The organism is Xanthomonas sp. DAR 34887, from assembly GCF_041245805.1.
Taxonomy (GTDB): domain Bacteria; phylum Pseudomonadota; class Gammaproteobacteria; order Xanthomonadales; family Xanthomonadaceae; genus Xanthomonas_A; species Xanthomonas_A tesorieronis.
Map to the genome: position 1 here is coordinate 3,001,776 of NZ_CP162490.1, position 226,228 is coordinate 3,228,003.

203 protein-coding genes, 4 tRNA genes and 2 pseudogenes (1 of these 209 running past the window's edge) are annotated in these 226,228 nt (G+C 69.2%); 96 read left to right on the top strand and 113 right to left on the bottom strand.

Annotated elements, in window-relative coordinates:
• From folP to rlmE, 3 genes are all read right to left on the bottom strand, one after another.
• Positions 1-825: the 5' portion of a dihydropteroate synthase gene (folP, locus tag AB3X08_RS12575; protein WP_369932944.1), read on the bottom strand. 75 nt of this gene lie to the left of the window's left edge; 825 of the gene's 900 nt are visible here — the first part of the coding sequence; it begins with the start codon at positions 823-825; its stop codon lies off the left edge, out of view.
• A gap of 345 nt (positions 826-1,170) precedes the next feature.
• Positions 1,171-3,114, bottom strand: coding sequence for an ATP-dependent zinc metalloprotease FtsH (ftsH, locus tag AB3X08_RS12580; protein ID WP_184414644.1), 1,944 nt, complete (start codon positions 3,112-3,114; stop codon positions 1,171-1,173).
• A gap of 59 nt (positions 3,115-3,173) precedes the next feature.
• On the bottom strand, positions 3,174-3,806 hold the full coding sequence (gene rlmE, locus AB3X08_RS12585) for a 23S rRNA (uridine(2552)-2'-O)-methyltransferase RlmE (protein ID WP_184414707.1): 633 nt from the start codon (positions 3,804-3,806) through the stop codon (positions 3,174-3,176).
• Between the two features lie 66 nt (positions 3,807-3,872).
• Here rlmE and yhbY point away from each other — a divergent pair, with 66 nt between their 5' ends.
• Positions 3,873-4,178 carry a ribosome assembly RNA-binding protein YhbY gene (gene yhbY, locus AB3X08_RS12590; RefSeq protein WP_003471333.1) on the top strand — a complete coding sequence of 102 codons (306 nt, stop codon included), beginning with the start codon at positions 3,873-3,875 and terminating at the stop codon, positions 4,176-4,178.
• A gap of 19 nt (positions 4,179-4,197) precedes the next feature.
• Positions 4,198-4,572 (top strand): Mth938-like domain-containing protein, encoded by a 375-nt coding sequence (locus AB3X08_RS12595; protein ID WP_369932945.1) that lies wholly within the window; start codon positions 4,198-4,200, stop codon positions 4,570-4,572.
• 157 nt (positions 4,573-4,729) lie between these two features.
• Here AB3X08_RS12595 and AB3X08_RS12600 read toward each other — a convergent pair whose 3' ends face one another.
• Genes AB3X08_RS12600 through surE form a run of 4 tightly spaced genes read right to left on the bottom strand, consistent with a single transcriptional unit; the run spans position 4,730 to position 7,629 of the window.
• Entirely contained in the window at positions 4,730-5,545 is an 816-nt protein-coding gene (locus AB3X08_RS12600; protein ID WP_369932946.1) for a peptidoglycan DD-metalloendopeptidase family protein, read from the bottom strand.
• The gene (locus AB3X08_RS12605; RefSeq protein ID WP_369932947.1) at positions 5,524-6,138 is read right to left on the bottom strand and encodes a YqaA family protein; all 615 of its coding nucleotides are present in this window, start codon (positions 6,136-6,138) and stop codon (positions 5,524-5,526) included. Before AB3X08_RS12605 ends, AB3X08_RS12600 begins: the two co-directional genes overlap by 22 nt.
• Before the next feature lie 34 nt (positions 6,139-6,172).
• Positions 6,173-6,850, bottom strand: coding sequence for a protein-L-isoaspartate(D-aspartate) O-methyltransferase (locus AB3X08_RS12610; RefSeq protein ID WP_184414648.1), 678 nt, complete (start codon positions 6,848-6,850; stop codon positions 6,173-6,175).
• Positions 6,847-7,629 carry a 5'/3'-nucleotidase SurE gene (gene surE, locus AB3X08_RS12615; protein WP_369932948.1) on the bottom strand — a complete coding sequence of 261 codons (783 nt, stop codon included), beginning with the start codon at positions 7,627-7,629 and terminating at the stop codon, positions 6,847-6,849. The genes AB3X08_RS12610 and surE overlap by 4 nt, the downstream gene beginning before the upstream one ends.
• 99 nt (positions 7,630-7,728) lie before the next feature.
• On the opposite strand from surE, the gene AB3X08_RS12620 reads away from it, so the two are divergent.
• Positions 7,729-8,262, top strand: coding sequence for a Smr/MutS family protein (locus tag AB3X08_RS12620; protein ID WP_369932949.1), 534 nt, complete (start codon positions 7,729-7,731; stop codon positions 8,260-8,262).
• Positions 8,263-8,278: 16 nt separating this feature from the next.
• Here the strand turns inward: AB3X08_RS12620 and truD are convergent, their stop codons facing one another.
• The 8 genes from truD to AB3X08_RS12660 form a co-directional block, all read right to left on the bottom strand.
• Positions 8,279-9,343: a tRNA pseudouridine(13) synthase TruD gene (gene truD, locus AB3X08_RS12625; protein WP_369932951.1), complete on the bottom strand. Its 1,065-nt coding sequence runs from the start codon at positions 9,341-9,343 to the stop codon at positions 8,279-8,281.
• A complete protein-coding gene (gene ispF, locus AB3X08_RS12630; RefSeq protein WP_369932952.1) occupies positions 9,340-9,837 on the bottom strand; it encodes a 2-C-methyl-D-erythritol 2,4-cyclodiphosphate synthase in 498 nt (165 codons plus the stop codon). The genes truD and ispF overlap by 4 nt, the downstream gene beginning before the upstream one ends.
• A 66-nt stretch (positions 9,838-9,903) precedes the next feature.
• The gene (gene ispD, locus AB3X08_RS12635) at positions 9,904-10,605 is read right to left on the bottom strand and encodes a 2-C-methyl-D-erythritol 4-phosphate cytidylyltransferase (RefSeq protein ID WP_369932954.1); all 702 of its coding nucleotides are present in this window, start codon (positions 10,603-10,605) and stop codon (positions 9,904-9,906) included.
• Positions 10,605-10,964: a cell division protein FtsB gene (ftsB, locus tag AB3X08_RS12640; protein ID WP_369932956.1), complete on the bottom strand. Its 360-nt coding sequence runs from the start codon at positions 10,962-10,964 to the stop codon at positions 10,605-10,607. The genes ispD and ftsB overlap by 1 nt, the downstream gene beginning before the upstream one ends.
• Before the next feature lie 3 nt (positions 10,965-10,967).
• A complete protein-coding gene (gene eno, locus AB3X08_RS12645; protein WP_369932957.1) occupies positions 10,968-12,260 on the bottom strand; it encodes a phosphopyruvate hydratase in 1,293 nt (430 codons plus the stop codon).
• 170 nt (positions 12,261-12,430) lie between these two features.
• A complete protein-coding gene (kdsA, locus tag AB3X08_RS12650; protein ID WP_369932959.1) occupies positions 12,431-13,267 on the bottom strand; it encodes a 3-deoxy-8-phosphooctulonate synthase in 837 nt (278 codons plus the stop codon).
• Positions 13,268-13,438: 171 nt separating this feature from the next.
• Positions 13,439-15,103 carry a CTP synthase gene (locus AB3X08_RS12655; protein ID WP_369932961.1) on the bottom strand — a complete coding sequence of 555 codons (1,665 nt, stop codon included), beginning with the start codon at positions 15,101-15,103 and terminating at the stop codon, positions 13,439-13,441.
• Positions 15,104-15,240: 137 nt separating this feature from the next.
• On the bottom strand, positions 15,241-15,495 hold the full coding sequence (locus AB3X08_RS12660; protein ID WP_369932963.1) for a hypothetical protein: 255 nt from the start codon (positions 15,493-15,495) through the stop codon (positions 15,241-15,243).
• Between the two features lie 167 nt (positions 15,496-15,662).
• Between AB3X08_RS12660 and parE the strand changes: the two genes are divergently transcribed.
• Positions 15,663-17,552, top strand: coding sequence for a DNA topoisomerase IV subunit B (gene parE, locus AB3X08_RS12665; protein WP_369932964.1), 1,890 nt, complete (start codon positions 15,663-15,665; stop codon positions 17,550-17,552).
• 259 nt (positions 17,553-17,811) lie between these two features.
• Here parE and AB3X08_RS12670 read toward each other — a convergent pair whose 3' ends face one another.
• Complete coding sequence (locus tag AB3X08_RS12670; protein WP_369938525.1) at positions 17,812-18,582, bottom strand: CDP-diacylglycerol diphosphatase; 771 nt, start codon at positions 18,580-18,582, stop codon at positions 17,812-17,814.
• Between the two features lie 124 nt (positions 18,583-18,706).
• Here AB3X08_RS12670 and AB3X08_RS12675 point away from each other — a divergent pair, with 124 nt between their 5' ends.
• On the top strand, positions 18,707-20,257 hold the full coding sequence (locus tag AB3X08_RS12675; protein WP_369932966.1) for a S10 family peptidase: 1,551 nt from the start codon (positions 18,707-18,709) through the stop codon (positions 20,255-20,257).
• Between the two features lie 117 nt (positions 20,258-20,374).
• On the opposite strand, the gene AB3X08_RS12680 is transcribed toward AB3X08_RS12675, so the two are convergent.
• Positions 20,375-21,496 (bottom strand): inorganic phosphate transporter, encoded by a 1,122-nt coding sequence (locus AB3X08_RS12680; protein ID WP_369932968.1) that lies wholly within the window; start codon positions 21,494-21,496, stop codon positions 20,375-20,377.
• Positions 21,497-21,581: 85 nt separating this feature from the next.
• Entirely contained in the window at positions 21,582-22,208 is a 627-nt protein-coding gene (locus tag AB3X08_RS12685; RefSeq protein WP_145700335.1) for a DUF47 domain-containing protein, read from the bottom strand.
• 249 nt (positions 22,209-22,457) lie between these two features.
• Here AB3X08_RS12685 and AB3X08_RS12690 point away from each other — a divergent pair, with 249 nt between their 5' ends.
• Both AB3X08_RS12690 and AB3X08_RS12695 read left to right on the top strand, forming a co-directional pair.
• A complete protein-coding gene (locus AB3X08_RS12690) occupies positions 22,458-23,801 on the top strand; it encodes a hemolysin family protein (protein ID WP_369932969.1) in 1,344 nt (447 codons plus the stop codon).
• Positions 23,785-24,435 carry an exopolysaccharide biosynthesis protein gene (locus tag AB3X08_RS12695; protein ID WP_369932970.1) on the top strand — a complete coding sequence of 217 codons (651 nt, stop codon included), beginning with the start codon at positions 23,785-23,787 and terminating at the stop codon, positions 24,433-24,435. The genes AB3X08_RS12690 and AB3X08_RS12695 overlap by 17 nt, the downstream gene beginning before the upstream one ends.
• A 60-nt stretch (positions 24,436-24,495) precedes the next feature.
• Here the strand turns inward: AB3X08_RS12695 and AB3X08_RS12700 are convergent, their stop codons facing one another.
• A complete protein-coding gene (locus AB3X08_RS12700; protein ID WP_369932971.1) occupies positions 24,496-24,660 on the bottom strand; it encodes a hypothetical protein in 165 nt (54 codons plus the stop codon).
• Between the two features lie 231 nt (positions 24,661-24,891).
• Positions 24,892-25,887: an LLM class flavin-dependent oxidoreductase gene (locus tag AB3X08_RS12705; protein ID WP_369932972.1), complete on the bottom strand. Its 996-nt coding sequence runs from the start codon at positions 25,885-25,887 to the stop codon at positions 24,892-24,894.
• 320 nt (positions 25,888-26,207) lie between these two features.
• Between AB3X08_RS12705 and AB3X08_RS12710 the strand changes: the two genes are divergently transcribed.
• Positions 26,208-27,014: an SDR family oxidoreductase gene (locus AB3X08_RS12710; RefSeq protein ID WP_369932975.1), complete on the top strand. Its 807-nt coding sequence runs from the start codon at positions 26,208-26,210 to the stop codon at positions 27,012-27,014.
• 263 nt (positions 27,015-27,277) lie between these two features.
• Here AB3X08_RS12710 and AB3X08_RS12715 read toward each other — a convergent pair whose 3' ends face one another.
• Positions 27,278-28,054, bottom strand: a complete 777-nt coding sequence (locus AB3X08_RS12715; protein ID WP_369932978.1) for a sulfurtransferase — start codon at positions 28,052-28,054, stop codon at positions 27,278-27,280.
• 176 nt (positions 28,055-28,230) lie between these two features.
• Positions 28,231-28,596, bottom strand: coding sequence for a DUF6164 family protein (locus AB3X08_RS12720; protein WP_184414668.1), 366 nt, complete (start codon positions 28,594-28,596; stop codon positions 28,231-28,233).
• Positions 28,597-28,661: 65 nt separating this feature from the next.
• Between AB3X08_RS12720 and AB3X08_RS12725 the strand changes: the two genes are divergently transcribed.
• The 3 genes from AB3X08_RS12725 (at position 28,662) to AB3X08_RS12735 (ending at position 31,950) form a co-directional block, all read left to right on the top strand.
• Complete coding sequence (locus AB3X08_RS12725) at positions 28,662-29,105, top strand: FKBP-type peptidyl-prolyl cis-trans isomerase (protein ID WP_369932979.1); 444 nt, start codon at positions 28,662-28,664, stop codon at positions 29,103-29,105.
• Between the two features lie 13 nt (positions 29,106-29,118).
• Positions 29,119-30,378 carry a TIGR03862 family flavoprotein gene (locus tag AB3X08_RS12730; RefSeq protein ID WP_369932980.1) on the top strand — a complete coding sequence of 420 codons (1,260 nt, stop codon included), beginning with the start codon at positions 29,119-29,121 and terminating at the stop codon, positions 30,376-30,378.
• A gap of 120 nt (positions 30,379-30,498) precedes the next feature.
• Positions 30,499-31,950: a serine hydrolase domain-containing protein gene (locus AB3X08_RS12735; protein WP_369932981.1), complete on the top strand. Its 1,452-nt coding sequence runs from the start codon at positions 30,499-30,501 to the stop codon at positions 31,948-31,950.
• A 60-nt stretch (positions 31,951-32,010) separates the two neighbouring features.
• Here AB3X08_RS12735 and AB3X08_RS12740 read toward each other — a convergent pair whose 3' ends face one another.
• From AB3X08_RS12740 to AB3X08_RS12750, 3 genes are all read right to left on the bottom strand, one after another.
• Entirely contained in the window at positions 32,011-32,505 is a 495-nt protein-coding gene (locus AB3X08_RS12740; RefSeq protein ID WP_369932982.1) for a GNAT family N-acetyltransferase, read from the bottom strand.
• The gene (locus tag AB3X08_RS12745) at positions 32,502-34,127 is read right to left on the bottom strand and encodes an FMN-binding glutamate synthase family protein (protein WP_369932983.1); all 1,626 of its coding nucleotides are present in this window, start codon (positions 34,125-34,127) and stop codon (positions 32,502-32,504) included. The genes AB3X08_RS12740 and AB3X08_RS12745 overlap by 4 nt, the downstream gene beginning before the upstream one ends.
• A 126-nt stretch (positions 34,128-34,253) precedes the next feature.
• A complete protein-coding gene (locus AB3X08_RS12750; protein ID WP_369932984.1) occupies positions 34,254-35,546 on the bottom strand; it encodes a nucleotide sugar dehydrogenase in 1,293 nt (430 codons plus the stop codon).
• 307 nt (positions 35,547-35,853) lie between these two features.
• Between AB3X08_RS12750 and AB3X08_RS12755 the strand changes: the two genes are divergently transcribed.
• Both AB3X08_RS12755 and AB3X08_RS12760 read left to right on the top strand, forming a co-directional pair.
• The gene (locus AB3X08_RS12755; protein WP_369932985.1) at positions 35,854-36,177 is read left to right on the top strand and encodes a transposase; all 324 of its coding nucleotides are present in this window, start codon (positions 35,854-35,856) and stop codon (positions 36,175-36,177) included.
• 15 nt (positions 36,178-36,192) lie between these two features.
• Complete coding sequence (locus tag AB3X08_RS12760; protein WP_184414676.1) at positions 36,193-36,369, top strand: hypothetical protein; 177 nt, start codon at positions 36,193-36,195, stop codon at positions 36,367-36,369.
• A 114-nt stretch (positions 36,370-36,483) separates the two neighbouring features.
• On the opposite strand, the gene AB3X08_RS12765 is transcribed toward AB3X08_RS12760, so the two are convergent.
• Positions 36,484-37,464: a LacI family DNA-binding transcriptional regulator gene (locus AB3X08_RS12765; RefSeq protein ID WP_369932986.1), complete on the bottom strand. Its 981-nt coding sequence runs from the start codon at positions 37,462-37,464 to the stop codon at positions 36,484-36,486.
• 159 nt (positions 37,465-37,623) lie between these two features.
• Here AB3X08_RS12765 and ptsP point away from each other — a divergent pair, with 159 nt between their 5' ends.
• The 4 genes from ptsP (at position 37,624) to AB3X08_RS12785 (ending at position 44,272) form a co-directional block, all read left to right on the top strand.
• Positions 37,624-40,143: a phosphoenolpyruvate--protein phosphotransferase gene (ptsP, locus tag AB3X08_RS12770; protein ID WP_369932987.1), complete on the top strand. Its 2,520-nt coding sequence runs from the start codon at positions 37,624-37,626 to the stop codon at positions 40,141-40,143.
• A complete protein-coding gene (pfkB, locus tag AB3X08_RS12775; RefSeq protein ID WP_369932989.1) occupies positions 40,140-41,093 on the top strand; it encodes a 1-phosphofructokinase in 954 nt (317 codons plus the stop codon). Before ptsP ends, pfkB begins: the two co-directional genes overlap by 4 nt.
• 94 nt (positions 41,094-41,187) lie before the next feature.
• Positions 41,188-42,915 (top strand): PTS fructose transporter subunit IIC, encoded by a 1,728-nt coding sequence (locus tag AB3X08_RS12780; protein WP_369932991.1) that lies wholly within the window; start codon positions 41,188-41,190, stop codon positions 42,913-42,915.
• Positions 42,916-43,006: 91 nt separating this feature from the next.
• A complete protein-coding gene (locus AB3X08_RS12785; RefSeq protein WP_369932993.1) occupies positions 43,007-44,272 on the top strand; it encodes a carbohydrate porin in 1,266 nt (421 codons plus the stop codon).
• Positions 44,273-44,866: 594 nt separating this feature from the next.
• Here AB3X08_RS12785 and AB3X08_RS12790 read toward each other — a convergent pair.
• Positions 44,867-45,553 (bottom strand): hypothetical protein, encoded by a 687-nt coding sequence (locus AB3X08_RS12790; protein WP_369932994.1) that lies wholly within the window; start codon positions 45,551-45,553, stop codon positions 44,867-44,869.
• A gap of 267 nt (positions 45,554-45,820) precedes the next feature.
• Here AB3X08_RS12790 and AB3X08_RS12795 point away from each other — a divergent pair, with 267 nt between their 5' ends.
• The 10 genes from AB3X08_RS12795 (at position 45,821) to AB3X08_RS12840 (ending at position 55,069) form a co-directional block, all read left to right on the top strand.
• On the top strand, positions 45,821-46,534 hold the full coding sequence (locus tag AB3X08_RS12795) for a response regulator (RefSeq protein ID WP_369932996.1): 714 nt from the start codon (positions 45,821-45,823) through the stop codon (positions 46,532-46,534).
• Positions 46,531-47,958 carry a sensor histidine kinase gene (locus tag AB3X08_RS12800; protein WP_369932997.1) on the top strand — a complete coding sequence of 476 codons (1,428 nt, stop codon included), beginning with the start codon at positions 46,531-46,533 and terminating at the stop codon, positions 47,956-47,958. Before AB3X08_RS12795 ends, AB3X08_RS12800 begins: the two co-directional genes overlap by 4 nt.
• Positions 47,955-49,388 (top strand): TolC family protein, encoded by a 1,434-nt coding sequence (locus AB3X08_RS12805; RefSeq protein ID WP_369932998.1) that lies wholly within the window; start codon positions 47,955-47,957, stop codon positions 49,386-49,388. Before AB3X08_RS12800 ends, AB3X08_RS12805 begins: the two co-directional genes overlap by 4 nt.
• On the top strand, positions 49,388-50,521 hold the full coding sequence (locus AB3X08_RS12810; protein WP_369932999.1) for an ABC transporter permease: 1,134 nt from the start codon (positions 49,388-49,390) through the stop codon (positions 50,519-50,521). Before AB3X08_RS12805 ends, AB3X08_RS12810 begins: the two co-directional genes overlap by 1 nt.
• A complete protein-coding gene (locus AB3X08_RS12815) occupies positions 50,518-51,285 on the top strand; it encodes an ABC transporter ATP-binding protein (RefSeq protein ID WP_369933001.1) in 768 nt (255 codons plus the stop codon). The genes AB3X08_RS12810 and AB3X08_RS12815 overlap by 4 nt, the downstream gene beginning before the upstream one ends.
• Entirely contained in the window at positions 51,282-52,187 is a 906-nt protein-coding gene (locus AB3X08_RS12820) for an HlyD family secretion protein (protein ID WP_369933002.1), read from the top strand. The genes AB3X08_RS12815 and AB3X08_RS12820 overlap by 4 nt, the downstream gene beginning before the upstream one ends.
• 66 nt (positions 52,188-52,253) lie before the next feature.
• The gene (locus tag AB3X08_RS12825; RefSeq protein ID WP_369933003.1) at positions 52,254-53,081 is read left to right on the top strand and encodes an alpha/beta hydrolase; all 828 of its coding nucleotides are present in this window, start codon (positions 52,254-52,256) and stop codon (positions 53,079-53,081) included.
• Positions 53,081-53,443: an EamA family transporter gene (locus AB3X08_RS12830; protein ID WP_369933004.1), complete on the top strand. Its 363-nt coding sequence runs from the start codon at positions 53,081-53,083 to the stop codon at positions 53,441-53,443. Before AB3X08_RS12825 ends, AB3X08_RS12830 begins: the two co-directional genes overlap by 1 nt.
• Positions 53,440-53,838: a DMT family transporter gene (locus AB3X08_RS12835; protein ID WP_369933005.1), complete on the top strand. Its 399-nt coding sequence runs from the start codon at positions 53,440-53,442 to the stop codon at positions 53,836-53,838. Before AB3X08_RS12830 ends, AB3X08_RS12835 begins: the two co-directional genes overlap by 4 nt.
• A complete protein-coding gene (locus AB3X08_RS12840) occupies positions 53,828-55,069 on the top strand; it encodes a DegT/DnrJ/EryC1/StrS family aminotransferase (protein ID WP_369933007.1) in 1,242 nt (413 codons plus the stop codon). Before AB3X08_RS12835 ends, AB3X08_RS12840 begins: the two co-directional genes overlap by 11 nt.
• Before the next feature lie 95 nt (positions 55,070-55,164).
• On the opposite strand, the gene AB3X08_RS12845 is transcribed toward AB3X08_RS12840, so the two are convergent.
• Positions 55,165-56,046 carry an arginase family protein gene (locus AB3X08_RS12845; protein ID WP_369933008.1) on the bottom strand — a complete coding sequence of 294 codons (882 nt, stop codon included), beginning with the start codon at positions 56,044-56,046 and terminating at the stop codon, positions 55,165-55,167.
• A 1-nt stretch (position 56,047) separates the two neighbouring features.
• Positions 56,048-57,118: a GNAT family N-acetyltransferase gene (locus tag AB3X08_RS12850; protein ID WP_369933010.1), complete on the bottom strand. Its 1,071-nt coding sequence runs from the start codon at positions 57,116-57,118 to the stop codon at positions 56,048-56,050.
• A gap of 113 nt (positions 57,119-57,231) precedes the next feature.
• On the opposite strand from AB3X08_RS12850, the gene AB3X08_RS12855 reads away from it, so the two are divergent.
• Both AB3X08_RS12855 and AB3X08_RS12860 read left to right on the top strand, forming a co-directional pair.
• The gene (locus AB3X08_RS12855) at positions 57,232-57,507 is read left to right on the top strand and encodes an acyl carrier protein (RefSeq protein ID WP_369933011.1); all 276 of its coding nucleotides are present in this window, start codon (positions 57,232-57,234) and stop codon (positions 57,505-57,507) included.
• 6 nt (positions 57,508-57,513) lie between these two features.
• Positions 57,514-58,749 carry a beta-ketoacyl-[acyl-carrier-protein] synthase family protein gene (locus tag AB3X08_RS12860; protein WP_369933012.1) on the top strand — a complete coding sequence of 412 codons (1,236 nt, stop codon included), beginning with the start codon at positions 57,514-57,516 and terminating at the stop codon, positions 58,747-58,749.
• A 61-nt stretch (positions 58,750-58,810) separates the two neighbouring features.
• On the opposite strand, the gene AB3X08_RS12865 is transcribed toward AB3X08_RS12860, so the two are convergent.
• From AB3X08_RS12865 to AB3X08_RS12875, 3 genes are all read right to left on the bottom strand, one after another.
• Positions 58,811-60,166: an aspartate aminotransferase family protein gene (locus tag AB3X08_RS12865; RefSeq protein ID WP_369938527.1), complete on the bottom strand. Its 1,356-nt coding sequence runs from the start codon at positions 60,164-60,166 to the stop codon at positions 58,811-58,813.
• A gap of 163 nt (positions 60,167-60,329) precedes the next feature.
• On the bottom strand, positions 60,330-61,022 hold the full coding sequence (locus AB3X08_RS12870) for an MtnX-like HAD-IB family phosphatase (protein WP_369933014.1): 693 nt from the start codon (positions 61,020-61,022) through the stop codon (positions 60,330-60,332).
• A gap of 256 nt (positions 61,023-61,278) precedes the next feature.
• Positions 61,279-62,286: an AraC family transcriptional regulator gene (locus AB3X08_RS12875; protein ID WP_369933015.1), complete on the bottom strand. Its 1,008-nt coding sequence runs from the start codon at positions 62,284-62,286 to the stop codon at positions 61,279-61,281.
• 383 nt (positions 62,287-62,669) lie between these two features.
• Between AB3X08_RS12875 and AB3X08_RS12880 the strand changes: the two genes are divergently transcribed.
• The 5 genes and pseudogenes from AB3X08_RS12880 (at position 62,670) to AB3X08_RS12900 (ending at position 66,618) form a co-directional block, all read left to right on the top strand.
• Positions 62,670-63,476, top strand: coding sequence for an SDR family NAD(P)-dependent oxidoreductase (locus tag AB3X08_RS12880; RefSeq protein WP_369933016.1), 807 nt, complete (start codon positions 62,670-62,672; stop codon positions 63,474-63,476).
• Between the two features lie 64 nt (positions 63,477-63,540).
• Positions 63,541-64,005, top strand: a complete 465-nt coding sequence (locus AB3X08_RS12885) for a nuclear transport factor 2 family protein (RefSeq protein ID WP_369933018.1) — start codon at positions 63,541-63,543, stop codon at positions 64,003-64,005.
• 40 nt (positions 64,006-64,045) lie between these two features.
• Positions 64,046-64,342 carry a YciI family protein gene (locus AB3X08_RS12890; RefSeq protein ID WP_369933019.1) on the top strand — a complete coding sequence of 99 codons (297 nt, stop codon included), beginning with the start codon at positions 64,046-64,048 and terminating at the stop codon, positions 64,340-64,342.
• An 18-nt stretch (positions 64,343-64,360) separates the two neighbouring features.
• Positions 64,361-65,066 (top strand): annotated as a pseudogene (locus tag AB3X08_RS12895) (SDR family oxidoreductase).
• Positions 65,067-65,244: 178 nt separating this feature from the next.
• On the top strand, positions 65,245-66,618 hold the full coding sequence (locus AB3X08_RS12900; RefSeq protein WP_369933020.1) for an NAD-dependent succinate-semialdehyde dehydrogenase: 1,374 nt from the start codon (positions 65,245-65,247) through the stop codon (positions 66,616-66,618).
• Between the two features lie 668 nt (positions 66,619-67,286).
• On the opposite strand, the gene hemN is transcribed toward AB3X08_RS12900, so the two are convergent.
• Positions 67,287-68,693, bottom strand: coding sequence for an oxygen-independent coproporphyrinogen III oxidase (hemN, locus tag AB3X08_RS12905; protein WP_369933023.1), 1,407 nt, complete (start codon positions 68,691-68,693; stop codon positions 67,287-67,289).
• A 70-nt stretch (positions 68,694-68,763) separates the two neighbouring features.
• On the bottom strand, positions 68,764-69,198 hold the full coding sequence (locus tag AB3X08_RS12910; RefSeq protein ID WP_369933024.1) for a group III truncated hemoglobin: 435 nt from the start codon (positions 69,196-69,198) through the stop codon (positions 68,764-68,766).
• A gap of 226 nt (positions 69,199-69,424) precedes the next feature.
• Between AB3X08_RS12910 and AB3X08_RS12915 the strand changes: the two genes are divergently transcribed.
• Together AB3X08_RS12915 and AB3X08_RS12920 are read left to right on the top strand one after the other, a co-directional pair.
• Positions 69,425-69,739: a hypothetical protein gene (locus tag AB3X08_RS12915; RefSeq protein ID WP_369933025.1), complete on the top strand. Its 315-nt coding sequence runs from the start codon at positions 69,425-69,427 to the stop codon at positions 69,737-69,739.
• A gap of 11 nt (positions 69,740-69,750) precedes the next feature.
• A complete protein-coding gene (locus tag AB3X08_RS12920; RefSeq protein WP_369933026.1) occupies positions 69,751-70,890 on the top strand; it encodes a 4Fe-4S dicluster domain-containing protein in 1,140 nt (379 codons plus the stop codon).
• Positions 70,891-71,047: 157 nt separating this feature from the next.
• On the opposite strand, the gene AB3X08_RS12925 is transcribed toward AB3X08_RS12920, so the two are convergent.
• The 4 genes and pseudogenes from AB3X08_RS12925 to AB3X08_RS12940 all read right to left on the bottom strand — a co-directional run bounded on the left by AB3X08_RS12925 (position 71,048) and on the right by AB3X08_RS12940 (position 73,770).
• The gene (locus tag AB3X08_RS12925; RefSeq protein WP_369933027.1) at positions 71,048-72,394 is read right to left on the bottom strand and encodes a glycosyl hydrolase family 28-related protein; all 1,347 of its coding nucleotides are present in this window, start codon (positions 72,392-72,394) and stop codon (positions 71,048-71,050) included.
• A 146-nt stretch (positions 72,395-72,540) separates the two neighbouring features.
• A pseudogene (locus tag AB3X08_RS12930) lies at positions 72,541-72,761 on the bottom strand (cytochrome c-type biogenesis CcmF C-terminal domain-containing protein); the annotation flags it as partial.
• Between the two features lie 35 nt (positions 72,762-72,796).
• Positions 72,797-73,147: a YciI family protein gene (locus AB3X08_RS12935; protein ID WP_369933028.1), complete on the bottom strand. Its 351-nt coding sequence runs from the start codon at positions 73,145-73,147 to the stop codon at positions 72,797-72,799.
• Positions 73,144-73,770, bottom strand: coding sequence for an FMN-dependent NADH-azoreductase (locus AB3X08_RS12940; RefSeq protein ID WP_369933029.1), 627 nt, complete (start codon positions 73,768-73,770; stop codon positions 73,144-73,146). The genes AB3X08_RS12935 and AB3X08_RS12940 overlap by 4 nt, the downstream gene beginning before the upstream one ends.
• Before the next feature lie 128 nt (positions 73,771-73,898).
• Between AB3X08_RS12940 and AB3X08_RS12945 the strand changes: the two genes are divergently transcribed.
• The 4 genes from AB3X08_RS12945 to AB3X08_RS12960 all read left to right on the top strand — a co-directional run bounded on the left by AB3X08_RS12945 (position 73,899) and on the right by AB3X08_RS12960 (position 76,781).
• Positions 73,899-74,864: a LysR family transcriptional regulator gene (locus tag AB3X08_RS12945; protein WP_369933030.1), complete on the top strand. Its 966-nt coding sequence runs from the start codon at positions 73,899-73,901 to the stop codon at positions 74,862-74,864.
• Between the two features lie 198 nt (positions 74,865-75,062).
• Positions 75,063-75,138, top strand: a tRNA-Gly gene (locus AB3X08_RS12950).
• 80 nt (positions 75,139-75,218) lie between these two features.
• A tRNA-Cys gene (locus AB3X08_RS12955) sits at positions 75,219-75,292 on the top strand.
• Between the two features lie 271 nt (positions 75,293-75,563).
• Complete coding sequence (locus AB3X08_RS12960) at positions 75,564-76,781, top strand: hypothetical protein (RefSeq protein WP_369933031.1); 1,218 nt, start codon at positions 75,564-75,566, stop codon at positions 76,779-76,781.
• A 407-nt stretch (positions 76,782-77,188) separates the two neighbouring features.
• On the opposite strand, the gene AB3X08_RS12965 is transcribed toward AB3X08_RS12960, so the two are convergent.
• From AB3X08_RS12965 to AB3X08_RS13000, 8 genes are read right to left on the bottom strand one after another with little or no spacing between them, the layout of a single operon-like run.
• Positions 77,189-78,022: a quinoprotein dehydrogenase-associated putative ABC transporter substrate-binding protein gene (locus AB3X08_RS12965; protein WP_369933032.1), complete on the bottom strand. Its 834-nt coding sequence runs from the start codon at positions 78,020-78,022 to the stop codon at positions 77,189-77,191.
• Positions 78,019-78,894, bottom strand: coding sequence for a cytochrome c oxidase assembly protein (locus AB3X08_RS12970; RefSeq protein WP_369933034.1), 876 nt, complete (start codon positions 78,892-78,894; stop codon positions 78,019-78,021). Before AB3X08_RS12970 ends, AB3X08_RS12965 begins: the two co-directional genes overlap by 4 nt.
• A 23-nt stretch (positions 78,895-78,917) precedes the next feature.
• Entirely contained in the window at positions 78,918-79,280 is a 363-nt protein-coding gene (locus tag AB3X08_RS12975; protein WP_369933035.1) for a hypothetical protein, read from the bottom strand.
• Positions 79,271-79,879, bottom strand: coding sequence for a hypothetical protein (locus tag AB3X08_RS12980; RefSeq protein ID WP_369933036.1), 609 nt, complete (start codon positions 79,877-79,879; stop codon positions 79,271-79,273). The genes AB3X08_RS12975 and AB3X08_RS12980 overlap by 10 nt, the downstream gene beginning before the upstream one ends.
• Entirely contained in the window at positions 79,876-81,768 is a 1,893-nt protein-coding gene (gene ctaD, locus AB3X08_RS12985) for a cytochrome c oxidase subunit I (RefSeq protein ID WP_369933037.1), read from the bottom strand. The genes AB3X08_RS12980 and ctaD overlap by 4 nt, the downstream gene beginning before the upstream one ends.
• A complete protein-coding gene (coxB, locus tag AB3X08_RS12990) occupies positions 81,765-82,763 on the bottom strand; it encodes a cytochrome c oxidase subunit II (RefSeq protein ID WP_369933039.1) in 999 nt (332 codons plus the stop codon). The genes ctaD and coxB overlap by 4 nt, the downstream gene beginning before the upstream one ends.
• Positions 82,760-83,323, bottom strand: a complete 564-nt coding sequence (locus tag AB3X08_RS12995) for a c-type cytochrome (RefSeq protein WP_369933040.1) — start codon at positions 83,321-83,323, stop codon at positions 82,760-82,762. The genes coxB and AB3X08_RS12995 overlap by 4 nt, the downstream gene beginning before the upstream one ends.
• A complete protein-coding gene (locus AB3X08_RS13000; RefSeq protein WP_369933041.1) occupies positions 83,301-85,031 on the bottom strand; it encodes a methanol/ethanol family PQQ-dependent dehydrogenase in 1,731 nt (576 codons plus the stop codon). Before AB3X08_RS13000 ends, AB3X08_RS12995 begins: the two co-directional genes overlap by 23 nt.
• A 236-nt stretch (positions 85,032-85,267) precedes the next feature.
• On the opposite strand from AB3X08_RS13000, the gene AB3X08_RS13005 reads away from it, so the two are divergent.
• Positions 85,268-86,794 (top strand): FAD-dependent oxidoreductase, encoded by a 1,527-nt coding sequence (locus tag AB3X08_RS13005; RefSeq protein ID WP_369933042.1) that lies wholly within the window; start codon positions 85,268-85,270, stop codon positions 86,792-86,794.
• An 11-nt stretch (positions 86,795-86,805) separates the two neighbouring features.
• Here AB3X08_RS13005 and AB3X08_RS13010 read toward each other — a convergent pair whose 3' ends face one another.
• Entirely contained in the window at positions 86,806-87,216 is a 411-nt protein-coding gene (locus AB3X08_RS13010) for a hypothetical protein (protein ID WP_369933044.1), read from the bottom strand.
• Positions 87,217-87,297: 81 nt separating this feature from the next.
• Between AB3X08_RS13010 and AB3X08_RS13015 the strand changes: the two genes are divergently transcribed.
• Both AB3X08_RS13015 and AB3X08_RS13020 read left to right on the top strand, forming a co-directional pair.
• Positions 87,298-88,587, top strand: coding sequence for an SDR family oxidoreductase (locus tag AB3X08_RS13015; protein ID WP_369933046.1), 1,290 nt, complete (start codon positions 87,298-87,300; stop codon positions 88,585-88,587).
• Positions 88,568-89,038, top strand: a complete 471-nt coding sequence (locus tag AB3X08_RS13020) for a DUF2269 family protein (protein ID WP_369933047.1) — start codon at positions 88,568-88,570, stop codon at positions 89,036-89,038. Before AB3X08_RS13015 ends, AB3X08_RS13020 begins: the two co-directional genes overlap by 20 nt.
• A 298-nt stretch (positions 89,039-89,336) precedes the next feature.
• Here AB3X08_RS13020 and AB3X08_RS13025 read toward each other — a convergent pair whose 3' ends face one another.
• The 8 genes from AB3X08_RS13025 to kdsB form a co-directional block, all read right to left on the bottom strand.
• Complete coding sequence (locus tag AB3X08_RS13025) at positions 89,337-90,161, bottom strand: glycosyl hydrolase family 18 protein (protein WP_369933048.1); 825 nt, start codon at positions 90,159-90,161, stop codon at positions 89,337-89,339.
• 552 nt (positions 90,162-90,713) lie between these two features.
• Positions 90,714-91,166, bottom strand: coding sequence for an STY0301 family protein (locus tag AB3X08_RS13030; protein ID WP_369933049.1), 453 nt, complete (start codon positions 91,164-91,166; stop codon positions 90,714-90,716).
• A gap of 167 nt (positions 91,167-91,333) precedes the next feature.
• A tRNA-Gly gene (locus AB3X08_RS13035) sits at positions 91,334-91,409 on the bottom strand.
• A 36-nt stretch (positions 91,410-91,445) separates the two neighbouring features.
• Positions 91,446-92,081 (bottom strand): CDP-diacylglycerol--glycerol-3-phosphate 3-phosphatidyltransferase, encoded by a 636-nt coding sequence (pgsA, locus tag AB3X08_RS13040; RefSeq protein WP_184411000.1) that lies wholly within the window; start codon positions 92,079-92,081, stop codon positions 91,446-91,448.
• A gap of 9 nt (positions 92,082-92,090) precedes the next feature.
• On the bottom strand, positions 92,091-93,950 hold the full coding sequence (gene uvrC, locus AB3X08_RS13045; protein WP_184411001.1) for an excinuclease ABC subunit UvrC: 1,860 nt from the start codon (positions 93,948-93,950) through the stop codon (positions 92,091-92,093).
• Complete coding sequence (locus tag AB3X08_RS13050) at positions 93,947-95,368, bottom strand: hypothetical protein (RefSeq protein ID WP_369933052.1); 1,422 nt, start codon at positions 95,366-95,368, stop codon at positions 93,947-93,949. Before AB3X08_RS13050 ends, uvrC begins: the two co-directional genes overlap by 4 nt.
• The gene (locus AB3X08_RS13055; RefSeq protein WP_369933053.1) at positions 95,365-95,853 is read right to left on the bottom strand and encodes a low molecular weight protein-tyrosine-phosphatase; all 489 of its coding nucleotides are present in this window, start codon (positions 95,851-95,853) and stop codon (positions 95,365-95,367) included. The genes AB3X08_RS13050 and AB3X08_RS13055 overlap by 4 nt, the downstream gene beginning before the upstream one ends.
• A complete protein-coding gene (gene kdsB, locus AB3X08_RS13060; RefSeq protein ID WP_369933055.1) occupies positions 95,850-96,635 on the bottom strand; it encodes a 3-deoxy-manno-octulosonate cytidylyltransferase in 786 nt (261 codons plus the stop codon). Before kdsB ends, AB3X08_RS13055 begins: the two co-directional genes overlap by 4 nt.
• Positions 96,636-96,840: 205 nt before the next feature.
• On the opposite strand from kdsB, the gene AB3X08_RS13065 reads away from it, so the two are divergent.
• Positions 96,841-99,045, top strand: coding sequence for a TonB-dependent siderophore receptor (locus tag AB3X08_RS13065; protein ID WP_369933057.1), 2,205 nt, complete (start codon positions 96,841-96,843; stop codon positions 99,043-99,045).
• 943 nt (positions 99,046-99,988) lie between these two features.
• On the opposite strand, the gene lpxK is transcribed toward AB3X08_RS13065, so the two are convergent.
• From lpxK to AB3X08_RS13090, 5 genes are read right to left on the bottom strand one after another with little or no spacing between them, the layout of a single operon-like run.
• Positions 99,989-101,023 (bottom strand): tetraacyldisaccharide 4'-kinase, encoded by a 1,035-nt coding sequence (gene lpxK / locus AB3X08_RS13070; RefSeq protein ID WP_369933058.1) that lies wholly within the window; start codon positions 101,021-101,023, stop codon positions 99,989-99,991.
• Complete coding sequence (gene msbA, locus AB3X08_RS13075; RefSeq protein ID WP_369938528.1) at positions 101,023-102,759, bottom strand: lipid A export permease/ATP-binding protein MsbA; 1,737 nt, start codon at positions 102,757-102,759, stop codon at positions 101,023-101,025. Before msbA ends, lpxK begins: the two co-directional genes overlap by 1 nt.
• A gap of 8 nt (positions 102,760-102,767) precedes the next feature.
• Positions 102,768-103,190 carry an ExbD/TolR family protein gene (locus AB3X08_RS13080; protein WP_369933059.1) on the bottom strand — a complete coding sequence of 141 codons (423 nt, stop codon included), beginning with the start codon at positions 103,188-103,190 and terminating at the stop codon, positions 102,768-102,770.
• A gap of 4 nt (positions 103,191-103,194) precedes the next feature.
• Entirely contained in the window at positions 103,195-103,872 is a 678-nt protein-coding gene (locus AB3X08_RS13085) for a MotA/TolQ/ExbB proton channel family protein (protein WP_369933060.1), read from the bottom strand.
• On the bottom strand, positions 103,766-106,276 hold the full coding sequence (locus AB3X08_RS13090; protein WP_369933061.1) for a DNA internalization-related competence protein ComEC/Rec2: 2,511 nt from the start codon (positions 106,274-106,276) through the stop codon (positions 103,766-103,768). Before AB3X08_RS13090 ends, AB3X08_RS13085 begins: the two co-directional genes overlap by 107 nt.
• Before the next feature lie 301 nt (positions 106,277-106,577).
• Between AB3X08_RS13090 and AB3X08_RS13095 the strand changes: the two genes are divergently transcribed.
• Positions 106,578-107,642, top strand: coding sequence for an SDR family oxidoreductase (locus tag AB3X08_RS13095; RefSeq protein ID WP_369933063.1), 1,065 nt, complete (start codon positions 106,578-106,580; stop codon positions 107,640-107,642).
• Positions 107,643-108,189: 547 nt separating this feature from the next.
• Positions 108,190-109,161, top strand: a complete 972-nt coding sequence (locus tag AB3X08_RS13100) for an IS110 family transposase (protein ID WP_369933065.1) — start codon at positions 108,190-108,192, stop codon at positions 109,159-109,161.
• Positions 109,162-109,326: 165 nt separating this feature from the next.
• Here AB3X08_RS13100 and lolD read toward each other — a convergent pair whose 3' ends face one another.
• The 9 genes from lolD to AB3X08_RS13145 all read right to left on the bottom strand — a co-directional run bounded on the left by lolD (position 109,327) and on the right by AB3X08_RS13145 (position 115,845).
• Complete coding sequence (gene lolD, locus AB3X08_RS13105; RefSeq protein WP_369933066.1) at positions 109,327-110,079, bottom strand: lipoprotein-releasing ABC transporter ATP-binding protein LolD; 753 nt, start codon at positions 110,077-110,079, stop codon at positions 109,327-109,329.
• Complete coding sequence (locus tag AB3X08_RS13110; protein ID WP_369933067.1) at positions 110,072-111,316, bottom strand: lipoprotein-releasing ABC transporter permease subunit; 1,245 nt, start codon at positions 111,314-111,316, stop codon at positions 110,072-110,074. The genes lolD and AB3X08_RS13110 overlap by 8 nt, the downstream gene beginning before the upstream one ends.
• A 24-nt stretch (positions 111,317-111,340) precedes the next feature.
• Positions 111,341-111,796 carry a hypothetical protein gene (locus tag AB3X08_RS13115; RefSeq protein WP_369933069.1) on the bottom strand — a complete coding sequence of 152 codons (456 nt, stop codon included), beginning with the start codon at positions 111,794-111,796 and terminating at the stop codon, positions 111,341-111,343.
• Positions 111,747-111,995: a succinate dehydrogenase assembly factor 2 gene (locus tag AB3X08_RS13120; RefSeq protein WP_369933070.1), complete on the bottom strand. Its 249-nt coding sequence runs from the start codon at positions 111,993-111,995 to the stop codon at positions 111,747-111,749. The genes AB3X08_RS13115 and AB3X08_RS13120 overlap by 50 nt, the downstream gene beginning before the upstream one ends.
• Before the next feature lie 131 nt (positions 111,996-112,126).
• The gene (locus AB3X08_RS13125) at positions 112,127-112,909 is read right to left on the bottom strand and encodes a succinate dehydrogenase iron-sulfur subunit (RefSeq protein WP_145700444.1); all 783 of its coding nucleotides are present in this window, start codon (positions 112,907-112,909) and stop codon (positions 112,127-112,129) included.
• A gap of 104 nt (positions 112,910-113,013) precedes the next feature.
• Positions 113,014-114,804 (bottom strand): succinate dehydrogenase flavoprotein subunit, encoded by a 1,791-nt coding sequence (sdhA, locus tag AB3X08_RS13130; protein WP_369933072.1) that lies wholly within the window; start codon positions 114,802-114,804, stop codon positions 113,014-113,016.
• 34 nt (positions 114,805-114,838) lie between these two features.
• A complete protein-coding gene (gene sdhD, locus AB3X08_RS13135) occupies positions 114,839-115,225 on the bottom strand; it encodes a succinate dehydrogenase, hydrophobic membrane anchor protein (protein ID WP_184411015.1) in 387 nt (128 codons plus the stop codon).
• Positions 115,222-115,614 (bottom strand): succinate dehydrogenase, cytochrome b556 subunit, encoded by a 393-nt coding sequence (gene sdhC / locus AB3X08_RS13140; RefSeq protein ID WP_184411016.1) that lies wholly within the window; start codon positions 115,612-115,614, stop codon positions 115,222-115,224. The genes sdhD and sdhC overlap by 4 nt, the downstream gene beginning before the upstream one ends.
• A 60-nt stretch (positions 115,615-115,674) precedes the next feature.
• Positions 115,675-115,845 carry a DUF1674 domain-containing protein gene (locus AB3X08_RS13145; RefSeq protein ID WP_145700452.1) on the bottom strand — a complete coding sequence of 57 codons (171 nt, stop codon included), beginning with the start codon at positions 115,843-115,845 and terminating at the stop codon, positions 115,675-115,677.
• Between the two features lie 38 nt (positions 115,846-115,883).
• Between AB3X08_RS13145 and AB3X08_RS13150 the strand changes: the two genes are divergently transcribed.
• A complete protein-coding gene (locus tag AB3X08_RS13150; RefSeq protein ID WP_369933074.1) occupies positions 115,884-116,756 on the top strand; it encodes a YgfZ/GcvT domain-containing protein in 873 nt (290 codons plus the stop codon).
• Between the two features lie 96 nt (positions 116,757-116,852).
• Here AB3X08_RS13150 and AB3X08_RS13155 read toward each other — a convergent pair whose 3' ends face one another.
• Positions 116,853-117,944: an ABC transporter ATP-binding protein gene (locus tag AB3X08_RS13155; RefSeq protein ID WP_369933075.1), complete on the bottom strand. Its 1,092-nt coding sequence runs from the start codon at positions 117,942-117,944 to the stop codon at positions 116,853-116,855.
• Positions 117,945-118,382: 438 nt separating this feature from the next.
• Between AB3X08_RS13155 and zwf the strand changes: the two genes are divergently transcribed.
• From zwf to AB3X08_RS13180, 5 genes are all read left to right on the top strand, one after another.
• Positions 118,383-119,819, top strand: a complete 1,437-nt coding sequence (zwf, locus tag AB3X08_RS13160) for a glucose-6-phosphate dehydrogenase (protein ID WP_369933077.1) — start codon at positions 118,383-118,385, stop codon at positions 119,817-119,819.
• Positions 119,816-120,823: a glucokinase gene (gene glk / locus AB3X08_RS13165; protein ID WP_369933078.1), complete on the top strand. Its 1,008-nt coding sequence runs from the start codon at positions 119,816-119,818 to the stop codon at positions 120,821-120,823. Before zwf ends, glk begins: the two co-directional genes overlap by 4 nt.
• Positions 120,820-121,539, top strand: coding sequence for a 6-phosphogluconolactonase (gene pgl, locus AB3X08_RS13170; RefSeq protein ID WP_369933079.1), 720 nt, complete (start codon positions 120,820-120,822; stop codon positions 121,537-121,539). The genes glk and pgl overlap by 4 nt, the downstream gene beginning before the upstream one ends.
• 109 nt (positions 121,540-121,648) lie before the next feature.
• Positions 121,649-123,565, top strand: coding sequence for a phosphogluconate dehydratase (gene edd / locus AB3X08_RS13175; RefSeq protein WP_369933080.1), 1,917 nt, complete (start codon positions 121,649-121,651; stop codon positions 123,563-123,565).
• A 96-nt stretch (positions 123,566-123,661) separates the two neighbouring features.
• Complete coding sequence (locus AB3X08_RS13180) at positions 123,662-124,318, top strand: bifunctional 4-hydroxy-2-oxoglutarate aldolase/2-dehydro-3-deoxy-phosphogluconate aldolase (protein WP_369933082.1); 657 nt, start codon at positions 123,662-123,664, stop codon at positions 124,316-124,318.
• A gap of 132 nt (positions 124,319-124,450) precedes the next feature.
• Here AB3X08_RS13180 and AB3X08_RS13185 read toward each other — a convergent pair whose 3' ends face one another.
• The 10 genes from AB3X08_RS13185 to AB3X08_RS13230 form a co-directional block, all read right to left on the bottom strand.
• Positions 124,451-127,594 (bottom strand): discoidin domain-containing protein, encoded by a 3,144-nt coding sequence (locus AB3X08_RS13185; protein WP_369933083.1) that lies wholly within the window; start codon positions 127,592-127,594, stop codon positions 124,451-124,453.
• Between the two features lie 261 nt (positions 127,595-127,855).
• Positions 127,856-128,692 (bottom strand): carbohydrate ABC transporter permease, encoded by an 837-nt coding sequence (locus tag AB3X08_RS13190; protein WP_369933084.1) that lies wholly within the window; start codon positions 128,690-128,692, stop codon positions 127,856-127,858.
• Positions 128,689-129,570, bottom strand: a complete 882-nt coding sequence (locus tag AB3X08_RS13195; protein WP_369933085.1) for a carbohydrate ABC transporter permease — start codon at positions 129,568-129,570, stop codon at positions 128,689-128,691. The genes AB3X08_RS13190 and AB3X08_RS13195 overlap by 4 nt, the downstream gene beginning before the upstream one ends.
• A complete protein-coding gene (locus AB3X08_RS13200) occupies positions 129,567-130,877 on the bottom strand; it encodes a sugar ABC transporter substrate-binding protein (protein WP_369933086.1) in 1,311 nt (436 codons plus the stop codon). Before AB3X08_RS13200 ends, AB3X08_RS13195 begins: the two co-directional genes overlap by 4 nt.
• Entirely contained in the window at positions 130,874-132,496 is a 1,623-nt protein-coding gene (locus tag AB3X08_RS13205) for a glucoamylase family protein (RefSeq protein WP_369933087.1), read from the bottom strand. The genes AB3X08_RS13200 and AB3X08_RS13205 overlap by 4 nt, the downstream gene beginning before the upstream one ends.
• A gap of 106 nt (positions 132,497-132,602) precedes the next feature.
• Complete coding sequence (locus AB3X08_RS13210; RefSeq protein WP_369933088.1) at positions 132,603-135,578, bottom strand: TonB-dependent receptor; 2,976 nt, start codon at positions 135,576-135,578, stop codon at positions 132,603-132,605.
• 324 nt (positions 135,579-135,902) lie between these two features.
• Positions 135,903-138,869, bottom strand: a complete 2,967-nt coding sequence (locus tag AB3X08_RS13215) for a TonB-dependent receptor (protein ID WP_369933089.1) — start codon at positions 138,867-138,869, stop codon at positions 135,903-135,905.
• A 118-nt stretch (positions 138,870-138,987) separates the two neighbouring features.
• On the bottom strand, positions 138,988-140,007 hold the full coding sequence (locus tag AB3X08_RS13220; RefSeq protein WP_369933090.1) for a LacI family DNA-binding transcriptional regulator: 1,020 nt from the start codon (positions 140,005-140,007) through the stop codon (positions 138,988-138,990).
• A 247-nt stretch (positions 140,008-140,254) separates the two neighbouring features.
• Positions 140,255-140,530 (bottom strand): BolA family protein, encoded by a 276-nt coding sequence (locus AB3X08_RS13225; RefSeq protein ID WP_369938529.1) that lies wholly within the window; start codon positions 140,528-140,530, stop codon positions 140,255-140,257.
• A 20-nt stretch (positions 140,531-140,550) separates the two neighbouring features.
• Complete coding sequence (locus tag AB3X08_RS13230) at positions 140,551-140,850, bottom strand: YciI family protein (protein WP_369933091.1); 300 nt, start codon at positions 140,848-140,850, stop codon at positions 140,551-140,553.
• Between the two features lie 369 nt (positions 140,851-141,219).
• Here AB3X08_RS13230 and AB3X08_RS13235 point away from each other — a divergent pair, with 369 nt between their 5' ends.
• The 3 genes from AB3X08_RS13235 to AB3X08_RS13245 are packed head-to-tail and all read left to right on the top strand — an operon-like array spanning position 141,220 to position 144,767.
• Positions 141,220-142,158 carry a segregation and condensation protein A gene (locus tag AB3X08_RS13235; protein ID WP_369933092.1) on the top strand — a complete coding sequence of 313 codons (939 nt, stop codon included), beginning with the start codon at positions 141,220-141,222 and terminating at the stop codon, positions 142,156-142,158.
• A gap of 22 nt (positions 142,159-142,180) precedes the next feature.
• A complete protein-coding gene (gene scpB, locus AB3X08_RS13240) occupies positions 142,181-143,218 on the top strand; it encodes an SMC-Scp complex subunit ScpB (protein WP_369933093.1) in 1,038 nt (345 codons plus the stop codon).
• On the top strand, positions 143,211-144,767 hold the full coding sequence (locus AB3X08_RS13245) for a pseudouridine synthase (RefSeq protein ID WP_369933094.1): 1,557 nt from the start codon (positions 143,211-143,213) through the stop codon (positions 144,765-144,767). Before scpB ends, AB3X08_RS13245 begins: the two co-directional genes overlap by 8 nt.
• A 168-nt stretch (positions 144,768-144,935) precedes the next feature.
• Here the strand turns inward: AB3X08_RS13245 and AB3X08_RS13250 are convergent, their stop codons facing one another.
• A complete protein-coding gene (locus tag AB3X08_RS13250; RefSeq protein WP_369933096.1) occupies positions 144,936-145,562 on the bottom strand; it encodes a hypothetical protein in 627 nt (208 codons plus the stop codon).
• Positions 145,563-145,819: 257 nt separating this feature from the next.
• Between AB3X08_RS13250 and AB3X08_RS13255 the strand changes: the two genes are divergently transcribed.
• Complete coding sequence (locus AB3X08_RS13255; protein ID WP_369933097.1) at positions 145,820-146,512, top strand: hypothetical protein; 693 nt, start codon at positions 145,820-145,822, stop codon at positions 146,510-146,512.
• A 122-nt stretch (positions 146,513-146,634) separates the two neighbouring features.
• Here AB3X08_RS13255 and AB3X08_RS13260 read toward each other — a convergent pair whose 3' ends face one another.
• The gene (locus AB3X08_RS13260) at positions 146,635-147,072 is read right to left on the bottom strand and encodes a hypothetical protein (protein ID WP_369933098.1); all 438 of its coding nucleotides are present in this window, start codon (positions 147,070-147,072) and stop codon (positions 146,635-146,637) included.
• A 161-nt stretch (positions 147,073-147,233) separates the two neighbouring features.
• Here AB3X08_RS13260 and AB3X08_RS13265 point away from each other — a divergent pair, with 161 nt between their 5' ends.
• A complete protein-coding gene (locus AB3X08_RS13265; protein WP_369933100.1) occupies positions 147,234-148,031 on the top strand; it encodes a glutaminyl-peptide cyclotransferase in 798 nt (265 codons plus the stop codon).
• A gap of 178 nt (positions 148,032-148,209) precedes the next feature.
• Here AB3X08_RS13265 and AB3X08_RS13270 read toward each other — a convergent pair whose 3' ends face one another.
• Together AB3X08_RS13270 and AB3X08_RS13275 are read right to left on the bottom strand one after the other, a co-directional pair.
• The gene (locus AB3X08_RS13270; RefSeq protein ID WP_369933101.1) at positions 148,210-149,025 is read right to left on the bottom strand and encodes an amidohydrolase; all 816 of its coding nucleotides are present in this window, start codon (positions 149,023-149,025) and stop codon (positions 148,210-148,212) included.
• Positions 149,026-149,176: 151 nt separating this feature from the next.
• Positions 149,177-150,325: a pyridoxal phosphate-dependent aminotransferase gene (locus AB3X08_RS13275; protein WP_369933102.1), complete on the bottom strand. Its 1,149-nt coding sequence runs from the start codon at positions 150,323-150,325 to the stop codon at positions 149,177-149,179.
• Between the two features lie 217 nt (positions 150,326-150,542).
• Here AB3X08_RS13275 and ccmA point away from each other — a divergent pair, with 217 nt between their 5' ends.
• From ccmA to metX, 10 genes are all read left to right on the top strand, one after another.
• On the top strand, positions 150,543-151,190 hold the full coding sequence (gene ccmA / locus AB3X08_RS13280) for a heme ABC exporter ATP-binding protein CcmA (protein ID WP_047324868.1): 648 nt from the start codon (positions 150,543-150,545) through the stop codon (positions 151,188-151,190).
• Positions 151,187-151,882, top strand: coding sequence for a heme exporter protein CcmB (ccmB, locus tag AB3X08_RS13285; RefSeq protein ID WP_369933103.1), 696 nt, complete (start codon positions 151,187-151,189; stop codon positions 151,880-151,882). Before ccmA ends, ccmB begins: the two co-directional genes overlap by 4 nt.
• 115 nt (positions 151,883-151,997) lie before the next feature.
• Positions 151,998-152,747 (top strand): heme ABC transporter permease CcmC, encoded by a 750-nt coding sequence (gene ccmC / locus AB3X08_RS13290; protein WP_184411041.1) that lies wholly within the window; start codon positions 151,998-152,000, stop codon positions 152,745-152,747.
• Positions 152,744-152,917 (top strand): heme exporter protein CcmD, encoded by a 174-nt coding sequence (locus AB3X08_RS13295; protein ID WP_184411042.1) that lies wholly within the window; start codon positions 152,744-152,746, stop codon positions 152,915-152,917. The genes ccmC and AB3X08_RS13295 overlap by 4 nt, the downstream gene beginning before the upstream one ends.
• Positions 152,914-153,366 (top strand): cytochrome c maturation protein CcmE, encoded by a 453-nt coding sequence (ccmE, locus tag AB3X08_RS13300; RefSeq protein ID WP_369933105.1) that lies wholly within the window; start codon positions 152,914-152,916, stop codon positions 153,364-153,366. Before AB3X08_RS13295 ends, ccmE begins: the two co-directional genes overlap by 4 nt.
• A gap of 120 nt (positions 153,367-153,486) precedes the next feature.
• Positions 153,487-155,421, top strand: coding sequence for a heme lyase CcmF/NrfE family subunit (locus tag AB3X08_RS13305; protein WP_369933107.1), 1,935 nt, complete (start codon positions 153,487-153,489; stop codon positions 155,419-155,421).
• Positions 155,421-156,023, top strand: a complete 603-nt coding sequence (locus AB3X08_RS13310) for a DsbE family thiol:disulfide interchange protein (protein WP_369933108.1) — start codon at positions 155,421-155,423, stop codon at positions 156,021-156,023. Before AB3X08_RS13305 ends, AB3X08_RS13310 begins: the two co-directional genes overlap by 1 nt.
• On the top strand, positions 156,020-156,466 hold the full coding sequence (locus AB3X08_RS13315; RefSeq protein WP_369933109.1) for a cytochrome c-type biogenesis protein: 447 nt from the start codon (positions 156,020-156,022) through the stop codon (positions 156,464-156,466). Before AB3X08_RS13310 ends, AB3X08_RS13315 begins: the two co-directional genes overlap by 4 nt.
• A 4-nt stretch (positions 156,467-156,470) precedes the next feature.
• Positions 156,471-157,547 carry a tetratricopeptide repeat protein gene (locus tag AB3X08_RS13320; RefSeq protein ID WP_369933110.1) on the top strand — a complete coding sequence of 359 codons (1,077 nt, stop codon included), beginning with the start codon at positions 156,471-156,473 and terminating at the stop codon, positions 157,545-157,547.
• Between the two features lie 190 nt (positions 157,548-157,737).
• Positions 157,738-158,850, top strand: a complete 1,113-nt coding sequence (gene metX / locus AB3X08_RS13325) for a homoserine O-acetyltransferase MetX (protein WP_369933112.1) — start codon at positions 157,738-157,740, stop codon at positions 158,848-158,850.
• 486 nt (positions 158,851-159,336) lie between these two features.
• On the opposite strand, the gene cydC is transcribed toward metX, so the two are convergent.
• Together cydC and AB3X08_RS13335 are read right to left on the bottom strand one after the other, a co-directional pair.
• On the bottom strand, positions 159,337-161,016 hold the full coding sequence (gene cydC / locus AB3X08_RS13330; protein WP_369933113.1) for a thiol reductant ABC exporter subunit CydC: 1,680 nt from the start codon (positions 161,014-161,016) through the stop codon (positions 159,337-159,339).
• Positions 161,013-163,034: an ABC transporter ATP-binding protein/permease gene (locus AB3X08_RS13335; protein WP_420018506.1), complete on the bottom strand. Its 2,022-nt coding sequence runs from the start codon at positions 163,032-163,034 to the stop codon at positions 161,013-161,015. Before AB3X08_RS13335 ends, cydC begins: the two co-directional genes overlap by 4 nt.
• Before the next feature lie 129 nt (positions 163,035-163,163).
• On the opposite strand from AB3X08_RS13335, the gene AB3X08_RS13340 reads away from it, so the two are divergent.
• The 5 genes from AB3X08_RS13340 (at position 163,164) to AB3X08_RS13360 (ending at position 166,805) form a co-directional block, all read left to right on the top strand.
• Positions 163,164-164,753, top strand: coding sequence for a cytochrome ubiquinol oxidase subunit I (locus AB3X08_RS13340; RefSeq protein WP_369933115.1), 1,590 nt, complete (start codon positions 163,164-163,166; stop codon positions 164,751-164,753).
• A 19-nt stretch (positions 164,754-164,772) separates the two neighbouring features.
• Positions 164,773-165,924, top strand: a complete 1,152-nt coding sequence (cydB, locus tag AB3X08_RS13345; RefSeq protein ID WP_369933116.1) for a cytochrome d ubiquinol oxidase subunit II — start codon at positions 164,773-164,775, stop codon at positions 165,922-165,924.
• A 34-nt stretch (positions 165,925-165,958) separates the two neighbouring features.
• Positions 165,959-166,066, top strand: coding sequence for a cytochrome bd-I oxidase subunit CydX (gene cydX / locus AB3X08_RS13350; protein ID WP_369933117.1), 108 nt, complete (start codon positions 165,959-165,961; stop codon positions 166,064-166,066).
• Between the two features lie 60 nt (positions 166,067-166,126).
• Positions 166,127-166,203 (top strand) — tRNA-Pro (locus AB3X08_RS13355).
• A gap of 284 nt (positions 166,204-166,487) precedes the next feature.
• Complete coding sequence (locus AB3X08_RS13360; protein WP_369933118.1) at positions 166,488-166,805, top strand: hypothetical protein; 318 nt, start codon at positions 166,488-166,490, stop codon at positions 166,803-166,805.
• 234 nt (positions 166,806-167,039) lie between these two features.
• Here AB3X08_RS13360 and AB3X08_RS13365 read toward each other — a convergent pair whose 3' ends face one another.
• The 4 genes from AB3X08_RS13365 to AB3X08_RS13380 form a co-directional block, all read right to left on the bottom strand.
• Positions 167,040-167,555, bottom strand: a complete 516-nt coding sequence (locus AB3X08_RS13365; RefSeq protein ID WP_369933120.1) for a cyclophilin-like fold protein — start codon at positions 167,553-167,555, stop codon at positions 167,040-167,042.
• A gap of 64 nt (positions 167,556-167,619) precedes the next feature.
• Positions 167,620-168,819 (bottom strand): MFS transporter, encoded by a 1,200-nt coding sequence (locus tag AB3X08_RS13370; RefSeq protein WP_369933121.1) that lies wholly within the window; start codon positions 168,817-168,819, stop codon positions 167,620-167,622.
• Positions 168,820-168,880: 61 nt separating this feature from the next.
• Entirely contained in the window at positions 168,881-169,915 is a 1,035-nt protein-coding gene (locus AB3X08_RS13375) for an alpha/beta hydrolase (protein ID WP_369933123.1), read from the bottom strand.
• Between the two features lie 15 nt (positions 169,916-169,930).
• Complete coding sequence (locus AB3X08_RS13380; RefSeq protein ID WP_369933124.1) at positions 169,931-170,161, bottom strand: hypothetical protein; 231 nt, start codon at positions 170,159-170,161, stop codon at positions 169,931-169,933.
• Between the two features lie 124 nt (positions 170,162-170,285).
• On the opposite strand from AB3X08_RS13380, the gene AB3X08_RS13385 reads away from it, so the two are divergent.
• Positions 170,286-171,173, top strand: coding sequence for a LysR family transcriptional regulator (locus AB3X08_RS13385; protein WP_369933125.1), 888 nt, complete (start codon positions 170,286-170,288; stop codon positions 171,171-171,173).
• A 76-nt stretch (positions 171,174-171,249) separates the two neighbouring features.
• Here the strand turns inward: AB3X08_RS13385 and AB3X08_RS13390 are convergent, their stop codons facing one another.
• Positions 171,250-173,166, bottom strand: a complete 1,917-nt coding sequence (locus AB3X08_RS13390) for a CocE/NonD family hydrolase (RefSeq protein WP_369933127.1) — start codon at positions 173,164-173,166, stop codon at positions 171,250-171,252.
• A 318-nt stretch (positions 173,167-173,484) separates the two neighbouring features.
• On the opposite strand from AB3X08_RS13390, the gene AB3X08_RS13395 reads away from it, so the two are divergent.
• Together AB3X08_RS13395 and AB3X08_RS13400 are read left to right on the top strand one after the other, a co-directional pair.
• Positions 173,485-175,893, top strand: a complete 2,409-nt coding sequence (locus tag AB3X08_RS13395) for a glycosyl hydrolase family 95 catalytic domain-containing protein (RefSeq protein ID WP_369933128.1) — start codon at positions 173,485-173,487, stop codon at positions 175,891-175,893.
• A gap of 192 nt (positions 175,894-176,085) precedes the next feature.
• Positions 176,086-177,246, top strand: a complete 1,161-nt coding sequence (locus AB3X08_RS13400) for a sensor domain-containing diguanylate cyclase (protein ID WP_369933129.1) — start codon at positions 176,086-176,088, stop codon at positions 177,244-177,246.
• Positions 177,247-177,302: 56 nt separating this feature from the next.
• Here AB3X08_RS13400 and AB3X08_RS13405 read toward each other — a convergent pair whose 3' ends face one another.
• The 12 genes from AB3X08_RS13405 to AB3X08_RS13460 all read right to left on the bottom strand — a co-directional run bounded on the left by AB3X08_RS13405 (position 177,303) and on the right by AB3X08_RS13460 (position 189,536).
• On the bottom strand, positions 177,303-178,547 hold the full coding sequence (locus tag AB3X08_RS13405) for a glutamate-5-semialdehyde dehydrogenase (RefSeq protein ID WP_369933130.1): 1,245 nt from the start codon (positions 178,545-178,547) through the stop codon (positions 177,303-177,305).
• Between the two features lie 111 nt (positions 178,548-178,658).
• On the bottom strand, positions 178,659-179,810 hold the full coding sequence (proB, locus tag AB3X08_RS13410) for a glutamate 5-kinase (RefSeq protein WP_369933131.1): 1,152 nt from the start codon (positions 179,808-179,810) through the stop codon (positions 178,659-178,661).
• A gap of 16 nt (positions 179,811-179,826) precedes the next feature.
• Positions 179,827-180,087: a YciI family protein gene (locus AB3X08_RS13415; RefSeq protein ID WP_369933133.1), complete on the bottom strand. Its 261-nt coding sequence runs from the start codon at positions 180,085-180,087 to the stop codon at positions 179,827-179,829.
• A gap of 136 nt (positions 180,088-180,223) precedes the next feature.
• Positions 180,224-181,522, bottom strand: coding sequence for an argininosuccinate lyase (gene argH / locus AB3X08_RS13420; protein WP_369933134.1), 1,299 nt, complete (start codon positions 181,520-181,522; stop codon positions 180,224-180,226).
• Positions 181,523-181,607: 85 nt separating this feature from the next.
• Positions 181,608-182,576 carry an N-acetyl-gamma-glutamyl-phosphate reductase gene (gene argC, locus AB3X08_RS13425; protein WP_369933136.1) on the bottom strand — a complete coding sequence of 323 codons (969 nt, stop codon included), beginning with the start codon at positions 182,574-182,576 and terminating at the stop codon, positions 181,608-181,610.
• On the bottom strand, positions 182,573-183,184 hold the full coding sequence (locus AB3X08_RS13430) for a GNAT family N-acetyltransferase (RefSeq protein ID WP_369933137.1): 612 nt from the start codon (positions 183,182-183,184) through the stop codon (positions 182,573-182,575). The genes argC and AB3X08_RS13430 overlap by 4 nt, the downstream gene beginning before the upstream one ends.
• Positions 183,185-183,188: 4 nt before the next feature.
• The gene (locus tag AB3X08_RS13435; RefSeq protein WP_369933139.1) at positions 183,189-184,505 is read right to left on the bottom strand and encodes an acetylglutamate kinase; all 1,317 of its coding nucleotides are present in this window, start codon (positions 184,503-184,505) and stop codon (positions 183,189-183,191) included.
• A gap of 59 nt (positions 184,506-184,564) precedes the next feature.
• Positions 184,565-185,662, bottom strand: a complete 1,098-nt coding sequence (locus tag AB3X08_RS13440; RefSeq protein WP_369933140.1) for an acetylornithine deacetylase — start codon at positions 185,660-185,662, stop codon at positions 184,565-184,567.
• Positions 185,663-185,668: 6 nt separating this feature from the next.
• Complete coding sequence (locus tag AB3X08_RS13445; RefSeq protein WP_369933142.1) at positions 185,669-186,121, bottom strand: GNAT family N-acetyltransferase; 453 nt, start codon at positions 186,119-186,121, stop codon at positions 185,669-185,671.
• A 235-nt stretch (positions 186,122-186,356) separates the two neighbouring features.
• Entirely contained in the window at positions 186,357-187,598 is a 1,242-nt protein-coding gene (locus AB3X08_RS13450) for an argininosuccinate synthase (RefSeq protein WP_369933143.1), read from the bottom strand.
• Positions 187,599-187,671: 73 nt separating this feature from the next.
• Entirely contained in the window at positions 187,672-188,697 is a 1,026-nt protein-coding gene (locus AB3X08_RS13455) for an N-acetylornithine carbamoyltransferase (RefSeq protein WP_369933144.1), read from the bottom strand.
• Positions 188,698-189,002: 305 nt separating this feature from the next.
• The gene (locus AB3X08_RS13460; RefSeq protein WP_369933145.1) at positions 189,003-189,536 is read right to left on the bottom strand and encodes a hypothetical protein; all 534 of its coding nucleotides are present in this window, start codon (positions 189,534-189,536) and stop codon (positions 189,003-189,005) included.
• A gap of 410 nt (positions 189,537-189,946) precedes the next feature.
• On the opposite strand from AB3X08_RS13460, the gene cysS reads away from it, so the two are divergent.
• The 3 genes from cysS (at position 189,947) to AB3X08_RS13475 (ending at position 193,433) form a co-directional block, all read left to right on the top strand.
• Positions 189,947-191,356 (top strand): cysteine--tRNA ligase, encoded by a 1,410-nt coding sequence (cysS, locus tag AB3X08_RS13465; RefSeq protein WP_369933146.1) that lies wholly within the window; start codon positions 189,947-189,949, stop codon positions 191,354-191,356.
• Positions 191,357-191,748: 392 nt separating this feature from the next.
• On the top strand, positions 191,749-192,186 hold the full coding sequence (locus AB3X08_RS13470) for a SufE family protein (protein WP_369933147.1): 438 nt from the start codon (positions 191,749-191,751) through the stop codon (positions 192,184-192,186).
• Positions 192,183-193,433 (top strand): MFS transporter, encoded by a 1,251-nt coding sequence (locus tag AB3X08_RS13475; protein ID WP_369933148.1) that lies wholly within the window; start codon positions 192,183-192,185, stop codon positions 193,431-193,433. Before AB3X08_RS13470 ends, AB3X08_RS13475 begins: the two co-directional genes overlap by 4 nt.
• A gap of 25 nt (positions 193,434-193,458) precedes the next feature.
• Here AB3X08_RS13475 and AB3X08_RS13480 read toward each other — a convergent pair whose 3' ends face one another.
• Entirely contained in the window at positions 193,459-194,580 is a 1,122-nt protein-coding gene (locus tag AB3X08_RS13480; RefSeq protein ID WP_369933149.1) for an alpha/beta hydrolase, read from the bottom strand.
• A 619-nt stretch (positions 194,581-195,199) separates the two neighbouring features.
• On the opposite strand from AB3X08_RS13480, the gene AB3X08_RS13485 reads away from it, so the two are divergent.
• The 9 genes from AB3X08_RS13485 (at position 195,200) to AB3X08_RS13525 (ending at position 205,230) form a co-directional block, all read left to right on the top strand.
• Entirely contained in the window at positions 195,200-196,474 is a 1,275-nt protein-coding gene (locus tag AB3X08_RS13485; protein WP_369933151.1) for an HlyD family efflux transporter periplasmic adaptor subunit, read from the top strand.
• Positions 196,471-198,666 (top strand): peptidase domain-containing ABC transporter, encoded by a 2,196-nt coding sequence (locus tag AB3X08_RS13490; protein ID WP_369933153.1) that lies wholly within the window; start codon positions 196,471-196,473, stop codon positions 198,664-198,666. Before AB3X08_RS13485 ends, AB3X08_RS13490 begins: the two co-directional genes overlap by 4 nt.
• Positions 198,667-198,745: 79 nt before the next feature.
• Positions 198,746-199,321 (top strand): hypothetical protein, encoded by a 576-nt coding sequence (locus tag AB3X08_RS13495; protein WP_369933154.1) that lies wholly within the window; start codon positions 198,746-198,748, stop codon positions 199,319-199,321.
• Between the two features lie 24 nt (positions 199,322-199,345).
• A complete protein-coding gene (locus AB3X08_RS13500) occupies positions 199,346-200,245 on the top strand; it encodes a dienelactone hydrolase family protein (protein ID WP_369933155.1) in 900 nt (299 codons plus the stop codon).
• Positions 200,242-201,942, top strand: a complete 1,701-nt coding sequence (locus tag AB3X08_RS13505) for a PQQ-binding-like beta-propeller repeat protein (protein ID WP_369933156.1) — start codon at positions 200,242-200,244, stop codon at positions 201,940-201,942. The genes AB3X08_RS13500 and AB3X08_RS13505 overlap by 4 nt, the downstream gene beginning before the upstream one ends.
• 109 nt (positions 201,943-202,051) lie before the next feature.
• Positions 202,052-202,825 (top strand): hypothetical protein, encoded by a 774-nt coding sequence (locus AB3X08_RS13510; RefSeq protein ID WP_369933157.1) that lies wholly within the window; start codon positions 202,052-202,054, stop codon positions 202,823-202,825.
• 73 nt (positions 202,826-202,898) lie between these two features.
• Complete coding sequence (locus AB3X08_RS13515; RefSeq protein ID WP_369933159.1) at positions 202,899-203,285, top strand: hypothetical protein; 387 nt, start codon at positions 202,899-202,901, stop codon at positions 203,283-203,285.
• Positions 203,286-203,635: 350 nt separating this feature from the next.
• Entirely contained in the window at positions 203,636-204,487 is an 852-nt protein-coding gene (locus tag AB3X08_RS13520) for a hypothetical protein (RefSeq protein WP_369933160.1), read from the top strand.
• Positions 204,488-204,555: 68 nt separating this feature from the next.
• Complete coding sequence (locus AB3X08_RS13525) at positions 204,556-205,230, top strand: secreted signal peptide protein (RefSeq protein ID WP_369933162.1); 675 nt, start codon at positions 204,556-204,558, stop codon at positions 205,228-205,230.
• Positions 205,231-205,509: 279 nt separating this feature from the next.
• Here the strand turns inward: AB3X08_RS13525 and dksA are convergent, their stop codons facing one another.
• Positions 205,510-206,592 (bottom strand): RNA polymerase-binding protein DksA, encoded by a 1,083-nt coding sequence (dksA, locus tag AB3X08_RS13530; RefSeq protein ID WP_369933163.1) that lies wholly within the window; start codon positions 206,590-206,592, stop codon positions 205,510-205,512.
• 131 nt (positions 206,593-206,723) lie between these two features.
• Here dksA and yidD point away from each other — a divergent pair, with 131 nt between their 5' ends.
• From yidD to AB3X08_RS13565, 7 genes are all read left to right on the top strand, one after another.
• Entirely contained in the window at positions 206,724-206,996 is a 273-nt protein-coding gene (yidD, locus tag AB3X08_RS13535) for a membrane protein insertion efficiency factor YidD (RefSeq protein WP_369938531.1), read from the top strand.
• Complete coding sequence (locus AB3X08_RS13540; protein WP_369933164.1) at positions 206,997-208,331, top strand: dihydroorotase; 1,335 nt, start codon at positions 206,997-206,999, stop codon at positions 208,329-208,331.
• Positions 208,331-209,185, top strand: a complete 855-nt coding sequence (locus AB3X08_RS13545) for a M23 family metallopeptidase (protein WP_369933166.1) — start codon at positions 208,331-208,333, stop codon at positions 209,183-209,185. Before AB3X08_RS13540 ends, AB3X08_RS13545 begins: the two co-directional genes overlap by 1 nt.
• Positions 209,186-209,961: 776 nt before the next feature.
• Positions 209,962-211,329 (top strand): ethanolamine permease, encoded by a 1,368-nt coding sequence (gene eat / locus AB3X08_RS13550; protein WP_369933168.1) that lies wholly within the window; start codon positions 209,962-209,964, stop codon positions 211,327-211,329.
• 49 nt (positions 211,330-211,378) lie between these two features.
• Complete coding sequence (locus AB3X08_RS13555; RefSeq protein WP_369933169.1) at positions 211,379-212,773, top strand: ethanolamine ammonia-lyase subunit EutB; 1,395 nt, start codon at positions 211,379-211,381, stop codon at positions 212,771-212,773.
• 11 nt (positions 212,774-212,784) lie between these two features.
• Positions 212,785-213,612, top strand: coding sequence for an ethanolamine ammonia-lyase subunit EutC (eutC, locus tag AB3X08_RS13560; RefSeq protein WP_369933170.1), 828 nt, complete (start codon positions 212,785-212,787; stop codon positions 213,610-213,612).
• A 538-nt stretch (positions 213,613-214,150) separates the two neighbouring features.
• Positions 214,151-215,332, top strand: coding sequence for a putative acyl-CoA thioester hydrolase (locus AB3X08_RS13565; protein WP_369933171.1), 1,182 nt, complete (start codon positions 214,151-214,153; stop codon positions 215,330-215,332).
• A 135-nt stretch (positions 215,333-215,467) separates the two neighbouring features.
• Here AB3X08_RS13565 and AB3X08_RS13570 read toward each other — a convergent pair whose 3' ends face one another.
• The 6 genes from AB3X08_RS13570 to efp form a co-directional block, all read right to left on the bottom strand.
• Complete coding sequence (locus AB3X08_RS13570) at positions 215,468-216,169, bottom strand: phytoene/squalene synthase family protein (protein ID WP_369933172.1); 702 nt, start codon at positions 216,167-216,169, stop codon at positions 215,468-215,470.
• A 22-nt stretch (positions 216,170-216,191) separates the two neighbouring features.
• The gene (locus AB3X08_RS13575; RefSeq protein WP_369933173.1) at positions 216,192-216,929 is read right to left on the bottom strand and encodes a phosphoglycolate phosphatase; all 738 of its coding nucleotides are present in this window, start codon (positions 216,927-216,929) and stop codon (positions 216,192-216,194) included.
• Positions 216,930-216,978: 49 nt separating this feature from the next.
• The gene (ubiG, locus tag AB3X08_RS13580; RefSeq protein ID WP_369933174.1) at positions 216,979-217,698 is read right to left on the bottom strand and encodes a bifunctional 2-polyprenyl-6-hydroxyphenol methylase/3-demethylubiquinol 3-O-methyltransferase UbiG; all 720 of its coding nucleotides are present in this window, start codon (positions 217,696-217,698) and stop codon (positions 216,979-216,981) included.
• Positions 217,699-217,750: 52 nt separating this feature from the next.
• Entirely contained in the window at positions 217,751-219,085 is a 1,335-nt protein-coding gene (locus AB3X08_RS13585; RefSeq protein WP_369933176.1) for a TRZ/ATZ family hydrolase, read from the bottom strand.
• 25 nt (positions 219,086-219,110) lie between these two features.
• On the bottom strand, positions 219,111-219,758 hold the full coding sequence (locus AB3X08_RS13590; protein ID WP_369933177.1) for a TMEM175 family protein: 648 nt from the start codon (positions 219,756-219,758) through the stop codon (positions 219,111-219,113).
• Positions 219,759-219,926: 168 nt separating this feature from the next.
• Positions 219,927-220,493 carry an elongation factor P gene (gene efp / locus AB3X08_RS13595; protein ID WP_179563921.1) on the bottom strand — a complete coding sequence of 189 codons (567 nt, stop codon included), beginning with the start codon at positions 220,491-220,493 and terminating at the stop codon, positions 219,927-219,929.
• A 101-nt stretch (positions 220,494-220,594) separates the two neighbouring features.
• Here efp and epmB point away from each other — a divergent pair, with 101 nt between their 5' ends.
• Positions 220,595-221,626, top strand: coding sequence for an EF-P beta-lysylation protein EpmB (epmB, locus tag AB3X08_RS13600; protein ID WP_369933178.1), 1,032 nt, complete (start codon positions 220,595-220,597; stop codon positions 221,624-221,626).
• Positions 221,627-221,846: 220 nt separating this feature from the next.
• Positions 221,847-222,875, top strand: coding sequence for a glycoside hydrolase family 43 protein (locus tag AB3X08_RS13605; RefSeq protein WP_369933179.1), 1,029 nt, complete (start codon positions 221,847-221,849; stop codon positions 222,873-222,875).
• Positions 222,876-222,996: 121 nt separating this feature from the next.
• Here the strand turns inward: AB3X08_RS13605 and AB3X08_RS13610 are convergent, their stop codons facing one another.
• Positions 222,997-225,135 carry a putative bifunctional diguanylate cyclase/phosphodiesterase gene (locus AB3X08_RS13610; protein WP_369933180.1) on the bottom strand — a complete coding sequence of 713 codons (2,139 nt, stop codon included), beginning with the start codon at positions 225,133-225,135 and terminating at the stop codon, positions 222,997-222,999.
• Positions 225,132-226,022 (bottom strand): phosphate/phosphite/phosphonate ABC transporter substrate-binding protein, encoded by an 891-nt coding sequence (locus AB3X08_RS13615; RefSeq protein ID WP_369938532.1) that lies wholly within the window; start codon positions 226,020-226,022, stop codon positions 225,132-225,134. Before AB3X08_RS13615 ends, AB3X08_RS13610 begins: the two co-directional genes overlap by 4 nt.
• Between the last annotated feature and the right edge of the window lie 206 nt (positions 226,023-226,228).

A 226,228-nucleotide genomic window follows, 5' to 3' on the forward strand; every position in this document is an offset into this window, starting at 1 on the left:
CCAGACCTTCAACGCATCGACCGTGGCGGCGACATCGTGCACGCGCAAAAGAAGCGCGCCGCGCTGCGCCGCCAGCAGGTGCGCCGCCACCGAGCCGGCCACGCGCTGTTCCGGCGAGGCACGCCCGGTCAGCTCGCCAATGCTGCGCTTGCGCGACAGCCCAGCCAGCACCGGTACACCGAGTTCGACCAGGCGCGACAGCTGCGCCAGCAGCTGCAAGTTGTCGGCGGTGCCCTTGCCGAATCCGAAGCCCGGGTCGACCAGCAGGCGGCGCTTGTCGATGCCGGCCATTTCCGCGGCGAAGATGCGCTCGGCCAGGAACCGGTGCACCTCGCCGACGACGTCGTCGTAGTGCGGTGCACTGCCGGCGGCATAGGCGTCGTCGGGCATGTGCATCAGCACCACCGGCACCCGCAGTTCCGCCGCGACGTCCAGCGCGCCGGGTCGGCGCAAGGCCTGGATGTCGTTGATCATGCCGGCGCCGGCGGCGACCGCGGCGCGCATCACGTCCGGCTTGAAGGTATCCACGCTCAGCGGTACCGCGGTCTGCGCCGCCAGCCGCTCGATCACCGGGACGACCCGGCGCAGTTCCTCCTCCAGCGGGACCGGCGTGGCGCCGGGGCGGGTCGATTCGCCGCCGATGTCGAGCAGGTCGGCGCCCTCCTCCACCAGGCGCAGGCCGTGCGCGACGGCCGCGTCCAGCGTCGCATGCGCACCGCCGTCGGAAAAAGAGTCGGGGGTGACGTTGACGATGCCCATCACCCGCGGACGATCCAGCAGCAGGCGGCGTCCGCCGCAATCCAGGCTCGGCGAGGTCTCGAACATCAGCGGTGCTCCTGAGCGTTGCCGCGGTGCATGGTGGTGCCTCGCGTGTCCCTGGTCGCCACCGGGGCGGCAGCGCGTAGGGTCGTGGCGACGACAGTGTCGGCCAGCGGCAGCAGCGATGGACAGGCGAGCGATGGCATGGGCGGCGGACGGTGATAACGGACCGCCATTGTCGCCCACTCGCAGTGCCCGCGACGACGCGGCGGCGGTGATGCGTCCCAAAGATCGGCCTCAGCGATGCGATCGCTGCGACCGCTCGGCCCGCACCGCCGAATATGCAAAAGCGCCGGCAACAAAAAAGCCAGTGATCGCTCCCTGGCTTTCTGATCGATCCGAGGGAGCCGCTTACAGCTGCTCGGCCGGCCCGGTGATCGGCGGCAGCGGCCGCGAACTGCCCTTGTCGTTGCCGCCGTCCTTGCCATCCTTGCCGGACTTGCCCCAGCCCATCGGCGGCGGCGGATCGCGGCCTTCCATGATCGCGTCGATCTGCGGCACGTCGATGGTTTCGTACTCCAGCAGCAGTTTCGCCATCACGTGCAGCTTGTCGAGGTTCTCGGTGAGGATATGCGTGGTCTTGGCGTAGGCCTTGTCGAGGATCGAACGCACCACTTCGTCGATGCGGCGCGCGGTATCGTCGGACACGCTCTTGTGCTGGGTGACCGAACGACCCAGGAACACCTCGTCGTCTTCCTCGCCGTAGGCGATCGGCCCCAGCTCGTCGGACAGGCCCCACTTGGTGACCATGTTGCGCGCCATCTTGGTCGCGCGCTCGATGTCGTTGGAGGCGCCGGTGGTGACCTTGTCGGTGCCGAAGATCAGCTCTTCGGCGACGCGGCCGCCGTACAGCGAGCACAGCTGCGACTGGATCGCGACTCGGTTGATCGAATACTTGTCGCCTTCCGGCAGGTACATGGTCACGCCCAGCGCACGCCCGCGCGGAATGATGGTGACCTTGTAGACCGGATCGTGCTCCGGCACCAGGCGGCCGACGATGGCGTGACCGGCTTCGTGGTAGGCGGTCAGCGTCTTCTCTTCCTCGCTCATCGCCATCGAACGGCGCTCGGAGCCCATCAGGATCTTGTCGCGGGCGCGGTCGAAGTGGTCCATGCGGACCTCCTTGACCGTTTCGCGCGCGGCGAACAGCGCCGCCTCGTTGCACAGGTTGGCCAGGTCGGCGCCGGAGAAGCCCGGCGTGCCGCGCGCGATCACCATCGGCTCGACGTCGTCGGCCAGCGGCAGCTTGCGCATGTGCACCTTCAGGATCTGCTCGCGGCCGCGCACGTCCGGCAGCCCGACCACCACCTGGCGGTCGAAACGGCCCGGACGCAGCAGCGCCGGGTCGAGCACGTCGGGGCGGTTGGTCGCGGCGATCACGATCACGCCTTCGCCGCCCTCGAACCCGTCCATTTCCACCAGCAACTGGTTCAGGGTCTGCTCGCGCTCGTCGTGACCGCCGCCCAGGCCGGCGCCGCGGTGGCGGCCGACCGCATCGATTTCGTCGATGAAGATGATGCACGGCGCGTGCTTCTTGGCCTGCTCGAACATGTCGCGCACGCGGCTGGCGCCGACGCCGACGAACATTTCGACGAAGTCGGAACCGGAAATGCTGAAGAACGGCACCTTGGCTTCGCCGGCGATGGCCTTGGCCAGCAGCGTCTTGCCGGTACCGGGCGGGCCGACCATCAGCACGCCGCGCGGGATCTTGCCGCCGAGCTTGGTGAACTTGGTCGGGTCGCGCAGGAAGTCGACCAGCTCGCCGACCTCTTCCTTGGCCTCGTCGCAGCCGGCGACGTCGGCGAAGGTGACCTTGATCTGGTCTTCGCCCTGCAGCTTAGCGCGCGATTTGCCGAACGACATCGCGCCCTTGGCGCCGCCACCGCCGCCCTGCATCTGGCGCATGATGAACAGCCAGAAGCCGATGATCAGGATGACCGGCAGGAAGTTCAGCACCAGCGACCAGAAACTCGGGCCGTTGGCCGGCTTCTGCCGGGTCATTTCCACGTTCTTGCTGTACAGCACGTCCACCAGCTTGTCGTCGCGCGGACCGTAGACCGTGCTTTCGCTGCCGTCGCTGCGCTTGAAGCGGATCGCGGTCACCGACAGCCCGGTGTCGTCGGTGAAGTCGACCGACTTCACCCGCCCGCCGTCCACTTCCTTCAGGAACTGGGTGTAGGTCACGGTGTCGTTGCCGGGACCGCCGGCCAACCGTGGCGAGAAGCTCTGGAACACCACCATCAGCACGACGGCGACGACTACCCACAGCAACAGATTCTTGGTCAAGTCGTTCATCCTCATTGGCTCCGGTGTCCCTTCAACTCGTTCTCGATGCGTGATGCGACGGGTTCAGCTTACTTGATCTGGGCACGCTTGCCCTGTCCGAGGGCGTAGACCTCCGGCGAACGCTTGCGCGAGGCCGCCGGTTTGCGGATGGACACCTTCTCGTAACGGCGCCGCATCTCGCGGATGTAGTCGTCGGACCCGACGCCCTGGAACAGCTTGATCAGGAACGCCCCGCCCGGCTTGAGGTGGGTATCGGCGAACTCCATCGCCAATTCGGCCAGATGCATCATCCGCGGCTGGTCCACCGCGTCCATGCCGCTTTTATTGGGGGCCATATCCGACAGCACAAGGTCGACCGGGCTGCCGCCGAGCATTTCCTCGAACTGCGATAGCACCGCCTGTTCCCTGAAGTCGCCGTGAAGGAACTCCACACCGGCTAGCGGCGGCATCTCTAGGATGTCCAGCGCCAGCACCCGGCCGCGCTCGCCCAGCGACTTGCGCACCTGCTGCGACCAGCCGCCCGGCGCGGCGCCGAGATCGACCACCAGCATGCCCGGCTTGAGCAGCTTGTCGCGCTGCAACAGCTCTTCCAGCTTGTAGGCGGCACGCGAACGCATGCCTTCGGCCTGGGCCTTCTTCACGAAGGGGTCGGCGAAATGTTCGCGGAGCCAGCGTTGGCTGCTTTTGCTACGGGTTGCCATGGGATCGCGGTCGTGGTGGGCGGCCATGATACCCTGATCGCCCTTGGCAACCCCGTTCCCGCCTGCATGTCGATCAGCCTCACTCCGTCCCAGAACCGCTTCCTGCGCGGCCTGGCGCACGACCTCAAACCCCTGTTGCAGATCGGCGGCAAGGGCGTCACGCCGGCCTTCCTGGCTGAACTGGACGAGGTGCTGGAGCGCCACGAACTGGTCAAGGTGAAGGTCGGCGGCGACGACCGCGAGGCCCGCGACGCGAGCATCGCCAGCCTGGTCGAGCAATCGCACAGCGTGCTGGTGCAGCGCATCGGCCACACTGCGATCCTGTATCGCCCGGCCAAGGAAGACCGCCAGATCGTGCTGCCGCGCGGCTGATCCGCGTCCCGGTGCCATCATGCAGCTGACCCAGGACCTGCCCGATTACGCCTATGCCCTGCGCATGGCCGATGGCCGCCAGGCCAAGGTGAACGACCGCCTGCTCACCCGCAGTTTCATTCTCGCCCCGGATACCCTGGTCGAGGCGTGGGACGCGCCGGTAGCCGCCGAACTGCAGCCGCAGCACCTGCAACCCTTGCTGGAGCTGAACCCGGCGCTGGTGATCCTGGGCACGGGCGAACGCCAGGTGTTCCCGTCTGCCGCCGCGCTGGCGCTGTTCCTGACTCGCGGCATCGGCATCGAAGTGATGAACAACGCCGCGGCCGCGCGGACCTACAACGTGCTGGCCGCCGAAGGCCGGCGCGTGGCGGTCGGGTTCCTGCTGGAAGGCTGAGCTGCAGTTCGCCCGGCGGCGTGTTCGACGTGCCCGACGCTTTTTTGTAGGAGCGGCTTCAGCCGCGACAGACTCTACGGAGAATGCCTGTCGCGGCTGAAGCCGCTCCTACAACAACACAACGCGGGGCACCGGTTGCGAGCTACAACCCGACCGGCTACTTCGCCGGCAGATACAGCAACGGATCCACCGGCTTGCCGTTGTAGCGGATCTCGAAGTGCAGCATGTCGCGCGCGGCGCCGCTGCGGCCCATCTCGGCGATCTGCTCCCCGGCCTTCACGTTCTGGCCTTCGTTGACCAGGCGCTTGCGGTTGTGGCCATAGGCCGACAGCCATTGCTCGTTGTGCTTGATGATGATCAGTTCGCCGTAGCCGACCAGGCCGGCGCCCGAATACACCACTACGCCATCGGCGGCGGCACGCACCGCCTGGCCGCTGCTGCCGGCGATGTCCACGCCCTGCTTGGTGGTCTCGCCGACCACGAAGCGGCTGACCACTGCGCCGTCGGCCGGCCAGCGCCAGCTGAAGCCGCTACTCACCGGGGTCGGCGCGGCGACCGGCGGCCGCGCGGCGGTTCCTGCGGAACTCGGCGGCGCTACCGGCGCGCTACCAGGCCGCGCGGCGACCGTGCCACCGCCACTGCCGCCACCCGGCGGATACAGCTTCAGGGACTGCCCGGGGTAGATCGTGTACGGCGGCGGCAGCCGGTTCCAGGCAGCCAGGTCCTGCGGATTGATGTTGTTGACGCGGGCGATCGCATACAGCGTGTCGCCGCGGCGCACGGTCGCAGTGACGCCGGGCTTGGGCACCGACGGACGCGGCGCCGACGCGGCGGGCTTGCCGGGCGCTGCGGACGTACGCACCACGGTGGCGCTGCTGCACGCGCCCATTCCTGCCGCCACCAGCAACCACACGCTGCAACGCAGGCCGTTGCGTACCACCCGATCGACGCTCATCCGTACTTCGCTCTCCATAGAACCCACACCACCAGCAGCGCCAGGATCGCCATCGCGACCCAACCGAGCGGTTCGATCCAGCGCCGCAACGCGGCTTCCGCACGCGGCCCGCCAAGGCGGATCGCGCCGGCCACCAGGTACACGCGCTTGCCGCGACCGACCAGCATGCTCGCCAGGAACGGTAGCAGCGGGATTCCCACGATGCCTGAGGCCCAGGTAAATATCTTCAACGGGATCGGGGTGAAACCGGCCAGCACCAGCAGCCAGAACGCGCGCCACGGCGATTCGGCGACCACCTCGCGCAGATGGCTCACCTGCGCATCGATCTTCTGCGTCCAGCCCAGCCATTCGATCAACGGCTGCACCGCGGCGAAGGCGAAGTGGCCGAGCATGTAGCCGACCAGCGCGCCGGCCAGCGAGCCCATCAGGCTCAACGTGGCGAACCACAGCGCGCGCCGCGGCTGCGCCAGCGACATCGGCGCCAGCATCACCTCCGGCGGCACCGGGAACACGATCGCCTCGGCGAAGCTGAGCCCGGTCAGGAACGTCGGCGCGCGGCGGTGGCGCGACCAGGCGATGGCGCGTTCGTACAACGGCCCGAATATCTTCATCCAACCCAACTCCGGTGATTCGACCCAGGGTGCTTCAATCCAGCATGCCCGACAGCAGCGGGACGAAGGTCACCGGCGCCAGGATGTCTTGTTCGATGCGGCCTTCGGCATCGCGGCGCAGGCGCACCAGCGATTGCGACGAAGGGCCGCCGACCGGCGCCACCAGGCAGCCGCCCGGCGCCAGCTGCTCGACCAGCGCATCGACCAGCGCCGGCGCCGCGGCGGTGACCACGATCGCATCGTAGGGGCCGTGCTCGGCCCAGCCGACGCGGCCGTCGTCGTGCTTGCTGCGCACGTTCATGCCGAGCTGGCGCAAGCGCTTGCGCGCCTGCCGCAACAGGTCGCCGATGCGCTCCACGGTATAGACCTCCAGCCCCAGCGCGGCCAGGATCGCGGCCTGGTAGCCGGACCCGGTGCCCACTTCCAGCACCTTCTTCGGCGCCGCCTCGAGCACGGTCTCGGTCATCCGCGCCACCACCCACGGCTGCGAGATGGTCTGGCCGTGGCCGATCGGCAGCGCGGTGTCCTCGTAGGCGCGCGAGGCCAGCGCCTCGTCGATGAACAGGTGCCGCGGCACCGTGCGCACCGCGTTGAGCACGGCCTCGTCGCGAATGCCGGACTCGCGCAGGCGCTCGACCAGGCGGTCGCGCACGCGCTGCGAGGTCATGCCGATGCCGATCGCTTCCGGTTGCAGGCGCAGCCGCGGGGTCATGCCGGGTTGTCCAGCGCGGCGGTGAGGCCGCCGACCCAACTGGCGACCGTCTCCAGCGCCTGGTAGCGGGTCAGGTCGACCTGGATCGGGGTGATCGAGATGAAGCCGGTGCGCACCGCGTGGAAATCGGTGCCGGGACCGGCGTCCTGCTCGCGGCCGGCCGGGCCGATCCAGTACACGGTGCCGCCGCGCGGGTCGGGCTGCGGCAGGCACGGTTCGGAACGGTGCCGGTTGCCGAGCCGGGTGACCTCGAAGCCCTTGATCTCGCCCCACGGCAGGTCGGGCACGTTGACGTTGAGGATGGTGTCCGCAGGCAACGGGTCGGCCTTCAGCCGCGCCACGATCTCCACCGCGGCACGCGCGGCGGTCTGGAAGTGCTTGGGTTCGTGGTTGTGGGTGACCAGCGACATCGCCAGCGCGGGCAGGCCCAGGAAGCGGCCTTCCATCGCCGCCGAGACGGTGCCCGAATAGATCACGTCGTCGCCGAGGTTGGCCGAGTTGTTGATCCCGGAGACCACCATGTCCGGTTCGTCGCCATCGAGCATGCCGGTGAGCGCCAGGTGCACGCAATCGGTGGGCGTGCCGGCGACGCTGCAGGTATGCGGGTCGATGCGCTTGATCCGGATCGGCAGATCCAGCGTCAGCGAGTTGCTGGCGCCGGAGCGATCGCGATCGGGTGCGACCACGGTCACTTCGTGGCCCGCGCTGCGCAGGTGCTCGGCCAGCATCTTGATGCCGGGGGCGTCGACGCCGTCGTCGTTAGAAACCAGTACGCGCATGGGACTCCTCGGATAACCCGACCATGATACCGGATGCGTCCCTCGCCTTCCCCTCATGCACGGGTTGCGCCGCGTGACCGGCGGGTTACGCTGTGCCCCATGTCGCATCCCGAAGACGAAGATCCCGCCGCCCTGTTCCGCGCGGCGATCGGCGCGGTCACGCCGATCAACGCGACGCCGCCGGCCAACGCCAAGCCGCGGCCGAAGCCGCGCGCGCGCATGGCCGAGCGCGACGATGCCGAGGCGCAGAGCGAATTCCAGCGCCTGTTGCGCGACAGCGCGCCGCTGGAGGCCGGCGACGTGGCCAGCTATCGCCGCGAGAACGTGCCGGCGCGGGTGTTCCAGCGCCTGCGCCGCGGCCAGTTCTCCGCCCAGGACGAACTGGACCTGCATGGCGCCAACGCGGCGCAGGCCGAGGCGCTGTTGCGCCAGTTCATCGCCGAGGCGCACGCGCACGAGTTCGGCTGCGTGCGCATCGTGCACGGCAAAGGGCTGCAGTCCGGCGGCGTCCCGTTGCTGAAGAACCTGGTCGATCGCCTGCTGCGACAGCGCAACGACGTGCTGGCGTTCCATTCGGCGCCGCCCACGCAAGGCGGCACCGGCGCGATGCTGGTGTTGCTGGCGCGGCGCTGACACCGCGCCGCGCGACTCACTCCTGCGCCGCCGGCTCGGCCTGCGCGCCCTGCCCGGCATCGACGACCTCGCCCAGCTCGTGCAGCAGCGCGGTGGCATAGCTGCCCGGCGGCAGCGCGAAACGCAGTTCCAGCGCATCCTCGCGCGCGTCCAGCCAGCGCCACTGCAGCTCGGCGGCGCGCAGGCGGGTGGCGCGCCGTTCCTGTTTCAGGCCTTCGCGCTCCAGGCCCTCGCGCAAGCGCACGCACGCCGCATCCTCGAGCGCGGCCAGTTCCAGCGCGCGCGCCGCGTCGGCGCTGCGCAACTCGCCGGCGCCCCACAACGGCGCCGACGGATGGATGTCGAAACACTGCAGCCGCTCGGCCAGCAGCTCCGACCAGGGCTCCGGGCCGAACACGCTGCGGCTGCCGTCGAGCAGCCACACTTCGCCGTCCAGCGCGCCGTCCCAATTGCCCGCCGCCACGCGCGCGGCCAGCACCCGGTTGAACAGTTCCGAACGGGCGGCAGACAGCAGCAGCGAGCGCTGCTCGCGGCGCACCCGGCGCCCGTCGAACATCGCCAGCGCGGCGCCGACATTGCCGCCGTCGCGGCCGAAGCGCTGTTCGCCGAACCAGTTGGGGATGCCGCGCGCGGCGATCTGCGCCAGCCGCGCCTCGATCGCGGCGCGCTCGCCGCGCACCTGCCGCAACACCAGCACGAAGCCGTTGCCGGCCAGCGCGCCACGCGGCAGCTTGCGGTTGTGCCACTGCGACTGCACCACCTGCAGATCCTCGCTGTACAGCGCGTCCAGCGCCGGCGCCACGCGCTTGGGCAGGTGCACCGAGAAGCGCTGAGTGGTGACCGCGTGGCGGTCCTTCATGCCCGCATAGCCGATCGCCATCTCCGCCACGCCGGCCCACTGCGCCAGGCGGCGTGCGGCGACGGCGGTGTTCATGCCGCGCTTGCGCACGGTCAGCAGCAGATGTTCGCCCTCGCCGCTCGGCTCGAACGCAGGCAGTTCGTCGACCTGGAAATCCTCGGCGGCGCTGCGCATGCGCGCCTGCAACGGCGCGGCGCCGAACGCGCGCGGCAGGTCGCTCACAGCGCCACCAGCAACACCGCCGCCTGCGCCGCGATGCCTTCGCCGCGGCCGGTGAATCCCAACTGCTCGCTGGTGGTGGCCTTGACGCTGACGCGTTCCACACCGACGTGCAGCAGCGCGGCAAGGCGTTCGCGCATCGCCAGCGCATGCGGGCCGACCTTGGGCCGCTCGCAGATCACGGTGACGTCGGCGTTGCCGAGCTGCCAGCCGCGCTCGCGCAACAACTGCTCGCAATGGCTCAGGAATTGCGCGCTGTCGGCGCCTTTCCAGCGCGCATCCGACGGCGGGAAATGCTGGCCGATGTCGCCCAGCGCCAGCGCGCCGAGCAGCGCGTCGCACAGCGCATGGATCACCACGTCGCCGTCGCTGTGCGCGAGCACGCCGCGCGTATGCGGCACGCGCACGCCGCCGAGCATCACGTGGCCGCCGTCGCCGAAGGCGTGCACGTCGTAGCCCTGGCCGATACGGAAGGGAGGAAATTCAGGCATGGGCATCGCAGGATCGCAAAAGGACAAAGGGAAGACATCGGCGGCGCGACGCCGCAGCCCGACGCAGCCGCTTCACGGCTGCCGCGCGCGCAGGAACAGTTCGAACTCGAAGCGCGCCAGGTCGGCCGGGGTGGTGACCTTGAAGTTGTCCTCGGCGCCCTCGACCAGCAGCGGCCGCAGGCCCAGCAACTCCATCGCCATCGCATCGTCGGTGACCTCGACGCCGGCGGCCGCGGCCTGTTCCAGCGCCCTGGTCAGCTGCAGGCGCCGGAACAACTGCGGGGTCAGCGCGCGCCACAGGCGCTCGCGCGGCTCGGTGGCGTCGATGCCGCCGTCGTCGCCGGCACGCTTGAGCGTGTCGCGCACCGGGGCGGCCAGGATCGCGCCGACCGGATCGCCGCGTCCGGTTTCCAGCAGCCGGTCCAGGTCGGCCAGCGCCAAGTTCGGGCGCGCCGCATCGTGCACCAGCACGAAATCGTCGGCCTTGACCGCATCCGGCAAGGCCTGCAACGCCGCCAGCACCGAGCCGGCACGGCTGGCGCCGCCGACGCAGGTCAACACCGGCTTGCCGTCCAGTTCGTTCCAGCCCGGCCAATCGGCATCGTCGGCACCGAGCGCGACCATCGCACCGGCCACCGCCGGGTGCGCCAGCAAGGCCTGCAGCGCATGCGCGATCAACGGCTGCCCGCCGGCCTGCAGATACTGTTTGGGCAGGGGACTGCCGAAACGGGTGCCACGACCGGCGGCCGGCACCACTGCCCAGACCGTGGCCATCAGGGTTGCTCGCTCGGCGGCGCCGGCGCCTGTTCCTGCGCCGGCGTGCCATCGGCGGCCGGCGCGACGGGCACCGGTGCGTCCTCGACGACGCGGTAGAACTTCTCGCCCGGCTTGATCATGCCCAACTCGCTGCGCGCGCGTTCCTCGATCGCCGCCTCGCCGTCCTTGAGGTCCTTGACCTCGGCGGCGAGCGCGGCATTGCGTTGCTGCAGGCCTTCGTTATCGCGTTTCTGGTGCTCGACCTGACTCTCGAGCACCAACACCTCGCCGGAGTTGCCCGGACCGAGCCAGAAACGGTACTGCAGCCATGCCAGCAGTCCCGCCAGCACCAGCAGCAGCCAGCGCCAGTTGCGCACGGCTTACCGCTTGAGCGAGACGAATGCGTCGCGCCCCGCGTAGCGCGCGCCGCTGCCCAGCGCTTCCTCGATCCGCAGCAGCTGGTTGTACTTGGCCACGCGATCGCTGCGGCACAGCGAGCCGGTCTTGATCTGGGTGGCGGTGGTGGCCACGGCGATGTCGGCGATGGTGGTGTCCTCGGTCTCGCCGGAGCGGTGCGAGACGATCGCCGCGTAGCCGGCGGTGTCGGCCATGGCGATCGCTTCCAGGGTCTCGGTCAGGGTGCCGATCTGGTTGACCTTGATCAGGATCGCGTTGGCGGTGCCGGACTCGATGCCCTGCTTGAAGATCTTCGGGTTGGTCACGAACAGGTCGTCGCCGACCAGCTGCACCTTGTTGCCGAGACGGTCGGTCAGCAGCTTCCAGCCGGCCCAGTCGTCCTCGGCCAGGCCGTCCTCGATGCTGACGATCGGGTACTGCGCGGCCCAGTCGGCGAGGAAGTCGACGAACTGCTCGCTGGTCAGGCGCTTGCCCTCGCCCACCAGGTGGTACTTGCCGTTGTCGTAGAACTCGCTGGAGGCCACGTCCAGGCCCAGCAGCACGTCTTCGCCGGCGGTGTAGCCGGCCTTGCCGATCGCCTCGAGGATGGTGTCCAGCGCTTCCACGTTGCTGCGGAAGTCCGGGGCGAAGCCGCCCTCGTCGCCGACGGCGGTGGACAGGCCATGGCCCTTCAACACCGCCTTGAGCGCGTGGAAGATCTCGGTGCCGGCGCGCAGTGCCTCGGAGAACGACGCGGCGCCGACCGGCAGCACCATGAATTCCTGGAAATCGACGTTGTTGTCGGCATGCGCGCCGCCGTTGATGATGTTCATCATCGGCACCGGCAGTGCCACGTTGGCGGTGTTGGCGCCGGCCAGGTACTGCCACAGCGCCTGCTTGCGCGAAGCGGCGACCGCATGCGCATTGGCCAGCGAAACGCCGAGCAGCGCATTGGCGCCGAGGCGGCCCTTGTTCTCGGTGCCGTCCAGGTCGATCAGGCGGCGGTCCAGACCCTGCTGGTCGGCACCGTCGAAGCCCTGCAGCGCGCTGGCGATCGTGGTGTTGACGTTCTCCACCGCCTTGCGCACGCCCTTGCCCAGATAACGGGTCTTGTCGCCATCGCGCAGCTCGACCGCTTCCTTGGTGCCGGTGGAAGCGCCCGACGGCACCGCGGCGCGGCCCAGCGAGCCGTCGGCCAGCGTGACTTCCGCTTCGAGCGTGGGATTGCCGCGGGAATCGAGAATCTCGCGGGCGTGGATCTTGGCGATAGTGGTCATAAGTCCAGTCGGTTACCAGGAAAGGAGGGGGACACCGGAAACCGTCGGATTATGGCCGCAGCGCCGCTGCTTGCCAAATGAACCGGGCGACGTGCACGGGTCCGAACAGCGCGGGCGCTGCGCGCGATACGGTGCGTCCGGAGGGCCGGCCCACCCGCAAAGGCGCCGCCTCAGCCCAGCCCGTGCTCCAGGAAGCCGCTGCGCTTGGTGATCGCATCCAGCGCCATCAGCGTCTCCAGCAGCGCCTCCATCTTGTCCAGCGGCCACGCGTTGGGGCCATCGGACAGCGCCTTGGACGGATCCGGATGAGTCTCGGCGAACACGCCGGACACGCCCACCGCCACCGCCGCGCGCGCCAGCACCGGCACGAACTCGCGCTGGCCGCCGGAGGTGCTGCCCTGCCCGCCCGGCAGCTGCACCGAATGGGTGGCATCGAACACCACCGGACAGCCGGTCTCGCGCATCACGCTCAGCGAGCGCATGTCGCTGACCAGGTTGTTGTAGCCGAAGCTGGCGCCGCGCTCGCAGACCATGATCTGCTCGTTGCCGGTGGACTTGGCCTTGTCCACCACCGGCTTCATGTCCCACGGCGACAGGAACTGGCCCTTCTTGATGTTGACCGGCTTGCCGGCGGCGCAGACGTTCTTGATGAAATCGGTCTGCCGCACCAGGAACGCCGGCGTCTGCAGCACGTCCACCACCGCCGCCACTTCGTGCATCGGCGTGTATTCGTGCACGTCGGTCAGCACCGGCACGCCGATCTGCCGCTTCACCGCCTCGAGCACCTTCAGCCCTTCTTCCAGGCCGGGGCCGCGGAAGCTGGTGCCGGAGGTACGGTTGGCCTTGTCGAAGCTGGACTTGAAGATGAAGTTGATCCCCAGCTTGCCGGTGATCTCCTTGAGCTTGCCGGCCACGTCCAGCTGCAGCTGCATCGACTCGATCACGCACGGGCCTGCGATCAGGAACAGCGGCTGGTCCAGGCCGACTTCGAAGCCACACAGTTTCATCGGATCACCTATCGATTTGAGCCCCTCTCCCGGCGGCGACCGAAGGAAGTCCCGTGGGAGAGAGGGGTTGGGGTGAGGGTACGGGCGAAGCTTCAGGGGATCTGGGTACACAAGGTTTCACCCGCACCCTCATCCGGCGCTTCGCGCCACCTTCTCCCGATGGGAGAAGGATCAGGCGCGCGCTTCCTTCAACAGCTTGCCGCCGGCCTTCTTCTCGCGCGCGGCGCGCACGAAGCCGACGAACAGCGGATGGCCGTCGCGCGGGGTGGACAGGAATTCCGGGTGCGCCTGGCAGGCCAAGAACCACGGATGCACTTCGCGCGGCAGTTCGACCATCTCCACCAGGGTGTCGTCCATCGACTTGGCGGAAATCACCAGGCCGGCGTCCTCGAGCTGGGTGCGGTAGCGGTTGTTGAACTCGTAGCGATGGCGATGGCGCTCGGCCACCACGTCCTTGCCGTACATCTCGCGCGACAGCGTGCCGGGCTTGAGCCGCTGCTCCTGCAGGCCCAGGCGCATGGTGCCGCCCAGATCGGACTTCTCGTCGCGCTTTTCCACGTCGCCGCTGGCGGTGCGCCACTCGGTGATCAGGCCGATCACCGGATACGGCGACTGGCGGTCGTTCTCGGTGCTGTTGGCGCCGTCCAGGCCGGCCACATTTCGCGCGTAATCCACCACCGCCGCCTGCATGCCGTAGCAGATGCCGAAGTACGGCACGTGGTGCTCGCGCGCATAGCGCGAGGTCAGCACCTTGCCTTCGAAGCCGCGGTCGCCGAAGCCGCCCGGCACCAGGATGCCGTCCACGTCGGCCAGCGCCGACAGGTCGCTGCCTTCCAGCTCCTGCGCTTCCAGCCACTTCAAGGTGACCTTGGTGCGCTGGCGCAGGCCGCCGTGCTTGAGCGCCTCGCCGACCGACTTGTACGCGTCCTGGTGGTCCACGTACTTGCCGACCACGGCGATGGTGACCTCGTCGAGCGGATGCTTGGTAGCGTCCACCACCGCTTCCCATTCGGACAGATCGGCCGGGCCGACCTTGTCGCGCAGCTTGAACTGGTCGATGACGATCTCGTCCAGGCCCTGCCGGTGCAGTTCCAGCGGCATGCCGTAGAGCACGTCGATGTCGGCGGCGCTGATCACCGCGCGCTCGGAAACGTTGGTGAACAGCGCGATCTTGCGCCGCTCCGAATCCGGGATCGCCTGCTCGGAGCGGCACAGCAGCACGTCCGGCTGGATGCCGATCGAGCGCAGTTCCTTGACCGAGTGCTGGGTCGGCTTGGTCTTCAGTTCGCCGGCGGCGGCGATGTACGGCACCAGGGTCAGATGCATGAACATCGCGCGTTCCGCGCCGCGTTCGGTGCGCACCTGGCGGATCGCCTCCAGGAACGGCAACGATTCGATATCGCCGACCGTACCGCCGATCTCCACCAGCGCCACGTCGAAGCCGGCGGTGGCTTCGTCCACGCAACGGCGGATTTCGTCGGTGATGTGCGGGATCACCTGCACGGTGGCGCCCAGATAGTCGCCGCGGCGCTCCTTGCGGATCACGTTCTCGTAGATGCGGCCGGTGGTGACCGAATTCTTGCGCGACAGGCGGGTGCGCACGAAGCGCTCGTAGTGACCCAGGTCCAGGTCGGTCTCGGCGCCGTCGTCGGTGACGTACACCTCGCCGTGCTGGAACGGGCTCATCGTGCCCGGGTCGACGTTGATGTAGGGGTCCAGCTTCATCATCGTGACCGACAGGCCACGTGCTTCGAGAATGGACGCGAGCGAAGCGGCCGCGATGCCCTTGCCAAGCGAGGACACTACGCCGCCGGTAACGAAGATCAGGGGGGTCATGGCTCGAAGGCCTCCCGGAAAGCCATAGTTTAACGGGTGAAGCCGATTTGCCCAAGCGCTTTCGGACCGATCGACTCCACAAAAAGCAGACGCCCCGGCACCAGCCGGGGCGTCGCAGGTTGAAACAGGGCGCGCGCTCAGGGCTTGCGCGCTTCCTCTTCTTCCTCTTTCTTCGGCGCCGCCGCATCCTTGCCGGCCTTGTGCTCGGCGGCCGCAGCGGCGCGGCGCTTGGCCTTGGCGTCGGCCTCGGCCTTCTCCTTCGCGACCTGCGCCTCGTAGGCGGCGGCGCCGGAGGTGGCCGGATCGGCGCTCTGCGCCTGGGCCATCGCGAACGGGACGGCCACCGCGGCGGCGACCAGCGCGGCCAGGGTCAACAGCTTGCGAACGTTCATGGCGTACTCCTGTGTAAGGCTGCAACGACTAATGGGGACGCCGCCGCGGATTTTCCAGTGCAAGGTTAGCGCACCGCCCCGGCACTGGCCCTGAACACCGGCGGCGTGCAAAAAGCCGCCGCACACCGCACACTTCCCGATCTGCTTCGCGCCACCTGTTGAGACGCATGAATACCCGCTACAACGCCGCCGACATCGAAGTTCTCTCTGGCCTGGACCCGGTCAAGCGCCGGCCGGGCATGTACACCGACACTGCCCGCCCCAACCATCTGGCGCAGGAAGTCATCGACAACGCCGTGGACGAGGCGCTGGCCGGCCACGCCCGGCACATCGAGGTGACCCTGTTCAAGGACGGCAGCTGCGAGGTGGCCGACGACGGCCGCGGCATGCCGGTGGACATCCATCCGGAGGAAAAGATCTCCGGCGTCGAACTGATCCTGACCCGGCTGCACGCCGGCGGCAAGTTCAGCGACCGCAACTACACCTTCAGCGGCGGCCTGCACGGCGTCGGCGTCAGCGTGGTCAATGCGCTGTCGAAGAAGGTGGAGCTGTTCATCAAGCGCGACGGCAACGAATACCGGATGGAATTCGGCGACGGCTTCCCCACTTCGAAGCTGGAGATCGTCGGCAGCGTCGGCAAGAAGAACACCGGCACCCGGCTGCGCTTCTGGGCCGATCCGAAGTATTTCGACACGCCCAAGTTCGCCGTGCGCGCGCTGCGCCACCTGCTGCGCGCCAAGGCGGTGCTGTGCCCCGGCCTGACCGTGAAGCTGCACGACGAGGCCACCGGCGAGCAGGACACCTGGTACTTCGAGGACGGCTTGCGCGACTACCTCAAGGGCGAGCTGGCCGACCGCGAGCTGCTGCCGGCCGACCTGTTCGTCGGCAACCTGAAGAAGGACCGCGAGATCGTCGATTGGGCAGTGGCCTGGGTCGCCGACGGCGAACTGGTGCAGGAAAGCTACGTCAACCTGATCCCGACCGCGCAGCACGGCACCCACGTCAACGGCCTGCGCAGCGGTTTCACCGACGCGTTGCGCGAATTCTGCGACTTCCGCAACCTGCTGCCGCGCGGCGTCAAGCTGGCGCCGGAAGACGTCTGGGACCGGGTCACCTTCGTGCTGTCGCTGAAGATGACCGATCCGCAGTTCAGCGGCCAGACCAAGGAACGCCTGTCCTCGCGCCAGGCCGCCGGCTTCATCGAAGGCGCCGCGCACGACGCCTTCAGCCTGTGGCTGAACCAGAATGTGGAAACCGGCACGCGCATCGCGCAGATCGCCATCGACCGCGCCAGCGCGCGGCTAAAGACCGAAAAGCAGATCACCCGCAAGAAGGTCACCTCCGGCCCGGCCCTGCCCGGCAAGCTGGCCGACTGCATCAGCCAGGACCTGTCGCGCACCGAACTGTTCCTGGTGGAAGGCGACTCGGCCGGCGGCAGCGCCAAGCAGGCGCGCGACAAGGACTTCCAGGCGATCCTGCCGCTGCGCGGCAAGATCCTCAACACCTGGGAAGTGGCCTCCGGCAGCGTGCTGGCCTCCGAGGAAGTGCACAACCTGGCGATCGCGATCGGCTGCGACCCGGGCAAGGAGGAGATCGACGGGCTGCGCTACGGCAAGGTGGTGATCCTGGCCGACGCCGATTCCGACGGCCTGCACATCGCCACCCTGCTCACCGCGCTGTTCCTGCGCCACTTTCCGGCGCTGGTGCGGGCCGGCCACGTGTTCGTGGCGATGCCGCCGCTGTTCCGCGTGGACGTGGGCAAGCAGGTGTTCTACGCGCTGGACGAGGAAGAGAAGCGCTCGCTGCTGGAGAAGATCGCGCGCGAGAAGCTCAAGGGCCAGATCAGCGTGACCCGCTTCAAGGGCCTGGGCGAAATGAACCCGCAGCAGCTGCGCGAATCCACCATCCATCCGGACACGCGGCGGCTGGTGCAGCTGACCATCGACGAAGGCGACGAGACCCGCTCGCTGATGGACATGCTGCTGGCCAAGAAGCGCGCCGGCGACCGCAAGCAGTGGCTGGAGACCAAGGGCGACCTGGCTTCGCTGGAGGTCTGAGGGGCCGGGATCGGGGAGTCGGGATTGGGGATTGGCCCAGCCGACGATTCCATGCATTGCGCGCGCCGCACTGGTGGCGGGCCTGCGGGTCGGCTGAAGCCGAGCCGTGCCGCCTGGGCGATCGGGTAGCGCGCCACGCGCCGACCGTGGCGGCAGATTCGGCAGTGGCGTCATGCAAGGCGGCCACTGCGATTGCGGTTGAGTTGCGGGCGCTGCGGCAGAGCGGCCCTCGTGCACGCGCTGCCGCGTGGGAAGGCGCTTAGCGCACGCCGGGCAGCACCTGTTCCGCGCCGGTCACCAGGCCGCAGGCATGGTCCTGCAGTTCCTCGCCGCTGGCGCGATTGCCGGTGGCGGGGTCGACGCGCGTCGCCAGCAACACGAACCCCGGCGCCGGATTGGCGTCCCCGACCACGACCAGCGAGTAGTCGCGCATCGTCTCGCCGGCCGGCAGTTGCTCGGCGAGCAGCCGCAGCGGATTGGCCGCCAGCGTCTCCCCGGGCACGCGCCGGGCCAGGTAGCGATGGCCAAGCAACGGCTGCGGCAACGGCCGCCACGCCGCGCCGATCTGCGCCTGCATCGCGTCCAGTTCGCGACGGATCTGCGGATGCAGGCAATCGACATGGATGTGCAACTGCTCCTGCGAACGGCCATGCGGGGAATTGAGCGCCAGCGACAGATACTGCCGCGGCAGCGGGCGGCCCAGCGCCCGTTCCACGAACCCACGCGCATCCCACGCGGCGGCGAAGTAATTGGGCGCATCCGGCTGCAGCGCGCGCGGGTCCTCGATGCCGGTGATGCGGTCCATCGGCAGCAGCAGGTACTGGAAATCGCCGTGATTGTCCTTGAACACCACCGAACGCAGCTGCGGCTGCGGCCACACCGCGACGCAGTCGGCCGCGCGCGGCTTGTCGGTCGCCAGGCAGTGCGTGGTGAGGATGCGCCATAGCGCATCGGGATCGGCCGCATGGCGCAGGCGCGGCACGCCCAGGAACACTGCAAGCAACAGCAGCAGCAACAGCACCAACGGCAGCAGGATTCTGAACCTCAAACGACGTCTCCGCAGCAGGCAGGGCGGGACATGATAGGGCCCGCCGCCGGCATCCGCGCCGACCATGCCTTTGTGCACATCCGCGCATGCCGCGCCGCGGCCTAGCATGCCGGCTTCCCTTCCGCCGAGCGCCCTCTCCGTGTCGAACCTGTCCAAGCCGCTGCTGGCGGCATTGTTGCTAGCCGTCCTGCCGATCTCCGCCGCGCTGGCTGCCGATGCCGAGGCCGCCGACAAGCCAGACAAAACCGACAAGGCCGACAGCGCCGAGCCGGCCAGGCCGGCCGCGTTGCCGGCCGATGCGAAGGTGCGCCAGGTCACGCACGTGGACGGCAAGTCGCTCAGCTACACCGCGACGGTCGGCACGCTGCCGGTGAAGGACGCGCAGGGCAAGACCGTCGCCGATGTGGTGTTCACCGCGTATACCGTGGACGGCAAGGACCGTCCGGTGACCTTCGCCTTGAACGGCGGCCCCGGCGCGGCGTCGGTGTACCTCAACCTGGGCGCGATCGGGCCGAAGGTGGTCACCTTCGGCAGCGAGGGCGACAGCGCCTCGGCGCCAGCGACGCTGCACGACAACCCCGGCACCTGGCTGGACTTCACCGACCTGGTGTTCATCGACCCGGTCGGCACCGGCTTCAGCCGTTCGCGGGTGCCCGACGAGCAGGCCAAGAAGCTGTTCTACAACCCGCAGGCCGACATCGAATACCTGTCGCGCACGATCTACGACTGGCTGCTGAAGAACCAGCGCCTGCCCTCGCGCAAGTACCTGGTCGGCGAGAGCTACGGCGGCTTCCGCGGGCCGCGCATCACCCATTACCTGCAGACCCAGCTGGGCGTGGCGATGAATGGCGTGGTGCTGGTCTCGCCGTACCTCAACCCGACCCTGGACGACAACGGCGACGTCTCGCCGCTGGCGTGGATGCTGACCCTGCCCTCGATCGCCGCCGCGCACCTGGAGCGCGAGCAGCGGCTGACCCCGGAGGCGATGCGGCAGGTGATCGACTACACCCGCGGCGACTACGTCACCGCGCTGCTGCGCGGGCGCTCGGACGCGGCCGGCAGCGAACGTATGATCCAGCAGGTGGCGGCGATGACCGGGCTGGACCCGGTGTACGTGCGCCGCGCCGGCGGCCGCCTGGAAACCCAGGCCTACCTGCGCGAAGTGTTCCGCGACAAGGGCCAGCTCGGTAGCCGCTACGATTCCAATGTCACCGCATTCGACCCGTTCCCGAACGCGCCCGAGCAGCGCGCCAACGATCCGCTGCTGGACAGCATCATCGCCCCGACCACCACCGCGATGGTCGATTTCGTGACCCGCGTGGTCGGCTGGAAGGTGGATGCGCGCTACCAGGCGCTGAACTACGACGTGAACAAGCTGTGGGACTGGAACGACGAACTGCGCAAGGGCTCGGTGACCGAGCTGCGCCAGGCGGTGGCGATCGACCCCAAGCTGCGGGTGCTGATCGTGCACGGCTGGAACGACCTGTCGTGCCCGTTCATGGGCTCGGTGCTGACCGTGGACCAGATGCCGGTGATGGGCAACGACCCGACGCGGGTACAGGTCAAGAACTATCCGGGCGGGCACATGTTCTACAACCGCCCCGACAGCCAGCGCGCGCTGCGCGGGGATGTGCTGGCGATGTATCGGGCCAACTAGCGGGGAGTGGGGAATCGGGAATGGGGAATCGCAAAAGCGGCTCCCCGCGCATCCGAAGGACAGTTGCCTTCGGCTTTTACGATTCCCGTTTCCCCATTCCCGTGTCCCGGCTTTACCTCACACCCAACCGAACAGCGCAAACAATCCGAAAATCAAATACGCCACGCCGGCTGCGGCCGGGATGGTCAGGATCCAGGCCCAGACGATGCGCTCGATCACGCCGAAGCGCAGCGAGCGCGGGTTCTTGGCGAAGCCCACGCCCATGATCGCGGTGGAGATGCTGTGGGTGGTGGACACCGGCATGCCAAAGTGCGCGGCCAGGGTCAGGATCGTCGCCGAGCTGGTTTCCGCGGCGAAGCCGTGGATCGGGTGCAGCTTGACCATCTTGTGGCCCAGCGTCTTGATGATCTTCCAGCCGCCCGAGGCGGTGCCGGCGGCCATCACCACCGCGCAGGTCAGCACGATCCAGGTGGCGATGCCCTGGCCCTGGCTGGCGTTCGGGTGCAGGAACGCCAGCCACGACGGCAGGTCGTCCAGCGCGCCGGTGCTCTGCGCGCCGATCAGGGTCATGGCGATGATGCCCATGGTCTTCTGCGCGTCGTTGTGGCCGTGCGCGTAGCCCATGTACGCGGCCGAGGCGATCTGCGCCTTGCCGAAGAAGGCGTTGACCCAGCGCGGCCGCGCCAGCCGCCCGATGCGGCCGCCGAGCTTCGCCATGCCGGCGATGATCGCCCACAGCAGCAGCATCACCGCGATGCCGAGCAGGAAGCCGGCGATCGGCGAGGTGATCATCGGCACGAACACCTTCCACAGCAGGCCCTTGTTCTTGGCCCAGTCGCCGACGTTCTGCGACCAGATCAGCGCGCCCCAGTTGTTGTGCGCCGCGGCCAGGCCGGCGCCGCACAGGCCGCCGATCAAGGCGTGCGAGGACGAGGACGGCAGGCCCTTCCACCAGGTGATCAGGTTCCAGACGATGCCGCCGAGCAGCGCGCACAGGATCACCTGCGGGGTGACCGTCACCACGTCGGTGTTGAGCAGGCCCGAGGCGATGGTCATCGCCACCGCGGTGCCGGTCAGCGCGCCGACCAGGTTCATGCCGGCGGCCAGGATCACCGCCCAGCCGGGGCTGAGCACCTTGGTCGCGACCACCGTGGCAATGGAATTGGCGGTGTCGTGGAAGCCGTTGATGAACTCGAACACCAGCGCGGCCAGGATCACGATCAGGACCAGCGTCAGCATCGTGCGCTCCTCGCCTCACCCATGGCGGCCGCGGCGGCGGGCATGGCGGCGCAGCCGCGCATGCAGCGGATCCGGAGCGTGCCCATTACGAATTCTTCAGCACGATCTGGTAGACCACCACGCCGGCCTCGCGGCAGCGGTCGATGGCCTTCTCCAGGATCTCGAAGAACTCCTTGAGCAGGAACATCTGCAGGTTGTCCAGGCGCCCGGAGTAGATGTCGCGGTACAGCTCCAGCATCAGCCGGTCGGCCTCGTTCTCCAGCGAGCGCAGCTTGTCGTTGAGCGCGCTCATCCGGTCCAGGTGCATGTTGTGCAGGTCGTGGACCATCTCCACCACCACCGCCGCGGCCTGTTCCAGCATCGCCGCGCGCGGCGCGAAGTCGATGTGCTCCAGGTGCTGCACCGCCAGCGAATAGCGGTCGGCGAACTTCTCCACCTGCTTGGGAATCTTGTACAGCGCCGAGCCCAGCGCCTCGATGTCCTCGCGCTCGATCGGGGTCATGAAGCTGTCGACCAGCGCCTGGCCGATCTTGTCGGCCGCCGCGCGTTCGCGCAGACGCGCCAGCTTGAAGGCGTCCAGCGCCGGCTGCCGGTCCGATTCGCGCATCATCGAATGCAGCGCCTTGGTGCTGTCGTAGGCGGCCTGCGCCGCCTCGTCGAGCAGGGTGTAGAACTGCTTGCCGGAACCGAAGATGGTCTGCAACGAGAACATGAAACGCAATCCCGCCGTCGCGGGAGGGACGGCACCGGGGCGGAATTATGACCGTTTGCTGACAAAACGGGGGAATCGGGCGACCGGCGGCACACGTCGGCGCCACGTGGACGCGTCCGCCACCCGGGTTTGCTACCATGCAGCCGCGCCGTTGCTAGGCGCACCCTATGGACGACCACCCTAGCCCCCCTCCCCCGCGCCGCGCCGGCGCCCATGTCCCCGCTTCCCTCGCCGCCAGGGAGCGCGCGCATGTTTGAACTGTTGATCGTGGTGGCCCTGGTGCTGCTGAACGGTTTCTTCGCGATGTCCGAGATGTCGCTGATGACCTCGCGCAAGAGCCGCCTGAAGCAGATGGCGCAATCCAGCACGCGCGCGGCCAAGGCGCTGGCGCTGGCCGAGAACCCGGAACACTTCCTGTCCACCGTGCAGATCGGCATCACCGCGATCAGCATCCTGACCGGCGTGTTCGGCGGCGAGGCCATCGGCGTGGCGATCGCGGCCAAGCTGCAGGCGCTGTTCCCGGCGCTGGCGGCCAACTTCACCCTGTTCGGCGATCCCCAGCCGTGGGCGGCGCTGATCGGCAAGACCCTGGCGATCGTGCTGATCACCTTCCTGACGCTGATCTTCGGCGAACTGGTGCCCAAGCGCCTGGCGCTGACCCGCTCAGAAGTCATCGCCGGCTTCGTCGCGGTGCCGATGGGCTGGCTGGCCTGGATCGCTGCGCCGTTCGTCTGGGTGCTGTCGCGCACGACCCGGCTGGTGCTGCGCCTGCTCGGCCTGGGCAACGAGCAATCGGCGTCGGTGACCGAAGAGGAGATCCGCATGCTGGTGGCCGAGAGCCACGAGGCCGGCGTGATCGACGCCCACGAGCGCGACATGATGAACCGGGTCATGCGCCTGGGCGACCGCACCGCCGACAGCCTGATGACGCCGCGCAACCGCATCGCCTGGCTCGACGCCAACGCCGAGGCCGAGCGCAATTTCCAGGTGATGCGCGAACACGAGTTCTCGCGCTATCCGGTCTACCGCGGCAGCGACCAGGACATCGCCGGCGTGCTGGAAGTGAAATCGCTGGTCACGCGCATGGACGGCAACGCCACCCAGCTGTTCCAGAGCCTGCGCGACACCCTGTTCGTCTCCGAATCCACCCACGCGATGAAGCTGCTGGAGATCTTCCGCGAGGAACAGCAGTCGATGGCGCTGGTGGTGGACGAGTACGGCGAGATCCAGGGCCTGGTCACCATCAGCGACCTGATGGGCGCGGTCGTCGGGCGCCTGCAGTCGGTGGACAACGCCGACGAGGACGCGCTGGTGGTGACCCGCGCCGACGGCTCGCTGCTGATCGACGGCTCGCTGGCGATCGAGGACCTGCGCGAGCTGCTCGGCGGCGCCGAACTGCCCAACGCCGAGGAAGGCGACTACAACACCCTGGCCGGCCTGTGCATCTACTACTTCGGCCGCATTCCGCACGCCGGCGAGTTCTTCGACTGGGCCGGCTGGCGCATTGAGATCGTCGACCTGGACGGCGCGCGCGTGGACAAGCTGCTGCTGAGCAAGCTGCAGGACGAGAACAGCGATGACATCACCGGGTGACGCACCCGACGCGGCGCCCGGCCACGGCTACAGCGCCGAAGGCATCCGCACCCTGCTCGACACCTTCCTGCTCGGCGATCCGGACGAGCCGTTGCGGCTGCGAACGATCCTGGCCGACCTGCAGCACAGCGCGTTCGGGATGTTCCTGTTCGTGGCGATCCTGCCGGCGTTCCTGCCGGTGCCGGGCCTGGCCGGCGGACTCAGCGGGCCGCTGGTGACGCTGATCGGCGCGCAGATGCTGATCGGCCTGCGCAAGCCCTGGCTGCCGCGCTTCATCGGCGAACGCGGACCGCGCCGGCGCACCATGCAGCGCTTCGTCGGACGCATCGCGCCGTGGCTGCGGCGGCTGGACAAGGTGCTCAAGCCGCGCCTGCCGGCGCTGGTCGAGACACTGCCGGCACGCGCGTTCAGCGGCCTGCTGCTGGTGGTGCTGGGGATCCTGCTGTCGCTGCCGATCCCGTTCACCAACTACGCGTTCGGCGCGATGCTGCTGTTGTTCTCGCTGGCCTTGCTGGAACGCGACGGCGGCCTGATGCTGGTGTCGTGGCTGGGCGGCATCGCGGTGGCGCTCGGCCTGGGCCTGGCCTCGGACCAGGTGGTGGACCTGAGCCGCGAGTGGATGCACAAGCTGTAGAACGAGGTTCGCGAAACCCTGCCGCGCGCGCCGCAGGCATGCTGCGCGCGCGGTGCAGCGCTAGTCCGCAGCCGGCGCCTCGGCGAACACCTGCCTGCGCAACGGCTGCGCCGCCATGGCGTCGCCCGGCGAGCGTTGCAGGCGTTGCAGTTGCAGCGCGAGTTGATGCAACACGGCTTCCAGGCCGCAGCCGCGCGCGGCTGGCGGCAGATATTCAGATTGCATGTAACGCCCCCTGTTTCGATCCGTGGATGCGTGGCGCCGAACGGCGCGATGCCGGTTCTGCCGCCACGTGCGCGCCAACCCTTGGCACGCCATCCGATCTGATTCCAGGCGCACGCAACGCCAAGTGAAAAAGCAGCGCCGTGGCGAACTTGTCTACGCCACGCGCCATTGCGGCACCGACTGCGTGCGCCGCGCACTTGGCGTGGCGACGCGCCAGGGTCCGGCCGGCGCCTACGCGGCCGCCGCCTGGGTCCAGGCCTCGGCGGCGATCGCGAACGAGCGCAGCCGCGCCGCGTGGTCGTGGATGTTGGCGGTCAGCAACAGCTCGTCGGGGCGATGGCGGGCGACGAACGCGGCCATGCCGCGCGCGACGTCGGCCGCATCGCCGAGCACGGTGCAGGCCAGCGCGCGCTCCACCCCGGCCTTCTCGTGCGGCTGCCAGAACGCCTCGATGTCGTCGATCGGCGGCGGGATCAGGCCGGGGCGGCCGCGGCGGAGATTGACGAAGCTCTGCTGCTGGGTGGTGAACAGCCGCCGCGCCGCGTCCGTGGACTCGGCGCCGACCACGTTCAACGCCAGCACCGCGTACGGATCGCGCAGCCGCGCCGAGGGGCGGAACTCGCACCGGTAGACCGCCAGCGCCTCGTCCATCGCATCCGGGGCGAAGTGCGAGGCGAACGCGAACGGCAGCCCCAGCGTGGCCGCCAGGCGCGCGCTGAACAGGCTGGAGCCGAGCAGCCACACCGGCACCTCGATGCCGGCGCCGGGCACCGCGCGCACCAGCTGGCCGGGTTCGGCCGGCTCGAAATAGCGCAGCAGTTCGGCGACGTCGTGCGGGAACTGGTCGGCGCTGTCGAAATAGCGGCGCAAGGCGCGCGCCGTGGCTTGGTCGGTGCCGGGCGCACGACCCAGGCCCAGGTCGATGCGCCCGGGATACAGCGAGGCCAGCGTGCCGAACTGCTCGGCCACCTGCAGCGGCGCATGGTTGGGCAGCATGATGCCGCCGGCGCCGACCCGGATCCGGCGCGTGCCGCCGGCCACATGCCCGATCAGTACCGCGGTGGCGGCGCTGGCGATGCCGGGCATGTTGTGGTGCTCGGCCAGCCAGTAGCGGTGATAGCCCCAGCGCTCGGCGTGCTGCGCCAGGTCCAGCATGTTGGCGAAGGCCTGGGTGGTGTCGCTGCCTTCGCAGACCGGGGCGAGATCGAGGATGGAGATGGGCATCATGGAGAGCGGGTTCCTGCAACGCGATGCAGTGGAGATGGGGACGGGCGGGCCGATTGCAGCGGTCGGGGCCGGAACGCTGATTTGCGGTGGCGGCGTGGCTGCGTCGGGTTCGCATGCGGACGTACCCTCACCCCAACCCCTCTCCCGGTGGGAGAGGGGCTTTACGCTTCCTTCTCCCCTCGGGAGAGGGTGCCCCGAAGGTGCGGATGAGGGAACGGGCGCCCGCTGTCTGTCGACACCCTTGCGCGGACGCAGGACAGCGACGCCGACTGCACGGCCGCCTGGCTACGCTGCACCCCCGCCCCACCCGGCCATCCGCCATGTCCCTGATCCCGCCGATCCCCGCCACGTCCGCCCTGCCGCTGCGCGACCGCGTGGTCCTGGTCACCGGCGGAGCGCAAGGGATCGGCCGCGGCGTGGTGCAGGCGGTGCTCGGTGCCGGCGGCCGGGTCGCGTTCGGCGATCTGGACGCCGAGGCCGGGCGCGCCTGCGTCGCCGAACTCGATGCCGGCGAGCGGCTGCTGTTCCGGCGCCTGGACGTGGCCGCCGAGGCCAGCGTGCGCCGTTTCGTCGACGCCGCGCTCGCGCAGTTCGGGAGCATCGACGGCCTGGTCAACAATGCCGGCGTCGCCGATCCGCACAGCGGCCCGCTGGAGCGCCTGGCGCTGCGTGAATGGAATCGGCGCCTGGGTGCGAGCCTAGGCGGCGCCTTCCTGTGCAGCAAGCACGCGCTGCCGTCATTGCGCGACAGCGCCGGCGGCGGCGCGATCGTCAATATCGCCTCGACCCGCGCCCGCCAGTCCGAACCCGACAGCGAAGCCTACGCGGCGGCCAAAGGCGGCCTGCTGGCCTTCACCCATGCGCTGGCGATCAGCGCCGGGCCGGCGGTGCGGGTCAACTGCATCAGCCCGGGCTGGATCGCCACCGATGCCTGGCGCAAGCCCAGCGCGCGGCGCAAGCCGGCGCTGTCGCGGCAGGACCATGCGCAGCATCCGGCCGGCCGGGTCGGTACGCCGCAGGATATCGGCGCGTTGGCGGTGTATCTGCTGTCGAACGAGGCCGGGTTCGTGACCGGCCAGGACTTCGTCGTCGATGGCGGGATGACGCGCAAGATGCAGTACGCCTGAGGGCGTTGGGATTGGGGAATCGGGATTGGGGATTCGTTGAAGCGGCTGTTGCCTCGCCTGAGGTGCCGAGTGCGCCATCGCGCCATTGGCTGGCTACTCTGGCGAACGCCGTGTGGCTCGGGCGCTTCCAAGCCAGATCTTTTTTCGGGATTCGTGTTTGGGGATTTGGGATTCGCTGGAGCGGGTTTTTTGAGGCTCCGAGGGGACACGGCGTGCAGCCCGCTTTTGCCAATCCCCAATCCCGACTCCCCAATCCCAGCGTTTCAGCCAATCCCCAATCCCGACTCCCCAATCCCCACCCCAGCGACATCCACCAGCGGCTGCAGCTGCGGGTCCAGCGCCACGCGTTCGTCGAACACGAAGCAGCGGCCGGCGTAGCCCTCGCCGCCTACTTCCTCGAAGTAGCCGAGGATGCCGCCGTCCAGCTGCAACACGTTGTCCATGCCGTCGGCGCGCATCCACAGTGCCGCCTTCTCGCAGCGGATGCCGCCGGTGCAGAAGCTGACCACGGTGGCGTCGGCCAGGTCGGCGCGATGCGGCGCCAGCGCATCGGGCAGTTCGGTGAACTTGACCATCGGCAGGGTCAGTGCGCCGGCGAAGGTGCCGTACTCCACTTCCTGGGCATTGCGCGTGTCCAGCAACACCACGCGCCGGCCGCTGTCGTCGTGGCCCTGGCGCAGCCAGCGCTGCAGCGTGGCCGGCGCCACCGCCGGGGCGCGTTCGGCGCCCAGCGGCGAGGCCGCGTCGCGGCGGAAGCTGATGATCTCCGGCTTGACCTTGGTCTTCAGCCGCGCGAACGGCTGCTGCGCGCTGAGGCTGGTCTTGACCCGCAGCGCGGCGAAGCGCGGGTCGGCGCGCAGCTGCGCATAGAAATCGTCGATCGCCTCCGGCGCCCCGGCCAGGAACAGATTGATGCCCTCGCCTGCGACCAGGATGGTGCCGCGCAGGGCGCCGGCCTGTGCCCGGTCCTGCAACTGCGCGGCAAGCGCGTCGGGATCGGCGATGGCGACAAAATGGTAGGCAGCGGTATTGGCAATCATCCGCGCATTTTAGCGTGCGGCGGCGGCCGGAGCCGCCACGCCGATGCGGCGGCGCGCGCGCGCAAGGCGCAGCGCGGACGGCCTATGTCGATCGAATCGCGCAGTACACGCGTTGCGGATCACCCATCGGCAGGCTACGCCGCCAGTCGCGCCGATTCCGAGCGCGCCTCCCAGTACTAGCCGCGCAACAGGAAGAACGGCAGCAGCACCAGCGAGGCGACCAGCAGCATGCCCAGCAGTGTCGCCAGCACGAACAGCGGGCGCCGCCGCAGCAGCGTGGCGAAGGTCTCGGCACTGCCGTCGCGCAGCGCCGCGGCCCGCTCGGCGCGGGCGCGTTCGCCGCGCTGCGCCTGATAGTCGGCCAGCAGCGCCTTGGCCCGCGCCTGCTCGGCGTCCTCGCGCAGCCACACGCCGCCGGCGGAAATGCCGAAGGTGCCGGGGCGGGTCTCGTAGTAGTCGATGCGCGCGGCATCGAGCAGCGCACGCACCTCGGCGAGTTCGTCCTCGGGCACGTGACGCAGGTTGAGCAGCAGTTTGGCCATGCGCCGATGATAGCCGCTGCGGCGATGCGCTACCCTTGCACGCCCTGTTCGCCATGGATGACCGTATGCGCCGTGTCCTGCTGCTGTTGAGCCTGTCGTTGCCGGTCTGGCTGTTGAGCGGTTGCACCCCGCCGGGTCCGCCGCCGGGCGGCAGCATCGCCGCGTTCCAGATGATCGACGAACAGGTCGGCAGCGGCGCCGAGGCGCGGCCCGGCAACCAGGTCACCGTGCACTACACCGGCTGGCTGTACGACGAGAAGGCCAAGGACCAGCGTGGCGAGAAGTTCGACGCCTCCGCCGACCACGGCCAGCCCTTCAGCTTCACCCTCGGCGGCGGCCAGGTGATCCGCGGCTGGGACGAAGGCGTGGCCGGCATGCGCGTGGGCGGCAAACGCAAACTGATGATCCCGGCCGACTACGGCTACGGCGCCAGCGGCGCCGGTGGGGTGATCCCGCCGAACGCCTCGCTGGTGTTCGAGGTGGAACTGCTCGACGTCAAGCCGCGTTGAGCCGCTGCCGCAGATGCCTGCCAGCAAGCTCGCCGCCGCGGTAGGCGGCCGCATCGCCATCGTCGGCGGCGGCCCGGCCGGGCTGATCGCCGCCGAGACCGCACGCGCCGCTGGCGCCGAGGTCGATGTCTACGAGGGCAAGGGCTCGGTCGGGCGCAAGTTTCTGATCGCCGGCAAGGGCGGACTCAACCTGACCCACTCCGATCCGTTTGCGCTGTTCGTGTCGCGCTACCGGGAGCGTGCCGCGCAGGTCGGCGAATGGCTGGCCGACTTCGACGCCGATGCGTTGCGCGCCTGGGCGCAGGCGCAGGGCGTGGAGACCTACGTCGGCAGTTCCGGTCGCGTGTTCCCGCTGGACCGCAAGGCCGCGCCGCTGCTGCGCGGCTGGGTGCGGCGGCTGAAGGAGGCCGGGGTGCGCTTCCACGTGCAGCATCGCTGGCAGGGCTGGGACAGCGACGGCGCGCTGCGCTTCGCCAGCGCCGACGGCGAACGCCTGGTCCAGGCCGATGCCTGCGTGCTGGCGCTGGGCGGCGGCAGCTGGCCGCAACTCGGCTCCGACGGCGCCTGGCAGGACACGCTGCGCGCGCGCGGCGTCGACCTCGCGCCGCTGCAGCCGGCCAACTGCGGCTTCGATATCGACTGGAGCGCGCATTTCCGCGAACGCCATGCCGGCGCGCCGCTGAAGCCGGTGATCGCGCATTGGCACGATGCGCAGGGCCGCGAGCACGCGCTGCAGGGCGAATGCGTGGTCGGCGAGCACGGCATCGAAGGCAGCCTGGTCTATGCGCTGTCGGCGGACCTGCGCGAGGCCATCGCCGCGCACGGGCCGAGCACGCTGTGGCTGGACCTGGCGCCGGGCCGCGACCTGGCGCGGCTGCGGGCCGAACTGGGCAAGCCGCGCGGCGGGCGCAGCTTCGGCGAACACCTGCGGCGCCAGGCCGGCATCGACGGGGTCAAGGCGGCGCTGCTGTTCGAGATGCTGGGCAAGCAGGCCGGCGACGATCCGGCGCGTGCGGCGGCGACGCTGAAACGGCTGCCGCTGACGCTGCTGCGCCCGCGCCCGCTGGCCGAGGCGATCAGCAGCGCCGGCGGCGTGCGCCTGGAAGCGCTGGACCCGGCGCTGATGCTGCGCGCCCTGCCCGGCACCTTCTGCGCCGGCGAAATGCTCGACTGGGAAGCGCCGACCGGCGGCTACCTGCTCAGCGCCTGCTTCGCCAGCGGCCTTCGCGCCGGGCGCGGCGCGGTGGCGTGGCTGCAGCGGACAACGGACTGAGCGGCTTCGGCAGCAGGGGACGCCGGAACGGCCAGTGACCTTCGGGCCTGTCGGCCGTGCCGCCGCGCGGCATATTCATGCAGCGAACGCCGCAATGGCGCCATCGACCTGGAGCGACACATGCGCCTGTGGACCCTTCTCGCCCTGGGCATGGTGAGCGGCAACATCGCCGGCGCCACGCCGCCGACGTCCTCCGTGCAGATGCGGCAGGTGGAAACCGGCCTGTTGCCGGCCGTCGTGGTGCAGGATCGCGACGCCACGACGCTGTCGCTGCGCGCGCAAATGGATGCCTTGCACGTGCCGGGCGTGGCGATCGCGGTGATCCGGCACGGCCGCGTGGACTGGGCCAAGGGGTACGGCGTCACCGCCGCCGACGGCACGCCGGTCGACGCCAGGACCCTGTTCCAGGCCGGTTCGGTGAGCAAGCCGGTCGCGGCGATGGCGGCCTTGGCGCTGGTCCAACGCAAGCGCCTGGCATTGGATACGCCGGTCAATACGCTGCTGAAGACCTGGAAGCTGCCCGACTCCGCCTATACCCGCGACCGCCCGGTCACGCTGCGGCAGTTGCTGTCGCACAGTGCCGGCACCAGCGTGCACGGCTTCGACGGCTATGCGCGAGGTGCGGCGCTCCCGACCCTGCGGCAGGTCCTCGACGGCCAGGCGCCGGCCAACTCGGCGCCGGTGGTGGTGGATGCGCCGGTCGGCGAACGCTACCGCTATTCGGGGGGCGGCTACACGGTCATGCAGCAGTTGCTGGTCGACGTCGGCGGCAAGCCGTTCCCCGAGCTGCTGCGCGACAGCGTGCTGGCGCCGCTGCGGATGGATGCCAGCAGTTACATGCAACCCTTGCCGGCGTCCTTGCTGGCCAAGGCGGCGCAACCGCACGACGCCGCCGGCCGGCCCATCGCAGGCGGCGCGCATGTCTATCCGGAACTGGCCGCCGCGGGGCTGTGGACCAATGCCGAGGACCTGGCGCGCTATGCCATGGAGCTGTGCGCGGCCAGCGCCGGGCGCGGCCGGGTGCTGTCGGCGGCCAGCGTGCGCGACATGCTGACCCCGGTGCACGGCGATTACGGGCTTGGACTGCAGATCGGCGGGCAAGATGCGCGCCGCTACGCCTATCACGATGGTTCCAACGCCGGCTACAAGGCCACCATGGTCGTCTATCCCGACCGCTGCGACGGCGCGGTAGTGCTGAGCAATGGCGACCAAGGCTACCAATTGGGACTGGAAATCGTCCGTGCCGTCGCCGCGGCCTACGACTGGCCGGACTTCCGCCCGATCCAGCGCCGCGCCGCCAGCGTGGACATCGCCGCGTTGCGCCGTTTCGCCGGCAGCTTCGCCATTCCCGAGCTGGGCACGTTCGAGATCCGCGAAGCGGCGCACGGGCTGCAGGTCGAGCTGCGCAAGGACCAGGTGTACCCGCTGATCCCAGCCTCGCAGCACACGTTCTTCCTCAACGCGCAGGACATCGTGATCCGCTTCGAGGCCGACCAGGCGGACCAGGGTACGATCGACGCCGGCAGCTTCCATGCGCCGTTCCGCCGCGTGCCGGCCGACACCGCGCGCTGACGCGCCTGGCGGAGAAAGCGGCGACCGCCGCGTTCAGGCGCGTCCGCGGCACGCGCGCGGCTATCCGGCGTGCTTTTCCATGTAGACGCAGGCCAGCGCGAGGCCGCTGGGATGCGCATAGCTGCCTTCCCGCAGCACCGCGTAACCCTGGGCCCGATAGAACGCGACCGCGTTGAGGGCGGCGGCCAGGTGGATCCGTGCGCCGGGAACCAGCTTGGCTTCCACCGCCTGCAGCAGCTGTCTGCCCAGTCCACTGCCGCGCACGTCCGGGGCGACGAACAGGCCATCGATCTCGCTGCCGGCCAGATCGACCATGCCGAAACCGAGCACAAGTCCGCCGGCGTCCTCGGCGAGCACCGCGCCGCCGCTTGCGATCAGCTGCGGAAACGTCGCCGGCACGGGCGATGCGGCCCACACCTCGATCACCGCCGGCGGATAGTGCGAGCGGCACACCTCGCGCACGCAGCGGGTGCGCAGCGCCCACATCGCGTCGATGTCCGCCAGCGTCGCTGGCCGCAGCGCGATCCGCGGTGCCGTGTCGGTGCCGGCGCTCATCGCGACTTGCTGTCGCGCAGGCTGCGGATCCGCGCCGGCGGCTGGAACGAATCGCTGCGCGCATCGGCCCAGTATTCCTGGAACACCGCGTGGTCGGGCACGCCGCCGCCCAGCAGTTCGCCCGGCTCCAGATAGCGGTACAGCGAGGCCAGCGAACGGATCTCGACCTGCGAGATGCGCCGCAGGATGTGCTCCGGCCCCAGTTGCGACGGATCGGCCAGGCCGGCGGCGCTGAGCAGTTCGCGTAGCGCGCGCAGGGTGTTGGCGTGATAGTGCTCCACCCGCACCGCCTTGTCGGTGGGATCCAGGTGCTTCCAACGGCGCTGGTCCTGGGTGGCGATGCCGGTCGGGCAGCGGTCGCTGTGGCAGCTCAGCGACTGGATGCAACCCAGCGCGAACATGAAGCCGCGCCCGGCGTTGCACCAGTCCGCGCCCAGCGCCAGGGTGCGCGCGATGTCGAACGCGCTGGTGATCTTGCCGGCCGCGCCGAGCTTGACCCGCTCGCGGACGTCCAGCCCGACCAACGTGTTGTGCACCAGCAGCAGCGCTTCGTGCATCGGCACGCCGACGTGGTCGATGAACTCGGCCGGCGCCGCGCCGGTGCCGCCCTCGGCGCCGTCGACGACGATGAAATCCGGATACAGGCCGCTTTCCTGCATCGCCTTGGCGATCGCGAACCACTCCCACGGATGTCCGATCGCCAGCTTGAACCCGCTCGGCTTGCCGCCGGACAGCTCGCGCAGCCGGGCCACGAACTGCAGCAGCTGCAGCGGCGTGGAGAACGCCGAATGCCGCGACGGCGACACGCAGTCCTGGCCCATCGCCACGCCGCGGGTGGCGGCGATCTCGGCGCTGACCTTGGCCGCCGGCAGCACCCCGCCGTGGCCGGGCTTGGCGCCCTGCGACAGCTTGACCTCGATCATCTTCACCTGCGCCAGGGTGGCATTGGCGACGAAGCGTTCCTCACTGAAACGCCCTTCCGCGTCGCGGCAGCCGAAGTAGCCCGAGCCGATCTCCCACACCAGGTCGCCGCCGCATTCGCGGTGATACGGCGAGATCGAACCTTCGCCGGTGTCGTGGTAGAAGCCGCCGCGGCGCGCGCCTGCGTTGAGCGCGCGGATGGCGTTGGCCGACAGCGCGCCGAAGCTCATCGCCGAGATGTTGAACACGCTGGCCGAGTACGGCTGCGCGCAATCGGCGCCGATGGTCACGCGGAAATCGTGGTGGGCGATCTCGCTGGTCGCCAGCGAGTGGTTGATCCACTCGTAGTCGGTAGCGTAGGCGCTGCGCAGGGTGCCGAACGGCACCACGTCCATGACGTTCTTGGCGCGCTGGTAGACCAGGGCGCGCTGCTGGCGCGAGAACGGCGCCTCTTCGATATCGCTCTGCAGGAAATACTGGCGCATCTCCGGGCCGACCGATTCCAGCCCATAACGGAAATGCGCCAGGATCGGATAGTTGCGGCGCAACGTGCTGCGCGTCTGCAGCAGGTCCCAGGTGCCCAGCAGGGCCAGGATCGCGAAGGCGGCCACGCCCCAGCCCCACAACGGCCAGATCGCGCACAGGGCGATGGACAGCGCCAGCAGCACGCAGCTGGCGACATAGGCTAGGTAGCGGTGCATCGCGTTCCTCGCGGGATTCGGAAGGCAGCGAGTGTAGGCGGTGCGGGCCGGCAATGGCGCCGACGCGGCCTATCGCCCGCTTGGGCGGGGTACAGCTTGGTCGTGCACAACGCGCGCCGTTTCCTGCTACAGGCGATCGTCCACCGCTTCGCGCGGCCATACCGACTTGACGTCGTAGACCACCAGGTTCGGCGTGCCCAGCGCGCGGATCCGCGCGGCGTCGAAGCCACGATATTCGTCGTGCGCCACCGCCAGCACCACCGCGTCGTAGCGGCCGGCGACCGGCGCCGGCAGCAGCTCCACCCCGCCATGTTCGCGCGCCAGTTGCGGTTCGGCCCACGGGTCGCAGGCATCGACCCGCGCGCCGCTGGCGGCCAGCGCCTGCACCAGCTCCAGCGCGCGGCTGTTGCGCAGGTCCGGGCAGTTCTCCTTGAAGGTGACGCCGAGCACCAGGATGGTGGCCGCGGCCATGGCCACGCCCTTGTCCGCCAGCAGCGCCTGCACCCGCGCGGCGACGTGCGCACCGACCCGGTTGTTGACCTGGCGCGCGGTGTGGATCAGGTCCGGGTGGTAGCCCATGCTCTCGGACTTGTGCAGCAGGTAGTACGGGTCCACGCCGATGCAGTGGCCGCCGACCAGCCCGGGGCGGAACGGCAGGAAGTTCCATTTGGTGCCGGCCGCTTCTAGCACGTCCTGGGTGTCGATGCCGAGGCGGTCGAAGATCAGCGCCAGTTCGTTGACCAGGGCGATGTTGACGTCGCGCTGGATGTTCTCCACCACCTTGGCCGCCTCGGCCACGCGGATCGACGGCGCGCGCCAGGTGCCGGCGCCGATGATGCTCGCGTACAGCGCATCGACCGTGTCGGCCGCTGCGGCGCTGGAGCCGGAGGTGATCTTGCGGATGTCGGCCAGGCGCCGCTGGCGGTCGCCCGGGTTGACCCGCTCCGGGCTGTAGCCGCAGTGGAAGTCCTCGTTGAAACGCAGGCCCGAGCCCTGTTCCAGCAGCGGCACGCAGACCTCTTCGGTGGTGCCCGGGTACACCGTGGATTCGTAGATCACCAGGTCGCCGCGCTTGAGCACGCCGGCGATCAGTTCGCTGGCTTGGCGCAGCGGTTGCAGGTCGGGTTGTTCGTAGGCGTCGATCGGGGTCGGCACGGTGACGACATAGACGTTGCGGTCGCGCAACGCGGCGGCATCGTCGCTGTAGCGCAGGCGCACGCCGGCGCACAGTTCGTCCGCTTCCATTTCCAGGGTCTGGTCGTGGCCGTCGCGCAACTGCGCCACGCGCTGCGCGTCGATGTCGTAGCCGAGCGTGTCGTAGCGCGCGCCGAAGGCCACCGCCAACGGCAAGCCGACATAGCCCAGGCCGATGACGCCGATGCGCAGCTGCGCGGGATCGAACACGATATCGACGGGCATGCCGTTCCTTTCAGTGCGCGGCGCTGGCGGCGAGCCGGCGCCGCGGGTGGTCGCGGGAGTGCGGATGTCCGCGGCGCGGACCCGCATTCATGGTAAGCGCCGCCGCGGCGCGCTCCAAGCGGCCGGACATTCTGCAAGGCGCCTTCACGCCGCGCGCGCCGCATTGCGCAGGTCGCGGCTCTTGCCACCGCGACGACACCAGTGTGACCTGATCTTTACGCGGCGCGGTCTAGTCTCTGGAACGGTTCCGTGCAACACCCGGAACGTTCCTTATCCCACACGCCCAACCTAACATGGAGATCTCGCCGTGAGCCATGCTCCGAGCCTGCTCGTGGATGTCGAAGCCGAACTGGCGCACTGGAAGATGCTGCATGGGGAAGGCAAGCTGGGGCCGCAGTCCTTCAGCGAGCATGCGCGTTTGATCAAGATGGCCTGCGATACGTTCCTGCAACTGCCGCGAGAGACCAATGCGGTGCGCATGCAACGCCTGCGCCAGCGTTACGACACCGAACACCCGTGGCCGCGCATCGCCTGGAGCGACGCCGAGGCATTGGTGCTGGCCTGCTGGGCCAGGCTGGACGGTTCCGAGCGGCGCGATTCCCATCTCGATGCGACCCCTGCCCCGGCCTGACCTGGAGACACGCGCATGTCGAACACGCCCAATCGCGAGAATGCGGACAGTTCCCAGCAACGCAGCCATACGCCCGACAAGCTGCACAACGACGATGCGCAGTGGAAGGATCGCGACCAGCCGGACAGCGACCCCGAACGCAACCACGCCGATCCGGAGCGCGACTATCCGCGGCCGGACGGCAGCGAGTAAGCAGGGACAGCACAGGCGCTGCAGGGTCGGTCATCGCCTGCCGCGCGTTCGGCGCCTATCGCGCGCCTAGCGCCAGCGCTCCTGCGCCGGCGCACCCGATCACGCCACGCGCGCTCAGCGCAGACTCGATCCACGCACGATGCAACGTCCGCTCAGCACCACCTTGCGCATCGGCAGGGTCGGTGCATTCAGCCGCTCCAGCAGCAACGACATCGCGGTGCGGCCCATGTCCTCCACCGGCTGTTCGATCACGGTGATCCCCGGCTCGACCAGATCGGTCCAGCTTTCGTTGTCGAAGCCGGCCAGCGCCAGGTCCTGCGGAATGCGCAGGCCGGCGCCACGCGCGGCCTTCAACGCGCCCATCAGCAGCAGGCTATTGCTGGCCACCAGCGCTTCGGGGCGATCGGGCTGCGCCAGCCAGGCCTGCACCTCGGCGGTCGCCGCCTCCGCGCTCGGCGCCACCTCGCGGTAGCTCGGCGCCAGGCCGTGCGCCTGCATCGCCGCCAGATAGCCGTCACGACGCTCGGCGGCGGTGCTGCTGGTCTTGCCGAACAGCCCGCCGATGCGGCGGAAGCCGCGCTCGGCCAGGTGCTCGATCAGGCTCGCCATCGCCGCGGCGTTGTCCAGCACCACGCTGTCGTGCACCCCGGCCTTGCCGGCACGGTCGATCAGCACCACCGGGTAGTCGAAGCTCAACTTCGGCAGCTGGCTCTGGGTGGTGCGGGTCGGCGCGAAGATCAGGCCGCTGACCCGCTCCTCCTGCATCAGTTGCAGGTACAGCGCCTCGCGCTGCGGATCTTCGTCGGTATTGCACAGGATCACCCGCATGCCGGCGCGGTAGGCCACCTCCTCGACCGCGCCGATCGCCGCGGTGAAGAACGGATTGCGGATATCGGCCACGATCAGCCCGACGATCCCCGAATGCTGCGAGCGCAGTCGCCGCGCCATCAGGTTGGGTCGGTAACCGGTCTCGCGCACCGCCGCCTCGACCCGCGCCCGCACGTCCTCGCTGACCGGGCCATGGCCCAGCGCCCGCGACACGGTCGAGGTCGAGACCCCGGCCACCCGCGCCACATCATGGATACTGACCGTCACTGGCAACGTTCCCGCAAAATTCCCACTAACAACCCCCTTCCAAGTGGCCGGATCCGATAGTAGCACCGGCATTTCCCGAATAAATTGTGCAGTGCACATTGACGCGACAGTGGGAACGTTCCCACACTGCGCCCACTCGCCGCCCCAGCCCTTCGAAGGATGCCCCGCGTGACCCAGACGAATTCCCCCGTATTGGTCGCCAGCGAACTGGTTCGCGTCAACGTCCAGGCCCGCGACAAGGCCGACGCCATCGCCCAGGCCGCGCAACTACTGGTCGCCGCCGGCTGCGTGCCGCCGGCCTACGAGGCCAGCATGCTGCGCCGCGAAGCCCTGGCCAACACCTTCCTCGGCCACGGCGTGGCGATCCCGCACTGCACCGGCGACGACCGCCACCTGGTGCAGCGCGACGGCATCGCGGTGCTGCAGCTGCGCGACGGCGTGGAATGGAATCCCGGCCAGATCACCCACCTGGTGGTCGCCATCGCCGCGCAGTCCGATACCCATATCACCCTGCTGCGGCGCCTGACCCGGCTGATCCAGGACCAGCCGCGGCTGGACGCGCTGTTCGCCAGCGACGACCCACAGGCGATCGTCGCGGCGCTGGGCGAGGATTCGGTGCCCGCCGCAAGCGATGCCCCGGTCGCCGATCTCGGCGAGCGTTTCGACTGGACCGTGGCCTACCCCACCGGCCTGCATGCGCGCCCGGCCACGCGCTGGGTGGAAACCGCGCGCGGCTTCGCGGCCAGGATCCAGGTGCGCGCCGGCGCGCAGATCGGCGACGCGAAGAACCTGGTGTCGCTGCTGCAGTTGGGCCTGCATGCCGGCGACACGGTGACCATCTCGGCCGAAGGCCAGGACGCGGCCGCGGCGCTGGCGCGGCTGCGCAGCGTCATCGACGGCCTAACCGCGCAGGAAAAAGCCGACGCGCAGGCCGCGGCGCAGCGCCGTGCCGCGCCGGCGAGCGGCTGGACCCCGCCGCAGGCGCAGCCGGCCATCGTCGGCATCGGCGCCAGCCCCGGCCTGGCGATCGGCGTGGTGCACAAGCTGGCCGGCAACGACGGCCCGGTGCCGGACGCGCCGGTGCCGCTCAGTGACGGCGGCGCGCTGCTGCACGACGCCTTGCTGCGTACCCGCCAGCAACTGCAGGCGATCGAGGACGACACCCGGCGCCGGCTCGGCGCCGGCGATGCGGCGATCTTCCGCGCCCAGGCCGAACTGCTCAACGACACCGACCTGATCACCCTGGCCTGCCAGCTGATGGTCGAAGGCCACGGCGTGGCCTGGTCCTGGCAGCAGGCGGTCGAGCGCATGGCCAACAAGCTGTCGGCGCTGGGCAACGCGGTGCTGGCCGGGCGCGCCAGCGACCTGCGCGACGTCGGCCGCCGGGTGCTGACCCAGATCGATCCGAGCCTGGCCAGCGGCAGCCTGGAGCACCTGCCCGACAGCCCGTGCATCCTGCTCGCCAGCGACCTGTCGCCGTCGGATACCGCGCACCTGGACACCAGCCGCGTGCTCGGCCTGGCCACCGCGCTGGGCGGGCCGACCTCGCATACCGCGATCCTGTCGCGCACCCTGGGCCTGCCGGCGCTGGTCGCCGGCGGCACCGACCTGCTGGATCTGGACGACGGCGCCACCGTCATCGTCGACGGCAGCAGCGGCCGCCTGTACCTGGCGCCGTCGGAGGCCGACCTGGCCTCGGCGCGCGCCTACATCGAGGAACAGCGCCAGCTGCGCGAACGCGAGGCCGAGCAGCGCAACCAGCCGGCGCAGACCCAGGACGGCCATCGCGTGGAGATCGGCGCCAACGTCAACCTGCCCGAGCAGGTGCCGCTGGCATTGGCGCAGGGCGCCGAAAGCGTCGGCCTGATGCGCACCGAATTCCTGTTCCTGGAACGCGGCAGCACGCCCAGCGAGGACGAGCAGTACGCCACCTACACGGCGATGGCCAAGGCGCTGGACGGGCGCTCGCTGATCGTGCGCGCACTGGACATCGGCGGCGACAAGCAGGTCGCGCACCTGAACCTGCCGCGCGAGGACAACCCGTTCCTCGGCGTGCGCGGCGCGCGCCTGCTGCTGCGCCGCGCCGACCTGCTGCAACCACAGCTGCGCGCGCTGTACCGCGCGGCCAGGGACGGCGCCAAGCTGGCGATCATGTTCCCGATGATCACCTCGGCGGCGGAGATCGTCGCGCTGCGTGCCGAGTGCGAACGCCTGCGCGCGGAACTGGGCGCGCCGGAAGTGCCGCTGGGGATCATGATCGAGGTTCCTGCGGCGGCGATCCAGGCCGACGCGCTGGCGCGACATGCCGACTTCTTCTCGATCGGCACCAACGACCTGACCCAGTACACGCTGGCGATCGACCGGCAGAACCCGGACCTGGCCGCCGAAGCCGACAGCCTGCATCCGGCAGTGCTGCGCCTGATCCGCACCACGGTCGAGGGTGCGGCGCGCCACGGCCGCTGGGTCGGCGTGTGCGGCGGCCTGGCCGGCGACGCGTTCGGCGCGGCGCTGCTGGCCGGGCTCGGCGTGCACGAACTGTCGATGACCCCCAACGACGTGCCGGCGGTGAAGGCGCGCCTGCGCGGCAGCCGCCTGGACGCGCTGCAGGCATTGGCGCTGCAGGCGCTGGACTGCGAGAGCGCGGCCGACGTGCGCGCGCTGGACGGAGCCGGCGCATGAGCGTGCAGGCCGTCAGCGTCAGCCTGAACCCGGCGATCGACCTGACCGTGGCGATCGACCGGCTGCAGCCCGGGCAAGTGCATCGTGCCAGCGAGGCGCACGCCATCGCCGGCGGCAAGGGCATCAACGTCGCCGCCTGCCTGGCCGACGCCGGCATCGCCACGGCCGCGCTGGGCGTGCTCGGCGCCGGCAACGCGCACCTGTTCGAGACCCTGTTCGCCGCGCGCGGCATCGACGACCGCTGCCTGCGCGTGCCCGGCGATACCCGCACCAACCTCAAGCTGGTCGCCGCCGACAGCGGCGCCACCACCGACATCAACCTGCCCGGCCTGCCGCTGAGCACGGCCGAGCTGCAGGCGGTCGGCGCAGGCCTGGCCGAACTGCTGCGCCCCGGCCAGCCGGTGGTGCTGACCGGCAGCCTGCCGGCCGGCCTGGCCGCCGACAGCTGGCGCAGGTTGCAGGCGCAGGCCGCCGCTGCCGGCGCGCGGGTGCTGCTGGACACCAGCGGCGCGCCGTTGCGCGAAGCGCTGTCCGCGCCGCGCGCGCAGCTGCCGTTCGCGATCAAGCCCAACCGCCACGAACTGGAAGACTGGTCCGGCACGCCGCTGCCCACCACCGCCGACGTGCTGGCGGCGGCGCGCGCGCTGCTGGCCAGCGGCATCGAACTGGTGGTGGTGTCGCTGGGCACCGACGGCGCGCTGTTCGTGCGCGGCGAACAGGCACTGCTGGCACAGCCGCCGCAGCTGGCCGGCGGCAGCAGCGTCGGCGCCGGCGATGCGATGGTCGCCGGCCTGGTCGCCGCCATGCTGGCCCAAGCCGACCTCCCAACCTGCGCGCGCCAGGCCACCGCCTTCGCCGTGGCCACGCTGGGCAGCGGCGCCGCGCGCCGGCTGCCGCGCGAGCGGGTCGACGGCATCGCCGCCGCGGTGCGCATCGAGTCGCTGCAATGAACGCGCCGACCGCCATGACCTCGCACGCCACGTCTTCGAACTCCGCGCCGCCGCCAGCGCGCGCGGCGTCCCCCTGCGTCCATCGGGAGCAAGCATGAATCCTATCTTCGTGGTGATCGTCGCCGGCGAGCGCAGCACCGAAGCCGTCCTCGCCGCCGAGGCCTTGCGCCATGCGGCCAGCGCGCGCGGCGCGGTGCTGCACGCCGAGGTGCGCACGCCGCAGGGCGTGATCGCGCCGCTGGATCTGGCCGCGGCCGGCAACGGCCATCCGCTGCTGCTGGTCGGCGACGGCGATGCCGATGCGGCTCGCTTCGCCGGCGCCGCGCCGTTGCGCGCCAGCCTGGATGCGGTGCTCGACGACGCCGACGGCGTGCTCGCGCCGCTGTTGGCCGCGGCCGATGCCGCGCCGGCAGCGACCGCCAATGCCGTCGCGCAGGCGGATGGCGCCAAGCGCATCGTCGCGGTGACCTCCTGCCCCACCGGCATCGCCCACACCTTCATGGCAGCCGAAGGCCTGCAGCAGGCCGCCAAGACCCTGGGCCACCGGATAAGGGTCGAAACGCAGGGCTCGGTCGGCGCGCAGGACACGCTCAGCGATTCGGAAATCGCCGACGCCGACCTGGTGTTGATCGCCGCCGACCGCGAAGTGGACCTGTCCCGCTTCGGCGGCAAGCGCCTGTTCAAGAGCGGCACCAAGCCGGCGATCAACGACGGCCCCGGGCTGATCCGCAAGGCGCTGGCCGAGGCCGGCGTGCACGCGGCCAGCGGCAACGGCGCGGCGCCGGCGAGCAGCGAGCACGGCAAGTCGGCCGGCCCGTACAAGCACCTGATGACCGGCGTGTCGTTCATGCTGCCGTTCGTCACCGCCGGCGGCCTGCTGATCGCGCTGGCGTTCGCGCTGGGCGGCATCTACGCCTTCGACGACGCGCACAAGGGCACCCTGGCCTGGTCGCTGTTCCAGATCGGCGCCAAGGCCGGCTTCACCCTGATGGTGCCCGCCCTGGCCGGCTACATCGCCTACTCCATCGCCGACCGCCCCGGCATCGCCCCCGGCATGATCGGCGGCATGGTCGCGGCCAACCTCGGCGCCGGCTTCATCGGCGGCATCTTCGCCGGTTTCATCGCCGGCTACGGCGTGGCCGCGCTAAACCGCGCGATCAAGCTGCCGCGCACGCTGGAAGGGCTGAAGCCGGTGCTGATCCTGCCGGTGCTGGGCACCTTGCTGGTCGGGCTGACCATGCTGTACGTGGTCGGCCAGCCGGTCGCCGAAGCGCTGGCCTGGCTTACCGACTGGCTGCGCGGCATGCAGGGCAGCAGCGCGGTGCTGCTGGGCCTGCTGCTGGGCGCGATGATGGCCTTCGACATGGGCGGGCCGGTCAACAAGGCCGCCTATGCGTTCTCCACCGGCCTGATCGCCAGCCAGGTGTACACGCCGATGGCCGCGGCGATGGTCGCCGGCATGACCCCGCCGCTGGGCATCGCGCTGGCGACCTGGGTATTCCGCAACCGCTTCACCCGCGAGGAGCGCGGCACCAGCGCCGCCACCGGCGTGCTCGGCCTGGCCTTCGTCACCGAAGGCGCGATCCCGTACGCGGCGCGCGACCCGCTGCGCACCATTCCCGCGCTGATGCTGGGCTCGGCGCTGGCCGGCGCGATCTCGATGGCCGCCGGCGCCGAACTGAAGGTGCCGCACGGCGGCGTGTTCGTGCTGCCGATCCCCAACGCGGCGACCCATCTGGGCATGTACCTGGTCGCGCTGCTCGCCGGCACCGTGCTGACCGCGCTCGCCCTGCGCGTGCTGAAGAAGCCGGTCGCCGAATAAGTCCTGCGCCGGCGCGCCGCCGGGGGCGATGTCCCCTCCCCCCGTCGCCCGCGGCGACGCGCCGGCCCCCTACCCCCCAGGAGTCCCTGCCATGTCCTTGCCCCTCACCCGGCGCCTGTCGCTCACCGCTCTGGCGCTCGCCCTCGCCCCGCTGGCCCACGCCCAGGACGCCAGCGACGCGTTCAAGCTCAAGCTCGCCTACACCGGCGAGGCCGCGGTCTCGCTGGACGGTGGCAAGGAACAGGGCAGCGCCTACGCCGGCCAGCTGATGCTCGGCACCGACGTCGACCTGCAGCGGCTGATGGGCTGGAACGGCGCCACGCTGAAGGTCTACGCGATCAATCGCCACGGCACCAACCTGGCCAACAGCGACATCGGCAACAGCACCTCGGTGCAGGAAATCTACGGCGGCCAGGGCACGCGCCTGGCCAACTTCACCATCGACCAGAAGCTGTTCAATGATCGCCTGGAACTGGAGGCCGGACGCAGCGTGGCCAACATCCACTTCCTCGGCTCGGACCTGTGCGGCTACTTCCAGGGCAATTCCGCCTGCGGCAACCCGACCTTCGTGTTCCGCACCAGCAACTTCACCTACTGGCCGGTGTCCAGCTGGGCCGCGCACGCCAAGGCCTGGGTGACCCCGAACGTGTACGTGCACGTCGGCGCCTACGAGGTCAATCCTACCCAGGCCGAAGACGGCGAGCACGGCCTGAACTGGAGCAGCCGCGACCGCACCGGAGTGATCGTGCCGTACGCGATCGGCTACAAGACCGAAGCGGCCAGCGTGCGCTTCCCGGCGATGTACGAACTGGGCGGCTGGCAGGACAACTCCGACTACAAGGACCCGCTGACCGACCGCAACGGCAATCCGGCGCGGCTCAGCGGGCTGGACTACGCCACCCGCAACGGCCGCTCCGGCGCGTTCTTCCGCTTCGAGCAGCAGGTCACCCGCCCCGATGCCGACAGCGCGCGCGGGCTGGTGCTGTTCGGCTCGGTGCTCAAGGGCACCTCCGGGCAACTGATCGAAGACCATTTCCTGGAACTGGGCCTGGTCCAGCGCGGCACCTTCGCCAGCCGCGACCAGGACAACATCGCCTTCGTCGTCACCCAGCAGCGCTACAGCGACGACGCGCTGGAAGACCTGCGCCTGGCGCGCGCGGCGGCCGGCGGCAGCGGTACCCCGCACAGCTCGCAGTACATGATGGAACTGAGCTACGGCATCCAGGTCACCCCGCAGCTGCGCATCGCGCCGAACCTGCACTACATCGTGCATCCGGACCAGTTCAACGACCCGTCGCGCACCCGCGACCTGCCCAATGCGTTGATCGCCGGCATGCGCGTGGATTGGGCGCTGTAGGGCCGGGATTTGGCATTCGGGATTGGGGATTCGTCGCATCTGCGGATACTGATGGGGACTCGCAGGTTGTGACGTTTCCACCGCTCGGGTAGCGCGTTGTCGCCAAGCCAGGCGGCAGGATCGACAACGGGACGGTCGCGATTCTGCCGCGCCGGCAGAGCGGCGTTCCAGCGGATCCCGCGACCGACAGAACGATCCGGAAGAGGATGCACCGACAGTCCGCAGCAGCCTCCATGCGGCACCCATTTCCACAGCGGCGCCGGTCGACCGGCACCGTAAGCCGGTGTTCCGCACAGGCAAGGCAAAGCAACATGCACCCGAACGCACGACGCCCCGGCATGCCGGGGCGTCGTGCGTTTCGTCCGTGTCACTCCGCTCGCATGCAGCTGCGCCAGTCCGTCGGCGCATGCGGGAACGAAATCAGGTGGCCGGCGAATCGAGATCCGTTCGATTCCGTGCAAGCGCGCATCCCTGGCGCGGGAGCGATGACGTTGCCGACGGAGACAGAATGCCCATCGCCGCGTGCCGGCGCGATCGGCCGATGCCGCGCTGTACTGTCAGAATTCCCCGACAGGCGCCGCCGGCGCAGCGGGATCAACGCGCTCGATCCGCCGCAAGCTGCCGCGCGCACAGTCCCTGCGGCTGCCAGGCCTGGGTCAGCGTCGTAGCCGGCCGGTCGGCGTCGTGGAGAATCAGCGCAAAGCCCTGTCGGGGCACGGTGCCGATCGCCATCAGCAGCATCGGCGGCCCGGCCTCGATGGTCAGGCTGTTGCCGGGCCCGCGGCCGACGCGAACGCCCGCAGGCGTTTCAAGGCAGGTGTCGCCGTTCACCGCGAAGAAGGCCTCCGGGCCGGAGTGGACATGCAACGGCGCCGTCGTGCCCGGGGTGAACACCGAGCGCAGGTATTCGGCCGCATAGGTCGATGCTGGCGCCACCGCGAGCGGACCGACCGTGGATACGTGCTCGCCACTCTCGGAGCGCCATGCAGCCGGCGCGACAGTGAACAGCCAGACCGATCCGAAAGCCTCCACCACCACGCTGGACGGGCTGGCGGCGGCGTCGGCCGATTGCCGCGACGCGAACCGATCCAGGTGCCAGAACACGGGTTCGGCAGGCAGCGACGGCAGTGTTTTGCGGGCCAGCAGGCACGCCGGGCCCGCCTCCTCGGCCGCAGCGCATGAACGCGCGGTCGCCTGCGCGAACGCCGCACCGGGCAATCCCCCCGCCGCTACCGCGAACAGCCAGAACAGTATTCCGCGCATCGCCAACCCCTTGGCCACAAGCAGGCCTGGAGCTTGCGCGCTCCCGTGGGCGGTTTCAATGTGCGGGATCTGCAGGGATCGCCGCCCGCGCAACCGCGGGCGCCGCAACGCCGAACACCGCGCGGCGGTTCCGCCGCACTTGGCATTCGCCCCCGGCCCGGCGCCGGCCGCGCCGCACTGCCGCGCAACCGTCACCGCCGCTACATAAACGGATCCCATCGTAGCGGCCTCGCCACCGCCGATTACGACGGTTTTCCAACATCCACGTTGCAAGCATTTCGCGCCATGCGCATCCTGGTTGCCGAAGACGATACGTCCATTGCCGTTGCGTTGCGCGACTCGCTGGCCGAGTGCGGGCACGTGGTGGACCATGTCAACGACGGCGCCGCCGCCGAGCGCGCGCTCAGCGCCGAGTCCTACCACCTGCTGGTGCTGGACCTGGGCCTGCCGCGGCGCGACGGCCTGCAGGTGCTGCAACGCGTGCGCGAACGCCGCGACGAGGTGGCGGTGCTGGTGGTGACCGCGCGCGACGGCGTGGAAGACCGCATCCGCGCCCTCGACCAGGGCGCCGACGATTACCTGATCAAGCCGTTCGAACTGTCCGAGTTCCTGGCCCGCACCCGCGCCCTGCTGCGCCGGCGCAGCAGCGGCGGCATCCCCGAGCTGGCGTTGGGCCAGTTGCGGATCAACCTGGCCGGGCGCCGGGTGTGGCTGCAGGACGAACCGCTGGAACTGACCGCGCGCGAGTTCGCGCTGCTGGAAACGCTGCTGATGCGCAGCGGCCGGGTGGTCAGCCGCGGCCAGCTCACCGACGCGCTGTGCGACTGGCAGCACGAGATCACCGACAACGGCCTGGACATCTCCATGCACCGCCTGCGCCGCAAGCTGCACGGCTCCGGCGTCGGCATCCGCACCATCCGCGGCCTGGGTTACCTGCTGGAAGAGTCCCGCAGCGCGGATGCCGACGCCGACGCCGTCCACGACCCGCAGGCGTCGTGAGCGTGGCCGTGGCAGCCGAGACGGCGGGCGCGCTTCCCGCCCATCCGAGCCTGCGCCGGCGCCTGCTGGCGTTCCTGCTGATCCCGACGCTGCTGCTGATGCTGGTGGTCTCGGCGCTGTTCTACCTGCTGATGCTCAAGTACTCCAACCACGTCCACGACATGGACCTGAAGGAGGACACGCTGGGCCTGGCCAAGGCGGTCAACGACGCCGGCGCCAGCCTGCCGCTGCCGCTGCAGGCGCGGCGGCTGCTCGAATATAGCAGCGATGGGCGGGTGTTCTTCGAAGTGCGCAGCCGCGACCACGGGGTGATCAGCAACAGCGCGCAGCCGATCCCGGCGCACGCTGCGCCGGCCACGCTCGGCCGGGTGGCGCTGCGCGACGAACGCATGGCCGACGGCACCCCGGTGCGCGTGGCCAGCCTGATCGTGCCCTCGGCCTGGGAGGCCAACGACCGGCTGACGATCTCGGTGGCCGAGACCCTGGACGACCGCCACCGGCGGGCGCGCGAAATCCTGATGCTGATGCTGCCGACCGAACTGCTGCTGACCTGCTCGCTGCTGGCGCTGGTCTGGCATGGCGTGCGCGTGGGCCTGCGCCTGCTGCAACCGGCGGTGCGCCGGCTCGACGACAGCCAGCGCGATCTGAGCCCGGTGTCCGGCCCCGACATCCCGATCGAAGTGCTGCCGCTGACGCAGGCCATCGACGGCCTGCTGGGCCGGCTCAAGCAGATGATGGCGCTGCAAGAGCGCTTCGTCGCCGACGCCGCGCACCAACTGCGCACGCCGCTGGCCGGATTGAGCATGCACGTGCAGCGCGCCCAGGCCAGCACCCGCCCGCAGGACACCGCGCAGGCGCTGCAGCACATCCGCCAGCTGACCGACCGCGCGATCCGCAGCTCCACCCAATTGCTGGCGCTGACCCGCGCCCAGGCGCCGCGCGAGAGCATCCGCCCGCTGCTGCCGCTGGACCTGGCCGCATGGTTGCCGCAGGCGCTGGCCGAGCGCATTCCCGACGCGCTGCAGGCCGGGGTCGACCTGGGCTACGACGGCGACACCACGGACGGGCCGGCCTGGGTCGCCGCCGATGCCTGGTCGTTGCGCGAACTGCTGGACAACCTGCTGGACAACGCCTTCAAGCACGCCCCCGGCGGCATGGTCACGGTGAGCCTGCGCCGGCAGCCGGGGCACGTGCAGCTGGCGGTCGACGATGCCGGCCCCGGCGTGGACGAAGCCTTGCTGCCGCGCCTGGGCGAACGCTTCTTCCGTGCCCCGGATGCGCCCGAAGGCGGCACCGGGCTGGGCCTGGCGATCGTCGCCAGCATCGCCGCGCGCCACCAGGCCACGCTGCGCTACCAGCGCTCGGCGCTGGGCGGCCTGCGCGTGGAGCTGGAGCTGCCGGCCAGCCCGGCGCCGTCCGCATGAGCCGGCGCCGCGCATTCTTGCCGACCGGCCTTGCGCTGTTGAGCGCCGCGGCGCTGGCCGGCTGCGTCAGCACCCCGCTGCCCGACCTGACCCAACCGCTGCCGCCGCAATGGACCGCGCTGCCGGCCGCGGCCACGCCACGGCCGGCCGGCAGCGCCTGGTGGCAGGACTTCCACGATCCGCAACTCGACGCCCTGGTCGCACAGGCGCTGCGCGACGACCTCGACGTAGCCCAGGCCCTGGCCAGGCTGCGCGCGGCGCGGCGCATGGACGGCGTCGCCACGGCCGCGTTGAAGCCGCAGTTGCACGCGCGCACCGAGGAACCGATCGATCCCGACGCCAGTGCCTCGTTCCTGGTCGCCGGCTTCGACGCGGAATGGGAACTGCCGCTGTTCGGGCGCGGCGAAGCCAGCCGCCGCATGAGCCGCGGCGACCTGCAGTCCGCACAGGCCAGCCTGGAACAGGTTCGCACCGCCACTGTCGCCGACGTGGCGCGCAACTGGATCGAACTGCGCCATGCGCAACTGGCCGAACCGCTGCTGCAACGCATCGCCGACGCGCGCCAGCGGCAGGCGACGCTGAGCGCCGCGCTGGTCGGCCTGCGCCTGGCGCCACCGGCCGCCGCCGCGCAGGCACAGGCTGCGCAGTTGCAGGCGCAGGCCGCGCTCGGCGAACCGCGCAGCGCCAGCGCCGCCGCCGCGCAACGGCTGGCGGTGCTGCTGGCGCGCAGCGCACCGGACCCGGCGTGGAGCGCGGTTGCGCCGGCCACCGCTCCAGGCGCGGCGGCGTCCGGCCTGCAGATCGGCGCGATCGACACGGTGCCCGCCGACCTGCTGCGGCGCCGCCCGGACATTGCCGCACGCGAAGCCGAGGTGCTGCGCGCGGCCGGCGAACTGGGCATCGCCCGCGCCGACCGCTATCCGAGCATCGGCTTGGGCGGCGCCATCCACTGGTCCACCAACCTGCTCTCGCACCGCCGCACCGCCACCCCGCACGAGATCGCCTCGCTGGGGCCGCTGATCGACATCCCGCTGTTCGACTGGGGCCTGCGCCAGGCGCAGGCGCAGGCTCGCGGCGACCTGCTGCAGGCGGCAACGCTGGCCTATCGCCAATGCGTGCTGGAGGCGGTGGCCGAGGTGCAGAACGCGCTGACCGCGCTGGAACAGCAGCGCCAGCGCGTGCTGGCGCAGCAGCAAGCCACGCAGGCGCTGCAGCAGGCCGCCGACGCGGCGCAGGCGCGGCGCAAGCTCGGCTTGGGCAGCGATCTGGACGTCGCCGCGCAACAGGCCGCGCACGACCAGGCCGCGCTGGACCTGCTCGAAGCGCAGCGTCAGCGCGATCTCGACTACGTCGCGCTGCAGACCGCGCTGGGCAGCGCCGACACGCAGACCGCCGCCACCGTGGCGAGCGCGGCAGGCGCGGCGCCCTGATGGTCGCGCTGGCCCGCCAGACCCTGCGCCACGAATGGCGCCGCTTCCTGCCGGTGGTGGTCTCGGTCGGCTTCGCCAGCCTGTTGCTGCTGCTGCAGACCGCGCTGGTGCTGGGCATCTTCGGCAGCGCCAGCGTGTACGTGTCCGGCTCCGACGCCGACCTGTGGCTGGGCTATCCGGGCACGCAGAGCGTGGATCAGGGCCGCCCGATCGATCCCGATGCCGCCACCGCGCTGTACCTGGACCCGCGGGTGCTGCAGGTCGAACCGTTCGTGTGGTTCGACGGCGACTGGCGCGGCCCCGACGACACCGGCGCGGTATCGATCTACGTCTCCGGCATCGACACCCGCAGCGACGGGCTGATGTTCGCGCGGCTGCTGAGCCCGGCCCTGCGCGCGGCGCTGCGCGAACCGGACACGGTGGTGGTGGACCGCGCCGAACTGGACAAGCTCGGGGTCGGCATCGGCCGCAGCGCGCGCATCAACGGCCACCGCGTGCGGGTGATCGGGGTCGGCCGCGGCCTGCGCGCGCTGGGCGGGGTCAACGTGCTGGCCTCGCTGGAAACCGCGCGCGCCTTGAACACCGATGCCGTGCATCCGGACTGGCCGACCTACATGGTCGCGCGGCTGCGGCCCGGCACCGACGCCGCGGCGCTGGCGCGCAGCCTCGCCGGCAGCGCCGCGCCGGCGCGGATCGAGGCCTGGAGCGCGGCGCAGTTCGCCCGCCGCAGCATCCTGTTCTGGATGTTCGACACCGGCGCCGGCTCCGGCGTGCTGTTCCTCGGCGGCATCGTGCTGCTGGTCGGCGTGGCGATCACCAGCCAGACCCTGCTGGCCACGGTGCTCGGCGCCGCGCGCGAGTACGCCACGCTCAACGCCTTGGGCGTGAGCATGCGCGCGCTGCGCTGGGTGGTGCTGGAGCAGGCGGCCTGGGTCGGCGCGCTCGGCCTGCTCGGCGCCAGCGCGCTCGGCGCCGCGCTGGTGGCGCTGGCCCGCGCGCACGACGTGCCGGTGGCCTTCGACGGCAACGGCTGGGCCGCGTGCGTGGCCGCGGTGATGCTGCTGACCCTGCTGTCGGCGCTGGCCGCGCTGCGCGGCTTGCGCCGCGCCGATCCGGCGCTGCTGCTGCGATGAACCGCGCCGCCGTGCCCGCCGCGCTGTTGCCCGATGCCGCCACGCTGCACGGCAGCGGCGTGTGCAAGAGCTTCGTTTCCGGCAAGCTGCGCACCGACGTGCTGCGCGAAGTGACGCTGCAGGTGTGGCCCGGCGAACTGACCCTGATCTCCGGGCCGTCGGGCTGCGGCAAGAGCACGCTGCTGTCGATCCTCAGCGGCCTGCAACGCGCCGATGCCGGCCGGGTGACGGCGCTGGGCGAAGACCTGGGCGCGCTCGACGCGAGCGCGCTGGAGCGCTTTCGCCTGCGCCATACCGGCTTCATCTTCCAGGGCTTCAACCTGTTCCCGGCGTTGAGCGCGCTGGACCAGGTGCGGCTGCCGCTGCAGTACATGGGCCTGGCCGCGGCCGACGTGCGCGCGCGCGCCGAAGCGGCGCTGGCCGAGGTCGGCATCGCCCACCGCCAGCAGCTGCGGCCGGCCGAGCTGTCCGGTGGCGAGAAGCAGCGCGTGGCGATCGCGCGCGCGTTGGCCAAGCACCCGGCCTTGCTGTTCGCCGACGAGCCGACCAGCGCGCTGGACGCCGGCAACGGCCAGATCGTGATCGACCTGCTGCACCGCATCGCCCGCAGCCACAACACCATGGTGCTGTGCGTCAGCCACGATCCGCGGCTGATCCGCCACGCCGACCGCGTGCTGTCGATGGAAGACGGCCGCATCCTCGACGACCGCCGCCTGGCGCCGCCGCCCTCGCCTCCCTCTTCGCCCCGGATGTCCGCACCATGAAAGCGTTCCTCGCCGCTCCTCTGCTGGGCCTGCTGCTGAGCGCCTGCGCGCGGCCGCCGCAGGCGGCGCCCGCGGCCGACGCGGCGCCGACCTACCTGGCGGTGGCGCGCGGGCGCATCGACGTGGAAGGCGGCCTGCTGCGGCTGAGCCTGCCGGTCGCCGCGACGCTGCAGCGGGTGGCGGTACACGAAGGCGACGCGGTGCGCCGCGGCGCACTGCTGATCGAAGCCGACGACCGCGCCGCGGCGCTGGACCTGGCCATCGCGCAGACCCGCGCGCAGGCCGCGAATGCGCACGTGAGCCAGCTGCAGCAGCGCTTGGCGCATGCGCAGCAGCGCCAGCGGCGGTTGGCCGAGGCGGCGCGGATCGGTGCCGGCGACGGCCAGAGCGCCGACGATGCCGGCGACGCCAGCCAGACCCTGGCCGACGCGTTGCAGGCCGCGCGCAGCGACGCCGCATTGGCCACCGAACAGGTGCACCAGGCGCGACTGCAGCGCGACCAATACCGGCTGTACGCACCCGCCGACGGCCACGTGCTGCAGCTGGCCGCCGCGGTCGGCGCGCGCAGCGATGGCGGCGCCACGCCGCTGCTGACCCTGCTGCCGGACGCGCCGCGCCTGGTCCGCGCCGAATTGAACGAAAGCTACGCCGCCGCGGTGAGCCCCGGCATGCAGGCCGAAGTGATCAGCGACGACGGCCGCCAGACCGCACTAGGCACCGCGGTGGTGCGCTGGCTGGCGCCGGCGTTCGGCCCGGCGCAGCTGCACGACGATGCCGACGGCGCCAGCGCTGGCAACGACCGCAGCGTGGCCTGCGTGCTGGCGTTCCGGCAACCCTCGGCGCTGCGCCTGGGCCAGCGCGTGCTGGTGCGTTTCCGCAACCCCGCCGTGGCGCAGCGCTGACGAAAGGCTGCTGAAACGCCGATCCGCCACGCTGCGCGGGTTCCCTCGCAGCCTACCCGTGCCGCCATGATCCAATCCGCCGAATTCCACTTCCAGGGCGGCCGCCACGGCGTGCTGCTGATCCACGGCCTGACCGGCACCCCCAGCGAGATGCGCCTGCTCGGCAAGTCCCTGCACCGCGAGGGTTTCAGCGTGCACGGCGTGCAACTGGCCGGGCACTGCGGCAACGAGGACGACCTGCTCGCCACCGGCTGGCGCGACTGGAGCGCCAGCGTCGAGCGGGCCGCGGCGCAGATGCGCCCGCAGGTGGACAAACTGTTCGTGGCCGGGCTGTCGATGGGCGCGCTGCTGGCGCTGCAGCTGGCCGAAGAGCGGCCGGAATGGGTCGACGGCGTCGGCGTGCTCGGCGCCACCTTCCGCTACGACGGCTGGAACATCCCGCGGCGCGCGCGGCTGGCGTTCCTGCTGCCGTGGTTCAAGCGCCTGGGCATCGGCCGCCGCCGCATGTTCCTGGAAGAACCGCCGTACGGCCTGCGCGACGAGCGCATCCGCGCCCAGGTGAGCGGCGCGATGCTCGGCGGCGACAGCAGCGCCGCCGGCCTGCCCGGCAATCCGTGGCACGCGCTGGCCGAGATGCACCTGCTGTCGCGGCGGGTGCGCCGCAACTTGGCCAAGGTGACCGCGCCGTGCCTGGTCGCGCATGCGGCCGAGGACGACATCGCGCATCTGCGCAACGCGCAACTGGTGGTGTCCGGCGTGTCCGGGCCGGTGGAACTGCTGCTGCTGCACGACAGCTACCACATGATCACCCTGGACCGCGAACGCCGCGTGCTCGGCGCGCGCCTGGCGCAGTTCTTCGCCGCGCAGGCCGCGGCGCCGCGCCAGGCCGCCTGATGGCGCTGCAGGCGCCCGTGGTCGGCGTGTGGCTGGCGACGGTGGCGCTGGACACGGTCGGCCAGCTGGCCTTCAAGCACGTCGCCAGCGATCCGCTGGCGCGCGGCGCGGCGCGCTGGCGGCGCATGGCGCGGCAGCCGTGGCTGTGGCTGGGCATGGCCTGCTACGCGTTCGAATTCCTGGCCTGGACCGCGTTCCTGTCGCTGGTGCCGCTGGGCCGCGGCGTGCTGCTCGGCTCGATCAACATCGTGGCGATCATGCTCGCCGGGCGCTGGCTGTTCGGCGAACGGCTGGGGCGCATGCAGGTCGCCGGAATCTGCCTGGTCAGCGCCGGCGTGGCCGTGGTCGGGCTCGGCACATGACCCGCCCGCCGCTGCACCGCTACGCGCTCGGCTTCGCCCTGCTGCTGGGCTTCGACACCCTGGCCCAGTTCGGCTTCAAGCTCGGCGGCGCGCACGCGTTCCCGCCGCAGGCCGAGTGGGCCTGGGTGCTGCGCCTGCTCGCCAGCCCCTGGCTGTACGCCGCGCTGCTGGGCTATGTCGGCGCGTTCTTCACCTGGATGAAACTGCTCGAGCACGCGCCGATCGGCCCGGCCTTCGCCGCCTCGCACCTGGAAGTGGTCAGCGTGCTGCTGCTGTCGGCCTGGTGGTTCGGCGAACCGATCGGCCTGTTGCAGGCGCTGGGCGCGGCGCTGATCGTGGCCGGCATCGTCTGCCTCGCGCTCGGCGAGCGTGCCGCGCCGGCCGATGCGCACTGAGGTTCCGCCCACCGCCGGCCTGCCGCTGCGCTGGCGCGACCTGTGGCCGGCGCGCACGCCGCAGCGGCTGGCCGCGCACCTCGGCTTTCCCGATGCGTTGCTGACCTGCTCGGGCACCGCCGCGCTGGTCATCGCGTTACGCACCCTGGCCGCCAGCAGCCGCCGCCGGCAGGTGCTGGTGGCCGCCTACACCTGCCCACTGGTCGCGCTGGCGGTGGCGCATTGCGGCCTGCAACTGGTGCTGTGCGATCTGCTGCCCGATTCGATCGAACCCGACCCCGCGCAGCTGGCGCAGCGTTGCGGCGGCGACACCCTGGCGATCATCGCCACCCAACTGGGCGGACGCCTGACCGACTTGGAACCGCTGCGGCAGGCCGCCGCGGCCTGCGGCGCGATGCTGATCGAGGATGCCGCGCAGGCGCTGGGCGGCGTGCACGCCGACGGCACCCCGGCCGGCCTGGGCGGCGACATCGGCTTCTGCAGCCTGGCGGTGGGCAAAGGCCTCACCCTGTACGAAGGCGGCCTGCTGATGTCGCCGCACGCGCCGTTGCGGCGCAGCCTGGCCGCGATGGCGACGCGCCTGGGCCAGCCCGACTGGCGCCGGGAACTGCAGCGCAGCCTGCAATTGCTCGGCTACGCCGCGCTGTACCGTCCGCACCCCTTGCGCTGGGCCTACGGCGCGCCGCTGCGCCGCGCATTGCGCCGCGGCGACCGCGTGGCCGCGGCCGGCGACCATTTCGATGCGGCGATCCCGCAGCACGCGGTCGGTGCCTGGCGCGAGGCGGTCGGCGTGCGCGCCAGCGCGCGCTGGCCGGCGTTCCTGGCTGCGGCGCGCGCGCAGGGCCAGCGCCGCAGCGCGCGCCTGGCCGCGCTCGATGGGCTGCACGTGGTCGCCGACAGCGCCGGCGCGCAGGGCAGCTGGCCGGCCCTGCTGGTGCTGCTGCCGGACGCGGCTGCGCGCGAGCGCGCACTGGCGCAGCTGTGGCCGCGCGGACTCGGCGTCGGCCTGCTGTTCGTGCACGCCCTGCCCGACTACGCCTACCTGCACGGCATCGTCGATGCCGCCCCGATGCCGCACGCACGCGACTTCGCCGCGCGCTGCGTCAGCATCAGCAACAGCCCGTGGCTGGACGACGAGGGGTTCGAGGCGATCGTCACGGTGCTGCGGCAGGTGTGTGCGGAGCCGATGAGCCGATCCAACAACGCTGCCGCCCCCTGCACTCTCCTGTAGGAGCGGCTTCAGCCGCGACAGGCACTCTCCGGCAAGGCGATGTCGCGGCTGAAGCCGCTCCTACAAGATTGTCCGTTTTGCGCAGGCCCGCCGCGCTACCGCGGCAGCCCGGCCTCCGCCAGCGCTTCCAGCAGCCGCAGGTTCACCTCGTGCTGCTGCGCCTGCCACGCGGCCAGCGATTGCAGCGACGGCGCTGGCTGCGCATCCAGCGCCGCCAGGCGCCGCTTCCACCACTGCGGATACCGCGCTTCCGATACCTCGCCGGTGATGTCGCTGCCAAGCAGTTGCCCGTGCAGGTAGGCGATGGCGGTGAGCAGGTGCGGCACCCGCAGTTCGCCCTGGTCCCAGTTGGTGCGCGCGTCCTGCGGGTCCAGCACGTCCTTGTCCAGCGACAGGTAGGTCGGCATCGGCGTGCTGCGCAGGTGTTGCAGGAAGGCGTCGATCATCTCCATGCTGGAGCCGAAGCCGCGCACCGCGCGGCCCAGGCCCAGGCGCCGCGCCCAGTCCACGTCGACGCCGCTGCACCAGTAGCGCAGCTTGCCGCGGTACAGCGGCCGCAGATGGTTTTCCCAGGCATGCGATGCGCCGACATCGCCGGATGTGATGCCGACCACCTCCACCCGCGCCACCTGCGGCAGCGCCGCGACCCGCCACACCCACGAGCCGCAATGCACCGCGAACGGGAAGCGCATGTTGTCCGGGTGATTGTCGAACACCACCACCCGCAGCGGCGCCTGTGCCCGCTGCGCCTGGCGCACGATCAGCGGCAGGCTCAGATGATGGAAATCGCCGCTGCCGAGCAGCACGGTGCCGTGCCGCGCCGGCAGCAAGCCGTCGAGCGCGGCGCCGAAACGCCGCAGCCGGCGCAGCGAACAGGCGAAGCGCAGCCCGTCGCACCACGCCTGCAGCGGCAGGCGCAACGCGCCCGGCACCGCGCCAAGGGAGTCGTCCAGGTCCAGCAGTACCGGTGCGCTCATCTCATTCCGCCAGGTCGGCATCGGTGTCGGCAACGCCGACATCGTCGGCTTCGAACAGCGGCCGCAGCCGCCGCAGCGCGATGCGCAGCAGCGGGTTGCGCAGATACACCGCATGCCAGGTGTAGGTGAAGCTGGCGCCGAGTTGCGCCTTCACTTCCGGATCGGTCCAGCCGGCGACATAGGCGCGCAGGCCATGGCGGCAGGCGTAGTCCAGGTTGTGCATCCAGCTCAGCGCGTACAGGTTGTGCTCGCGCGCATCCGGATAGTGCAGGCCGATGTACTTGTCCAGCAGCCGCCCCTCGTGCACGTAACACAGGTTCCAGCCGATCAGCCGGCCCTGGTGGCGATAGGTGAACACCAGGCCGCCGGCGTCGGCATCGGTCAGCAGCGCATCGAAGAACGCGGCGGTCAGCAGGTCGAAGTGCACCTCGCTCTGCGCATAGACCTCCAGATACAGCGCGTAGCAGTGCGCGCGCAGCGCCGGGTCGGCGAAGGCGGCGCCGGTCGGCAGGGCCTCGATCTCCAGGTCCGCACGCGAGCGCAGCTTGCGGCGGATGTTGCGGCGGCGGCCGCGCGACAGGCGTGCCAGGTACTCGTCGGTGGAGGCGAAATCGATCGGCACCCAGGCCAGCGCCTGCCCGCGCAGCAGCACGTAGCCGCTGCGCGCGCAGGCCTCCAGGAACACGTGCGCCCAGGCGTTGTCGGTGGCGTCGAGCAGCGGCGAGTGCTGCGGGATGTCCTTGACGATCAGCAGCGGGCGCTGGCGCCCCAGCTGCCTCCGCCACTGGCCGGGCAACTGCGCCGGGTCGGCCGCGCGCGGCAGCCAGGCGTATTCGCTGACGGTGCTGCCGACGAAGCTGGTGCGCGGCCGCAGCCAGTGCCGCCACAGCCGTTGCAGCGGCCAGCCGGCCACGCGCGCGCGCAGCGCCGGATCGGCGGTGGTCAGCAGGTCGAACTCGGCCTCGAACGCCGGCACGCCGTGCTCCAGGGTACGGGCCTGGAAGGCCTGCGGCGGGTGTGCGAGGAACTGCTGCTGCAGCGCCTGCGGTTCCAGTTGGCTTACGAAAGGCATCTGCAAGATTGACCGGCTAGCGTGGAGGATGGACGCCGCAGCCGTGGGCCGCGGCATGCCTTCCACCGGCGGCATCCGCCGCGCGGTGGCCATTCATTTCGCGGAGGACTGCCATGACCCCGTCTATCGAGACTCAGATCCACAGCATCGTCGCCAAGCATGGCGAGATCGACCCCGCCGGCCTGAGCCCGGACACCAAACTGCAGGACCTGGGCGTGGATTCGCTCGAGGCGATCGAAATCCTGTTCGACATCGAGGAACACTTCGACATCACCTTCCCGCAGCGCGATCCGAACCTGGACGACGGCTCGCTGGGTAAGCTGGCCGAAGCGGTGCAGCAGGCGCTGGACGCCAAGGCGGCCGCCGCGGCGCTGGCACCGGTGCACTGAGCCGGCATGCAGCGCTCGGCGCAGGGACACCGCGTCGTCGTCACCGGGATGGGCGCGGTCAGCGCGCTCGGCCTGGGTGCCGATACCTTGTGGCGCGGCATGTGCGAAGGCCGTAGCGGCATCGCCGCGCTGGCCACGCCCGATCCGCAGGCCACGCTGAAGATGCGCCTGGCCGCCAGCGTGCCCGATTTCGCACCGCAGGCGGCGCAGTTGGGCGGCATCGCGCCGGGCCAGCTGGATCGCATGACGCAGATGGCGCTGGTCGCGGCCTACGAGGCCGTGGCCCAGTCCGGCCTGGAGGTGGACGGCGCCGGCGCCGTACGCGGCGCGGTGGTGATCGGCACCGGCGTCGGCGCCGAACTGAGCCGCGACGAACAATCGCGTCGGCTGTACCGCGAGCAGGCCGAGCGCCTGCATCCGCTGACCATCGTGCGCAGCATGAACAACGCCCCGGTCAGCCAGATCAGCATCGCCTTCGGCCTGCGCGGCCCGGCCTTCGCCGTTGCCAGCGCCTGCGCCTCGGCCAACCACGCGCTGGCGCAGGCGGCGCTGCTGATCCGCCACGGCCTGGCCGACGTGGCCATCGCCGGCGGCAGCGAAGCCTGCTTCAGCCTGCCGCTGATCCGCGCCTGGGAAGCAATGCGCGTGGTCAGCGACGACACCTGCCGGCCGTTCTGCGCGCAGCGCAGCGGCCTGGTGCTGGGCGAAGGCGCCGGCATCTTCGTGCTGGAAAGCGCCGCGCATGCGGCCGCGCGCGGCGCGGCGGCGCTGGCCGAACTGGCCGGCTTCGGCATGAGTGCCGACGCCCACGACATCGTCGCGCCCAGCGCCGACGGCGCCGCCGCGGCGATGCGCCTGGCGCTGCAGGACGCGGGACTGCAGCCGCAGCAGATCGACTACATCAACGCCCACGGCACCGGCACCCTGGCCAACGACCGCTGCGAGACGCAGGCGATCCGCCAGGTGTTCGACAGCCACGCCGATGCGCTGGCGGTGACTTCGACCAAGGCGGTGCACGGACATGCGCTGGGCGCCGCCGGCGCGCTGGAGCTGGTCGCGGCGATCGGCGCGTTGCGCGAGCAGCGGGTCCCGCCGACCGCCAACTTCCTCGATCCGGATCCGGACTGCGACCTGGACTACGTGCCCAACCGGGCCCGCGCGCAACAGGTGCGCGCGGTGCTCAGCAATTCCTTCGCCTTCGGCGGACTCAACGCGGTGCTGGCGCTGCGCGCGGCCGGCTGAGACGCCGGCCGCGGCAGAAAACGGGAGGCAACGCGGCGCCAACGCGCTGTCTCCCGCCATCTCATGCCACCCGCTTGGCGCGGGTCAGCAACTGGTCCAGCAGCGACAGGCCCAGATCGATCTCGTCGTGGCTGATGTGCAGCGACGGCGCCAGGGTGATCACGTTCTTGTAGTAGCCGCCCACGTCCAGCACCAGGCCGATGCGCTTGCCGTTGTGGCGCAGCTCGCCTTCCAGGCCCATGTCCACCATCGTGTCGAGCAGCTTGCGGTTCGGGGTGAAGCCGTCCGCCTGGCAGATCTCCGCGCGCAGCGCCAGGCCCAGGCCGTCGACGTCGCCGATTTCCGGATGGCGCGTCTGCAGGTCGCGCAGGCCGTCGAGGAAGTGCGCGCCCTTGGCCATGACCATCGACTCGTAGTCGGTCTCGGCCAGCATACGCATCGTCTCCAGGCCCACCGCGGTGCCGAGCGGATTGGAGGCGAAGGTGGAATGGGTCGAACCCGGCGGGAACACGGTCGGGTTGATCAGCTCTTCGCGCGCCCAGATGCCGGCCAGCGGATTGAGGCCGTTGGTCAGCGCCTTGCCGAACACCAGCACGTCCGGGGTCACCCCGAAATGCTCGATCGCCCACAGCTTGCCGGTGCGGAAGAAGCCCATCTGGATCTCGTCCACCACCAGCAGGATGCCGTACTTGTCCAGCACCTTCTTCAAACCGGTGAAGAAGTTCGGCGGCGGGATCACGTAGCCGCCGGTGCCCTGGATCGGCTCGACGTAGAACGCGGCGTATTCGCACTGCCCGGCCTTGGGATCCCACACGCCGTTGTACTCGGTCTCGAACAGGCGCTCGAACTTGGCCACGCACTGCTCGCCGTATTCTTCCTTGGACATGCCCTTGGGGCCGCGGAAGTGGTACGGGAATTCGATGAACTGGGCGCGGTCGAAATGGCCGAAACGGCGCCGGTAGCGATACGAGGAGGTGATCGCCGAGGCGCCCAGTGTGCGGCCGTGGTAGCCACCCTCGAAGGCGAACATCAGGCTCTTGCCGCCGGTGGCGTTGCGCACCAGCTTCAGCGAATCCTCCACCGACTGCGCGCCGCCGACGTTGAAGTGCACGCGGCCCTTGCGGCCCCACTTGCGTTCGGCATCCAGCGCGATGGTCTTGGCCAGCTCGATCTTGGTCGGGTGCAGGTACTGGCTGGCCACCTGCGGCAGGCTGTCGATCTGCCGCTTCAGGGCAGCGTTCAGGCGCGGATTGGCGTAGCCGAAGTTGACCGCCGAGTACCACATCTGCAGGTCCAGGTACGGCACCTCTTCGGTGTCGTACAGGTAGCTGCCGTCGCAGTGCGCGAAGATCCGCGGCGGCTCGCTGTAGTGCACGGTATCACCGAACGAGCAGTACTCGGCTTCATCGGCCAGCATCTGCGCATCGCCGAGCGCGGCGTGGTAGGCCGGGCCGGTGCGCAGCAGCGCATCCGGATCGGGCGAGGCCGGCTGCAGACCGTCGTGCGCGGCCAGATCGAGCGTGTCGAGATCGCCGAGGAGCGGCGCAAGCGCGGTGGGGAGAACATTCCGATTCATAGGATCAGGCTCGTTGGGGAACGGGGAGTGGGAGGCGCGCACTGGCGACGGCAGGCGCGGCGAGTTCGTGCAGCAGGGCGATGGCGTCGTCGAACCCGTCGATCGCGCGATGTGCGATGCCGCTGGCGCGGCAATGGCGCAAAAGGCCGTCCTTGGCGAATACGAGATCGGCCTTGCCGGCCACGCAGAAATCGGAGCGGCCGTCGCCGATCAGCAAAGTGGCGTGCGCCGGTTCCTGCTGGGCCATGACCGCGCACTTGCAGGTGCCGCTGGCGCAGCCGGGCTGCGCGTGCGGCGAGGCCATGCGCCAGCGTCCGGCGTCGGTGCGCAGCAGGCGGTTGGCGATGATCGGCAACTGATGCAAGCCGTGCCGCGCCAGGATCCGCGCGATCGGGTAGTCCAGGCCGTCGCTGACGATGCTCAGCGGCATGCCCAAATCGCGCGCCAGATCGACGAAGCGCACGAACGCCGGATCGATGCGGACCTCGTCGAGCACGCGGTGGAGCGCATCCACGTCCCCGTCGAGCAACGCCACCTGCCCGCTCATGCACTCGCGCGCACCGATGCGCCCGGCCACCCAATCCTCTTCCAACGCGCGCCAGCCAGGCTGGCCGAGCCGCTCGAGCAAGGTATCGGTCACATCCTGCAGCGACACGGTACCGTCGAAATCGCAAAGAATTTTCCACTGGACGCGCAAGACGGCTCTCCGGCTAATTCGGGCAGAGCCTAGGCGGGCTGTCTTTCGTGCTCCTTTCCGGGCGCCGGCTCCAGCGGCGGTGCACGGGCGGAGGAGGCGGCCAGCGGGTCAGCCTGGGGCGGCGACAGGCAGCACCCGCGCAACGGTGGCCGCGTACGGGTCAGCGCTGGCCGACGCTGCCGCGATGTCCACGCTGACGGCGTGGGGCCGCTCTACCGGCCATGGGGCGGCGCGGTGCCGCAAGGACGCAGGGGGATCAACCCTCCGGCGGCTGGCTGGCTGGATCCGCAGGGGCGGTGCTCGCGCCGCCACGGCATTCCGCGCGTACCGCTTGCGGGGTCTTCCCGGTCCACGCCTGGAACGCCCGTGCAAGCGAGTTGGAATCCTCGAAGCCCAGCAGAAACGAGATTTCCGCGTTCGACATCTGCGTGTTGCGCAGATAGTGGTACGCGAGAGACTCGCGCAAGCCATCGAGTATCTGCTGGAACGAGACGCTCTCCTCCTGCAGCTTGCGCTGCAAGGTGCGCGTACTGACCGCGAGCTTGCGGCTGACCACCTGCATGGACGCCTCGCCGGCCGGCAGCGTCTCCAGCAGCGTGCTGCGCACTCTTTCCGCCATGCCCGCGCTCTTGTCCAGATCCGCCAGCCGTTGCCGGAAGGACGGCTCGAAGAACATCCACATCTTGTGGTTCTCGGTGAGGAACGGCCGCTGCATGTCCACGTTGGCGAACACCAGTGTCGCCAGCGGCGCCTCGCTCACAGGCACGCCGAAATAGGCCTGGTAGGCGCGCGCGTGATCGGCGCCGGCCTGCATCGCCGACGGCAGACTCACGCGCAGCGGCCGCACCGGGCTGCGCGTGGCCAAGCGCGCCAGCTGTACGAAGAAGACCAGTTTGAACGCAAGGAACACCGGCGGCGGCGGCACGGTGTTGTCCAGGAAATCGATGCAGACCGTGGTGTGATCGAGAGCGCGCTCGATGCGGATGATCATGGGAGCGATCAGCCGCACGTATTTGGCGATCCGATCCAGCGCCCCCCACATGTTCGAACTGCACAGCGCGGCGAACAGTTCCGGATCGAACCAGTCCGACGACATTACCTTCGCGATCTGCAGCGCGACCGGCACATCGGCGTCGATGGATGCGGCCTCGTCCTCGATCGCGACCCAGAGCCTGAAGAAACTCTCAGGATCCAGGCGCACGTTCTGGCGCGCGAAAAGATCGCCGGGAAGCCGCGCCCGGCGCAGCACCGGTGAAGCGGCCAAGCCGGCATCCTGCATCAACAGGCGCCAGCCCGGCCAGATCGCGTAGTCCAGGGTGCGGATGCCGGAGCTTTGCGGCGATGGCGAGCGTTTCGTGTTCACTGCTGAAGTCTATGAGGCGGATCGTGCCACGGCAACGGCGGAAGACGCCAAGCTGGCCCGGTTCAACTTGGCGCGTTTGGCTGTCAGGTTGGCGCGTTCCGCCAGTGTGGAGGGCCCGGCTTGCGGGCAAAGTTGCCGCCACGGCCGCACCCATACCGACCTTCATCGGCGCCGCGTCGCAGCGCAGGCGCACGACGCATTCCCCCGCATCGGTGGAGGTTCGCGTCCTGCCGCAGCACCAGCGCCCCGAAGTCCGAACCACATCAATCATTGCAAGGATCGTCATGAAGAAAACCATTCTGATCACCGGCGCCTCGTCGGGCTTTGGCCTGATGCTCGCCCGCAAGTTGCACCAAGACGGCTACACCGTGATCGGCACCAGCCGCCAGCCGGAGAAGCACGCGCACAAAGTGCCGTTCAAACTGCTGCGCCTGGACATCGACGACGACGCCTCCATCCAAGCGTTCACCCAGGAGCTGTTCGCCTCCGTCAAGCGCCTGGACGTGCTCGTCAACAACGCGGGCTATATGGTCACCGGGATCGCGGAAGAGACCCCCATCGAGGTAGGCCGCCAGCAGTTCGAAACCAACTTCTGGGGCACGGTCAAGGTCACCAATGCCCTGCTGCCCCATCTGCGCAAGCAGAAGAGCGGCCAGATCATCACCGTCAGTTCGATCGTCGGCCTGATCGGCCCGCCGAACCTGTCCTACTACTCGGCTTCCAAGCATGCGGTCGAAGGCTACTTCAAGGCCCTGCGCTTCGAGTTGAACCAATTCGACATCAAGGTCAGCGTCGTCGAGCCGGTGTGGTTCAAGACCAACCTCGGCGAGAACGCGTTCTCCTCCGCCGGCGGCGATATCGCGGACTACGACGCCTACCGCAAGCAGGTGCGCGCGGCCACACAGAAAGGCATCGACGAGGCGGAGGCGCCCGACGCCGTGGTCCACACCATCGCCAGGCTCATCGAGACCAAGGAACCGAAGTTCAACAACCCGGTGGGGAAGATGACCGGAATGATCCTGTTCCTGCAGAGCTATGCGCCCAGGATGTTCGAGGGATCCATTCTCAAGAGCGTCAGGACGGCGAGCTGAATCCGCGCACCGTTCCGCGACGCACGCTCGCAACGCCTTTCCATCGACCTACGGACACAAGCCAGTGACTACCGAACGTTCCGCCCCGCCTGCGCACCTCATCGCAAGCGTCCCTACCGGCCAACCGCACGCGGCGGCCCACGCCGGCCTGCTGGAGTGGCACCGCATCGTGGCCGACCTGGATTGGGAGCGCCTGCCCGACCTGCTGGCCGAGGACGTGGTGTTCCGCAATCCGGCAGTCTTCGAACCGTACCGAGGCAAGGCCACGATGGTGACGACCCTGCGCGCGGTATTCAGCGTGCTCGAGGACTTCATCTACCTGCGGCATTTCGGCAGCGAGACCGGCTACGTGCTGGAATTCAGCGCCCGGATCGGCGACGAGCGCCTGCTCGGCGTGGACCTGGTGGAGTTCGACGCGACCGGCAAGATCGTCGATTTCATGGTCATGATGCGCCCCGCCGAGACGGTCATGGCCCTGGCCGCCGAAGCCGGCAAGCGCTTGTCGGCTAGCCCCGATGCGGCCGCATGACGCGGTCGCGCCCAACCCTTCCCCACCGCAAGGCATCACCATGAAGTACTACCTGTGCAAGTTCATTCCGCCACGCTCCGATTTCCTGGTGACGATGTCGGCCGACGAGGCGTCGTGGATGAAACAGCATGGCGCGTTTCTCGATGACCTTCTCGCGAAGCACGTCATCATCGCCCACGGTCCGGTGATCGACGACACCGGCGGCTATGGCGTATCGCTGTACCGGATCGCCGACGACGAAGACATCGCCGCGTTCACCTCGCAAGACCCGATCGTGAAGAACGGTGTGGGCCACTACGAACACTACGTCATGCTGCATCTCGCCTCGCGCGCCTGACTTGCGAAGGATATCGCCATGCACATTCAAGGTTCCGTCGCGCTCGTCACCGGCGCCAATCGCGGGCTAGGCGCCTCATTCGTGCGCGCCTTGCAGGCCGCCGGCGCGGCCAGGATCTATGCGGCGGCGCGCGACCCCGCCAGCGTCGTCCAGGCCGGCGCGATCCCGGTACGCCTGGACGTGACCCGCCCCGAGCAGATCGATGCCCTCGCCCGCGAATTGGGCGACGTCAGCCTGCTGATCAACAACGCGGGCATCGGCGGTTCGGGGCCGATACTCGCCGCCAGCGCCATCGAGAAGCTGCATCGGCAGTTCGAGACCAATGCGGTGGGCCCGTTGCGCATGGCGCAGGCGTTCGCCCATTCTGGCCAAGCGCAATGGCAGCGCCATCATCAACGTCATCTCCGCCCTGAGCTGGGCCACGCTACCCGGCGTCAGCGGCAGCTACAGCGCTTCCAAGGCCGCGGCCTGGGCATTGAGCAATGCGATGCGGCAGGAATTGACGGCGCAGGCAACCGCAGTCCTGTCGCTGCACGTCGCATTCATGGACACCGACATGGCCAGCGGGGTACCCGGCGCCAAGGCGTCCCCCGACGCGATCGCGCGCATGGCGCTCGCCGCATTGGCGCAGGGGCAGTCGGAACTGTTGGCCGACGAGGTGACTCTCAGGGTGCACGCAGGCCTGACCTCGGTACCGCCGATGTACCTGGGAACGCCCGGCTGACGCCGCCCAGACAGCGACGCACTTGGCGCGCCGGCCGCTGACTGCCCCGCTGCCGCTCGCACCGCCACGCGCGCAACGCGCATGTGGGTCGTCGCCGCTAGGGCGATGCCCGCGGCAGCGCTTCCCTGACCAAACCACGAACGGCCGCACGCGGCAGTTCATCACCCGAGGAACCATCATGGCCTACAGAACGCTCAACCCCTTCACCGAACAAACGATCGAGGAATTCGCCGAGCACTCGGACAGCGCAGTCGAAATCGCACTGGCCCAGGCCGACGCGCTCTACCACTCGAGCTGGTCGAAAGGCGAGATGGCGCCCCGCCTCGCCGTGCTCGCACGGCTGGCGGCGCTGCTGATCGAAAACCGCGACATGCTGGCGAAGACCATGGCGCTGGAGATGGGCAAACCGGTCGCGCAGGGGCAGATGGAAGTGGATCTCTGCGCCTGGATCGCGAACCATTATGCGAGCAGCGCCGCGCAACTGCTCAAGCCCGAGCCGATCGCCAGCGATGTCGGCGAGGCCTGGGCGGAACTGCAGCCGATCGGCGTGCTGCTGGCGGTGGAGCCATGGAACTTCCCGATCTACCAGCTCACCCGGGTGGTGGCGCCGGCGATCGCGCTCGGCAATCCGGTGCTGTTCAAGCATGCCAGCATCGTGCCGCAATGCGCCGCCCTGTTCGAACGCCTGGTGTACCAGGCCGGCGCGCCGCAGGGCGTGGCCACGAACCTGTACGTGTCGTCGGCGAAGATTTCCGAACTGATCGCCGATCCGCGCATCCAGGGCGTGGCGCTGACCGGCTCGGAAGGCGCCGGCAGCAAGGTGGGCGCGCGCGCGTCGGAGATGCTCAAGAAATCGACGCTGGAACTGGGCGGCAGCGATGTGTTTGTCGTGCTCGACGACGCCGATCTGGCGAAGGCGGTGCAGGCCGGCGTGCTCTCGCGGCTGATCAATGCTGGCCAGATGTGCACCGCAGCCAAGCGTTTCATCGTCCAGCGCGGCGTCGCGGATGCGTTCACGGCGGCCTTCGTCGAGGGCATGAAGCGCGTGCCGATGGGCGACCCGATGGCGCAGGAGACCTTGCTGGGTCCGCTGTCCTCGGCCGAGGCGCTCGACGGGCTCGCACGCCAGGTCGAAGCAGCCGTTGCCAACGGCGCGGAGGTTCTCACCGGCGGCAAGCGTGCCGATCGCACCGGCTTCTTCTACGAACCCACCGTGCTGACCGGCATCACCAAGCGCAATCCGGCCTACTACCAGGAATTCTTCGGCCCGGTGGCGCAACTCTTCGTCGTCGACGACGACGATGCGGCGGTGGCGCTGGCCAACGATTCGCCGTTCGGCCTGGGCGGATCGGTCTTCTCGGCCGATGTCGCACGCGCACGCGCCCTGGCATCGCGCATCGAGACCGGCATGGTGTTCATCAATACCGCGACGACCTCGCGCCCGGAGTTGCCGTTCGGCGGCATCAAGCGCTCCGGTTACGGACGCGAGCTTGGCGACGCCGGACTCAAGGAGTTCGCGAACCGCAAACTGGTGGTCGTGAGCAAGAACTGAGCTTCGCGCCGGCCCGCCTTGCGCTGCGGTCCGCGCCGCGTCGGGCTGCATCACGCCTGGCCGGCCGCATCGGCCGCGCAGGGACGCTGCGGGCGGGGATGGTCGCCGATGAAACGCCGCACCTGCACAGGCAGGGCGGCAGTCGATGGTGCCCGAGGCCGGAATCGAACCGGCATGACCGTCAGGTCGAGGGATTTTCGTACCACTTCGGCTTTCGCCGCCGGCGCCATCGCGCCGTTCGTGGTCTGGAGCACGCCTTCACCCTAGCCTCGCGGCCGTAGGTGCCCGCCGTCTGCTCTCTACACCTTCCCGACCGAAGTGGTCGGGCTTGGCTCGGCGTTGACTCGGATGCCGCAGCATCCAGGGCGTTCGCCGACTTTGACGGGTGCCACTTCGGGCGTTTCCCCCCGAAGGCTCAAATTGTCCAAGTCCCTTGTGTCTACCAGTTTCACCACTCGGGCATGAGCGGTCCCGCACGTTCGTCGCCGGTTTGCCGCGTGTCTGCGACCGACTTGCCTAGCGTGCCTGATCGCGAGCGAATTGTGAACCGCAACGTGCGCCGCTGTTCTGGCGGGCTACGCGCGCCAGCCGAAAGAGCCCCGGTGCCGCCGCCACGACGGAACCGGGGATGCCATTCGGCAAGGTGAACCTGGTGACCCGGGCGCCGCTCAGATCGCCCGCGAATAGCGCGCCGGTTGCGCCGGCTGGCGCAGATAGCGGTCGAAGCACATCGCGATCAGGCGCAGCAGCGGGCGCCCGCGCACGGTGGCCTGGATGGTGCCGTCGCGGTAGTCGGCCAGGCCGTCGGCGCACAGCGGCGCCAGCACCTGCAACTCTTCATGGAAATAGCTGGCGAAGTCGATGCCGTGGCGCTGCGCCAGCGCGGCGACGTCGGCGCGGCCCTGGCACATCAGCTGCTGGATCAGCTCCGCGCGCAGCGCGTCGTCGGCGCTGAGTTGCAGGCCGCGCAGCACCGGGCTGTCGCCGGCGTCCACCGCCGCCTCCCAGGCCGGCAGCTCGCGCTGGTTCTGGCTGTAGCTGTCGCCGATGCGGCTGATCGCGCTGACGCCCAGGCCTAGCAGGTCGGTGTCGGCATGCGTGGTGTAACCCATGAAATTGCGGTGCAGCCCGCCCTGGCGCTGCGCGCGCGCCAGGTCTTCGTGCGGCAGCGCGAAATGGTCCATGCCGATGTACTGGTAGCCGGCCGCCGACAGTTTGCGCACCGCCAATCCGAGCAGCGCGAGCTTCTGCTCGGCGTCGGGCAGTTCCGCATCGGCGATGCGCCGTTGCGCCTTGAACAGATGCGGCATGTGCGCATAGCCGTAGACGGCCAGGCGGTCCGGCCGCGCCGCGATCACCGTGTCCAGGGTGCGCTCGAAGCCGGCCAGGGTCTGCCGCGGCAGCCCGTAGATCAGGTCCACATTGACCGAGCGCATGCCCTGCACGCGGCAGGCGCGCAGGATGTCCAGGGTCTCGGCCACGCCCTGGCGGCGATTGATCGCCTGCTGCACCAGCGGGTCGAAGTCCTGGATGCCCAGGCTGGCGCGATTGAAGCCCAGCGCCGCCAGCGCGGCGATGTCCTGCGGGGTCACCGTACGCGGGTCCAGCTCGATGGAAATGTCGCGGTCCGGCGCATCGCTGAAACGGAACAAGCTGCGCAGGCCCTGCAACAGCTCGCCGAGCAGCTCCGGCGCCAGGAAATTCGGCGTGCCGCCGCCCAGATGCAACTGCACCACCTCGCGCTCGGTTTCGAAGCAGGCGGCCATCATCGCCGCCTCGCGCAACACGCGCTGCACGTAGGCGCGGCCTTTGCCGGTGTCGCGGGTGATGACCCGGTTGCAGCCGCAGTAGAAACACGGGTTGCGGCAGAACGGCACATGCACGTACAGCGACAGCGGCCGCGCCGGATCGCTGGCCTGCACCGCCGCGAACAGCTGCGCCGGGCCGAACCCGGCCTGGAAATGCGGCGCGGTCGGATACGAGGTGTAGCGCGGGCCGGGACGGTCGTAGCGGCGCAGCAACTCGGCGTCGAAGGTCCAGGTGGCGGCGGGATCGGAGGCGGTCAGGATGTCCATGGCGAGCAGCATGCGCGGCCCGGCGCCAGGCCGCCTTGACCTGGATCAATCCGCTGCAGCGATCCGAGCATCACTCGACAGGCGGCAACGGCAGCGCCGGCTCGAACGGCCGCCAGCTCATCTGGTGGCGCCGCCAGAAGGTGTCGGCGATGCGCGTGGCGATGTCGTCGGCGAGCACGCGCATCGGCGCATTGTCCAGTTCGGCGGTGGTGGCGCGGAACAGGCCCAGCCAGCGCTGGAACAGGACATCGCTGAGTTCGCGCATGGCCATGTGCTTGGGCATCGGCGCGCCGCGGAAGCGCCGCGTGCCGCGCAGCATCGCCGACCAGAAATCGCTCAGCTGCAGCAGGTGCGCGTCCCAGTCCTCGATATGTGCGGCGAACACCGCGGCCAGGTCGGCGTCGGCGCGCACGCGGCGATAGAAGGCCTCCACCAGGGCGCGCACTTCCTCCTCGCTGCACAGGTCCGGCCCGGGCAACGGCAACGCGGCGAGATCGTCATGCATGTCGGTGCTCCTGCTCGATGGCGCCAGTATCCGCAGCCGCCGCGGGCCGGCCTTGATCAGGATCAATGTCGCCACGCGCGCCGCTGCCTAGTCTGCGTGGGCGGCATGCGCCTGCGCCGACGCCGACGGGGAGCGGCGGCGCGACCGCGTGCGGGCGGCGCCAGCCCATGCGCGGCACCACCCAGGCGCATGCCGCACCTCCCTTTCGCGATGGAACCCGCCCGTCATGACGCCCAGCGACGATCCCCTGCTCGACCCGCTCGACGCCACCGCCCCGCGCCCGCTGGTGCAGCGGCTGGGGGTGATCCTGTGGCCCAGCTTCCTGGTCGCCGGCGCGATGAGCGTGCTGTTCTTCGCCCTGGTCGATCCGCTGGCGCTGCGCGACATCACCTTTCCCGGCCGCCCGCTGAGCCGGGAACTCGGCTACACGCTGGGCTTCTTCATGTTCTGGTCGGCCACGTTGAGCGCCAGCGCGCTGACCGGGTTCCTGCTGCGGCCGGCGCCGCAGGCCGCAGCGGACGACGACGAGCCGCAGCCATGAGCAGAACACCGATGCCCCGCAGCATTCCGTTGCGCACGCTGGGCGCCCATGCCGAAAACCCCGCCGCTGCAGATGCCGCTGCCGCAGCCGCGCCGCGCGGCCGTTACGCGCGGCTGCGCCGTTGCAGCCTGTGGCTGCTGTTCGCCGCGTTCTACCTGCTGCCGTGGCTGCGCTGGGACGGCCGCCAGGCGCTGCGCTTCGACCTTCCGGCGCGGCGTCTGGACCTGTTCGGCTGGTCCTTGTGGCCGCACGATGTCGGCTGGCTGCTGCTGGCGCTGTTCGCCGCCGCCACCGCCTTGATGGTGACCACCACCCTGGCCGGACGCGTGTGGTGCGGTTTCGCCTGCCCGCAATCGGTCTGGAGCCACGCCTTCGCCTGGCTGGAACGGCGCTTCGCCGCCTGGCCGGCGGCCGCGCGGCATGTGGTCTGGGCGGCGCTGGCGCTGTGGACCGGGATCAGTTTCGTGGGCTATTTCGCGCCGATCGCCGACCTGGTCGCGCGGTTGCGGCCGTTCGCCTGGAGCGGCTGGGAAACCTTCTGGGTGCTGTTCTACGCGCTGGCCACCTGGGGCAACGCCGGTTTCCTGCGCAGCCAGGTGTGCCGCTACCTGTGCCCCTACGCGCGGCTGCAGCCGCTGCTGTGCGATCGCGACACGCCGTTGATCGGCTACGACGCGATGCGCGGCGAACCGCGCGGCGCGCGCGATTACGGCCAAGGCAGCGTCGCCCAGCGCGGGCGACGCCTGCTCGACGCCGGCACCGCGCGCGACTACGCGTTGCGCGCCAGCATCGCCCGGCGCGCCGGCCAGGGCGGCCAGCGCGGCGACGCGCTGGCCACCTATGCCGGCACCCTGCCCAAGTTCACCGCCGCGCAACTCGGCGATTGCGTGGACTGCAGCGCCTGCGTGGACGCCTGCCCCGCGCGCATCGACCTGCGCAATGGCCCGCACTACGCCTGCACCGCCTGCGGCGCCTGCGTGGAGGCCTGCGACCGCAGCATGGACCGCCACGGCTTCGCCCACGGCCTGCTGCGCTGGGCCGGCACCAACGCGATCGAGCGCCAGCCGCGGCGCAGGCTGCGGCCGCGGCTGCTGGCCGGCGCCGCGCTGCTGCTGGTGGCGCTGCTAGCGGCGTTGGTTGCCGCGGGTTGAGCGGCGCACCATAAGTCACCCGAAATTATTGTTATTCATCGTAGAACCACTGCAATTCACCAGACACCCCCCTTATAAGAAAAAAAGCGATCAATGCAAAACCAGAGGGCGAACAGCATAGACTCAAGCCCCCCAGGGCCTCACTACTGAATTTGAGTTACACGTTAAAGCTACTTCCAATGCTCATGCTTTGTTTCGGCACATAGCTGTTGCCGGCTCCAGAATTCTGAACATGGAACTGCGAAATGTTGGAGAACGTGCAACCGCTCACATTTACGTTCGCAGAAAGTGATTGCAAAATCATCCCAAAATCGAACTGATCAAATACACACCCGGAAATGCTCACATTTTGAACGTTACAGGTGATCCCACGTACCGCCACCTGTCCAGTCAAAGATCTGAAAATATTCCCAGAGATGACATGGCGTCGCGGAGCATTGACGCCAACATTACTCGTTGGACTATCTAGACTCACGCACCTCGCCCCTGACTCGACAACATTATTGACGGTATCCTGTATGTAAAATAGATTCCCCACTATCACACATTCCGAGACATTAGACGACTTCACACAATTGAAGGCAGCATTTATATGACATCCCTGTACCAATATGAGAGGACGCGCCTCAGCATTCATGCCGTTATCCTTGACAGCACCAAATTTCAGCCCTCCCATTTGCACACCTATCAACTGCAAACCTTCGGCACCTGGAACACCTGCCCCTGGAGCCAATGAGGTGACATTGGAGTACTGCAATACCCCGTAAGTCCCATAGTTGACATTGCAGTTCACCACACTGCAATTAATTGAATAGCCAGCACTAAAAATCCCACACCACATATCCTGGGTATTGAAGTGCCCATTGATAGAACTATTCGTAATAATAACATTATTGCAATTGTTTAGATATATTCCACAATTCCAAAAATGTGAAAATCCAGACTGACCCCTCAAATTAACTTGATCGATCGAAACGGACGGATACGGCGAGCCTTGACTTACATTACTTGGGTTTACATAGATGGCCGTCTTCGTCGGCGAAGAATACCCACCAGCAATTGTGGAATTCAAAGTAAGCAGCGTTAAATTCGAAACATTCACACCCACATAATCAGGCCCACCACCAGGGGCAGAAAAAGTAAAAGAAAACCCACTAAGAGCATCAGCACCCCAGAGAATTCGAGAGTTATGCCGATCTTCCCCGGCGATCGTGATCGACGAATTTGCAATTACCAGCATCTCAGACAAATAATAAGTTCTTGCTGGAATATACAACGTGCCACCAGTTGGCCTTGTGGCCAAATAGGCCACCGCCTTCTGGAAGGCAAAAATATCATCAGCAACCCCATCGCCGATCGCACCAAAATCTTCAGGAGTTACTCTTTCTCGTGCTTTATCGAGCAACGTTCGAGCGATAGCTCCGCTGCCAGCCTGCTGGAATGCCACTAGGCCCGCTCCTTTTGCGGGATCGGCAAGATCGGTCCTTAGGAGCTCGTCCGTCATAATTTTCCTCATTTGGGGTAACGAAAGGCACGGCCAAGATCACATGGTCTGATCGCAAGGATTGCGATTTATCTCCAAGAACAGGGCGCCGAACACGATAGCCGCGAGCGGCAGGCAGCGGGGAGCGGGAGCGGACATCGGGATTTCTCCGCGGAACGACGGAAACGCCGGTCGCCGGCGGTGACGAAGCCACCCAGCGCCATCAGCGCCGGGCCGAGCCAGATCCAGCGAGCGAACGGTTTGACATGCAGGTGCATCGCCCAGGCGTCGCCGCCCAGCGGTTCGTCCAATGCGATATAGACGTCGCCGAACAGGCCAGGAATGGCAGGAATGGGATGGCGGCCTCGCTCAGACTCTGCCCGCGGCTAATGCGTGGCGGCGGGTTCGGCCGGCTGGCGCGAATCAGGCGGCGATCGCCTTGGCATGCGCGGCCCATGTCGCGGAAAAGGCGTCCGCGCGCAGCGCCGGTTCGAAAGTCTCGACCGAGACGCCGACCAGGCCATGGCTCACGAACGGATACTGCGCAAGCATCGCGTCCACCTCCGCGCGGCTGGCGCCATGCGCCAGCACGACGCCGCCGCTATGGTCCTCGCGTGGGCCGGCGACCAGGATGCGGCCGCTACTGCAGTGATCGGCCAGCCACTGCCGGTGCGCCTGCAGATGCGCGTTCACCTCTTCGATCGGCCGGACGTACGTCAACGTGATGATGTAGAGCATGGGAACCTCTTGGAATGAAAGAATGGAGGCGATCACTTGCGCAGCGCCGCGCGCACCGCATCGCCGATCGCGGCCTGCGCCAGTTGCAGGGAGCGCGCGCTGGCCTCCGGCCCCTTGGACAGGCTTTCCGCGCGCACGAAGTGCACGTCGCCGATGCCCATGAAGCCGAACGTGGCCGTGAGGTAGCGCTCCTGGAAATCGAGCGCGGCCATCGGCCCCTCGGTATACACACCGCCACGCGTGGACACGACGATGACGCGCTTGTCGCCGGCCAGGCCGATCGGGCCGGTCGGCGTGTACTTGAACGTGCGGCCAGGCTGCACGACGCGATCGATCCAGGCCTTGAGCTGGCTGGACACCGAGAAGTTGTACATCGGCGCCCCGATCACCACGACGTCGCTGGCCAGCAATTCGCCGACCAGTGTCTCGGACAGGACGTGTTCGCGCACCGTGTCGGCATCGAAGCCTTCGTGCCCGAGCGGGCGGAATCCGGCGGCGATGGGGCCGGACAGATGCGCGATCGGCTCGGCGACCAGGTCGCGGTAGACGATCCGTGCGGCCGGAACCGCGGCGCGCAGTTGCTCCGCGACACACGCGCTCAACGCGCGGGACGCCGAGGCGGAGGCGAGGATGCTGGAATCGAGATGCAGGATGCGCATGGGTCACTTCATGGGTTGTCAGCGGTGGAAGAAGTCTTGCAAGTGCCGCTTTGTCGCACTAGGCAGGCGCTTCGTGACTCTTTGTCACGCCTGATGGGACAATGCAGACCCGATGAGAGGAATGCCGGATGGACGACCTGAATGACTTCGCCCTGTTCGCCGCGGTGGTCGTGCATGGCAACTTTTCCGCCGCCGGACGCGCCCTGGGCTTCCCCAAGTCCAAGGTCAGCAGGCGCATCGGCGAACTGGAACGGCGGCTCGGCGTACGCCTGCTGCAGCGCTCCACGCGCGCGGTGGCCTTGACCGAAGTGGGCGCGGAGTTCTTCAAGCATTGCGACAGCATCACCCGCTCGGTGAAGTCCGCACTGGAGGTCGCCGAACGCGCGACCCAGCGCCCGTCCGGACGCATCCGGGTCAGTTGCCCTGTGGGCGTTGCGTACCTCTTCCTGTCCTCGCTGCTGCCCCGCTTCCTTGCCGCCGAACCGGACGTGCAGATCGAGCTGGAACTGACCAGCCGCCGTGTCGACGTGATCGCGGAAGGATTCGACATCGCGCTGCGCGTGCGCTCCACCCTGGAAGATTCCGATCTGGTGGTGCGCAACTTCGGCGACAGCCAGCAACTGCTGGTGGCCAGCGCCGCATTTCTCGCCAACCACGGCCCCTTTCCCAGCCTGGAATCGCTGCAAGGCGTGGCCGGTGCCGGCCCGAAAGGCACGCACGGGCAGCCGCCCCGATGGAAACTCAGCGCCGCCGACGGCACGGTCGCGTCCATCGACTATCGCGCCGTCCTGGTCACCGACGACATCCACCTTCTCTACGACGCGGCGCTGGCCGGCCTGGGCGTGGCACAGCTCCCCATCGATCTGTGCCAGGACGCGATCGACGCAGGGCGCCTGGTCGCCCTGCTGCCGGAACACCGGCTCGCAGCGCACCGCTTGCATGCCGTCTATCCCTCGCGCCGGGGCATGGTCCCGGCGGTACGCGCGTTCATCGACTATCTAACGCTCGAACTGCCCAGCGCCATGGTGTCCGCCGGCCAGTACCGGGCGCAGATCGAGCCGAACGCAACGCCGGGAGCGGCGGCCAAGGCATAAGGCTCGGCCACGCGCATGGCGGCAGAGCAAAAACGCGATTTGCGGCGAGGCGCGCAAGAGGCCGCCGACGGATGTGCGAAGCCGCTGCCGCATCCATGCACAGGCACGCCGCCACGCCGACTCGCCGCCGCCGCACGATTTTTTTTGTCGGCGGGCTGGCGCAACCGGTCGGAGGACTGTAGAATGCCGGGCTCCCAAGCGGGAATAGCTCAGTTGGTAGAGCGCAACCTTGCCAAGGTTGAGGTCGCGAGTTCGAGTCTCGTTTCCCGCTCCAGATTCAGACAGAGCCCCGTCAGCGGGGCTTTGTTTTGTCGGACACCGCTGCTGGCGGTTTCGGCTAGAATTCAGTCCACCGGCCTGGTGGCAGAGTGGTTATGCAGCGGACTGCAAATCCGCGTACGCCGGTTCAATTCCGACCCAGGCCTCCATCTGCACTGCGACGCCCGGTAGATCCACGATCTGCCGGGCGTTTGCGTTTGTGCGGCAGCTCCACTGAAGAAGCCGCCGCAACGCGATCGGGTCCGCGGTGCCGGCAACATTCGCGGACTGGAATCTCCACCACAGCGCCCCGCCCATCGGGGTAGACAAGTGCCTGGACGCGCGCGCGTCGCGGTGTACCTGTCCATTCCCTGCCCTAGCATCGCAGCGACACCACACCGGGAGATCGCCATGCATCGATGGACACGCTGGAGCGGCGCAGTGATTTGTTTGGCCGCGGCCGGCGCCGCGCAGGCGCAATCCTGCCGGCTGCAGACGCAGACGCTGGACTTGCCGCTGGTCTCCAAGAACATGCCGAAATACGCCTACCAGGTGCGGGTCCAGGTCGGCACGCCGCCGGCGTCGGCGAATGTCGCCGCCGCCAGTCAGGTCCTGGAAGTGGATACCGGCTCCACCGGCGTGGTCGTGCCGCTGAGCCCGGCAATCCAGCCCGCCTGGGACGCCTCGACCAAGCTCGGCTACATCTTCTACTCCAGCAACAGCCAGTACCACCCCGGCAAGTACGTGCAGGTGCCGATGCGACTCGGCGTGTCGGCCGACGGCAAGCGCGCCGCGGCGCGCATCGATTCGATCGAGGTCCTGGCCGCGCAATGCAGCTGCGGCGTCGCCGCGATTGCGAAGGGAACGCCACCGTCCTCGGTGAAGACGCTGAGCCAGGCGCCGGACAGCTGCGCCGCCTACGACAACACCCTGGCACTGGGCAGCGGCGGCAAACAGACGCTGCAGCACTGCACGACCATCGCGCCCGACTTCGGCATGATGGGCGTGGGCTACGACCGCGGCGTGGCGGCGGCGCGCAATCCGTTCCTCAACCTCACCCAGATGCAGGCCGGCAGCATGAGCCCGGGCTACATCGTCAGCGCATCCGGCATCACGCTGGGCGTCAGCAAGCAGGCGCTGCAAGGCTTCTCGATGATCCCGCTGCAGCGCGCCGCGGCCAGCACAGGCACCGGCGCCGACTGGCAGGCGCCGAACGCGTGCGCCAGCTTCCCGGCCAGCGGCAGCGATTACCAGGTCTGCGGCAAACTGCTGCCGGATACCGGCATCAGCTACATGATGCTGACCCCGACCAGGCAACCGCCCGTCCCCGACCAGTTGCAGCAGAAGATCAGTACGCCGGCGACCCCTTCAAGCACGGCGTCCGGCCACGCCACCAGCACCACGTCGCTGGTGGTGCCGGATGCGACGCAGATGACGCTCGCCATCGGCCCGGCCGGGCATCCGGTCTTCAGCTACGACTTCAAGGTCGGCGGCGCCACGCCGGCGACGCCGGATAGCGTGCAATGGCGCGGCCCGCTCGACGTACCGCCGGCGCACATCAACAGCGGCCGCCACATACTCGCCGCGGCGGACTACGCCTACGACGCCGCCTGCGGACATGCGGGCTTTCGCCCGGTGCCGGCGCCGACCGTTCCCTGACCCTCGGACGAGCGGCATGGGCGCAAATGCCACGCTGCCGGCGCCGTCGCCGCTACGCCTACGTCATCGCGCACGGACGTGCCGGCGTCCAGCGACGTGCGCGGGCGAGTGAACGCATGCAGCGTCCGGTGCAAGGCGCCAGCCGGAGGCGGAAACACGCGGCAACCGTGGCATGGGAGCACGCAGCCCTGCTCGCCACGCCGCCTGGCGGCGGCATGACGACGCCGTCCGGCCAGCTCTGCGTCCATCCTGGCGCGCCGGCGGCGATCGCGCCACGCATGGTCGTTCGCGCCGCGTGCGCAGCATCGGCGCCGCAGCATCAAGGTCGGCATAATCGGCTCCGGCTCTACGCGAGGTATCGACCGGTATCGCCACGCCGCGCAGCGCGGCTCCCGTCGCGACGCCGCTCATCGCGTCGGTGTCGCCGCCCCGGCGGCGTCTGCCGGCTCTACCGGTACCTGATAATCGCGCAGCAACCGGGCAATGTCCTCGGTGTGGCGTTGCAGTGCGGCGTCGAGCTCGCGCCGCAACGCCTCATCGCCGCGACGCACGCCGATCGCGATGGCGAAGCGCATCGGTGCCTGCGCGCCGTCCTGGGCGAACGCCACCGGCGTCACCTGCAGCGCCTGGCCATGGCGCGCGGAGAAGTAGCCGGCCGTCGGCCCCCACACCACCGCCACGTCGATGCGCCCGGTGGCGACCGCGTCGACGATCTGCGCCTGCGGTGCGTGCTGCGCATAGTCGCCGTAGACCATGAAACCGCGCAGCTGCGGGGCCAGGCCGCGTTGCGCCAACGCATGCGCCGGCGGCGGATTGGCCCCGTCGTCGCCGACCAGTTGCACGCCGATGCTGGCATTACGCAGGCGCGGATCGTCGAACCAGGCGACGCCGGCCCAGCGGCTGCCGCGGCGTGCGACGAAGGCGTAGCGCGTGGTGTAGTACGGCCGAGTGGTGGCCACGGCATCGGACCCGCTTGCGATACCGGGAACGATGTCGCACCGCCCGGCACCGAGCGTATTGCGCAGCGCGCCGCGCCGCTGCGGCCACCAGGTGTAGCGAAGCTCGGCGCCAAGGTCGCGCGCCAGCAGTTGCATCAGGCGATTCTCCAGGCCGCTCAGGTCCCGGTCGGAAAACGGCAGGTTGTTGGGATCGGCGCAGACGCGCAACTCGCGCGCCGACAGCGTCGGCAGCGCCAGCAGGCAGGCCAAGCCGAGCGACAGCGCGTGCCGGCGCGCCGTCACGTCGGCGCCTGCGCCGCATCGCCGCCGGCCAGCCCGCGCGCCAGCAGCGCGATGCCGGCAGCCGCGTGGACCAGGCCGCCCGGCACCCACATCAGCAGGCCGGCCAGCTGCTGGTCCTCTGCCGGGCTGAGCCCGAACGCATCCAGCCCCAGCGCGCTGTAGCCGGCATACCAGAGCCCGCGCGAGAACGCCATCAACGCGCCCAGCGCGCCGCTGACCAGCGAGGTGAAGAACAGGCAGCCGACCGCGACACCGATGCGCCGCGCCCTGCCCTGCAACATCGCCCACCAGAACAGCAGCGCCGACAGCAGGAAGCACACGTGCTGCACCACATGCCAGCCTCGCTGCGCCAGTGCCAGGTCGAATGCCGGCGGCGCGTGCCACAGCCACAGCACCGCCGCCTGCACCACGGTGGCCAGCAGCGGCGCGGTGGCCGCGCGCCACAACACCAAGAGCGTGCGCCGCTGCCCGCAGCGCGCCAGCCAGCGCCGCGCGGGCCGCGGGAACGCCCACAGCCACACGCCCAGCGGGCGCGACAGCACCAGCAGCGGCGCCGCCGCCAGCATCAGCACCTCGTGTTCGAGCATGTGCGCGGCGAACGAGCGCTCGCCGGCCGCATGCAGCGGCGTCACCAGCGCGGCCGCCAACAGCAGCCAACCGCTGGCGAACGCCCAGGCACGGCGCCGCGCTGCCGCGCTGCGCAGGCTGCGCCGCGATAGCCGCCAATGGCCGATCGCGTACAGCGACAGGCTCAGCGACAACGGCAGCACGATCCACGGATCGAACGTCCATGGCAGCGTGTCGGCCCCTGGCGGCGCATGCGCCTGCGCCGCGAACGCGAATGCCGTGCCGGCCGCAGCGGCGATGCGCATGATGCGCGTCGGGCACGCAGCGCTCACGGACACGACGGTACCAGCCAGGTCGCCAGCGTCTGCCACAGCACCGCCACCGCCAGCAGTGCCGCAACCATCCAGCCCAGGTGCACGATGAAACGCCGGTTCGACGCGATCGGCGAGGCGGCGGCATCGTCTCCGGCCGCGTAGTGCGGCAGCGAGCGCCACGAGACCCAGCAACCGGCGGCCATCAACGCCAGCACCGCGAGCGCCAGCGCCGCGCCTAGCGGGCCGGAGCCCCACTCGCAGCGGAAGCGCAGCAGGTCCGACAGCACCTGGTGATGCAGCGCTTCGCCGGCCATGGCCGCCAGCAACGCGGCCCATGGCGCGATTCGGCTGCGCGGGCGTGGCGCGTTCACAGCCATCGCGGCGTCCAGTAGATGACCAGGTACAGGCCCGCTCCGCTCCACACGATGAAATGCCAGTACAGCGCGTTGTCGGCAACGTCGGCATAGCGGCGGCCGTCCATGTGCTTGCACCAGCTCAGGGCCGCCAGCACCATGCTGTCGAACACGTCGGTGATGGCGTGGAAGGTGTGCAGGACCAGCAACGCCCAGACGATGGAGCCGTAGGCGTTGCGGTCCCAGCGCACGTTCAGCGCATGCAGTTCGAAACCGCGCAGCGCCAGCATCAGCAGGCCGAGCAGCACCATCAGCACCAAGCCCCAACGCACCGCGTGCAGCCGCTGCGCTTTAGCCATGCGCCCGACCAGGTAATTGGGCACTTCGCTGCACAGGCCGGTCAGCACGAAGGCGGTGGCCCAGCCCAGCGGTGGCGGCGACGCGTCAGGCGGCCAGCGCACCTCGTTGTGCAGCAGGTAGTAGTAAGCGCCGATCGCGAGCACGAAGCCCATGCCTTCGATCAGGACGAAGCCGATGACGCCCCACCAACCGACGCTGGTCGGCCCGAACGCGTAGTCCGGCAGCCCCGCGACATCGCCGATCGGGCGCAGCGCGCGGCTCACGCATCGCCTCCCAGGCTGGGCTCGGAGCGCTTGGGCCAGAACCAGGCGGTCATCGCCACCGCCACCGGAATCGCGCCCCACACCACGCCCCATTGGTCGAAGATCGACCACACGAACACCAGGGTCAGCGCCAGCGCGGACCACAGCGGCCATGGGGTCGGATCGGGCATCGCCCAGCGGTTCGCCGGCACGGCGTCCACCGGCGTGGTCAGCAGCACTTCGCGGCGATCGCTGCGCACGCCGCTGAGCACCGGCAGGTCCGCGCTCGGCGTGCCTGCGGCATCGGCCCACAGCGGATGCCGGCTGGACACGGCCGGCACCGCGGCGAAGTTGTACGCCGGCGGCGGGCTGGCGGTGGCCCAGCTCAGGTCCGGCGCCTGCCATGGATCGTCCGGCGCCGCTTCGCCGCGGCGCAGCGCACGCGCGATGTTGACCAGCATCAGCACGAAGCTCAGCGCGATCACGTATGCGCCGATGCTGGACATCAGGTTGTACGCGTCCCAGCCCAGTCCGCGCGGATAGGTGTAGACCCGCCGCGGCATGCCGAGCAGGCCGAGGTAGTGCATCGGAAAGAACGTCAGGTTGAAGCCGGCGAACAGCAGCCAGAACTGCCAGCGGCCCAGGCGCTCGCTCAGCAGCCGCCCGGCGATCTTCGGGAACCAGAAGTACACCGCGCCCAGCAGCGGGAACAGGGCGCCGCCGATCAGCACGTAGTGGAAGTGCGCGACCACGAAATAGGTATCGTGCACCTGCAGGTCCAGCGGCACCGAGGCCAGCATCACCCCGCTCAGCCCGCCGAGCACGAACAGCGCGAAGAAGCCCAGCACGAACAGCAACGGCACCGCCAGCCGCGGCCGGCCGGTGGCCAGGGTCGCGATCCAGCAGAAGATCTGGATGCCGCTGGGCACCGCGATCAGCATGCTGGCGGCGGTGTAGAAGCTGTTTCCCAGCGGCGGCAGGCCGGCGGCGAACATGTGGTGCACCCACAGCCCGAAGGCCAGGAAGCCGGTCGCCACCAGCGCCAGCACCATCGGCGTGTAACCGAAGATCGGCCGCCGCGCGAACGTCTCGACGATGCTGGAGATCATCCCCAGCGCCGGCATGAAGATGATGTAGACCTCCGGGTGGCCGAAGAACCAGAACAGGTGCTGCCACAGCAGCGGGTCGCCGCCCTCGGCGGCGTTGTAGAACTGGGTGCCGACCAGACGGTCGGTGATCAGGAAGGTGCTGGCCAGCATCACCGAGGGCATCGCGAAGATCACCATCAGGCTGGTCACCAGCATCGACCAGACGAACAGCGGCATCCGCGCCAGGGTCATGCCCGGCGCGCGCTGGGTCATGATCGTGGCCACCAGTTCCACCGCCACGCACAGCCCGGCGACTTCGGTGAAGGTGATCATCTGCGCCCAGAAGTCGGTGCGCTTGCCCGGCGAGAAATCCGACGACGCCAGCGGCACGTAGCCGGTCCAGCCCGCTTCCGGGCCGACGTCGAACACGAACGCGGCGAAGATCATGATTCCGCCGAACAGGTAGACCCAGTAGCTGAAGGCGTTGAGCCGCGGGAAGGCGATGTTGCGCGTGCCCAGCATCAGCGGCACCACGTACACCGCCACCGCTTCCATGATCGGCACCGCGAACAGGAACATCATCGCCGAGCCGTGCAGCGAGAACATCTGGTTGTAGCGGTCCGGACCGATCAGGCGCAGCTCGGGATACGCCAGTTGCGCACGCATCAACAGCGCCAGCACGCCGGCCAGCAGGAAGAACACGAAGGCGGTGGCGATGTAGCGGCGCGCCACGCGCTTGTGGTCGACCGTGCTCAGCCAGCCGACCAGCCCCGGGCGGTCGGCCCAGCTGCGCTGCAACTGCTCGTGCTGGGCGGCGTTCATTGCAACCCCATCAGGTAGTCGAGCAGCAGCTCGCGGTCGCGCGGGTCCAGCGGCACTTGCGGCATCTGGTTGCCGGGCTTGGCGTGCTGCGGATCGGCCAGCCAGTCGCGCAGCGCCTCGCGCCGCATCGGCAGCGCGCCGGCGCCGAGCGTGCGGCGGCTGGCCAGATGAGTCAGGTCCGGGCCGAGCCGGCTCGCGGCGGTGGTGCCGCGCACGGCATGGCAGGACGCGCACGCGCTGCCCAGGAACAGCTGGGCGCCGCGCTGCGCGGATCCCGCGTGCGGCGCAGGCGCCGGCGCCAGCTGCCGCGCGCGCCAGGCGGCGAAGCCGGCCGCGTCCAGCACTTCCACGTCCAGCGCCATCTGCGCGTGCTGCAGGCCGCAGAATTCGGCGCATTGGCCACGGTAGCGCCCGGCCCGGCGCGGAGTGATCCATACCGCGTTGCTGTAGCCCGGAATCAGGTCTTCCTTGCCGCTCAGCGCGGGCACCCAGAAGCTGTGGATCACGTCGCCCGAACGCAGTTCGATGTGCGCGGTGCGATCGCGCGGCAGGCGCAGTTCGTTGGCGGTGCTGAACTGCTGATCCGGCTGCGGCGACAGATACTCGACCTGCCACCACCACTGCTTGGCGGTGACGCGGATCTCTAGGTCGGCGTGGCCACCGTGCAGGCGCCGGTCGGCAAGGAAGCTGGCCGCGACGAACCAGCTGAGCAGGCCCACCACCAGCACCACCCAGGCCGCCAGCGCCCGCGCCAGCAGCGGATCGTGCGTACGCCCCTCCCGTTGCGCGGCGCGGCGCCGGCGCCAGATCGCCCATGCCAACGCTGCGATCACCGCTACGTAGATGGCACTGCAGACCCACAGCATCAGCGTCCACACCTGGTCGATCGCGCGCGACTGGTCGGCCGCCGCCTGCAGCGAGGACTGCACGCCGTTGCCGGCGCAGCCGGCCAGCAACGCCACGAGCGGCAGCAGGCGGACGGCGCGGGCGGTCATTGCGGCGGCGGTTGCTGCGCGGAGGCGTCGCCCGGCTGCGTGGGCTGCGCCGGCAGTTGGGTCAGCGGCGGCGTCGCGCTCAGCGCATCGCGCCGGCTCGGCGCTGCGGCCTTGGAGACGTTGCCGGCCAGCGCGCTGACATAGGCGGCCAGTTGCCAGGCCTGCTCGTCGGTCAGCTTACCGCGCCACGCCGGCATGCCGTTCGGGCGGCCATCGACGATGCTGGCGTGGATCTGCTCGATACTGCCGCCGTAGCGCCACTGCGCATCCATCAACGCCGGACCGATCGCGCCGCCGCCGGCGCCATGGCAGCCGTTGCAGTTGTAGCTGCGGAACAGCCGGCCGCCCTGGCCGATATGGAAGGCGTTGTCCTGGTAATGGCGGCCGAGCGCGGTCGGCGCCGGCGCAAGCGGCGCACCGCCGGGCTGGAAACTGGTCAGCGCCGGCTGCGGGTTGCTGCCGGCCGGAGTGCTGTGATACTCGCGCCGCTCGCGCTCGCAACCGCTCGCGCCGGCGAGCAGTGCCGCCAGCACCACGCTAGCGAGGCAACGCGAACACATACAGCGTGCCCCCGGCATTGCTGCGCTGCTTCAGGTCGCCCACCGCGCTGGCCCAGCCGCCGCCGGCAGTGGCATCGCGCGGGTCGAGGTTGTTGACCACGATGGCCCCGGCCCAGCCGCCGACACCCGACAGCACCGCCACGTACTGGCGCCCGTCCGGGCCGCGGTAGCTGACCGGCTGGCCGATGATTCCCGAGTCGGTCTTGAACTGCCACAGGGTCTTGCCGCTGCGCGCGTCCACCGCCTTGAACCAGCCGTCCATGGTGCCGTAGAACACCAGGTCGCCGGCCGTGGCCAGTGCGCCGCTCCACACCGGCAGGTCCTCCTTGACCTGCCAGGCGATTCGCCGCGCCTGCGGATCCCACGCGGTGAACGCGCCGCGGTTGCCGCCAGGTCCGGCGTACATGCGCGACTCGGCGCCCAGGTACGGCGTGCCGGCGATGTAGTTGACCTCGCTGGCCAGCCAGTCCATGCACAGGTTGTTGTGCGGGATGTAGACCAGGCCGGTACGCGGCGAAAATGCCGAGGGGTTCCAGTCCTTCATCCCGGTCGAAGCCGGGCACACCTGCCGCACCGCCTTGCCGTTGCGCGGCTGCCGGTCGGCCACGTAGTGCGGGCGGCCACTGCGCAGGTCGATGCGGTCGATCGCGGTGACCGGGCCGAACGCGTCGGCCGACAACACCTCGCCGCTGGCGCGGTCCAGCACGTAGACGAAGCCGTTGCGTTCCGGCCGCACCAGCACCTTGCGCGGCTTGCCGGCGATGGACAGCTCCAGCAGCAGGCTCTCGTTGATCGCGTCGTAGTCGAACAGGTCGTGCGGGCTGAATTGGTAGAACCAGCGCGCCTGGCCGTCGTCGGGATCGCGCGCGAACACGCCGGCGGTCCACTTGTTGTCGCCTGGCCGCTGTTCGGCATTCCATGGACCAGGGTTGCCGGTGCCATAGAAGATCAGGTCCAGTTCCGGATCGTAGGAAATCCAGCCCCACACGGTGCCGCCGCCGAGCCGCCAGGCGTCGCTGGGCCAGCTGCGCACGCCCAGGTCCTTGCCGCGATCGCTGGCATAGTGCGGGCGGAACCCGGGGCCGATCAGCACGTCGCTGTCGGGTCCGGTGCTGTACGCCCTCCACAGCAGCTTGCCGGTCTGCGCGTCCAGCGCCGCCAGCCAACCGCGCACGCCGAATTCGCCGCCGGAATTGCCGACCAGCACCTTGTCCTTGACCACCAGCGGGGCCATGGTCAGGGTCTCGCCGAGGTTGATGTCGGCGAGCTTGCGCTCCCACAGCAGCGCGCCGGACGCCGCGTCCAGCGCCAGCGTGCGTCCGTCGAGCGTGTTGAAGATCAGCTTGCCGCGCCAGTACACGCCGCCGCGATTGACCACGTCGCAGCAGGCCACGCCCTGCGCCGCCGGCAACTGCGGCGGCTGGTACTTCCATTTCAGCGGCGCGCCGGGCTTGCTCAGGTCCAGTGCGAACACCACGTTCGGGTACGGCGTGACCACGTACATGGTGTCGCCGACCACGATGGGCGCCGCTTCCTGACCGCGGTTGATCCCGGTGGAGAAGGTGAACTCGACCCGCAATTGCGCCACGTTGCCGGTGCTGATCGATTGCAAGGGGCTGAAGCGGGTATTGGCGTAGTCCAGCGACGGCATCGGCCAGTCGCCGTCACCCTGCGCGTGGAGCGTCGCACTGAAGAGTGCCGCCACCACCAACGCCATCCAGCGACAATGCAACCAAGCGCGCATTTCGAGTCCCGGGAAACCGATCGCGGCCGACATTAGTCCCGCCGATGTGAAGGACATTTCAAGCAAATGCCGCGCTCGTGTCGCCTGCGTCCAGCGGTCGGGAACGCCGTGTGTGCATTGCCACGCGCATGACCCGGCGCTGACGCGGAACTCACTTCCGCTGCGTATCGTGGATCGGCAATTGGCCTAGGAATTTCCGCATGTCCAGCGCACGCACCCTGCCCGTCTGGTCGCTCGGCAGCGACCCCACCGCACGCTTCGCACGGCCGCCGACCGCGGCCCAGGACGTGATCGTCATCGGCGCCGGCGTGGCCGGCTTGACCACCGCATTGCTGTGCGCGCAGCGCGGGCGCCAGGTGCTGGTGATCGACCGTGGCGGCATCGGCCAAGGCGAATCGCTGCGCACCACCGCGCATCTCGCGTCGGCGCTGGACGATCGCTATTACGCGCTGGCCGAATTGCACGGCGAACACGGCGCGCGCATGGCCGCCGCCAGCCACGCCGAGGCGATCGACTGGATCGAGGATTTCGTCGCCGCCACGCCCGAACGCTGCGGCTTCCGCCGCGTGCCCGGCTACCTGTTCGCGCACGACGGCAACCCCGACCGCCTGCGCAAGGAAGCCGACGCCGCAGCCGCCGCAGGCCTGGGCGTGGCGTTTCTGGACGGCGGCATCCCTGGACTGCCGCAACTCGGCGCCGCATTGCGTTTCGACGACCAGGCGCGCATCGACATGGGCCGCTTCCTGGACGCGCTGGCCGACGCCGCGCTAGCGCAGGGCGTGCGCTTCTGCCTGGGCGAGGCGACCGCCGTGGACGGTGGCGCGCAAGCGCGCGTTACCCTGGCCACCGGACAGGTGCTGCACGCCAACGCCGCGGTGATCGCCAGCAACGTGCCGTTCCACGAGCGCGTGGCCATCCACACCAAGCAGGCGCCGTACCGCAGCTACGTCGTCGCCGGACCGATCGCCGACGGTGCCCTGCCCGATGCGCTGATCTGGGACGACGGCGATCCCTACCACTACGTGCGCCTGACCGAGGACCGCGAACACGGCGGCATGCTCGCCATCATCGGCGGCGAGGACCACAAGACCGGCCAGAGCGACGATCCGCAGGCCTACGTGCGTCTGCAGCATTGGGCCGACACGCTGCTGCCCGGCGTCACCCGCTATACCCATGGCTGGTCCGGGCAGGTGCTGGAACCGAGCGATGGGCTGGCCTACATCGGTGCCGATCCGGGCGGCGAGGACAACGTGTTCGTCGTCACCGGCGATTCCGGCAACGGCGTCACCCACGGCGTGATCGCCGGGCTACTGCTCTCCGATCTGCTGGAAGGCCGCGACAACTCATGGCACGCGCTCTACGACCCGCGCCGCAAGCCGCTGCGCGGCGGCAGCGAGTGGCTGCGCGAGAACGCCAACGTCGCCGTGCAATACCGCGACTGGATCGCGCCCGGCCAGGCGTCGGGCGTGGACGAACTGGCACGCGGCGAAGGCGCGGTGCTGCGCCGCGGCGTGCACCGGGTGGCGGTCTATCGCAACGGCGAAGGCGCGTTGCATGCGTTCAATGCACGCTGCCCGCACATGGGCTGCGCGGTGCGCTGGAGCCCGCAGGAGAAGTCGTGGGATTGCCCCTGCCATGGCTCGCGTTTCGCCGCCGACAGCGGCGCGGTGCTCAATGGACCAGCCAGCGAAGCGCTGGCGCCGTTCCCGTGGCCACAGAACGCATGAGCCCCGCGCGCTCAGCGCCGCGGCGCGCTGCGGCCTTTGCCATGCAACAGCCAGTGCGCCGCCGCCAGTCCGACCGCGAAGGCGGCATAGGTCGCGACCATGCCCGATGCCGACAGGTGCCGGTCGAACCCGGGCGTGAGCCGGCGCGGCACCACGTGGTAGTCCACCGCATAGGCCGCGCTGGCGACGGCGGCGGCGGTGGCGGCGATGCGCGCCGGCGCGTGAGTGGCGCGGGTGGCGCGATCGAACACGCCGGCCCACAGCAACGAACTGGCATGGTGGATCGCGTAGCCGACCGCGGTGTAGCGCGCGCTCGGCGTGTGACGGCGCTTGGCGCGTTCGCCCCACAGCCAATGGCTGGTCGCATTGGCCCCGCTGCTGAGCGCGCCGGTACGGCGCCGCGCCAGCGCCGCGACGACCACGGTGGAAACGATGCTCGCCGTTGAGCCGGCCAGCAGGATCCGCTTGCAGCGCGGCCACCAGCACCGCGGCGCGGAGGGGCCGTGCGCATCCTGCTGACCGGGGCCAGCGGCCTGATCGGCGGTGCGTTGGTCGACAGGCTGGCGCATCAGGGGCATGAGCTTGTCCTCGCGGTTCGCGACGCGCGGGCCGCGCAGCAACGCTGGCCCGCTGCCCGGATCGTACGGGCGGATTTCGGTGCGGCCGCGCCGCCACCGTGGTCCGACTACCTGCGCGGCGTGGACGTGGTGATCAACGCGGTCGGCATCTTTCGCCAGCAAGCAGGCCAGACTTACGATGCAGTTCACGTGAAGGGCCCGCTGCAGCTGTTCCGGGCCGCTTGCGACGCCGGCGTGCGCCATGTGGTGCAGATCTCCGCGCTGGGCGCGCATCCCTCCAGCACCGCGCCGTACTTGGCCTCGAAAGGCCGCGCCGACGCGGCGCTGGCGGCGTTGCCGATCCGCTCCAGCATCGTGCAGCCATCGCTGGTGTTTGCGCCCGACGGCGCCAGCAGCCAGTGGTTCGCGGCGCTCGCGGTGCTGCCGCTGACGCCGTTGCCTGGCGCCGGCACGCAATCCATCCAACCGCTGCACCTGGACGACTTGTGCGAGGCGATCGCCAACCTGCTGGCGCAGCCCGCGCCGCCGCCGCGGCTGCGCGCGGTCGGCCCGGGCGCGCTGACCCTGCGCCGCTACCTGGGCCTGCTCAAGCAGGGCATCGGCGCGCCGGGCGGCTGGCTGCCGATTCCGTTGGCGCCACTGCGCCTGGCCGGGCGCGTACTGGGTTCGCGCAGCGGCTGGCTGGCGCCGGACGCGCTGGACATGCTGCAGGCCGGCTCCACCGCGTCGCCGCAGGACATGCAGACCGCGCTGGGGCGCCTGCCGCGCGCGCCGGAGCACTTCGTCCACGCCGGCAACCGTACCCGCCTGCGCCAGGCGGCGCTGCTGCAATGGTTGCTGCCGGCGCTGCGCTGGTCGATCGCGCTGATGTGGATCGTCACCGGCTACGTGTCGGCGTTCGCCTACCCCGTCGCCGACAGCCTCGCCCTGCTGGCGCGCACCGGCCTGCATGGCGGCCTTGCCATGTTCGCGCTGTATGCCGCGGCGGCGCTGGATGCGGCGCTGGGCCTGGCGCTGCTGTACCTGCCGCGCTGGCGGCGCCACACGTATGCCGCGCAATTGCTGTTGATCGGCGCCTACACCGTGCTGATCAGCGTGTTCCTGCCCGAATACTGGCTGCATCCCTACGGGCCGATCCTGAAGAATCTGCCACTGCTGGCCGCGATCGCGCTGGCCCGCGCACTGGAGCCGCAGCATGGACCTGATCGTCGTTAAATACCTGCACGTGCTGTCGTCCACCTTCCTGTTCGGCACCGGCGTCGGCACCGCCTTCTACCTGTTTTTCGTCAGTCGCACCCGCGATGCGCGCGTGGTGGCGGTGGTGGCGCGCCATGTGGTGATCGCCGACTGGCTGTTCACCGCCACCACCATCGTGTTCCAGCCGCTCAGCGGCCTGTACCTGGCGCACAGGATGGGCTATTCGCTGCACAGCGCCTGGCTGTACTGGTCGATCGTGCTGTTCGTGATCGCCGCGCTGTGCTGGCTGCCGGTGGTGTGGCTGCAGATGCGCCTGCGCGACATCGCCGCGTCCGCCGCGGCGGACGGGCGCGAACTGCCGCTGGACTACGCGCGCCACCTCGGCTACTGGACCGCGCTGGGCGTGCCGGCATTGATCAGCTTTCTGGCGATCTTCTACCTGATGGTGGCCCGGCCGCCGGCGCTGTGATGCGTGTGCGTTTCGCGCCGCGAAGCTCGGCTTGCCGCGCCGGTACATGTCGCCGCGGTCGACCATCGTCGCAACAGGCCACGCCCTGCGCGGCCGGCAATCGCGGCGGCGCGTACTTCCGCTCGGCGGCGCCCCCGGCTTGCCCAAGTCCAGCGCGAACACCGGGTACGGATACGGCAGCCGGCATCGCCGCGTTGCTTCGTCGAGTCCCTGCCCGTGCGCAACGTCAGCAATGGCGGAACAGGAACCATGCGAGACGGCAGAGCGCCAGCGCCTTGTGCAGCCGCGCCGAATCGCGCTAACGCACCGGGCCCGTGGCACCGCGCTGCGCGTAGACGGTGTCGTAGATCGTCTTGGCGCCGGTGAAGGTCGGATCGACGTCCTCTTCCTGGCCGTCCTGCCCGTGGTCGTTGTCGAGCCGCCAGCTGAACATGCCGCGCAAGCCGTTCTGCAGCGCGTAGCTGGTCCAGGCGGCGGTGTCGTCGAGCGAGGTTTGCACGTTGCCGTTCTCGGTCGCCACCCCGCCCATCAGGATGTCGGCGCGCACCCCGGCCTGGATCCACACCTGCGCATCCTGCGGCGTGCCGGAGGACGAATAGTCCTGCAACTCGGCGGCATCCACGTATTGGTTGAACGCGTCCACCGCGCCCTCGCCGTAGAGCGCGACAGGGCCGCCTGCGGGCCACGGCACCGACACCGCGATGCCGAGTCCGGCCGCCCTGAAACTCGGGCTGAGCTGCGACAGCAACTCCACCACCGAGGACATGCCGTCGCTTTCGGAATCGATGCTGATGCCGTTGAGCCCTTGCTGCTGCAGGTAGGCCACGATGTTGGCGGTGGAGCGATTGGCGTTGTCGCGGTTGTCCGCCACCGTCGCCGCCAGGCCGGTGTCGCCAAGCCCGGCATAGATCAGCGCGGTCGGCGCCTGCGCCTTGATCTGGGCGAGGTTCTGCGCCGCGTACTGCGCGTTGAGGTCGAGCGTATAGCCGTTGCCGGTCTGGACGAATTCGCCGAAGGCCAGGTTGTAGCGGCTGGCATAGCCCAGCGGCACCTTGCCTTGCGCGAGGTTGTCGGCGCCGGTGCCGTTCCACGTGTCGTACCAGGTCGCGATCTCGAAGTTCATGGCTGCTCCTGCGGGTAGCGGGTGGGAGTGCGTAAGTGCAGCTGGGGCGCACGGCGTCCGCGCATGCGGGCGGCGCCGCGACCGCCTCGGTGTCGCACCTGCCTGTTGCCATGCTTGGCCGCTGCGGCGGCCGAATCCCTGTTCCGCTGCCGCCCCGCGCGCGATGCGTCGCCCCGCACCGAAGCTAGCGCAGATCGCCGCGCGCGCCGTCGACAGTGCGCGGCTTCGGAACAGGCATCCCAGTCGTCCGGCGACGACCGTGCAGGCCGCTGCCGCCGGCGTCAGTCGCCGCCAGTCGCCCGCTCCGACCGCCTGCAGCGTTCGCCGCCCGGCAATTGCAGCGGCACCGCCAGGCCACGTTCGCCGGCGCCGCGCCGGCCGCAGGGCCGGACGACGCCGCGCAACCGAGCGACGCGGCCGGCCCCGTCATTCGCATTCGAAGCCAGCCGCCACCACGACGCGCTTGGCACCCTCGTTGCGCACGGTGGCCGTGCAGGAGCGCGCCGCGTCGCTGATGCGCTTGTAGACCTGCACCTTGCCGGCAGCGCCGTACTAGCAGACCGCGTAGCTGCCGTACGGATCCGGGCGCTCGAATCTCCAGACGGACTGCGCGATGTGGGATGCCGGCTCCTCGCTGTTGCTGTCCGGCACCAGCGAGGCCAGCTCACGCGGATGGCCCGAGAACAGTCCGAGCGCGAAAAACGGCAACGGCAGCGCGCTGTCGAAGGCGATCTCGGCCCCTTCCGGCAGATCGGGACTTTGCAGCACGGCGCCGGAGACGCGCAGGGTCTGCGGACACTGCAGCGTCTCCTTGGCCGATGCCTGCATGGCGAACGCCATGCATGCGAGAAAACACCCCACCGGCAGCGCGGCGGAAAGACGCGTCGAGAACATCCGGATCCCCTTGAAGAATGGCGCATGCGCCAGAAAGAAACGCGGCGCACGGATACCTGCGCCGGAAGCAGGATAGCTGCATGCGCAAGGGCGGTCTTGCGAACCTGCCACGCAGCGCCGCAGATCGTGCGGCCAGTCGGCATACGGGACCTACCGCAACCCGCGGGAAGCGACTAAAACATGTGCGTGCGGATGAGGTGGTGGAATCTCGCCAGAGACGCCGCAGGTGGAAAGCACTGCGGGATCCAGGATGCGATGCGTGTGCATCGATCAAGCGTTGGAGCGGGAAACGAGACTCGAACTCGCGACCTCAACCTTGGCAAGGTTGCGCTCTACCAACTGAGCTATTCCCGCTTGAGGCCGCGAATTCTACCGGGAACCGGCAGGCTGTCAACCGTTGCCTTCGATTTTTTTCGCGTTCTTGTCGGCGACCGCGGCGCGCTCGTCGGCGCGCAGGCTCGGCCAGGCCGCGTGCAGGTACTGGATGCCGGACAGCAGGGTCAGGATCGCCGCGATCGCCAGCGTCCAGTCGCCGATGTGGAAGATGAACAATCCCATCCACACGCTCTCCGGCGGCGAGCCGTCGGGCATCACCGAATACAGCAAACACAGCAGCGCCACCATTTGCGCGGTGGTCTTGATCTTGCCGATCATCGCCACCCGCACCTTGGCGCGCTGGCCGATCTCGGCCATCCACTCGCGCAGCGCCGACACCGCGATCTCGCGGCCGACGATCACCGCCGCCCAGAACGCCATCCACGGCGTCGGATGGCCCTGCACGATCAGGAACAGCGCCACCGCCACCATCAGCTTGTCGGCCACCGGATCGAGGAACGCGCCGAACGCCGAATACTGGTGATAGCGCCGCGCCACCCAGCCGTCCAGCCAGTCGGTGAACGCGGCCAGGCCGAAGATCGCCGCCGAGGCGAAGTTCGTCCACGTATAGGGAAGATAGAAGACCAGCACCAGCACCGGAATCATCACGATCCGCAGCAGCGTCAGCCAGGTGGGGATGGTCAACTTCATTGCGCTGCTCTACTCGCCTGCCGGATCGGGCACCGGCAGCCCGTGCAGGTTAGCGTAGATTCGTGCAGCGAGCGCGTCGTTGATGCCTTCCACGCGCGCGATCTCCGCTTCGCCGGCGGCCTTGAGTCCGGCCAGCCCGCCGAAATGCTTCAACAGGCTGGCGCGACGGCGCGGACCGATGCCGGGAATGTCCTCCAGCTTGCTGGTCATGCGCGCTTTCTGGCGCCGCCCACGGTGGCCGGTGATCGCGAAACGGTGCGCCTCGTCACGCACCTGCTGAATGAACTGCAGCGCCGGCGAGGCCGCGCCGGGGCGCAGTTCGCGTCCGTCCGGCATCACCAGCGTCTCGTGGCCGGCGCGGCGCTCGGCGCCCTTGGCCACGCCGATCACCAGGATGCCGTCCACGCCCAGGTCGGCGAGCGCGGCGTTGGCCTGCGCCAGCTGGCCCGCGCCGCCGTCGATCAGCAGCACGTCGGGCAGCACCGCATCGCCCTTGCCCTCGCCTTCCGCGGCGCGGCGGAAGCGGCGCTCGATCGCCTGGCGCATCGCCGCGTAGTCGTCGCCCGGCTCGATGCCGCTGATGTTGTAGCGCCGGTACTGGCTGCGCACCGGGCCGCTGGCGTCGAACACCACGCACGAGGCCACGGTGGCCTCGCCCATGGTGTGGCTGATGTCGAAACACTCCGCGCGCCGGACCGGCTCGGCCAGCCCCAGCATCTCGCGCAAGGCCTCGCTGCGCGCATGCTGCGCGTTGCGGCTGGTCAGTTCGGTGGCCAGCGTGGCCTGCGCGTTGCGGCTGGCCAGTTCCAGGTAGCCGGCGCGCTCGCCGCGCACGTTCCAGCGCAACTGCACCTTGCGCTCGGCGGCCGAACTCAACGCCGCTTCGATCATCTCCGCGTCGTCGATCTCGCGGTCCAGCAGCACCTCGCGCGGCGGCGGCTGTTCGGCGTAGTACTGCGAGACGAATGCACCCAGCACCTCGGCGGCGCTGTCCTCGCCGTTGGTCTTGGGGAAGAACGCGCGCGTGCCGAGATTGCGCCCGTCGCGGAACGCCAGCAGCAGCACGCAGGCGTTGGCGCCCTGCATCGCGCAGGCGAGCACGTCCAGGTCGGCGGCGCGGCCGTCCACGTACTGCCGGCTCTGCATGCTGCGCAGCGAGCCGAGCAGATCGCGCAGGCGCGCGGCGCGTTCGAATTCCAGCTGCTCGCTGGCGGCCTGCATCGCCTGCACCAGTTCCTCGCCGAGCTGGTCGCTGCGCCCGTCCAGGAACATCGTCGCGCGGCGCACCGATTCGGCGTAGTCGTCGGCCGCCACCAACGCCACACACGGCGCGCTGCAGCGGCCGATCTGGTACTGCAGGCACGGCCGCGAGCGGTTGCGGAACACGCTGTCCTCGCAGCTGCGCAGCTTGAACAGCTTGTGCATCAGGTTCAGCGTCTCGCGCACCGCGGTGACGCCCGGATACGGACCGAAGTAGCGCCCGGGCAGCGCGCGCGGGCCGCGGTGCAGCGCGATGCGCGGCCATTCCTCGCGGGTCAGCAGCACGTAGGGATAGCTCTTGTCGTCGCGCAACGAGACGTTGTACCGCGGCGCCAGCGACTTGATCAGCTGGTTTTCCAGCAGCAGCGCCTCGCCTTCGCTGCGGGTCACGGTCACGTCCATGCGCGCGACCTGGGCCAGCATCGCCATGGTCCGCGCATTCTTCGGCGATGCGCTGAAATAGCTGGACACGCGCTTGCGCAGCGCGCCGGCCTTGCCGACGTAGAGCAAGGTGTCGTCGGCCGCATACATGCGGTAGACGCCGGGCGCGGTGCTGAGGTTGGCGGCGAAGGCCTTGCCGTCGAACGGGGGCAATGCAGATGCGGTCATTCGCTGATCGGCACGTCGCTCAGTTCGCCGCTGGCGAGGTCGTAGCGCAACACGGAATGCGCATCGGTCTCGGCGATCCACACCGCGCCGGCGCTCACCGCCAGCCCGGCCGGACCGTGCAGGCGCCGCGGCAGGGCCGCGGTCGACAGTTCGCCGCCGCCCAGGCGCAGGCTGCGCAGGCTGCCGTTGCCGCTGTCGGCGATCCACAGCAGCGGCGCGTCCGGACTCAACGCGATCGCCTGCGGGAACTGCAATCGCGCGCGGCTGCGCGGCCCGTCCTCGTTGCCGAAATCCCATGGGCCCTGGCCGCCGAGCAGGGTCTGCACCAGGTCGCCGCGCAACTGCAGCGAGCGCACCGCCGAGCCCAGCGCATCGCACACGTAAAGCGCCTGCTGCACCGCGGCCAGGCTGCACGGCTGCGCGAACGCAGCCAGGTGGCCGCTGCCGTCGCGCAATTCCAGCGCGCCGGCACCGGCGCGCCAACGCAAGGTGCGGTTGCCCAGTTCGTAACTCCAGATGCGGTTGTCGCCGGCCATCGCGATGTGCACCTGGTTGTCGGCCACCACCACGTCCTGCGGGTGGTTCAGCGGCGCCTGCTGCGCATGCTGCACCGGCCCTTCGATCGGCTCGCCGGCGCGGCCGTTGCCGCACAGGGTATCGACGTGGCCGCTGAGCAGGTTGATCCGGCGCAACGCATGGTTGCCGGTGTCGGCGACGTACAGCACGCCGCGCTCCAGCGCCAGTCCGCGCGGACGGTGGAACGCCGCCTCGCCGATGCCGCCGTCGATGAAATCGGCGGTGCCCAGCCCGAACTGGCGCAGCACGCGACCGCCGGTGGTGCATTCGAGGATGCGATGGTGGCCGCTGTCGGCGATGTACAGGCGCTCGTCGGCGACCGCCAGGCCGACCGGGAAGCGCAGCGGCAGGCGCGGCTCCGGCTGGGTCTCGCGCGCATCGCGCAGCTCCTCGTCCAGCGGCAGCGATTGGCCGGCGCACAGCGCGTTGAGCGCCTTTTCCAGATCGGCGCCGCCGATCCCGACCAGGCGCTCGCGCTCGTAACCGCCGGCGTCGATCAACACCAGGGTCGGCCACGCCTGCACGTCGAAACGCTGCCAGGCGGCCCAGTCGGCATCGAGCAGGATCGGCGCCGACACGCCCTGGCTGCGCAGCAGCTTCAGCGCCCGCTGCGGCTCGCGCTCGCTGTCGAAGCGCGGCACCTGCACCACGATCAGCTGCAGGCGCCCCGGATTGCGCGCCTGCCACTGGCTGAGTTCGGCCAGGCGCTGCGCGCACCACACCGACGCGGCGTTGACGAAGGCCAGCACCAGTGCGCGGCCCTGCTGCTCGCGCAGCGTGGTCGGCGCGGCGTTGAGCCAGGTGCCGGGCTGCGGCAGTTCCAGGGCGGCGATCGAGTTCATCGGCCGATTATGCCGGAGCCGCCGTCGGCGGACAGTCGCGCCACGCTGCCGGCAGCGGCTTCGTCTACCAGGCGCCAGACCTCCTCGAAGTGGTCGCTGCCGCCGGTGTACGGGTCGGGAATCTCGCGGCGCCCGTCCAGGCCCGCCCACGGCAACCACAGCGCCACCCGTGGCAGCGCGGCGGCCGGCGCGCGCTGGCGCACGTCGCGCAGGTTGGCCGCGTCGGCGCACAGGATCCAGTCGAACGCGGTGAAGTCGGCCGCGCGCAGTTGCCGCGCGCGTAGTCCGGCGATGTCCACGCCATGGCCGCGGGCGCAGGCGATGGCGCGCCGGTCCGGCGGCTCGCCGCTGTGCCAGTCGCCGGTCCCGGCCGAATCCACCTGCACCTGGCCGGCCAGCGGCGAGCGCTCCAGATGGTGGCGCAACGCGCCTTCGGCCATCGGCGAGCGGCAGATATTGCCAAGGCAGACCAGCAGCAACTTCATGCCAGGGCCTGCAGATGGGCCTCGGCGCGGGCCAGGTCCTCGGGCGTGTCCACCCCGGGCGGGAACGGCGCCGGCGACAGCGCCACCGCTATGCGGAAGCCCGCCTCCAGCACCCGCAGTTGTTCCAGTGCCTCCACTTGCTCCAGCCCGCCCGGCGGCATCGCCGCGAAACGGCGCAGGAAGCCGGCGCGGTAGGCGTAGATGCCGATATGACGCAGCCACGGCCCCGGCGGCAGCCGTTCGCGCGAGGCGGCGAACGCGTCGCGGTGCCACGGGATCGGCGCGCGGCTGAAGTACAGCGCATCGCCGCGCGCGCTGCGCACCAGCTTGACCACGTTCGGGTCGAACAGGCTCTCGGCCGACTCGACCGGCGTGCCCAGCGTGGCCATCTCCGCGCCGCTGTCGGCCAGCGCCTGCGCCACGGCCACGATGCCAGCGGCGGGCGCGAATGGTTCATCGCCCTGCAGATTGACCACCAGGGTGGCGTCGTCCCAGCCGGCGATGTCGGCGCATTCGGCCAGGCGATCGGTGCCGGAGGCATGCGCCGCCGAGGTCAGGGCGACGTGCACGCCGTCCAGGTCGGCCACCGCTGCGGCGATGCGCGGATCGTCCGCGGCCACCCAGACCTGCTGCGCGCCGGCGCCGAGCGCACGGCGCGCCACATGTCGCACCAGCGGCTCGCCGCCGAGCATGCGCAGCGGCTTGCCGGGCAGGCGCGAGGCGGCGTAGCGCGCCGGAATGGCGACCACGAACGACTGCGGAATGGCGTGCGCGGCGCTCATGCGTCGCCGGCTCCGGTGGCGGTAGCTGAACCGCGGAATTCACGAAATTCGAACATGAATTGATCTTTCCCTGCCATTTATTGAGAATAGTTCGTATTCGCCATGGGCCAGCACCGGCCATTGCCGATTGCTTTGCTGCACAGCGCTGTGCGGCTCGGCGCTGCGCCCGTGGCCTCTCGCCTCCCCCATTCTATAGACCCCACCGATGAACCTTCCTGTCCCGTCCCCGTGGTCCGCTGTCCGGCCAACCCGCATCCCTGTTCGCCGCCAGGCGCTGTGCCTGGCCCTGGCCGCCCTGCTCGCGCCGCTGGCGGCCAGCGCCGCCGTGGAAGCGGCAGCGGGCGCCGATGCGGCGACCGATGCCGCCAGCGCGCCGAAGCTGCTGGACAAGCTCGACGTCGTCGCGCAGCGCGCCGACGGCTACACCGCGCCGGCCAGCGCGGCCGGCACCGGCCTGGTGCTGAGTCCGCTGCAGACGCCGCAGTCGGTGAGCACCATCAGCCGCGAGCAGATGGACGATTTCGGCCTGGACAACGCCAACGCGGTGCTGGCGCTGGCCACCGGCGTCAACGTGGAGAAGATCGAGACCGACCGTACCTACTACACCGCGCGCGGCTTCGACATCACCAACTTCCAGGTCGACGGGCTGGGCCTGCCGTTCACCAACGGCGGCGCCGAAGGCGATCTGGACACGGCGATGTACGAGCGCGTGGAGGTGCTGCGCGGCGCCAACGGCCTGCTGTCCTCGACCGGCAACCCGTCGGCGACGGTCAACTTCGTGCGCAAGCGCCCGACACAGGATCTGCAGGGCAGCGTCGGCGTCACCGCCGGCAGCTGGGACACGCGGCGCGTGGACGCCGACCTGTCCGGCAAGCTCGACCGCAGCGGCAGCGTGCGCGGACGCATCGTCGCCGCCGGCCAGGACGGCGACAGCTACCTGGACCGCTACGCGCTGAAGAAGCGCAGCGTCTACGGCATCGTCGAGGCCGATCTGGGCGACAGCACCTTGCTCAGCGTCGGCGCCAGCTACCAGAAGAACGAACCGCACGGCGGCATGTGGGGCGCATTGCCGCTGTACTACAGCGACGGCAGCGCCACCGACTACGCGCGCTCGACCAGCACCTCGGCCGACTGGTCGTACTGGAACAGCACCGACAAGCGCGCGTTCGTGGAACTGCAGCAGGCGCTGGGTGGCGGCTGGCAGCTCAAAGCCGCGTTGAACTACCGCAAGCTGGATTCGGACGGCAACCTGTTCTACGCCTACGGCACGCCGGACCGCGCCACCGGGCTGGGGCTGTACTCCTATCCCTCGCGTTACGTCAGCCACGAAACGCAGAAGTACGCCGACCTCTATGCCAGCGGCCCGTTCGTCCTGGGCGGACGCGAGCACGAACTGGTGGCGGGCGTGAAGTGGGGCGGCATCGACGTCTCGCAGGTCTCCACCTACCCGGATTCCAGCGACACCAGCGCCTGGTTCGCGCTGCCCAGCCTGGAAAACTGGACCGGCGACATCGCCTTGCCGGCGTTCACCACCGCGCCGACCGGCGCCGAGTTCGACATGATCCGCCGCAGCGCCTACGCCACCGCGCGCTGGAACCTGAGCGACGCGCTGAAGCTGATCACCGGCGTCAACCACACCCGGATCGAGAGCCGCGGCCAGAACTACGGCGTGCAGCACGTCTACGACGACAGCAAGACCACCCCGTTCGTCGGCGCGGTCTACACCTTCGATCCGAACTACGCGCTGTACGCCAGCTATGCGGAGATCTTCAATCCGCAGACCGAGCTGGACCGCAACCTGCAGGTGCTGGACCCGATCACCGGCAGCAACGCCGAACTGGGCATCAAGGGCCAGTGGCTGCAGCAGCGGGTCAACGCCTCGTTCGCGCTGTTCCGCGCCAAGCAGGACAACACCGCCGAAGCCGACACCTACGTCGGCACGCTGCAGACCTACAAGCCGGTGGACGCGACCTCCACCGGCTACGAGTTCGACCTCGCCGGCCGGCTCGGCGACCACTGGCAGCTCAACGCCGGCTACACCCAGCTGAGCCTCAAGGACGACGCCGGCCGCAACGTGCGCACCTACGTGCCGCGCCGCACCTTCAAGCTCGCCACCACCTACACCGTCCCGCAGTGGGATGCGCTGAAACTGGGCGCGACGCTGACCTGGCAGGGCGATATCTACCGCGACCAGCAAGCGCTGGACACCAGCGGCAACGAGATCTTCACCCGTCAGGACAGCTATGCGCTGCTCGGGCTGATGGCGCACTACGACTTCACCCCGCAACTCAGCGCCACCCTCAACGTCTACAACGTCACCGACCGCAAGTACATCAACAGTCTGTACTGGGCGCAGGGCTACTACGGCGCGCCGCGCAACACCTCGCTGTCGCTGAACTACAAGTTCTGAGTGGGTCAGTAGCGAGCGGGCAAGGCAGGCAGCGCGATGCGTCGCTGTCCGCCGTGCCGAACGGCGATGGCGGGCGCGGCACGTCACGGCAAATAACAGAGAGCGGCGATGCGGCCAATACCCGGCTGCAGTGGGAAGATCTGATCGAAACTGCCGAAACATCGCGCGCGTAGGAGCTGCCGGTCGCGGCTGAAGCCGCTCCTACATGGACCGTGGCAGTCGGCCGGGTGCACTGCAGGAGAGGCTTCAGAGCACCTCTAATAATTCCATTCCTGGAGCTGCACGCTGCGCGCGTCGATAGCGTGTTCCTTTTTTCTGTCGCGGCTAAAGCCGCTCCTACAACGCGCGCCTTGCTCTTGTAGGAGCGGCTTCAGCCGCGACAGGAGGACGAAGCGGCCGTGATGCCAAGGCGTCCATGAAAAACGCGTGCACAACGCCACCAAGTCCACCGCCAATGCGCCTTTGCCACTCCATGGCATCCCGAACGTATCGATGCCGGAACCTGCGGGCTGGGCGTGTCGGTGTCTCGCAAGTGCATCGACATGCTTTGGGGGGTTATTAGTGGTGCCCTTCAGCCGCGACCACACACCATCCGAAACCCGACTACCCAAAACCACGAGCCGCCCCTCACCCCTGCGGCAGCATCACCTCGGCATAGTCGAGACCGGCGGCAGCGAGATCGATTACGGCCTGGGAACGACCGTTGGGCAGGACATGCACCCCAGACGGCGCATGATCGATCACGTCAGCGGGCTGCGCTGCGCGTGGTAACGCTCGCCACAAGAATCCACCAGCGGGCACACGCGCAAATAGGCGGTTGCTGTGCGCGATCGAGTGCAGCGATCAAGTGCAGCGCCACCCAGCACATCGCGATGTCGCTGGTGGGCCGCTCACCTACCCCGCGCGTCGCTGGCTGCGCATGCGCGCGGCGCAGCGTCCGCCGCTAGTCGCCGGCGTCGCCGCTGCGCCCGCGCAGCTTGTCCAGCCGGTCGAGCAGGCCGATCCAGAACGCGGCCGGCAGCTCCGCCACCAGCGGCACGCTGAAGCACCAGTCGTTGACCAGCTGCGCGCACTTGACCGCATCCTTCTCGGTCATCAGCACCGGCAGTTCGCTGCCGAACGACAGGTCGGCGGCACTGTAGCGGTGATGGTCGGGAAACGCGTGCGGCACCACGCCGATGCCGTGCGCGCGCAGCATGTCGAAGAAGCGCTGCGGATGGGCGATGCCGGCGACGGCGTGCACGCGCTGCCCGGCGAAGCTGCGCAAAGCGCGGGCGCGGCCGCCCTGCAGCGGTTGCGCGCTGTCGATGCGCAGGCGCATCGCCCACTCGCCGAAACCGGCCTGGACCTCGCCGACATCGCTGGCCTGGCCCAGATTGATGACCCGGAAATCGCATTCGCGGCCGCGCGCTACCGGCTCGCGCAGCGGCCCGGCCGGCAGCAGGCGGCCGTTGCCGTAGCGGCGCTGGCCGTCGACCACTTCGATCTCGATGTCGCGCTGCAGGCGGTAGTGCTGCAGGCCGTCGTCGCAGACCACGATGTCGCAACCGGCCTGCAGCAGCGCGCGCGCGGCGGCGACACGGTCGCGGTCCACGCGCACCGGCACGCCGGTCTTGTGCGCGATCAGCACCGGCTCGTCGCCGCCCAGGTCCGGCGTGGTGCCGGGTTCGATCCAGCGCGCGACCTGGTCCTGGCTGCGGCCATAGCCGCGGCTGGCCACGCCCGGCTTCCAACCGGCCTCCTGCAGCTTGCGCACCAGGGCGATGGTCAGCGGCGTCTTGCCGGTACCGCCGGCGGTGAGGTTGCCGACCACCACCACCGGCACCGCGATGCTGTAGCGCTTGCGCCAGCCGCGCCGGTACAGCGCGCGGCGCAGGCCGATCGCCGCCGCATACAGCGGGGTCAGCACCTGCGCGTACAGCGGCGGCGTGCCCTGGCCATACCAGTAGCCAGGCGTGTGTGGCCCGCGACCGCTCATCAGGACTGCCTTTCGCGGAATTGCATGCTGTGCAGGTGGGCGTACAGGCCGCCCTGGGCGAGCAGCGCCTGATGGGTGCCGCGCTCGACGATGCGGCCGTGGTCCATCACCAGCACCTGGTCGGCATGTTCGATGGTGGACAGGCGGTGCGCGATGACCAGGGTGGTGCGTTCGGGCATCAGCCGGTGCAGCGCGTCCTGCACCAGGCGCTCGGATTCGTTGTCCAGCGCGGCGGTGGCTTCGTCCAGGATCAGGATCGGCGCGTCGCGCAGGATCGCGCGCGCGATCGCCAGGCGCTGGCGCTGGCCACCGGACAGCAGCGCGCCGTTCTCGCCGACCGGGGTCAGCAGCTGCAGCGGCAGCCGCTCGATGAATTCCCAGGCGTTGGCCGCCTCGGCCGCGGCGCGGATCTGCGCGTCGCTGGCCTGCGTGCCGTAGGCGATGTTGGCGGCAATGGTGTCGTCGAACAGCATCACCCGCTGCCCGACCAGGGCGATCTGCCGGCGCAGATCGTGCAGACGGTAGTCGTGCAGCGGCACCCCGTCCAGGGTGATGCTGCCGCCGCTGGGCTCGTAGAAGCGCGGCACCAGCCGCACCAGGCTGGTCTTGCCGCTGCCGGAACGGCCGACGATGGCGGTGACCGTGCCCGGCCTGGCGGTGAAACTGATGTCGTCCAGCGCCAGTCCGCTGTCCTGGCGGTAACGCAGCATCACGCCGTCGAACGCCAGTTCGCCGCGCACGCGCCGCACCGCCACGCTGCCGCTGTCGCGCTCCTCCGGCGTGTCCAGGATCGAGAACAGACGTTCGGCCGCGGCCACGCCGCGCGAGATCGAAGTCTGCACGCTGGTCAGCCGGCGCAGCGACGGGATGATCGCCATCATCGAGGTCATCAGCGCGATGAACTGGCCGGGGTTCAGGCGCCCGGCCAGGGCTTCGCGGGTGGAGACCCAGACGATCGCCGCCAGCGCCACCGCGGCCAGGAACTGGACCATGCTCGAAGCCAGCGCGCGGGTGGTCTCGACCTTCATGTTCAGGCCGAGCATGCGGTTGGCGAGCACCGCGTAACGCGAGATCTCCAGCGCCTGGGTGCCGTGCACCTTCACTTCCTGCTGCGCGCTCAGCGATTGCTCGGCGCTCTGCGCCATCGAGCCCATTCCGTCCTGGATGCCGCGGCTGATCTTGCGGTAGCGCTTGCCGACGTAGGACACGATGAGTCCGATCAACGGCGCCACCACCAGCAGCGCCAGGGTGACCTTGACGCTCATCTGCAGCATCACCACCAGCATGTAGAAGATGGTCAGGGTGTCGGCGACGATGGTCTTCAACGCATCGGCCGCGGCCTGGGTGACCTGCTCGGTATCGAAGTTCAGCCGGCTGACCATCACCGGCGTGGCCTCGACGTCGAAGTGCGAGGACGGCAGGTGCAGGTACTTGGCCAGCACCTGCTCGCGCAGGTCGCGCACCACGCTGCGGCCGGTGCGCGCCATGCAGTAGTCGCCGACGAAGGTGGCGCAGCTGCGCATCACGAACAGGCCCAGGATCGCCAGCGGCAGCAGCACCGCCATGCGCGCCTCCGGATTGACGAAGCCGCGGTTGACCAACGGGTCCATCAGCCGGGTGAAGAAGTAGCCGGCGGTGGCTTCCACCACCATCGCCACCAGCGCGGCCGCCAGCATCACCCAATAGGCGCGGGTATATCCGAGCAGCCGACGATAGATCGGCCAGACCGGTGCCATTTTGCCGCTCACTGTTTGACTTCCGGCGCGGTGGCGATGGCGATGCGGCGGAAGCCGAGCTGGCCCAGCGCGTCCTGCGCGGTGACCACGGCCTGGTAGGGCGTGCGCGCATCGGCGCGCAGCAGCACCGGCTGCTCGCGGTCGTCGCCGGCGACTTGGGCGATGCTGCGCTTGACCGACTCCACGTCGGTGCGCAGCACTTCCTGGTCGTTGATGAAATAGCGCCCGTCGGCGTTGACCAGCACGCTCAGCGCGCGCGGCGGCGCCGGAGTGTGCTGATCGCTGGCGTTGGGCAGCTGCAGCTGCAGGGTGGAACGGGCGTCGAAGGTGGTGGTCACTACGAAGAAGATGATCAGGACAAGGATGACGTCGATCAGGGGCACCAGGTCGATATGCGGCTCGTCCTGGCCGCGGTCGTCGCGGATCCGCACCGGCTCAGCCCTTGGCCGGCGCAGCGGCGCCGCCACGTGCAACCGGGCGCGGCGCGGCCGGGGTCGGCGCGCCTGCAAGGCCGTGGCCGTCGAGGACGTCGCTCAGGGCGGTGGCTTCGCGCTCCATCTCGATGATGTAGCCGGCGATGCGGCTCTTGAAATAACGATGGAAGACCAGCGCCGGCACCGCGATGATCATACCGGTGGCGGTGCACACCAGCGCCTTGCCGATGCCGCCGGCGAGCTGGTTCACGTCGCCGACGCCGTGGTCGAGGATGCCCAGGAACATCTGGATCATGCCGACCACGGTGCCGAGCAGGCCGAGCAGCGGTCCGGCCGAGGCCACCGTCCCCAACGCGTTCAGGAACCGCTCCATGCGATGCACGACGTGGCGGCCGGTGTCTTCGATGCGTTCGCGCACGATCTCGCGCGGCCGGTTGCGTACGTCCAGCCCGGCGGCGAGCAACTCACCCAGCGGCGAATTGCGCCGCAGCGACTCGATGTGGGTAGGGTCGAGCTTGCCGCGCGTGGCCCAGTTTCGCACTTCCTGGCCCAGTCCCGGCGGCAGCACTTCGCTACGGCGCAGGCTCCAGAACCGCTCCAGCACGATCGCCAGCGCGACCACGCCCAACAGCAGCAACGGCACCATCGGCCAGCCACCGGCCTTGACCAGTTCCCACACGTCGCAACCCTCCGGCACGTTCGGCCGTTCGTTCACTGGCCGATAGGATAGCAGCCGCCCGCGCCCGCTCCGCGGCATCCCACAGCCGTGCCCGCCACGGCCGCCGTTCGCGCAGCTGCAGGCCGGCGCGGCCCAGCCACACGCGCAGCGCGCCGCCCTGCGGAGTGGTGACGACCTCGGCCCCGGACGCCTGCCAGCGCGCCACCACGGCCGCCCGCGGATGGCCGAAGCGGTTGCCCTCGCCGGCCGAGATCAGCACCAGCCGCGCGCCGGTGGCGGCGACGAAGGCCGGTTGCGAGGAATGCGCGCTGCCGTGATGCGGCGCCAGCACCACCTCGGCGCGCAGGTCCTGCGGCGCCTGGCGCAGCAGCCGGCTCTCGATCACATCGCCGATGTCGCCGCTCAGCAGCATCGCACCATGCGCGCTTTCCACCCGCAGCACGCAGCTCGACTCGTTGTCGAGATAGGGGAAGCCGGGTGCCGGGTGCAGGAAGCGGAAACGCACCCCGTCCCACTCCCAGGCTGTTCCGGCCAGGCACGGCTGATCCACCCGCACCGGCGCGCCGGCCGGCGCCTCGGCCAGGCCGACCGGCAGCGCCGCGCGCACCGCCTCGAAGCCGCCGGCATGGTCGTTGTCGCCATGGCTGATCACGGTGCGGTCCAGGCGCGCCACGCCGAGCGCGTGCAGGGCCGGCACCACCGCGCGCTCGCCGGCGTCGTAGCCGTCCTTGATCGCCGGGCCGGCGTCATACAGCAACTGATGCCGCGCGGTGCGTACCAGCACCGACAGGCCCTGGCCGACATCGATCATCACCAGCTCCACCTCGCCCGCTGCCGGCCGCTCCAGCGGCGGCCAGAACAGCGGCAGCCACAGCAGCGCCGCCAGCGGCTTGCCCGGCACAGCGCGCGGCAACAGCAACCAGAACGCGCCGAGCAACGCCAGCGGCAGCGCCCAGTCGCGCGCCTCCGGCAGCCACCACAGCGCGAAGCGGCTTTCGCCCAATGCGGCGAACAACGGCCAGCTCAGGTCGAAGCACGCCGCCGCCGCGCGCCAGGCCCACACCCCGGCGCCGGCGTGCAGCGCCTCCAGCGCGGTGCCGAGCAGCGCCAACGGCACCACCACCAGGCTCCACCACGGGATCGCCAGCAGGTTGGCCAGCGGCCCGGCCGCCGAGGCCTGGCCGAACAGCATCGTGCTCAACGGCAGCAGGCCCAGCGTGGCCACGCCCTGCGCCGACAGGAATTCGCGCAGCTTGCCGCGCCAGCCGCTGCCCGCGACCGGCATGCACCAGGCCAGCCAGGCCACGCCCAGGAAACTCAGCCAGAAGCCGGCGGACAGCACCGCCAGCGGGTCGAACGCGAGCATGACGATCGCCGCCAGCGCCAGCGCATCGACCACCCGTACCGGGCGCCGCCACAGCCGCGCGAGCACCACCACCGCGATCATCAACGCGGTGCGCACGGTCGGCAACGCCATGCCCGACAGCACGGTGTAGCCGCCGGCGCCGAGTACCGCCAGCAGCGCGGCCGCCTGGCGCCGCGGCCAATGCCGCCCCAGCCGTGGCCATAGCCGCCACAGGCCACCACCGAGCAACGCGAACGCACCGGCGACCAGGCCGACATGAAAACCGGAAATGGCGATCAGATGGGTCAGGCCGGCGGCGCGCAGGATGCGCCAGTCGCGGTCGTCCAGCGCGCGCGTGTCGCCGAGCGCGAGCGCCTGCACATAGCGCGCCGACGCACTCGGCACCGCTGCCGCGATCCGTGCCGCCAGGCGCTCGCGCCAGGCATCGATGCCCTGCCCCGGCGCCAGTTCGACCGCCTCGTGCGGCGCGGTCACGTAGCCGCTGGCGCTGATCCGCTGCGCCAGCGCATAGGCCTCTGCGTCGAAGCCGCCCGGATTGCTGAGCCCACGCGGCGCGCGCAGGCGCACGCTCAGGCGCCAGCGCGCGCCGGCATGCAGCGCAGTGCGCGGACCCGGCACCTGCGCACCGAAATCGTCGTACCAGGCCAGTTGCAACAGACGTCCGCGCAACGGCGCCGGCTGCGTGGGATCGGCGTCGACCCGGAACATGAAGCGCGTGCGCCGCACTTCGGCCTGCGGCAACTCCACCACCTGCCCCTGCAGCGTCGCCACGCGCTTCTCCCAGTCGGCGGGCAGTTGCCGCGCCAACACCATGCCGGCGACCAGTCCCAGCCAGCCGCCGCCCACGGCGAACGCGCCCAGCCACCGCCAGCGCGGCATGCCGATGCAGACTGCGCTGCCGCCGAGCAGCAGCGCCAACGACAACGGCCACGGCGCCAGGCGCGGCAGCCACAAGGCGGCCAGCACGCCGGCGGCGAGGCTGGCGGCGACAGCGATACCGAACGGGGCGACCGCATGGGCGTGCGACGCCACCGGCATCGCACACTCAGGATCGCTGGCAAGCTCACGGCAATGCTGCATACGATCGCCACTCCTTGGCGTGGACAGCGCGCAGATGGAAAGACAGCCGCGATCGCGACGGCTGCGGCGATCGCGATGAGGCGGTGTCGACAGCCTCGCGTACCGCTCGGAGATGCGCTGTCGGTCAAGCTCTGGACGCCGCGTAGGAATTTGCCGCTGGCGCCTGGCACCGCGGCGCACGCCATGCAAGGCCGCCTTTCGCCGCATGTTCATCGGCCTGCGGCTAGCGTGCACGGTTTACGTCGAAGGAAATCCGCGCATGCGCAAGGGCACCGCACTGGTGGTCGGAGTCACCGGCATCTCCGGCCACAACCTGGCCAGGGTTCTGGTCGCCGACGGCTGGACCGTCTACGGCCTGGCGCGGCGCCCGGTCGCGCAGGAAGGCGTGATTCCGGTCGCGGCCGACCTGCTAGACCGCGACGCGACCATCGCCGCGCTGCGCGGCTTGCCGATCACCCACGTGTTCTTCTGCACCTGGACCCGGCGCGATACCGAAAAGGAAAACGTCGCCGCCAACGGCGCGATGCTGCGCCACCTGTGCGAAGGCCTGGACAGCGCAGCGCTGCAGCACATGGCGCTGGTCACCGGCACCAAGCACTATCTGGGATCGTTCGAGCACTACGGCAGCGGCAAGGCGGAGACGCCGTTCCGCGAGAGCGAGCCGCGCCAGCCCGGCGCGAATTTCTACTACACGCTGGAAGACCTGCTGTTCGACGCCGCCGCGCGCCATGGCTTCGGCTGGAGCGTGCACCGTTCGCACACCATGATCGGCCAGGCCAACGGCAGCAATGCGATGAACATGGGCGTGACCCTGGCGGTGTACGCCACGCTGTGCAAGCACAGCGGGCAGCCGTTCGTGTTCCCCGGCTCGCGCGCGCAATGGGACAGCCTCACCGACCTCACCGACGCCGGCCTGCTCGGCCGCCAGCTGGCCTGGGCCGCGACCAGCCCGGCCGCACGCAACCAGGCGTTCAACACGGTCAACGGCGACGTGTTCCGCTGGCGATGGATGTGGGGCGAGATCGCCGCGTTCTTCGGCCTGGAGGCGGCACCGTACCCCGATACGCCGATGCCGCTGCAGCCGCGCCTGCAGCACGCCGCGCCGGCGCAGTGGCGCGCGATCGCCGAACGCCACGGGCTGGTGCAGGCGGACGTGGACCAGTTGGCGTCGTGGTGGCATACCGATGCCGACCTCGGCCGCGAGATCGAGTGCGTCAACGACATGACCAAGAGCCGCGACCTCGGCTTCCTCGGCTACTACGACAGTCGCGCCTCGTTCCTGGAGCTGTTCGCGCGGCTGCGCGCGCAGCGGGTGATTCCCTGAGGGGCGCAGCATGGGCCGGATAGCCGCAGCAGCAATGAGAGCGGCGGTGTGGAGTTGTCGAATTGCTGGACACTTGAGCGGCCTTCATGCAATCGGTCGCGCTCGTTGCGAGAGCGACTCCGCATGCCTCGGCCCAGCCCATCGGTTCCGCGACCGGACAAACTCCGACTTCGCTCGTCGCGGCTGAAGCCGCTCCTACCGTGGCTTGAGGCCGACCGGCTGGGTGCCCTGTGAGAGGGACTTCGGTCCCGACTGTCTCCGAAGCCGGATGGCTGGATGGCTCCGCGCGTCGCGACTGAAGTCGCTCCTTGTATCTGGACATGACGCCGTTAGGACGTTATGTCTTCCGACTGATCATCGGAGGAGGTGCGGGAAGTCCAGTCGCTCCTGAAGCTTCGAGCTTGTGCTGTAGATCGGCTCCCGCCCTCCACATGCTGGCCCACGGTGTCCGAACGGTATCCAGAGTCCGCCCTCGGCGTGAACTCGCATCCACAAGGCAGGACCGGGCGCAGCGATGATCGTGATCCCATCCGATGGAGGAATTCTCATGTCCCCAGTCGTCGGCATCGACGTCGCCAAACGCAGTTTCGACCTGGCCATCGACCTGGCCAACGGCAAGCACCGCACCAAAGCCAAGCTACCCAACGATCCGAAGGGCTTCCACGCCCTGCATGCGTGGTTGCGGACCCATGCGCAGCCGGACAGCTGGGTCGTCATGGAAGCCACCGGCACCTATCACGAGGCGCTGGCCGAGTTTGTCCATGGGGAGGGCTATCGCGTGTGCGTGCTCAACCCGGCGCAGATGGCGCTGTATGCGCGCAGCCAGCTGACCCGGGTCAAGACCGACCGCAGCGATGCCAAGCTGATCGCCAGCTATGGCCTGCGTCACCGGGAGTCGCTGCGGCGCTGGCAGCCCGATCCGCCGGCGCTCAAGCAGCTCAAGGCGCTGGTGCGGCGTCGGGACGACCTGCTGCAGATGCTGCAGATGGAGCGCAACCGCCTGGACGTGGCTACACTGGTGGTGCGCGACTCGATCCTGGAGAACATCGGCCAGTTGCAGGCGCGCATCGCGCAGATCGAACGGGCCATCGACGATCATATCGACCAGGATCCCACCTTGCGCGGGCAGCGCGAGTTGCTGGTGAGCATCGACGGAATCGCCGACACCAGCGCGGCCTTGATGCTGGCCGAACTTGGCAACGTGGACCGCTTCGCCCGTGCTTCGGCGGTGACCGCCTTTGCCGGGCTCAACCCACGCCTGCAAGAGTCCGGCAAGCGCCAGGGGCAGGTCTGCATCTCCCGCACTGGCTCCCCGCGCCTGCGTGCTGGCCTGTTCCTGCCGGCCTTGGTCGCCATGACCCACAATCCGGTCGTCCGTGCGCTGAAGCAGCGCATGCGACAACGCGGCAAGGCCAACAAGCAGATCATCTGCGCCGCCATGCGCAAGCTGCTGCACATCGCCTACGGCGTGCTCAAATCGCGCACGCCCTTCGACCCTCAAAAGGCCATTGCCTGTTAGGCCGGAAGACGGTATCTACAGTGCACCCAGCGCGTCCGCCGCGAGTCCTGTAGGAGCGGCTTCAGCCGCGACCGATCGCCGAAACCGCCATGGTTCCAGGGTGCGTTCGTCACGGCGTCCGGGGCCGCGGCCATGCCGGCGCGCGTTCCACGCCGGCACGCCCCGCTACACGTCGGCAGGCGCCAGTTCGCGCAGCTTGCCCTGGTGCAGCTCCAGCACGCGGTCGAGCTTGCGCGCCAGGCTGCGGTCGTGGGTGACCAGGGCCAGGCTGGTGCCGTGCGCGCGGTTGAGCTCGAGCATCAGCGCGAACACGTTGGCCGCGGTCTTGTCGTCGAGGTTGCCGGTCGGCTCGTCGCCGAGCACGCAGGCCGGACGGTTGACCAGCGCGCGCGCCACCGCCGCGCGCTGGCGCTCGCCGCCGGACAGCTCGCCGGGCTTGTGTTCCAGACGATGGCCCAGGCCCACCGATTCCAGCAGCGCGCGCGCGCGCGCATCGGCGTCCTTGACCACGGCGCCGCCGAGCAGCACCGGCATCATGACGTTCTCCAGCGCGGTGAATTCCGGCAGCAGGTGATGGAACTGGTAGACGAAGCCGAGCGAGCGGTTGCGCAGCTGGCCGCGCGCCGCATCCGACAGCGCCGACATGCGCTGCCCGGCCACGTACACCTCGCCGGCGGTGGGCACGTCGAGGCCGCCGAGCAGGTGCAGCAGCGTGCTCTTGCCGGCGCCGGACGCGCCGACGATGGCCACGGTTTCGCCCGGCGCCACGCTCAGGTCCAGCCCGTCGAACACCGGCGTGCGCATCTTGCCCTCGGCATAGGTCTTGCCCAGGCGCTCGGCGCGAATCGCCGCATCTGCTTGCTGTGACGTGTGCACTGCCGTTTCCCGATTCCCGATTCCCGATTGCCGGTCATTCATAACGCAGCGCCTCCGCCGGTTGCGTGCGCGCCGCGCGCCAGGCCGGATACAACGTGGCCAGGAAGCTCATCAGCAACGCGACGATGGTGATGACGACCACGTCGTGCGGCTGCATGTCGGTGGGCAGGCCGGTGATGTAGTACACGTCCTCCGGCAGCAGTTTGATGTTGAACAGCGCTTCGATGCCGGCCAGGATCCGCTCCAGGTTCAAGGTCAGCACGATGCCACCGATGACACCGGCAATCGTGCCGATCACGCCGATCAGCGTGCCCTGCACCATGAACACCTGCATCACCCCGCCCGGGCTCAGCCCCAACGTGCGCAGGATGGCGATGTCGGCCTGCTTGTCGGTGACCAGCATCACCTGCGAGGACACCAGGTTGAACGCGCCCATCGCGATGATCAGCGACAGCAGGATGCCCATCACCGTCTTTTCCATCTTCAGCGACTGGTACAGGTTGGCGTTCTCGCGGGTCCAGTCGCTGACCATGTACGGACCGTGCAGGTTCAGCGCCAGGTCGCGCGCCACGTCCCAGGCCAGGTCCATGTTGTGCAGCTTCAGGCGCACGCCGGTGACGCCGTCGCCCATGCGCAGCACGCGCTGCATGTCCGGCATGCTGGTCACCGCCAGGCCGCGGTCGATCTCGTTGTAGCCGGCCTCGAAGATGCCGCTGACGGTGAAGCGCTTGTAGCGCGGCACCATGCCCATCGGGCTGGCCTGCGGTTCGCCGAGCATCACCACCACCTTGTCGCCCACGCCCACGCCCAGCCACAGCGCCAGTTCCTGGCCGAGCAGGATGTTGTAGGAACCGGGCGTGAGGCTGTCGATCGAGCCCTGCTTCATCTTCTGCGCCAGCACCGAGACCTTGGCCTCTTCGCTGGGCAGGATGCCGCGCACGATCGCCGGCTGGTTGCGCTGCCCGGTGAGCAGCGCTTCTTCCTCGACATACGGCGCGGCGCCGGCCACGCGCGGATCGCGGGTGGCCACGTCCACGGCGTGCTGCCAGTTCTCCATCGGCGCGCCCTGCGCGCTGACCGTGGCGTGCGCGGCCATCTGCAGCAGGCGGTCGCGGATCTCCTTCTGGAAACCGCTCATCACCGCCAGCGTGGTGATCAGCACGGTCACGCCCAGGGCGATGCCGAGGATCGAGGCCATCGAGATGAAGGAGATGAAGTTGTTGCGGCGCTTGGCGCGCAGATAGCGCAGGCCGATGGCCACGGGTAAGGGTTTGAACATGCGCAGCCACCGTCCTAAGGAGCGCTATGGTGCCATCTGCGGCGGCGCAGACGAAGCGGCGCGGGCCTGAGCGGCCAGACGCAGTTCACGTCGTGCCGCCGCCGGCAGCGTGTCCGGCCACCAGGCCAGGCGCCCCACCCTGCCCTGCGCGTCGCGCCAGCGCACGAACGCCAGCGGCCCGCGCCAATCCACCTGCAGCGCCGCGACCGGTTGGCCATCGATGCTTGCCGCCACGCCACCGTGCGCCGGAATCAGCAGCGCGCGCGGCGCCCGCCGCGCCTCGCGACGCAGCAGCCATGCCGCGTACAGCGCAACCAGCGCCGCCGCCGGCCAGGCGCACGCGCGCGGCATGTCCGAGCCCAGGATCGACAGCGGCGCCAGCACGCTCAGCAGCGCCAGCGCCGCCAGCAGCCAGCGCGAGGGGCGCCACTCAAGCCGGCATGGCGCGGATGGTGGCGATGAGATCGGCAGCGCGTGCATCGGGACAAACCTCGTAGCCCATGAACCAGCGCCACAACTTATCGTCCTCGCAGTCGAGCAGGTATAGGAAAACCCCGCGCTCGGCCTCGGATGCCTGCGCCCAGCGCCGGTCCAGGTAGCGCCCGAACAACTGGTCAAGCTCGCGCATGCCGCGCCGGCAGCGCCAGCGCAGCTTTTTCAGTTCGGTGGCTTCGTCCATCGCATCGCACCCTTGTCTTGTTGGGCGGACGCCTGCTGCGGCGACCGCCGGAAACGCGCGCGGCACCGAACCCGAGAGCCGGTGCCGCGCAAGTCGGACGGGCCTGCCGTCCGTGGTGGAACGCTAGCCGATCAGGCGCGGCGCGCCATCATCAGCTTCTTGATCTCGGCGATCGCCAGCGCCGGGTTCAGCCCCTTCGGGCAGGTCCGCGCGCAGTTCATGATGGTGTGGCAGCGGTACAGCTTGAATGGATCTTCCAGATCGTCCAGACGCGCACCGGTGTCCTCGTCGCGCGAATCGATGATCCAGCGGTAGGCCTGCAGCAGGATCGCCGGGCCCAGGTAGCGTTCGCCGTTCCACCAGTAGCTCGGGCAGCTGGTCGAGCAGCACGCGCACAGAATGCACTCGTACAGGCCGTCGAGCTTCTTGCGGTCTTCCGGCGACTGCAGCCGCTCGCGGTCCGGCGGCGGCGGGGTCTGGGTGCGGATCCACGGCTTGATCGAGGCGTACTGCGCGTAGAAGTGGGTCAGGTCCGGCACCAGGTCCTTGATCACGCTCATGTGCGGCAGCGGATAGATCGGCACTTCGGCCTTGCCGCAGTCGGCGATCGCCTTGGTGCAGGCCAGCGTGTTGGTGCCGTCGATGTTCATCGCGCACGAACCGCAGATGCCTTCGCGGCAGGAACGGCGGAAGGTCAGGGTCGGATCGATCTCGTTCTTGATCTTGATCAGCGCGTCCAGGACCATCGGGCCGCACGCATCCAGATCCACCTCGTAGGTGTCGGTGCGCGGATTGCTGTCGTCGTCCGGATTCCAACGGTAGACCTTGAAGGTGCGTGCATTCTTCGCGCCGGTGGCGGGAAAGTGCTTGCCCTTGCCGATCTTGGAATTCTTGGGGAGGGTGAACTCTGCCATGGCTTTTAAAATCCGGGATTGGGGATTAGGGATTGGGGAGGCGTTGAGAGCAGGAAGCGAAGTGCTTCGAATCCCGAATCACCAATTCCCAATCCCGGCTTTGGTCAGTAAACGCGCGGTTTCGGCGGCACCACGTCAACGTCCTTGCTGAGCGTGTACATGTGCACCGGGCGGTAGTCGAAGCTGCACTGGCCCTTGTCGTCGACGGTGACCAGGGTGTGCTTCTGCCAGTTGACGTCGTCGCGGTCCGGGAAATCCTCGTGCGCATGCGCGCCGCGGCTTTCCTTGCGCTGCTCGGCCGAGTTGATCGTCGCCACCGCGTTGAGCAGCAGGTTGTTCAGCTCGTAGGTCTCGATCAGGTCCGAATTCCACACCAGCGAGCGGTCGGAGACCTTCACGTCCTCGAAGGTGGCGTAGATCTCGGCCATCTTGTCCACGCCTTCCTTCAGCGTCTTGCTGGTCCGGAACACCGCCGCGTCGGACTGCATGGTGCGCTGCATCTTGTCGCGGATCACCGAGGTCGGCGTGCCGCCGTTGGAATTGCGCAGCTTGTCGAGCAGGCCCAGCGCCTTGTCGCAGGCATCGCCCGGCAGGGTCTTGTGCGGCGCGCCGGTCTTGATCGTCTCGGCGCAGCGGTTGGCCACCGCGCGGCCGAACACCACCAGGTCCAGCAGCGAGTTGGAGCCCAGGCGGTTGGCGCCGTGCACCGACACGCAGGCCGCTTCGCCGATCGCATACAGGCCCGGCACCACCGCATCGGGGTTGTCGCCGTCCTTGCGCACCACTTCGCCGTGGTAGTTGGTCGGAATGCCGCCCATGTTGTAGTGCACGGTCGGGATCACCGGGATCGGCTGCTTGGCCACATCGACGCCGGCGAAGATGTGCGCGCTCTCGGCGATGCCGGGCAGCTTCTCGTTGATCACTTCCGGGCCGAGGTGGGTCAGGTCGAGCAGGATGTGGTCCTTGTGCTCGCCGACGCCGCGGCCTTCGCGGATCTCGATGGTCATCGAACGCGATACCACGTCGCGCGAGGCCAGATCCTTGTAGTGCGGTGCGTAGCGCTCCATGAAGCGCTCGCCGTTGCTGTTGCGCAGGATGCCGCCTTCGCCGCGCACGCCCTCGGTGATCAGGCAGCCGGCGCCGTAGATGCCGGTGGGATGGAACTGCACGAACTCCATGTCCTGCATCGGCAGGCCGGCGCGCATCACCAGGCCGCCGCCGTCGCCGGTGCAGGTATGCGCGGAGGTGGCGCTGAAATAGGCGCGGCCATAGCCGCCGGTGGCCAGCACCACGCCGTGGGCGCGGAACAGGTGCAGCGAGCCTTCGGCCATGTCCAGCGCGAGCACGCCGCGGCACACGCCCTCGCTGTCGAAGATCAGGTCCAGCGCGAAGTACTCGATCATGAAGCGCGCGTTGTGCGCCAGCGACTGCTGGTACAGCGTGTGCAGCATGGCGTGGCCGGTACGGTCGGCCGCGGCGCAGGTGCGCTGCGCGGACGGGCCTTCGCCGTACTTGGTGGTCATGCCGCCGAACGGACGCTGGTAGATCTTGCCGTCCTCGGTGCGGCTGAACGGCACGCCGTAGTGCTCCAGCTCGATGATCGCCGGGATCGCCTCGCGGCACATGTACTCGATCGCGTCCTGGTCGCCCAGCCAGTCCGAGCCCTTGATGGTGTCGTAGAAGTGGTAGCGCCAGTCGTCCTCGCCCATGTTGCCGAGCGCGGCGGAGATGCCGCCCTGCGCGGCCACGGTGTGCGAACGGGTCGGGAAGACCTTGGTCAGGCAGACCGTCTGCAGGCCCTTCTGGGCCAGGCCGAAGGTGGCGCGCAGGCCGGCGCCGCCGGCGCCGACCACGACCATGTCGTACTTGTGTTCGGTGATCTTGTAAGCGGACATCGAAATGGGGGTTCCTAGAGAGTGCGCCGACGGATCAGGCAATGCCCAGCGCGATGCGCGCCACGGCGAAGATGCTGACGATGGCGCCGAGCACGGCGACGAAACGCACGATGGTCTGCGCCGCGAGGGCCAGCAGCGAGGTGTGCACGTAGTCTTCCAGCACCACCTGCATGCCCAGCTGCGCATGCCAGAACGCGGCGATGAGGAAGCCGACCAGCAGGATCGCGTTCCACGGCTTGGCCACCGCCTCGGTGGCGGCGACGTAATCAGAGCCCATCAGGCCGAGCACGAAGATCAGGAACCAGATCGACAGCGGCACCAGCGCGGTGGCGGTCAAGCGCTGCACCACGAAATGCTCGGTGCCGGTCTTGGCCGCGCCCAGGCCGCGGACGTTCTTCAACGGGGTACGGTAGCGGTTCATGCGGTGGCTCCCAGCAGCACGTAGGCCCACACGGCGGCGGTCAGCACGAAGCTGAGGATCACCGACAGCCAGCCGATGGTGACGAAGGCGCGCACCGCGTAGCCCTGGCCGAAATCCTGCAGGATGTGGCGCAGGCCGCCGAACAGATGGAAGGCGAAGCACCAGGTCCAGCCGAACAGGAACACCTGTCCGTACCAGGCGCCGGCGATATCGCGGAAGAGGTTCCAGGAGGACGGGCCGAGCATCAGCGCCAACAGGCCGGCGGCGATGATCAGGGCTCCGATCGACAGCACGATGCCAGTGGCTCGATTCAGGATCGAGGTCACCATCTGGATCTGCCAGCGATAGACCTGCAGGTGGGGGGAAAGAGGACGTTCGCGGGTCGCCATTCGCTGGGCTCGTTGTCTCGGCTGGGCGGCGTGCTTAAGGCCGCGTTGGCTCAAAGCTGCTCAAAAATCGATGCAGCGTCCGTTTTTCTCCCAGTCGCCGTAGCGCGTTGGCTCGAGGCCGCCGCGACCGCCGATTTCCCGCGGCGCAGGCGCCGCTTCCGGAGTGTTCTCCTCGGCGGGTCGCTGCGTTTCGGGATCGGGCTCGGGTGTGGGGGTTGGTTGGCCTATCATGCGGGTCTCACAACAGCGTAATTTTAGTCCTCCCCCTCGTGCCTGACAACCTGAATCTCACTTTCGACGGTTTTTCCGCGCTCCCGGACCTGCAATACGTGGCGTTGAGCGGCGCGGATGCAGTCGGTTTCGCCCAGGCCCAGTTCGCCAACGACGTGCAGGCGCTGCGCAACGGCCACTGGCAGTGGAACGCCTGGCTGAGCGCGAAAGGCCGGGTGCTGGCGCTGTTCGCGCTGCTGCGCCGCGCCGACGACGCGGTGCTGTTGCTGCTGCCGGACGGCGGCGCGGCGGAGCTGGCCGCGGCGCTGAACCGCTTCGTGTTCCGGCGCAAGGTGCGCATCGCCGCGCACGACGAGCTGCACGCCTGCGCGCGCCTGGCCGCGCCCGCGCAGGCGCGAGGCGCGGCGCTGGCGGCGCCCGGCGATGCCGCGATCGAACTGGACATGGGCGGCGACGGCCTGCCGCGCACGCTGTTGCTGGTCCCCGCCGCGCAGGCGATGCACGCCCCGGCCGACCCGGCCTTCGTGGATGCCTGGCGCCAGGCCGACCTGCGCCTGGGCCTGGCGCGGCTCGAGGCCAGCCAGCGCGAACAATGGACGCCGCAACAGCTGGCGCTGGACCGGCTGCACGCGTTCAGCGTGAAGAAGGGCTGCTATCCGGGCCAGGAAATCGTCGCCCGCACCCACTTCCTGGGCAAAGCCAAGCGCGCCCTGCAACTGCTGGAGGTGGACGGCGTGGCCGAGGTCGGCGCGCAGGTGCTGCGCGACGGACAGCCGCTGGGCAGCGTGGTCAGCGTTGCCGGCACGCTGGCGCTGGCGGTGCTGCCGCTGGAGGAGACGCCGCCGAGCGGCCTGTCGATCGGCGCGCGCACGGCGCAGTGGCAGCCGCTGCGCGACGGTCTGGCGCGCTGAGCGAGCCTGGCAGCTCGCCCTCCCCACCCTCTCGGCAGCGCATCACGTCGGCGCGGCGGCTCGCTCGAACGCGCCGCCACCGATTGCCGCGATGACTCAGGCCGGCGTCAGGCGCTCGCCGCTCTCCGGATCGAAGAAGTGCAGCGCCTCGCCGCGCACCGCCACGCGCAGGCGCTCGCCCAGGCCCGGCAGCGCGCGCGGCGCCACCCGCATCACCAGCGGCTGGCTGCCGTGGCTGAGGTTGACGAAGATCTCGTTGCCGACCGGCTCGATCACCTCGATCGTGGCCTCGAACCCGCCCTGCCCGTCCTCGCTGGGCTGCAGGTGCTCGGGGCGCACGCCGATCGCGATCGGCCGGCCCAGCCATTGCGGCGCGACATGCGCGCCCTGCAGCGGCACGCGGCTGCCGTCGGCCAGCTGCAACTGCTGCAGGCCGCCCTCCTCGACCAACTGGCCCTGCAGCACGTTCATCGCCGGACTGCCCAGGAAGCCGGCCACGAACAGGTTGGCCGGGCGGTCGTACAGCGCCATCGGCGTGTCGATCTGCTGGATCACCCCGTCCTTGAGCACCACGATGCGCTGGCCCAGGGTCATCGCCTCGACCTGGTCGTGGGTCACGTAGATCATCGTGGTGCCGAGCTTGCGGTGCAGCTGCGCGATCTCGGTGCGCACCGAATGGCGCAGCTTGGCGTCCAGGTTGGACAGCGGCTCGTCGAGCAGGAACACCGCCGGCTCGCGCACCAGCGCGCGGCCCAGCGCCACGCGCTGGCGCTGGCCGCCGGACATCGCCCGCGGCAGTTTGTCCAGCATCGGGGTCAGGCCCAGCGTGTCGGCGGCGGCGGCGACGCGGCGGGCGATGACCTCCTTGCTCTCGCCGCGCAGCTTCAGCCCGAACGCCAGGTTCTCGGCCACGGTCATGTGCGGGTACAGCGCGTAGCTCTGGAACACCATCGCGATGTCGCGGTCCTTCGGCGCCACGTCGTTGACCACGCGCTCGCCGATGCGCAGCTCGCCGCCGCTGATCTCTTCCAGGCCCGCGATCATGCGCAGCAGGGTGGATTTGCCGCAGCCGGAGGGCCCGACCAGCACCATCAGTTCGCCGTCGGCCACTTCGAAGCTGGCCCCGTGCACGGCGACCTGGCCGTTGTCGTAGACCTTGCGGATGTTGTCCAGTTGTACTTTCGCCATGGTGCGGTATCCGATTTCCGGCAAGAAAAGACGGGCTGCCGCCGGTCCCTCCCGAAGGCAGTGCATACGAATGCGGTTCGCATCGTGCCAGCGACACAGGCAACAATGGGATCGCAATGCGGTATTCTGCCATGTAACCGTTTTCACGGGGCAACATCGACGCCTGGGAGGGCTTGCGATGCGAACCGCCAGCCGCCGCCGTCCCCGGCGCGCCGAGCGCCCGCTCTGATGCTTGAGGCATTAGACAGGTATGCTCAGAGGTCTGGCAGTCGTATTCATCTCCAGGATCGTGCGGTCCCGCCTGGCGGTCGTCATCGCTATGCCCCGTGCGAGCCGCAGGACGGATACAGGCCGCTTCCGCTGCTTGCTTACCAACGCCACGTCACTACTAGCCCCCAGGTGATCGACGAAATGTCACCCGAAACCGAAAACCGGTCGATGCACGATACGTTCCTGCTGTTTGGCGCCACCGGCGATCTGGCCCAGCGCTACCTGTTCCCGTCGCTGCTGCGCATGCTCGACGACGGCTTCCTGCCGGAAGACTTCCGCATCCGCGCGCTGGCGCTGTCACCGCACGACACCGCCAAGTTCCACGAGATCCTCAAGCCGCGGCTGCAGGCGGCGATGCCGCAGGTCAGCGAGGCGGTGATCCAGTCGCTGCTCGATCGCACCGACTACCGTTCGGTGGACCTGCGCAACGCCGAGTCGGTGGCCGAGGCGGTGCGCGAGCTGACCACGCGCCGCTGCGTGAGCTACCTGGCGATCCCGCCGGGGCTGTACATCAGCACCTGCCAGGGCCTGGCCCTGGGCGGGGCGCTGGCCGCACCGCATCGGCTGATGCTGGAAAAGCCGATCGGCCACGATTCGGACAGCGCGCGCGAGATCGTGCAGGCGATCGGCGCGCTGATCGACGAGGACCGCGTGTTCCGCCTGGACCACTACCTGGGCAAGGCCGCGGTGCAGAACCTGATCGCGCTGCGCTTCGGCAACACGCTGCTGGAGGCGGTGTGGAACCGCAACTACATCGAGTCGGTGGAAATCCTGGTCGCCGAGAGCGAGGGCGTGGACGGCCGCGATGCGTACTACGCGCGTTCCGGCGCGCTGCGCGACATGGTCCAGAGCCACATCCTGCAGTTGCTGTGCCTGGTGGCGATGGAGCCGCCGGCCTCGCTGGAGGCCGACCGCATCCGCGACGAGAAGGTCAAGGTGCTGCGCGCGCTGCGTCCGCTGAGCGCAGAGCATGCCGCGCGCGACAGCGTGCGCGGACGCTACACCGCCGGCACCATCAACGGCCAGCCGGCGCAGGCCTACCAGCCGCCGGAAGGCAGCGACGTGGAAACCTTCGTCGGCGTCACCGCCTACATCGACAACTGGCGCTGGGCCGGGGTGCCGTTCCGGCTGTGCACCGGCAAGCGCCTGGCAGAACGCACCACGCGCATCGTGGTCACGCTCAAGCCGGTCACCCACTGGCTGTTCGAACGCCCCGACGCGCGGCACGTGGCGCCGAACCGGCTGACCTTCCAGTTGCAGCCGCAGGAGAACATCGAACTGGGGCTGATGAGCAGCCTGGCCGGCCCGGAATGGGGCGCGCTGGAACTGCAGCCGCTGGAACTGGAGCTGTCGGTGCCGACCGGCCTGCACCGCCGCATCGCCTACGAGCGGCTGATGCTCGACGCGCTCAACGGCAACCACGCGCTGTTCGTGCGCGACGACGAAGTGCGCGCGGCCTGGGCCTGGATCGACAGCGTCAGCGATGCCTGGGCGCAGGCGCAATTGCCGCTGCGGCCCTACCCGGCCGGTAGCTGGGGGCCGCAGGAAGCCGAACGCTATGTCTCCGCCGACGACGCCAGCGCCGTGCAGCGGGATACGCCGTGAGCGCGCCGCTGCGCCCGGTCCTGGTCGCCGACATCGGCGGCACCAACGCGCGTTTCGCGCTGGCCGACCTCGGCGCTTCCACGCCGCTGCTCGACGACAGCACCCAGACCTATGCGGTGGTTGAATTCCCGTCGCTGGGCGACGCGGCGCGCCACTACCTGCAGCAGACCGGAGTGGACGTCCGCAGCGGCGTGTTCGCCGTGGCCGGTCGGGTCGACGGCGACGAGGCGCGGATCACCAATCATCCGTGGGTGATCTCGCGTTCGCGCACCCGCGCCATGCTCGGCTTCGACGAACTGCACCTGATCAACGACTTCGCCGCGCAGGCGATGGCGATCAGCCTGCTGCAGCCGCAGGACGTGGTCCAGGTCGGCGGCGCGGCATGGCAGCCGGCGCCGATCGCGCAGCCGCGCAACTATGCGGTGATCGGCCCGGGCACCGGCCTGGGCGTGGGCGGCCTGATGATCCGCGGCAGCCGCTGCTATCCGCTGGAGACCGAGGGCGGCCACGTCAGCTTCCCGCCGGGGACTCCGGAGGAAATCCGCATTCTCGAGTTGCTGTCGCAGCAGTTCGGGCGCGTGTCCAACGAACGCCTGATCTGCGGTCCCGGCCTGGTCAACATCCACCGCGCGCTCAGCGAGATCGCCGGCGACGATCCCGGTCCGCTGCAGCCGGAGGACATCACCGCGCGCGCCGCGCAGGGCGACTATCGCGCGATGCGCACCATCGACGTGTTCTGTGCGGTGTTCGGCGCCATCGCCGGCGACCTGGTGCTGATCCAGGGCGCCTGGGACGGCGTGTTCCTGACCGGCGGGCTGGTGCCGAAGATGCTCGATGCGATCCAGCATTCCGGCTTCCGCCAGCGCTTCGAGCACAAGGGGCGCTTTTCGTCGATCATGGCGCGGGTGCCGTCGCTGGCGGTGGTCCACCCCCGTTCCGGCCTGCTTGGCGCCGCCGCCTATGCGGTGGACGCCGAACGCGAATCTCCAGGAGTCGTTGCATGAGTCCCACGTTGTCCGATCGCATCACCCTGATCCGCTACGACGATCCCGACGAATGGATCGACGCGGCGGCGGCCGAGATCGGCGACGCGCTGCGCAAGGACATCGATCTGCGCGGGGGCGCACGGCTGCTGCTGTCCGGCGGCACCACCCCGGCGCCGGTGTACCAGGCGCTGGCCGAGCTGCCGCTGGACTGGAGCAAGCTGGAAGTGGGTCTGGTCGACGAGCGCTGGCTGTCGCCGCAGGACAGCGACAGCAACGCGTATCTGGTCCGGCAGAGCTTCCTGGAGCGTGCCGAAGGCGCGCGCTTCGAACCGCTGGTGCGGGTCGGCAAGCCGCTGCAGGACTGCGTGCACGCCGCCAACCTGCATGCGCAGCATGCGCCGGCGGCCTGCATGGCGGTGCTGGGCATGGGCGGCGACGGCCACACCGCGTCGCTGTTCCCCGGCGCCACCGACCTGAACAAGGCGCTGACCAATCCCCTGCCCTACGCCGCGCTCGACGCCACCGGCTGCCCTGGCGCCAACACCTGGCCGCTGCGCATCACCCTGACGCCGGCCGGGCTGGCGCCGATCGGCCAGCGCATGCTGCTGCTGCGCGGCAAGCAGAAGCTGGACGTGCTGCAGCGCGCGCTGGCCGGCAGCGATCCGCATGAATTCCCGATCCGCGTCGCCTTCGACACGCCCGGTGCGCGCTTGCGCGTGCATTGGTGCGAGTGAGGCCGGGAGTGGGGATTCGGGATTCGCAACGGCCGCGCGCTGACGCATCCCTGCTCTTCCGATTCCCCATTCCCCATTCCCGATTCCCCCTTCATAGCCACTTCATCCAATGAGCCTGCATCCGAAAATCCATGCGATCACCGAACGCATCCGCGCGCGCAGTGCGCCGTCGCGGCGCGCCTATCTGGCCGGCATCGATGCCGCATTGCGCGACGGCCCGTTCCGCAGCCGCCTGAGCTGCGGCAACCTGGCGCACGGCTTCGCCGCCTGCGGCCCCACCGACAAGAGCCGGCTGGAAGGCGGAATCACCCCGAACCTGGGCATCGTCACCGCCTACAACGACATGCTGTCGGCGCACCAGCCGTTCGAGCACTACCCCGAGATCATCCGCAGCACCGCGCGCGCGCTCGGCGCCACCGCGCAGGTCGCCGGCGGCGTGCCGGCGATGTGCGACGGCGTGACCCAGGGCCGCCCGGGCATGGAGCTGTCGCTGTTCTCGCGCGACGTGATCGCCCAGGCCACCGCGATCGGCCTCAGCCACGACATGTTCGACAGCACCCTCTATCTGGGCGTGTGCGACAAGATCGTGCCCGGCCTGCTGATCGGGGCGCTGGCGTTCGGCCACCTGCCGGCGGTGTTCGTGCCGGCCGGACCGATGACCCCGGGCATTCCCAACAAGCAGAAGGCCGAGGTACGCGAGCGTTACGCCGCCGGCCAGGCCACCCGCGAGGAACTGCTGGCCGCCGAATCGGCGTCCTACCACGCGCCCGGCACCTGCACCTTCTATGGCACCGCCAATTCCAACCAGGTGTTGCTGGAAGCGATGGGCGTGCAGTTGCCCGGCGCCTCGTTCGTCAATCCGGGCACGCCGCTGCGCGAGGCGTTGACCCAGCAGGCCACCGAGCGCGCGCTGCGCATCACCGCGCTGGGCAGCGATTTCCGCCCGCTCGGCCGGCTGATCGACGAACGCGCGATCGTCAACGCCGTGGTCGCGCTGATGGCCACCGGCGGCTCCACCAACCACACCATCCACTGGCTGGCGGTGGCGCGCGCGGCCGGCATCGTGCTGACCTGGGACGACCTGGACGAGCTGTCGCAGATCGTGCCGCTGCTGACCCGCGTGTATCCCAACGGCGAAGCCGACGTGAACCATTTCGCCGCCGCCGGCGGCGTGGGTTTCGTGTTCCGCGAACTGATGGACGCGGGGCTGATGCACGACGACCTGGCCACCATCGTGCCCGGCGGCATGCGCGCCTACGGCGACGAGCCGTGCGTGCAGAACGGCGCGCTGGCCTATGTGCCGAGCCCGGCCAAGAGCGCCGACGAATCGGTGGTGCGCCCGGCGTCGAACCCGTTCGAAGCGCAAGGCGGGCTGCGCCTGCTGCGCGGCAATCTCGGCCGTTCGCTGATCAAGCTGTCGGCGGTGAAGCCGGAGTTTCGCACCATCGAGGCGCCGGCGGTGGTCATCGACGCGCCGCAGGCCCTGAACAAGCTGCACGCCGCCGGCGTGCTGCCGCACGACTTCGTTGTGGTGCTGCGCTACCAGGGACCGCGCGCGAATGGCATGCCGGAACTGCATTCGCTGGCGCCGCTGCTGGGCCTGCTGCAGAACCAGGGCCGGCGCGTGGCGCTGGTCACCGACGGGCGCCTGTCCGGCGCCTCGGGCAAGTTCCCGGCGGCGATCCACGTGACCCCGGAAGCGGCGCGCGGCGGCCCGATCGCGCGCGTGCGCGAAGGCGACATCGTGCGCCTGGACGGCGAAGCCGGCACCCTGGAAGTGCTGGTGGATGCCGCCGAGTGGGCGGCGCGACCGCTGGCGCCGAACACCGCGCCGGCCGCGCACGACCTGGGCCGCAACCTGTTCGGGCTCAACCGCCGCATGGTCGGCCCCGCCGACCAGGGTGCGCTGTCGATCTCCTGCGGCCCGCCCGCGGCCGACGGCGACGACTGGAACTACGACGCCGAGTACGACCTGGGCCGCAGCAGCGAGGCCGCCGCCGCGCCGCACGAAGAGAAGGACGCGTAAGCCAGCGGCCCGACCGGCGCCACCCGCGCCATGCCATCCCGCGTCGGCCGTCTGCGGCCGACGCACTCCCGCCTTCATTGCGAATACGAGATTGCCATGACGATTGCCGAACACCAGAACACCGCCGAACAGCTGCTGCGCGACGCCGGCATCCTGCCGGTGGTGACCGTGCACAGCCTGGACGAGGCGCGCCGCGTCTCCGCCGCGCTGCTCGAAGGCGGCCTGCCCGCGATCGAGCTGACCCTGCGCACGCCGGTGGCGATGGAGGCGCTGGCGATGCTCAAGCGCGAACTGCCGGACATCAAGATCGGCGCCGGCACCGTGCTCACCGAGACCCAGCTGCAGCAGTCGATCGACGCCGGCGCCGACTTCATCGTCACCCCGGGCACGCCGCCGGCGCTGGCCGACGCACTGGCGCGGGCGCCGCTGCCGGTGGTCCCGGGCGCGGCCACCCCGACCGAACTGCTGGCGCTGATGGCGCGCGGCTTCCGCGTGTGCAAGCTGTTCCCGGCCACCGCGGTCGGCGGCCTGGCGATGCTCAAGGGCCTGGCCGGTCCGCTGGCGGACCTGAAGCTGTGCCCCACCGGCGGCATCGGCGAAAGCACCGCGGCCGAATATCTGGCGCAGCCGAACGTGGTCTGCATCGGCGGCTCGTGGATGGTGCCGAAGGACTGGCTGGCCAACGGCGAGTGGGACAAGGTGCGGGAGAGCGCGGCGAAGGCGGCAGCCATTGTCCGCGGGATTCGGGATTAGGGATTCGGGATTCGCTAAAGCCCGGTTCCCCGCGACCGGGAAACGAACAAAAAAAGCGCCGGCACGCCGGCGCTTTTTTGCTTTTGCTTTTGCTGTTACGAATCCCGAATCCCCGACTCCCGAATCCCGGCCTCACCGCACCTCGACCTGCACATCCGCCGGCAACGAGCGAATCCGCAGCTCGCCGTTTTCCCACTGCGCCGCTTCGCCGTTGACCAGGGTGCGCCCGGGCTCGCCCGGATACGGCCACGGCAGCACCAGGCCACCGCTGGGCACGCGCAGGCCGCCACTGATGCCCAGGATCAGACGGTTCTTCTGCCGGCGCAGTTGGTAGCTCAGTTCGCCCTGCGGGGTGCGCAGGTCCTGGATCGCGATGCCCTTGCCGTCGAACCAGGCCGCCGGCACGCCCGCCGCCAGCACCAGGCTGCCGTCGATGTCGCGCGCGTAGGCGAACATGTCCAGCACCGAACGCACGAAGTCCGAGCCGACCCAGGCATGCGGCAGGTCGCCGACGAAGAACGGCTTGCGCGGCGTGCGCGAGACCACTTCGGCCCACTGGTTCCACGGCTGCGGCGCGCGGTCCTTGAAGAAGAACTGGGTCGCGTCCCAGGCGCGCTCGCGCCAGCCCAGGCGCACGAACGCGGCGACGTTGCGCCATTCGTACGGGGTGTAGTCCTTCCACTCGCGCTTGCCGTCGCGGCGGCTGGCGAACTCGCCCCAATAGCGCTCGAAGGTATTGCCCAGCAGTTGCGGCGGCAGCCGTCCCTGCTCCCCGCCCGGCGCCAGCGCGATGGTGGTGGAGGTGGGATCGAAATCGCCCAGCTCGGCCGACCCGGGCAGGAAATCGATGTGATGCTGCTGCGTGGCGGTCTGCAGCGAGGCGTACAGGTCCTGACGGAATTCGTCGCGCGCGGCGGCGAAGCGCGCCGCGTCGTCGATGCGGCCGAGCTCGGCGGCGATCTCCACCGCGTCCTTGTAGCCGCGCAGCGCCCAGAAGTTGTCCCAGTACGAATGCATCGGCTTGGCCGAATAGCCTTCGTGGCTGATCGACACCGGCATCATCCCGTAGAACGCCGGATTGCGCGCCCGGTTGTCCTCGGTGCGCTCGCTCTGCCGCAGCTGTTCCATGTACTCGTACGCGGCCAGCACGTGCGGCCACATCTTCTCCAGGAACGCGCGGTCGCCGCTGTAGCGGTAGTAGTCGGCGACGGCGAAGATCAGTTCGCCATGGCTGTCGTTCTCCGGCACCGGATCGCTGCCGCGGTCGTCCACGCAGCACGGCACCATGCCGTTGGCGAACTGGTACGGCGCGTACCACTCCAGGTATTCGCGCGCCACATCGGCACGGCCCAGGCGCAGCAGGCCTTCGGAAATCATCGCGCCGTCGCGGATCCAGCTGCGCGAATACGAGCGGGTGCCCGGCTGCAGGCGCGGCCCGATCCGCGAGATCAGCATGTGCGCCAGCGCGGTGCGCAAGGTGTCGGCCAGCGGCTTGCCCTCGGCCGGCACGCTGACCTGCACCCGGTCCAGCTTCTCGCGCCACTGCTCGGCCACCAGCTGCTGCGCACGCGCCGCATCGAACCCGGACGGCAACGCCTGCGCGCCGGTCTGCGGGATCACCAGGGCCACTTCGCGCACTTCGCCCGGGGCCAGGCGTCCGCGGTACAGCAGCGCGCCCGAGGCCAGGCCGTCGGCATCGGCCGCCTGCTGCGGCAGCGTGGTGCTGTCGGCGGCCAGGCGCTCGATGTCGATGCCCGCGTCGAACGCGGTGGCATAGGTCGCGTCGGGCTTTTGCACCGCGAACACGCGCGGCTCGCCGTTGACCTGCACCTGGCCGCCGTCGAACGCCAGCAGATGGATCGGGCTGACCCCGCCGACGGTGTTGAGGAACTGGCTGGGCGGGTTCACCTGGAACGGCCGCACCGCCAGCGCCAGGGTGTAGTCGTGCGGTTTCTTGCTCGGGTTGCTGAGCCGGTAGCGCGCCACCAGCTGCGCCTGCTCCGGCGTGCCCTGCACGAAGGCGGTGATGCGCAGGCCCGCGTTGTCGTGGCTCCAGTCCACGCTGGGAATCGGCAGGTAGTCGTCCTGCAGGCTCTGCGCGGTCTTCACGTCGGCCCAGCTCAAACGCTTGCCGTCCAGTAACAGGAACGGCTCGATGCTGAAGCCGCCCTTGCCCACTTCGATCGCGCCGTCCTCGCCGACCAGGCCCTGCTCGCGGCCGCCGTCCAGGCCGACGATGGTCCAATACGGCTGCTCGCCGCTGAAGCCGCGCGGGAACCAGCCGCGGGTGGAATCGGCCGCCACCGACTTGACGAAATCGTTCGGGGTCGCGGCGAAGGCCAGCGGCTGCAGCGCGATATCGGCGATGCCGTAGCGGAAGCTGGGGCCGTCCTCCAGGTCGATGCGCACGTAGCGCGCCTCGGTGTCCGGCATCGGCAGCCAGTCGGTGCCGCCGTTGCCGGCGGTGACGCTGCGCAGTTCGCGCCAGCTGCGGCCGTCGGCCGAGCCCTGCAGCTTGTAGCGCGAGGCGTACACGCCCGGCGCCCACTGCACCTTGGCGCCGCCGAACTCGCGCACCTTGCCCAGGTCCAGCATGATGGTCTGGGTCTTGGCGTTGCCGCTGTACCACACCGTGTCCGGCTTGCCGTCGGCGATGCGCTGCTCCAGCGCCGGCGCGGTGTCGGCGCTGACCTTCACCGTCAGCGGCGAGGTGTCCTGCGGCGGCAGCGGGGTCAGGGTCAGCTGGTCGAAGCACACCGTGCCCTTGCCGCCGACCTGGTTGTAGATGGTGAACTCGACCTGCGCGCTGCGCTTGAGTTCCTTGTCCGGACTCGGCCCCCAGGCCTTGTCGATCTGCCGCTTCTTGAAGCTGACTGTGCTCCACTGCTTGGGGAAGTCGTAGCGCGGCCGGTTGACCCACCACACATTGTCGCCGCTGGCGTCGACCAGCTTGAACTGCAGGTCGTTGCTGGGCGAGTCGCCGCGCAACTGGAACGAGAGCTGGTAGTTGTCCGGGTAGTCGATCGGGATCGCGCGGCGGATCCCGGCGTAGCCGGAGACGCCGTTGAAGTCGTAGTCCAGGCAGATCGCCTTGGCGCGGCCGCCGCTGGCGGCCTGCACCAGCCGGGTCGAGGCGGTGACCTGGTTGGAGACGACGATCTGCCAGTTGTCGAGGTTGTTGAAGCTGTCCAGCGCGACCGGCGCGGTCGGCGCCGCGGCGAAGGCCTGCGCTGCCGCCAGGCCCAGGATGGCCATCGCCCACCGTCTGCTCGTCATCGCCGCTCGCGTCATGAACCTCGTTCCCGTTGTGTCGTTGGCTTTTTTGCAGGAGGGGCTTCAACCCCGACGCGTTACCGGTAAGGCGTCGGGGCTGAAGCCCCTGCTACAGGTGCGCGTGGAGCATGGCCTGCGATCTGCACGACCCCACACCCGTGCATCCGCCATGACGGCCCTGGCGAAGCATACCGGCTTCGAAATACCGGCTGGCCATCCATGGCCGGCGTTTGGGAGCGCGCGAGCAGTGGCTCGCGCGTTTCCTCACCCCTTCACACTACCCAGCAGCAAGCCCTGGATGTAGTAGCGCTGCAGCGCCAGGAACAGCGCCAGCACCGGGATCACCGTCACCACCGCGCCGGCCATCATCATCTCCACGTCCATGATGTGTTCGCGCGACAGCGCCGCCAGCGCCACCGGCAAGGTGTAGTGCTCCTGGTCGGTCAGCACGATCAGCGGCCACATGAAGTCGTTCCACGCGGCCATGAAGGTGAAGATGGTCAGCGTCACCAGTACCGGCTTGAGCATCGGCAGCACGATCTGGAAGAAGATGCGCAGCTCGCCGGCGCCGTCGATGCGGGCCGCCTCCAGCAGTTCGTCCGGGATCGAGCGCGCGTACTGGCGCACCAGAAAGATGCCGAACACCGTCGCCAGTGCCGGCACCACCACCCCGCCGAAGTTGTTGACCAGGTGCAGCTGCTTCATCAGCAGGAACAGCGGCAGCATCGCCACCTGCGCCGGGATCACCAGCGCCGCCAGCAGGATCTGGAAGATCCGCTCCTTGCCGACGAAGCGCAGCTTGGCGAAGGCATAGCCGGCCATGGTGTTGATCAGCAGCGAACCGAAGGTGATCGCGCACGACACCAGCAGGCTGTTGGCGAAGTTGCGTGCCATGCCGGTGCGCGAGAACAGCTCGCCGTAGTTGGCCAGGGTCGGGCCGGTGGGCAGCATCGGCGGCGGGAACCGGCTCGCCTGCCCGGCCGGCATGAACGACACCGACACCATCCACAGCAGCGGCGCCAGGCTGACCAGCGCCAGCACCAGCAGCCCGCCGTTGATCAGCAGCGTATTCCAGCGCGAGGCGCCGATTTCGCGGCTCATACCAGGTCCTTCTTGCGGCCGAAGCGCAGCATCACGGAGGTCACTCCCAGGATGATCAGGAACAGCAGGAACGCCACCGCCGACGCGCGGCCGAGGTTCCACCACTTGAAGCCTTCTTCGAACATGAAGTACAGCACGCTGACCGTGCTTTGCAGCGGGTCGCCGCGGGTCATCACGTAGGGTTCGGCGAACAGCTGGAAATAGCCGGACACGGTGATCACCCCGACCACCAGCAGCACCGGCCCCAGCATCGGCAGGGTGATGTGCAGGAACTGCTTCCACTTCGACGCGCCGTCGATGCGCGCGGCCTCGTACAGGTCCTGCGGAATGCCTTGCAGGCCGGCGAGGAAGATCACCATGTTGTAGCCGAAGTTCTTCCACACCGCGAACAGCATGATCGTCGGCATCGCCCAATGCGGGTCGCCGAGCCAGTCGATCGGGCCGATGCCCAGGTGGCTCAGGCCGTAGTTGACCAGGCCGTAACTGGTGTGGAACAGATAGCGCCAGATCACCGCCACCGCCACCAGCGTGGTCACCACCGGCGCGAACAGCGCGGTGCGGAACAGCGGCTTGAACCGCGCCACCGGCGCATTGAGCAGCAGGGCGGCGCCCAGCGAGGCGCCGATCGACAGCGGCACGCCGACGATGACGAAGTAGGTGGTGTTCCACAGCGACTTCCAGAACATCTGGGTCTGCAGCAACTCGAGGTAGTTGCCGAGGCCAACGAAGCGCAGGTGGTTGCTGTCGGCCAGCGCGTACAGGTCGAAATCGGTGACGCTCAGCGCCAGCGCCGACAGCACCGGCAGGCCGAAGAACACGCCGATCACGATCAGCGCCGGCCCGGCGAACAGCCAGCCGACCAGGGAACCGCGCTTCATGGCGCCGCTCCCGCAGCCGCTGCGGCCGCTGCCTGCGGGTGTTGCTGCTGATAGATCCAGCGCCGCTTCTCCAGGATTTCATCCACGCGCTTGTCCAGGTCCTGCACCGCCTTCTCCTGGCTCTCGCCGCCGCGCACCACGCGCTCGGTGACCAGCCGCATTTCCTGCACGATGCGCTCCCACTCCAGCACCTTCGGCGCCGGCTTGACCCGCTCCAGCTGGTCGCGGAACGCATGCGCCAGCGGATCGTTGGCCAGCGACGGATAGTCCCAGGTGCTGCGCCGCGGCGGCATATCGCCGATCAGCGCATGGAAACGCGCCTGGGTCTGCGGCCGCGACAGGAACTCGATCAGCTTCCACGCCGCGTCCTTCTGCTGCGACTTGCGGAAGATCACCAGGCTGGTGCCGCCGGCGATGCCGGCGCCCGGGCCGCTCGGGCCCGGCAGCGGCATCGTGCCCCACTGCCCTTTCAGCGCCGCCGGCTCGAGCTTGCGGAACTCGCGGATATTCCACGGCCCGGAGATGTAGAACGCGTAGAAGCCGTTGAAGAATTCGTCCCACACGTTGGAGATCTGGGTCTCGGACATCTTCGGCGCCCAGCCCTGCTCGAACATATTGGCGTAGAAGCCCAGCGCCTTGCGGAAACCGGGGCTGCGGAAATTGCCGTAGTTGTTGTGGTCGCGCAGCAGCGGATCGTCCAGCTGCAGGCCCAGCGACAGCTGCTGCTCGAATTCGTTGATCGGCATCAGGATCGCGTAGCGCTTGGGCCCCACGTGCTTCTTCACCGCGGCCATGGCCTGCTCCCACTCGGCCCAGGTCTGCGGCAGCGTTTCCACGCCGGCATCCCGGAGCATGTCCTTGCGGTAGAACAGCAGGCGCGTGTCCACGTACCACGGCACCCCGTACAGCTGGCCGTCGATGACGCTGGTGTCCCAGATGCCGGCGAAGTAGTCCTTCGGATCGACGACCTTGGAGTTGTCCACGTAGGGCTGCAGCGGCTGCAGCGTGTCCAGCGCGGCGAATTCGGGGATCCAGGTGTTGCCGAGCTGGCACACGTCCGGCAACCCGTCGGCGGCGAACGCGGTCAGCAGCTTTTCGTGCGCGGCGGTCCACGGGATGTTCTGGATATCCACGTGGATGCCGGGATTCTCCTTCTCGAACTCGGGCATCAGCTCGGCCACCACCTCGGCCTCGCGGCCCATCGCCCAGAACCGCACCACCTCGCCCTGCGGCGCGCGCGCGCACCCGCACACGGCCAGCACCAGCAGGCCCAGCGATATCCAACGGCTGATCGGCAATGCGCTCATTGCGGATTCTGCGGTTGGCGTTGCGCGGGATTGGGCTGCGCCTCGGCGGACGCGGCACGCGACTCGGCGATGCCCAGCGCCCGCGCCGTGGCGGCCTGCTCGTCCTTCTTCGGCAGCGGCTGGGTCTCGCCCTCCGGGGTCAGCCAGCCGCCGCTGAAGCCGGCGCGCTCCAGCCCGGTACGCAGGTACTTGTTCTTCTTCATCACGTTCCAGACGAACTCGTTGCGGTAGTTGGCGATCATGGTGACGATCGCGCCCTGGTCGATGCCGATGTAGTCGCCGGCGACCCAACCGCGGTTGGGGACCATGCGCCCGGTCTTGAGCGGGATATCGTAGTTGAAGCTGGGATTGAACGAATCCAGGAAGCCGTAGCTGGAATAGATGAAGTCGCCGAAGCGCTTGTGCATTTCCTGGGTCGCCGGGATCACCACTTCCGGCGCGAACACGATCGAGGACACCGCCGCGGTCGGCGCGATGGTGCCGTCGTCGAAGGCTTCGAACAATCCGGCGCCGCGGGTGCGGTAGTGGAAGAACTGGCGCTGTTCGCCGCGGTAGTCCTGGGTGGTGTTCTGCGGGCCGTCGCTGGCGGTCAGGCCCCACACGTTCTCGCCGTACTCCTTCCACTTCATCGGGTTGTCGATGGCGTATTCGCGCTGGGCGAGCGTGGCGCGGCGGCTGTTGAGGAAGTAGTCGATGCCGTGCTCGCGCATGTACTGGTCCTGGATGTCGCGGAAGTCGATCCAGACGTGGTTGTACTGATGCGCGAACAGCGGCCCGAACGCCAGGTATTCCTGGCCGTAGTACACGCCCCAGTCCTTGTTGTAGGTGCGCGTCCACTCCAGCCACGCATCCGGTTCCACCGGATGGGTCGGCGAGCCCAGCGCCAGCAGATAGACCATCATGCCTTCGTTGTAGCCCATCCAGTCGTGCTGGATGAAACCGCGCTCGGGATACCAGCCCATCGTGATCAGCGGCGTGCGCTGCTGCATCCACTTCCAGTCCACGCGGCGATACAGCGTGTCGGCGATCTGGCGGATCTCCTTCTCGTCGGCGCTGTCGCCTTCGTAGTAGGACTGGGCGAACAGCACGCCCATCATCAGCAGCGCGGTGTCCACGCTCGACAGCTCCACCCACTGGTCGTAGCGCAGGCCTTTCTGCATGTCCAGGAAGTGGTAGTAGAAGCCCTTGTAGCCGGCGCGGCCGGTGCGCTGCGGGCCGACCGGCACATCGCGCAGGAAGCGCAGCGTGGTCAGGGTGCGCTGCACCGCCTGCTCGCGGCTGATCCAGCCGTTCTCGTAGCCGATCGGATAGACGGTGAGCGCAAAGCCGATCGAGGCGATGCTGGCGAACGGGCGCGACGGGTAGCGGTCGACCGCCAGGCCGTTCTGCTCGTTGGTGGTGTCCCAGAAGAACTGGAAGGTGCGCCGTTCGATGTCGTCGAACAGCGGCGGCAATTCGGGCTTGACCAGCTTGGGGGGAAGTTCGGCTTCGATCAGGATCACTTTGATCGGCTTCTTGTCCGCTACGGTGGGCTCCTCGGTTTTCTTGCAGGATGCCAGCAGCGCGACCGCCGCCAGCAGCAGGACCAATGGTGAGCGTGCGACGCTGCCCGGTTTCATGCCTTCGACACCCCTGTGAAATCGTTTACATGCATGTACGAAATTATCCTACTTCCCGCCTCGCCGCGACCACCCTAAACGTTCCGGGGTGGCCGCGGCAAAGCCTTCACCAATCCAGGCCCAGCGACAGCTTGGCGGTACGGGTCGCGTACTGGTCGTAGCCGGTATAGGTCCCGCTGTCCCAATCCACGCTGTAGGAGTCGTAGTTCTTCCAGTTGAAGACGTTCAGCACATCCAGGCGCATCTTCAATTTGACGTTGGAACCGGTGTCCCACACCTTCTGCGCCGCCAGGTCCAGCTGCTTGATGCCCAGCGTGGTGTCCGGATGGAACTGGCGGATGCGGCACTGCCCGTCCGAGGGGCAATAGGTGGTGTAGTAGTACTCGGGGGTGGACAGCGTCAGCTTGCCGGAGAACGTGGTGTCCCACGGACCGTCGGCGACGCCGCTGATCACCAGCCGGTGCCGCGCGACGCCGCCGGAGGTGAACCAGCCGTAGCCCGACAGCGTCGGGTAGTCCAGCGCATAGTGCTCGCCGAACTGCCGGTTCTCCTTGGCGTTGCTATAGGTGTAGGCGACGTTCACGCTCCACGGCGACTCGGAGGTGTACGGCTTCTCCAGGCTCAGCAGCAGCGAGTTGTTGCGCGTCTCCAGGCCGTTCATGCCCAGGATCAGCGAACCGTAGCCGGGCACGCCGTAGTCCCACGGCGAACCGGAGATGGTGCCCGGCTCGAAGAAGCTGCCATCCGGACGGCGGTTGCCGAGCAGGAACACCAGGCCGTCCTTGGACACGATGCGCTGCAGGGTCACCGAGCTGTTCCAGTCGTAGCCCAGCATGTGGAAGGTGTCGCGGATGCCGAGGCTGAACTGGTCCGAATACGGCACCTTCAGGTTGTTGGCCAGCAGATCGACCTCGCGGCCGGCCGCCGAGTTGTTCGCCACCAGCCCGTCGAGCGTGGACTGCTGCAGCAGCGAGTCGTCCCATTCCAGGCAATTGTTGACGCCCACCGTGCAGGGATGCGCCGCCGTGTTGACCGAATAGCCGTAGCTGCCGTACGTGGCCTTGGTCTGCTCCAGCGCCAGGTAGTCGAACAGATTGCGGTCGTAGGAGCGGCCGGCGCCGCCGAACAGCACGTGCTTCTGGTCGCCGCTCAGGTCATAGGAGAAGCCCAGGCGCGGCTGCCAGGCATCCTTGAACGCATGCCGGTTGCTGCCGTCGCTGATGTAGTTGGAGATGTCGATGCCGCCCAACGCCAGCGTCTGCGCATAGGTCTGGCCGGCCGCCGCGTTCGGGTCCTGGCTGTAGATGGCCGCCACCACGTCCGGATCGGTCACGTAGTTCAGGTAACTCGGTGATTTCTCGTAGTCCCAACGCAGGCCCAGGTTCAGGGTCAGCCGGTCGTTGACCTCCCAGTCGTCCTGGAAATAGATGCCGAACTGCTTGTTCTTGGAGGTCAGCGCGCCCTGGCTGGTGCCGGTGATGCCGGAGGCGAAGCTGATGTAGTACGGCACCGTGGTGCTGTCGTTGATGTCGTAGTAGTACTGCGGGTTGTACGGCTGCTGCTCCAGCGTGGTCAGCTCGACCTGCTTGTACTTCACGCCCATCTTGAGGGTGTGGCCTTCCCAGCCGGAGAAGGTCAGGTCGTCCTGGAACGAGTGCCCCTTCTGGCCCTTGTGCTGGTAGCCACCCGAACCTGCGCCGGTGGCCAGGATCACGTTGCCGGTGTTACCCGAACCGTCGGTCAGCACGTAGCCGTCGCCGAAGTTCTTCGGCTCCAGCGACCAGAACGCCTTCTCGTAGGTCAGGTGCGCATCGTTGAGCCAGTCGCCCATGGTCAGCTGCCAGCGCAGGTCCACCCGGGTTTCGTCCACCTGGTTGTCGGTGGCGTAGGACTCGGTATTCTGCGCACCGATGTTGCCCAGGCCGGTTTCCTCGCGCCGCTTGGCGGTCAGTTCCAGCAGATTGTTGTCGTCGATCGACCAGTCGATCTTGCCGAAGTACAGGTCTTCGTGGAACGGCACGCTGCTGTTGCGCACCGCCGACTGCAGCGAGGCCGGCAACTCGGAGACGCTGTAGCCCTGGCCCGGATACACGTCCTGCGGCGCGGAATAGTCCTTGCCCTCGTAGGTCACGAAGAAATGCGCCACGTCCTTGACGATCGGACCGCCGAACGAGAAGCCGTACTGCTCGTCCTTGGAGCGATCCTTGCTGCCTTGCGCCTTCTCGCTCTCGCGCGCGGCGCGCCAGTCCGAATTGCTGTAATCCCAGAAGAAGCTGCCGTGGAAATCGTTGCCGCCGGACCTGGTCACCGCCGACACCGCCGCGCTGCTCAGCTGGTCGTACTCGGCCTTGTAGTTGGAAGTGATGACCTTGTATTCGCCGATCGCCAGCTGCGGGAACGGATTGCCGCGGCTGGAGTCCTGCCCGGTGATGCCGCCGGCCAACACGTAGTTCTTCTGGCCGACGCCGTCGATGAACACATTGATGTTGTTCGCGCTCTGCGCGCCGGACTGCAGCTTGGTCGAGCCGTCGCTGGGGCTGGTCTCGAACACCATGCCGGGCACGGTGTCGGCGAAGGCCAGGAAGTTGCGCGAACTCTGCGGCAAGGCCTCGATCTGGCGCGTGGTGACGTAGGTGGCCACTTCCGAGGTCTTGGTTTCCACCGCCAGCGGCGCGGTGACCTGCACCGTGTCCAGGGTCGTGGCATTGCCGCCAGCACTGGTGCCGGTGGCGCCGACGCCGAGATTCAGCGTCGCGGCCTGACCGACCTGCACGGTGATGGTCTGGCTGCTGGTGTTGCCGCCCGACTCCACGTCGACGCGGTAGGTGCCGGGCGGCAGGCCCGCCACCGAGTAACTGCCCGAGGCGCCGGTCTGCACGCTGCGGCTGAAGCCGGTCGCCACGTTGGTGGCGGTCACTTTCGCGCTGCCGGCAGGCGCCGCATCGGCCGTTACCTGGCCGCGGATGGTGGCCGCGGTGCTCTGCGCGAACACCGGTGCGGCGGCGAACAGCAAGCAGCCGGCCAGTGCGCAGGCAAGGGCGCTGCGTTGCGGCCGGTACGTCGATTGGATGGAATGTTTCATGACACCCTCCCAGGGTTCTTCATGTCTGGTTGTAGGAAAGCGAAGCGAATCGGCGAAATGGGAGAAAGAACATCCAAATGACACATTGCGGGCCGCGACATGGGCAGCGACGACGTTGCACGGCCCATGCTTCCTACTTGGTACTGCACTTACGCATTACGCACAGCGATGTCCCGATCGGGCCGACCAGCGCCCAGTGACGCTGCGGCGCCGGCGCGCGCGTCCGCGGACGCGCGCCTCAGCCTCCCCGCGGATCATCGCCGCCTCCACAGCGAAGATCGACCGTCGCGGCCCCGGGCGGATCCGGGGCCGCGACGGCAGGGCTTACCAGTTCAGGCCGAACGACAGCTTGAACGTGCGCATCGGCGACGCCAACACGCCGTTGGCGGTGCCGTACGACGTGTTGAGATCGTCGTAGGTCCCGGTGTCGGTGTTGTAGTCGGCGTAGTTGGTCCAGTTGAACAGGTTGATGATGTCGGCGCGCACGTTGAACTTGATGCCTGCGCCGGTATCCCATTCCTTGTTCGCCGCCAGGCTGAATTCCTTGTAGCCCAGCGTGGAATCCGGCTTGTACTGGATGATATAGCACTGGTCGTTGCCGGCCAGGCAGTTGGTGCCGTAGTGCGGCGTCTGGCTGGCCAGCGACAGCTTGCCCGACAGGGTGATGGCGTACGGCAAATCGTAGATGCCGGTGACCACCAGGCGGTTCTTCGGGATGCCGCCGGCCTCGCGCCAGCCGTAGCCGGCCATCGACGCCTGATCCAGCGCGTAGTGCTCGCCGAACTGGCGGTTTTCCTTGGCGTCGGAGAAGGTATAGGCCACGGTCAAGCCCCAGCCCGATTCCTTGTCGTACGGCTTGTCCAGCTTCAGCGCCAGCTGGTTGTTGCGCGTTTCCAGGCCATTGGTGCCCAGCACGATCGCGCTGTAGCCGTTCGGCGAATCGGTCGGCACGCCGGAGGTGGTGCCCGGCAGGAAGAACGAACCGTCGGCACGGCGGTTGCCGCGCAGGAACACGAAACCGTCCTTGCTCACGATCCGGCTGAGGGTCACGTCGGTGTACCAGTCGTTGCCCCACAGGTGCACCATGTTGCGCATGCCCAGGCTGAACTGGTCGGAGTACGGCACCTTGATGTTGTTGTCGATCAGGTAGATCTCGCGACCGCCGCCGCCGGTATTGGCCGAAGCAAGCCCGGCCAGGCCGGCCTGGGTCGCGTAGCTCTCGTTCCACGGCACGCAGGGATCGCCCAGGCAGGCGTTGTTGGCGCTGCTGAAGTAGTAGCTATACGACTTGAAGCTGTTGTTGAGCTGCTCCAGCGCCAGGTAGTCGAAGATGTTGCGGTCGTAAGCACGGCCGGCGCCGCCGTAGATCACGTGCGCCTGGTCGCCGAACAGGTCGTAGGAGAAGCCCAGCCGCGGCTGCCAGGCGTCCTTGAACGCCTTGCGGTTGTGGCCGTTGCTGATGTAGTTGGAGATGTCGTAGTTGGCGTTGTCCAGGTTGCTCCAGTTCTGCAGCGCGCTGGCGACATCGGCCGGGGTGACGAAGTCGAGGAACGAGGGGGTCTTCTCGTAGTCGTAGCGCACGCCGAGGTTGAGCGTCAGGTGCTCGTTGACCTCCCAGTCGTCCTGCAGATAGATGCCGTATTGCTTGTTCTTGGACACCACCGAACCGCCGCTGGTATCGCCCCAGCGCACCCGGTACGGCGTGTCGGTATCGGTCAGGATGTTGTAGTAGTACTGCGGATTGGCCGGATTGATCTGGGTCGAATCCAGTTCGATGTCCTTGTACTTGAAGCCCATCTTGACCGTGTGGCTGCCGTGCCAGTCCATGCTGTTCAACGTCAGGTCGTCCTGCAGGGTCCAGCCCTCCTGCCCCTTGTTCTGGTAGCTGCTGCCGGCACCGGCGGTGAGGATGGTGGTCTCGTTGCCGGCCTGCGGCACGTACGACAGCACGTAGCCGCTGCCGTTGGTCAGCGGATCCTGGGTCCAGTACGCGCTTTCGTAGCTCAGGTTCAGATCGTTGAGGAACGCCGCGCCGGTGTACTGCCAGCGCAGGTTGGCACGCTTCTCTTCCTGGCCGTTGGTGCTGCCGTGCTGGTAAGTGGTGGTCTCGCCGATGTCGGACAGCTCGTCTTCCTTGCGGTACTTGCCGCTCAGCTCGAACAGGCTGTTGTCGCCGATGGTCCAGTCGATCTTGCCGAAGTACAGGTCTTCCTTGAACGGGGTGCTGTAGGTGGTGACCAGCGGCTGCAGTTGGCTCGGCAGCTGATCGACGCGATCGGCATAGATGCCGCCCGGGATCACCGTATTGGGCGTGGTGTATTCCTTGGCCTCGTAGGCGACGAAGAAGTGCGCGCGATCCTTCAGGATCGGGCCGCTGAACGTCGCCCCGTACTGGGTCTCGGAAAAATCGTCGCGCTTGCCGGCTTCGCGTTCCAGCGGACTCTCGGCGCGCCAGTCGTCGTTGGTGGTATCCCAGAAGAAGCTGCCGTGGAAATCGTTGGTACCGGACTTGGTCGAGGCGACGATCGCCGCGCTGCTGACCTGATCGAACTCGGCCTTGTAGTTGGAGGTGATGACCTTGTATTCGCCGATCGCCGACTGCGGGAACGGATTGCCGCGGCTGGAGTCCTGGCCGCTGACGCCGCCGGTCAGCACGTAGTTCTTCTGGCTGATGCCGTCGATGTAGACGTTGGTGCCGTTGGCCGAGGTCGCGCCGGAGCGCACCGTGGTGTTGCCCTTGGCGTCGCGCTGGAACTGCACGCTCGGCACGCTGTCGGCCAGCTCGAGGAAGTTGCGCGTGGCCTGCGGCAGCTTCTCGATCTGCACGTTGGAGATGTAGGTGGCGTTCTCGGAGGTGCGGGTCTCCACCAGCACCGGCGGCGCGGTGACCTGCACCGCGTCGAGCGTGGTGGCGCCTTCGCCGCTGGCGCTGGCGGCCGCTGCCGCGCCGCCCAGGTTCAGCGTCGCGGTCTGGCCGACCTGCACGGTGACGTTCTGCGAGGTGGTCTGGCCGTTGGCGGTCAGATCGATGCGGTACGAGCCGGGCGGCAGGCCGCCGACCGCATAGCTGCCGTTGTTGACCTGCACGGTACGCGACAGACCGGTCGCCAGGTTGGTCGCCGTGACCTGTGCTTGCGCCGATGCCGCGGAATCCAGCGCGACCTGCCCACGGATCGTGGCGGCGGTGCTCTGCGCAAACGACGGCGCAGCGCTCAGCAACAGGCAGCTGGCCAGCGCACAGGTGAGGAGTTTGCGCGCAGGACGAGCCGTGGTCTGAGTACGATGATGCATGAAACCTCCAGGGTGGTTCTTGGTTGTGGTGTAGCGATTGCTTGAAGCAAACAAAAAAGTGCAGCAAGTGGAGCGTTACAACGACATGGCGACACAGGCGACGACGACGTGGCGTCCCCTATTCCTTCCTGACCTTGAGACTGGAATCGCGCACGACGAGCAGCGGCGTCAGCGTCTGCCGCAGCCCCTCGTCGTTGCCCGGGTGATCGATCAACTGCAGCAGGCGCCGCATCGCCTGCTCGCCGAGGCCGGCGATACTCACCTGCATGGTGGTGAGAGACGGGTGAACGAAGCGCGCTAGCGGGATGTCGTCGAAGCCGGCCAGCGCGATGTCGTCGGGCACGCGCACGCCGGCCTGGGCGAAGGCGTACAGGCAACCCAACGCCGTCATGTCGTTGGCGGCGAACACCGCGTCGGGCAGCGTGCCTGCCTGCAGCATCGCCTGCCCTGCGCGGTGGCCGGAGGCTTCGTCGAACTGACCGGGAAACTCCTGGCCCTGCGCCTGGCCGGGATGCGCGGCGATCGCGTCGCGGAACCCGCGCAGGCGCTCGCGCGCATCGAAGTTCAGCTCCGGACCGCCGACGAAGGCGATGCGGCGATGGCCCATCGCCAGCAGGTGCTCGGTCATCGCCATCGCACCGGCATGGTCGTCGATGCTCAGCACCGGATACTCGGCGCCCGGCAGATAGGTGTTGATCAGCACCGTCGGCAACGCCTGCGGCAGGTTGTCGGTGAGGAAGCCGGGGCGCTCGGCGTACGGCGACAGCACCAGCAGGCCGTCCACGCGCCCGCGCATCGCGCGCAGCGCGCGGCCCTGCTCTTCCGGATCGCCGTGGTAGCTGGACACCAGCAGATGCTGGCGGCGCGCGCGCGCCGCGCCGTCGATGCCGCGAATCAGCTCGGAGAAGAACTCGCCGTACAGGTCCGGCAGCACCACGCCCAGGGTCTGGGTGCGGCGGCTGCTGAGGCTGCGAGCGGCCGCATGCGGGCTGTAGCGCAGCCGCTCGGCCACCTCCAGCACCAGCGTGCGCACCGGCTCGGCGACGTTCTCGTGCCCGTTGAGCGCACGCGACACCGTGGCCACCGATACCCGGGCCTCGCGTGCGACATCTTTGATGGTGACCGCGCTCTTCGCCATCGTGCCGCCCTCCGCGGCCGAGACATTGAGAAACTGGCGCGGACTGTAATCGTTTTCAGGACGAGGCAGAAAGCCTTTTGTTATTTTTTCAATAAAATCTTTTGAATTCAATCACTTGATCGATCGCAAAATCGCCGGAATCATGACGCGCCGCAGCATAATTACGGACTGCATTCCGCTTTTCTCGGCTGCCGTGGCCTTGGCGCGGCGCATTCCGCGCTCCTCCACACGCCACCTGCGCGACCGCTCAGGCGCCGTCGCGCGGCGCCTCGGCGCGGATCGACAGCGCGTGGATGTCGGTCTGCATCATCGTGCCGAGCGCGGCGTAGACCGCGCGGTGCCGGGCCAGCGGCGCCATGCCGGCAAAGGCGGTGCTGACGATGCGGACATTGAAATGACCGCGCCCGTCGCGCGCGCCGGCGTGGCCGGCATGACGGTGGCTGTCGTCCTCGACCTCCAGCGACTGCGGCGCGAACGCGGCCTGCAACGCGCCACGGATGCGCTCGACCCGGCTCGCGGCCATCTCGCCTACGGCAGGACCGCTCACGGCAAGGTCTTCCGGAACGGTCGCACCTCGACCCGCGCATAGACGCCCGCCGCCACGTACGGGTCGGCGTCGGCCCAGGTCCGGGCCTGCGCCAGCGAGTCGAACGCGGCCACCACCAGGCTGCCGCTGAAGCCGGCCGGACCCGGGTCCTCGGCGTCGATCGCCGGGCATGGGCCGGCCAGCAGCAGGCGTCCGGCCTCCTGCAAGGCCTCCAGCCTGGCCAGGTGCGCCGGCCGCGCCGCCGCCCGCCGCGGCAGCGCATCGGCGCCGTCGTATCCCTCGATCACGTACCACATACCGCCACCGCCCTTCGTTTCGCAGATGAACCCCGCACAATTCTAGCGCCACGGCGCTGGACACCGACCCGGCTGGCGCATTACCCTTGGTTCCATTGCACGCGGCCGGATGCAGCGGCCCGTCGGTGATTGGCTCCCCCAGCCCCTTCCGACGACCGATTCGCTGCCTGACACCGCCCGCGCAGACGTCCTCCTCGAGCTGTTCCGTCGCCGCGACGCGTGCGGCGTACGCCTTGTGTCCTGTTGAAGTGTGGATCGCGTTGCGGGGATGACGCGACGTGAACTGCAGTACTGCTGGCAAGGCCCGCGCCGGATCGCCCCCGCCCGGCCCTTCGCTACCGCAACACCGATGTACCTGACGTCCAACTGATGACCTCCGAACTCGCGCTCGACGCGAACCCGCCAATCCAGCAGACCGCGCCACAGCAGCAGGAGATGCCGCTGGCGGTGGTGCATGGGCAGCCGGTCCTGCAGATCCCGCAGGACCTGTACATTCCGCCGGATGCGCTGGAAGTCATCCTGGATGCGTTCGAAGGCCCGCTGGATCTGTTGCTGTACCTGATCCGCCGGCAGAACCTGGACATCCTGGACATCCCCGTCGCCGAGATCACCCGGCAGTACGTGGACTACATCAACGTGATGCAGGAGCTGCGCTTCGAACTGGCGGCCGAATACCTGGTGATGGCCGCGATCCTGGCCGAGATCAAGTCGCGGATGCTGTTGCCGCGGCCGCCGGCGCAGGAAGGCGAGGAAGCCGATCCGCGCGCCGAGCTGGTCCGCCGCCTGCAGGAGTACGAACGCTTCAAGCAGGCCGCCGAGGACATCGACGCGCTGCCGCGGCAGGACCGCGACACCACGACGGTGCAGGCGCACGTGCCCGACCGCGCCGCGGTGAAGCTGCCGCCGCCGGTGGAGCTGAAGGAAATGCTGCTGGCGCTGTACGACGTGCTCAAGCGCGCCGAACTGTTCAGCGGCCACGCCATCAAGCGCGAGGCGCTGAGCGTGCGGCAGCGGATGGGCGACGTGCTGAGCCGCCTGGACGACGGCCGCTTCTACCGCTTCGAATCGCTGTTCAGCGCCGAGGAAGGCAAGCTGGGCGTGCTGGTCACCTTCCTGGCCTTGCTGGAACTGGCCAAGGAACAGCTGCTGGACATCGTCCAGGAGCCGATGGATCAGGTCGTTCGCAACGGCGAACGGCTGCCGCTGGCGCCGATCTACGTCAAGTCGCTGGCGCTGGGCAACACCAACGAACCGCTGCAGTTCAACAGCGAGTTCGACGATACCGACGCCGCCAACGACCCTACCTGAGTTTTCGAAGACCCCTTTCCGCATGGATCAAGCGCTGATCAACCGCATCGTCGAGGCCGCCCTGCTCGCCGCCAACCAACCGCTGCCGCTGGCCCAGCTGCACGGCCTGTTCCCCGAGGAGGAGCCGGCCCCGCCGGGCAGCATCGAGCGGGCGCTGGAGCAGTTGCGCGAGGCCTGCGCCGGGCGCGGCGTGGAACTGGTGGAAGTGGCGTCGGGCTTCCGCTATCAGGTCAACAGCGAGGTGCACCCGTGGGTGGCGCGGCTGTGGACCGAGCGCAAGACCCGCTACACCCGCGCCACGCTGGAAACCCTGGCGCTGATCGCCTACCGCCAGCCGATCACCCGCGGCGAGATCGAGCAGGTGCGCGGCGTGGCGGTCAGCAGCAACATCATCCAGGCCTTGGAAGAGCGCGAGTGGATCCGCGTGGTCGGCCACCGCGACGTGCCCGGCAAGCCGGCGCTGTTCGGCACCACCAAGGGCTTCCTCGACTATTTCGGGCTCAAGCGCCTGGACGAACTGCCGCCGCTGTCGGAACTGAAGGACATCGGCGAACTGGAACCGCAACTGCAGCTGGACCGCGACGCCCTGCCGGTCGGCGACATGGCGCAGGCCGGCGCGGCCGACGCGGACCCGGCCAGCTCGGCAGCGGCTGCCGACTCGGCCGACGCGCCGCCCGCCGATGCGGGCGACGAAGACCACGGCACCGCGTCCGATACGGAGATTGCACCCGATCAGGAGACTGCACCCGATCCGGACGCGTTGCCGGCCGAAGCCGACGACGCAGCCGATCTCCACGCTGCGGACGCCAGCGCCGCCGCGCACAGCGATACCGATACCGATACCGAACGCGCTACCGATGCAGACGCCGCCCCGGCGACCGCCTCGGCTGCAGACACCGCCCCGACGGGCGAACCCGAAGCCGCGCCGGGCGAGCGCGCGGCGGATGCGAACGAAGCCGAAGACAACGCCGTCGCGACGACGACCGTGGCTGTTGACGATGCCGATTCCGAACCAGAGGCCGACGCATCCCGCGCCGGCCGGAGCCAAGTAAATGAGTGACACCTCCCGCAAGCTGTCGTTGAACAAGCTCTCGCTCAAGCGCGATGCCGCCGGCGAGCAGCCGAAACTGGAAGAACGCCTGCACAAGGTCCTGGCGCAGGCCGGCCTGGGGTCGCGCCGCGCGCTGGAGCAGCGCATCGCCGACGGCCTGGTCAAGGTCAACGGCGAGGTCGCGCAGACCGGCATGTCGGTCAAGAGCGGCGACAGGATCGAGCTGGACGGCCGCAGCTTCGTCGCCAGCGCGCTGACCGAGCCGTCGCGCGTGCTGATCTACAACAAGCCCGAAGGCGAAGTGACCACGCGCGAAGATCCCGAAGGCCGCCCGACCATCTTCGAGGCGCTGCCGGCACTGAAGGGCGCGCGCTGGATCGCCATCGGCCGCCTGGACATCAACACCACCGGCCTGCTGCTGCTGACCACCGATGGCGAGCTGGCCAACGCGATGATGCATCCGTCCTACGAGATCGAGCGCGAATACGTGGTGCGCGTGCGCGCCCCGGAAGGCGAGGACAAGGTGCCCGACAGCATGGTCGAGCGCCTCTCGCGCGGCGTGCTGCTGGAAGACGGCGGCGCCAAGTTCGACGAGATCGAACGCATCGGCGGCACCGATTCGCACGACTGGTTCCGCGTGGTGGTCAAGGAAGGCCGCAACCGCGAAGTGCGCCGGCTGTGGGAATCGCAGGGTTGCCAGGTCAGCCGCCTCAAGCGCACCCGCTACGGCAAGGTGGGCCTGCCGCGCGAGCTGCTGCGCGGGCAGTCGCTGGAACTGGCGCAGGACAAGGTCGAGGCGCTGCGCGCCGAACTGAAGCTGGAAGAAGGCACCCCGTCGGCGCTGACCCTGCAGCCGGTGATCGGCCAGCGCAAGGCGGCCAAGGCCACCGTGCAGGTCGGCCGCGGCGGCAATGCCTACGTCAACGGCCACAACGTCGCCGACGAAGGCCGCGAGCTGCGCCGCTTCGACAATTTCCGCGAGGACCGCGGCCGTGGTCGCGGCGGCAAGAAGCCGCACGGCGGGCTGACCGTCAGCGGCGAGATGGCCGCGCAGCAGGCGCAGAAGCCGTTCAAGCAGCGCACCCCGAAGGGTCCCAAGCCGCTGCCGGACGGCAATCCCGCCGCGTTTCGCACCTGGTACGTGCCCGACGGCGTCAGCACCGGTCCGACCGGGCATCGCAATGCCGGTCCCGGTGGTCGCGGCGGTCAGGGACAAGGCCAAGGCCGTCCCTACGGCAAGCCGCGCCCCGCCGGCGCCGGTGCCGGCCAGACCGCAGGCCAGGGCCGCGGCGGCCAGGGACAGGGCCAGCGCAAGGCGCACCCGTACGGGCATCCGGGCAATGCGCCCAGCTTCCCGTCCGACCATGCCACCCCCGGCTTCAACCCGTACGGCGCGGCACCGCGTTCTGCCCGCCCGGCCGGCCCGCGCGCCGACGGGCAGAAGCGCGGCCCGGGCGGTCCCGGCGGGCGTCCGGGCGGCAACCGCCCCGGCGGCGGGCGTCCGGGCGGCGGCGGTCGCCCCGGCGGCGGCGGCAACCGCGGTCCGCGCGGCGGCTGAGCGCCACGCGGCCGGCACCCGTTGCCGACCGCAGCAGCATGAGCGAGGGCGCCTGCGTATGCGGCGCCCTTTTTGCTGGACGCAATTTGTCGGGAGCGGGCGCTGCACGCTGCCGCCAGCCGGCAGGCACGCGCAAGTGCGGCGATCTGCCGTGGATAGATGGCGGTCCTAGGGCGAGCCCGCCCGGCATTCCTGGCTGTAGGCCACGGCGTAGGATTTCTCCATGCACCGCGCCAGTCCTTCGACCACGTCGGCATTGGGCGGCCAGTGCATCTTGAGCAGTTGCCCGTTCTGCATCGGCATCTCGATGAAGCCATCGTGCAACGGCGGCAGGTCCGGCGATGGCGGTACCGCGTCCAGCGCTTTCTTCGCCGCGGCCAGACGCTTCGCGTCGTGGGCGAGGAAGGCCATCGTCGCATCGACGTACGGATTCCATCCAGCGGGATCCTGCGCCGCGGGCTTCTTGGACGCCTGCATCAGCGCCATCGCGGCGGGATAGTCGCCGGCGAACGCGCGCAGCTGGCCCTCATGCCAATAGAGAATGCCAGGGTCGTCGGGATGCGCCTTCCGGTAGTCGCGGATCAGATCGGCCGCGACGGTTTCGCAGCCGGGACGCGCCGCGACCGCGCGCCAACCGCCGCCGCCATCGCTCACGTCCTGATCGAAGTGTTGCTGGTCCAAGGCCAGCAGGCTGGCCCGGTCGATCTCGCAGGCGCGAACGTCCTGCCCGCCCGCAGACGCGTCGCGCGCCGACAGCAGCGCCACGCACACCATCGCCAGCCCGATCCTGCCCATCGATCGCCTCTCCTGCACGCAGCATGCGCACACGCCGGATTATCGATGCCGATCTTGCCATGGCGAGCGACGGCCTGCGCAACCAGCGTTCGGCAGCGCTTCGTCGGCGCGGGCGGGACATCGCGCGAAGGTCGGCTGCAGCACCCGCACATCGCCGCACTCCCGAGGCAGCGATGCGCAAAGGCGGCGAAGCCGATATCCTGCGCATCCTGAGCTGCCCACTTCCGCGGCGGCGCCTCTACCGATCGGGAGATCCCATGTCACGGAAGATACTGCTGCCCCTGTTGATCGCCGCCGTGCTGAGCCTGGGCGCGTGCAAGAAAGTGCAGGAAGAAGTCGCCGCCGCGCAGAACCCCTACCCCAAGAGTTCGCCGCTGCACGAGCCGTTCGACCGCATGCTGCGCAAGCTGGTCAACGATCCGCGCTATGTCGCGCTGCTCGGCAAGGGCGACAAGACGCAGGCGCAGCGCGCCGGCTTCGAACTGGCGCAGAAGGGCATCGCCCGGCTCGATCACGCGACGCTGGAACAGCGCCTGGAAATCCTGGCAGCGGCCAGCGACAAATTGGACGCGGCCAAGTGCGCGGTGCTGGCCCGCGGCGGCGACCCGAAAGACGCGCAGGCGATGAGCGCGGCCATGCTGCAGGGGCTGGAAGCGCTGCCGCCGGCGCAGATCGACCAATGGTTCGACATTTCGCTCAAGGCCACCGACGCGCAACTGAGCAACAAACCGCCGCAAACCGTGGCGCCGGCCGACGTGCAGGCGGCGATGAACACGCTGATCACCTCCTTGCCGTCCGACCAGCAGCAGCGCCTGATGAAGGTGCTGCCGCAGATGGCGCAGGCCAGCGACGACGACGCCTGCTGGGCCGCACGCACGCTCTACAAGCAGACCCTGGCCACCAAGGAACCGGTGCGCGGCCAGCTGGCCTGGGTGTTCGCTCAGCAGTAAGCCAAGAAAAACGCCGACGAAGCGGGCCTCTTCAGGAGACCAGCTTCGCCGGCGTCATTGTTGGCGCTGATGCGACGCGCCCGTTGCGCGCGCGCCGCGCCTTCAACGCCGGATGTTGCGATTTACTTGCGACGTTCGATCACGAAATTGCCGACGTTGACGCCCAGATCGACGCCCTCGCCGGTGCCGGCCAGGGCCAGCGAAATATCGCCCTTGGTGACGACCTGCGCGGTGCTGGATTTCACCACCCCGGCGTGCGCTTCGGCCGCGGCGTAGGTGCCGAACAGATCGTTGAGGCTGTAGGCGCCGCTGAACGTACCGCGGCCGCCGACGATCTTCGACTTGCCGACCGTCAGGCCACCGCCCTTGCTGCTGATCTTGACCGGAATCACCGCACCGTCGTTGCAGGTGATGGTGCCGGTGCCGCTGGCGGTCTTGTAGAACACCGACCAGCCCGACAGGTTGAACGACAGTTTGCAGTCGATGTTGCCTGCGGCCTGGGCCTGCGGCGCGAGCGTCGCCGCACTCAGCAACACGAGGAGAGAGAGCGACTTGATCATAGGGGCATTCCGGTTTGTGGACACGGCGCGAGCGTAGCAGCGCCGATGTGGCAGCCGCGACAAGGCGCCATTGCAGCTCTACGCCCGTTCAGCAAGCATTTCCGATGGCCGCAACGGCGTTAGGCACTGACGTCCGGAGCCCGGCATGGGATGATCTGGCCATGTCGCGCATCGCCTACCCCCTGCTGCTTGCCGCCCTGCTATGCCCCTCGCTGTGCGCCGCCACCGAGGCGATTCCGGTGCAGGGCTATACGGTCGTGAAAACCTATCCGCACGACACCGGCGCCTTCACCGAGGGCCTGTTCTATCTGCACGGCTACCTGTACGAAAGCACCGGCGAACTCGGCCACTCCGGGGTGCGCAAGGTCGAGCTGGACAGCGGGCGCGTGCTGCAGCAGGTCGATACGCCGCCCCCGTACTACGGGGAAGGCATCGTGGCCTGGCACGACCGGCTGATCCAGCTGACCTGGCGCAATCAACAGGGCTTCGTCTACGACCTCTCCACCCTCACCTTGAAAACCAGTTTCACCTACCCCGGCGAGGGCTGGGCGCTGACCAGCGACGGCAGCAGCCTGTACATGAGCGACGGCACCGCCAAGATCCGCCGCCTCGATCCGCAGACGCTGCGCCAGGTCGGCAGCATCCGGGTCACCGCGCGCGGCAAGCCGCTGGACGATCTCAACGAACTGGAATGGGTGAAAGGCGATCTGTTGGCGAACGTCTGGCTGACCTCGCGCATCGCACGCATCGATCCGGCCAGCGGCAAGGTGATCGCCTGGATCGACCTGCAAGCGCTGGTGCCGGCCGCCGAAACCTTGACCGACCCGAGCAACGACGTGCTCAACGGCATCGCTTACGACGCCGAACACGACCGCCTGTTCGTCACCGGCAAGCGCTGGCCCACGCTGTACGAAATCCGTCTGGCACCGCTGCCGCATGCGGGCGACAAGGGCGACTGAGACTCGCGCACCCAAATTCCGCGAGTCGCTTTCGCGCCGGACCCTCACCCCAACCCCTCTCCCGGTGGGAGAGGGGCTATGTACGAGCCGCTGTCGCTCTCTCGCCTCGGAACCATGCTCCCATTTCAGGGGGAAAGTGGCCGCAGGAGCGGATTAGAGTCCGTGCGCAGGACCCGCCCTAATCGCCGAGCGTGAAGGTGTCGGCGTCCAGCATCGCCGGGAAGCGCGCGCGGTGCGCGGCCAGCGCCGCCGCCGAGATCGTGGTGGTGGCCACCTGCTCACGCTCGCGGATCTCCAGCTGCGGCTGGCCGAGGAAATCGATCACGGCGCTGTCGCCGGCGTAGTGCAAGCCGTTGCCGTCCTCGCCCACCCGGTTGACCGCGGCCACGAAGCACAGGTTCTCGATCGCGCGCGCGCGCAGCAGGGTGCGCCACGGATAGGCGCGCGCCGACGGCCAGTTGGCGACGAAGATCTGCAGGTCGAAGTCGAGCTGGCCGGGGCGCTCGACGTCGTAGCGGTTGCGGCAGAACACCGGGAAGCGCAGGTCGTAGCAGACCTGCGGATTGATCCGCCAGCCCTTCCAGTCCACGCACAGCCGCTCGCGCCCGGCGGCATAGCGCTGGTGCTCGTTGGCGTAGCGGAACAGGTGGCGCTTGTCGTAGTGCTGCAGCGCGCCGTCGGGCGTGGCCCACAGCAGGCGGTTGAACACCTTGGCGACGCCGTCCTCGCCCGGCACGCGCAACTGCACGCTGCCGGTCACCGCCGCGCCCAGCCGCGCCGCCTGCTCGCGGATCCAGGCCACGGTCGGCCCGTCCATGCCCTCCGCCTGGTCCAGCGCGTCGTTGGAGAAACCGCTGGTGAAGGTCTCCGGCAGGATCACCAGATCGGTGGCCCCGGCCAGCGGCGCCAGCAGTTCGGCGTAGTGCGCGCGATTGCCGGCCGGATCGTGCCAGCGGGTGTCGCCTTGGATGAGGGAGATGCGGAGGTCGGTCATTGTGGGGCCGGGATTGGGGAGTGGGGATTCGGGATTGGCAAAAGCGGGATTTGAACGCGTGATTGGAATCGGGAAGCAGACGTTCCGCTAATAGGGATACCTAGCTTTTACGAATCCCCAATCCCCACTCCCCAATCCCGGCGATTGCGCGCTACAGCGCGCGCAATCGCTCGATCGCCGCATCCAGCGTCGCTTCGTTCTTGGCAAAGCACAGCCGGGCCAGGCGCTGGCCGGGCGGCGGGGTCTGGTAGAACGGCGACAGCGGGATCGCGGCCACGCCTTTTTCGATGGTCAGCCACTTCACGAACTCGGTGTCGGGCAGGTCGCTGATGGCCGAATAGTCGACCAGCTGGAAGTAGCCGCCCGGCACCGGCAATGGCTTGAGCCGGGTGGTCAGCAGCTGTTCGCGGAAGCGGTCGCGCTTGGCCTGGTAGAACGCGCCGAGCTGTTCGTCGTGTTCGGGCTCGTCGCGGATCATCGCGGCGAAGGCGTACTGGGCCGGGCCGAAGCTGGTGAAGGTGTTGTACTGGTGGACCTTGCGGAATTCGGCGCTCAGCGCCGGCGGCGCGATCGCGTAGCCGATCTTCCAGCCGGTGCAGTGGTAGGTCTTGCCGAAACTGGAGACGACGAAGGCGCGTTCGCGCAGTTCCGGCCAGCGCAGCACCGATTCGTGGCGGCGGCCGTCGAACACGATGTGCTCGTAGACCTCGTCGGAGATCAGGAAGATGTCAGTGCCGCGCAGCAGGTCGGCGACCGCCTGCAGGTCGTCGGCGCCGAGCATCGCGCCGGACGGGTTGTGCGGGCTGTTGAGGATCAGCAGCCGGGTGCGCGGGGTGATCGCCGCGCGGACCCGCTCCCAGTCCACCGCGAAGCTCTGCGGGTCCAGCGGCACGTGCACCGCGCGCGCGCCGGCCAGGTCGATCGCCGGCTCGTAGCTGTCGTAGGCCGGATCCAGCACGATCACGTCCTCGCCCGGCCGCACCACCGCATGGATGGCGTTGAACAGCGCCTCGGTGGCGCCGCTGGTCACCGTCACCTCCGTATCCGGATCGACCTGCGCGCCGTAGCAGCGCAGCGCCTTGCCGGCGATCGCCTGGCGCAGCACCGGCACCCCGGTCATTGGCGGGTACTGGTTGTGGCCGTCGCGCATCGCCTGGTCCAGCGTGTCGATCAGCCGCGCCGGCGCGGCGAAGTCGGGAAAGCCCTGGCCCAGGTTGACCGCGCCGTGCTCGGCGGCCAGTTGCGACATCACGGTGAAGATGGTGGTGCCCACCTTGGGCAGCTTGGTCTGCGGGTGCATGCGTCCGGGTACGGGAGCGGGAAAGCGTCGAGTGTACGCAAAGCCGCTTGCCGGCGATGCGTCGCCGCCGCGCAAAACAGCGTTCCTCGCGCGCGCCGCCGTGCCGGCGCCGCAACCGCCGCGACAACGCCCGCGCCGGATGGCCGCATGCCGATACAATGCGCGCCTCCCGCACCCACGCCTGCCGCCGCGCCCGTCCCGGTGCGGCCCTCCGCCGATGACCGATCCGCTGCATTCCCCGCCGCCGCTGCTGGCCGCGCACGGGCTCACCTTCGCCCGCGACGACGCCGCCGTGTTCGGTCCGCTGGACTTCCATCTGGATGCGGGCGAAGCGCTGCTGGTGCAGGGCGACAACGGCGCCGGCAAGACCACCCTGCTGCGGGTGCTGGTCGGGCTGCTGCGCGCCGAGGCCGGGCGCATCGAGATCGACGGCCGTCCGGTGCGCCGCGGCGACCGCGCGCGCTACATGGCCTATCTCGGCCACCTGGGCGCGCTGAAGGCGGACCTGAGCACCTTGGAAAACCTGCACTACCTGTGCGGCCTGCAGGGCCGCCGCGCCAAGCAGATGCCGGGCAGCGCGCTGGCCATCGTCGGCCTGGCCGGCTACGAGGACACCTTGGTGCGGCAGCTGTCGGCCGGGCAGAAGAAGCGCCTCGCGCTGGCCAGGGTGTGGCTGTCGCCGGCGCCGCTGTGGCTGCTCGACGAGCCCTACGCCAATCTCGACCTGGACGGCATCACCCTGGTCAACCGGATGATCGCCGCGCACCTGCGCAGCGGCGGCGCGGCGCTGGTCACCACCCATGGCGCCTATGCCGCGCCACCGGTGCGCACGCGCATGCTGAGCCTGAGCGGGGTGGCCGCATGAGCCTGGCCGCCCCCGTTCCGTCCCTGTGGCAGGCCACCCGTGCGTTGCTGCTGCGCGACCTGCGCCTGCTGTGGCGGCGCCGCGGCGACGCGCTGCAGCCGGCGCTGTTCGCGCTGCTGATCGTGGCCCTGTTCGCGCTGGCGCTGGGCAACCAGCCGCGCCTGCTCGGCGAGGTCGCCAGCGCCGCGCTGTGGCTGGCATCGCTGCTGGCCGGACTGCTGGCGCTGGACAGCCTGTTCCGCGGCGACGCCGAGGACGGCTCGCTGGAACAATGGCTGCTGGCGCCGGTACCGTTGGCCTGGCTGGTGTTGGTGCGGGTACTGCTGCACTGGCTGACCACCGCGCTGCCGCTGATCGTGGCCACCCCGCTGCTGGGCGAATTGCTGCACCTGCCGCATGACCGCATGCCGGTGCTGCTGGCATCGTTGGCGCTGGGCACGCCGCTGCTGAGCCTGATCGGTGCGGTGGTGGCGGCGCTGACGGTGAGCATGAAGCGCGCCGGGATCCTGGTCGCGCTGCTGGCGCTGCCGCTGTACGTGCCGGTGCTGGTGTTCGGCGCCGGCAGCGTGGCGGCCGCGGCGCAGGGCCTGGACCCCAGCGGCGGCCTGCTGCTGCTGGCGGCCGGACTGGTGCTGGGCCTGGTGCTGGCGCCGCTGGCGGCGGCGGCGGCGATCCGCATCTCGTTGAGCTGAGCGCATTTGGCGCAGCGCCAACGCGGCGCGGGCCGTACCATCGTGCTGTCCCGCTCCATCGTCGCCCCGCTGTCGCCGCACCATAGCAAGCCCCCCGCCCGCTAGAATCGACCGCATGTCCTCCGTCGTCCGCTGGTTCCACCAACTCGGTTCGCCCCCCGCCTTCGACCGCTTCGCCGCGCGCTGGACGCGCTGGTGCTATCTGGCCGCGCTGCTGCTGGGCGGGCTGGGGATCTGGCAGGCGCTGTTCGTGGTGCCGGCCGACCGCCTGCAGAGCGACGCCTTCCGCATCCTCTACATCCATGTGCCCAGCGCGTGGATGAGCCTGTTCGTGTTCGGGCTGATGGCGCTGTATGCGGCGATCGCGCAGGTGTGGCGGATCAAGCTGTGCGAAGTGCTGGCGATGGCCTGCGCGCCGATCGGCGCCGCCTTCACCGTGATCACCCTGCTGACCGGCAGCATCTGGGGCAAGCCGATGTGGGGCGCCTGGTGGGACTGGGACCCGCGCCTGACCACCGAACTGATCCTGCTGTTCCTGTACATCGGGGTGATGGGTCTGTACCTGGCGATCGAAGACCGCCGCAATGCCGCGCGCGCGGCCGGGCTGCTGGCCATCGTCGGCGTGGTGCTGCTGCCGGTGATCCGCTATTCGGTGGTGTGGTGGAACTCGCTGCACCAAGGCCAGACCATCCGCCTGTTCGGCCAGTCGAGCATGGACCCGAGCATGCTGCCGCCGCTGTGGTGGATGGTGGCGGCGACCAAGTTCTGGTTCGCCGGTTCGCTGCTGGCGCGCGCGCGCGCCGACAATCTGCGTCGCGAAGCCGGCAAGGACTGGGTGGCGAAACTGGCGGAGGCGCGCGGATGAACTACCTGCCCTATGTGATCGGCGCCTATGCGGTGTTCGTCGGCGTGCTGCTGGCCGACTTCGTGCTGGCGCGGCTGCAGCTGCGCGGCGCGCTGCGTGCGGCGAAGCTGCGCGCGCAGCGCAAGCAGCAACCCAAGCCCGACCCTGCGACGCTGGACCTGAGCCGATGACTCCGCAACGCAAGCGCCGCCTGCTGCTATTGATGGTGCTGGTGCTGGCCGCCGGCCTGACCACCACGCTGGTGGCGATGGCGCTGCAGCGCAATACCGCTTACCTGTACACCCCGGCCGAAGTGCTGGCCGGCAAGACCGCCGAACACGCGCGCTTCCGCCTCGGCGGCATGGTCGAGAAAGGCTCGTTCCAGCGCGCGCCCGGCTCGCTGCTGGCGCGGTTCAAGGTCACCGACGGCGATGCGCAGCTGACCGTCAGCTACGACCGGATCCTGCCCGACCTGTTCCGCGAAGGCCAGGCGGTGGTGGCCACCGGCCGCATGCACGACGGCGTGTTCGTGGCCGAGGACGTGCTGGCCAAGCACGACGAAACCTACATGCCCAAGGAACTGGAAGAGAAGATGGGCAGCGCGCATCGCAAGCACGATGTGGCGGAGGCGGCGCGGTGACTGGAGTTTTTTGCGGGACTCGGGAATCGGGAATCGGGAATCGCAACAGCACGACCGCGCTTCGCCTGGACATTAGCGTTTCCGGGTTCCGCATCCTCGGTCCCGAGCCCCGGCCCCATCATGCTGCCTGAACTCGGCCAAGTCCTGCTGATCCTGGCCCTGCTGGCCGCGCTGCTGCAGGCGGCGGTGCCGCTGGCCGGCGCGCAGCGCGGCGACGCGCGCTGGATGGCGGTGGCACGGCCGGCCGCGTTCGCGCAGCTGGCGCTGGTCGCCGGCGCGTTCGCGGTGCTGACCCATGCGTTCCTGGTGCAGGATTTCTCGGTGGCCTACGTGGCCGAGAATTCCAACTCGCTGCTGCCGCTGGTCTACCGCTATTCGGCGGTGTGGGGCGCGCACGAAGGCTCGTTGCTGCTGTGGACGCTGATCCTGGCGCTGTGGACCGGCGCGGTCGCGGTGTTCTCGCGCAGCCTGCCGGCGCCGGTGATGGCGCGGGTGATCGGCACGCTGGCGCTGGTCAGTCTGGGGTTCCTGGCGTTCCTGCTGTTCACATCCAATCCGTTCGCGCGGCTGCTGCCGGCGCCGCTGGAAGGCCGCGACCTCAACCCGCTGCTGCAGGACCCGGGCCTGGTCATCCACCCGCCGCTGCTGTACGCCGGCTACGTCGGCTTCGCGGTGCCGTTCGCATTCGCGATCGCCGCGCTGCTCGACGGCCAGGTCGATGCGCGCTGGCTGCGCTGGACGCGGCCATGGACCAACGTGGCCTGGGGCTTCCTGACCATCGGCATCGCGCTGGGCAGCTGGTGGGCCTATTACGAGCTCGGCTGGGGCGGCTGGTGGTTCTGGGACCCGGTGGAGAACGCCAGCTTCATGCCGTGGCTGGCCGGCGCGGCACTGCTGCATTCGCAGGCGGTGACCGAAAAACGCGGCAGCTTCACCGCCTGGACCCTGCTGCTGGCGATCGCCGCGTTCTCGCTGTCGCTGCTGGGCACGTTTCTGGTGCGTTCCGGAGTGCTGACCAGCGTGCACTCCTTTGCCGCCGATCCCGCCCGCGGCCTGTTCATCCTGGTGTTCCTGAGCCTGGTCTGCGGCGGTGCGCTGCTGCTGTACGCGCTGCGCGGCGGGCGCATCGCCGCTGGCGCCGGCGACGCACGCCAGCGCTTCGCCGCGTCCTCGCGCGAGACCCTGCTGCTGGCCAACAACCTGCTGCTGACCTGCGCCTGCGCGATGGTGCTGCTGGGCACGCTGTATCCGCTGCTGGCCGACGCCCTGGGGCTGGGCAAGCTGTCGGTCGGCCCGCCCTACTTCGGCACCCTGTTCGTGGTGCTGATGGCGCCGCTGGTGGCGCTGCTGCCGTTCGGCCCGCTGACCCGCTGGCAGCGCGAACAACCGTCGCGGCCGCTGGCGCTGCTGGCGCCGTGGGCCGGGCTGGCCCTGCTGGCCGGCGTGCTCGGTTTCTTCCTGGCGCCGCAGGGACCGTGGAAGACCGCCGCCGGCGTGGCCGGCGCGGCCTGGGTGCTGCTCGGCACCGCGCGTTTCGTGTGGAGCCGCTTCCAGCTCAAGGGCAGCCGCTTCACTGCAGAGATGCTGGGCATGACCCTGGCGCATGCCGGCATCGCCGTGTTCCTGACCGGCGCGCTGCTGGTGGAAGCGCTGGACCAGCAACGCGAAGTGGCGCTGGCGCCGGGGCAGAGCCTGCAGATGGGCCGCTACCGCTTCGAGTTCCAGAGCCTGGACCAGATCCGCGGCCCCAACTACGTGTCCGATCGCGCGCACGTGCAGGTGCTGCGCGACGACCGCCCGCTGGCGCTGCTGCATCCGGAAAAGCGCGTCTACGCCAGCGGCGGGCAGAGCCTGAGCGAGGCCGGCATCCATCCCGGCCTGCTCGGCGACGTCTATATCGCCCTGGGCGAACCGCTGGGCGGCAACGCCTGGGCGATGCGCCTGCATGTCAAACCGTTCGTTCGCTGGATCTGGCTCGGCGCGGCGCTGATGGCGCTGGGTGGCTTCGTCACCGCCGGCGACCGGCGTTTCCGTCGTTCCCCGGAGAAATCCTGATGTCCGCTCCCGCTCCACGCCGCCTGCCGCTCGCCGCCATCGTGCTCGGTGCCCTGTTCTTCCTCGGCCTGTTGGCGCTGATGTTCTATGCGGTGCAACGCTCCGGGGTGGCCGATCGCGATGCGTTGCCGTCGGCGCTGATCGGCAAGCCGGCGCCGGCGTTCGACCTGCCGGTGCTGCACGACGCCTCGATCCGCGTGCGCAGCGCCGAACTGCGCGGCGCGCCGTACGTGCTCAACGTGTGGGGCAGCTGGTGCGCCACCTGCCGCGAGGAACATCCGGTGCTGACCCGCTTCGCGCTGACCAAGCGCGTGCGGGTGATCGGCTACGACTGGAAGGACACCCGCGAAGACGCGCTGCACTGGCTGGAGCAGTTGGGCAATCCGTTCTTGGTGGTGCTGTTCGACCCGGACGGGCGCACCGCGATCGACTGGGGCGTGGCCGCGGCGCCGGAGACCTTCCTGGTCGACGCGCGCGGCGTGGTGCGCTGGAAGCATTCGGGCGCATTGACCGACCAGATCGTGCAGGACGAACTGCTGCCGGCGCTGCTGCAGGCCGAACGCGACGCGCCGACGACCAAGCAGGGCCGGGCCACCCCGTGACGCGCCGCTGGCTCGCGCTGCTGCTGGTAGTGCTGGCGTGCGCCGGGCACGCCACTGCGCAACCGGTGGCCGACCAGACCCCGCTGGCGTACCGCTCCGCGGCTGAGGAAGCGCGCTTCCACGCGCTGACCGCCGAACTGCGCTGCGTGCAGTGCCAGAACCAGTCGCTGGCCGACTCGCATGCGCAGATCGCGCTGGACCTGCGCCGCGAAGTGTTGCAGCTGATGCAGCAGGGGCGTTCGGACGCGGAGATCAAGCGCTTCCTGGTCGATCGCTACGGTGAGTTCGTGCTGTACCGGCCGCAGGTGGAAGCGCGCACCTGGCTGCTATGGTTCGGGCCGTTGCTGCTGCTCGGCGCCGGTGCGCTGCTGGTGGCCTGGGTGGTGCGCCGCCGCGCGCCGGCCGGCGCCGTGCCGCCCGTGCAGGAGGAACAGGAATGGTGAGGCGATGCTGAGCTGGGGCATGCATGCCGCCGCGGCGATACTGGCCGCGCTCGTGTTCGGCGCGGTGCTGTGGCCGTTGCGGCGTAGCCGCGGCGGCGCGCCGCTGCTCGCCGTCGCGGTGCTGGCATTGGGCGTGGCCGCCGCCGCGCTGTATGCGCTGATCGGCACGCCGCGCGCGCTGCAGGCACAGAACCGCGAAGCGCCGCGCAACCTGGAAGACGGCGTGGCGCAGTTGCAGGCGGCGCTGACCAAGGATCCGAGCCGCGCCGAGGGCTGGGCGCTGCTGGCGCGCTCGCAGATGTCGCTGGGCCGTCCCAATGAGGCTGCTGCCGCGTTCGCACGCGCGGTGCAGCTGGCGCCGGACGAAGCGCAATGGCTGGTGCAGGCGGCCGAAGCACGCGCGCTGGCCACGCCGCAGCGCCAGTTCGACGACCAGGGCATTGCCTGGCTGCGGCATGCCCTGCAGGTCGAACCGAACAACGAGCGCGCCGCCTGGTTCCTGGGCATCGCGCAGCGCCAGCGCGGCCAGAACGCCGAAGCCGCCGCGACCTGGGAGGCGCTGCTGCCGCGCGTGGATGCTGCCACCGCCGCCGCACTGCGCCCGCAGATCGACGCGGCGCGCGCAGACGCCGGGTTGCCGGCGCTGCCAGCTGCCGCGCCAGGCGCAACGGCGCTGGCCGCGGCCAGCGCGACGACCGCCGCGAACCCCGCCGCCTCGCCTGCACCCGTCGCTGCCGGCATGCTCACCGTTGCGGTGTCGCTGGATCCGCAATTCGCCGCGCGCGTGCGCCTGCGCGGCGACGCCAGCGTGTTCGTGATCGCGCGCGTGCCGGGTGGCCCGCCGATGCCGGTCGCGGTGCAGAAGCATGCGCTGCAATCGCTGCCGCTGCGCGTGACCCTGAGCGACAGCGACAGCCCGATGCCGACGCAGAAGCTGTCGCAGCTCAAGCAGGTGCAGGTGCTGGCGCGGCTCTCCAACAGCGGCAACGCGATGCGCCAGGAAGGCGACCTGGAATCGGCACCGGTGACGGTAACGCTGCCGGCGGCGACGCCGGTGGAGTTGGTGATCGGCAAGCCGTAGCACGGCTTTTTCTGTAGGAGCGGCTTCAGCCGCGACAGGCGCTCCGCAACCAGCATGCTCCCGGCAGCCTGTCGCGGCTGAAGCCGCTCCTACAGGGAGCACCGCGTCTCGCGGGCTTCGTCTACACGTCTTCCGGCGTCAGATCCGCGCACGCACGCCGCCTCCGCCGCGGCACGGCTAGAATCGGCGCATGACCGAATTCATTCCTCCCGGCAGCCGCTTCCTCGCCCTGCCCTCGCCGTTCCCGATGAAGCGCGGCGGCCAGCTGCGCGACGCGCGCGTCGCCTACGAGACCTGGGGCACGCTGGCAGCCGACCGCAGCAACGCGATCCTGATCGTGACCGGGCTGTCGCCGGACGCGCACGCCGCCGCGCATGCCGACGATCCCAGCCCCGGCTGGTGGGAGGCGATGCTCGGCACCGGCAAGCCGATCGACACGCAGCGCTGGTTCGTGATCTGCGTGAATTCGTTGGGTAGCTGCAAGGGCTCGACCGGCCCGGCCTCGCCGGATCCGGACGACGCGCAGCCGTATCGCCTGCGTTTCCCGGAGCTGTCGATCGAAGACGTCGCCGATGCCGCCGCGCACGTGGTGCGCGCGCTGGGCATCGCGCGGCTGGCGTGCGTGATCGGCAATTCGATGGGCGGCATGACCGCGCTGGCGCTGCTGCGCCGGCATCCGGGGCTGGCGCGCAGCCACATCAACATCTCCGGCAGCGCGCAGGCATTGCCGTTCTCGATCGCGATCCGCTCGCTGCAGCGCGAGGCGATCCGCCTGGATCCGAACTGGAACGGCGGCGCCTACGACGAGGCCACGTATCCGGAGTCGGGCATGCGCATGGCGCGCAAGCTGGGCGTCATCACCTACCGCTCGGCGCTGGAATGGGATGGCCGCTTCGGCCGCGTACGGCTGGATTCGGACCAGGCCGACGACGATCCGTTCGGCCTGGAATTCCAGGTGGAAAGCTATCTGGAAGGCCATGCGCGGCGCTTCGTGCGCCGCTTCGATCCGAACTGCTACCTGTACCTGAGCCGCTCGATGGACTGGTTCGACCTGGCCGAATACGCCGGCGGCGACGTGCTCGCCGGGCTGGCCACGATCCGCGTCGAGCGCGCGCTGGCGATCGGCGCCAACACCGACATCCTGTTCCCGGTGCAGCAACAGCAGCAGATCGCCGATGGCCTGCGCGCCGGCGGCGCCGATGCGCAGTTCCTGGGCCTGGACTCGCCGCAGGGACACGATGCGTTCCTGGTCGATTTCGCGCGCTTCGGGCCGGCGGTGAAGGGATTTCTGGACGCGTTGTAGCCGATGCTGCCGCAGCGGCTGGCGTCGCGCTGTGTCGTTGGCGCGGATAGGATGGTGTACCGCTGCGTTCGTCGCGACGGAAGTCGCTCCCACAAGGGACACTTGCTGCAATCACAGGACTCCAGTGTTTGATGCAGGAGGTCTTCAGCCCCGACAGGTGGTTCGGTGCCGCTATGAAGTCGCGAGCGGATGGCTCGCGGCTTCGTTCGTCGCGGCTGAAGCTGCTCCTACAGGAGCTTCCTGCAGCTGCGGGAACCTGCTGCTTCATGCAGGAGGGACTTTCACCCCGACATGTAGTTGGGTGCCGAGATGTGGCCACGGACGGATGACTTGCGACTGCGTTCGTCGCGGCCGATGGCCCAGGCCAAACGCAACCGCTCGCGCGACGAGATAACGGCATGCCGCCCTTGTGGGAGGGACTTCAGTCCCGACTGCATGCGCCGTCAGCCATGCGCTGCTCCGATCATCGCCGTCGGTGCCGCGATGCTACGGCTCGGCCTGCAACCGTCCCTGCTGCAACCGATAACGGGTATGCACCACGCCTTCCGGCAAAGCATCGTGGCTGATCAACAGCAAGCTGCGCTGCCCCAGCGCCTGGCTCAGGTCGCGCAGCAGGGCTTGCGCGGTGTCCACGTCCAGGCCTTCGGTGGGCTCGTCCAGCACCAGCAGCGGCGCGTTGCGCAGCAGCGCGCGGGCCAGGGCCAGGCGCCGCGCCTGGCCGGCGGACATGGTCGCGCCGTTCTCGCCCAGCCACGCGCCCAGGCCGCCGACTTCGTGCAGCCACGCGTCCAGGCGCACGTCGGCGAGCGCGCGTTGCAAGATGGCGTCGTCGGCATCGGGCGCGCCCAGGCGCAGGTTGTCGCGCACGCTGCCGGCGAACACCGGCGCGCCCTGCGGCAGCCAGGCGATGCGCTGGTGCCATTGCGCCTGGGCCAGCTCGCGCAAGTCCACGCCGGCATAGCGGACGCTGCCCTGCTGCGGATCCCACAGGCGCAGCAGCAGCGCCGACAAGGTGGTCTTGCCGCTGCCGCTGTCGCCGCAGATCGCGACGCGCTCGCCCGGCGCGATGCGCAGGCCGACGCCGTCGAGCACGTGCCGGGTCGCCCCGGGCCAGGCGAAGACGACCGCGTCGAACTGCACGTCGCCAACGGCGGGCAACGGCTGCGCCTGTGCGGGGTCGGCGACCGGCGCGTCCTGCCCGGCGATGGCCTGCAGCCGCTGCGCGGCGACGCGGCCGGATTGCAGCGCCTGCCAGGCCAGGCCGGCGCCGGCCCAGACCTCGAGCAGGGCCACGGTGAGGAACAGCAGCCCGGCCGCCTGTTCGGCGCCGATCAGATCGGCACGGGCCGCGCCCAGCGCCAGCCACAGCATCGCCAGCAGGCCCAGCGCGGCGCACAGCGCATGCAGCGCATTGCCGCCGATCAGGCGCTGCCGCTGCTGGCGGTCGTGCGCGCGCAGGTCGTGCACGCTGGCGTCCACGCGCGCGATCCAGTCGGCCTGCGCGTCCAGCGCGGCAAGATCGGCAGCGCCTTCCAGGCCTTCGTAGGCCAGCGTGCGCAGCGTTTCGCGCTGCTGCGCGCGACGCTGCTCGCGCACGCGGCCGCCGCGCGCGACCATCCACGGCACGCCGGCGCCGATCGCCACCGCCAGCACCGCCAACAGCAGCGCTGCCGGCCAATAAATCGCGGCCGCCGCGGCCACGCCGGCGATGCCGATGCCGAGCAGCGCCGCCAGCGGCGCCAATGCGCGTACCACTAGGCCATCGACCTCGCCGATGTCGGACATCAGGCGTGCCAGCAATTCGCCGGTACGGCTGGCGCCGAGCCTGGCCGGCGCCAGCGGCAGCGCGCGGCGGAAGAACCACACGCGCAGGTCGCGGGCGATGCGCAAGGTGGCGTCGTGGCCCACCAGCTTCTCGCCGTAGCGCGAGGCGATGCGGGCGAAGGTCAGCGCGCGGATGCCGGCCGAGGGCGAGAAGAAGTTGAAGCCGCTGCCCATGCCGGCCACGCCGGCCAGCGCCGCGGCGGTCAGGAAGCCGCCCGACAGGCCGAGCAGGCCGACCCCGGCCAGCATCGTGCACAACAGCAGCAGCGCGGTCAGCAGCAGGCGGCCATGGTGACGGCCGAATACGCTGCGCAGATCGTCGTCACGCACTGGGCCGCTCATCGCGCCGCTCCGATCGCGTCTTCCGCGGCGGCGCGCGCCGGCAGCCGCAGCACGCGGTCGGCCCAGCGCATCGCGGCCTCGCTGTGGGTGGCGACGATCACGCTGCGGCCGTGGCTGAACGTGGCCAGGGTGCGCAGCAGTTCGGCCTCGGTGTCCGGATCGAGGAACGCGGTGGGTTCGTCGAGCAACAACAGTTCCGGATCGCGCAGCAGCAGCCGCGCCAGGCCGATGCGCCGCGCTTCGCCACCGGACAGGCCGAAGCCGCGTTCGCCGATCAGCGTATCCAGACCCAGCGGCAGGCGCGCGGCGAAGCGCATGACCTGGGCCGCTTCGGCCGCAGCCTGCAGTTGCGCGGCGCTGGCCTGCGGCGCGGCCAGGCGCAGGTTGTCGGCGATGCTGCCGTGGAACAGGTACGGGCGCTGGCCGGCATAACCGACGCGCAGGCCGGGCCGCAGCTGCAGGTGGCCGGCGCGCGGCGGCAGCCAGCCGGCCAGCGCTTCGAGCAGCGTGCTCTTGCCGCTGCCGCTGGGTCCGACCAGGGCCAGGCGCTGGCCGGGCTGCAGGCTGAAGGACAGATCGACCAACGCATCGCAGCGCGCGCCTTGCGGCCGCAGGGTCAGGCCCTCGGCATGCAGCAGCGTTTGTGCGGGAACTGGCGGCGCCAGTGCGGTGGGCACCGCCGACAACGCAGCTGCTTCAGGCGCTGCGCGCATTGCAGGCACCGCGGGCGTCGCAAGTGCCGGGGACATCGTGGGCGCTACGGTCGCTGCGGGCACGCCGGACGACGGGAACGCGGCAGCCCCATCAGGCGCGGCCGGCATCGCCGGAGCAGGTTGTGCAGGCATCTGCGACGAAGGCGGCGGCGCGGCAGCAGCGGGCCGCGCGACGGACGGCGGCACCGGCGCTGCCCCCGCATCCGGCAACTCGCCAAGCAGCCGCTCCACTTCGGCCGCCGCCGCCAGCGCATTGGCGCGGTCGTGGTAGTGCGCGGCCAGGCGCCGCAGCGGCGCGTAGAACTCCGGCGCCAGCAGCAGGCAGAACACGCCCACGCCCAGGGTCGGCACCGCCGCGTGCAGCGCGATCATGCCCAGGTAGCTCAGGCCCAGGTACATCGCCACCATCGCCACGCTGACCGAGGCGAAGAACTCGAGCACGGTCGAGGACAGGAAGGCGATGCGCAGCACCTTCAAGGTGCGTTCGCGCACGCCCTCGGCGGCGGCGGCGATGCCGCGCAGTTCGTCCTCGCCGCGGCCGTACAGGCGCAGCAGGCCCAGGCCCTTGAGCCGGTCGGCGAAATGCCCGCCCATCCGCGCCAGCTCGCGCAGCTGGCGGCGCCCGGCCGCTTCGGCGCCCCAGCCGACCAGCATCATGAAGATCGGCACCAGCGGCGCGGTGAACAGCAGCAGCAGGCCCACCACCCAGTCGCTCCAGCCGACCGCGAGCAGGATCAGCACCGGCACCACGCTCACTTCCAGCCGCGCCGGCTGGTAGCCGGCGTAGTAGCCGTCCAGCGCGTCGCCGTGGGCCAGCAGCACTTCGCCCAGCTCGCCGTTGCGCTGGCCGCGCAGCCACAGCGGGCCGCGCTGCAGCAGGCGCCGGTACACGCGCCGGCGCAGTTCGAACTTCGCCGCATCGGCGACATCGCCGGCGGCGCGCTGCGCGCAGGCGCCCAGCAGCGCGCGCACGACCAGCACCAGCGCCAGGATGGCGAATGCGGGCAGCGACGACGCCAGCTCGGCACGCTCCACCAGCAAGGCCTGCAGCAGCCAGGCGATGGCGCCGGCCTGCACGATCAACAGCGTCCCGGACAGGCTGATCGCGGCGGCGGCCAGCCGTTGCCGCCCGCGCGCCGCGCTGGCCAGCGACGCCAGCCAGCGCATGCGCTGCCGCCGCAGGTGCGGCGACTCGGCAGACGGGGCAACTGACGACTCGGCGGGATCGGTCAAAACGGACTCTGCGCGGCGAACAGGCCGCCATTGTAAGTCGGCATCCCGGTCGGGACCGCCGCGTGCCGCCACGATGCCGATCGCGGCCGGCGAGGACATTGATCTGAATCAAGGCCCCGCGCGCGGCGGAAGCGGAACATCGCCCTCAACCTACCGCCACCCGGCCACCCAGATGCACATTTCCCACGAGGTAGCACAGCCATGATCGACACCACTGTCGTAGAGCTGTCGCGGCTGCAGTTCGCCATGACCGCCATGTATCACTTCCTGTTCGTCCCGCTCACCCTGGGCCTGTCCTTCATGATCGCGATCATGGAGAGCGTGTTCGTCATGACCCGCAAGGAGGTCTGGCGGCGCATGGCGCTGTTCTGGGGCGTGCTGTTCGGCATCAACTTCGCGATGGGCGTGGCCACCGGCATCGTCATGGAATTCCAGTTCGGCATGAACTGGTCCTACTACAGCCATTACGTCGGCGACATCTTCGGCGCGCCGCTGGCGATCGAAGGGTTGATGGCGTTCTTCCTGGAAGCCACCTTCATCGGTTTGTTCTTCTTCGGCTGGAACAAGCTGTCGCCGGTCAAGCACCTGATGGTGACCTGGCTGATGGCGCTGGGCACCAACCTGTCGGCGGTGTGGATCCTGATCGCCAACGGCTGGATGCAGAATCCGACCGGCGCGGTGTTCAACCCGGACACGATGCGCATGGAAGTCGTGGACTTCATGGCGGTGGTGTTCAACCCGGTGGCGCAAGCCAAGTTCGTGCACACGGTCAGCGCCGGCTACGTCACCGGCGCGGTGTTCGTGATGTCGATCAGCGCGCTGTTCCTGCTGCGCGGCACGCACCGCGACATCGCCCGGCGCTCGTTCGCGGTGGCCGCCGCGTTCGGCCTGGCGTCCTCGCTGTCGGTGGTGGTGCTCGGCGACGAGAGCGGCTATGCCGCCAACGAACACCAGAAGATGAAGCTGGCCGCGATCGAAGCGATGTGGGAGACCGAACAGGCCCCCGCCGACTTCACCGCCTTCGGCATTCCCAACCAGGCCACCGGCAAGAACGACTACGCGATCAAGGTGCCCTACCTGATGGGCTTGGTCGCCACGCGCTCGCTGAACACGCCGATTCCCGGCATCCTGGAACTGGTCGGCCGTGCCGAGCACCGCATCCGCGGCGGCCAGATCGCCTACGGCGCGCTGCAACGGCTCAAGGCCGACCGCAACGACGTGCAGGCGCGCGAAGTGTTCGAGCGCCACTGGCAGGACCTGGGCCACGGCCTGCTGCTCAAGCGCTATCGCGACGACATTCTCAACGCCACGCCGGAAGAAATCTCCAAGGCCGCGCTGGACACCGTGCCGCGCGTGCTGCCGCTGTTCTGGACGTTCCGGGTCATGGCCGGCCTGGGCTTCTACCTGATCGCCTTCTTCATCGCCGCGATGTGGTTCTCGTGCAAGCACAATTTCGAGGACAAGCGCTGGTTCCTGAAGCTGGCGCTGTGGTCCCTGCCGGCGCCGTGGATCGCGATCGAATGCGGCTGGTTCGTCGCCGAGTACGGCCGTCAGCCGTGGGCGGTGGAAGGCGTGCTGCCGACCTTCTATGCCGCCTCCGGCTTGGCCCTGCACGAGATCCTCATCACCCTGGCCGGCTTCGTGGCCATCTACACGGTGCTGCTGGTCATCGAGATCAAGCTGATGCTCAAGGCGATCCGCAAGGGCCCCGACCATCTGCCCGCGCTGCTGCAACCGGCCCCGCGCCCCGCCACCCCGCTCGCCGCACCTGCGGCCGCCGGTCAACTCTGATCCCGGCAGGAGAAAGACGATGGACTTCATTGCATTGGACTACACCACGCTGCGCGTGATCTGGTGGCTGCTGCTCGGCATCCTGCTGATCGGTTTCGCGGTGATGGACGGTTTCGACCTGGGCGTCGGCGCATTGCTGCCGTTCGTGGCGAAGAACGACGCCGAACGCCGGCTGGTGGTCAACACCATCGGCCCGGTCTGGGAGGGCAACCAGGTCTGGCTGGTGCTCGGCGGCGGCGCGATCTTCGCCGCCTGGCCGCCGCTGTACGCGGTCAGCTTCTCCGGCTTCTACCTGGCCATGTTCGTGATCCTGTTCGCGCTGATCCTGCGCCCGGTCGGGTTCAAGTTCCGCGGCAAGCTGCCCAGCCAGCGCTGGCGCAACGGCTGGGACTGGGCGCTGTTCATCGGCGGCTTCATCCCGGCGCTGATCATGGGCGTGGCGGTGGGCAACGTGGTGCTCGGCGTGCCGTTCCACTTCGACGACACCCTGCGGGTGTTCTACACCGGCACCTTCTTCGGCCTGCTGATGCCGTTCGCCCTGCTCGCCGGCCTGCTCAGCGTGAGCATGCTGGTGGCGCACGGCGCGGCGATGCTGGTGCTGAAGACCGACGGCCCGGTGGCCGAGCGTGCGGCCCGCTACGGCAGCGTGGCGGCACTGGTGGCCTGCGCGCTGTTCGCCGCCGGCGGCGTCTGGGTGGCGATGGGCCTGCCCGGCTACGCGGTGACCTCGCAAACGGTCACCGACGGCGCCACCAACCCGCTGCTGAAGACCGCGGTGCTCGGCGAGGTCGGCGGCTGGATGCACAACTACCAGTCGATGCCGCTGACCGCGCTGGCGCCGCTGGCCGGCCTGCTCGGCCTGCTGCTCAGCGCGGTGCTGCTGCACAAGCGCCGCGGCGGGCTGGCCTTCATCGCCTCGGGCGCGGCCATCGCCGGCATCATCCTCACCGTCGGCTTTGCGATCTTCCCGTTCCTGCTGCCCTCCTCCAGCCAGCCCGGCTCCAGCCTGACCGTGTGGGACGCTTCCAGCAGCCGCCTGACCCTGTGGATCATGCTGCTGGCCACCGCAGTGTTCCTGCCGATCATCCTCGGCTACACCACCTGGGTGTACCGGGTGTTGAAGGGCAAGGTCACCGCCGCGTCGATGGACGACAACCCCAACGCGTACTGAGCGCGTTCAACCCGATCGCATAGGAGATTGCACCATGTGGTATTTCGCCTGGATTCTCGGTGTCGGCCTGGCCTCCACCGCCGCCATCCTCAACGGCATGTGGTTCGAGGCCCGCGAAGGCGCCGCCAAGGACGCCGACTGAAATTTTTTCGCAAAGGATCTTGCCGAATGCGGGTGACCCCCGTATCATGTGCGGCTCCTTCGGGGTGTAGCTCAGTCTGGTAGAGCGCTACGTTCGGGACGTAGAGGTCGCAGGTTCGAATCCTGTCTCCCCGACCAGTTTCAAGGTCACAAGAAGCCTGGAAAACCAACGTTTTCCGGGTTTTTTTGTGCCTGCGATCCGGCAGCGGCCATGCAGCGCGGCAGACTGCCCTGCCGCCACCGGGCCACATCCGCTCAAGGCAGCCAGGCCTTGACGCCCGGGCCTGGCTTCTCGCCACAATTGCGACGGGGAACCGGCGCATTCATCACGACCTCCTTCTTCGGCAACGACATGTACCGGAGGCAAGGCGGCGGGCGTGTCCGTTTCGACATTCACGACTCAGACAAACGGACACGACACCATGAAACTGCAAGCGACGCTATGCCTGTCACTGCTCGCCTTCTACTGCGCGCCTGCGGCCGCGGTGACCGAAACCGACAAGCTTGTAGATCGGGTCGGCGTACAAAGCAGCACCGTCTACTTCAGCATCAAGGACAATCTGTCGGTCAATTGCAGGTTTGACATCGTCTATTTCAGCCTCAGCGACGATTTCGGCAAAGCTGCTTATGCGAACATCCTGGCCGCGCAGACCGCGGGCAAGAAACTTTCGCGCTTCGAGTACTGGCAATCCGCTCCAGGCGAAACCTGCACCCTCTCGCTGGTCGAATCGCGAAACTAAGCTAACTTGCGCAGTCCACACGCCGGCGCACGGCACACGGCGTGCGCTTCGCCCAATGCACCGGCAACCCCATGTAACTGGCCTGTTGCGGCGCATGCGAGTGTGCGCGTAGCGTCATCCGCTCACACGCTCCGCACATCGCACGCAGCGCGCGGCCGGCCGTCGGCGACCGCTGACGGACACCTGACCATATGCGACGTAGGTCACCGGCCGCGGCGAATGCAGGACGTCCTGCTAGTCCCTGGAGAACGCGACGCGGACGTCGCCCCGGCCCAAGGCCTGGGCCAACCCGGCCGGGTCGTCCACCCGCCCAAGCCGGGTATAGGAATAGGAGGAAGCGAAGCTCGCATAGAAGACCACCAGCGTCTGCGTGCGGTAGAGCATCAGGTCGCCCGCCTGCAGCGTGCCCGGTCGGTGCGGCGCTGCCGACAGCGGCTGCGGCAGTTCGGCGTGCTTCTCGTTGCCGTTGAGTTCGCTCATGTCCAGTACCAGCGGCAACTGCGCGGCGAAGGCGCGCGCCGCCGCAGTGTCGTCCAGGGCGATGGCGAAACGGCGGTGGCCGACGGTCATCCACATGCGTGCGTCCTCGGTATGCGCGAATGGTACGGCGGCGGCCGCGGGCGGCGCCGCACTGGCGTACATGCCGGCCATGCCAGGGTCCGCTCCCAGCAAGCCGGCCAGCAGCAACGCGCGGCATCGCAAGCGATGGCCCGCGCCGTTGCCGGCGGCCGGCCGCTGCGCGCAGGGCATCGCACCGCCATCGTGCCGTCGCGGCGTCATCGCCATGACGCAGACCCGCGCCGCTGGCGTCGGGTCATGCGGCGCGCGCACGCGATGCCCGCCAGGTCAGCGCGGCCGCGAGCAGCAGCAGCGCAGCGCTGGCCACGAAGGTCGCCGCGTAGCCGGCGCGATCCAGCAGCATGCCGCCGACAGTCGAGCCCAGCGCGATTGCCAACTGGATCACCGCCACCATCAGGCCCCCGCCGGCTTCGGCGTTGTTCGGCATGGCGTGCGCGATCCAGCTCCACCAGCCCACCGGCGCAGCGGTGGCCAGCAATCCCCACAACGCCAACAAGGCGGCCACGGCGGCGATGCGCGTGCCGAATGGAACCAGGATCAAGGCGATCGCCGCCATCAGCAGCGCAATCGCGATCAGGGTGCGATACAGGCCGCGCCTCAGCGCGATGCCGACGAACAGCGTGCCGACCAGGCCGGCCACGCCGATCCCCAGCAGGATCAGCGACAGCGCAGGGACCTTCGCCAGCGTCACGGTTTCCAGGAACGGGCGCACGTAGGTGAACAACGCGAACTGCCCCATGAAGAACGCGGCACAGGCGGCCATGCCCAAGGCGACCGGGCGCTGCCGGAGCAATCCGAACACATTGCCTGCGCCAGCCGCGCGCACCCCGGCCATGCCCGGCAGGCTCGCCCATTGCCAGGCCAGCGCCAGCGCCGCCACCGGCACCAGGCACAGGAAGGCGCCGCGCCAGCCGATCACCGCGCCCAGGTAGCTGCCCAGCGGCGCCGCGATCACCGTGGCCAACGCGTTGCCGCCGTTGAAGACGGCCAGCGCACGGGGCACCTCGCCGGGCGGCACCAGGCGCATCGCGGTCGCGGCCGACATCGACCAGAAGCCGCCGATCACCACGCCGATGAGCGCACGGCCGACCATGTAGGCCGGATAGTTCGGAGCCAACGCGACCACCGCGCCGGAAACCGCCATCAGCCCGGTCAGCGCCAGCAACAAGCGCTTGCGGTCGATGGCGCCGGCCAACGCGGGAATGGACAGGCTGGTGAGCACCGCGAACGCGCCGGAGACGGCGATGCCGCAGCCGGCCAGGCCCTGGCTGACACGCAGGTCCGCGGCCATCGGCGTCAGCAGGCTGACCGGCATGAACTCCGAGGCGATCAACGCGAACACGCACAGCGTCATCGCATACACGCCGCCCCAGTGCGCAGGCTGTGCCGCGGCGTCGCCTGGCATGCCGGCCGCGCGCGCCTGCTGCGCGTTCATGCCGCCTTCCCGCTGCGGAGCGGAAACGCCGCTGGACGCGGTCCGTTCGCCATGCGCGGCATTACCGCGCACCCAGGTTGCGCTTGAAGAAGGATGCCAGCTTGTCGAACGGGATCAGGTCGGTGCGGTCGTACAGATCCACGTGACCCGCGCCCTTCACCCAGTACAGCTCTTTCGGCTGCCCGGCCAGGCGGTACGCCTCCTCGCTGAATTCCTTCGAGTGCGCCTGATCGCCGGCGATGAACAGCATCGGCCGCGGCGCGATGGTCTCGATGTCGTTGAACGGATAGAAGTTCATGAACTTGACGTTGCTGGTCAGGGTCGGATGCGTGGTGAGCGCAGGCGAGGAACCGGCCGGGGTGAACTCGCCGCGCGCGGTGCGGTAGAAGTCGTAGAACTCGCGCTGGATGGGAGGTGTCTGCGCATCGAGCGCGTGCACCGTGCCGCCGGTGTACTCGGTCTTGCCGCCGGCGAATTCCACGTCCCGCTGGCGCGCCGCGGCGGCGATGATCTGCTTTCGCTGTGCCACGCTCTGCGCGTGGTTGAGCGCATTGCGGTTGGCCGCGCCCATGTCGTACATGCTCACGGTGGCGATGGCCTTCATGCGCGGGTCGATCTTGGCCGCGCTGATGACGAAGCTGCCGCTGCCGCAGATGCCGAGCACGCCGATACGCTCGCGGTCCACGAATGCCTGGCTGCCCAGGTAGTCGACCGCCGCGCTGAACGCCTCGGCATAGAGGTCCGGCGCCACCGCGTTGCGCGGCTCGCCCTCGCTCTCGCCCCAGAACGACTGGTCGATCGCCAGGGTCACGAAGCCCTGCTCGGCCAGCTTCTGCGCGTACAGGTTGGAGCTCTGCTCCTTCACCGCGCCCATGGGGTGGCCGACGATGATCGCCGGATAGCGCACGCCGGCCTTGCGCTCGCGCGGCAGGAACAGGTTGCCCACGATCGTCATGCGGTACTGGTTGCGGAAGGAAACCTTTTCCGTGGCGACGGCGTCGCTCTTGTAGAAGTTGTTCGCGCCATTGGCCATGTCTTGTCCCATCGCAGTGGAGGTGCCGGCCGCCAGGGCCAGGATCAGCAGCAGTCGTTGCATCGTTGTGCCTCCCAGTCAGGCCGCCAACATGGCGGTATTGACGACGAAGCGGCAGTTCGCGTCGCCCTGCGGCACCGATTCGCAAGCGGCGTCGATCTGGTCGGCGCGCATCGGCTCGATATCGGCGAAGACGCCGTGCTCGGTGCAAAAACCCGGCATCTGCCGGGCTTCGGCGCTGCGGCGCGCGAGAGGCAAGGGCTCCAGCGGTTTGTCGCGGGCGTCAGCGCCGTAGGCATGAACGGACATGGCGGAATTCCTCGAAGGGACGGGAGGACGGCCATTGTCGGCAAGACGCATCTGCAGGATAAGATGATGAATCCTTGCATTGCCTATTAGCTCGACTAATCAATCAGGCTGGCATACTCGTCCCATGGCCCGACGCAACCTCAACGATCTGCTGGCCTTCGTCACCGTCGCCCGGGAAGGCAGTTTCACCCGCGCCGGTGCCGTGCTCGGGGTCACCCAGTCGGCGCTCAGCCAGGCGATCAAGGCGCTGGAAACGCGGCTGCAGATCCGCCTGCTCACGCGTACCACGCGCAGCGTATCGCCCACCGCGGCCGGCCAGCGCCTGCTGCTGGCGATCGGCGACCGCTTCGACGAGATCGAGTCGGAACTGGACGCGCTGACCGCGCTGCGCGACAAGCCCGCCGGCCTGGTGCGCATCACCAGCGGCGACCACATCCTGCACACCACGCTGCTGCCCAAGCTGACGCCGCTGCTGCACCGCTACCCGGACGTGCGCATCGAATTCGATGTCAGCTACGGCTTGCGCGACATCGTCGCCGACCGCTTCGACGCCGGCGTGCGCCTGGGCGAACGCCTGGACAAGGACATGATCGCGATGCCGATCGGCCCGCCGCTGCGCATGGCCGCGGCCGCGGCGCCGGCCTACTTCCAGCGGCACCCGGCGCCCAAGGTGCCGGGCGATCTGACCCGGCACCGCTGCATCAACATCCGCTTTCCCACCCATGGCGGCGTCTACGTGTGGGAGTTCGAGCGGCGCAAGCGGCAGGTCAACGTGCGGGTCGAAGGCCAGGTGATCTTCAGCACCTCGCCGCCGATCGTGCGCGCCGCGCTGGACGGACTCGGCATCGCTTTCCTGCCGGAGCAGGAATTCGCGCCGCATCTCGAGCAAGGGCGCCTGTTGCGGGTGCTGGAGGACTGGTGCCCGCCGTTCTCCGGCTATCACCTCTACTATCCCAGCCGCCGCCAGCACTCGCCGGCGTTCTCGCTGGTCCTGGACGCGCTGCGTCTTTGAGCGCGCCACGCCGCCGCGCCAGGCGCATGCGGCCGCCGGCGCGCAGAACGCGGCCGCATGCGCGCTGCAGTGGCGCTCAGCGCACCGGCAGACTGATGTAGCTCGCCTGCTGCGGCGTGTGCCAGATGCGCTGCGTCGCCTTCTGGTAGTCGCCCGGCTTGGCGAAGTAGATGTTGGGCACGTAGGTCTGCGGGTTGCGGTCGTACAGCGGGAACAGGCTGGACTGCACCTGCACCATCACCCGGTGGCCGCGCTGGAAGGTGTGGTTGGCAGTAGGCAGGCCGAAGCTGTAGGCCAGCGGCTGGTTCGGCGCGATCGGCGCCGGGTGCTCGAAGCTCTCGCGGTAGCGGCCGCGGAAGATCGCCAGCGACACCGGAAGTTCGTAGCCGCCCATCTTCGGATCGGACGCGACTTCGTCCGGGTACACGTCGATCAGCTTCACTACCCAGTCGCTGTCGCTGCCGCTGGTGGAGGCCTGCAGGTTCACCTCCGGCACGCCGGCGATGCTGAGCGGGGCGTCCAGCGGCTCGCTGACGTAGGTCAGCACGTCGGTGCGGCCGTCGACGAAGCGCTGGTCGTGCACCAGCCATGCGGTCCACATGTCGCGGTCGCCGAAGTCCACCGGGCGCGGCACGAACGGCACCGGCTTGGCCGGGTCGGACACATACTCTTCGTAATCGCCCTGCCCGGCCTGCGGCGCGTCGAACGACAGCTTGCCGCCGGCCGCCAGGTACAACGGCTTGCTGCGCGCCTCGCAGCCCTGCGCGCAGCTGCGCGGCCAGCGCTGCAGGCGATCCCAATGGTTCTCGCCGGTGTTGTAGATGAACACCGGCGGCGTGTCGGCCTTGGCCGCGCCGTCGACCAGATACTGGTCGAAGAACGGCTTGAGCACGTCGCGGCGGAACTGCAGCGCGGTGTCGCCGTCGAACTTCAGCGCGCCCAACGCCGAGCCGTCGTAGTTGACCTGGCTGTGCCGCCACGGTCCCATCACCAGGTAGTTCCTGTCGTTGCCGGCATCGCGCGGCTCCATCGCCTGGTAGCTGTGGATCGCACCCCACATGTCCTCCTGGTCCCACAGGCCCTGCAGCCACATCGTCGGCACCTTCAGCGGAGTACGCGCCATGACCTTGTCCAGCGCCTGGCCCTGCCAGAACGCGTCGTAGGCAGGATGCTCGGTGAGCTTGTGCCACCACGGCAGTTGTTCCAGCCCTGCGGCCTTGGCGTAGTCGCCGGCCGAGCCGGCGCGCAGGAAATTGCTGTAGTCGTCGTGGCCGTGGCGCGGAATGCCGCTGCCCTTGCCGCGCTGGGTCAGCTGGCCGGTGAAGTAGTCGAAGTTGATCTGGCGGAACGCGCCGTAGTTGAGCCAGTCGTCGCCCATCCAGCCGTCGATCATCGGGCTTTCCGGCGCAGCCACCTTCAGTGCCGGGTGCGGATCGGTCAGCGCCATGACCACGGTGAAGCCCTCGTAGGACGAGCCGATCATGCCGACCTTGCCGTTGGACTCGTGCACGTTCTTGACCAGCCAGTCGATGGTGTCCCAGGCATCGGTGGCGTGGTCGACCTTGCTGCCGTTGAGCGGGCCGCGCAGCGGCCGGGTCATCACGTAGTCGCCCTGCGAACCGTACTTGCCGCGAATGTCCTGGAACACGCGGATGTAGCCGCCATCGACGAACACCTCGTCGCCCTGCGGCAGCAGGTCGCGCATGTGCGGCGAAGCCATGCGGCTGGCGCGGCCGCTGGCGTCGTAAGGCGTGCGCGTCAGCAGCATCGGCGCATGCTGCGCGCCCTTGGGCAGCACGATCACCGTGTGCAGCTTGACCCCGTCGCGCATCGGAATCATCACCTCGCGCTTGACGTAGTCGTTGGCCTCGGTCGGCGCGACAAAGGCCTTGCCGGTGATATCCGGGGTCATCGGCGCGGTCTGCGCGTGGGCGGCGGCAGCCAGCGCGGTGGCGAGAACGGTGACGAGCAAGCGGGCGGCGATGGGACGCATGGAACCTCCGGACAGTAAGACCATGACTGTAGGCGCAACCGCGGCCCGGGCGGAAGTGTCGGCGGACCGCAGACGGCACGACGTGTCCGCATGCGGGCGCAGTGCGGATGTGCCAGGACCCGGAAATGGCGAAGACCGGAGCCGCGACAGCCACGCGGCCGCCAATGCCGCGGCCGCTTGCGGACATATCTGGCGCCATCGGCGCAATCGCGCCCGAAACCGCACGCGGCGACTTCCCTGCGGCGCGCGCCGCAGGTACAACGATGCTTCTGCCCATCGCCGCAAGCGCGTGCGGGGCGCTGGCGAGACCCCGACCCGATGAGCGACTCCGAGCACGCGCCTGGCAATGCGGCGCGCCGCGCGTTCCTGAAACAAGGCGGCGCCCTGGCCGCCATGCTGCCGTTGCTGCACCTGCCTGCGTTCGGCCGCACGCTCGCCGCGCCGCAACGCCCGGCCAGCTCGCCGCTGCTGCCGCCGGCGCAGGCGCTGCGGATGCAGTACGCCAATGTGCCCAGCGAGGCCGACGTGTTGCGGCAAGGCCTGCCGATCGGTAACGGCCGGCTCGGCGCCCTGGTCGGCGGCGCGCCCGACCGCGACTTCCTGTACATCTCCGACGCCAGCCTGTGGACCGGCGGCCGCAACGACACGCTCGACGCGCAGGGCCAGTTCCCCTACGAGAAGGACAGCTTCGGCAGCTTCGTGATGCTGGCCAAGCTGTACCTGGAACTGGACGGGCACGCGCCGGCGCAGCTGCGCGACTACGCACGCGAGCTGGACCTGAGCAACGGCTGCGTGCGCGTGCGCTACGCGCTGGGCGCGGCGCAGTTCACCCGCACCGTGTTCGCCAGCCACCCCGACGACGCCATCGTGATCCAGCTCGAGCAGCGCGGTGGCGGCCGCCACAGCGGCCGGCTGCGGCTGCTCAGCGCACACGCCACCGCCGTGCACGGCGCTGCGGGCGGGCAGCTTGGGTTCTCCGGCGCGTTGGCCAACGGCCTGCGCCACGGCGCGCACGTGCAGCTGGTCGCCACCGACGGCAGCGTGGAACTGCAGGGCGATACGCTGCACTTCCGCGACTGCAGTGCGCTGCGCATCGTGGTGTGCGGCGGCAGCAACTATGTGCCCGACCTGGCCAGGAACTACCGCGATCCGGATCTGGATCCGCAGGCGCTGGCCCGCCAGCGCTGCACGGCGGCGGCGCAGCGCGCGCCCGAGACGCTGCTGTACACCCACGTGGCCGACCACCGCGCCCTGTTCGACCGCATGCAGGTGGACCTGGGGCGTTCCAGCCCGGCGCAACGCCAGCTCGCCATCGCGCAGCGGCTGCAGGCGCGCGCCGCAACGGGCACGCCCGATCCGGAACTGGAAGCGCTGTACCTGCAGTTCGGCCGCTACCTGACCATCGCCGCCTCGCGCGACGCGCTGCCGATCAACCTGCAGGGGCTGTGGCTGGAGAACAACGATCCGCCGTGGATGAGCGATTACCACAGCGACGTCAATCTGCAGATGAACTATTGGCTGACCGACGCGGCCGGGCTGGGGCCGTGCTTCGACGCGCTGGCCCGCTACTGCCTGGCGCAGCTGCCGGCGTGGACACAGATCACCCAGGCGCACTTCAACGACCCGCGCAACCGCTTCCGCAACACCTCCGGCAAGGTCGCCGGCTGGGCCGTGGCGTTCTCGACCAATCCGTTCGGCGGCAGCGGCTGGAACTGGCACCCCGGCGGCAACGCCTGGCTGTGCGACAGCCTGTGGCAGCACTACGAATACACCCAGGACCGCGCCTACCTGGCGCGGATCTATCCCTTGCTCAAGGGCGCCTGCGAATTCTGGCAGGCACGGCTGATCGAGCTGGAGGTGCCCGGCGCCGACGGCCAGCCGCACAAGCGCCTGGTCGACGATCACGACTGGTCGCCCGAGCATGGCCCGGAAGACGCGCGCGGCATCGCCTATGCGCAGGAGCTGGCCTGGAACCTGTTCGGGCAATACCGCCAGGCCAGCGCGCTGCTCGATCGCGATGCAGGCTATGCCGCAACCATCGCCGAGCTGCAGCAGCGCCTGTACCTGCCGGACATCAGCCCACGCAGCGGGCAACTGCAGGAATGGATGTCGCCCGACGATCTGGGCGAGGCCCATCACCGCCACCTGTCGCCGCTGATGGGCCTGTATCCCGGCCATCGGCTGCATCCGGACCTGGCGCCACCCGAGCAGGTCGCCGCGGCACGCAAGCTGCTGGACGCGCGCGGCATGCACAGCTTCGGCTGGGCCTGCGCGTGGCGTGCGCTGTGCTGGGCGCGGCTGGGCGAGGCCGAGCGCGCCTATGCGCTGATCGCGACCAACCTCAAGCCGTCGATCGTGCACAGCAACGGCACCGCGCCGAACTTCTTCGACATCTACGACCTCAGCCAGCACGGCGACCCCACCCTGGGCGGCGTGTTCCAGATCGACGCCAACTTCGGCACGCCCACCGCGATGCTGGAAATGCTGCTGTACTCGCGGCCCGGCCATATCGCGCTGCTGCCGGCGCTGCCCAAGGCATGGGCCGAACGCGGCAAGGTCAGCGGGATCGGCGCGCGCGGCGGTTTCGTGGTGGATCTGCAATGGCGCAACGGCAAGGCCACGCGGATCGTGCTGCGCAGCGTCGGCGGGACCGAGACCGAACTGGCCTTCAATGGCCGCACGCAGCGGGTGGCGCTGGCGCCCGGTGCGGCCGTGCGCGTGCTGTAGAGCGCCGGGCGAAACCGTTCGGCGCCGCCCTGTGCGGCGACGCATCGCGTCACAGCGCGGGCGCATGGCGCGGACGACGATGCCGCCATCGCAAGGGCCTGCCCGGCCCGCGCAGGAGCGATGGGGGATAATGGTCGTTTTCGGGTAGGACCCCCTGGCGGCAACCGCGCCGGCACGGTTCTTGTTGTCGCCATGATCGATGTCCCCACGCTGCTCGGCTCCACCACCGTGGTGCTGCTGTGCATGACGCTGCTGCTTCTGGTCGTGCGCCCGCGCGCGGGCAAGCGGCTGTGGTTCGCGATGCCGTTCCTGGCAGGCGCCTGCGGCTGCGGCTTGCTGATCCAGCCGCAAGCGTTTCCCGACAGGCTCGGCCTGCAACTGGGGGCGTTCTGCATCGCCCTCGCCTATGCGTTCGGCTGGCAGGCGATACGGGCGTTCTACGAGCGCCCGCCGCGCTGGGGCTGGCTGCTGTTGCCCGCGCTGCTGTGGCTGTGCCTGACGATCGCCGTGTTCGGCCCATTGGGCTGGACCACCGCGAACGCGAGCATGCGCGTCGGGCTGGCCTGTCTCTACAGCGCGCTGCCGGCGCTGGAACTGTGGCGCCGGCGCAAGGGCGGGCTTCCTTCCGCCGGCGTGCTCGCGATCGTGTTCTGGGTCGCAGCGGCCCTGTCGGCGCTGGCCATGGTGTTCGCGCATTGGCTGCCGCAGCCCTTGGGCGCCGCACCTGCCCAGACCTGGGCGGTGGTCTTCTACAACGTCAGGATCCTGCTGCACGTGCTGCTGGCGAGCGCGCTGCTGGTGGCGATGCACAAGGAGCGCGACGCGCTGCGCTATTACGACGACTCGGTGCGCGATCCGATGACCGGCGTCTACAACCGCCGGTTCTTCCAGCAGCGTTCCGACCAATGGCGCGACAGCGGAACGCGGCAGCGCTCGGTGCTGTTCTTCGACATCGACCACTTCAAGCGCATCAACGACCGCCATGGCCACAGGCTTGGTGACGCGGTCATCGTGCTGGCCGCGCAGGTCGCGCAACGCAGCCTGCGCAAGGGCGACTGGATCTTCCGCTTCGGCGGCGAAGAGTTCGTCTGCGTGCTGCCGGACACCGACCTGCGGCAGGCCAACGCGATGGCCGAGCGGCTGCGCCTGGCGTTCATGGCCGCGGCCCGGGAAGTGGAAGGACGCCGCGTCGACGCCACCATCAGCATCGGCGTGGCGACCTCGGTCGGCGGCGTGCCGCAGGTCGACGCGCTGGTCGCCGAAGCCGACCGCATGCTGTACCGGGCCAAGACCGCAGGCCGCAATCGCGCGGCGTCGAGCATCGACGATGATCCGCCGCGCGGCGCACCCTAGCGCGTGCCGTCAGCGGCGCAACGCGAAGCGCAACGCCGCAACATCGCGGCACACGCTCAGTGCCGCACCTGGCCCTCGCCGCGCACCACGAAGCGCTCCACGGTCAGCGCTTCCAGGCCCATCGGGCCATAGGCATGCAGGCGCGTGGTGGAGATGCCGATCTCCGCGCCCAGGCCCAGTTCGCCGCCGTCGGAGAAGCGCGACGACGCGTTGACCATGACCACCGCCGCGCGCAGCGCCTGCACGAACGCCTCGGCGTTGGCCGCATCGGCCGTGGCGATGACTTCGGTGTGGTCCGAGCCGTAGCGGCGGATGTGCGCGATCGCCGCGTCCAGATCCGGCACCACGCGGATCGCCAGGATCAGGTCGAGGAACTCGGCGGCGTAGTCGGCATCGCTGGCCGCAGCGATGTCCGGCAGCAAGGCGCGGCTGGCGTCGTCGCCGCGCAGGGCGACGCCACGCTGCTGCAGCGCCTGCGCCGCCAGCGGCAGGAAGCGCGCGGCGATATCGGCGTGCACCAGCAGCGTTTCCAGCGAATTGCACGCGGCCGGGCGCGTGGTCTTGCCGTCCACCAGCAGCTTCACCGCAAGATCCAGGTCCGCCGACGCGTCCACGAACAGGTGGCAGACGCCCTTGTAGTGCTTGATCACCGGCACCCGCGCGTGCTCGGCGACGAAACGGATCAGGCCCTCGCCGCCGCGCGGGATCGCCAGGTCGACGATGTCGTTGAGCTGCAGCAGTTCCAGCATGGTCTCGCGGCGCAGGTCTTCGACCAGGGTCAGCGCGTCCTCGCCGATCCCGGCCTCGCGCAACGCGCGCCGCAGCGCGGTGGCGATGGCGGTATTGGAATGGATCGCCTCCGAACCGCCGCGCAGGATCACCCCGTTGCCGGCCTTGATGCACAGCGCCGCGGCATCGGCGGTGACGTTCGGCCGCGCCTCGTAGATCATCGCGATCACGCCCAGCGGCACCCGCACCTTCTGCACGCGGATGCCGTTCGGGCGCACATCGTCGCGGGTCACCTGGCCGACCGGATCGGGCAGCGCCGCCACCTCGCGCAGCGCCGCGGCGACGCCAGCCAGACGCTTGCCGTCCAGCGCCAGCCGGTCGAGCATCGCGCTGCCGACGTCCCTGGCCCGCGCCGCCTCCAGATCGCGCGCATTGGCGGCGAGGATCGCCTCCGCATCCGCTTCCAGCGCCGCCGCCATCGCCTCCAGCAAGGCCTGCTTGGCCGCCGAGGACAACTGCGCCAACGCCTGCGCGGCATCGCGGCATTGCAGGGCTTGGGTTTTGATGGTCATTGGAGAGCCGGGATTGGGAATTCGGGATTGGGGATTCGCAAAAGCAGGGCACCGGTCGCCGGGAACACTCGGGATCGAAACGAATCCCCAATTTCGAATCCCGAATCCCGGCTACACCAGCACCAAATCATCGCGATGGATCACGTTCTCGCCGTAGTTGTACCCCAGGATCGCTTCGATGTCGCGCGAGTGGCGGCGGGCGATGCGGCGCACGTCGGCGGCCGAGTACTGGCTGACGCCGCGCGCCAGGCAGCGTTCGCCGGCGGCGTCGCGCAGGCGCACCTCGACCATGTCGCCGCGGCGGAAATCGCCTTCGGCGCCGGCCACGCCGCCCGGCAGCAGCGAGGCGCCCTTGTCGGCCAGCGCGGCGGCGGCGCCGGCATCGACCAGGATCGCGCCGGGTTCGACCGGCACCTGGCGCAGCCAGTACTTGCGTGCGGCGAGGCGGGTGCGTGCCGGATGGATGCGGGTGCCGCGCAGGCGGTCCTGCGCCAGGCCGCGCACCACCTCGGCGCTGCGGCCGTTGAACAGATAGGTCTCGATGCCGGCGGCGCCGGCCTTGGCCGCGGCTTCCAGCTTGGTGCGCATGCCGCCGGTGCCGACGCTGCTGGCGCTGCCGCCAGCCATCGCCAGCACCGCCGCGGTCAGCTCGGGCACGTCGTCCAGCGGCTGCGCCTGCGGATCGCTGCGCGGATCGGCGGTGTACAGACCGTCGATGTCGGTGGCGATGAACAGCGCGTCGGCATCGACCAGCGCGGCCACGATCGCAGCCAGGTTGTCGTTGTCGCCGAGCTTGAGTTCGTCCACCGACACGGTGTCGTTCTCGTTGACCACCGGCAGCGCGCCCAGCCGCAGCAGCTCGCCCAGGGTGGCGCGCGCGTTGAGGTAGCGGCGACGGTTGCGCAGGTCGTCGTGGGTCAGCAGCACCTGCGCCACCGGGCGCTCGAAGAAGCGCTGCCACAGCGCGATCAGCTGCGCCTGGCCGAGCGCGGCCAGCGCCTGCCGCGCGGCGATGGCCGCGCCGGCCTCGGCGGCGCGCGGCAGGATCGCGCGGCCGGCGGCGACCGCACCGGACGACACGATCACCAGTTCGCGCCCGGCCGCCAGGTTGGCCGAGACGAACTGCGCCAGCCCCAGCGCGTAGCGCGGCGACAGCCCACCACCGCCATCGGCGGCGAGCAGGCTGCTGCCGACCTTGAGCACCGCGCGCCGCCACGGTGGCAGGCGCTGTTCGGCGAACGGCGATGGCGTCTGTGTGGTCATCGGATCAGCGCGTGCTTCATTCGTGCATGTTCCATTCGTACACGGTGAGGTCGGAGCAGCCCTGGATCGCCAGCGGATCGGCGGCGACGATCGCCTGCGCCTGCGCCAGGTCGTCCACGCCCTGCAGCAGGTAGGCGCCGCCGCTGCGGTCGCTGAAGCCGCCGGTCAGCGCCAGCAGGCCGCGTGCGCGCAGGTCGTCGAGGAAGGCCAGGTGCGGGGCGACCACGCTCTCGTCGAAGTTGGGTCTGCGCATCGCCAGGACCAGGTAGTGCTTCATCGTGCGGTGTTCCTTCTGCAATCGGTTTGGATGTTCGGCATCGCAGCACACCGTGGCGAGCGCTTTTTTGCAGGAGGGGCTTCGGCCCCGACGCGTTACCGGTAAAGCGTCGGGGCTGAAGCCCCTCCTACAGGGATCAAGCGGCCAGCGCGTGCCAACGCGCCTGCAATTCGGCCAGGCGCAGATCGGCTGCGGCGCCGGGCGAGACCCGCGCTGCGAGGCTGCCTTCCGGCGTGCGCCCCTGCCCTGCGCTGTCCGACGCCGCCGCGGCGGCCTGGTAGGCCTCGCGGAACGGCACGCCGGCCAGCGCCGCCTCCACCGCGACGTCGGTGGCGTACATGCCCGAGTCGATCGCCGCGCGCAGCCTGTCGTCGCGCCACTCCAGGTTGGCCAGCAGCGCCGGCAACAGCTCCAGCGCGGCCAGGCCGCGGCCGAAGCCGTGGAAGATCGCACCCTTGCTGCTCTGCAGGTCGCGGTGGTAGCCGGACGGCAGCGACAGCAACTGCTCGATCTCGGTGCGCGCCGCGGCCACGCTGGCGTGGGTGGCGCGCATCAGTTCGATCACGTCCGGGTTGCGCTTGTTGGGCATGATCGAACTGCCGGTGGTGTACTGCGCCGGCAAGGCGACGAAACCGAACTCGCCGCTGGTGAACAGCGACAGGTCCCAGGCCAGCCGGCGCAGGTCCAGGGTGGCGCTGCCCAGCGCTTCCAGCGCGGCCATCTCGAACTTGCCGCGCGAGAGCTGCGCGTAGATCGGGCTGATCTGCATGCGCGCGAAGCCGAGCGCGGCGGTGGTGTGTTCGCGGTCGAGCTTGAGGTTGACGCCGTAGCCGGCGGCAGTGCCGAGCGGATTGGCGTCGACCAGGCGCAGCGTGTCCTGGGCGCGGATCGCATCGTCGATGAAGGCCTCGGCCCAGCCCGCCCACCACATTCCCGCCGAGGACACCACGGCGCGCTGGATGTGCGTGTAGCCCGGCAACGGCAATGCCTGCTCGGCCTGCGCGCGGTCCAGCGCGACCTTGGCGATCTCGCGGCTCAGCTGCGCCAGCTGCGTCAGTCGTTCCTTCAGCCACAGCCGGGTGGCCACCAGGATCTGGTCGTTGCGGCTGCGTCCGGTGTGGATCTTGCGCCCGGCATCGCCCAGGCGCTCGGTGAGCCGCGCCTCGATCGCCGAATGGCCGTCTTCGAAGCGCTCGTCGAGCACGAACGCGCCGCTGCGGAAATCCTCGGCCAGGACCGCCAGTTCGCGCTGCAGCCCGGCCAGTTCGTCGGCCGACAGGATGCCGATGCGCTGCAGGCCTTCGGCGTGCGCGCCGCTGGCGGCGATGTCGTGCAGGAAGAACTCGCGGTCCAGGATCACGTCGTCGCCGGCCAGGAACGCCTGGATCTTGGCGTCGACGGCGACGCCGGGTTTTTGCCAGAGGAGATTGGTCATTTTGGTGGGAATGGGGAATGGGGAATGGGGAATCGGAAAGCGCCGCGCTGCAGCGCGCGGGAGTGCCGCACTGGCGCAGGGTGCATCACTGTGGCGCGTCCATCACCGGAATCGACGTCAGTTCGTCCAGGCCCAGCGCCAGATTGAGATTTTGCATCGCCTGGGTCGCCGCGCCCTTGAGCAGGTTGTCCAGGGTCGCCACCACCACCAGGCGCTTGTTGCCCGGCGCCAGGGTGAAGCCGCCGATCTGCACGCCGTGCTTGCCGGCGATGCGGCTGACCCACGGCGCTTCGTCGAGCACCTCGATCAGCGGCTCGCCGGCGTAACGCTTGCGGTAGCGGCGCTGGATCGTGTCCAGCGTCAGCGGTTGCTGCAGCCACAGGTTCACGGTCATGGTGATGCCGCGGAAATGCGGCGCCACGTGCGGCATGAACTCCACCGGCACGCCCAGTTGCGTGGACACTTCGCGCTCGTGCATGTGGTCGGTCAGCGCGTACGGCATCAGGTTGTCGCGCAGCAGCTCGGGGTTGTTCTTGTCCGACGGCGTGGTGCCGGCGCCGGAATAGCCGGACACGCCGAAGCACTGCGGCGGGCCGGCCAGCTGGTCGAGCAGCGGCGCGATCGCCAGCTGCATCGCGGTGGCGTAGCAGCCGGGATTGCTGATCCGTTTCTGCCCGGCGTAGCGGTCGCGGGTCAGTTCCGGCAGGCCGTAGTACCAACCCGGATCGAAGCGGTAGTCGGCAGACAGATCGACCACGACGGTCTCGGCCGCCGCCGCGTCCAGCGCGGCCACGTAAGGCGCGGCCTTGCCGTTGGGCAGCGCCAGCACCACCGCATCGGCATGCTTGGCCGCCACCGCGTCGGCGTCCAGATTCTCGTAGCGCAAGTCGCCGCGGTAATCGGCGCTATGCTCGGCCACGCGCTGGCCGGCCAGCTCGCGCGAGGACACGAAGGCCAGGTGCAGCTGCGGATGCGCGGCGACCAGCTTGATCAGTTCGGCGCCGGTGTGGCCGCGCGCGCCGACGATGCCGACGCCATAAATCTTGGAAGTCATGTATGCGAGTCCAGGCGGAACTGCAGGTGGCGTTTCACCCCGGCCCATTCCGTATCGATGATGGAGAACACCACGGTATCGCGCGGCGTGCCGTCGGCGTGGCGCTTGTGGTTGCGCAGCACGCCGTCCTGCTTGGCGCCGAGCCGGGCGATGGCCGCGCGCGAGGTGTGGTTGAACCAGCTGGTTTCGAAGCCGACGCTGATGCACTGCAGGGTCTCGAACGCGTACTGCAGCAGCATGCGCTTGACCTCGGTATTGACCCCGCTGCGCTGCACCCGCGGCGCGTACCAGGTGTAGCCGATCAGCAGCGTCGGCACCTCGGCGTCCAGGCCGTAGAAACGGGTGCTGCCGACGATCGCGCCAGCCGCATCGCGCACCGCGAACGGCAGCACGCGGCCCTGCGCCTGCGCGTCCAGCGCCGCGCCCACGTACGCATCGACCTGGTCCGGCGCCGGCACGCTGGTGTACCACAGCCGCTCCAGGCCGCTGCCGTGCAGCGCCGCGCGCAGGCCGTCGGCATGCGCAGGCCGCAAGGGTTCCAGCAAGGCGTGCCGGCCCTGCAGGGTCGGCACGGCGCGCCACAGCGCAGGCAGCAGTTCCAGGCTCATCGCGCTAGCCCAGCAGGGTCGGCGTGCGGGTGGCGCAATGCGCCACGCAGTGCTGGATCTGCTCGAAGCTCTCCAACCCGTACCAGAACACCTTCCACTTCTCCTGCTTGAAGCAGCCGTCGGATTCGGCGTAGTAGAAGATGTTGACCTGGTTGTTGTGGCGCGAGCGCCAGAACAGCTGCGGGGTCTCCTCGCGCATCACGTTCCACACCGCGCGGCCCAGGCCTTCGCCCTGCGCGTCGTCGAGCACCGCGAACTTGTCCAGGTAGGTGTAGCCGTCCTCGTCGGTCAGGATCACCGCGGCGCGGTAGTTCTCGCTCACGTAGGCGCGCAGCAGCCGGGTCTTGTCGAAATAGTCGGGCACCAGGGCGCGGCCGAAGCTGGATTCGATCAGCGACGTCAGCCGCTGCGTGTCCAGCTCGCTCCACGCGGTGGCGCGCAACACCTTCTCACCGCGCCGCACCAGCGTGCCCGAGCCCTTGTGGGTGAACAGCTCCTTGGCCAGGTCGGCCGGGCGCGTGATCGATACCGACGATTCCAGCGGCAGGCGGTCCAGCAGATCCTTGATCTGCTCGATCTTCACCTTCATGCCGCCATGGATCCATGGCTGCGCGATCAGGTGGTCGTACTCGGTGGACAGGTTGATCGAATCGATCACCCTGCCCTGCTCGTCGAGCAGCCCGCCGGTGCCGGTGAGGAAGATGATCTTGTACGGCTGCAGTTCCTGCACCAGTTCGTTGGCGGCGAAATCGGCGTTGATGTTGAGGATCTGCCCGCTCGGGGTTTCGCCCAGGCTGGTGATCACCGGGATCGAGCCGGCCTGCAGGCTGGCCTCGATCGGCGCCAGGTTCACCGCCTTGACCTCGCCGACCAGGCCGTAGGTGTCGCGATCCAGGTACTGCGCCTCGAACACGCCGCCGGTGATCGAGGTGGCGCGCGCGCCGTTCTGCTGCAGCGCTTCGACCAGCTTGAGGTTGGAGGCCTGGAACACCTTGCGCACGATCGCCAGCGCTTCCGGCGAGGTCACCCGCAGGCCGTTGACGGTCTGCTTCTCGATGCCGGCGGCCGACAGCTCCGCATCCAGCTGCGGGCCGGCGCCGTGCAGCACGATCGGGGTCAACCCGACTTCCTGCAGGAACGACAGCGAGGACGTCAGCGCCTCCAGATCGTCGCGCAGCACCGCGCCGCCGACCTTGACCACGGCGAAGCGCTTGGCGTCGAGCTGCGAAAAGCGCTTGAGGTACTGGCTGATCTCCTTGGCGCTGGCCATGCTCGAGAGCAGGCGGACGATGGTCTGGCGGGTTTGCTTGTTGGCGTGCATGGCGGTGATGGCGGTTCCGTGATCCGGGATGAAAGGGCCGTGGCCCCGGCGGCGCGCGCTCAGCGCACGCCGTTGATGATGCGGTGCACCGAGGTCGCGTAGCGCTGCAACTGCTGCAGCGTCACGAACTCGTCGGCGGTGTGCGCCTGGGCGATGTCGCCCGGGCCGTAGACCAGCGCGGTGTAGCCGCCGGCCGAGAACAGCGAGGCCTCGGTCCAGAAATCCACCGCGTTGCCGATCGGCAGATCCAGCGCATCGGCGACGTCGCGCGCGGCCAGGCGCTTGTCCTCGGCATGGGCGATGTTCCCGGACGGCAGGCTCGGCCCGCGGAAGGTTTCCTCGAAGTGCGCGGCGGCCGGATCGGCGAAGCCGGCAAAGGTCGCCAGCAACGCGTCCACATCCATCGACGGCAGCGGGCGGAAGCCGAAACGCAGCTCGGCGGCCGGCGCGATCATGTTGGCCTTGATCCCGCCCTCGACCCGGCCGATGTTGAAGCGCAGCCCGGTCAGGCCGCCGAAGCGCGCGTGCGCCAGCGACTCCACATGATCCAGCGCCTTGCCGCCCCAGCGCATCGCCTGATGCAGCGCGCTGGCCGACGGATCCTGCTTGCCCGACGCATGCCCGGCACGTCCGGCGAAGCGCATCAGCACCGAACTGATGCCGCGATGCGCCAGCACCGCCTCGCTCATCGTCGGCTCGGCCACCAGCACCGCCTCGTAGGGAATGCCCCGCTCCAGGAACGCGGCGATGCAACGCGGATCGTTGGCTTCCTCGTCGCTGGAGAACAGGAACGCGGCATCGCCGTCGCCGGCATTGGCCGCCGCGACCAGCGCCGCGGCCGCGCCCTTGATGTCGCACACGCCCAGACCGATCACGCGGTCTTCGGTACGCCGCATCGCGTGCGGGTCGGCGCTCCAGTGCGGCGAATCCGGCACCGTGTCCAGGTGCACGTTGAACAGGTACTTCGGCGTGCCGCGCACCGCGTACAGGCTGACCGCGCCGGCGCCGTGATCGATCACCTCGACCCGGAATCCCGACAGCTGCGCACGCAGATAGTCGAAGATGCCGCCGGTGCCGATCGCGCGCGGCGGATTGCGGGTGTCGAAGGACACCAGCTGCTGCAGGTGCGCGAGAGTGGGTTCGAGCAGATCGGTCATGGCGGGTCAGGCAGCCGGGATGCTGGTGCGGTAAAGATCGGGATGGGCGATTTCCATCAGCGACTGCGGTCGCGCTGGCGCGGCGAAGCCGTGCCGGGCGTACAGCGCATGCGCATCGGAGGTGGCGAGCATGAAGCGACGCAGGCCCTGCAGCTGCGGATGCGCCATGATCGCGGCGACCAGCTGCTTGCCGTAGCCGCGGCCGCGATACGCGTCGAGCACGAACACATCGGCCAGGTAGGCGAAGGTCGCGCCGTCGGAGATCGCCCGCGCGAACGCCACCTGCCCTGCGCCCTCGACATAGCCGCCGAAGCACAGCGAGCCGGCGATCGCCCGCCGCACCGTGTCCAGCGGGATGCCCAGGCACCAATAGGCCTGCTCGCTGAGGAAGCGATGGATCAACGGCAGATCCAGTTCCTGCTTGTCGGTGCTGATGCGCAGTGCGTGCATGGGTTCCATCACGGCAATTCCTTCTCCCACCGGGAGAAGGTGCCCCCGAAGGGGGCGGATGAGGGTACGGGCGAAGCCTCGCGAAAATCGATATTGCAGTGGGCAGATGAGGGTACGGGGCGAAGCCTGGTGAATCGAATCGTCCGAGCGGGTGAAGGAGACGAAGCTCGCGTGGCGAAACAGTGCGAGGCTTCGCACGTACCCTCACCCCAACCCCTCTCCCGGTGGGAGAGGGGCTTTTTGCTCAGCGGTTGACTTGCGCGTACAGCGTCGAGCTCATGCCGAACAGCTTGATGAAGCCCTCGGCCTCGGCCACGCCCCAGTCCGCCGACTGCGCGTAGGTCGCGCCCTTGGCGTTGAGCAGGTGCGGCGACTTCACCGCCACCGCGTCGACGCGGCCGCCGCGGGTCTCCAGCGTGACTTCGCCGTTGACCTTGGCCTGCGAGGAATTCAGGAACGCCTCCAGGTCGGTCTTCAACGGATCGTGGTAGAAGCCTTCGTAGACCAGCTCCACCCACTTGCGCGCCACTTCCGGCTTGAAACGGTTCTGCTGCTTGGTCAGCACCGCGTCCTCCAGCGCGCGGTGCGCGGCCAGCAGCGAAATCAGGCCCGGCGCTTCGAACACGATGCGGCCCTTCAGCCCGATCACGGTGTCGCCGGTGTACATGCCGCGGCCCACGCCGTACGGGGCGAACAGCTTGTTGAGCTTGGCCAGCAGCTTGGCGCCTTCCAGCGGCTTGCCGTCCACCGCCACCGCTTCGCCGTGCTCGAACTTCAAGGTCACCGTCAATGGCTCGATCGGCCAGGCGCTGCGCGGCGCGCACCAGCCGCGGGTGCCCTCGCCCGGCGCTTCCCAGCGGTCGATCTCGCCGCCGGACATGGTCACGCCGAGCAGGTTCTCGTTGATCGTGTAGGCCTTCTGCTTGGCGCGCACGCCGAAGCCGCGCTCTTCCAGATACTTCTGCTCGTAGGCGCGGGTCTGGGTGTGCTCCTTCTGGATCTCGCGGATCGGCGCCACGATCTCATAGTCGCCCAGCGCCTTGACCGCCAGGTCGAACCGCACCTGGTCGTTGCCCATGCCGGTGCAGCCGTGCGCGATGATCTTGGTGCCCAACTCGTCGGCGCGCTTGAGCGCGGCATCGACGATCAGGTAGCGGTCGGATACCAGCAACGGGTACTGGCCCTGGTAGCCCTCACCGGCCCACACGAACGGCTTGACGAAGCCGTTCCAGATCGCCGGGCCGCCATCGACGGTGACGTGGCTGGCCGCGCCCAGCTCGGCGGCGCGCTTCTCGATGAACTCGCGCTCCTCGTCGTCCACCCCGCCGGTGTCGGCGAACACCGTGTGCACGGCGTAACCCTTGGCCTGCAGATACGGAATGCAGAAGCTGGTGTCCAGGCCGCCGGAGAAGGCCAGGACGATGTCCTTGGTGCCGGGAGTCGGGATTGGGGATTCAGGATTCGTGGAAGCGGTTTGCTGCGACATGGGGGAATCTCTCTGCGGTTGACTAAATTAGGTGCGGGAAGGGATGTCGCCGTTGCGAATCCCCAATCCCGAATCACGAATCCCGGCGGCCCTGGCCCACCAGGGCCGCCATGATCGCCTTCTGCACATGCAGCCGGTTCTCGGCCTCGTCGATGGCGATGCAGTTCGGCGAATCCATCACCGCGTCGGTGGCCTTGACGTTGCGGCGCAGCGGCAGGCAGTGCGAGAACACGCCGTTGTTGGTCAACGCCATCTTGCGCTCGTCGACGATGAAGTGCTGGTACTGGTCGCGGATCGGCTTTTCCGGACCCCAGTTGCCGAAGAACGGCAGCGCGCCCCAGCTCTTGGCGTAGACCACGTCGGCACCGGCGTAGGCGCTGTCGATGTCGTGGCTGACCTGCAGCGAGCCGCCGCTTTCGGCCACGTTCTGCGCCGCCCAGTCCATGTAGCGCTGGTCCAGCACGTAGTCCGGGGTCGGGCACAGCAGGGTCACGTCCATCCCCAAGCGGGTGGCGATGGTCAGCGCCGAATTGGCCACCGCGGTGTTCAGCGGCTTGGGATGGTAGGTCCAGGTCAGCACGTACTTCTTGCCGCGCAGGTCCTGGGTGCCGAAATGCTCCTGCAGCGCCAGCGCGTGCGCCAGCTCCTGGCATGGGTGGGTGATGGTCTCCATGTTGATCACCGGCACCGGCGAATACCTGGCGAAGCTCTTCAGCACCAGGTCCTCGCGGTCCTTGGACCAGTCCACGAACTTCGGGAACGCGCGTACCCCGATCAGGTCGACGTAGCGGCCCAGCACCCGCGCCACCTCGGCGATGTGCTCCTCGGTGTCGCCGTCCATCACCGTGCCCAGGTCGAACTCGATCGGCCACGCGTCCTTGCCCGGCTGCAGCACCACCGCATGCCCGCCCAGCTGGAACGCGCCCAGCTCGAAGCTGGTGCGGGTGCGCATCGACGGATTGAAGAACACCAGCGCGATCGACTTGCCCTTCAGCTCGCTGCCCAGCTTGTTGCGCTTGAACAGCGCGGCCTGGGTCAGCAGCGCGTCCAGCTCGACCCGGCTCCAGTCCTGGGTGTTCAAGAAGTGCTTCAGAGACATCGGTCCATCCTTTGCTGCGTGGAGCCACCGCGGTGGTGGCGTGCGCGGGACGCGCGGTAGTCGGTTCTTTACAGGTGAAACCTTTCCGGGGTATGAAAACGAAAAAACCCAGCCTCGGGCTGGGTTTTTCAGAACGAACAGCACAGCGCTCCGGTTACCCAGCCAGAATGTGGGATTCCGGTCGGCGCGCGCGCGACGTCATGCCCGAAGCCATGCGTGCGGCGCTGAGATCGTGCTGGGGCAGGTTCGCTTTCATCGGCGCGCATCCTCGCACGCGCACGCCGCAGGCGCAAGCGCGCGCGCGCTCATCGCGGCGGCACCACGACCGCGTCGGGCACGTATGGCGCCACCGACACGCGGATGCGCAGCCGGTTGCCCGGATCCTCCGGCAGCCGCGAGCGGTACTTGGTGCCCTTGTAGACATAGTCCACGTCGTAGGCGATCGGACGCCGGAACTCGCGGCCGACCTCGACGGTGCGGCAGTTGCGCCCGCTCGACGCCGGCGCCGGCGCGGCGGCGGCCGGCGCTGGCGCCTCCTCGTGGCGGCGGCTGAAGATGTCCTTGACCGAATCCATCAGCCGGTTGAGCCGGCTGTCGTCCTCCGGCTTGGCCGGCGCCGGCGCCGGTGTCGAGGCCGGCGCCTGCACCGGGTCGCATTGTTGTTCGGTGCGGGTGGCGCGCAGGGTCTGGTAGACCGGCTCCACGTTCAGCACCTGCGCGTAGTCGAGCTTGACGTTCTCGATCACCACCACGCGGTTGCGCGTCTCGCTGTCCTGCGCCCAGGCCGGCGCGGCGCATGCGAACAGGCCGACCAGCGGCAACAACAGGTACGGACGCATCGGCACCAGGCTTAGAAGGACAGATCGATCAGTGTAGGCATCCCAGCTTGCGTCGGGCTGAACGCGGGCCTACGGCCCGATGGCTTGTCCCGGCTTGGGGTGGACAGGCCACTACCGCGCGGCATGTCGCACCGATTTTGTGCGTGCGCGGCAAGGAACAGCGAGGAAACCGACACGCGTCCACGGCCGGCGACGACGCGGCCGCTGGCGCGCGCAACCGCGGTCCTGCGGGTTGCGCCTGGCAGGCTGCCAACCGGTGAGGCGCGACTGGACCTGACCGCGCCGGTCAGGCGCTGCACCACGTACCTGCAACTGACAGCCTGGCGGACACGCCGCGGCTTCCCCGGAATGGATGAGACGCCCTGGGCCGCTGCCGGTAGAATCGCAAGGCTTCCCCACGCCCGATGCCGATGAGCCTGCGCCTGCACAACAACCTGACCCGCCGGGTCGATGCCTTCGAACCGCTCGATCCGCTCGCCGGTCCCACGCTGTATGTCTGCGGCCCCACCGTCTACAACTACGCGCACATCGGCAACGCGCGCGGCCCGGTGGTGTTCGACGTGCTGGCCGCACTGCTGCGGCGCCGCTACGGCGCGCTGCGCTACGCGCGCAACATCACCGACGTGGACGACAAGATCAACGCCGCCGCGCAGGCGCAGGGCGTGCCGATCGCCACCATCACCGACCGCTTCGCCGCCATCTACCGGCAGGACATGGCCGCGCTGGGCGTGCAGCCGCCGGACCTGGAGCCGGAAGCCACCGCGCACATCCCGCAGATCGTGGCGATGATCGAGCGGCTGATCGGCAGCGGCCATGCCTATGCCGCCGAGGGCCACGTGCTGTTCGCGGTAGGCAGTTTCCCCGGCTACGGCAAACTGTCGCGGCGCGACCCGGAGGAAATGCTGGCCGGCGCCCGCGTCGAGGTGGCGCCGTACAAGCGCGACGCGGGCGACTTCGTGCTGTGGAAGCCGTCCAGCGACGACCTGCCGGGCTGGGATTCGCCGTGGGGCCGCGGCCGCCCCGGCTGGCACATCGAATGCTCGGCGATGGCCGCCGCGCATCTGGGACCGACCATCGACATCCATGCCGGCGGCGTGGACCTGCAGTTCCCGCACCACGAGAACGAGATCGCGCAGAGCGAGTGCGCCCACGGCGGCGCCACCTTTGCCCGGTTCTGGCTGCACAACGGCATGCTCAACTTCAGCGGCGCGAAGATGAGCAAGTCGCTGGGCAACATCGAGACCGTACACGACCTGATCGCCCGGCATCCGCCGGAAGCGCTGCGCTATGCGTTGTTGAGCGCGCACTACCGGCAGCCGCTGGATTGGTCCGAAGCGTTGATCGAGCAGTGCAAGAACACCCTGGACCGGCTGTACGGCACCTTGCGTGCGCTGGACGCGGTCCAGGCCACCGCATCGATTCCGCAGGCGATCGAGGCCGCGCTGGAAGACGATCTCAACACGCCGCAGGCGCTGGCCGAAGTGGCGCGGATCGCGACCGTGGCGCGGCAGTTGCTCGCGCCGGCCGGCGGTCCCGACGCAGTGCGCGACGCGCAACTGCAAGCGCAGTTACAGCAGGTGAAGGCCGACCTGCTCGGTGCCGGTCTGGCGCTGGGCCTGCTGCAGCAGACGCCCGAGGCCTGGTTCAACCGCGGCGTCGGCGACGGCGACGATGCGCGCATCCAGGCGCTGATCGACGAACGCAGCACCGCCAAGAAGAACCGCGACTTCGCCCGCGCCGACGCGATCCGCCAGGCGCTGGCCGACGAAGGCATTGTGCTGGAGGACACACCGCAGGGCGTACGCTGGAAGCGGGGCTGAGCTATTCCTTCTCCCGTCGGGAGAAGGTGCCCCGAAGGGGCGGATGAGGGTACGGCAGCGCCACTGGCATCGATGTTTCGCGAGGCTGCGCCCGTACCCTCACCCCAGCCCCTCTCCCGGGGGAAAGGGGCTTTAGCGCTTGATCTTGGATTGCGATGACCGATACCGATTTCCCGCTCGAACATGGCGCAAGGCATGCCGAAACGCACCTGAGCCCTCCCTTCTCCCGCCGGGAGAAGGTGCCCCGAAGGGGCGGATGAGGGTACGGCAGCGCCGGGAAGACGACGGGTGTAGCGACTGCCGTCGAATTTTCGCGAGGCTGCGCCCGTACCCTCACCCCAAACCCCTCTCCCGCAGGGAGAGGGGCTTTACCGCTTGATTCTGGATTTCCGATGACCGATACCGATTTCCCGCTCGAACCCACGCCCGCCGAGGCCCAGGCTGCCATCGCCGAGGAATTCGGCTTCTTCGGCGACTGGTCCGAGCGCTACCAGTACCTGATCGACCTGGGCCGCAAGCTGCCTGCGTTTCCCGAGGAATGGAAGACCGAGCAGCATCGCCTGCACGGCTGCCAGTCGATGGTGTGGATCGTGCCCGAGGGCGACGCGCAGCGGCTGGTGTTCCATGCGATCAGCGACTCGGCGATCGTCTCCGGCCTGATCTACCTGGCGCTGCGGGTCTACTCCGGGCGCAGCGCCGCGGACATCCTGGCCACCGCACCGGACTTCGTCGCCGCGATCGGCCTGGGCAAGCACCTGTCGCCGACCCGCAGCAACGGCCTGGCCGCGATCCTGGCGTTCATCCAGGACAGCGCGCGCGCGCAGGCATGAGCGCCCCGCTGCCCTCGCCCGCCCAGAGCCTGCGCACGCTGCTGGCGCACCCCGGCTTTGCGCTGGTGCTGGCCTACCGCATCTGCACGATGCTGTCCTACCAGATCGTTGCGGTCACGGTCGGTTGGCACATCTACGAGATCACCCGCGATCCGTTCTCGCTGGGCCTGATCGGGCTGGCCGAGATCGTGCCGTTCTTCTGCATCGCGCCGTTCGCCGGCTACCTGGTCGATCACCTGCCGCGGCGGCGGCTGGGCATGCTCGCCAGCCTGGGCCTGATTTCGACCGCGGCGGTGCTGACCGCGCTGACCCTCGGCTGGCTGCCGATGCGCGGCGTGTGGCCGATCTACGCGGCGATCGCGCTGACCGGTGCGGCGCGGGCGTTCCTGTCGCCGGTGTACAACGCGCTGTTCGCGCGCGTGCTGCCGCGCGAGGCCTATGCACGCGGTGCCAGCATCGGCAGCGTGGTGTTCCAGACCGGCATGGTGATCGGGCCGGCGCTGGGCGGGGTGCTGGTCGGTTGGGGTGGCAAGGGCCTGTCCTATGGCGTGGCCATGGCGGTGGCCTGCGTGGCGATGCTGGCGCTGTTCCTGTTGCGCGTCACCGAGCCGATCAACGACGGCCCGCGTGCGCCGATCTTCCGCAGCATCGCCGAAGGCGCGCAGTTCGTGTTCTCCAACCAGATCATGCTCGGCGCGATGGCGCTGGACATGTTCTCGGTGCTGCTCGGCGGCGCGGTGTCGATGCTGCCGGCCTTCATCCACGACATCCTGCATTACGGCCCCGAAGGCCTGGGCATCCTGCGCGGCGCGCCGGCGCTGGGCTCGGTACTGGTCGGGCTGTGGCTGGCGCGGCGCCCGCTGCAGCGCAACGCCGGCCGCATCCTGCTGCTGGCGGTGGCCGGTTTCGGCCTGTGCACCATCGCCTTCGGGCTGTCGCGGCATTTCTGGCTGTCGGCGGCGATCCTGCTGGTCTACGGCATGTGCGACGGGGTGTCGGTGATCGTGCGTTCGACCATCCTGCAGCTGGCGACACCGGACGCGATGCGCGGCCGCGTGTCTTCGATCAACGGCATCTTCATCGGTTCGTCGAACGAGCTGGGCGCGTTCTACGACGGCGTCATGGCGCGCCTGGTCGGCCTGGTGCCGGCGGTGGTGATCGGTGGCTGCGTCACCCTGGGCGTGGTCGCGACCACCGCCTGGAAAGCGCCGAAACTGCGCAAGCTGGACCTGCGCGAACTGCAGTGACGATCCGATTGCCGCCGCGCCGCGCTCAGTGCGCCGCGGCGGCGTCCAGGCGTGCGTCGGCGTCCCACGCCGCCGCGCAGTCGGGCACGTTCGCCGGCTGGATCAGCCCGCCCTTGCCGGCCAGGAACCGGCAGGTCGCCGCGAACACCGCCGGCACCGCCCTGGAACGGATCGGCGACGCCAGCACGTGGTTGCCGGCGCCGGGAAAATCCACCGCCTGGCGCAGCGCCGGCGGCGTGCCCAGTTGCGCGAACATCGCCTGCATCGCCGCCACCGAGACCGTCGCGTCCTGATGCTGTGCGTCGCGATAGTAGTAGCCGAGGAACACCGGCACGTGGATCCGCGCATAGGTCGCCGGCCGCATGCCGCCACGGGTCAACGCGGCCAGCGCACGATAACCGTCGACATGGGTGGCGTCGGCCCAGTAGCCGCTATCGACCGGGTAGCGCATGACCGGATCGCCGCCGTTGCGCGACCACAGCAGCAGCTGCGCGCCCCACGGCCACAGCATCGGCTGCAGCTGCTCGCCGTGCTCGCGCACCAGCGGCGACCACAGCACCAGGGCCTGCACCTGCTGCGGATGCGCGGCCACGGTCTGCAGCGCCAGCGCGCCGCCCATCGAATTGCCGATCACCACCACTCGCCGGCCCAGCACGCGCGCCGCCGCCAAGGCCTCGGCGGCGCCGCCGAGCAGGCGCGGCGCATCGACACCGCGCAAGGCGTCGGCGGCGACCAGCCCATGCCCCGGCAACCGCGGCAGATACAGATTGCAGCCGAAGCTGCGCGCCAGGCGTCGATGGGTCGGTGCGCCCTCGCCCTGGCTGGCGGTGAAACCGTGCAGATAGACCATGGCGCAATCGCGGCGCCCGGGATGCGCCGGGTCGGCCCAGACGATGCGCGCCTGGTTGTCCGCACGCAGGCCGGCAGTGGCGCGTTCGCGTGCGTCGAGCCAGGCCTGCAGCCTAAGCGGATCCTGCGGCACCGCCGGCAACGCGACCTGCGGCAGTTGCGGGCTGACCCGCGGGCCCAAGGCCAGCACCGCCAGCAGCACTAGCAGGAGCACCAGCGGCCAGCGCGCATAACGCCAGACGCGGGACCTGCCTTTGCGCGGCGGCGTCGCCGCGACGGGCACCGACGCAGCGGTCATGCGCGCATGTCCATGTCCTGCCGCGGATGACACCGCACCCGCGGCGACCGCAGCGGCGCGACATGCGTAGCGTCCTCGGCGCCAGCGGCCCCTATCCCGCACGTCGCGGGCACGTGCACGACCAAGACGACCGCGAACTGCGGCGGGCAGGAAAGGCGAGTGACGAGCATCGACAGGCGGCGGTAGCGTGGCCGTCCGCCACGCGGCCAGTTTGCTGCTGCGGCATGACAGGTACGTTTAAGTGCAGGCGCCGCCCGGCATCTGCGGTGGGATGCGACGGCGCAAGCGCGTCCTTTTCGGCCCGCGCCTGCGCCACTGCAGGCAGGCCCGACGCATTTGTCTACAAGACGCGCGGCGCCGCTTGCGTCCGTCCGCCCGCGCTGCAGCAACGTCGATTTTCTTGGCCTCGCAACGGCGAAAGACGCTCGCCGTCTCACTCGTTCGCAGCACGCGGCGCATGCGCGCGCCAGCGCCGGATCGCAGCGCCGCGATGCCGAAAGGTTCGCGAAAGCCATGCCTGGAACCGTTGCGCCCGGACCAGCAGCAGGGTCCTCGATGGAACGCCAGGTTGGCCGCCTGCCGCATTTTTTCGTGCGAAGTTCATACGGAAAGAACTGAAATGGAAGGTTCGCTTTTTTGCAGCGAAGTGCTGGAAGCACCCAGCCAGGCATGGTTGGGAACGGTGCGGTTGGCCACGCCGGTTTCGACCCAGGCATGGACGGTGGCCGCGCTGCTCATCGGCGCCTCGATCCTCGCCTGGCTGTTCGCCGGCCACTACACGCAGCGCGTGCACGTCACCGGCCTGCTGGTGCCGCGCGCCGGCTTGATCAGCCTGACCGCAAACAGCGTCGGCGTGGTCGAGCGCGTCGCCGCCGCGGAAGGCGATCGCGTCGTCGCCGGGCAGATCCTGGTGTCCTTGTCGGGCGAACACACCAGCAAGGCGCTGGGCAATACCGCGGCCGGCGTCAGTGCGCAGCTGCAGCGGCAGGCGGGCAGCCTGCGCCAGGACATCGGCGATGCGCTCACCCTGCGCGACAGGCAGGCCGAGGACAACCGCACCCAGCAAACCCTGCTGAAGGATCAGCTGGCGCAGATCGACGCGCAGATCGCGATCGAGAAGAAACAGATGGCGCTGGTCCAGGACCTGGTGAACAAGTGGTCCGGGCTGGTGGCCGGCGGCTATATTCCTGCGCTGCAGGTCGAGCAGGAAAAATCGGCGCTGCTCGCCGACGAATCGCAATTGCGCTCGCTGCAGCAGCAGCGCGCCGGCACGCGCCAGCAACTAAGCGCGCTCGACGACCAGCTGACCCAGTTGCCGCTGGCGGTCTCGGCCAAGCTCAACGAACTGCGCCGGCAATTGGCGCAGGTCGAACAGGCGCTGGCGCAGAACGAAGCGACCCGCGCCAGCGAACTGCGCGCGCCGGCCAGCGGCATCGTGTCCTCGCTGCTGGTGAAGCCCGGCGCGTCGGTGTCGCTCGGGCAGCCGCTGCTCGCCATCGTGCCCGACGGTTCGCGGCTGCAGGCGCAGCTGCTGGTGCCCAGCCAGGCGGTCGGCTTCGTGCATCCGGGCGTGGATGTCACCCTGCACTATCAGGCCTTCCCCTATCAGAAATTCGGCCTGCAGCACGGTGTGGTGCGCAGCGTCTCGCGCAGCGCGCTGATGCCCGGCGAGGTGACGCTGCTGCTCGGCGGCGGCGCGCCGCCATCGACCGACTCGCTGTACCTGGCGCACGTGGATCTGGCCAACCAGAACGTCCAGGCCTATGGACAGCAGCAGCCGTTGCGCCCAGGCATGGCGCTGGAGGCGGACATGCTGCTGGACCGGCGCCGCATCGTCGAATGGATCTTCGAGCCGCTGTATGGCATGGGGCATCGCTGGAGCAGCGGTTCGTGAGTCGCCACGCCGAAGACCGCAGCGCGAACGGCGCCGGCCTGCATGCCGCGCGCGCGCAGGGCCTGCCGCCGCTGCGCTTCTGGCGCGCACGTAGCCTGCCGAACGTGCTGCAGTCCGAAGCGGCCGAATGCGGACTCGCCTGCCTGGCGATGATCGCCGGCTACCACGGCCACCACACCGACCTGGCCGCGCTGCGCCGGCGCTTCACCCTGTCGCTGAAAGGCATGACCGCCCGGCGCCTGATCGAGGTCGCGCATGCGCTGGGGCTGCAATCGCGGCCGCTGCGGCTGGAGATGGAAGAACTCGGCCAGTTGCAGACGCCGTGCGTGCTGCATTGGGACCTCGATCATTTCGTGGTGCTGCACCAGGTCGGCAGGAACAAGGTCACCCTGCACGATCCGGCGGTGGGCGTACGCAGCCTGCCGCTGGCGGACGTCGCCCGGCATTTCACCGGCGTCGCCATCGAGTTTTCGAAAGGCCCCACCTTCCAGCGCCAACGCGAGGCGCCGCCGGTCTCGCTGCGTTCGCTGGCCGGCTCGGTCCGCGGCCTGGGCCGCGGGCTCGCGCAGATCTTCGGCCTGGCGCTGGTACTGGAACTGTTCGCCCTGCTCGCGCCGTTGTTCATGCAGCTGGTGGTGGACCAGGTCATCGCCGACGGCGATCACGACCTGCTGACCTTCCTCGGGCTCAGCTTCGCCTTGCTGATCGTGCTGGAGACGCTGGTCTCGGCGTTGCGCAGCTGGACCGTGATGTGGCTCAGCACCCACTTCAACCTGGGCTGGACCGGCAACGTGTTTCAGCACCTGATGCGGCTGCCGCATTCCTACTTCGGCGCGCGCCACCTCGGCGACATCGTGTCGCGCTTCGGCGCGATCGACGCGATCCAGCAGACCTTGACCACGCGCTTCGTCGAGATCCTGCTCGACGGCCTGATGGCCAGCATCACCCTGGTCGTGCTGTTCGTCTACAGTCCGCTGCTGTCGGCCATCGTGCTGGGCGCAGTGGCCCTGTATGCCGGCCTGCGGCTGCTGTATTTCCGCATCTACCGCGAAGCCAACCTCAGCCAGATCACGGTGACCGCGAAACAGCACAGCCGTTTCCTGGAAGCGGTGCGCGGGGTGCAGACGATCCGCCTGCACAACCAGGAAGCCGAGCAGACCGGGCGCTACCTCAACGCCGCGGCCGACACGCTCAATACCTCGATCGCGGTGCAGCGCCTGGACATGCTGTTCACCGCGCTGCAGGGTCTGGCCACCGGCGCACAGCGGCTGGGCGTGCTGTGGCTGGGCGCGTGGCTTGGCCTGAAGGGCCAGTTCACCGTCGGCATGCTGACCGCGTTCGTCGCCTATGGCGACCAGTTCAGCAGCCGCGTCGCCAGCCTCATCGATTACGCGATCGAACTGCGCATGCTGCGCCTGCAGGCCGAGCGCCTGGCCGACATCGTGCTGACCGCGCCGGAAGCCTACGCCAGCAGCGAGCACGTCGGCCCGCTGCCGGAACCGGGCGTGGCGTTCAACAAGGTCGGTTTCCGCTATGCCGAAGGCGAGCCATGGATCCTGCGCGATTGCAGCTTCGAGGTGCGGCCGGGCGAATCGGTGGCCATCGTCGGGCCGTCCGGCTGCGGCAAGAGCACCTTGATCCGGCTGCTGCTGGGCCTGCTCGATCCGCAGCAGGGAACGATCGAGATCGGCGGCATCGACCTGCGCCGGCTCGGCAAGTCGCGCTACCGTTCGATGACCGCCAGCGTCATGCAGGACGATCACCTGTTCACCGGTTCGATCGCCGAAAACATCAGCCTGTTCGATGCCCTGGCCACGCCGCAGGACATCGAGGACGCGGCGCGCCTTGCCGGCGTGCACGACGACATCGTGGCGATGCCGATGGGCTATCACAGCCTGGTCGGCGACATGGGCTCCTCCCTTTCCGGTGGACAGCAGCAGCGCCTGTTCCTGGCCCGCGCGCTGTATCGGCGCCCGCAGATCCTGGTGCTGGACGAAGCCACCAGCCATCTGGACGTGGCCATGGAACGTCGGCTCAACAAGGCCATCAAGGCGCTGAACATCACCCGCATCGTGATCGCGCACCGGCCTGAAACCATCGCGCATGCGGACCGCGTCATCGAGTTGCACGAAGGCGCGGTTCGCCTGCGCCAGCCATCGGGGCATGCGGTCCCCGTTCCGAGCACGTCCTGAGCCCGCGCCTGCGCACCATCGCCGTCCGCTGCAGCGTCCACCACGTTCACCCGGTCTTTCCACTCGCGAGGTAGCCATCGTGTCATCGTCGGAAGCGTCATCCCTGAAAGTCGTCAACAACTTCGTCGACGTGCAGCATCTGCCGGAGCTGGTCAGCGGTCGCGGCGGCTGGGCCTACGGCATCTACCCGGGCCTGCTCGGCGACGCACATCCGTCCTGGCACATCCACCTGTGCGGCAGCCGCAACGCGCAGGACCGGGCCATCCACGACGACGTGCTCAACGCCACGCCGGGCCTGGAATCGCTCAACGACATGTGGCGCCACATCCGCGAGGAACTGGCGCCCGACTACGGCCTGGTCCGCGCCTACGTCAGCGGGCACACGCATGGCCAGGACGGTGTCGCGCATCACTACGCCAAGCCGTCGGACCAGGAGCGGGTCGCCCTGCTCTACACCAGCACCGAGTGGAAGGATGGCTGGGCCGGCGAAACCGTGTTCTACGATGCGGCGCGCGAATGCATCTCCATCCGCCCGCGTCCCGGCCGACTGGTGCTGTTCGACGGGACCATCGTGCGCGCCTCGCGCGCCCCGGCCCGCGATTGCCCGACGCTGTGCACCACCCTCGTCCTGCACATGCGGCGCATCCGCCGTTAGGCGGCCCAGCAGGAGACGACTCCGATGCAGACCATCCTGCCACGCAGCGCGCTCGCGACGGCGCTTCTGGTTTTCGCCCTGGCGCCGCATGCCGCGGCGGCAGACGCGTTCGGCCGCAGCCGCAGCGACCAGGGCGAACCGTTGCGGATTCCGATCGCCGACGACAGCGGCCAGCCGTGGACGCTGCAAGGGCGCCTGTGCCGCCCCGAAGGCGCGCATCGCGCACGGCTGGTGGTGATCGCGCACGGCTCGCCGGCGAAAGCATCGGAACGGCCGGGCATGACGCTGGAGAGCTGCAGCGGCGAATCCGCGCAATGGTTCCTGCACCGGCACTACGCGGTCGCGCTGGTGCTGCGCCTGGGCTACGGCGCGACCGGCGGCCCCTGGACCGAGGGATACGACGGTTGCGACCGCGCCGACTATGCCAAGGCCGGTCTGGAGACGGCGCGGCAGCTGAAGACGATCGTGGATTTCGTCACCGCCCTGCCCGGCCTCGACCCGGGCGGCGCCATCGTCGTCGGCCAGTCGGCCGGCGGCTGGGGCACGCTGGCCTACGACAGCATGCCGCATCCCAACGTCGCCGCCTTCGTCAACATGGCCGGCGGCCGCGGCGGCCATTTCCACGATCGGGCCAACCGCAATTGCGCGCCGGAAAAACTGGTCGAGGCGGCAGGCCGCTTCGGCAAGACCGCGAGCACGCCGATGCTGTGGATCTACACCGGCAACGACAGCTTCTTCGATCCGGCGCTGGCCGCCGCGCTGCATCGCAGCTTCGTGCAGGCCGGCGGCCGGGCCGAACTGGTCACGCCCGCCGCCTACGGCGACGACGGGCACCACCTGTTCTTCGGCCGCGGCGGCTCGGCGATCTGGGGTCCGCCGGTCGCTGCCTACCTGAAGACGCTGGACGCTGCGGCGTCCCCATGACCTCCCCGACCATCCGCGCAGAGCACACGATGACCATGCAATCGATCCGGGACATCATCCAGACCGTCGGCCTGCACACCGCCGCCGAGAACATTCCGCTGATCACCAAGAAGGGCGGTGCCTACACCTGGCTGTTCGACCTGCGCCGGGTGTTCATGCGGCGCGAGGCGCTCGAGCAGATCGCCCATGCGTTCTGGGAACGCAACGCCGCGCGCGCGCCGTTCCAGCTCGGCGGCCTGGAGACGGCGGCGATCCCGCTGCTCACCGCGCTGCTGCTGACCGCGCCGAAGGAGCGTGGCGCGGTCAACGGCTTCATCATCCGCAAGGACCGCAAGACCACGGGCCTGGGCAATGCGATCGAAGGCGACGTGCTGGACCTGCCGATCGTGCTGGTCGACGACTCGCTGAACTCCGGCAACAGCGCCGAAAAGGCGCGCGCGGTCGTCGCCATGGCCGGCCACCCGCTTGCCGAGGTGTTCGTGGTGGTCGATTTCCTGTCCAAGGCCGGCATGCAGTGGCGCAAGACCCACGGCATCGCCGTGCAATCGCTGTTCACCCTGAAGGATTTCGATCTTCCGCCGGACCCCAGCACGCCGCACCCGACGCAGGGCTACCGCGAACTGTGGCGCACGGCGACGCCGGGCGGCTTCGCTTATCACGTGGTGCCGAAGTCCGCGCCGCTGCTGGTCGGCGACACCATCTACCGCGGCTGCGACGCGGCGAAGATGCAGGCGTTCTCCGCCGAAACCGGCGGACTGCGCTGGGAGTACCAGGTGACCGGCGCGGCCTACACCAAGAAAGGCATCTGGTCGTGCCCGGCCTATCACGACGGGCGCCTGTACTTCGGCGCCTACAACGGCACCGTGTACTGCCTGGACGCGGAAAGCGGCGAGGAGATCTGGACGCATCCGGACGGCGACTGGATCGGCGCCTCGCCGCTGCTGCTGCCCCAGCACAACCTGCTGTATGTCGGCATCGAGTACGTTCGCCCGTGGGCGCAGGGCAGCCTGGCCGCCTACGACATGGGCACGGGCGAGAAGGTCTGGGAACACCAGGTCGAGAAACTGCAGCACGGCTCGCCGGGCTATTGGCAAGGCGGCGACCTGGTGATCTGGGGCAGCGCCGATCACGAAACGCTCGCGCTCGAGGCCAAGACCGGCCGCATCGTCTGGCGCTTCCCGACCCGGCGCTCGGTGAAATACGCGCCCGCGGTCGACGAACAGCGCCGGCTGACCGCGTTCGCCTCCTTCGACAAGTCGATCTACCTCCTCGACGTGGCCACCGGCGAGAAACGCGGCGAATGGCAGACCGACGAGATCTGCTACACCACGCCGCTGTTCGCCGGCAACAAACTGTTCTGCGGTTCCGGCGACCGGCATCTGTACGTCATCGACGTGGACACGATGCAGTTGCTCAAGAAGATCAACCTGCGCGCGCGCGTGTATGCCTCGCCCAAGCGCGTGGGCAATCGCGTCATCGTCGGCAGCAACGGCGGCCGGGTCGTGGAGATCGACATCGACACGCTGGAGACCAAGGGCGTGCTGCAGCTGCCGGACGCGGTCACCAACGGCGTCGCGGTCTCGCCGGACGGACGGCGCATCTTCGTCTCCACCTACATGAACCATCTCTACGCGTTCGAGCGGTTGCGCGAGGCCGGGGAAAGCGCGGGCGGCCACGCCCTGGCCGCGTCGTCGTAGCGCAGCGCCGCGCGCCAGGATCGATCCGGGCGCGCGGCCAGGCACGGCGCGCGGGGCGGATCAGCCGAAGCGAGGACGGTTTTCCCCGCAAACATCTCGAAGGATCAACATGAGAACGCTCGATATCATCGAAATCGACATGGTCGCCGGCGGCACGCGCGCTTCGATCGGCGCGCACCCGTTGTCCACCTCGATCCACCACGCCAAGGCGCACAAGAAAGTGCACCACGCCAAGGCCAAGGCCCACCACCACCATGCAGCGATGCACACATCGACGGCGATGCAGACCGTCGCCGAGTTCGACGCGCCGATAGAGGCCGAAGGCGGTGGCGGCGAGGGCGGCGAAGGTGGTGAGGGAGGCGAAGGCGGCGAAGGTGGCGAGGGCGACGGCAGCGGCGGTTACGACGACGGCAACGATGCGGATGGCAACGGACCGGCCGACACCAACATCGGCAGCAGCCACCAGACCAGCGATGGCAGGACGGTCTCGATCACCTACCAGAACACCCAGGATGGGGCGAGCAGCGACAATCCGGTCACCTCCAAGATGGCCTCGGCGCTGAACTCGGTGCTCGACAGCGACACCGGCGTCGACAGCATCGACATCTCCGCGACGACCAACGGCAGCCACACCCCCAACTCTGCCCACTACACCGGCAACGCGGTCGATATCAACATCATCAACGACGTGCATGTCGGCACCAGCGGCGCGGGTTTCGACAACGCGCAGGCGCTGGAGAACGCCGCGATGAACGATCCCAACGTCAGCTACGTGGAAGGCCCCGCCGGCAATTTCATCCGCTCCAGCCCCACCGCGGACTGGACCGCCGCCAGCCGGGAAAGCGGCGACACGACGCACGTGCATATCAGCGTCTTCAAGTAGCCCCAAGCCCACTTCCCTCTTCCGGGCCGCAGCCACTGCGGCCCGGAAGACACTCACCTATCGGAGATGCCCCATGAAGTCCCTCTGGCTGCCGCGCACTTGCATGGCCTCGCTTCTCATCTTCGCCGTGCAAGGCGCGTCGCAGGCGACGCAAGCGGCGTCCGGCGACGACGCCGGGCAAGCGCTGGCGTATGTCCTGAAGAACGACACCGTCCTGTCGAGGACGTTCGGCGAATGCCCGAACCTGAAATTCACCCGCGGCGCGGCAAAGGGCACGCCCACGTTCCTGATCGAGGGCAGCTGCGACATCAAGGACAATCCCGAGGAGGATGCGGACTGTCCCGCCTACCAGGTCCACGCGTCCGGGACGATCGACACGCCGTCGCATTGGACCGTCCGCCAGCTGGAGTTGAAGCTGGTGTGCTCCAGCGAGGGAGCGGCGGCGCAACGCCGGATGTGATCGTTCGGCACGCCGCTCGTCCGCCGCGCAAAGCGCGAATGCCGAAGTCCGCCACGGCACGCACCGGCCCTGCTGCTACCGGGTCGCGCCTGCCAGCGAACGCAAGCGGCGCCCGGCGCGGCGATACCCGCCAGTTTCCGGAACACATCGGCATGCGACCTACATGAATCATTTTCCACGCGTTCGAGCGTTTGCGTGCAGCCGCGGGAAACACGGCCGCCACGCGCTCGTCGCGTCGCCGTAGCGCAGCGCGCGCGGCAGGATCGATCCGGGCGTGCGGCCCTGCGCCGTACGGCCGGATCAGCCGAAGCGAGGACGGCTCTTTCCCCGCAACATGTCAAAGGATCTACATGAGAACGCTCGATATCATCGAAATCGATATGGTCGCCGGCGGCACCCGCGCTTCGATCGGCGCGCATCCGCTGTCCAGCTCGATCCATCACGCCAAGGCGCACAAGAAGGCGCACCACGCCAAGGCCAAGACCCATCACCACCACGCGGCGATGCACAAGACGGTGGCGATGCAGACCGTTGCCGAGTACGAGGCGCCGATCGAGGCCGAAGGCGGTGAGGGTGGCGAGGGCGGTGAAGGCGGTGAAGGCGGTGAAGGTGGAGAAGGTGGAGAAGGTGGCGAAGGCGGTGAGGGAGGCGAAGGCGGCGAAGGCGACGGCGGCGAGGGGGATGGCGGCGACGGTGATGGCGATGGTGACGGCGGCGATGGTGGGGACGGCGGCGAAGGCGACGGTGGCGCCGGCAGCAACGACAAGCCGGCCACGTCCGCAACGGCCAGCGGCACCACGGTGACCTACACCGCCGCGGACGGCTCCACCCAGGAAGTCACCGGCACCCATCCGAACCGCGACAACAATCCGCTCGACATCCGTTCCGGCAGCTTCGCCGACAACCACGGTTCGCTCGGCGACGATCGCGGCTTCGCGATCTTCTCCAATCCCCAGGCAGGACTCGACGCTGCGGTGGCCAACATGAACCGCATCAACGACAACAACAACGGCACCGCCACCCTCAGCCAGATCATCACCACATGGTCGCCGCCGAGCGAGAACCCGACCTCGGAAATGATCACCACGATCACCACCAATTCGGGCCTGAATCCGAACGACCAGTGGAGCTCGTTGAGCAGCGCCCAGCAGAACGCGTTCGTCACGGCCTACGGCCACCGCGAAGGCTGGCACGGCAACTAATTCACCCAGCGGTGAGGCCGGGATGCGCATCCCGGCCTCATTCACCACGACACGTTACGGAGATCCCCATGACCCCCAGATCCCTTTCGCTGTTCGCCCTGCTCGCCTTCGGCATGGCCATCGCGCAGGTCCACGCCGCGGACAGCGACGCCGCCGCCTGCACGCGCGCGTTGCAGCAGGCCTTCGCCGCTTCCGCCAACGCGACCGCCCTGCCCGCTGCGTGCACGCGCATCGGCCCTGTCGCGCTGGGCATGCGCAAGCAACAGGTGCTGGCCGCGCTCGGCCAGCCGGACGTCACCCGCGCCGATGCCGCACACCCGCAGGCGCTCAGCGTCGTGTACCTGTACCCGCGCGAGCTCAACGCGCAACTGGCGCGCCAGCCGCGTGCGGCCGGTACGCTCGCCCACAGCCAGTTGGCCGTGCGCTTCCGCGACGACCGGGTCACCAACCTGATCGCCTTTGCCGATCCGAACGCGCCCTTGCCGTTCGACCTGCTCGGCCAGCCGGTCGGCACCCATATCGACCGCCTGCTGCAGGCGATCGGCGGGCAACCGCAATGGAACGCCAGCCGCGACTACGTCCAGTTCGCCGCCATGCCGCTGGGCGTGGACGTGGATCCGGACACCTCGGCCATCGTCGGGTTGAACATCGCCGCCAGCAAGGCGGACCTGGACAGCTTCGACCTGCCCGGCCTGCAACTGCGCAAGGACGCGAACAGCGGGCTGGTCAACGGCATCCGCTGAATGTCGCCGTCGCCGCCTCCCTGGCGCGGCGCCGGTACGCGCCACAGCGCGGGTCGAGCGGCACGGGACCGGCGGCAGCGCGGGAACCGCACACACGCCATCGCCTGCGCACCGGGCGCAGCGGCTGCGCGCGTGCCACAAACGCCATCGCCGCGCCCACTGCCGCGGCACCCGATCGCGCGGCCTGGCGACAGACAGGTGGACTGGCGCGATCGCCAGAAAGCACAAGGCCCCGCGCGAGCAGGGCCTTGGGCGAACGCAGACGCAGGGGTTGGCGAATCAGTCGCCCTGCTGCTTCTGCAGATGTTCCCAGCGTTCCTGCGCATCGATGGTGCGCTCGGCGGTCAGGCGCGCTTCCAGGCGCTCCAGGCCGATCTCTTCGCCGGTATCCACGCAGTAGCCGTAGTCGCCGGCATCCAGACGCTTGAGCGTGCTGTCGATCTTGCCGATCAGCTTGCGGTAGCGGTCGCGGGTGCGCAGTTCCAGCGAGTTCTCGGTCTCGCGGGTGGCGCGCTCGGCCTCGTCGCCGATGTCGCGGACTTCGTCGCGCAGGTTTTCGATGGTCTGCTTGGATTCCTCGACCAGGTCGGCACGCCAGTTGAGCAGGCGCTGGCGGAAGTACTCCTGCTGCAGCGTGCTCATGTACTCCTCGTCGCTGGCCGGCTTGTAGCCCTTGGGCAGGATCGGGCGGCCGGTGGCGTCGTCGGTCTTGTACTCGACCACCTTGTACTTGGCCGGCTTGGCCGGCGTGTTGGACTTGGCGGTCACCGCGACGGCGACCTTGCCGGTCGGCTTGGCGATCGGCGCCTTGGGGGTGGATTCGGATTTGGTGGGGGTTTTCGCGGAGGATTTCGAAACGGACACGGGATTCTTATGTGACGGGGCCGAGGGCGCAGCGGGCTTGGCGGCGACCGGTTCGGAAACCGGAGCTGCGGCGGGCGTGGCGGCCTTGGCCGGGACAGACTTGGCCGGCGCCGGCTTGGCAGCCGGCTTCGGTACGGATTTGGACACAGCCGGGGCGGTGGCCTGCTTTGGTTTCACTGCGGGCGTGGCCTGCTTCGCTGCGGCGGCCGTCTGCTTGGCGGCCGGCGCGGCGGCGGACTTGGCGGCGACTTTCGCTGGCTTGGCGGCCGGCTTGGCCTGGGCCTTCTTGGCCGGCGCGGCGGCAACCGGCTTGGGCGCCGGCTTCTTCGCCACCGCCTTGGCCGGGGCCTTCTTGGCCGGCGCGGGCTTGGCTGCCGGCTTCGCCACCGGTTTCTTCAGCGGCTTGGCGGCAGCGGACGTCGTCGCCTTCTTGGCAACGGGCTGGACGGGCTTCTTGGCGGCCTTGACGGCCTTCTTTGCAGGTTTTTTAGCAGCCACGAATCGCTCTTCCTTGGTTTCCCCGGGGCCCGGGAAAGCGGGCCTTTATAGCCTACCCTACCCCCAGCGGCAACCACACGGTCTACACGCTAGTGAACAGCGCTGCCAGCGAACGGCGGCCCGTTGCGCAACTGGCATATCATGGCCGGGTGATCGCCCGCGCTCTCATCGCCTTGCTGCATCTGTACCAGCGCTTCATCAGCCCCCTGCTGGGCCCGCGCTGCCGGTTCGTGCCCAGTTGCTCGGCCTACGCGGTCACCGCCATCGCCCGCTACGGCGCGCTGCGCGGAGGCTGGATGGCCGCCCGCCGCGTCGGCCGCTGCCATCCCTTCCATCCCGGCGGGATCGACCCGGTGCCCGATCCCGTGGCGCCGCCGGCCTGCCGCTGCCCAGGAAAACACTGAATGTCCTCCTCCACCCTCATCGTCAACGCCCGCCTGGTCAACGAAGGCCAGGAAACCCAGGGCGACCTGCGCATCGCCGACGGCCGCATCGCCGCGATCGGCGCGCAACTGGCCGCCCGCGACGGCGAAACCGTGGTCGACGCCGCCGGGCGCTGGCTGCTGCCCGGCATGATCGACGACCAGGTGCACTTCCGCGAACCGGGCCTGACCCACAAGGGCGACATCGCCAGCGAGTCGGCGGCCGCGGTGGCCGGCGGCCTGACCAGCTTCATGGACATGCCCAACACCAACCCGCCAACCCTGGACGCGGCCGCGCTGCAGGCCAAGTACGACGCCGCGCACGGCCGCGCCTGGGGCAACTACGGCTTCTACCTGGGCGCCAGCAACGACAACCTGGCTGCGATCCAGACCCTGGACCCGAAGACCGCGCCGGGCATCAAGGTGTTCATGGGCGCCTCCACCGGCAACATGCTGGTCGACAACCCGCAGACCCTGGACGCGATCTTCCGCGATGCGCCGACCCCGATCATCACCCACTGCGAAGACACCCCGACCATCGACGCGACCCTGGCCGCGTTCAAGGAAAAGTACGGCGACGCATTGACGCCCGACATGCATCCGGACATCCGCTCGCGCGAGGCCTGCCTGAAATCCTCGCAGCTGGCGGTGTCGCTGGCGAAGAAGCACGGCACCCGCCTGCACGTGCTGCACATCTCCACCGCCGACGAACTGGCGCTGTTCGCGCCCGGCCCGATCCAGGGCAAGCGCATCACCGCCGAAACCTGCATCCATTTCCTGCGCTTCGACCGCGCCGACTACGCGACGCTGGGCAACCTGATCAAGTGCAACCCGGCGATCAAGGACGCCAGCGACCGCGAGGCGCTGATCCGCGCGCTGGCCGAGGACGTGATCGACGTGCTCGCCACCGACCACGCGCCGCACACCTGGGAAGAGAAGAGCAAGCCGTACGCGCAGGCGCCGTCGGGGCTGCCGCTGGTGCAGTACGCGCTGGTCGCGGCGCTGGAGCTGGTGCACGAAGGCCGGCTCAGCGTGGCCCAGGTGGTGCACAAGTTCGCGCATGCGCCGGCGCTGCTGTTCGACGTGCACCAGCGCGGCTTCCTGCGCGAGGGTTACCACGCCGACCTGGTGCTGATCGACGACACCGCCTTCACCGTGCGCCGCGAGGACATCCTGTCCAAGTGCGGCTGGTCACCGTTCGAAGGCCGCAGCTTCCGCTCCAGGATCGCCGCGACCTGGGTCAACGGCGAACTGGCCTGGGACGGCACCCGCCTGGTCGGCAGCCCGAACGGGCAGCGCCTGGCGTTCGACCGCTGATGCGGCGCGCACGTCTGCCGGGCGCCGCGCTCGGCCTGCTGGCATCGGCGCTGGCGATGCCGCCGCTGCAGGCGCAGGCCGGCGCCGCCGCCAACGCCGACACGCGCAGCGTGTTCCCGACCAGCGCCTCGCAGGGCGCGCTGGTGATCGGCAAGGTGCCGCCCGGCAGCCGCGTGCAATACGCCGGGCGCACCCTGCGGGTCAGCGGCTACGGCAGCGTGGTGTTCGGCATCGGCCGCGACGAACGCGGCCCGCTGCGGATCGTGGTGCAGCGCGCCGACGGCGGCAGCGAGAACATCGACATCGCGGTGACCCCGCGCGACTGGCCACTGGAACGCGTCAACGGCGTGCCGCCGAAGACGGTCAACCCGTCGCCGGCGATCGCCGAGCGGATCAAGCGCGAGCAGGCGCAGGTCACCGCCGCGCGCGACCGCGACGACGACCGCACCGACTTCGCCGCGCCCTTCGTCTGGCCGGTGCAGGGCCGCATCAGCGGCCGCTTCGGCAACGCCCGCGTATACAACGGGCAAGCCGGCGCCGGCCACTCCGGCATGGACATCGCCGTGCCCACCGGCACCCCGGTCAAGGCACCGGCGGCCGGCGTGGTCACCTTCGCCGCGCCGGACCTGTACCTGACCGGCGGCACCGTGCTGCTCGACCACGGCTACGGGGTCAGCTCCAATTTCCTGCACCTGTCGCGGATCGACGTGAAGGTCGGCGACCGCATCGCCCAGGGCCAGGTGATCGGCGCGGTCGGCGCCACCGGGCGGGCGACCGGGCCGCATCTGCATTGGGGGATGAACTGGTTCGACGTACGTATCGATCCGCTGTTGGTCTTGGAGCGGACGAAGTAACTGTCGTGCTTTTTGTGGGAGCGACTTCAGGGCACCTCTAATAACCCCAAAAGCATGGCGATGCACTTGCGAGACGCCGACCCGCCCCGCCCGTAGGTTCGGGCATCGATACGTTCGAGATGCCATGGAGCGGCAAAGGCGCACTGGCGATAGACGCGGTGGCGTTGCGGCCGCGTTTTTCATGGACGCCTTGGCATCACGGCCATTTCGTCGTCCTGTCGCGGCTGAAGCCGCTCCTACACATGCGCGCCGCGCTCTTGTAGGAGCGGCTTCAGCCGCGACAGAAAAAGGAACACGCCATCGCCACGCGCAGCGTGCAGCTTCCGGAATGGAATTATTAGAGGTGCCCTTCAGTCGCGACAGGACTTGCCGGTAGAGCCCGTCGCGACTGAAGTGCTCCCACAGAAGTCGTTCCCACACATCCCGGAGAGCGTTCGCTCCCTCCTGCAGAAACGGCTTCGGTCGTGGCTGGCGCAGTGGTGAATTTTCCGGCTTCGAACAGCAAAGGTCGCGGCTGAAGCCGCTCCTACAGTGCAGCCAGCAGGGTCCGTGTGCTTTGTAGGAGCGGCTTCAGCCGCGACAGGCACTCCCCGCCCCCACCCGCCGCAACTGCGCCCCGACCGCGGCGCCATGCTGCTTTGCGGTATAACCATGAAGCGGCCAGTGCACACGCGGCTGGCCCCGCGCCGGCGACGGCGCGCGATGCGCAATCGCAGTCCCCGCGGTGGTTCGCCGCGGCGTTCGCTCTCCCTCCCCCCGTCCAGGAGATGTGCGCAATGACGATCGACAAGCTCAAACCCACCCTCGGCACCCTGCACCTGTGGGGCATCGCCGTGGGCCTGGTGATCTCCGGCGAATACTTCGGCTGGAGCTACGGCTGGGGCGCCGCCGGTACGCTCGGCTTCCTGGTCACCACCATCCTGGTGGCAGTGATGTATACCTGCTTCATCTTCAGCTTCACCGAACTGACCACCGCCATCCCCAACGCCGGCGGCCCGTTCGCCTACAGCCTGCGCGCGTTCGGTACCGCCGGCGGGATGATCGCCGGCATCGCCACGTTGATCGAATTCGTGTTCGCGCCGCCGGCGATCGCGATGGCGATCGGCGCCTACCTCAACGTGCAGTTCCCGACCCTGGATCCGCGCCTGGCCGCGGTCGGCGCCTATGCCGTCTTCATGACCTTGAACATCCTCGGCGTCGGTATCGCCGCCACCTTCGAGCTGATCGTCACCGTGCTGGCGGTGATCGAGCTGCTGGTGTTCATGGGCGTGGTCGCGCCAGGCTTCAGCGCGGCCAACTTCGTGCGCGGCGGCTGGGCCGGCTCGGACACGTTCAGTGCGGCGGCGATCGGCGGCATCTTCGCCGCGATTCCGTTCGCGATCTGGTTCTTCCTGGCGATCGAGGGCGCGGCGATGGCTGCCGAGGAAGCCAAGGACCCCAGGCGCACCATCCCGCGCGCCTATATCGCCGGCATCCTGACCCTGGTGGCGCTGGCGTTCGGGGTGATGATCATGGCCGGCGGCGTCGGCGACTGGCGCGCCCTGTCCAACATCAACGATCCGCTGCCGCAGGCGATGAAGGCGGTGGTCGGGCACAACTCGACCTGGCTGCACATGCTGGTGTGGATCGGCCTGTTCGGCCTGGTGGCCAGCTTCCACGGCATCATCCTGGGCTATTCGCGGCAGTTCTTCGCGCTGGCGCGCGCCGGCTTCCTGCCGCATGGCCTGGCCAGGCTGTCGCGCTTCCGCACCCCGCACCGCGCGATCCTGGCCGGCGGCGTGGTCGGCGTGGCGGCGATCTACAGCGACGGCCTGGTCCAGGTGCAGGGCATGTCGCTGACCGCGGCGATGATCACCATGTCGGTGTTCGGCGCCATCGTGATGTACATCATGAGCATGCTCAGCCTGTTCAAGCTGCGCCGCGCCGAGCCGCAACTGGCGCGCAGCTACCGCGCGCCGGGCTATCCGCTGGTGCCGGCGCTGGCGCTGCTGCTGGCGCTGGTGTGCCTGGCGGCGATGGTGTGGTTCAACGCGCTGCTGGCGCTGCTGTTCCTTGGCCTGATGCTGCTCGGTGCCGGCTGCTGCGCGTTGAGCCTGCGCCGCAATGGCGGCGCTGTCGCCGCTGCGGCCAGCGGCGAGGCATGATCGAGAACATGGCGCCCGCCGCACGCGGGCGCCGGCAGGAGACTCCGGCATGAGCGGTTTCGCACACAGCGTCGGCGGCCAGAGCTGGCGCTTCGACGACCTCAAGGACCTGCTGGCCAAGGCCACCCCGGCGCGCTCGGGCGACCGCCTGGCCGGGCTGGCCGCGGCCAGCGAGCCGCAGCGGGTGGCGGCGCAGATGGCGCTGGCCGATCTGCCGCTGCGGCACTTCCTCGAGGAGGCGGTGATCCCCTACGAGGACGACGAGGTGACCCGGCTGATCGTCGACAGCCACGACGCGGCCGCGTTCGCGCCGGTGGCGCACCTCACCGTCGGCGCCTTCCGCGACTGGCTGCTGAGCGACGCGGCCGACGAAGCGGCGTTGGCCGCACTCGCACCCGGCCTGACCCCGGAGATGGCCGCGGCGGTGTCCAAGCTGATGCGCATCCAGGACCTGGTGCTGGTGGCGCAGAAGATCCGCGTGGTCACCGCGTTCCGCAACACGCTGGGGCTGCGCGGGCGGCTGTCCACGCGCCTGCAACCCAACCATCCCACCGACGACCTGGCCGGCATCGCCGCCAGCGTGCTCGACGGGCTGCTGTACGCCAACGGCGACGCGGTGATCGGGATCAATCCGGCCAGCGACAACACCCAGACCATCTGCGAACTGCTGAAGATGCTCGACGCGGTGATCGCCGGCTACCAGATTCCGACCCAGGCCTGCGTGCTGACCCACGTCACCACCTCGATCGAGGCGATCGAACGCGGCGTGCCGCTGGACCTGGTGTTCCAGTCCATCGCCGGCACCCAGAGGGCCAACGCCAGCTTCGGCATCGATCTGGCGCTGCTGCAGGAAGGCTGGGAGGCCGGGCTGAGCCTCAAGCGCGGCAACGTCGGCGACAACGTGATGTATTTCGAGACCGGCCAGGGCAGCGCGCTGTCGGCCGACGCGCACCACGGCGTGGACCAGCAGACCTGCGAGGTGCGCGCCTACGCGGTGGCGCGCCGCTTCAAGCCGCTGCTGGTCAATACCGTGGTCGGCTTCATCGGCCCCGAATACCTGTACGACGGCAAGCAGATCATCCGCGCCGGGCTGGAAGACCACTTCTGCGGCAAGCTGCTCGGCGTGCCGATGGGCTGCGACATCTGCTACACCAACCATGCCGAAGCCGACCAGGACGACATGGACGTGCTGCTGACCCTGCTCGGCACCGCCGGAATCAACTTCATCATGGGCATCCCCGGCTCCGACGACGTGATGCTCAACTACCAGACCACCTCGTTCCACGACGCGCTGTATGCGCGCCAGGCGCTGGGCCTGCGGCCGGCACCGGAGTTCGAGGCGTGGCTGGAACGGCTGGACATCCTGCGCCTGGACAACGGCCGCTTCCGCCTCGGCCACGAGCCGCCGGCCGCGTTCCGGCGCGCGCTGGCGCAACTGAGCTGAGCGGGCCGCGCATGCACGACGACAGCGAACGTCCTTCCCGCGCCGATCCCTGGGCCGCGCTGCGCCGGCTGACCCCGGCGCGCATCGCCCTGGGCCGCACCGGCACCAGCCTGCCGACCGCGGCGCAACTGGACTTCCAGTTCGCGCATGCGCAGGCGCGCGACGCGGTGCACCTGCGCTTCGATCCGGTGCCGCTGGCCGCGGCGCTGGACGCGCGCGGCCGCGAACACGTCGCACTGCGCAGCGCCGCGGCCGACCGCCACGTCTACCTGCAGCGGCCCGACCTGGGCCGCCGGCTCAGCGAGGACGCGGCCGGCGACCTGCGCGGCCTGATCGCCATGCAACGCCGCAGCTACGACCTGGCCGTGGTGGTGGCCGACGGCCTGTCGGCGCTGGCGGTGCATCGCCACGCCACGCCGATGCTGGAACGCATCGACGCGCTGGCCGCGGCCGAAGGCTGGACCCTGGCGCCGGTGGCGCTGGTCGAACAGGGGCGCGTGGCGATCGGCGACGAGATCGGCGAACTCCTGCGCGCACGCATGAGCGTGGTGCTGATCGGCGAGCGCCCCGGCCTCAGCTCGCCGGACAGCCTCGGCCTGTACTTCACCTACGCGCCGCGCGTGGGCCTCAACGACGCCTGCCGCAACTGCATCTCCAATGTGCGCGAAGCCGGCCTGAGCTATGCGCAGGCGACGCACAAGCTGGCCTATCTGATGCGCGAAGCGTGCCGGCGACAGCTGTCCGGCGTGCAACTCAAGGACCAGGCGGACACGCCGGCGCTGTCCGCCGAAGACGCGCCGCCGCGCAAGCCGCTGGGCAATTTCCTGATTCCGGAGTGAGCGGCGTCAGAGGATGAACCTGCCCTGCCCGGCCGCGCGGCGGGCAGCATCAGCTCCAGCGCGTCGGTGCTCGCCACCGGCGGCCTGGGCAAGCGCCGGCGCCGCACGCGGCCCCGCTTCGATAACGCGCACCCACAAGCGCCGGCAGCGTCGAGGCCATCCGCCGAAAAAGCCCCGAACCATCACGCATCGCGCAGCGCCGTGGCGCAACGCAGCAGCCTGCGCGAGGTGATCGCGATGCCTCCAGCTGACCTGGAATGCGGTTCCGGCCAGGTGCGGCAACCTATCCCACAAACCTCGCCGACACGACAGGGAATGACCCGCGCCGCGCCGGCAAACCGTGATCGCTCCGCCACAACCGGCATTTGGCTGCGGCATCGAACGGCAGCGCCCCGTCGCGCGCCTAGCATTCGCGCCGGCCACGCCATGGCCGCCGATCGCCTCGCTGCGGCCGTCGAATGACACCGGTATCAATCCGGTATTGGCGACGCCGCACTCAGGCGCAGCAGGTCCCATCCCAAACCGAGAGCACACCGCCATGACCGCATCGCGCTGGTTCCAGATTCCCGCCACCCTCGCCCTGGCCGGCGGCGCCATCGCCACCGCCTGGGCGCTGACCGGTACCGCCTCCAGGCCGCAACTGACCAGCGCGGAGGCGGCCAACCAGACCGTCGCCAAGCACCTGGCCCAGGCCGGCACCATCGGCGCGCTGACCACCGACAACTGGAACCCCAGCGCCGGCGTCGCCCTGCTCACGGCCGACTACGCGGTCGCCGCCGACGGCTCCACCCGCTACCGCAGCGTGCAGGCCGCGGTCGATGCCGCGGTCGCGGCGGGCGGCACGATGCGGCGCTACATCAGCGTCAAGCCCGGCACCTACAAGGAACTGGTCTGCGTGCCCGCAGCGGCGCCGCCGATCACCCTGTTCGGCCTGGGCAGCGCGCCGGCCGCCACCACCATCAGCTTCGGCAACGCCAACCCGACGCCGAAACCCAGCGGCAGCGCCACCCACCCCTGCGCCAGCAACGCGTCCAGCACCACCGTCGGCACCTCCGACAGCGGCACCGTCACCGTGCGCGCGGCGCAGTTCCAGGCGCGCAACCTGGCGATCGTCAACAGCTACGTCGAGGACACCTATGCCGGCAGCAACCAATCGGCGGTGGCGCTGGCGCTGCGCGGCGACAAGGCGGTACTGGAGAACGTGGCGCTCACCGGCAACCAGGACACCCTGCTGGTCAGCGCCGGCAGCGCCAACACGGTGATCCGTGCGTTCTTCAAGGGCGGCAGCATCGAGGGCGACACCGACTTCATCTTCGGCTCGGGCGTGGCCGTGTTCTCCGGCAGCACCATCCGCTACACCGCCGCGCGCCGCGGCGCCGGCAATGGCGGGGTGATCTTCGCGCCCAGCACCCGGCCCGGCAGCGGCTACGGCTTCCTGGCCGTGGCCAGCAGCTTCGACGCGGTCGGCGGACCGGCGGCGAACACGGTGTCCCTGGGCCGCGCCTGGGACGAGAGCGTCGGCAGCCTGTCCAACTACGTCAACGGCAGCTCGCCCAACGGCAAGGTGGTGATCCGCGAGTCCAGCCTGGGAGCGCACATCCGCAAGAGCGCGCCATGGAACGCGTCCACCATCGGCCGCCCGTATTGCAGCAGCGGCTGCACGCAATCGGCCAACCGCTTCTACGAATACGCCAACAGCGGTGCCGGCAGCGCCGATTGAGGCGAGCCGTCAGGCACGCGCCGCTGCCGCAGCCGGCGGGCGCGGCACGCGTACGCGTACGCGACAGCAGGTGCGCGCCCGGGTGCGACAAGGCCCGGGCGCGCGCGGCGCTGCGCTGCGCAGTGGCCCCGGCGCTCAGCCCAGGCCGGCCCACCAGGCGCGCCACAGCGTGGCCATCTGGCTCGGCGGCTTGCGCGTGGCGCGCGCCTGCTGCGCGATCCGCGCACGCGCCAGCGCCGACACGATGCGCCGCGGCCGCGGCCCGTCCACGCGCCGCGGCCAGCGCTGCAGCAAGGCCTGCGCCCAGCGCTGCGTGGCCTGCGCCGCGTCGCCGCCGCGCAGCGACAGCGGCACCGCGGCGATGCCGGCGTCGGCCAGCCGCTGCGCCAGCACCTGCGTGGCCAGCGCTGCCGCCGCATCGCGCTGCGCCTCGAACACCGCGCATTCGACCTGCGCCGCGGCCAGCGCGAACGCTTCCAGGCGCTCGTAGGCATGCGCCGGATCGGCCGCGGCCGCACGCGAGGCGAGCAGCCCCGGCAAGGCCTCGGCCAGCTGCGCCCAGGGCGCGGCGATCGGCTCCAGCACCCGCCCCAGCGGATGCCGCGAACGCTGCCCGGCCCAGCTGCGCAATTCCTCGCCCCACCACGCCAGCTTGGCGTCGGCCGGCAACGGATCGCCGGCGATGTTGAGGATGTCGTCGAATTCCTGCAGCAGCGCGAACCAGGCCACCGCGCGCGTGCGCTGCGCCGCCGGCACGAAGGGTTCGGCCACCGTCCATTCCGGCCAGCGGCTGCGCCATTTGTCGAGGAAGGCATCCAGGGCGGAGGTACTGCTCATGCGATCACGCGATGAAGGAAGTTCAAGGGGTCTGCGGCGGGCCGGGCCAGGCGCCGGCATCGAACAGGTCGGCCGGCGCCGACACCATCGCGTCGGCGCGCCAGGCCAGCGGATCGTCGTCGTCCAAACGATAACCCCACAGCGCCGCCACCGAGGCCATGCCGGCGGCGCGCGCGGCGAGGATGTCGCGTTCGTCGTCGCCGACGTAGGCGATCTGCCCTGGCGGCACGTCGATGCGCTGCGCGGCGACCTGCAGCGGCAGCGGATGCGGCTTGCGCTCGGGCAACGTATCGCCGCCGATCAGCACCGCGCAACGCCGTTCCCAACCCAGCTGCGGCAGGATCAGCTGCGCCAGGTATTCGGGCTTGTTGGTGACGATGCCCCACACGCAGCCGGCATCCTCCAGCCGCTGCAGCAACCCCGCGATGCCGTCGAACGGCTGCGAATGCCGGCCGATCAGCGTTTCGTAGCGGCGCAGGAACTCGGGAATCAATGCATCGCGCGCGGCGGCCGGCAGTTCGGGAAAAGCGACGCCCAGCATCGCCCGCGACCCCTTGGACACCACCGGACGCAGCTGTTCCAGGGTCAGCGCATCGCGCCCGCGCTCGGCCAGCAGCGCATTGGCCGCGGCCAGCAGGTCCGGCGCGCTGTCCAGCAACGTGCCATCCAGATCGAACAGCACCGCGCGCGGGAAATTCCGCACCGAGCCAGGCTGCGGCGGCTGTGCATCGCGATCCTGACTGTGGAAATCGGAAGGCATCACGCGCACGCGCGCATGCTGTCGCCAATCCCGAATCCCAAATCCCGAATCACGGCTTCACCGCACACGCCAGGTAGTTGACATCGGTGCGCGTGGACAGCCGCGCGCGATTGCGCCACGGCTCGTACAGCATGCCGCTGACGTCGTGCAGCTGCAGTTCGGCCTGGCGCAGCCACGCCGCCAGCTCGGCCGGCTTGATGAAATCCTGGTAGCGGTGGGTGCCGGTGGGCAACAGCCGCGCCACGTACTCGGCGCCAACGATGGCCAGCGCGAACGCGGCCGGGGTGCGGTTGAGCGTGGACAGGAACAGCTGCCCGCCGGGCTTGAGCAGGGTCGCGCAGGCGCGCACGATCGCCGACGGATCGGGCACGTGCTCGAGCATCTCCATGCAGGTGATCGCATCGAAGCTGCCCGGGCGCTCGGCGGCCAGGTCCTCGACCGACTGCACGCGGTAGTCGACCTCCACCCCGGATTCGAACTGGTGCAGTCGCGCCACCTTGATCAGTTCCGGCGACAGGTCGATCGCGGTGACCTGCGCCCCCTCCTTGGCCAGCGCCTCGCTCAGCAAGCCGCCGCCGCAGCCCACGTCGAGCACGCTGGCGCCGCGCAGCGGCAGCCGCTCGGCGACATAGCGCAGGCGCACCGGGTTCAGCGCATGCAGCGGCTTCTGCGGGCCGTCTGCGTCCCACCAGCGGGTGGCCAGCGCGCCGAACTTGTCCAGTTCGGCCTGATCGAAATTGGCGGAAGGAGTGGAAGCGGAAGCGGTCATGGCGGCATCTCGGTTGGGCCGCGCGCGGATCGCGGCACGGCAGTGGAGCGGATCAGGCGTGCACGCTGCGGATGCGTTCGCGCCATTCGCGCGCATTGGCGACCAGCGCGTCCACGTCCATGTCCACCAGCACGCGCTGTTCGAGCTTGCGCTGGCCGGCGATCCACACGTCGCTGACCTGCTGCCGGCCGGCCGCGTAGACCAGCTGCGACAGTACGTTGTGCAGCGGCTGGGTCTCCAGCGCCGACAGGTCCACGCAGATCAGGTCGGCCTGCTTGCCGACCTCGATCGAACCGATCTTCTCGCCGAAGCCCAGCGCGCGCGCGCCGCCCAGCGTGGCCGCGCGCAGCGTGGTCGCCGCGTCCAGCGCGGTGGCGTCGTTGGCCACCGCCTTGGCCAGGATCGCCGCGGTGCGGTTCTCGCTGAACATGTCCAGGTCGTTGTTGCTGGCGCAGCCGTCGGTGCCGATCGCCAGGTTCACGCCCGCGCGTTGCAACGCGCAGGCCGGGCAGAAGCCGGAGGCGAGCTTGAGGTTGGATTCGGGGCAATGCACCACGCTGACCCCGCGCTCGGCGCACAGGTGGATCTCCGCGTCGGTGAGCTGGGTCATGTGCACCGCGATCAGGCGGTCGTTGACCAGGCCCAGCCGGTCCAGCCGCGCCAGCGGGCGCTGGCCGTACTGCTTGAGCGAGTCGGCGATTTCCTGCGCGGTCTCGTGGGTGTGCAGGTGCACCGGCACGTCGAGCTGATCGGACAGCATCCGCACCCGCTCGAAGTTGGCGTCGTTGACCGTGTACGGCGCATGCGGGGCGAAGGCGATGCCGATCAGCGGATCGTCGCGCCACTGGTCGTGCACCTCGCAGGCGCGTTCGAAGTATTCGTCGGAGGTCTTGGCCCAGGCCGTCGGAAAATCGATGATCACCGTGCCCACGCGCGCGCGGAAACCGTGCTGCTTGTATACCGCGGCCTGCACGTCGGAGAAGAAGTAGTTCTCGTTGGCGCAGGTGGTGCCGCCGCGCAGCATCTCCGCGATCGCCAGCGCGGTGCCGTCGGCGACGAATTCCGGGCCGATCACCGCGGTCTCCACCGGCCAGATGTGCTGCTGCAGCCACACCATCAGCGGCAGGTCGTCGGCGATGCCGCGCAACAGCGTCATCGGGTTGTGGGTGTGCGCGTTGACCAGGCCCGGCAGCAGCGCCGCGTCCGGGCGCGACACGGTGCGCGCGGCGGTGAAGCGTGCGCGCGCCTGCGCGGTCGGCAGCACCGCGACGATCTCGCTGCCGCGCACCGCCACCGCGTGGTCTTCCAGCACCACCGCATGCGGCTCGATCGGGACCACGTAGCCGGCTTCGATCAGCAGGTCGCAGGATTCGGGGATGGAGGTCATCGCAAATGCTCTGGAAAGGGAAGGATCAAGTCGCCGCGGCTGCCCGAAGGATGCGCCGCTGGTACACGCGCATCACCAGCCACTGCAGCAGGAAGACCGCAAGAAAGCCGAAGCGGCCCAGCCACGGCGCCACCATGCCCACCGGGATGCACAGCGCGAACACCACCGGCGAGACCGCCGCGCGCAGCTTCATCGCCTGCGCCTGCAGCCGGCCCAGCCGCTGCGCCAGGCCTTCCTTGCGCACCGCATAGGCATGCAACCAATAACCGGCCAGGCCGATCGCGGCCAGATGCGCGCAGTACACCGAGAACGCCTCGTGGCTGCCGAAGTAATCCGAATACAGCGCAGTGGAAAACGGCAGCAGGCCGATCAGCAGCAGTTGCAGCACGTTGAGCCAGATCAGCCGGTCGTCGAACTGGCGGATATGCCGGCACAACTGCAGGTGCGCCTTCCAGAACAGCGCGGTGACCAGGAAGCTGACCGCGAACCCGATGAACAGCGGCAGCATCCGGTGCAGCGCGGCCAGGATCCCGCCGGCGGCCTCGACCTCGGCATGCCCCGGCACCTTGATCTCCACCGCCAGCAGGGTGATGGCGATGGCGAACACCGCATCGCTGAAGAACACGACCCGGTCGTGCGGGTACTTGGCATCGGCGCTGTCGGCGTGGCTCATGGTCGCGGGAATTCCTGGAACGGATCGGCCGCGATCGCCGCACGGCGATTCGGCATTGTTAGGCGTGGCGGCCGCAGGCGGCGAACGCATGCGGCCGGCTGCCGTCCAGCGCAGCCGCTGTCCGCTGCCGGCGGGCGGCCACGTGCCGCCCGGCCGCGCGCCGTCGGCTTACTTGACGCGCGAGAAGTACTCGCCCGAGCGGGTATCGACCTTGATGATTTCGTCCTGGCCGACGAACAGCGGAACGCGCACCACCGCGCCGGTTTCCAGCGTGGCCGGCTTGCCGCCGCCACCGGAGGTGTCGCCGCGCACGCCCGGATCGGTCTCGACGATCTTCAGTTCGACGAAGTTCGGCGGGGTGACCTGGATCGGGGTGCCGTTCCACAGCGTCACCACGCAATCCTCCTCGCCCTTGATCCACTTGGCGGCGTCGCCGACGCCGACCTTGTCCGCCTGCACCTGCTCGAAGGTTTCCTGCTGCATGAAGTGCCAGTATTCGCCGTCGGTGTACAGGTACTGCATGTTGGTGTCGACCACATCGGCCGCTTCCACGCTGTCGGTCGCCTTCATGGTCATTTCGACCACGCGCCCGGACTTGATGAAACGGTACTTGATGCGGGTGAAGGCCTGGCCCTTGCCCGGCTTCACGTATTCGGTCTCGGTGATGATCGCGGGTTCATTGTTGACCAGGATCTTCATCCCGGTCTTGACGTCGTTCATGCCGTAGCTGGCCATCTGAAACTCCTCGGGTAAGGCAAACCCGCCGCGTTCGGCGGCCGGCCGGATAGAATGGAAAGCCCCGCCGCAACCGGCGGGCACTCGTTTTATGACCGCATATGATAACCGCAGCCCCACGCCCGATGCAGCCGTCCCCGTCCCCCGCCGTCCTGGCACCGCCGCGCTGGCAGCAGCTGTGGCGCGATGCGGTACGCGATCCGCGCGAGTTGCTGGCGCTGCTGGGACTGGAGCCGCAGGCGCTCGGCGTCTCCGAACAGGCTGCGACGCAGTTCGCGATGCGCGTGCCGCGCGGTTTCGTCGCGCGCATGCGCCATGGCGACCCGCACGATCCGCTGCTGCGCCAGGTGCTGCCGATCGATGCCGAACTGCGCCGGGTGCCCGGTTTCGCGCTGGACGCGGTCGGCGACGCGGCGGCCAAGAAGGCTGACGGGGTGATCCAGAAATACCGCGGCCGCGCGCTGCTGGTCGCCACCGGCAGCTGCGCGGTGCACTGCCGCTACTGCTTCCGCCGCCACTTCCCGTATGCCGAGGAAACCGCGGCGCGCGACGGCTGGCGCGAGGCGGTGGCGGCGATCGCCGCCGATCCGGACATCGACGAGGTGATCCTGTCCGGCGGCGATCCGCTGTCGCTGGCCACCTCCAAGCTGGTCGAGCTGACCGAGGCGCTGGCAGCCATCCCCCACCTCAAGCGCCTGCGCATCCATAGCCGCCTGCCGGTGGTGCTGCCCGAGCGCGTCGACGCGCCGCTGCTGGCCTGGCTGCGCACGCTGCCGTGGCCGGTGGCGTTCGTGATTCACGCCAACCATGCCAACGAGTTCGACGCGAGCGTAGACACCGCGCTGGCGCAGCTGCGCGACACCGGCGCGCAGCTGCTGAACCAGGCGGTGCTGCTGCGCGGGGTCAACGACAGCGTCGACGCGCTGGCCGCGCTGAGCGAGCGCAGCTTCGCCGCCGGCGTACTGCCGTACTACCTGCACCAATTGGACAAGGTCGAAGGCGTGGCCCATTTCGAAGTGGACGACGCCACCGCGCGCGCGCTGCACCAGGCCCTGGCCGCGCGGCTGTCCGGGTATCTGGTGCCCAAGCTGGTGCGCGAACTGCCTGGCGACACGGGCAAGCGTCCGCTCTGAAGAGCTGGGATTGGGGATTGGGGATTGGGGATTCGGAAAGGCGGACCCCAGTGCGCGATACCCTGAAAGGGCGCAAATGGCATCTCTGGCGAAGCGCCGGCGAATAGCGGGCGCCCCGGCTTTCGCTTTTCCGAATCCCCAATCCCCAATCCCCAATCCCCAATCCCAGCTCTTCAGTTAGTCTGCAGCCCAATGCTAGCGCTACCAAAAGGAGACCTCGATGCGTGTCTTGATTAGGACCTGGCGCCGCCGGCACTGCCGTTTCGGACTCGTGGCGCTGCTTGCGGCGGCCGCAACCGCGACTGTCGCGGCGGAGCCGCCAGCGGCCGCCGGCTCCAATCCGATCGTCCGCGACACGTTCACCGCCGACCCCGCACCGCTGGTGGTCGGCGACACGCTGTACCTGTACGTCGGCCACGACGAGGCGCAGCGCGACGAAATGTTCACCATGCGCGAGTGGCTGGTGTATTCGACCAAGGACATGAAGACCTGGACCGCCCATCCCCCGATCATGAACGTCAAGGATTTCAGGTGGGCCAAGCAGGATGCATGGGCATCCCAGGCGATAGAAAAGAACGGCAAGTTCTATTTCTACGCGGCGGTGGAGCACGACGCCACCCATCCGGGCAAGGCGATCGCGGTCGCGGTGGCGGACTCGCCGACCGGTCCGTTCGTGGACGCGCGCGGCTCGGCGCTGATCACCAATGAGATGACCCCGAAGGGCACGCACAGCTGGGAAGACATCGACCCCACGGTGCTGACCGACGACGACGGCACCACCTGGATCGCCTGGGGCAACCGCCAGTGCTACCTGGCCAAGCTCAAGCCCAACATGATCGAACTGGACGGCCCGATCCGCGAGATCACCGCGCCGCATTTCGAGGAAGGCCCGTGGCTGCACAAGCGCGGCGACCTGTATTACCTGACCTATGCCTCGCTGGACCGGGCCACCCAGCGCGACGAGCACGTGTCCTATGCGACCGCGCCCGCCATCACCGGGCCATGGACGTATCGCGGCGAACTGACCGGCTCGGGCAAGTACAGCTTCACCATCCATCCGGGCATCGTCGAGTTCAAGCAGCACTGGTACCTGTTCCTGCACAACGCGACCCTGGCGATCGGCGACTTGAACGGCGCCATCGGCCGGCGTGCGGTGACCGTGGAGTACCTGCATTACAACCCGGACGGCAGCATGCAACCGGTGCGGCAGAGCGAGGCCGGGGTGTCGATTCCCGATACAGCCCACTGAGGCCGCAGCCGTGCACTGCGTTTTTCTGTAGGAGCGGCTTCAGCCGCGACAGACTCTGTCGTGGCTGAAGCCGCTCCTACAACGACAACACAAGCGCGATCGTCCCGGCTCGGCACCGCGCCTAGCCGCGCGGCACGCCCTCGTTGGCCAGCAGCTGCCGGAACTCGGCGGCGCTGAGCGGATGGCTGAGCCAGAAGCCCTGTCCCAGTTCGCAACCGCGCTCGCGCAGCAGTTCGAACTGCACCTCCTGTTCGATGCCCTCGGCGACCACGGTGATGCCCAGCGAATGTGCCATCGCGATGATCGCGGTGGTCAGGGCCAGATCGTCGGGGTCGCGCTGCAGGTCGGCGACGAAGCTCTTGTCGATCTTGACCCCGTCCACCGGCACCTGGCGCAGGTGGCTCAGCCCGGAGAAGCCGGTGCCGAAATCGTCCAGCCACACCTTGACCCCGGTGCGGTGCAGCCGCGCCAGCATGCTCGCGGCCTGCAGCTCGTCGCCGATCACCGCGGTCTCGGTCAGCTCCAGGTGCAGTTGCGCCGCCGGCAGCCCGGATTCGCGCAGGCAGTCGGCGACGATTTCCGGCAGGTCGCCGCTGCGCAGCTGCCGCGGCGACACGTTGACCGACACGAACAGGTCGCGGCTGCCGTCGAAGCGCTGCCAGTGCGTGGCCTCCATGCAGGCCGCGCGCAGCACCTTGGGACCGATGCTCTCGATCAGTCCGCTCTGCTCGGCCACGTCGATGAACACCGTGGGCGAGATCGTGCCCAGCGCCGGATGCTGCCAGCGCAGCAGCACTTCCACGCCGACCATGCGCCGGTCCAGGGTGCGGAAGATCGGCTGGTACGCCAGCTTCAGCTCGTCGCGCTCCCAGGCGCCGCGCAACTCGTGCTCCATGTGCACGCGCCGCTCCACCGCATAGTCCATCGCGCGGCTGTAGAAACGGTGGCAGTTCTTGCCGGCCAGCTTGGCCTGGTACATCGCGATGTCGCCGTTCTTCAGCAACGCCGAAGCGTCCTCGGCATCGCCGGGATAGACGGTGATGCCGATCGAGGTGCCCATGAACACCTCGCGGTCCTGGATCCGCAGCGGCTCGCGCAGTTCCTGCACCAGGCGCTCGGCCAGGCCGGTGGCGACCTGCACCACATGTTCGTCCTCGACCAGGATCACGAACTCGTCGCCGCCGAAGCGCGCCAGCAGCGCGTCGTGCCCGCCGAGTTGATCCACCGCCAGCTGGATGCGCCGCGCGAACTGCAGCAGCGCCTCGTCGCCGGCTTCGTGGCCGAGGGTGTCGTTGATCCGCTTGAAGTCGTCGATGTCGGCGAACAGCAGCGCCAGGCGCCGTTGCGAGGCGCGCGCCGACAGCATGCGGTGATCCAGCGCTTCGCGGAACGCGAGCCGGTTGGTCAGCCCGGTCAGGGCGTCGGTATAGGCCATGTGGCGCACGTCGCGGTCGTGGCGCGCGATCGCCTCGCTCATGCGCCCGAACGCGCGCAGCAGTTCGCTGACCTCGTCGTGGCGGCCGCTGTCGCGCCGCTCCACCACGTAGTCGCCGGCCTCGATCTGGCGCGCGGCCGCGGCCAGCCAGCGTACCGGCGCCACCAAGGTGCGCTGCACGTAGATCGCCACCATCACCGCGGTCAGCCCCAACGCCGCCAGCAGCAGCAACAGCCAGCCCAGATGGCGTTTGCCCAGCGCGTCCAGGCGTTCGTCCAGGTTCTCGCCGGCCTTGCGCTCGTAGACCAGCGCCCGCGTCCAGGACATGCCCACGCGCACCCCGCCCACGCGCTGGTCGCCGATCATGATCGGCATCGACACGTCCAGGATCTCGTCGGACTCCTGCGCCAGCAGGCCGTTGGCCTTGATCGCCGCATCGGCCATCGGGCCGCGCATGCGCTGGCCATAGGCGGGCAGATCGTCGCTGCCGTCGTGGATCAGGCGGCCGTCGGCGTCGTACACCAGCACGTAGGCCACCGCCACGTAGCCCAGCGCCGCGCGCACCTGGGTGCCGATCGCGTCCAGGTCCGAGTAGTACACCGGATTGGCGAGCGAATCGGACAGCTGCCGCGCCAGGGTTTCGCCGCGGGTGCGCATGCTGCGGTCGAACAGGCCATGGATGACGTTGCCGCTGAGCGTGCGCACCTCGTTCTGCATCGCCGCCTGCCGCTCCAGCATCAACGCCAGGATCGCCATGATCAGCAACGCGGCCACGCCCATCGCCAGCAGGAACCTGGCCTGCAGTCCGAAACGCAGTCTCTTCATTCCACTTCCAGCTTGACCCGCGCAACGCCGGCGCGCAGCTGGTCCAGCCGCTTCTGCGAGGTGCGGTCGACCGGATAGAAGCCGGAGGTGCCGAAGAACTTGTGCAGCGCGGCGCTGCCCTGCGGGTCGCCGGCGGCTTCCAGCAACACCTCGCGCAGACGCGCCTCCACCGGCGAGGCCAGGTCGCTGCGCACCATCTCCACCGCGCGCGGGAATGGCTCGCTGCGGTAGATCACCCTGAAATCGCGGCGGAACGCGGGCGGAACGCGGCGGTCGTCGTCCCAGTCCAGGTTGCTCAGCGCGCCGGCATCCACCAGATGCTTGTGCACATAGGAGGCGATGTTGAGCTCGGAGCGCGCGAACACGTAGCCGACCGTGTTCGCCGAGGCCCGGTCCTTCGGCGAGAGCAGGATCTCCGGATGCAGATCGTGCTCGAACAGCGTCATCATCGGCACCAGGTAGGCGCTGGTGGACAAGGTGCTCTGCAACGCCAGGGTGCGGCCCTGCAGGTCGGCCAGGGTGTGCACCGGCCCGTCGCGGCGCACGAAGAATACGGTGTGGTAGTCGCGCACGCCGTTGCGCTCGGTCAGCAGCAGCGGCCGCACCCCGCCGCGCTGCTGCAGCGCCATCGCGGTGGCCGCGGTCTCGGTGACCCAGTCGACGCGGCCGCGGCGCAGGTAGCTGCTCATCTGCTGGGTGTCGCGGGCCATCAGGATCTGCCCGGAGGTGATGCCGACGTCGCGCATGCGCGGCACCACGTAGTCCAGCAACGGCTTCAGCTGCTCGTAGTGGGCCTTGGGGTTGTCGCTGATGCGGCCCAGGACCAGCACCGTCGGACGCGCGTGCGCCAGCCCAGGCCAGCAGATCGCCAGCGCCAGCCACACCATGACGAAACGCCACCGCGAATTTTGCAAACCACATTCCCCATGTAGAGGCTGTAAGCCTAGCCGAAAGCGTCAGCGGGCGACAGCTGGTGAAGCCGGGATTGGGGATTTGGGATTCGGGATTGGGGGACGGTCACGGCGCGGAGAGGGACAGAACGTGCTGTGCGCTGCGAGAAGCGCGCGTCGCCAATGGCCGCGATCCTTGCGTT

Coding starts and splice junctions, on each gene's coding strand:
- ftsH (WP_184414644.1), bottom strand. CDS start 3,114: ATGAACGACTTGACCAAGAATCTGTTGCTGTGGGTAGTCGTCGCCGTC.
- rlmE (WP_184414707.1), bottom strand. CDS start 3,806: ATGGCAACCCGTAGCAAAAGCAGCCAACGCTGGCTCCGCGAACATTTC.
- yhbY (WP_003471333.1), top strand. CDS start 3,873: ATGTCGATCAGCCTCACTCCGTCCCAGAACCGCTTCCTGCGCGGCCTG.
- AB3X08_RS12595 (WP_369932945.1), top strand. CDS start 4,198: ATGCAGCTGACCCAGGACCTGCCCGATTACGCCTATGCCCTGCGCATG.
- AB3X08_RS12600 (WP_369932946.1), bottom strand. CDS start 5,545: ATGGAGAGCGAAGTACGGATGAGCGTCGATCGGGTGGTACGCAACGGC.
- AB3X08_RS12605 (WP_369932947.1), bottom strand. CDS start 6,138: ATGAAGATATTCGGGCCGTTGTACGAACGCGCCATCGCCTGGTCGCGC.
- AB3X08_RS12610 (WP_184414648.1), bottom strand. CDS start 6,850: ATGACCCCGCGGCTGCGCCTGCAACCGGAAGCGATCGGCATCGGCATG.
- surE (WP_369932948.1), bottom strand. CDS start 7,629: ATGCGCGTACTGGTTTCTAACGACGACGGCGTCGACGCCCCCGGCATC.
- AB3X08_RS12620 (WP_369932949.1), top strand. CDS start 7,729: ATGTCGCATCCCGAAGACGAAGATCCCGCCGCCCTGTTCCGCGCGGCG.
- ispF (WP_369932952.1), bottom strand. CDS start 9,837: ATGCCCATGCCTGAATTTCCTCCCTTCCGTATCGGCCAGGGCTACGAC.
- ispD (WP_369932954.1), bottom strand. CDS start 10,605: ATGGCCACGGTCTGGGCAGTGGTGCCGGCCGCCGGTCGTGGCACCCGT.
- eno (WP_369932957.1), bottom strand. CDS start 12,260: ATGACCACTATCGCCAAGATCCACGCCCGCGAGATTCTCGATTCCCGC.
- kdsA (WP_369932959.1), bottom strand. CDS start 13,267: ATGAAACTGTGTGGCTTCGAAGTCGGCCTGGACCAGCCGCTGTTCCTG.
- AB3X08_RS12655 (WP_369932961.1), bottom strand. CDS start 15,103: ATGACCCCCCTGATCTTCGTTACCGGCGGCGTAGTGTCCTCGCTTGGC.
- AB3X08_RS12660 (WP_369932963.1), bottom strand. CDS start 15,495: ATGAACGTTCGCAAGCTGTTGACCCTGGCCGCGCTGGTCGCCGCCGCG.
- parE (WP_369932964.1), top strand. CDS start 15,663: ATGAATACCCGCTACAACGCCGCCGACATCGAAGTTCTCTCTGGCCTG.
- AB3X08_RS12675 (WP_369932966.1), top strand. CDS start 18,707: ATGCCGGCTTCCCTTCCGCCGAGCGCCCTCTCCGTGTCGAACCTGTCC.
- AB3X08_RS12680 (WP_369932968.1), bottom strand. CDS start 21,496: ATGCTGACGCTGGTCCTGATCGTGATCCTGGCCGCGCTGGTGTTCGAG.
- AB3X08_RS12685 (WP_145700335.1), bottom strand. CDS start 22,208: ATGTTCTCGTTGCAGACCATCTTCGGTTCCGGCAAGCAGTTCTACACC.
- AB3X08_RS12690 (WP_369932969.1), top strand. CDS start 22,458: ATGTTTGAACTGTTGATCGTGGTGGCCCTGGTGCTGCTGAACGGTTTC.
- AB3X08_RS12695 (WP_369932970.1), top strand. CDS start 23,785: ATGACATCACCGGGTGACGCACCCGACGCGGCGCCCGGCCACGGCTAC.
- AB3X08_RS12700 (WP_369932971.1), bottom strand. CDS start 24,660: ATGCAATCTGAATATCTGCCGCCAGCCGCGCGCGGCTGCGGCCTGGAA.
- AB3X08_RS12705 (WP_369932972.1), bottom strand. CDS start 25,887: ATGATGCCCATCTCCATCCTCGATCTCGCCCCGGTCTGCGAAGGCAGC.
- AB3X08_RS12710 (WP_369932975.1), top strand. CDS start 26,208: ATGTCCCTGATCCCGCCGATCCCCGCCACGTCCGCCCTGCCGCTGCGC.
- AB3X08_RS12715 (WP_369932978.1), bottom strand. CDS start 28,054: ATGATTGCCAATACCGCTGCCTACCATTTTGTCGCCATCGCCGATCCC.
- AB3X08_RS12720 (WP_184414668.1), bottom strand. CDS start 28,596: ATGGCCAAACTGCTGCTCAACCTGCGTCACGTGCCCGAGGACGAACTC.
- AB3X08_RS12725 (WP_369932979.1), top strand. CDS start 28,662: ATGCGCCGTGTCCTGCTGCTGTTGAGCCTGTCGTTGCCGGTCTGGCTG.
- AB3X08_RS12730 (WP_369932980.1), top strand. CDS start 29,119: ATGCCTGCCAGCAAGCTCGCCGCCGCGGTAGGCGGCCGCATCGCCATC.
- AB3X08_RS12735 (WP_369932981.1), top strand. CDS start 30,499: ATGCGCCTGTGGACCCTTCTCGCCCTGGGCATGGTGAGCGGCAACATC.
- AB3X08_RS12740 (WP_369932982.1), bottom strand. CDS start 32,505: ATGAGCGCCGGCACCGACACGGCACCGCGGATCGCGCTGCGGCCAGCG.
- AB3X08_RS12745 (WP_369932983.1), bottom strand. CDS start 34,127: ATGCACCGCTACCTAGCCTATGTCGCCAGCTGCGTGCTGCTGGCGCTG.
- AB3X08_RS12750 (WP_369932984.1), bottom strand. CDS start 35,546: ATGCCCGTCGATATCGTGTTCGATCCCGCGCAGCTGCGCATCGGCGTC.
- AB3X08_RS12760 (WP_184414676.1), top strand. CDS start 36,193: ATGTCGAACACGCCCAATCGCGAGAATGCGGACAGTTCCCAGCAACGC.
- ptsP (WP_369932987.1), top strand. CDS start 37,624: ATGCCCCGCGTGACCCAGACGAATTCCCCCGTATTGGTCGCCAGCGAA.
- pfkB (WP_369932989.1), top strand. CDS start 40,140: ATGAGCGTGCAGGCCGTCAGCGTCAGCCTGAACCCGGCGATCGACCTG.
- AB3X08_RS12780 (WP_369932991.1), top strand. CDS start 41,188: ATGAATCCTATCTTCGTGGTGATCGTCGCCGGCGAGCGCAGCACCGAA.
- AB3X08_RS12785 (WP_369932993.1), top strand. CDS start 43,007: ATGTCCTTGCCCCTCACCCGGCGCCTGTCGCTCACCGCTCTGGCGCTC.
- AB3X08_RS12795 (WP_369932996.1), top strand. CDS start 45,821: ATGCGCATCCTGGTTGCCGAAGACGATACGTCCATTGCCGTTGCGTTG.
- AB3X08_RS12805 (WP_369932998.1), top strand. CDS start 47,955: ATGAGCCGGCGCCGCGCATTCTTGCCGACCGGCCTTGCGCTGTTGAGC.
- AB3X08_RS12810 (WP_369932999.1), top strand. CDS start 49,388: ATGGTCGCGCTGGCCCGCCAGACCCTGCGCCACGAATGGCGCCGCTTC.
- AB3X08_RS12815 (WP_369933001.1), top strand. CDS start 50,518: ATGAACCGCGCCGCCGTGCCCGCCGCGCTGTTGCCCGATGCCGCCACG.
- AB3X08_RS12820 (WP_369933002.1), top strand. CDS start 51,282: ATGAAAGCGTTCCTCGCCGCTCCTCTGCTGGGCCTGCTGCTGAGCGCC.
- AB3X08_RS12825 (WP_369933003.1), top strand. CDS start 52,254: ATGATCCAATCCGCCGAATTCCACTTCCAGGGCGGCCGCCACGGCGTG.
- AB3X08_RS12830 (WP_369933004.1), top strand. CDS start 53,081: ATGGCGCTGCAGGCGCCCGTGGTCGGCGTGTGGCTGGCGACGGTGGCG.
- AB3X08_RS12835 (WP_369933005.1), top strand. CDS start 53,440: ATGACCCGCCCGCCGCTGCACCGCTACGCGCTCGGCTTCGCCCTGCTG.
- AB3X08_RS12840 (WP_369933007.1), top strand. CDS start 53,828: ATGCGCACTGAGGTTCCGCCCACCGCCGGCCTGCCGCTGCGCTGGCGC.
- AB3X08_RS12845 (WP_369933008.1), bottom strand. CDS start 56,046: ATGAGCGCACCGGTACTGCTGGACCTGGACGACTCCCTTGGCGCGGTG.
- AB3X08_RS12850 (WP_369933010.1), bottom strand. CDS start 57,118: ATGCCTTTCGTAAGCCAACTGGAACCGCAGGCGCTGCAGCAGCAGTTC.
- AB3X08_RS12855 (WP_369933011.1), top strand. CDS start 57,232: ATGACCCCGTCTATCGAGACTCAGATCCACAGCATCGTCGCCAAGCAT.
- AB3X08_RS12860 (WP_369933012.1), top strand. CDS start 57,514: ATGCAGCGCTCGGCGCAGGGACACCGCGTCGTCGTCACCGGGATGGGC.
- AB3X08_RS12865 (WP_369938527.1), bottom strand. CDS start 60,166: ATGCTGGCCGATGAAGCCGAGTACTGCTCGTTCGGTGATACCGTGCAC.
- AB3X08_RS12880 (WP_369933016.1), top strand. CDS start 62,670: ATGAAGAAAACCATTCTGATCACCGGCGCCTCGTCGGGCTTTGGCCTG.
- AB3X08_RS12890 (WP_369933019.1), top strand. CDS start 64,046: ATGAAGTACTACCTGTGCAAGTTCATTCCGCCACGCTCCGATTTCCTG.
- AB3X08_RS12900 (WP_369933020.1), top strand. CDS start 65,245: ATGGCCTACAGAACGCTCAACCCCTTCACCGAACAAACGATCGAGGAA.
- hemN (WP_369933023.1), bottom strand. CDS start 68,693: ATGGACATCCTGACCGCCTCCGATCCCGCCGCCACCTGGACCTTCGAC.
- AB3X08_RS12910 (WP_369933024.1), bottom strand. CDS start 69,198: ATGCATGACGATCTCGCCGCGTTGCCGTTGCCCGGGCCGGACCTGTGC.
- AB3X08_RS12915 (WP_369933025.1), top strand. CDS start 69,425: ATGACGCCCAGCGACGATCCCCTGCTCGACCCGCTCGACGCCACCGCC.
- AB3X08_RS12920 (WP_369933026.1), top strand. CDS start 69,751: ATGCCCCGCAGCATTCCGTTGCGCACGCTGGGCGCCCATGCCGAAAAC.
- AB3X08_RS12925 (WP_369933027.1), bottom strand. CDS start 72,394: ATGACGGACGAGCTCCTAAGGACCGATCTTGCCGATCCCGCAAAAGGA.
- AB3X08_RS12940 (WP_369933029.1), bottom strand. CDS start 73,770: ATGCGCATCCTGCATCTCGATTCCAGCATCCTCGCCTCCGCCTCGGCG.
- AB3X08_RS12945 (WP_369933030.1), top strand. CDS start 73,899: ATGGACGACCTGAATGACTTCGCCCTGTTCGCCGCGGTGGTCGTGCAT.
- AB3X08_RS12970 (WP_369933034.1), bottom strand. CDS start 78,894: ATGCGCATCGCCGCTGCGGCCGGCACGGCATTCGCGTTCGCGGCGCAG.
- AB3X08_RS12975 (WP_369933035.1), bottom strand. CDS start 79,280: ATGGCTGTGAACGCGCCACGCCCGCGCAGCCGAATCGCGCCATGGGCC.
- ctaD (WP_369933037.1), bottom strand. CDS start 81,768: ATGAACGCCGCCCAGCACGAGCAGTTGCAGCGCAGCTGGGCCGACCGC.
- coxB (WP_369933039.1), bottom strand. CDS start 82,763: ATGACCGCCCGCGCCGTCCGCCTGCTGCCGCTCGTGGCGTTGCTGGCC.
- AB3X08_RS12995 (WP_369933040.1), bottom strand. CDS start 83,323: ATGTGTTCGCGTTGCCTCGCTAGCGTGGTGCTGGCGGCACTGCTCGCC.
- AB3X08_RS13005 (WP_369933042.1), top strand. CDS start 85,268: ATGTCCAGCGCACGCACCCTGCCCGTCTGGTCGCTCGGCAGCGACCCC.
- AB3X08_RS13020 (WP_369933047.1), top strand. CDS start 88,568: ATGGACCTGATCGTCGTTAAATACCTGCACGTGCTGTCGTCCACCTTC.
- AB3X08_RS13025 (WP_369933048.1), bottom strand. CDS start 90,161: ATGAACTTCGAGATCGCGACCTGGTACGACACGTGGAACGGCACCGGC.
- pgsA (WP_184411000.1), bottom strand. CDS start 92,081: ATGAAGTTGACCATCCCCACCTGGCTGACGCTGCTGCGGATCGTGATG.
- uvrC (WP_184411001.1), bottom strand. CDS start 93,950: ATGACCGCATCTGCATTGCCCCCGTTCGACGGCAAGGCCTTCGCCGCC.
- AB3X08_RS13050 (WP_369933052.1), bottom strand. CDS start 95,368: ATGAACTCGATCGCCGCCCTGGAACTGCCGCAGCCCGGCACCTGGCTC.
- AB3X08_RS13055 (WP_369933053.1), bottom strand. CDS start 95,853: ATGAAGTTGCTGCTGGTCTGCCTTGGCAATATCTGCCGCTCGCCGATG.
- kdsB (WP_369933055.1), bottom strand. CDS start 96,635: ATGAGCGCCGCGCACGCCATTCCGCAGTCGTTCGTGGTCGCCATTCCG.
- AB3X08_RS13065 (WP_369933057.1), top strand. CDS start 96,841: ATGAACCTTCCTGTCCCGTCCCCGTGGTCCGCTGTCCGGCCAACCCGC.
- lpxK (WP_369933058.1), bottom strand. CDS start 101,023: ATGAGCGGTCGCGGGCCACACACGCCTGGCTACTGGTATGGCCAGGGC.
- msbA (WP_369938528.1), bottom strand. CDS start 102,759: ATGGCACCGGTCTGGCCGATCTATCGTCGGCTGCTCGGATATACCCGC.
- AB3X08_RS13090 (WP_369933061.1), bottom strand. CDS start 106,276: ATGCCGGTGGCGTCGCACGCCCATGCGGTCGCCCCGTTCGGTATCGCT.
- AB3X08_RS13095 (WP_369933063.1), top strand. CDS start 106,578: ATGCGCAAGGGCACCGCACTGGTGGTCGGAGTCACCGGCATCTCCGGC.
- AB3X08_RS13100 (WP_369933065.1), top strand. CDS start 108,190: ATGTCCCCAGTCGTCGGCATCGACGTCGCCAAACGCAGTTTCGACCTG.
- lolD (WP_369933066.1), bottom strand. CDS start 110,079: ATGAATGACCGGCAATCGGGAATCGGGAATCGGGAAACGGCAGTGCAC.
- AB3X08_RS13110 (WP_369933067.1), bottom strand. CDS start 111,316: ATGTTCAAACCCTTACCCGTGGCCATCGGCCTGCGCTATCTGCGCGCC.
- AB3X08_RS13115 (WP_369933069.1), bottom strand. CDS start 111,796: ATGCACGCGCTGCCGATCTCATCGCCACCATCCGCGCCATGCCGGCTT.
- AB3X08_RS13120 (WP_369933070.1), bottom strand. CDS start 111,995: ATGGACGAAGCCACCGAACTGAAAAAGCTGCGCTGGCGCTGCCGGCGC.
- AB3X08_RS13125 (WP_145700444.1), bottom strand. CDS start 112,909: ATGGCAGAGTTCACCCTCCCCAAGAATTCCAAGATCGGCAAGGGCAAG.
- sdhA (WP_369933072.1), bottom strand. CDS start 114,804: ATGTCCGCTTACAAGATCACCGAACACAAGTACGACATGGTCGTGGTC.
- sdhD (WP_184411015.1), bottom strand. CDS start 115,225: ATGAACCGCTACCGTACCCCGTTGAAGAACGTCCGCGGCCTGGGCGCG.
- sdhC (WP_184411016.1), bottom strand. CDS start 115,614: ATGGCGACCCGCGAACGTCCTCTTTCCCCCCACCTGCAGGTCTATCGC.
- AB3X08_RS13145 (WP_145700452.1), bottom strand. CDS start 115,845: ATGATAGGCCAACCAACCCCCACACCCGAGCCCGATCCCGAAACGCAG.
- AB3X08_RS13155 (WP_369933075.1), bottom strand. CDS start 117,944: ATGGCGAAAGTACAACTGGACAACATCCGCAAGGTCTACGACAACGGC.
- zwf (WP_369933077.1), top strand. CDS start 118,383: ATGCACGATACGTTCCTGCTGTTTGGCGCCACCGGCGATCTGGCCCAG.
- pgl (WP_369933079.1), top strand. CDS start 120,820: ATGAGTCCCACGTTGTCCGATCGCATCACCCTGATCCGCTACGACGAT.
- edd (WP_369933080.1), top strand. CDS start 121,649: ATGAGCCTGCATCCGAAAATCCATGCGATCACCGAACGCATCCGCGCG.
- AB3X08_RS13180 (WP_369933082.1), top strand. CDS start 123,662: ATGACGATTGCCGAACACCAGAACACCGCCGAACAGCTGCTGCGCGAC.
- AB3X08_RS13185 (WP_369933083.1), bottom strand. CDS start 127,594: ATGACGAGCAGACGGTGGGCGATGGCCATCCTGGGCCTGGCGGCAGCG.
- AB3X08_RS13190 (WP_369933084.1), bottom strand. CDS start 128,692: ATGAGCCGCGAAATCGGCGCCTCGCGCTGGAATACGCTGCTGATCAAC.
- AB3X08_RS13195 (WP_369933085.1), bottom strand. CDS start 129,570: ATGAAGCGCGGTTCCCTGGTCGGCTGGCTGTTCGCCGGGCCGGCGCTG.
- AB3X08_RS13200 (WP_369933086.1), bottom strand. CDS start 130,877: ATGAGCGCATTGCCGATCAGCCGTTGGATATCGCTGGGCCTGCTGGTG.
- AB3X08_RS13205 (WP_369933087.1), bottom strand. CDS start 132,496: ATGAAACCGGGCAGCGTCGCACGCTCACCATTGGTCCTGCTGCTGGCG.
- AB3X08_RS13210 (WP_369933088.1), bottom strand. CDS start 135,578: ATGAAACATTCCATCCAATCGACGTACCGGCCGCAACGCAGCGCCCTT.
- AB3X08_RS13215 (WP_369933089.1), bottom strand. CDS start 138,869: ATGCATCATCGTACTCAGACCACGGCTCGTCCTGCGCGCAAACTCCTC.
- AB3X08_RS13220 (WP_369933090.1), bottom strand. CDS start 140,007: ATGGCGAAGAGCGCGGTCACCATCAAAGATGTCGCACGCGAGGCCCGG.
- AB3X08_RS13225 (WP_369938529.1), bottom strand. CDS start 140,530: ATGGCCGCGAGCCGGGTCGAGCGCATCCGTGGCGCGTTGCAGGCCGCG.
- AB3X08_RS13230 (WP_369933091.1), bottom strand. CDS start 140,850: ATGTGGTACGTGATCGAGGGATACGACGGCGCCGATGCGCTGCCGCGG.
- AB3X08_RS13235 (WP_369933092.1), top strand. CDS start 141,220: ATGACCTCCGAACTCGCGCTCGACGCGAACCCGCCAATCCAGCAGACC.
- scpB (WP_369933093.1), top strand. CDS start 142,181: ATGGATCAAGCGCTGATCAACCGCATCGTCGAGGCCGCCCTGCTCGCC.
- AB3X08_RS13245 (WP_369933094.1), top strand. CDS start 143,211: ATGAGTGACACCTCCCGCAAGCTGTCGTTGAACAAGCTCTCGCTCAAG.
- AB3X08_RS13250 (WP_369933096.1), bottom strand. CDS start 145,562: ATGGGCAGGATCGGGCTGGCGATGGTGTGCGTGGCGCTGCTGTCGGCG.
- AB3X08_RS13255 (WP_369933097.1), top strand. CDS start 145,820: ATGTCACGGAAGATACTGCTGCCCCTGTTGATCGCCGCCGTGCTGAGC.
- AB3X08_RS13260 (WP_369933098.1), bottom strand. CDS start 147,072: ATGATCAAGTCGCTCTCTCTCCTCGTGTTGCTGAGTGCGGCGACGCTC.
- AB3X08_RS13265 (WP_369933100.1), top strand. CDS start 147,234: ATGTCGCGCATCGCCTACCCCCTGCTGCTTGCCGCCCTGCTATGCCCC.
- AB3X08_RS13270 (WP_369933101.1), bottom strand. CDS start 149,025: ATGACCGACCTCCGCATCTCCCTCATCCAAGGCGACACCCGCTGGCAC.
- AB3X08_RS13275 (WP_369933102.1), bottom strand. CDS start 150,325: ATGCACCCGCAGACCAAGCTGCCCAAGGTGGGCACCACCATCTTCACC.
- ccmA (WP_047324868.1), top strand. CDS start 150,543: ATGACCGATCCGCTGCATTCCCCGCCGCCGCTGCTGGCCGCGCACGGG.
- ccmB (WP_369933103.1), top strand. CDS start 151,187: ATGAGCCTGGCCGCCCCCGTTCCGTCCCTGTGGCAGGCCACCCGTGCG.
- ccmC (WP_184411041.1), top strand. CDS start 151,998: ATGTCCTCCGTCGTCCGCTGGTTCCACCAACTCGGTTCGCCCCCCGCC.
- AB3X08_RS13295 (WP_184411042.1), top strand. CDS start 152,744: ATGAACTACCTGCCCTATGTGATCGGCGCCTATGCGGTGTTCGTCGGC.
- ccmE (WP_369933105.1), top strand. CDS start 152,914: ATGACTCCGCAACGCAAGCGCCGCCTGCTGCTATTGATGGTGCTGGTG.
- AB3X08_RS13305 (WP_369933107.1), top strand. CDS start 153,487: ATGCTGCCTGAACTCGGCCAAGTCCTGCTGATCCTGGCCCTGCTGGCC.
- AB3X08_RS13310 (WP_369933108.1), top strand. CDS start 155,421: ATGTCCGCTCCCGCTCCACGCCGCCTGCCGCTCGCCGCCATCGTGCTC.
- AB3X08_RS13320 (WP_369933110.1), top strand. CDS start 156,471: ATGCTGAGCTGGGGCATGCATGCCGCCGCGGCGATACTGGCCGCGCTC.
- metX (WP_369933112.1), top strand. CDS start 157,738: ATGACCGAATTCATTCCTCCCGGCAGCCGCTTCCTCGCCCTGCCCTCG.
- cydC (WP_369933113.1), bottom strand. CDS start 161,016: ATGAGCGGCCCAGTGCGTGACGACGATCTGCGCAGCGTATTCGGCCGT.
- AB3X08_RS13340 (WP_369933115.1), top strand. CDS start 163,164: ATGATCGACACCACTGTCGTAGAGCTGTCGCGGCTGCAGTTCGCCATG.
- cydB (WP_369933116.1), top strand. CDS start 164,773: ATGGACTTCATTGCATTGGACTACACCACGCTGCGCGTGATCTGGTGG.
- cydX (WP_369933117.1), top strand. CDS start 165,959: ATGTGGTATTTCGCCTGGATTCTCGGTGTCGGCCTGGCCTCCACCGCC.
- AB3X08_RS13360 (WP_369933118.1), top strand. CDS start 166,488: ATGAAACTGCAAGCGACGCTATGCCTGTCACTGCTCGCCTTCTACTGC.
- AB3X08_RS13365 (WP_369933120.1), bottom strand. CDS start 167,555: ATGCCCTGCGCGCAGCGGCCGGCCGCCGGCAACGGCGCGGGCCATCGC.
- AB3X08_RS13370 (WP_369933121.1), bottom strand. CDS start 168,819: ATGAACGCGCAGCAGGCGCGCGCGGCCGGCATGCCAGGCGACGCCGCG.
- AB3X08_RS13375 (WP_369933123.1), bottom strand. CDS start 169,915: ATGCAACGACTGCTGCTGATCCTGGCCCTGGCGGCCGGCACCTCCACT.
- AB3X08_RS13380 (WP_369933124.1), bottom strand. CDS start 170,161: ATGTCCGTTCATGCCTACGGCGCTGACGCCCGCGACAAACCGCTGGAG.
- AB3X08_RS13385 (WP_369933125.1), top strand. CDS start 170,286: ATGGCCCGACGCAACCTCAACGATCTGCTGGCCTTCGTCACCGTCGCC.
- AB3X08_RS13390 (WP_369933127.1), bottom strand. CDS start 173,166: ATGCGTCCCATCGCCGCCCGCTTGCTCGTCACCGTTCTCGCCACCGCG.
- AB3X08_RS13395 (WP_369933128.1), top strand. CDS start 173,485: ATGAGCGACTCCGAGCACGCGCCTGGCAATGCGGCGCGCCGCGCGTTC.
- AB3X08_RS13400 (WP_369933129.1), top strand. CDS start 176,086: ATGATCGATGTCCCCACGCTGCTCGGCTCCACCACCGTGGTGCTGCTG.
- AB3X08_RS13405 (WP_369933130.1), bottom strand. CDS start 178,547: ATGACCATCAAAACCCAAGCCCTGCAATGCCGCGATGCCGCGCAGGCG.
- proB (WP_369933131.1), bottom strand. CDS start 179,810: ATGACCACACAGACGCCATCGCCGTTCGCCGAACAGCGCCTGCCACCG.
- AB3X08_RS13415 (WP_369933133.1), bottom strand. CDS start 180,087: ATGAAGCACTACCTGGTCCTGGCGATGCGCAGACCCAACTTCGACGAG.
- argH (WP_369933134.1), bottom strand. CDS start 181,522: ATGACCAATCTCCTCTGGCAAAAACCCGGCGTCGCCGTCGACGCCAAG.
- argC (WP_369933136.1), bottom strand. CDS start 182,576: ATGACTTCCAAGATTTATGGCGTCGGCATCGTCGGCGCGCGCGGCCAC.
- AB3X08_RS13430 (WP_369933137.1), bottom strand. CDS start 183,184: ATGAGCCTGGAACTGCTGCCTGCGCTGTGGCGCGCCGTGCCGACCCTG.
- AB3X08_RS13435 (WP_369933139.1), bottom strand. CDS start 184,505: ATGCACGCCAACAAGCAAACCCGCCAGACCATCGTCCGCCTGCTCTCG.
- AB3X08_RS13440 (WP_369933140.1), bottom strand. CDS start 185,662: ATGACCGATCTGCTCGAACCCACTCTCGCGCACCTGCAGCAGCTGGTG.
- AB3X08_RS13445 (WP_369933142.1), bottom strand. CDS start 186,121: ATGGAACCCATGCACGCACTGCGCATCAGCACCGACAAGCAGGAACTG.
- AB3X08_RS13450 (WP_369933143.1), bottom strand. CDS start 187,598: ATGTCGCAGCAAACCGCTTCCACGAATCCTGAATCCCCAATCCCGACT.
- AB3X08_RS13455 (WP_369933144.1), bottom strand. CDS start 188,697: ATGTCTCTGAAGCACTTCTTGAACACCCAGGACTGGAGCCGGGTCGAG.
- AB3X08_RS13460 (WP_369933145.1), bottom strand. CDS start 189,536: ATGCGTCCGTACCTGTTGTTGCCGCTGGTCGGCCTGTTCGCATGCGCC.
- cysS (WP_369933146.1), top strand. CDS start 189,947: ATGAGCCTGCGCCTGCACAACAACCTGACCCGCCGGGTCGATGCCTTC.
- AB3X08_RS13470 (WP_369933147.1), top strand. CDS start 191,749: ATGACCGATACCGATTTCCCGCTCGAACCCACGCCCGCCGAGGCCCAG.
- AB3X08_RS13475 (WP_369933148.1), top strand. CDS start 192,183: ATGAGCGCCCCGCTGCCCTCGCCCGCCCAGAGCCTGCGCACGCTGCTG.
- AB3X08_RS13480 (WP_369933149.1), bottom strand. CDS start 194,580: ATGACCGCTGCGTCGGTGCCCGTCGCGGCGACGCCGCCGCGCAAAGGC.
- AB3X08_RS13485 (WP_369933151.1), top strand. CDS start 195,200: ATGGAAGGTTCGCTTTTTTGCAGCGAAGTGCTGGAAGCACCCAGCCAG.
- AB3X08_RS13500 (WP_369933155.1), top strand. CDS start 199,346: ATGCAGACCATCCTGCCACGCAGCGCGCTCGCGACGGCGCTTCTGGTT.
- AB3X08_RS13505 (WP_369933156.1), top strand. CDS start 200,242: ATGACCTCCCCGACCATCCGCGCAGAGCACACGATGACCATGCAATCG.
- AB3X08_RS13510 (WP_369933157.1), top strand. CDS start 202,052: ATGAGAACGCTCGATATCATCGAAATCGACATGGTCGCCGGCGGCACG.
- AB3X08_RS13515 (WP_369933159.1), top strand. CDS start 202,899: ATGAAGTCCCTCTGGCTGCCGCGCACTTGCATGGCCTCGCTTCTCATC.
- AB3X08_RS13520 (WP_369933160.1), top strand. CDS start 203,636: ATGAGAACGCTCGATATCATCGAAATCGATATGGTCGCCGGCGGCACC.
- AB3X08_RS13525 (WP_369933162.1), top strand. CDS start 204,556: ATGACCCCCAGATCCCTTTCGCTGTTCGCCCTGCTCGCCTTCGGCATG.
- AB3X08_RS13540 (WP_369933164.1), top strand. CDS start 206,997: ATGTCCTCCTCCACCCTCATCGTCAACGCCCGCCTGGTCAACGAAGGC.
- AB3X08_RS13545 (WP_369933166.1), top strand. CDS start 208,331: ATGCGGCGCGCACGTCTGCCGGGCGCCGCGCTCGGCCTGCTGGCATCG.
- eat (WP_369933168.1), top strand. CDS start 209,962: ATGACGATCGACAAGCTCAAACCCACCCTCGGCACCCTGCACCTGTGG.
- AB3X08_RS13555 (WP_369933169.1), top strand. CDS start 211,379: ATGAGCGGTTTCGCACACAGCGTCGGCGGCCAGAGCTGGCGCTTCGAC.
- eutC (WP_369933170.1), top strand. CDS start 212,785: ATGCACGACGACAGCGAACGTCCTTCCCGCGCCGATCCCTGGGCCGCG.
- AB3X08_RS13565 (WP_369933171.1), top strand. CDS start 214,151: ATGACCGCATCGCGCTGGTTCCAGATTCCCGCCACCCTCGCCCTGGCC.
- AB3X08_RS13570 (WP_369933172.1), bottom strand. CDS start 216,169: ATGAGCAGTACCTCCGCCCTGGATGCCTTCCTCGACAAATGGCGCAGC.
- AB3X08_RS13575 (WP_369933173.1), bottom strand. CDS start 216,929: ATGCCTTCCGATTTCCACAGTCAGGATCGCGATGCACAGCCGCCGCAG.
- ubiG (WP_369933174.1), bottom strand. CDS start 217,698: ATGACCGCTTCCGCTTCCACTCCTTCCGCCAATTTCGATCAGGCCGAA.
- AB3X08_RS13585 (WP_369933176.1), bottom strand. CDS start 219,085: ATGACCTCCATCCCCGAATCCTGCGACCTGCTGATCGAAGCCGGCTAC.
- AB3X08_RS13590 (WP_369933177.1), bottom strand. CDS start 219,758: ATGAGCCACGCCGACAGCGCCGATGCCAAGTACCCGCACGACCGGGTC.
- efp (WP_179563921.1), bottom strand. CDS start 220,493: ATGGCCAGCTACGGCATGAACGACGTCAAGACCGGGATGAAGATCCTG.
- epmB (WP_369933178.1), top strand. CDS start 220,595: ATGATAACCGCAGCCCCACGCCCGATGCAGCCGTCCCCGTCCCCCGCC.
- AB3X08_RS13605 (WP_369933179.1), top strand. CDS start 221,847: ATGCGTGTCTTGATTAGGACCTGGCGCCGCCGGCACTGCCGTTTCGGA.
- AB3X08_RS13610 (WP_369933180.1), bottom strand. CDS start 225,135: ATGAAGAGACTGCGTTTCGGACTGCAGGCCAGGTTCCTGCTGGCGATG.
- AB3X08_RS13615 (WP_369938532.1), bottom strand. CDS start 226,022: ATGGTGTGGCTGGCGCTGGCGATCTGCTGGCCTGGGCTGGCGCACGCG.